This window comes from Acaryochloris sp. CCMEE 5410, assembly GCF_000238775.2.
GTDB lineage: Bacteria > Cyanobacteriota > Cyanobacteriia > Thermosynechococcales > Thermosynechococcaceae > Acaryochloris.
On sequence record NZ_AFEJ02000001.1, the window covers coordinates 1,729,101 to 1,959,786 of the forward strand.

The 230,686-nt window shown below is 48.3% G+C and carries 208 protein-coding genes, 2 tRNA genes and 12 pseudogenes (2 of these 222 only partly in view); 94 read left to right on the forward strand and 128 right to left on the reverse strand.

What is annotated here, in order from left to right; all coding sequences use genetic code 11:
* The 3 genes from ON05_RS07610 to ON05_RS07620 form a co-directional block, all read left to right on the forward strand.
* On the forward strand, window positions 1-34 hold the end of the coding sequence (locus tag ON05_RS07610; protein WP_010477564.1) for a tetratricopeptide repeat protein. Its footprint begins 1,883 nt before the window's first position; the window shows 34 of its 1,917 coding nt (coding positions 1,884-1,917); the start codon falls outside the window, past its left edge; the stop codon is at window positions 32-34.
* 64 nt (window positions 35-98) lie between these two features.
* On the forward strand, window positions 99-2,108 hold the full coding sequence (locus ON05_RS07615) for a tetratricopeptide repeat protein (RefSeq protein ID WP_010477560.1): 2,010 nt from the start codon (window positions 99-101) through the stop codon (window positions 2,106-2,108).
* Between the two features lie 131 nt (window positions 2,109-2,239).
* Complete coding sequence (locus ON05_RS07620) at window positions 2,240-4,180, forward strand: tetratricopeptide repeat protein (protein WP_010477558.1); 1,941 nt, start codon at window positions 2,240-2,242, stop codon at window positions 4,178-4,180.
* Window positions 4,181-4,348: 168 nt separating this feature from the next.
* Here ON05_RS07620 and ON05_RS07625 read toward each other — a convergent pair whose 3' ends face one another.
* The 4 genes from ON05_RS07625 to ON05_RS07640 all read right to left on the reverse strand — a co-directional run bounded on the left by ON05_RS07625 (window position 4,349) and on the right by ON05_RS07640 (window position 7,440).
* Window positions 4,349-4,789: a hypothetical protein gene (locus tag ON05_RS07625; RefSeq protein ID WP_010477556.1), complete on the reverse strand. Its 441-nt coding sequence runs from the start codon at window positions 4,787-4,789 to the stop codon at window positions 4,349-4,351.
* A 4-nt stretch (window positions 4,790-4,793) separates the two neighbouring features.
* Window positions 4,794-6,335, reverse strand: a complete 1,542-nt coding sequence (locus ON05_RS07630) for a phosphate ABC transporter substrate-binding/OmpA family protein (protein ID WP_010477553.1) — start codon at window positions 6,333-6,335, stop codon at window positions 4,794-4,796.
* On the reverse strand, window positions 6,332-7,015 hold the full coding sequence (locus tag ON05_RS07635) for a PspA/IM30 family protein (RefSeq protein WP_010477546.1): 684 nt from the start codon (window positions 7,013-7,015) through the stop codon (window positions 6,332-6,334). The genes ON05_RS07630 and ON05_RS07635 overlap by 4 nt, the downstream gene beginning before the upstream one ends.
* 170 nt (window positions 7,016-7,185) lie before the next feature.
* A complete protein-coding gene (locus ON05_RS07640) occupies window positions 7,186-7,440 on the reverse strand; it encodes a hypothetical protein (protein WP_010477545.1) in 255 nt (84 codons plus the stop codon).
* Window positions 7,441-7,685: 245 nt separating this feature from the next.
* On the opposite strand from ON05_RS07640, the gene ON05_RS07645 reads away from it, so the two are divergent.
* The gene (locus ON05_RS07645) at window positions 7,686-8,690 is read left to right on the forward strand and encodes a sugar ABC transporter substrate-binding protein (protein ID WP_010477544.1); all 1,005 of its coding nucleotides are present in this window, start codon (window positions 7,686-7,688) and stop codon (window positions 8,688-8,690) included.
* 19 nt (window positions 8,691-8,709) lie between these two features.
* Here ON05_RS07645 and ON05_RS07650 read toward each other — a convergent pair whose 3' ends face one another.
* Both ON05_RS07650 and ON05_RS07655 read right to left on the reverse strand, forming a co-directional pair.
* Window positions 8,710-11,295, reverse strand: a complete 2,586-nt coding sequence (locus ON05_RS07650) for an AAA-like domain-containing protein (protein WP_010477543.1) — start codon at window positions 11,293-11,295, stop codon at window positions 8,710-8,712.
* Window positions 11,282-12,610, reverse strand: coding sequence for an AAA-like domain-containing protein (locus ON05_RS07655; RefSeq protein ID WP_010477542.1), 1,329 nt, complete (start codon window positions 12,608-12,610; stop codon window positions 11,282-11,284). Before ON05_RS07655 ends, ON05_RS07650 begins: the two co-directional genes overlap by 14 nt.
* Window positions 12,611-13,125: 515 nt before the next feature.
* Between ON05_RS07655 and ON05_RS07660 the strand changes: the two genes are divergently transcribed.
* The gene (locus ON05_RS07660) at window positions 13,126-13,551 is read left to right on the forward strand and encodes an endonuclease domain-containing protein (protein ID WP_010477541.1); all 426 of its coding nucleotides are present in this window, start codon (window positions 13,126-13,128) and stop codon (window positions 13,549-13,551) included.
* A gap of 260 nt (window positions 13,552-13,811) precedes the next feature.
* Here ON05_RS07660 and ON05_RS07665 read toward each other — a convergent pair whose 3' ends face one another.
* Window positions 13,812-15,056 carry an ISL3 family transposase gene (locus ON05_RS07665; protein WP_262561363.1) on the reverse strand — a complete coding sequence of 415 codons (1,245 nt, stop codon included), beginning with the start codon at window positions 15,054-15,056 and terminating at the stop codon, window positions 13,812-13,814.
* 279 nt (window positions 15,057-15,335) lie between these two features.
* Complete coding sequence (locus tag ON05_RS07670; RefSeq protein WP_010469272.1) at window positions 15,336-16,169, reverse strand: sulfurtransferase; 834 nt, start codon at window positions 16,167-16,169, stop codon at window positions 15,336-15,338.
* A 93-nt stretch (window positions 16,170-16,262) separates the two neighbouring features.
* Between ON05_RS07670 and ON05_RS07675 the strand changes: the two genes are divergently transcribed.
* The 4 genes from ON05_RS07675 (at window position 16,263) to ON05_RS07690 (ending at window position 18,313) form a co-directional block, all read left to right on the forward strand.
* Window positions 16,263-16,958 (forward strand): LuxR C-terminal-related transcriptional regulator, encoded by a 696-nt coding sequence (locus ON05_RS07675; protein WP_010469274.1) that lies wholly within the window; start codon window positions 16,263-16,265, stop codon window positions 16,956-16,958.
* A gap of 55 nt (window positions 16,959-17,013) precedes the next feature.
* The gene (locus tag ON05_RS07680) at window positions 17,014-17,205 is read left to right on the forward strand and encodes a nuclear transport factor 2 family protein (RefSeq protein ID WP_039778858.1); all 192 of its coding nucleotides are present in this window, start codon (window positions 17,014-17,016) and stop codon (window positions 17,203-17,205) included.
* 52 nt (window positions 17,206-17,257) lie between these two features.
* Entirely contained in the window at window positions 17,258-17,626 is a 369-nt protein-coding gene (locus tag ON05_RS07685; RefSeq protein ID WP_236618829.1) for an ester cyclase, read from the forward strand.
* A gap of 255 nt (window positions 17,627-17,881) precedes the next feature.
* Window positions 17,882-18,313 (forward strand): pentapeptide repeat-containing protein, encoded by a 432-nt coding sequence (locus tag ON05_RS07690; protein WP_010469276.1) that lies wholly within the window; start codon window positions 17,882-17,884, stop codon window positions 18,311-18,313.
* A 134-nt stretch (window positions 18,314-18,447) separates the two neighbouring features.
* Here the strand turns inward: ON05_RS07690 and ON05_RS07695 are convergent, their stop codons facing one another.
* The 35 genes from ON05_RS07695 to ON05_RS07865 all read right to left on the reverse strand — a co-directional run bounded on the left by ON05_RS07695 (window position 18,448) and on the right by ON05_RS07865 (window position 52,779).
* Window positions 18,448-21,324: a DUF4347 domain-containing protein gene (locus tag ON05_RS07695; protein WP_396148863.1), complete on the reverse strand. Its 2,877-nt coding sequence runs from the start codon at window positions 21,322-21,324 to the stop codon at window positions 18,448-18,450.
* 839 nt (window positions 21,325-22,163) lie between these two features.
* The gene (locus ON05_RS07700; protein ID WP_010469280.1) at window positions 22,164-23,855 is read right to left on the reverse strand and encodes a right-handed parallel beta-helix repeat-containing protein; all 1,692 of its coding nucleotides are present in this window, start codon (window positions 23,853-23,855) and stop codon (window positions 22,164-22,166) included.
* 122 nt (window positions 23,856-23,977) lie between these two features.
* Window positions 23,978-28,006: a hypothetical protein gene (locus ON05_RS07705; protein WP_010469282.1), complete on the reverse strand. Its 4,029-nt coding sequence runs from the start codon at window positions 28,004-28,006 to the stop codon at window positions 23,978-23,980.
* Window positions 28,006-29,541, reverse strand: a complete 1,536-nt coding sequence (locus tag ON05_RS07710) for a DUF11 domain-containing protein (protein ID WP_010469287.1) — start codon at window positions 29,539-29,541, stop codon at window positions 28,006-28,008. Before ON05_RS07710 ends, ON05_RS07705 begins: the two co-directional genes overlap by 1 nt.
* Before the next feature lie 242 nt (window positions 29,542-29,783).
* The gene (locus ON05_RS07715; protein WP_010469289.1) at window positions 29,784-30,344 is read right to left on the reverse strand and encodes a DUF11 domain-containing protein; all 561 of its coding nucleotides are present in this window, start codon (window positions 30,342-30,344) and stop codon (window positions 29,784-29,786) included.
* Window positions 30,345-30,453: 109 nt separating this feature from the next.
* Window positions 30,454-33,072, reverse strand: coding sequence for a hypothetical protein (locus tag ON05_RS07720; protein ID WP_010469290.1), 2,619 nt, complete (start codon window positions 33,070-33,072; stop codon window positions 30,454-30,456).
* Window positions 33,073-34,398: 1,326 nt separating this feature from the next.
* A complete protein-coding gene (locus tag ON05_RS07725) occupies window positions 34,399-36,285 on the reverse strand; it encodes a serine/threonine-protein kinase (RefSeq protein ID WP_010469291.1) in 1,887 nt (628 codons plus the stop codon).
* Window positions 36,286-36,399: 114 nt separating this feature from the next.
* On the reverse strand, window positions 36,400-37,158 hold the full coding sequence (locus ON05_RS07730; protein WP_010469292.1) for a C40 family peptidase: 759 nt from the start codon (window positions 37,156-37,158) through the stop codon (window positions 36,400-36,402).
* 65 nt (window positions 37,159-37,223) lie between these two features.
* The gene (gene infA / locus ON05_RS07735; protein ID WP_010469293.1) at window positions 37,224-37,448 is read right to left on the reverse strand and encodes a translation initiation factor IF-1; all 225 of its coding nucleotides are present in this window, start codon (window positions 37,446-37,448) and stop codon (window positions 37,224-37,226) included.
* A gap of 82 nt (window positions 37,449-37,530) precedes the next feature.
* Window positions 37,531-38,091 carry an adenylate kinase gene (locus tag ON05_RS07740; protein WP_010469294.1) on the reverse strand — a complete coding sequence of 187 codons (561 nt, stop codon included), beginning with the start codon at window positions 38,089-38,091 and terminating at the stop codon, window positions 37,531-37,533.
* Window positions 38,091-39,398 carry a preprotein translocase subunit SecY gene (gene secY / locus ON05_RS07745; protein ID WP_010469295.1) on the reverse strand — a complete coding sequence of 436 codons (1,308 nt, stop codon included), beginning with the start codon at window positions 39,396-39,398 and terminating at the stop codon, window positions 38,091-38,093. Before secY ends, ON05_RS07740 begins: the two co-directional genes overlap by 1 nt.
* A gap of 42 nt (window positions 39,399-39,440) precedes the next feature.
* Window positions 39,441-39,890 (reverse strand): 50S ribosomal protein L15, encoded by a 450-nt coding sequence (gene rplO / locus ON05_RS07750; RefSeq protein WP_029314984.1) that lies wholly within the window; start codon window positions 39,888-39,890, stop codon window positions 39,441-39,443.
* Between the two features lie 59 nt (window positions 39,891-39,949).
* The gene (rpsE, locus tag ON05_RS07755; RefSeq protein ID WP_010469299.1) at window positions 39,950-40,483 is read right to left on the reverse strand and encodes a 30S ribosomal protein S5; all 534 of its coding nucleotides are present in this window, start codon (window positions 40,481-40,483) and stop codon (window positions 39,950-39,952) included.
* A gap of 14 nt (window positions 40,484-40,497) precedes the next feature.
* The gene (gene rplR, locus ON05_RS07760) at window positions 40,498-40,854 is read right to left on the reverse strand and encodes a 50S ribosomal protein L18 (protein ID WP_010469301.1); all 357 of its coding nucleotides are present in this window, start codon (window positions 40,852-40,854) and stop codon (window positions 40,498-40,500) included.
* The gene (gene rplF / locus ON05_RS07765) at window positions 40,854-41,393 is read right to left on the reverse strand and encodes a 50S ribosomal protein L6 (protein ID WP_010469303.1); all 540 of its coding nucleotides are present in this window, start codon (window positions 41,391-41,393) and stop codon (window positions 40,854-40,856) included. The genes rplR and rplF overlap by 1 nt, the downstream gene beginning before the upstream one ends.
* Before the next feature lie 38 nt (window positions 41,394-41,431).
* Window positions 41,432-41,833: a 30S ribosomal protein S8 gene (gene rpsH / locus ON05_RS07770; protein ID WP_010469304.1), complete on the reverse strand. Its 402-nt coding sequence runs from the start codon at window positions 41,831-41,833 to the stop codon at window positions 41,432-41,434.
* A 35-nt stretch (window positions 41,834-41,868) separates the two neighbouring features.
* Entirely contained in the window at window positions 41,869-42,414 is a 546-nt protein-coding gene (rplE, locus tag ON05_RS07775; protein ID WP_010469306.1) for a 50S ribosomal protein L5, read from the reverse strand.
* Window positions 42,415-42,464: 50 nt separating this feature from the next.
* Window positions 42,465-42,812 carry a 50S ribosomal protein L24 gene (gene rplX / locus ON05_RS07780; protein ID WP_010469307.1) on the reverse strand — a complete coding sequence of 116 codons (348 nt, stop codon included), beginning with the start codon at window positions 42,810-42,812 and terminating at the stop codon, window positions 42,465-42,467.
* Window positions 42,812-43,180: a 50S ribosomal protein L14 gene (gene rplN, locus ON05_RS07785; protein ID WP_010469308.1), complete on the reverse strand. Its 369-nt coding sequence runs from the start codon at window positions 43,178-43,180 to the stop codon at window positions 42,812-42,814. The genes rplX and rplN overlap by 1 nt, the downstream gene beginning before the upstream one ends.
* 11 nt (window positions 43,181-43,191) lie before the next feature.
* Entirely contained in the window at window positions 43,192-43,443 is a 252-nt protein-coding gene (gene rpsQ, locus ON05_RS07790) for a 30S ribosomal protein S17 (protein ID WP_010469309.1), read from the reverse strand.
* 53 nt (window positions 43,444-43,496) lie between these two features.
* Window positions 43,497-43,691, reverse strand: a complete 195-nt coding sequence (gene rpmC / locus ON05_RS07795) for a 50S ribosomal protein L29 (RefSeq protein ID WP_010469310.1) — start codon at window positions 43,689-43,691, stop codon at window positions 43,497-43,499.
* A 3-nt stretch (window positions 43,692-43,694) separates the two neighbouring features.
* Complete coding sequence (rplP, locus tag ON05_RS07800) at window positions 43,695-44,114, reverse strand: 50S ribosomal protein L16 (RefSeq protein ID WP_010469314.1); 420 nt, start codon at window positions 44,112-44,114, stop codon at window positions 43,695-43,697.
* Window positions 44,115-44,177: 63 nt separating this feature from the next.
* On the reverse strand, window positions 44,178-44,903 hold the full coding sequence (rpsC, locus tag ON05_RS07805; RefSeq protein WP_010469315.1) for a 30S ribosomal protein S3: 726 nt from the start codon (window positions 44,901-44,903) through the stop codon (window positions 44,178-44,180).
* A 35-nt stretch (window positions 44,904-44,938) separates the two neighbouring features.
* Complete coding sequence (rplV, locus tag ON05_RS07810; RefSeq protein WP_010469316.1) at window positions 44,939-45,301, reverse strand: 50S ribosomal protein L22; 363 nt, start codon at window positions 45,299-45,301, stop codon at window positions 44,939-44,941.
* 9 nt (window positions 45,302-45,310) lie between these two features.
* Entirely contained in the window at window positions 45,311-45,589 is a 279-nt protein-coding gene (gene rpsS / locus ON05_RS07815; protein WP_010469318.1) for a 30S ribosomal protein S19, read from the reverse strand.
* Window positions 45,590-45,630: 41 nt separating this feature from the next.
* Window positions 45,631-46,494, reverse strand: coding sequence for a 50S ribosomal protein L2 (gene rplB / locus ON05_RS07820; RefSeq protein ID WP_010469319.1), 864 nt, complete (start codon window positions 46,492-46,494; stop codon window positions 45,631-45,633).
* Between the two features lie 38 nt (window positions 46,495-46,532).
* The gene (locus ON05_RS07825; RefSeq protein WP_010469320.1) at window positions 46,533-46,835 is read right to left on the reverse strand and encodes a 50S ribosomal protein L23; all 303 of its coding nucleotides are present in this window, start codon (window positions 46,833-46,835) and stop codon (window positions 46,533-46,535) included.
* On the reverse strand, window positions 46,828-47,460 hold the full coding sequence (gene rplD / locus ON05_RS07830) for a 50S ribosomal protein L4 (protein ID WP_010469327.1): 633 nt from the start codon (window positions 47,458-47,460) through the stop codon (window positions 46,828-46,830). Before rplD ends, ON05_RS07825 begins: the two co-directional genes overlap by 8 nt.
* Before the next feature lie 41 nt (window positions 47,461-47,501).
* A complete protein-coding gene (rplC, locus tag ON05_RS07835) occupies window positions 47,502-48,140 on the reverse strand; it encodes a 50S ribosomal protein L3 (RefSeq protein ID WP_010469328.1) in 639 nt (212 codons plus the stop codon).
* 351 nt (window positions 48,141-48,491) lie between these two features.
* Window positions 48,492-49,016, reverse strand: a complete 525-nt coding sequence (locus ON05_RS07840; RefSeq protein WP_010469329.1) for a DUF29 domain-containing protein — start codon at window positions 49,014-49,016, stop codon at window positions 48,492-48,494.
* Between the two features lie 61 nt (window positions 49,017-49,077).
* Window positions 49,078-49,533: a thioesterase domain-containing protein gene (locus tag ON05_RS07845; RefSeq protein WP_010469330.1), complete on the reverse strand. Its 456-nt coding sequence runs from the start codon at window positions 49,531-49,533 to the stop codon at window positions 49,078-49,080.
* A gap of 91 nt (window positions 49,534-49,624) precedes the next feature.
* On the reverse strand, window positions 49,625-50,917 hold the full coding sequence (locus ON05_RS07850; protein WP_010469331.1) for an ABC transporter substrate-binding protein: 1,293 nt from the start codon (window positions 50,915-50,917) through the stop codon (window positions 49,625-49,627).
* A gap of 19 nt (window positions 50,918-50,936) precedes the next feature.
* The gene (locus ON05_RS07855) at window positions 50,937-51,461 is read right to left on the reverse strand and encodes a DUF2085 domain-containing protein (protein ID WP_010469332.1); all 525 of its coding nucleotides are present in this window, start codon (window positions 51,459-51,461) and stop codon (window positions 50,937-50,939) included.
* Window positions 51,462-51,471: 10 nt separating this feature from the next.
* The gene (cobO, locus tag ON05_RS07860) at window positions 51,472-52,116 is read right to left on the reverse strand and encodes a cob(I)yrinic acid a,c-diamide adenosyltransferase (protein WP_029314985.1); all 645 of its coding nucleotides are present in this window, start codon (window positions 52,114-52,116) and stop codon (window positions 51,472-51,474) included.
* Between the two features lie 189 nt (window positions 52,117-52,305).
* Complete coding sequence (locus tag ON05_RS07865; protein WP_010469334.1) at window positions 52,306-52,779, reverse strand: hypothetical protein; 474 nt, start codon at window positions 52,777-52,779, stop codon at window positions 52,306-52,308.
* 372 nt (window positions 52,780-53,151) lie between these two features.
* On the opposite strand from ON05_RS07865, the gene cobJ reads away from it, so the two are divergent.
* Entirely contained in the window at window positions 53,152-54,990 is a 1,839-nt protein-coding gene (cobJ, locus tag ON05_RS07870) for a precorrin-3B C(17)-methyltransferase (RefSeq protein ID WP_010469336.1), read from the forward strand.
* Window positions 54,991-55,005: 15 nt separating this feature from the next.
* On the opposite strand, the gene ON05_RS07875 is transcribed toward cobJ, so the two are convergent.
* Window positions 55,006-57,825 (reverse strand): AAA family ATPase, encoded by a 2,820-nt coding sequence (locus ON05_RS07875; RefSeq protein WP_010469337.1) that lies wholly within the window; start codon window positions 57,823-57,825, stop codon window positions 55,006-55,008.
* A gap of 2 nt (window positions 57,826-57,827) precedes the next feature.
* Window positions 57,828-58,922, reverse strand: coding sequence for an ATP-binding protein (locus tag ON05_RS07880; RefSeq protein WP_010469338.1), 1,095 nt, complete (start codon window positions 58,920-58,922; stop codon window positions 57,828-57,830).
* A 148-nt stretch (window positions 58,923-59,070) separates the two neighbouring features.
* On the opposite strand from ON05_RS07880, the gene ON05_RS07885 reads away from it, so the two are divergent.
* Window positions 59,071-59,991 carry an acyl-CoA desaturase gene (locus tag ON05_RS07885; RefSeq protein ID WP_010469339.1) on the forward strand — a complete coding sequence of 307 codons (921 nt, stop codon included), beginning with the start codon at window positions 59,071-59,073 and terminating at the stop codon, window positions 59,989-59,991.
* A gap of 77 nt (window positions 59,992-60,068) precedes the next feature.
* Here the strand turns inward: ON05_RS07885 and ON05_RS07890 are convergent, their stop codons facing one another.
* The gene (locus ON05_RS07890; RefSeq protein ID WP_010469341.1) at window positions 60,069-60,476 is read right to left on the reverse strand and encodes a DUF4259 domain-containing protein; all 408 of its coding nucleotides are present in this window, start codon (window positions 60,474-60,476) and stop codon (window positions 60,069-60,071) included.
* Window positions 60,477-60,714: 238 nt separating this feature from the next.
* Between ON05_RS07890 and ON05_RS07895 the strand changes: the two are divergent.
* Window positions 60,715-62,164 (forward strand): annotated as a pseudogene (locus ON05_RS07895) (ISKra4 family transposase).
* On the opposite strand, the gene ON05_RS07900 reads toward ON05_RS07895, so the two are convergent.
* The 7 genes from ON05_RS07900 to ON05_RS07930 all read right to left on the reverse strand — a co-directional run bounded on the left by ON05_RS07900 (window position 62,165) and on the right by ON05_RS07930 (window position 66,312).
* Window positions 62,165-62,524 (reverse strand): hypothetical protein, encoded by a 360-nt coding sequence (locus ON05_RS07900; RefSeq protein WP_262561396.1) that lies wholly within the window; start codon window positions 62,522-62,524, stop codon window positions 62,165-62,167.
* A 223-nt stretch (window positions 62,525-62,747) separates the two neighbouring features.
* Window positions 62,748-63,083, reverse strand: coding sequence for a hypothetical protein (locus ON05_RS07905; protein ID WP_262561397.1), 336 nt, complete (start codon window positions 63,081-63,083; stop codon window positions 62,748-62,750).
* Window positions 63,084-63,163: 80 nt separating this feature from the next.
* Window positions 63,164-63,628 carry a PIN domain-containing protein gene (locus ON05_RS07910; protein WP_010471661.1) on the reverse strand — a complete coding sequence of 155 codons (465 nt, stop codon included), beginning with the start codon at window positions 63,626-63,628 and terminating at the stop codon, window positions 63,164-63,166.
* A complete protein-coding gene (locus ON05_RS07915) occupies window positions 63,628-63,870 on the reverse strand; it encodes a hypothetical protein (protein ID WP_010471659.1) in 243 nt (80 codons plus the stop codon). The genes ON05_RS07910 and ON05_RS07915 overlap by 1 nt, the downstream gene beginning before the upstream one ends.
* A 191-nt stretch (window positions 63,871-64,061) precedes the next feature.
* On the reverse strand, window positions 64,062-64,913 hold the full coding sequence (locus ON05_RS07920; protein WP_010471658.1) for a class I SAM-dependent methyltransferase: 852 nt from the start codon (window positions 64,911-64,913) through the stop codon (window positions 64,062-64,064).
* 62 nt (window positions 64,914-64,975) lie between these two features.
* Window positions 64,976-65,728: a metallophosphoesterase gene (locus ON05_RS07925; RefSeq protein ID WP_010471657.1), complete on the reverse strand. Its 753-nt coding sequence runs from the start codon at window positions 65,726-65,728 to the stop codon at window positions 64,976-64,978.
* A gap of 56 nt (window positions 65,729-65,784) precedes the next feature.
* Complete coding sequence (locus ON05_RS07930; protein WP_010471656.1) at window positions 65,785-66,312, reverse strand: hypothetical protein; 528 nt, start codon at window positions 66,310-66,312, stop codon at window positions 65,785-65,787.
* A 193-nt stretch (window positions 66,313-66,505) separates the two neighbouring features.
* Between ON05_RS07930 and proB the strand changes: the two genes are divergently transcribed.
* Both proB and ON05_RS07940 read left to right on the forward strand, forming a co-directional pair.
* Entirely contained in the window at window positions 66,506-67,621 is a 1,116-nt protein-coding gene (gene proB, locus ON05_RS07935; RefSeq protein WP_010471655.1) for a glutamate 5-kinase, read from the forward strand.
* Between the two features lie 68 nt (window positions 67,622-67,689).
* Window positions 67,690-68,601, forward strand: coding sequence for a CPBP family intramembrane glutamic endopeptidase (locus ON05_RS07940; protein WP_010471654.1), 912 nt, complete (start codon window positions 67,690-67,692; stop codon window positions 68,599-68,601).
* Between the two features lie 110 nt (window positions 68,602-68,711).
* Here the strand turns inward: ON05_RS07940 and ON05_RS07945 are convergent, their stop codons facing one another.
* Window positions 68,712-69,161 (reverse strand): VOC family protein, encoded by a 450-nt coding sequence (locus ON05_RS07945; RefSeq protein ID WP_010471652.1) that lies wholly within the window; start codon window positions 69,159-69,161, stop codon window positions 68,712-68,714.
* A gap of 20 nt (window positions 69,162-69,181) precedes the next feature.
* Here ON05_RS07945 and ON05_RS07950 point away from each other — a divergent pair, with 20 nt between their 5' ends.
* Window positions 69,182-69,952 (forward strand): TIGR00297 family protein, encoded by a 771-nt coding sequence (locus ON05_RS07950; protein ID WP_010471649.1) that lies wholly within the window; start codon window positions 69,182-69,184, stop codon window positions 69,950-69,952.
* Between the two features lie 78 nt (window positions 69,953-70,030).
* Window positions 70,031-70,585, forward strand: coding sequence for a hypothetical protein (locus ON05_RS07955; protein ID WP_010471647.1), 555 nt, complete (start codon window positions 70,031-70,033; stop codon window positions 70,583-70,585).
* Here the strand turns inward: ON05_RS07955 and rdgB are convergent.
* The gene (rdgB, locus tag ON05_RS07960; RefSeq protein WP_010471645.1) at window positions 70,582-71,157 is read right to left on the reverse strand and encodes an RdgB/HAM1 family non-canonical purine NTP pyrophosphatase; all 576 of its coding nucleotides are present in this window, start codon (window positions 71,155-71,157) and stop codon (window positions 70,582-70,584) included. The two genes, ON05_RS07955 and rdgB, sit on opposite strands and share 4 nt — an antisense overlap.
* Window positions 71,158-71,249: 92 nt before the next feature.
* On the opposite strand from rdgB, the gene rnhA reads away from it, so the two are divergent.
* A complete protein-coding gene (gene rnhA / locus ON05_RS07965; RefSeq protein WP_010471643.1) occupies window positions 71,250-72,023 on the forward strand; it encodes a ribonuclease HI in 774 nt (257 codons plus the stop codon).
* Window positions 72,024-72,115: 92 nt separating this feature from the next.
* On the opposite strand, the gene ON05_RS07970 is transcribed toward rnhA, so the two are convergent.
* From ON05_RS07970 to ctpA, 3 genes are all read right to left on the reverse strand, one after another.
* Window positions 72,116-72,532 carry a CAAD domain-containing protein gene (locus ON05_RS07970; RefSeq protein ID WP_010471642.1) on the reverse strand — a complete coding sequence of 139 codons (417 nt, stop codon included), beginning with the start codon at window positions 72,530-72,532 and terminating at the stop codon, window positions 72,116-72,118.
* Window positions 72,533-72,778: 246 nt separating this feature from the next.
* Window positions 72,779-74,050, reverse strand: coding sequence for an HD domain-containing protein (locus ON05_RS07975; RefSeq protein WP_010471639.1), 1,272 nt, complete (start codon window positions 74,048-74,050; stop codon window positions 72,779-72,781).
* Window positions 74,034-75,266 (reverse strand): carboxyl-terminal processing protease CtpA, encoded by a 1,233-nt coding sequence (gene ctpA, locus ON05_RS07980; RefSeq protein ID WP_262561399.1) that lies wholly within the window; start codon window positions 75,264-75,266, stop codon window positions 74,034-74,036. Before ctpA ends, ON05_RS07975 begins: the two co-directional genes overlap by 17 nt.
* A gap of 208 nt (window positions 75,267-75,474) precedes the next feature.
* Here ctpA and petB point away from each other — a divergent pair, with 208 nt between their 5' ends.
* From petB to dprA, 4 genes are all read left to right on the forward strand, one after another.
* The gene (petB, locus tag ON05_RS07985; protein WP_010471635.1) at window positions 75,475-76,122 is read left to right on the forward strand and encodes a cytochrome b6; all 648 of its coding nucleotides are present in this window, start codon (window positions 75,475-75,477) and stop codon (window positions 76,120-76,122) included.
* 131 nt (window positions 76,123-76,253) lie between these two features.
* Complete coding sequence (gene petD / locus ON05_RS07990; RefSeq protein WP_012164940.1) at window positions 76,254-76,739, forward strand: cytochrome b6-f complex subunit IV; 486 nt, start codon at window positions 76,254-76,256, stop codon at window positions 76,737-76,739.
* Window positions 76,740-77,831: 1,092 nt separating this feature from the next.
* Window positions 77,832-78,401 (forward strand): peptide deformylase, encoded by a 570-nt coding sequence (def, locus tag ON05_RS07995; RefSeq protein WP_010471629.1) that lies wholly within the window; start codon window positions 77,832-77,834, stop codon window positions 78,399-78,401.
* A gap of 127 nt (window positions 78,402-78,528) precedes the next feature.
* Window positions 78,529-79,659 (forward strand): DNA-processing protein DprA, encoded by a 1,131-nt coding sequence (dprA, locus tag ON05_RS08000; protein WP_010471627.1) that lies wholly within the window; start codon window positions 78,529-78,531, stop codon window positions 79,657-79,659.
* A gap of 291 nt (window positions 79,660-79,950) precedes the next feature.
* Here dprA and miaB read toward each other — a convergent pair whose 3' ends face one another.
* Window positions 79,951-81,315, reverse strand: coding sequence for a tRNA (N6-isopentenyl adenosine(37)-C2)-methylthiotransferase MiaB (miaB, locus tag ON05_RS08005; protein WP_010471625.1), 1,365 nt, complete (start codon window positions 81,313-81,315; stop codon window positions 79,951-79,953).
* 369 nt (window positions 81,316-81,684) lie between these two features.
* On the opposite strand from miaB, the gene ON05_RS08010 reads away from it, so the two are divergent.
* Together ON05_RS08010 and ON05_RS08015 are read left to right on the forward strand one after the other, a co-directional pair.
* Window positions 81,685-82,731 (forward strand): fatty acid desaturase, encoded by a 1,047-nt coding sequence (locus ON05_RS08010; protein ID WP_010471623.1) that lies wholly within the window; start codon window positions 81,685-81,687, stop codon window positions 82,729-82,731.
* 12 nt (window positions 82,732-82,743) lie between these two features.
* Entirely contained in the window at window positions 82,744-83,292 is a 549-nt protein-coding gene (locus ON05_RS08015) for a shikimate kinase (RefSeq protein WP_010471621.1), read from the forward strand.
* On the opposite strand, the gene ON05_RS08020 is transcribed toward ON05_RS08015, so the two are convergent.
* Genes ON05_RS08020 through ON05_RS08030 form a run of 3 tightly spaced genes read right to left on the reverse strand, consistent with a single transcriptional unit; the run spans window position 83,276 to window position 84,779 of the window.
* Window positions 83,276-83,740, reverse strand: a complete 465-nt coding sequence (locus tag ON05_RS08020; protein ID WP_010471620.1) for a Spy/CpxP family protein refolding chaperone — start codon at window positions 83,738-83,740, stop codon at window positions 83,276-83,278. The genes ON05_RS08015 and ON05_RS08020 overlap by 17 nt on opposite strands.
* Window positions 83,728-84,219, reverse strand: a complete 492-nt coding sequence (locus ON05_RS08025) for a hypothetical protein (protein WP_010471618.1) — start codon at window positions 84,217-84,219, stop codon at window positions 83,728-83,730. The genes ON05_RS08020 and ON05_RS08025 overlap by 13 nt, the downstream gene beginning before the upstream one ends.
* Window positions 84,216-84,779: a sigma-70 family RNA polymerase sigma factor gene (locus ON05_RS08030; RefSeq protein WP_010471616.1), complete on the reverse strand. Its 564-nt coding sequence runs from the start codon at window positions 84,777-84,779 to the stop codon at window positions 84,216-84,218. Before ON05_RS08030 ends, ON05_RS08025 begins: the two co-directional genes overlap by 4 nt.
* Window positions 84,780-84,923: 144 nt before the next feature.
* On the opposite strand from ON05_RS08030, the gene ON05_RS08035 reads away from it, so the two are divergent.
* Window positions 84,924-87,404 (forward strand): tetratricopeptide repeat protein, encoded by a 2,481-nt coding sequence (locus ON05_RS08035; RefSeq protein ID WP_010471614.1) that lies wholly within the window; start codon window positions 84,924-84,926, stop codon window positions 87,402-87,404.
* Here the strand turns inward: ON05_RS08035 and cobA are convergent.
* Both cobA and ON05_RS08045 read right to left on the reverse strand, forming a co-directional pair.
* The gene (gene cobA / locus ON05_RS08040) at window positions 87,401-89,029 is read right to left on the reverse strand and encodes a uroporphyrinogen-III C-methyltransferase (RefSeq protein WP_010471613.1); all 1,629 of its coding nucleotides are present in this window, start codon (window positions 89,027-89,029) and stop codon (window positions 87,401-87,403) included. The genes ON05_RS08035 and cobA overlap by 4 nt on opposite strands.
* A 249-nt stretch (window positions 89,030-89,278) precedes the next feature.
* A pseudogene (locus tag ON05_RS08045) lies at window positions 89,279-90,374 on the reverse strand (IS630 family transposase).
* On the opposite strand from ON05_RS08045, the gene ON05_RS08050 reads away from it, so the two are divergent.
* From ON05_RS08050 to ON05_RS08065, 4 genes are all read left to right on the forward strand, one after another.
* Window positions 90,313-91,095, forward strand: coding sequence for a hypothetical protein (locus ON05_RS08050; protein ID WP_236619179.1), 783 nt, complete (start codon window positions 90,313-90,315; stop codon window positions 91,093-91,095). The pseudogene ON05_RS08045 and the gene ON05_RS08050 sit on opposite strands and share 62 nt — an antisense overlap.
* 151 nt (window positions 91,096-91,246) lie before the next feature.
* On the forward strand, window positions 91,247-92,929 hold the full coding sequence (locus tag ON05_RS08055; protein WP_262561401.1) for an ABC transporter substrate-binding protein: 1,683 nt from the start codon (window positions 91,247-91,249) through the stop codon (window positions 92,927-92,929).
* A 9-nt stretch (window positions 92,930-92,938) separates the two neighbouring features.
* Window positions 92,939-93,964, forward strand: coding sequence for an ABC transporter permease (locus tag ON05_RS08060; RefSeq protein WP_010481104.1), 1,026 nt, complete (start codon window positions 92,939-92,941; stop codon window positions 93,962-93,964).
* A gap of 209 nt (window positions 93,965-94,173) precedes the next feature.
* Window positions 94,174-95,154, forward strand: a complete 981-nt coding sequence (locus ON05_RS08065) for a DUF1517 domain-containing protein (RefSeq protein ID WP_010481102.1) — start codon at window positions 94,174-94,176, stop codon at window positions 95,152-95,154.
* Between the two features lie 37 nt (window positions 95,155-95,191).
* Here the strand turns inward: ON05_RS08065 and murG are convergent, their stop codons facing one another.
* Window positions 95,192-96,292: an undecaprenyldiphospho-muramoylpentapeptide beta-N-acetylglucosaminyltransferase gene (gene murG, locus ON05_RS08070; protein ID WP_010481101.1), complete on the reverse strand. Its 1,101-nt coding sequence runs from the start codon at window positions 96,290-96,292 to the stop codon at window positions 95,192-95,194.
* Between the two features lie 199 nt (window positions 96,293-96,491).
* Between murG and ON05_RS08075 the strand changes: the two genes are divergently transcribed.
* The 6 genes from ON05_RS08075 to ON05_RS08100 all read left to right on the forward strand — a co-directional run bounded on the left by ON05_RS08075 (window position 96,492) and on the right by ON05_RS08100 (window position 102,982).
* Entirely contained in the window at window positions 96,492-97,394 is a 903-nt protein-coding gene (locus ON05_RS08075) for a nuclear transport factor 2 family protein (protein WP_236619177.1), read from the forward strand.
* A gap of 12 nt (window positions 97,395-97,406) precedes the next feature.
* Entirely contained in the window at window positions 97,407-98,222 is an 816-nt protein-coding gene (minC, locus tag ON05_RS08080; RefSeq protein WP_010481097.1) for a septum site-determining protein MinC, read from the forward strand.
* Between the two features lie 76 nt (window positions 98,223-98,298).
* Window positions 98,299-99,096 carry a septum site-determining protein MinD gene (minD, locus tag ON05_RS08085; RefSeq protein ID WP_010481095.1) on the forward strand — a complete coding sequence of 266 codons (798 nt, stop codon included), beginning with the start codon at window positions 98,299-98,301 and terminating at the stop codon, window positions 99,094-99,096.
* Window positions 99,097-99,198: 102 nt separating this feature from the next.
* Complete coding sequence (gene minE, locus ON05_RS38035; RefSeq protein WP_010481093.1) at window positions 99,199-99,606, forward strand: cell division topological specificity factor MinE; 408 nt, start codon at window positions 99,199-99,201, stop codon at window positions 99,604-99,606.
* A 288-nt stretch (window positions 99,607-99,894) separates the two neighbouring features.
* A complete protein-coding gene (yvcK, locus tag ON05_RS08095; RefSeq protein ID WP_010481092.1) occupies window positions 99,895-101,286 on the forward strand; it encodes a gluconeogenesis factor YvcK family protein in 1,392 nt (463 codons plus the stop codon).
* 106 nt (window positions 101,287-101,392) lie between these two features.
* On the forward strand, window positions 101,393-102,982 hold the full coding sequence (locus tag ON05_RS08100; RefSeq protein ID WP_010481090.1) for a glycoside hydrolase family 57 protein: 1,590 nt from the start codon (window positions 101,393-101,395) through the stop codon (window positions 102,980-102,982).
* On the opposite strand, the gene ON05_RS08105 is transcribed toward ON05_RS08100, so the two are convergent.
* The gene (locus tag ON05_RS08105; RefSeq protein ID WP_010481088.1) at window positions 102,979-103,752 is read right to left on the reverse strand and encodes an ABC transporter permease; all 774 of its coding nucleotides are present in this window, start codon (window positions 103,750-103,752) and stop codon (window positions 102,979-102,981) included. The genes ON05_RS08100 and ON05_RS08105 overlap by 4 nt on opposite strands.
* 268 nt (window positions 103,753-104,020) lie before the next feature.
* Here ON05_RS08105 and ON05_RS08110 point away from each other — a divergent pair, with 268 nt between their 5' ends.
* The gene (locus ON05_RS08110) at window positions 104,021-105,016 is read left to right on the forward strand and encodes an IS1 family transposase (protein ID WP_262561004.1); all 996 of its coding nucleotides are present in this window, start codon (window positions 104,021-104,023) and stop codon (window positions 105,014-105,016) included.
* Window positions 105,017-105,081: 65 nt separating this feature from the next.
* Here ON05_RS08110 and ON05_RS08115 read toward each other — a convergent pair whose 3' ends face one another.
* Together ON05_RS08115 and ON05_RS08120 are read right to left on the reverse strand one after the other, a co-directional pair.
* Window positions 105,082-105,753, reverse strand: coding sequence for a TVP38/TMEM64 family protein (locus ON05_RS08115; protein WP_262561406.1), 672 nt, complete (start codon window positions 105,751-105,753; stop codon window positions 105,082-105,084).
* A 554-nt stretch (window positions 105,754-106,307) separates the two neighbouring features.
* Complete coding sequence (locus ON05_RS08120) at window positions 106,308-106,697, reverse strand: DUF732 domain-containing protein (protein WP_010469796.1); 390 nt, start codon at window positions 106,695-106,697, stop codon at window positions 106,308-106,310.
* A 187-nt stretch (window positions 106,698-106,884) separates the two neighbouring features.
* On the opposite strand from ON05_RS08120, the gene queA reads away from it, so the two are divergent.
* Window positions 106,885-107,994: a tRNA preQ1(34) S-adenosylmethionine ribosyltransferase-isomerase QueA gene (queA, locus tag ON05_RS08125; protein WP_010469797.1), complete on the forward strand. Its 1,110-nt coding sequence runs from the start codon at window positions 106,885-106,887 to the stop codon at window positions 107,992-107,994.
* Between the two features lie 10 nt (window positions 107,995-108,004).
* Here queA and ON05_RS08130 read toward each other — a convergent pair whose 3' ends face one another.
* From ON05_RS08130 to ON05_RS08150, 5 genes are all read right to left on the reverse strand, one after another.
* Window positions 108,005-109,186: a glycosyltransferase family 4 protein gene (locus tag ON05_RS08130; RefSeq protein ID WP_010469799.1), complete on the reverse strand. Its 1,182-nt coding sequence runs from the start codon at window positions 109,184-109,186 to the stop codon at window positions 108,005-108,007.
* A gap of 5 nt (window positions 109,187-109,191) precedes the next feature.
* On the reverse strand, window positions 109,192-110,676 hold the full coding sequence (locus ON05_RS08135) for an MFS transporter (RefSeq protein WP_010469802.1): 1,485 nt from the start codon (window positions 110,674-110,676) through the stop codon (window positions 109,192-109,194).
* Window positions 110,673-111,554 (reverse strand): DNA repair protein RecO, encoded by an 882-nt coding sequence (gene recO, locus ON05_RS08140; protein WP_010469804.1) that lies wholly within the window; start codon window positions 111,552-111,554, stop codon window positions 110,673-110,675. Before recO ends, ON05_RS08135 begins: the two co-directional genes overlap by 4 nt.
* 105 nt (window positions 111,555-111,659) lie before the next feature.
* Window positions 111,660-112,358 carry a deoxyribose-phosphate aldolase gene (gene deoC, locus ON05_RS08145; protein ID WP_010469806.1) on the reverse strand — a complete coding sequence of 233 codons (699 nt, stop codon included), beginning with the start codon at window positions 112,356-112,358 and terminating at the stop codon, window positions 111,660-111,662.
* A gap of 114 nt (window positions 112,359-112,472) precedes the next feature.
* The gene (locus ON05_RS08150) at window positions 112,473-113,420 is read right to left on the reverse strand and encodes a TraB/GumN family protein (RefSeq protein ID WP_010469808.1); all 948 of its coding nucleotides are present in this window, start codon (window positions 113,418-113,420) and stop codon (window positions 112,473-112,475) included.
* A gap of 482 nt (window positions 113,421-113,902) precedes the next feature.
* Between ON05_RS08150 and ON05_RS08155 the strand changes: the two genes are divergently transcribed.
* Window positions 113,903-115,192: a ferredoxin-NADP reductase gene (locus tag ON05_RS08155; RefSeq protein WP_316964398.1), complete on the forward strand. Its 1,290-nt coding sequence runs from the start codon at window positions 113,903-113,905 to the stop codon at window positions 115,190-115,192.
* Between the two features lie 228 nt (window positions 115,193-115,420).
* Window positions 115,421-115,768, forward strand: a complete 348-nt coding sequence (locus ON05_RS08160; RefSeq protein WP_010469813.1) for a DUF4870 domain-containing protein — start codon at window positions 115,421-115,423, stop codon at window positions 115,766-115,768.
* Between the two features lie 36 nt (window positions 115,769-115,804).
* Here the strand turns inward: ON05_RS08160 and ON05_RS08165 are convergent, their stop codons facing one another.
* Window positions 115,805-116,014, reverse strand: a complete 210-nt coding sequence (locus ON05_RS08165; RefSeq protein ID WP_139025614.1) for a hypothetical protein — start codon at window positions 116,012-116,014, stop codon at window positions 115,805-115,807.
* 330 nt (window positions 116,015-116,344) lie between these two features.
* Between ON05_RS08165 and ON05_RS08170 the strand changes: the two genes are divergently transcribed.
* Entirely contained in the window at window positions 116,345-117,934 is a 1,590-nt protein-coding gene (locus ON05_RS08170) for a peptide ligase PGM1-related protein (RefSeq protein WP_010469814.1), read from the forward strand.
* 146 nt (window positions 117,935-118,080) lie between these two features.
* The gene (locus ON05_RS08175; RefSeq protein WP_010469815.1) at window positions 118,081-118,392 is read left to right on the forward strand and encodes a hypothetical protein; all 312 of its coding nucleotides are present in this window, start codon (window positions 118,081-118,083) and stop codon (window positions 118,390-118,392) included.
* A 2-nt stretch (window positions 118,393-118,394) separates the two neighbouring features.
* Here ON05_RS08175 and ON05_RS08180 read toward each other — a convergent pair whose 3' ends face one another.
* The 4 genes from ON05_RS08180 to ON05_RS08195 form a co-directional block, all read right to left on the reverse strand.
* Window positions 118,395-119,282: an ABC transporter permease gene (locus tag ON05_RS08180; RefSeq protein ID WP_010469816.1), complete on the reverse strand. Its 888-nt coding sequence runs from the start codon at window positions 119,280-119,282 to the stop codon at window positions 118,395-118,397.
* A gap of 82 nt (window positions 119,283-119,364) precedes the next feature.
* On the reverse strand, window positions 119,365-120,384 hold the full coding sequence (locus ON05_RS08185) for an ABC transporter ATP-binding protein (RefSeq protein ID WP_010469818.1): 1,020 nt from the start codon (window positions 120,382-120,384) through the stop codon (window positions 119,365-119,367).
* Between the two features lie 330 nt (window positions 120,385-120,714).
* Window positions 120,715-121,689 carry a heme o synthase gene (locus tag ON05_RS08190; protein WP_010469820.1) on the reverse strand — a complete coding sequence of 325 codons (975 nt, stop codon included), beginning with the start codon at window positions 121,687-121,689 and terminating at the stop codon, window positions 120,715-120,717.
* Window positions 121,690-121,756: 67 nt separating this feature from the next.
* Window positions 121,757-122,641, reverse strand: coding sequence for a heme A synthase (locus ON05_RS08195; RefSeq protein ID WP_010469821.1), 885 nt, complete (start codon window positions 122,639-122,641; stop codon window positions 121,757-121,759).
* A 564-nt stretch (window positions 122,642-123,205) separates the two neighbouring features.
* Here ON05_RS08195 and ON05_RS08200 point away from each other — a divergent pair.
* From ON05_RS08200 to ON05_RS08240, 9 genes are all read left to right on the forward strand, one after another.
* Window positions 123,206-124,192 (forward strand): cytochrome c oxidase subunit II, encoded by a 987-nt coding sequence (locus ON05_RS08200; protein WP_010469822.1) that lies wholly within the window; start codon window positions 123,206-123,208, stop codon window positions 124,190-124,192.
* A 66-nt stretch (window positions 124,193-124,258) separates the two neighbouring features.
* Complete coding sequence (gene ctaD, locus ON05_RS08205; protein WP_010469823.1) at window positions 124,259-125,923, forward strand: cytochrome c oxidase subunit I; 1,665 nt, start codon at window positions 124,259-124,261, stop codon at window positions 125,921-125,923.
* A gap of 41 nt (window positions 125,924-125,964) precedes the next feature.
* Entirely contained in the window at window positions 125,965-126,591 is a 627-nt protein-coding gene (locus ON05_RS08210; protein WP_010469824.1) for a heme-copper oxidase subunit III, read from the forward strand.
* A gap of 5 nt (window positions 126,592-126,596) precedes the next feature.
* On the forward strand, window positions 126,597-127,463 hold the full coding sequence (gene nadC / locus ON05_RS08215) for a carboxylating nicotinate-nucleotide diphosphorylase (RefSeq protein ID WP_010469825.1): 867 nt from the start codon (window positions 126,597-126,599) through the stop codon (window positions 127,461-127,463).
* 267 nt (window positions 127,464-127,730) lie between these two features.
* Complete coding sequence (locus ON05_RS08220; protein ID WP_010469826.1) at window positions 127,731-128,720, forward strand: LysR family transcriptional regulator; 990 nt, start codon at window positions 127,731-127,733, stop codon at window positions 128,718-128,720.
* Window positions 128,721-128,746: 26 nt separating this feature from the next.
* Entirely contained in the window at window positions 128,747-130,234 is a 1,488-nt protein-coding gene (locus ON05_RS08225; RefSeq protein ID WP_010469828.1) for a serine/threonine-protein kinase, read from the forward strand.
* 12 nt (window positions 130,235-130,246) lie between these two features.
* The gene (locus tag ON05_RS08230; protein ID WP_010469829.1) at window positions 130,247-131,356 is read left to right on the forward strand and encodes a phosphotransferase enzyme family protein; all 1,110 of its coding nucleotides are present in this window, start codon (window positions 130,247-130,249) and stop codon (window positions 131,354-131,356) included.
* On the forward strand, window positions 131,353-131,877 hold the full coding sequence (locus ON05_RS08235; RefSeq protein WP_010469832.1) for a DOMON-like domain-containing protein: 525 nt from the start codon (window positions 131,353-131,355) through the stop codon (window positions 131,875-131,877). The genes ON05_RS08230 and ON05_RS08235 overlap by 4 nt, the downstream gene beginning before the upstream one ends.
* Window positions 131,878-132,072: 195 nt before the next feature.
* Window positions 132,073-132,639, forward strand: coding sequence for an FHA domain-containing protein (locus ON05_RS08240; RefSeq protein ID WP_010469833.1), 567 nt, complete (start codon window positions 132,073-132,075; stop codon window positions 132,637-132,639).
* Window positions 132,640-132,666: 27 nt separating this feature from the next.
* Here the strand turns inward: ON05_RS08240 and ON05_RS08245 are convergent, their stop codons facing one another.
* Window positions 132,667-136,170, reverse strand: coding sequence for an AAA-like domain-containing protein (locus ON05_RS08245; protein ID WP_010469835.1), 3,504 nt, complete (start codon window positions 136,168-136,170; stop codon window positions 132,667-132,669).
* Window positions 136,151-137,548: an AAA-like domain-containing protein gene (locus tag ON05_RS08250; RefSeq protein WP_010469837.1), complete on the reverse strand. Its 1,398-nt coding sequence runs from the start codon at window positions 137,546-137,548 to the stop codon at window positions 136,151-136,153. The genes ON05_RS08245 and ON05_RS08250 overlap by 20 nt, the downstream gene beginning before the upstream one ends.
* 240 nt (window positions 137,549-137,788) lie before the next feature.
* On the opposite strand from ON05_RS08250, the gene ON05_RS08255 reads away from it, so the two are divergent.
* Entirely contained in the window at window positions 137,789-138,274 is a 486-nt protein-coding gene (locus ON05_RS08255) for a hypothetical protein (RefSeq protein WP_010469838.1), read from the forward strand.
* A 147-nt stretch (window positions 138,275-138,421) separates the two neighbouring features.
* Window positions 138,422-138,604 (forward strand): hypothetical protein, encoded by a 183-nt coding sequence (locus ON05_RS08260; RefSeq protein WP_010469841.1) that lies wholly within the window; start codon window positions 138,422-138,424, stop codon window positions 138,602-138,604.
* Between the two features lie 373 nt (window positions 138,605-138,977).
* Here ON05_RS08260 and ON05_RS08265 read toward each other — a convergent pair whose 3' ends face one another.
* On the reverse strand, window positions 138,978-139,523 hold the full coding sequence (locus tag ON05_RS08265) for an RNA 2'-phosphotransferase (RefSeq protein ID WP_010469843.1): 546 nt from the start codon (window positions 139,521-139,523) through the stop codon (window positions 138,978-138,980).
* Between the two features lie 106 nt (window positions 139,524-139,629).
* Window positions 139,630-140,367 (reverse strand): DUF2459 domain-containing protein, encoded by a 738-nt coding sequence (locus tag ON05_RS08270; protein ID WP_010469845.1) that lies wholly within the window; start codon window positions 140,365-140,367, stop codon window positions 139,630-139,632.
* A 101-nt stretch (window positions 140,368-140,468) separates the two neighbouring features.
* Here ON05_RS08270 and ON05_RS08275 point away from each other — a divergent pair, with 101 nt between their 5' ends.
* Window positions 140,469-140,891: a peptidylprolyl isomerase gene (locus ON05_RS08275; protein ID WP_010469848.1), complete on the forward strand. Its 423-nt coding sequence runs from the start codon at window positions 140,469-140,471 to the stop codon at window positions 140,889-140,891.
* Window positions 140,892-140,911: 20 nt separating this feature from the next.
* Here ON05_RS08275 and ON05_RS08280 read toward each other — a convergent pair whose 3' ends face one another.
* The 8 genes from ON05_RS08280 to pdxH form a co-directional block, all read right to left on the reverse strand.
* Window positions 140,912-141,412, reverse strand: coding sequence for a hypothetical protein (locus ON05_RS08280; protein ID WP_010469850.1), 501 nt, complete (start codon window positions 141,410-141,412; stop codon window positions 140,912-140,914).
* 79 nt (window positions 141,413-141,491) lie between these two features.
* On the reverse strand, window positions 141,492-141,836 hold the full coding sequence (locus tag ON05_RS08285) for a hypothetical protein (protein ID WP_262561417.1): 345 nt from the start codon (window positions 141,834-141,836) through the stop codon (window positions 141,492-141,494).
* Window positions 141,837-142,156: 320 nt separating this feature from the next.
* The gene (locus ON05_RS08290) at window positions 142,157-142,879 is read right to left on the reverse strand and encodes a hypothetical protein (RefSeq protein WP_010469853.1); all 723 of its coding nucleotides are present in this window, start codon (window positions 142,877-142,879) and stop codon (window positions 142,157-142,159) included.
* Window positions 142,880-142,944: 65 nt separating this feature from the next.
* Window positions 142,945-143,340 carry a hypothetical protein gene (locus tag ON05_RS08295; RefSeq protein ID WP_010469856.1) on the reverse strand — a complete coding sequence of 132 codons (396 nt, stop codon included), beginning with the start codon at window positions 143,338-143,340 and terminating at the stop codon, window positions 142,945-142,947.
* A gap of 751 nt (window positions 143,341-144,091) precedes the next feature.
* Window positions 144,092-145,273: an aldo/keto reductase gene (locus tag ON05_RS08300; RefSeq protein ID WP_010469858.1), complete on the reverse strand. Its 1,182-nt coding sequence runs from the start codon at window positions 145,271-145,273 to the stop codon at window positions 144,092-144,094.
* Between the two features lie 43 nt (window positions 145,274-145,316).
* Complete coding sequence (locus tag ON05_RS08305; RefSeq protein WP_010469861.1) at window positions 145,317-145,742, reverse strand: hypothetical protein; 426 nt, start codon at window positions 145,740-145,742, stop codon at window positions 145,317-145,319.
* A 62-nt stretch (window positions 145,743-145,804) separates the two neighbouring features.
* Window positions 145,805-147,088, reverse strand: coding sequence for a hypothetical protein (locus tag ON05_RS08310; RefSeq protein ID WP_010469863.1), 1,284 nt, complete (start codon window positions 147,086-147,088; stop codon window positions 145,805-145,807).
* A 13-nt stretch (window positions 147,089-147,101) separates the two neighbouring features.
* Window positions 147,102-147,761 (reverse strand): pyridoxamine 5'-phosphate oxidase, encoded by a 660-nt coding sequence (gene pdxH / locus ON05_RS08315; RefSeq protein ID WP_010469864.1) that lies wholly within the window; start codon window positions 147,759-147,761, stop codon window positions 147,102-147,104.
* A gap of 242 nt (window positions 147,762-148,003) precedes the next feature.
* On the opposite strand from pdxH, the gene ON05_RS08320 reads away from it, so the two are divergent.
* From ON05_RS08320 to ON05_RS08340, 5 genes are all read left to right on the forward strand, one after another.
* Window positions 148,004-148,315, forward strand: a complete 312-nt coding sequence (locus ON05_RS08320; RefSeq protein ID WP_139025616.1) for a cupin domain-containing protein — start codon at window positions 148,004-148,006, stop codon at window positions 148,313-148,315.
* 21 nt (window positions 148,316-148,336) lie between these two features.
* A complete protein-coding gene (locus ON05_RS08325; RefSeq protein WP_050857430.1) occupies window positions 148,337-148,708 on the forward strand; it encodes a GNAT family N-acetyltransferase in 372 nt (123 codons plus the stop codon).
* A 17-nt stretch (window positions 148,709-148,725) separates the two neighbouring features.
* Window positions 148,726-148,857 (forward strand): GNAT family N-acetyltransferase, encoded by a 132-nt coding sequence (locus ON05_RS08330; protein ID WP_010469871.1) that lies wholly within the window; start codon window positions 148,726-148,728, stop codon window positions 148,855-148,857.
* Between the two features lie 95 nt (window positions 148,858-148,952).
* Window positions 148,953-149,375 (forward strand): GNAT family N-acetyltransferase, encoded by a 423-nt coding sequence (locus tag ON05_RS08335; RefSeq protein WP_010469873.1) that lies wholly within the window; start codon window positions 148,953-148,955, stop codon window positions 149,373-149,375.
* A gap of 11 nt (window positions 149,376-149,386) precedes the next feature.
* Window positions 149,387-149,752 carry a cupin gene (locus ON05_RS08340; protein ID WP_010469875.1) on the forward strand — a complete coding sequence of 122 codons (366 nt, stop codon included), beginning with the start codon at window positions 149,387-149,389 and terminating at the stop codon, window positions 149,750-149,752.
* Between the two features lie 31 nt (window positions 149,753-149,783).
* Here the strand turns inward: ON05_RS08340 and ON05_RS08345 are convergent, their stop codons facing one another.
* A complete protein-coding gene (locus ON05_RS08345; RefSeq protein ID WP_010469877.1) occupies window positions 149,784-151,454 on the reverse strand; it encodes a PstS family phosphate ABC transporter substrate-binding protein in 1,671 nt (556 codons plus the stop codon).
* A gap of 378 nt (window positions 151,455-151,832) precedes the next feature.
* On the opposite strand from ON05_RS08345, the gene ON05_RS08350 reads away from it, so the two are divergent.
* The gene (locus tag ON05_RS08350; RefSeq protein WP_010469879.1) at window positions 151,833-154,382 is read left to right on the forward strand and encodes a TPR end-of-group domain-containing protein; all 2,550 of its coding nucleotides are present in this window, start codon (window positions 151,833-151,835) and stop codon (window positions 154,380-154,382) included.
* 66 nt (window positions 154,383-154,448) lie between these two features.
* On the opposite strand, the pseudogene ftsH4 reads toward ON05_RS08350, so the two are convergent.
* From ftsH4 to ebsA, 13 genes and pseudogenes are all read right to left on the reverse strand, one after another.
* A pseudogene (ftsH4, locus tag ON05_RS08355) lies at window positions 154,449-156,349 on the reverse strand (ATP-dependent zinc metalloprotease FtsH4).
* A 33-nt stretch (window positions 156,350-156,382) separates the two neighbouring features.
* On the reverse strand, window positions 156,383-156,610 hold the full coding sequence (locus tag ON05_RS08360) for a DUF2949 domain-containing protein (RefSeq protein WP_010470173.1): 228 nt from the start codon (window positions 156,608-156,610) through the stop codon (window positions 156,383-156,385).
* A 141-nt stretch (window positions 156,611-156,751) separates the two neighbouring features.
* Window positions 156,752-156,949 (reverse strand): hypothetical protein, encoded by a 198-nt coding sequence (locus ON05_RS08365; protein WP_010470172.1) that lies wholly within the window; start codon window positions 156,947-156,949, stop codon window positions 156,752-156,754.
* Between the two features lie 485 nt (window positions 156,950-157,434).
* Window positions 157,435-158,388 (reverse strand): annotated as a pseudogene (locus ON05_RS08370) (RNA polymerase sigma factor, RpoD/SigA family).
* Between the two features lie 121 nt (window positions 158,389-158,509).
* Entirely contained in the window at window positions 158,510-158,662 is a 153-nt protein-coding gene (locus ON05_RS08375; RefSeq protein ID WP_010470169.1) for a high light inducible protein, read from the reverse strand.
* 340 nt (window positions 158,663-159,002) lie between these two features.
* Entirely contained in the window at window positions 159,003-159,152 is a 150-nt protein-coding gene (locus ON05_RS08380) for a chlorophyll a/b-binding protein (RefSeq protein WP_010470167.1), read from the reverse strand.
* 64 nt (window positions 159,153-159,216) lie between these two features.
* The gene (locus tag ON05_RS08385; protein WP_010470165.1) at window positions 159,217-159,360 is read right to left on the reverse strand and encodes a hypothetical protein; all 144 of its coding nucleotides are present in this window, start codon (window positions 159,358-159,360) and stop codon (window positions 159,217-159,219) included.
* A 394-nt stretch (window positions 159,361-159,754) separates the two neighbouring features.
* Entirely contained in the window at window positions 159,755-160,582 is an 828-nt protein-coding gene (gene cobM / locus ON05_RS08390; RefSeq protein WP_316964409.1) for a precorrin-4 C(11)-methyltransferase, read from the reverse strand.
* A pseudogene (gene lgt / locus ON05_RS08395) lies at window positions 160,579-161,459 on the reverse strand (prolipoprotein diacylglyceryl transferase). The gene cobM and the pseudogene lgt overlap by 4 nt, the downstream one beginning before the upstream one ends.
* Complete coding sequence (locus ON05_RS08400) at window positions 161,449-161,577, reverse strand: hypothetical protein (RefSeq protein ID WP_255345075.1); 129 nt, start codon at window positions 161,575-161,577, stop codon at window positions 161,449-161,451. Before ON05_RS08400 ends, lgt begins: the two are co-directional and overlap by 11 nt.
* A 14-nt stretch (window positions 161,578-161,591) precedes the next feature.
* A complete protein-coding gene (locus tag ON05_RS08405; protein WP_029315034.1) occupies window positions 161,592-161,837 on the reverse strand; it encodes a TIGR02450 family Trp-rich protein in 246 nt (81 codons plus the stop codon).
* A 52-nt stretch (window positions 161,838-161,889) separates the two neighbouring features.
* Window positions 161,890-162,978, reverse strand: coding sequence for a phosphotransacetylase family protein (locus tag ON05_RS08410; RefSeq protein ID WP_010470154.1), 1,089 nt, complete (start codon window positions 162,976-162,978; stop codon window positions 161,890-161,892).
* 95 nt (window positions 162,979-163,073) lie between these two features.
* A pseudogene (ebsA, locus tag ON05_RS38455) lies at window positions 163,074-163,384 on the reverse strand (type IV pilus biogenesis protein EbsA); the annotation flags it as partial.
* Window positions 163,385-163,629: 245 nt separating this feature from the next.
* Between ebsA and ON05_RS08420 the strand changes: the two are divergent.
* Window positions 163,630-164,603, forward strand: a pseudogene (locus tag ON05_RS08420) (radical SAM protein).
* Complete coding sequence (locus ON05_RS08430; protein ID WP_010470147.1) at window positions 164,596-165,978, forward strand: glycosyltransferase; 1,383 nt, start codon at window positions 164,596-164,598, stop codon at window positions 165,976-165,978. The pseudogene ON05_RS08420 and the gene ON05_RS08430 overlap by 8 nt, the downstream one beginning before the upstream one ends.
* Before the next feature lie 72 nt (window positions 165,979-166,050).
* Here the strand turns inward: ON05_RS08430 and ON05_RS08435 are convergent.
* A protein-coding gene (locus tag ON05_RS08435) for an IS1 family transposase (RefSeq protein WP_262561433.1) occupies window positions 166,051-167,045 on the reverse strand; the annotation gives its coding sequence in 2 pieces (ribosomal slippage) (window positions 166,051-166,412 and window positions 166,412-167,045; 996 coding nt in all).
* Window positions 167,046-167,851: 806 nt separating this feature from the next.
* Between ON05_RS08435 and ON05_RS08440 the strand changes: the two genes are divergently transcribed.
* Window positions 167,852-169,459, forward strand: coding sequence for an SGNH/GDSL hydrolase family protein (locus tag ON05_RS08440; RefSeq protein ID WP_010473509.1), 1,608 nt, complete (start codon window positions 167,852-167,854; stop codon window positions 169,457-169,459).
* Between the two features lie 89 nt (window positions 169,460-169,548).
* Here the strand turns inward: ON05_RS08440 and ON05_RS08445 are convergent.
* From ON05_RS08445 to ON05_RS08470, 6 genes and pseudogenes are all read right to left on the reverse strand, one after another.
* Window positions 169,549-169,818: pseudogene (locus ON05_RS08445) on the reverse strand (ISAs1 family transposase); the annotation flags it as partial.
* Window positions 169,819-169,993: 175 nt separating this feature from the next.
* Window positions 169,994-170,221, reverse strand: coding sequence for a hypothetical protein (locus ON05_RS08450; RefSeq protein WP_262561434.1), 228 nt, complete (start codon window positions 170,219-170,221; stop codon window positions 169,994-169,996).
* Window positions 170,218-171,276 (reverse strand): IS630 family transposase, encoded by a 1,059-nt coding sequence (locus ON05_RS08455; RefSeq protein ID WP_262561436.1) that lies wholly within the window; start codon window positions 171,274-171,276, stop codon window positions 170,218-170,220. The genes ON05_RS08450 and ON05_RS08455 overlap by 4 nt, the downstream gene beginning before the upstream one ends.
* Before the next feature lie 3 nt (window positions 171,277-171,279).
* Window positions 171,280-171,546: a hypothetical protein gene (locus ON05_RS08460; protein ID WP_262561438.1), complete on the reverse strand. Its 267-nt coding sequence runs from the start codon at window positions 171,544-171,546 to the stop codon at window positions 171,280-171,282.
* Window positions 171,547-171,559: 13 nt separating this feature from the next.
* Complete coding sequence (locus tag ON05_RS08465; protein ID WP_010482719.1) at window positions 171,560-172,063, reverse strand: winged helix-turn-helix domain-containing protein; 504 nt, start codon at window positions 172,061-172,063, stop codon at window positions 171,560-171,562.
* Window positions 172,064-172,099: 36 nt separating this feature from the next.
* Window positions 172,100-172,932, reverse strand: a pseudogene (locus ON05_RS08470) (ISAs1 family transposase); the annotation flags it as partial.
* Between the two features lie 700 nt (window positions 172,933-173,632).
* On the opposite strand from ON05_RS08470, the gene ON05_RS08475 reads away from it, so the two are divergent.
* From ON05_RS08475 to ON05_RS08495, 5 genes are all read left to right on the forward strand, one after another.
* A complete protein-coding gene (locus ON05_RS08475) occupies window positions 173,633-173,827 on the forward strand; it encodes a hypothetical protein (RefSeq protein ID WP_010472104.1) in 195 nt (64 codons plus the stop codon).
* Between the two features lie 131 nt (window positions 173,828-173,958).
* Complete coding sequence (locus tag ON05_RS08480; protein WP_085945161.1) at window positions 173,959-175,395, forward strand: CHASE domain-containing protein; 1,437 nt, start codon at window positions 173,959-173,961, stop codon at window positions 175,393-175,395.
* Between the two features lie 57 nt (window positions 175,396-175,452).
* Complete coding sequence (locus ON05_RS08485) at window positions 175,453-176,961, forward strand: phenylacetate--CoA ligase family protein (protein ID WP_010472101.1); 1,509 nt, start codon at window positions 175,453-175,455, stop codon at window positions 176,959-176,961.
* 59 nt (window positions 176,962-177,020) lie between these two features.
* On the forward strand, window positions 177,021-177,659 hold the full coding sequence (locus ON05_RS08490; protein ID WP_010472099.1) for a hypothetical protein: 639 nt from the start codon (window positions 177,021-177,023) through the stop codon (window positions 177,657-177,659).
* A gap of 147 nt (window positions 177,660-177,806) precedes the next feature.
* Complete coding sequence (locus ON05_RS08495; protein ID WP_255345083.1) at window positions 177,807-178,121, forward strand: S1 RNA-binding domain-containing protein; 315 nt, start codon at window positions 177,807-177,809, stop codon at window positions 178,119-178,121.
* A gap of 6 nt (window positions 178,122-178,127) precedes the next feature.
* Here the strand turns inward: ON05_RS08495 and glmS are convergent, their stop codons facing one another.
* The gene (gene glmS / locus ON05_RS08500; RefSeq protein ID WP_010472095.1) at window positions 178,128-180,014 is read right to left on the reverse strand and encodes a glutamine--fructose-6-phosphate transaminase (isomerizing); all 1,887 of its coding nucleotides are present in this window, start codon (window positions 180,012-180,014) and stop codon (window positions 178,128-178,130) included.
* Window positions 180,015-180,165: 151 nt separating this feature from the next.
* Window positions 180,166-180,621 (reverse strand): D-aminoacyl-tRNA deacylase, encoded by a 456-nt coding sequence (dtd, locus tag ON05_RS08505; protein WP_010472092.1) that lies wholly within the window; start codon window positions 180,619-180,621, stop codon window positions 180,166-180,168.
* 238 nt (window positions 180,622-180,859) lie between these two features.
* On the opposite strand from dtd, the gene ON05_RS08510 reads away from it, so the two are divergent.
* A complete protein-coding gene (locus tag ON05_RS08510; RefSeq protein ID WP_010472090.1) occupies window positions 180,860-181,570 on the forward strand; it encodes a DUF3120 domain-containing protein in 711 nt (236 codons plus the stop codon).
* Window positions 181,570-182,160, forward strand: coding sequence for a 5-formyltetrahydrofolate cyclo-ligase (locus tag ON05_RS08515; protein ID WP_010472088.1), 591 nt, complete (start codon window positions 181,570-181,572; stop codon window positions 182,158-182,160). The genes ON05_RS08510 and ON05_RS08515 overlap by 1 nt, the downstream gene beginning before the upstream one ends.
* 314 nt (window positions 182,161-182,474) lie before the next feature.
* On the opposite strand, the gene ON05_RS08520 is transcribed toward ON05_RS08515, so the two are convergent.
* On the reverse strand, window positions 182,475-183,452 hold the full coding sequence (locus ON05_RS08520) for a calcium-binding protein (RefSeq protein WP_010472086.1): 978 nt from the start codon (window positions 183,450-183,452) through the stop codon (window positions 182,475-182,477).
* A gap of 683 nt (window positions 183,453-184,135) precedes the next feature.
* Here ON05_RS08520 and ON05_RS08525 point away from each other — a divergent pair.
* Window positions 184,136-184,786, forward strand: coding sequence for a response regulator transcription factor (locus tag ON05_RS08525; protein WP_010472084.1), 651 nt, complete (start codon window positions 184,136-184,138; stop codon window positions 184,784-184,786).
* A 47-nt stretch (window positions 184,787-184,833) separates the two neighbouring features.
* Here the strand turns inward: ON05_RS08525 and ON05_RS08530 are convergent, their stop codons facing one another.
* Together ON05_RS08530 and sat are read right to left on the reverse strand one after the other, a co-directional pair.
* A complete protein-coding gene (locus tag ON05_RS08530) occupies window positions 184,834-187,137 on the reverse strand; it encodes a caspase family protein (RefSeq protein WP_010472082.1) in 2,304 nt (767 codons plus the stop codon).
* Window positions 187,138-187,242: 105 nt separating this feature from the next.
* Window positions 187,243-188,409 (reverse strand): sulfate adenylyltransferase, encoded by a 1,167-nt coding sequence (gene sat / locus ON05_RS08535; protein ID WP_010472080.1) that lies wholly within the window; start codon window positions 188,407-188,409, stop codon window positions 187,243-187,245.
* Between the two features lie 120 nt (window positions 188,410-188,529).
* On the opposite strand from sat, the gene ON05_RS08540 reads away from it, so the two are divergent.
* The 3 genes from ON05_RS08540 (at window position 188,530) to ppc (ending at window position 193,625) form a co-directional block, all read left to right on the forward strand.
* Window positions 188,530-189,978, forward strand: coding sequence for a phosphoglucomutase/phosphomannomutase family protein (locus ON05_RS08540; RefSeq protein WP_010472077.1), 1,449 nt, complete (start codon window positions 188,530-188,532; stop codon window positions 189,976-189,978).
* Between the two features lie 21 nt (window positions 189,979-189,999).
* On the forward strand, window positions 190,000-190,209 hold the full coding sequence (locus tag ON05_RS08545) for a hypothetical protein (RefSeq protein ID WP_010472075.1): 210 nt from the start codon (window positions 190,000-190,002) through the stop codon (window positions 190,207-190,209).
* 389 nt (window positions 190,210-190,598) lie between these two features.
* Window positions 190,599-193,625 carry a phosphoenolpyruvate carboxylase gene (gene ppc / locus ON05_RS08550; RefSeq protein ID WP_010472073.1) on the forward strand — a complete coding sequence of 1,009 codons (3,027 nt, stop codon included), beginning with the start codon at window positions 190,599-190,601 and terminating at the stop codon, window positions 193,623-193,625.
* Between the two features lie 41 nt (window positions 193,626-193,666).
* Here the strand turns inward: ppc and ON05_RS08555 are convergent.
* Window positions 193,667-193,739, reverse strand: a tRNA-Ala gene (locus tag ON05_RS08555).
* A gap of 278 nt (window positions 193,740-194,017) precedes the next feature.
* Here ON05_RS08555 and ON05_RS08560 point away from each other — a divergent pair.
* The 5 genes from ON05_RS08560 to pdxA all read left to right on the forward strand — a co-directional run bounded on the left by ON05_RS08560 (window position 194,018) and on the right by pdxA (window position 197,614).
* Complete coding sequence (locus tag ON05_RS08560; protein ID WP_010472072.1) at window positions 194,018-194,167, forward strand: hypothetical protein; 150 nt, start codon at window positions 194,018-194,020, stop codon at window positions 194,165-194,167.
* Window positions 194,168-194,281: 114 nt separating this feature from the next.
* Window positions 194,282-194,689 (forward strand): hypothetical protein, encoded by a 408-nt coding sequence (locus ON05_RS08565; protein WP_010472069.1) that lies wholly within the window; start codon window positions 194,282-194,284, stop codon window positions 194,687-194,689.
* 83 nt (window positions 194,690-194,772) lie between these two features.
* Entirely contained in the window at window positions 194,773-195,303 is a 531-nt protein-coding gene (gene nrdR, locus ON05_RS08570) for a transcriptional regulator NrdR (protein WP_010472067.1), read from the forward strand.
* Between the two features lie 232 nt (window positions 195,304-195,535).
* Complete coding sequence (locus ON05_RS08575) at window positions 195,536-196,513, forward strand: 30S ribosomal protein S1 (RefSeq protein WP_010472065.1); 978 nt, start codon at window positions 195,536-195,538, stop codon at window positions 196,511-196,513.
* 48 nt (window positions 196,514-196,561) lie between these two features.
* Window positions 196,562-197,614: a 4-hydroxythreonine-4-phosphate dehydrogenase PdxA gene (gene pdxA / locus ON05_RS08580; protein ID WP_010472063.1), complete on the forward strand. Its 1,053-nt coding sequence runs from the start codon at window positions 196,562-196,564 to the stop codon at window positions 197,612-197,614.
* A gap of 238 nt (window positions 197,615-197,852) precedes the next feature.
* Here the strand turns inward: pdxA and ON05_RS08585 are convergent, their stop codons facing one another.
* The 3 genes and pseudogenes from ON05_RS08585 to ON05_RS08595 form a co-directional block, all read right to left on the reverse strand.
* Window positions 197,853-198,395, reverse strand: a complete 543-nt coding sequence (locus tag ON05_RS08585; protein ID WP_010472062.1) for a hypothetical protein — start codon at window positions 198,393-198,395, stop codon at window positions 197,853-197,855.
* 33 nt (window positions 198,396-198,428) lie between these two features.
* Complete coding sequence (gene hppD, locus ON05_RS08590; protein WP_010472061.1) at window positions 198,429-199,496, reverse strand: 4-hydroxyphenylpyruvate dioxygenase; 1,068 nt, start codon at window positions 199,494-199,496, stop codon at window positions 198,429-198,431.
* A 250-nt stretch (window positions 199,497-199,746) separates the two neighbouring features.
* Window positions 199,747-200,070, reverse strand: a pseudogene (locus tag ON05_RS08595) (NUDIX hydrolase); the annotation flags it as partial.
* 250 nt (window positions 200,071-200,320) lie between these two features.
* On the opposite strand from ON05_RS08595, the gene ON05_RS08600 reads away from it, so the two are divergent.
* Window positions 200,321-201,367: a zinc-binding dehydrogenase gene (locus tag ON05_RS08600; RefSeq protein WP_010472059.1), complete on the forward strand. Its 1,047-nt coding sequence runs from the start codon at window positions 200,321-200,323 to the stop codon at window positions 201,365-201,367.
* 2 nt (window positions 201,368-201,369) lie between these two features.
* Here ON05_RS08600 and ON05_RS08605 read toward each other — a convergent pair whose 3' ends face one another.
* Window positions 201,370-202,341, reverse strand: coding sequence for a sugar phosphate nucleotidyltransferase (locus ON05_RS08605; RefSeq protein ID WP_010472058.1), 972 nt, complete (start codon window positions 202,339-202,341; stop codon window positions 201,370-201,372).
* A 362-nt stretch (window positions 202,342-202,703) separates the two neighbouring features.
* On the opposite strand from ON05_RS08605, the gene ON05_RS08610 reads away from it, so the two are divergent.
* Window positions 202,704-203,954 carry an LCP family protein gene (locus tag ON05_RS08610; protein ID WP_010472057.1) on the forward strand — a complete coding sequence of 417 codons (1,251 nt, stop codon included), beginning with the start codon at window positions 202,704-202,706 and terminating at the stop codon, window positions 203,952-203,954.
* A 55-nt stretch (window positions 203,955-204,009) separates the two neighbouring features.
* Window positions 204,010-204,081, forward strand: a tRNA-Asn gene (locus ON05_RS08615).
* A gap of 42 nt (window positions 204,082-204,123) precedes the next feature.
* Here the strand turns inward: ON05_RS08615 and ON05_RS08620 are convergent.
* Window positions 204,124-204,591, reverse strand: a complete 468-nt coding sequence (locus tag ON05_RS08620; RefSeq protein WP_010472056.1) for a hypothetical protein — start codon at window positions 204,589-204,591, stop codon at window positions 204,124-204,126.
* A 190-nt stretch (window positions 204,592-204,781) separates the two neighbouring features.
* On the opposite strand from ON05_RS08620, the gene ON05_RS08625 reads away from it, so the two are divergent.
* Window positions 204,782-206,380 (forward strand): serine/threonine-protein kinase, encoded by a 1,599-nt coding sequence (locus ON05_RS08625; protein ID WP_029315123.1) that lies wholly within the window; start codon window positions 204,782-204,784, stop codon window positions 206,378-206,380.
* Between the two features lie 37 nt (window positions 206,381-206,417).
* Here the strand turns inward: ON05_RS08625 and ON05_RS08630 are convergent, their stop codons facing one another.
* Both ON05_RS08630 and ON05_RS08635 read right to left on the reverse strand, forming a co-directional pair.
* Window positions 206,418-207,389 (reverse strand): homogentisate phytyltransferase, encoded by a 972-nt coding sequence (locus tag ON05_RS08630; RefSeq protein WP_262561443.1) that lies wholly within the window; start codon window positions 207,387-207,389, stop codon window positions 206,418-206,420.
* Window positions 207,386-208,228, reverse strand: coding sequence for a methyltransferase domain-containing protein (locus ON05_RS08635; protein ID WP_010472051.1), 843 nt, complete (start codon window positions 208,226-208,228; stop codon window positions 207,386-207,388). Before ON05_RS08635 ends, ON05_RS08630 begins: the two co-directional genes overlap by 4 nt.
* Before the next feature lie 108 nt (window positions 208,229-208,336).
* Between ON05_RS08635 and petN the strand changes: the two genes are divergently transcribed.
* The 10 genes from petN to ON05_RS08685 all read left to right on the forward strand — a co-directional run bounded on the left by petN (window position 208,337) and on the right by ON05_RS08685 (window position 223,781).
* On the forward strand, window positions 208,337-208,426 hold the full coding sequence (gene petN / locus ON05_RS08640; RefSeq protein ID WP_010472049.1) for a cytochrome b6-f complex subunit PetN: 90 nt from the start codon (window positions 208,337-208,339) through the stop codon (window positions 208,424-208,426).
* Window positions 208,427-208,464: 38 nt separating this feature from the next.
* Complete coding sequence (locus ON05_RS08645; protein WP_085945158.1) at window positions 208,465-208,617, forward strand: hypothetical protein; 153 nt, start codon at window positions 208,465-208,467, stop codon at window positions 208,615-208,617.
* A gap of 4 nt (window positions 208,618-208,621) precedes the next feature.
* Window positions 208,622-210,376 carry an arginine--tRNA ligase gene (gene argS, locus ON05_RS08650; protein WP_010472046.1) on the forward strand — a complete coding sequence of 585 codons (1,755 nt, stop codon included), beginning with the start codon at window positions 208,622-208,624 and terminating at the stop codon, window positions 210,374-210,376.
* 923 nt (window positions 210,377-211,299) lie between these two features.
* Entirely contained in the window at window positions 211,300-213,684 is a 2,385-nt protein-coding gene (locus ON05_RS08655; protein ID WP_236618912.1) for an ATP-binding protein, read from the forward strand.
* Entirely contained in the window at window positions 213,677-214,378 is a 702-nt protein-coding gene (locus ON05_RS08660; RefSeq protein WP_010472042.1) for a response regulator transcription factor, read from the forward strand. Before ON05_RS08655 ends, ON05_RS08660 begins: the two co-directional genes overlap by 8 nt.
* 167 nt (window positions 214,379-214,545) lie before the next feature.
* Complete coding sequence (locus tag ON05_RS08665) at window positions 214,546-216,846, forward strand: NACHT domain-containing NTPase (protein ID WP_010472040.1); 2,301 nt, start codon at window positions 214,546-214,548, stop codon at window positions 216,844-216,846.
* 206 nt (window positions 216,847-217,052) lie between these two features.
* The gene (locus ON05_RS08670) at window positions 217,053-217,355 is read left to right on the forward strand and encodes a hypothetical protein (protein WP_029315121.1); all 303 of its coding nucleotides are present in this window, start codon (window positions 217,053-217,055) and stop codon (window positions 217,353-217,355) included.
* Window positions 217,321-218,664, forward strand: coding sequence for a DUF6745 domain-containing protein (locus ON05_RS08675; RefSeq protein ID WP_262561445.1), 1,344 nt, complete (start codon window positions 217,321-217,323; stop codon window positions 218,662-218,664). Before ON05_RS08670 ends, ON05_RS08675 begins: the two co-directional genes overlap by 35 nt.
* A gap of 198 nt (window positions 218,665-218,862) precedes the next feature.
* Entirely contained in the window at window positions 218,863-222,099 is a 3,237-nt protein-coding gene (locus tag ON05_RS08680) for a WGR domain-containing protein (RefSeq protein WP_010472035.1), read from the forward strand.
* A 38-nt stretch (window positions 222,100-222,137) separates the two neighbouring features.
* On the forward strand, window positions 222,138-223,781 hold the full coding sequence (locus ON05_RS08685) for a hypothetical protein (RefSeq protein WP_010472034.1): 1,644 nt from the start codon (window positions 222,138-222,140) through the stop codon (window positions 223,779-223,781).
* 99 nt (window positions 223,782-223,880) lie between these two features.
* Here the strand turns inward: ON05_RS08685 and ON05_RS08690 are convergent.
* The 4 genes and pseudogenes from ON05_RS08690 to ON05_RS08705 form a co-directional block, all read right to left on the reverse strand.
* Window positions 223,881-224,056 (reverse strand): annotated as a pseudogene (locus ON05_RS08690) (clan AA aspartic protease); the annotation flags it as partial.
* Window positions 224,053-224,326, reverse strand: a pseudogene (locus tag ON05_RS38460) (hypothetical protein). The pseudogenes ON05_RS08690 and ON05_RS38460, both read right to left, overlap by 4 nt.
* A 226-nt stretch (window positions 224,327-224,552) precedes the next feature.
* Window positions 224,553-225,491 carry a DUF7003 family protein gene (locus ON05_RS08700; protein WP_262561446.1) on the reverse strand — a complete coding sequence of 313 codons (939 nt, stop codon included), beginning with the start codon at window positions 225,489-225,491 and terminating at the stop codon, window positions 224,553-224,555.
* Window positions 225,492-225,610: 119 nt separating this feature from the next.
* On the reverse strand, window positions 225,611-226,939 hold the full coding sequence (locus ON05_RS08705; protein ID WP_010472027.1) for an AAA-like domain-containing protein: 1,329 nt from the start codon (window positions 226,937-226,939) through the stop codon (window positions 225,611-225,613).
* 167 nt (window positions 226,940-227,106) lie between these two features.
* Here ON05_RS08705 and ON05_RS08710 point away from each other — a divergent pair, with 167 nt between their 5' ends.
* The 3 genes in view from ON05_RS08710 to ON05_RS08720 are tightly spaced (each overlapping or abutting the next) and all read left to right on the forward strand, a layout consistent with a single transcriptional unit that may run on beyond the window.
* Window positions 227,107-229,233, forward strand: a complete 2,127-nt coding sequence (locus ON05_RS08710; protein WP_010472025.1) for a VIT and VWA domain-containing protein — start codon at window positions 227,107-227,109, stop codon at window positions 229,231-229,233.
* On the forward strand, window positions 229,206-230,045 hold the full coding sequence (gene crtA / locus ON05_RS08715) for a cyanoexosortase A (RefSeq protein ID WP_010472024.1): 840 nt from the start codon (window positions 229,206-229,208) through the stop codon (window positions 230,043-230,045). Before ON05_RS08710 ends, crtA begins: the two co-directional genes overlap by 28 nt.
* Window positions 230,042-230,686, forward strand: the 5' portion of a protein-coding gene (locus ON05_RS08720) for a cyanoexosortase A system-associated protein (RefSeq protein ID WP_010472022.1). It continues 36 nt past the right edge of the window; 645 of the gene's 681 nt are visible here — the first part of the coding sequence; the start codon lies at window positions 230,042-230,044; the stop codon falls past the right edge of the window. The genes crtA and ON05_RS08720 overlap by 4 nt, the downstream gene beginning before the upstream one ends.

Sequence of the window (230,686 nt, forward strand, 5' to 3'; positions counted from 1 at the left end):
CTTGCAAAAGGCGAAGGATCAACTTAACGCTTAGCGGCTACTACAACGCCATAAATCACGCCGCCAAAAACTCTACGAAATGGACTGAATACAACAAGATGCATCGATTAACACTTCCTATCACATTAGGTCTAGCCCTGTCTGCGCTACCGACTCAGGCGATGCCCCAGTTTGAGTTGCAAGCAAGAATGCCTAAATTGCCGCCACTACCTCAAGTGGCTTGTGATCAAGATTGGGCTGGATTGAAACAAGCATTGGAACAAGTACCGCCCAATACACCTCCCCTGGTGCTTGAAGGAAGATATTCCAATCTAGGGGGGACATTGGAGCGGTGCAATAAATTTGAGGAAGCGCTTGTCGTTTTTGGGCAAAAGCAACGCTTACAAGACTTGACCTACAACCTGGACACAGCAAGGGTTCTGGTTAAGCAGCAAAAACTGAGTCAAGCCCTCGATATCTATCGTCAATTCCATCAGTCTGATGCTGAGATACTAGCTCGCCAGCAGCCTGGATCGAAGACTCCTTCAGAGCAAGAGATTGATGCCCTGGCTCATCAAAGTTTGGGGGAAGTCTTGATGGCGTTGGAGAACGTTGAGGGTGTGATGGCCGAAGGCCGGTCGAAGACCATCGCAACTTTAAAGCAGGCCACCCAGCTGGCGCCCAACAATGGAAAAATTTGGCAGACCTTGGGCCAAGCTCATTTACACGCTCAGCAATTTTCTTCAGCCCAGAAAGCGTTTCGCCGCAGGGTTGAATTGCAGGAATCGACTGACTTAACCGCAAAGCAACTGAATGCCCGCGCCTATCTCCAAATGGGCAACTTTTTAAGTGCCATGGATGAGGTGCAAAGTATCCCCGTATTGCAAAAAGCGATCGCACTGGATCCTCAATTGTCAGATGCTTATTTCGTTTTAGGGCACAGCTATACCCAGCAAAGACGGTGGAAGGAAGCCATTGTCAGCTATACCCAAAGGCTGAAACTCTCTCCAACGGATGGAACTAGCCATCTGTTGATGGGAAATCTATGGATCCGTAAAGGAGACGCTGAGAAGGCTTTTACCCATTACCGAAAATTCTTAGGTCCAGATTCTTCTCCTACTGCCGAAGCTGAGCTGGATACACAGACTTATTTGTGGCTGGCCAAAGCCCAGAAAAACCATAATCGATTAGACGCTGCGGTGAAAACCTATGAGCAATTGGCAACCTTAACCCCCAAAGATGCCAAGGTGCTCTATGAGATGGGAAAAGTGCTGAGCCAGTTGGAACGCTGGGATCAGGCCATTGACGTTTTCAAACAGGCCCAAAGTCTGGTGAACTCAGGGCAGTCGGAAGAGACAACCTCATTCAAGGCTGAAACCATCTCAGTCAGTTTGGGAGAAGCACTGGCAAAAAGGGGGCGTACCGAGGAAGCACTCAAGGTTTTGCGACAAGCTCAACACAGTGCTCAAGAGGATCCGTTAATCAGTGACGTGAAATATTCCCTGAGTAAAGTGCTCATGCAGGTGGGGAAGGTTTGGGAAGCCCGCCAGATTTTGCAGACGGGGCTCCAACAAGACCACTTTTACCTGAAAGTGGCGAATATGGATACGACCCCAGCGGTCAAACTGGAAATGCTCCAAGGCCGAATTTATAGTGAGTTGAAACGGGATGATATGGCTCTCAAGCATTATCAGCAAGCAGTTCGTTTAGAGCCAAAATTTGCCCTGGGTTACCAGGCTGCCGGGGAGGCATTACGTCGCCAAGGCCAATATGAGCAAGCGATTCTGGCATTTGACAAAGCCGTGCAGCTCAAGCCTCATGATGTATGGGTTATCCAACAGTTTTACCGGGGGCGAGGACTCACATTGCTGGCCCAAGGCAAAGTTAATGCAGCCATTACCGATTTGGAACGGTTAATCCAGCTTGGATCGTTCGATGTTGAGGTTGCTCATGGGTTAGGGAAAGCCTTGCTGCGGAATAATAAGCCGTTGGCTGCGATTGAACATCTAGAAACAGCCTATGATCTAAATCCTCGCCATCCCCAAGTGCTCAAGGATCTACAGAATGCGAAGAGACGATCACGCACGAGCATCTGGAGACGTCGCTTACTAAGTCATCTAGGCCGATAGTGGCGATCTACTTGAAAAGATAAGTTGAAAAGATAAGGCAACGAACATCTGATACCAGTGCCTTCTTCACAAGGAAAACGCTCTGTTGAATACAAATACTTTCCCATCCGCTGTATACGAAGGATTGAAACATGCGCCGATTGGCATTTCCACTGGCATTAGTCTTGGCTTTATCTGCAATGCCCAGTCAGGCTAAGCCCCAGTTAAAACTACCACTTGCTTCCCCACCGTTTCCACCACCGACAGAAGCAGAATGTGCCCAGGACTGGACTGGGATGCAGAAAGAACTGGAAAAGTCGCTGGAAAAAACGCCCAAACATGAGATTGCGGGGGGGTATTACATCCTGGGGCAGGCATTAGAAAACTGTCAAAAATTTGATGAAGCGATTGCCGCTTTCGAACGGGGGAAGGCATTGCAAAGCTGGCATGCCCAGTACAAGTTCGATATTGCTAGAGTCCGGATTAGACAGCAAAAACTAACCCAAGCCCTCAATATTTACCGTCAATATCATCAATCTGAATCGAAGCAGCTCTCTGCTAAGGAAATTGATGCGCTTGCCTACAATGATTTAGGTGAAAATTTGGTTTTGGTGGGTGAGTTGGATCGTGCGATCGCAACCTTCGATTACGCCACTCGACTGACGCCTAAGAAGGCTGGGATTTGGACGAATCTAGGCCAAACCCAAGTGAAAGCTCAGAAATATGACCCAGCTATCCAGTCTTTTCGTCAGGCAGTCCTCATTAAAGAATCAGCATCGTTAACGGATAGACAACTCGATGCACGAGCTTACCTGCAGGTGGGACACTATTTAACCACGACTAAAAAGGTAAAAGAAGGGGTGCCGTTTCTGGAAAATGCCATTGCCCTCGATCCGCAATACTCAGATGCCTATTTAGTCTTGGGGCAAAACTATGCTCAGCAAAGACGATGGGATGAAGCGATTGCCAATTACACCCAACGGCTTAAACTTGCCCCGAAAAGCATCTATACCCATGCCCTGATAGGCGATGCCCTGATTCGAAAACAAGATTTTGAGGGAGCGTTTACCCAATATCGGCAGTTCTTAGGTTCAAATGCGACTAAACCCGATGCTGAGCTAGATGCCGACGCCTATAAATGGTTAGCGAAAGCGCTCAAAAAACTCAATCGCTTAGAATCTGCGGTTCAGGCTTATCAGAAGGTCGCAGCTTTGCAACCCAAAAACGCCCATGTACTGAATGAAATAGGGGTTGTGCTCACAGCATTGGAGCGGTGGGAAGAGGCAATTGTTGTCTTGAGAAAAGCCCAGGATGTTTTTCAAGCGAATCAGGCCGAGCAGTCCGCCCCCTTTGGTTCAGATATGATTGCGATCAATCTGGGCGGGGCTTTAGCTGGTAATAGTCAAGTAGAGGAGGCTCTGACGGTTCTACGTCCAGTTGTAAAGGACTCACCAGAGAATCCTTTTATACGGATAACCCTCAGTAAGGTTCTACTCCAAGCAGGTCAAAAGCAAGAAGCTCGCCAAATGTTGCAAGCAGGATTAAAGAAGGTTGGTTTCCCCCTGGCCTTTGTGGGAATTGAGACAACGCCTGACGCGAAATTAGAGACGGTACTCGGACAGCTCTACTTTGAGCTTAAACAATATGACTTGGCACTCGAACATTATCAAAAGGCGGTTCAGATCGATCCAGAGTTTGCGGTAGGTCATTTTGCGGCGGGGAATATTCTGCGTCGACAGGGCCAACCCGAACAGGCGATTCCGGCCTATGAGAAAGCCCTTAAACTGCAGCCTCGTAATGTATTTTTTACTCACCAGTTCTACAGTGGACGGGGATTAGCATTGCTGGCACAAGGGAAGGCGGATGCAGCCATTGTGGATTTTGAACGGGCCATTCAGCTCAATTTCACCAATGTTGAGGCACTACACGGACTGGGGAAAGCGTTGCTTCAACAAAATAAACGATCGGCAGCGATTCCCCATTTGGAAGCGGCCTATGATCTAAACCCTGGTTACCCCCAAGTTGCCGAAGATTTGCGACTCGCGAAGAGCCAAACTTCCGCAGAGTCTGCTCCAACCCAAGAGCCACAATAACCTGCTCTGAAAGACGAATAGCGACAGCTCTGGTTACCATCGATTATTGGACAGTATGCCATCCAAACGAATTGATGGTTGATCAGCAGCCGTTACCCCATATACCCTACTCTCTGGGAATCCAGGCACAACGATTCAGACTATTAACAAAGTATGATTGGCCTTGCTTTACAGACTTTGATCAATCGTCAGTAAAGCTCTCAGCTCCTCTAACGAGGATTCTTCAACGGATGAGAAATCAAAGCGGCACAAGTTTTTTGTTGGCAGTCGCTTTCCTTGCTGAACCCCGGCATCAAAAATGTTGCAATGGTGCTGAGTGAATCGATAGTCCTGGGGATAGAGAAACCGAGAGGCGAATTTAAATATCCAGAGGTGAAGCGGATTGAGGGAGCTATCATTTCCCATCGTAAAGCCAATAATAAACGCTTCATCCTCTGGAGACTTTCCACGATTGAGTAAGAGGTGTAGGTAATCATGCTCCTTGAGAGGAATTGCCCCGGCCAGAGGGAGGGGACTAGCCGGATTTTCTAGGAGCCAGATAATCCAAGGCACCTCAGACTGCTTGATACCGCCAAAGCGCTGGTAAGCTTGGCGCAAAGACTCCGCCATCCCCCTATCCCCCTATTCGCCTGAGCTGGATTTCTGTGCGTTGTTGGGCCGGACTGGCTGGATCAACGCCTGGGAGTTGTTCAGAGAACCCTTTGCCTTCCGCCACCAGATTGGGGCGCACTCCTTGAGACCGGAGAAAATTAGCCACCACTTGGGCTCGTTGCTGACTCAAAGTCTGATTTGTGGCAGCGGACCCCGTTTTTGAGGTATGTCCCACCACGTTCACGGCGATGGTACTGGGATTGAATTCGTTGATCTCTTTGGCAAGGGCTTTAAGAGTGGATTGGCTGTCTCCGGATAACACCGCAGAACCTGTCGCAAATTTCACCTCACCTCTGACCTTGAAATTACCCACCTGCGGAGCTGATTGAATTTGCTGGGGAGTGACCTGGACTTTGGTGGTTGAGGACTTCTGCCCCCGGAGTACTTTGGCCAATTCCGGATCTGTGGCGGCAATAGATGCCACCAATTGTTCAGAATGGGTCACGGCCTGGGCAATAAAGTCTTGGGTATAGAGGCTACGGGGATTCTGGACCACCCCTGCCGTCTCACCTGTGAGGGAAAGAACCGCTGAAGTTGCTTCAATGCGCTGGGCTAAGGTGCCAGCATTCATCCATTGGTTGGATTCTAGAGCGGTGAAAAAGTCGATACCCTTCGACACTGAAGTAGCATCCTGGGTGGATAGATTGCCGTCTTTGCCAATTTGCTGACTGAGGGCACCTGAGTCTCGAATCAGCTGATCCGTATGTTGGTAATAGAGGGTGAGGAATTGACTGAGGTCCTCGGGACGATTTTGAATCAGCGGATTGCTGGCAACAATCACGTCGATAATGGCATCAGGAACGTCGCTACTAGAGAGAACGACGGTGTTGCCTTCTTTGCGGGCTTTAGAAACGAAGGGTTCCCAGAGGATTGCGATCGCAACCCGCGAATCAGACTTTAACAACTCATAAGCCTGAGTGGACTCTTCCACTTCCACCACTTCAAAATCCGCCAAGCTCAATCCTTCAAACTTCAGATCCAGCAGCTTGGCAAGGTATTCACTGGGGGTGCCTGCGGAGTAGACCAACTTCAGGGGAGCCGAGGCGGAGGCGTGCACCTTGGCAATATCATTCAACCCCTTTAGCTCAGGGTATTGCTGGGTATTCAGCACCACGGCATCGGCACCCACGGTTTTATCAATCAGACCGACGATGCGACCTTGGGGCTGATGCTTTAAATACTGATCAAGAGTGGTGACAATGATGTCAGCCTTCTGGCCGAGGGCTTTGGCTCTAGCGGCTTGATCGAATTCATCCTGATAGCGAATGCCTAAATCCGCTTGGGTGATTTTGGCAGCGAAGGGGTCGGCTCGCAAGGTGCTATAGCCGGAGAAGGTATCACCCAGTACCGTGAGCTGTCGGGCTTCATTGCCATAGGCGAGTTGGTTAAGGGGAGAAGGGTCTCCTAGATTGATGGCATTGAGGCCCATATACCCGCCTCCAAATACGAGTAATGCGGCACCGATATAGGCGATGGGGGGTAATCCTTTTCTTTTAGTGTTCATGATTGCTCCTTATTTTCTGCAGTGGGGTTGGCTAGCTTCGCTTTCAGTTGGGCTAGGCGATCCTGGGCATGGAGGGTTTTAATCGCTCGGGAGGTTCCCTTCAGCTCTCCCTGAACGTCTGAGGTGGCTTGGGCTTGGATATTGCGCCGCTGGATGGCGGCTTGGGATTTTTCAAACCGTCGCATTGGCGACTGGCTATCAATGCCCGCTGCTTGATTGGCGCGCTCTAAGGCTTGGGTGACCCGTAGGGTTGAAGCCCCCATTTTTTGCTGGGCCTGCATCTTTTTCAGCTCTAATTGGGCTTCTTTCATGCGGGCTGTTCCTTCCGCTAAGGTTTGCTTGGCAAATAACACCTGCTCTTCAAGCTGGGGACGATACTCTTCCAGAACATCCAGTTCGGCTAATACGGCCAGGGCGGCATCATCTTCACCAGCAGCGACTAACTGTTCAGCCTGGTCACTGAGGGCTTTTACCTGTTGCTCCGTCTCGTCATGCAGCCGGAGGGCCTGCGCTAAAGCGCCTTTTTGCAGACCCACCGAATCAACTAATGTTTGAAAGGCCTGAGTCAGATCATCGATACTGTCTTCGCTGACTTGGGCCGCAATGTCTCCGCCTGCATCGATGGGCATTCCCCATAGCCAATTCCAGGTGGCTCTGACGACTGTTTTTGTACGATTCATATTTTTGATATCAACCTCTAAATAAAGCTAAAAATTTTCATAGTTGTTTCAACCCAGAAAAACGATAGAGAATTATTTTGGTACTTCTTGAATTTCGATAATATTTCGGTACCAAGAAAGAAAGGGAACTCTTGTTCCTGAGACTTTTGCGTTATAAGTTTTTCCTTCATCTATTCGTCCATAGATATCGGAAGAATTGAACTTAAAGAAGGCAATAGAGAGTCTGTGTTTTCAAATGTTTCATTTTCAGTAAAGATGAGGTATCGAGACGAGTTGCCATCAACAACCCGCTCTGCCTTATCAACGGTGAACGTGACATGGTCTTGGGTTGCATAGTGGAAAACTGGATAAACAATCAGGGGGACTGCGATGAATGAAACGGTGGCTAATGATTGCCAAGTGCATCCTGAATGAGTACTGTGCATTGCTTGACTCCTCTCACCTGAGATTTTGTTTAATAATCCTGACTGTCTGTTTTTCCACAGTTGAAAAAGCTATTTCTCGATCTCTCTCATGCAGTTGTTGCTCTCATTGTCTTTAAGATATTGGTGATCAACAATGAGGTTTTTTCTGCTGTTTCAGGAATTGAAATCTGCTTTTTCAGGTTTTTTCAGGTTGTAATTTTGAGCAGGATATAATTCCACTGTGCTGAAGTTCTGCTGAGGGTCCTGTGCGCCGAATAATTGTGATTGGTCTACTGGTGGCGATGATGGTTGCTTGTCGGCCATCCCTGCGATCTACGACAACAGCACCTGTAGACAGCCCCTCCCTGGTGCAGTCTGAAACTGAGACGCTGAATCTGACCTTGATTCAGCATGCGTCCTGTCCTTGGGCTTATTTTTGGTGTGTGGTGGAAACGGGCATCCATGATGCTGCCCAGGATTTGGGGGTTGAAGTCACCATTCGTCGTCCCCATACCTTTGACCCTGATGCCGTAACCCAACTGATTGAGTCAGCCATCGATGGACCCATTCGACCCGATGCCATTGGGGTGGCCGTCATTGATCCAGATAGATTCCGAGCGCCCCTAACCCAGGCAGTGCAGAAATTCAATATTCCAGTGATTGCCTACAATGCCGGGTCAGGGCCGAAACAAGACAATATTCCCTACCGAGCCTATATCGGACCAGATGAGCGGCAAGGTGGTTATGAAGGTGGGAAGCGCTTGTTGGCCGAGTCTCCCTCTGCAGTTAAAGGAGCCTGTATTAATCACCAGCCCGGTGCTTTGAATTTGGAGGCGCGTTGCCAAGGTTTTTTCGATGCTTTGCAGGAAGCTGGTGTGGCAGCAGAGCAGGTCAACATTACGCCCAACCCAGCGGAATCCGAGAAAATTTTGCAGCGCTATGTTACTCAAAAGCCTGAGGTCAATGTCTTTTTGACTCTCGGCCCCGAAGCAGCAGTCCCTTTTTATCAGGTCATCTCTAATCGCAAAGACACCTATAGCCACGGCACCTTTGATCTTAGTCGGACTATCCTGACCGCCATTGAGCAGGGAACGACGCTATTTGCCATTGATCAACAGCCCTATTTGGAAGGGTATTTAACGGTGCAATGGCTCACCTGGATTCAGCGTCATGGGTTTAGCCCTCCTAGCGAGATTATTTCCACTGGACCAAGTTTTATCGATGCCACCAATGTCGATCTGATGCAGCAGCAGGTAGGGGAATATCGGTAACGAGCACCTGAAGAAATTTCTAGGAACATACTTTGTTAGTCTTAGTGTTGTTCAAGCCTTTGAGGGTTTGGCATCCTTCCTTGAGGAGTTGATCGAGGGATTTAATGGGCCATTGATAGACTTCTCCCATCACAGTTCCGACCAAGAGTATTTGTTGATCAGGGGTAAAGCTAAGGCTCGTGACTGGGCGGCGGCTTTGCCATTGGGAAAAAATTCTGCCGTTGCGATCGCGAATCTGTACCGTGCCATCCCAACCGCTAAGCGCTAGCCACTGGCCATCAGGGCTAAAGCGAATTTGAGTGATACGACCTTGCCCGTATCGCCATCGTTGAGGAGGGGCATTGGGGTTATCGAGATCCCAAAAGCGAACAATGCCATCTTCACCCGCAGAAACCAAAACCTTGCTATCAGGACTGATATCTAGACTCCAAATCCAGCCGCTATGTCCATTCCATGCTTTTTGGAGATCCAGAGATTGAGGGTCATCCGATTTAAGACAGGTGGCCTCTAAGCATAGTTTCCAAAGTTGAATCACGCCGTCTTCTCCAGCGGAGGCCAGCCATTTACCATCGGGGCTAAAGCGAATATCCTTAACGGGGCCTTGGTGTTTTTGCGAAGTCTGAAAGCGCTGCGTTCCGTCTAAATCCCAGAGACGAACCGTGCCATCCCAACCTGCTGTGGCCAGGTACTGTCCGTGGGGACTAAAGCGAGTACTCCAAACGGCATCTTGTTTAGTGTTCCAATGCTGGAGGGCCTGTCCAGTGGCGGACCAGAGGCGAACAGTGCCGTTGAGGGAAGCAGTGGCGACCTGATCCGTTTGAGGGTTAAAGTCTGTGCTGATCACCATCTCTGAGTCGGGATGGACAAGGCGCTGTTGACGACTGTTCTGTAACAGCCGGACCGAATTGCCCCAACCGGAGACAGCAATGGTTTTGCCATCCGGGCTGATATCTAAATCCCAGATTGCCTCTTCTTTGAGGATCTGTAGATTCCAACGATTCTCTTTGTTCTGCTTAGAGTCTGGCCGTTCTTGATCCTTGAGAATCTGCTGCAGATCCAGTAAGGGAGTGGTCGTGGGATAGCTAGCAATTGGCTCCCCCTGCACTAAGTCGCGGAGTTTCTGCCCCGCTTGAATAGCCAGAGCAAGAGCCTCCGTTTGATTTTGATTGCGCTTTGCCTGAGCCACTTGTTTATGCAGGGTTGTTATCGTGGTTAGGGTCTGCTGGTTTTGATCCGCCAGCCAGCGATCGCTGCCCCAGAAAAGACCGCCAATCAGTAAACCGCCCAAACCCACAGCCGTTAGCAAGTTTCGCAGAAAAATATTGCGCTGGAGTTTTTCTCGCTCGGCTTTGACCTGGCTAAGGCGAATAAAGTCATAGTCCTGATCGCTGAGGCTTTTGCCCACGGCCCAGTTCAGGGCTTGTTTTAGCGCTTTTCCTTTTAGGAGCTTGTCCGCCTGGGCGTTGGACTGTTCCCATTCATTAAACGCAGCGGCGTAGGGCCGGAGTTCTTGCAGGGTTGTCTCAATCCACTGTTGGTTAAAGATCTGACCATAGATGCGGTTATAGACCTTGAGGGTGCCCTCTTGATCTTTCACCAGGCCCGATAGGCGCAGCTCAATTTGTTCAGGGCTGCTTTTCGTGGTGACGGTGCTAGTGCAAACCTTCTGGTAAAGCCCCAAAAGTTGGACCGATTTGTGGTCGTTTAAGAGGATACGATCGCAAATCGTTCTCAAATGAACAGGCTCATCATGGGACTCCCAATTCTCCAGAATCTGGGTGTGAACCACCTGCTCTACGGTGATCTCTGGATCGCCCCGCAGGGATACTTCCATCAGTTGGCAGAGCTTTTGGGTCAAGAACGGCTGTCCCCCCGTCCACTCTAGAATGTCATGGAGCACATCTTCTGGGTCTTGCACCTTACCGCGAAAGCCCTGAGCCAGGGGCAGAGCTTCCTGTAGCTGAAACCCTTCTAAATAGATGGCTTTGCCAATATTAAAGGGAGTGCGCTCATGGTCCTGCATGAGTGCAGAGGGAGTGGCTACACCCAATAGAGCAAAGGTAAGACGGCGATAGGCGGGCTGATCCACCCGCTGATTGTAGAAGAACCGAATCAGAGCCAGAAAGTCATCAGCGGATACGTTTTGGCTGAGAATCAGATCGATTTCATCGATAAAAACAACGATGTTTTGCGAAATTGTTGGCAGTAAAACCTGTTCGATAAAGGTATGCAACCGCTGTACCGGAGTCGCCGGGTCCTGCTGCTTCCACCAGGCTCGCCAGTTAAGGTCGAGTTGGCAGTCACTGACCAGGGCTTTGATTAGACCGCCGTACCATTTTTCTGGGGTGATGCCCTGGGTGCCAAACCCAGTCAGGTCAATAGCTGCACAGACAACCCCCTCCTCCCGCAGTTTGTGCATGGTCTGCACCCGCAAACTGGATTTACCCATCTGGCGAGAATTAAGCACATAGCAGAACTCACCGTTTTGCAGATGGTCATAGAAGGTCAGATCGCTGCTTCGGGTGACATAACTGGGAGCCGATGCGGGCAGACTGCCTCCTACCTGATACCGATAGTCTGGTTCCGCTACATTATGCGATCGCATCACGGCTTAACTCTCGCTGGAAGTACTGCTGATAAAGACTGCAGGAGGGCAGTACCAGATTGCCTTTGAGCTTGACTAAGCCTAGACTTTGCAGGTGATAAATCTGGAGGGAGTTGAGTTCAATACCTTGGGGTGAATTTGCGATCGCACGATACGCAGCCGTTAAATCCTGGGATTGGATCAGTTCTTCCCTCAACCGGAGCAGGTGATTAAAGTAAATGCCCGTTTCTTGGTCTGAGGTTTTGAGAATCTCCTGAAAAGTCTTGCGTTCAACGGCCCCTTTATAGAGGGCTAAATGAATCAGATAGGGATGCCCACCTACTCTTCCCTGTAAATTTTCCAATTCTGATGGCTGCCACTGCAGGTCATACCGCGCCCCTAAGGCTTGAACTTGTTCGATCTCAAAGGGGTTTAGGGTAATGGGTTCCCCTACATTCGTCAGGGGGGAATGGTTGATATCGAGAGACACATAGTCTTCCGTAGCGTGGGTGATTACCAGCCGCACTTTTTCCCAGATAGCTGAACTTTTGGACTTTTCATGCCAGCTCCTCAGCATCCTCAAGACATCCCCCGCCACTTCGGGGTAAGGGAAAATTTGCTCTACGCTATCGAGGGCCAATACAAGGGGCGCTTCTAGATTGGGGAGCAGATAGTCTTCAAAATACTGGCTGCAGTTATCAATACTAGTGAGTAGCTCCGTATCCCAATAGTCATCCAGCTGATTGTCTAGCCCAAGTTGGCGCCCCATCTGGAAACAGAACCAACGCAGAAAGCGTTCTAAGTCATTGATGGAGGCTTGACTCGCCCACTGAAAATCCAGGTACAGGGTCTGGAGGGGATGGGCCTCCGCCGTTTTCAGAATCCGATTGACTAAGGAGGTTTTGCCCATGCCTTTGGCCGCCTTAATGCGGATTAAAGTCCCTGGGTGGGTGATGATTTGGCAGCAGTGACGTTCTACTTCAGATCGGTTGATATAAAAGGAAGAATTTAAAGGGACGGGTCCTTCTGGATAGGGGCGATAGGCGGTTTGTTTTTCCGGTGATGGTTGGCGTTGATGCAGACGTTCCAGGGCAACTCGCAAATTGGACTTACTCACTTTTTCGTCTAAAGCCCGTGTCAGTTTCGCCCACAGGGTGGGGGCAATATCACCGGCAATATAGCGATTGGAGTAGTCGAGCTTTTCGGCCATTTCTTCGTAGGTGAGACCTGCGAGACAGGCGTCTAGGACATCGACTTCGATGGTTCTCAGGTATTCGTTGTCGCACTTAAAAATGGCCTCGGTTGCAGCGTTGATCAGCTGTTCAGGCTGTATCACAGCATTTCCACTCCTATGGACCTCATACTTGTCTGCAAGCTCAATCAATATATGATTCGCTTGCGTTGAGCTACTCTCAGTGTGGAGGACAAGCGCTGTTGCCGCAATCGGATTTTTTCAGGTATTTCTGGAAGAAATAACGCGCAATATATGTTTTGAAATCACTCTGGAGAAGATGTGATTGATATTCCAGGTGTGTGGCCAAAAATCAGAATTGACAGCCGATGTATTAAGCTATCCCTTTATCTATGGACTTTCCAGCATGAACGCATTGTCTGGGGTTAAGCACTTTTTTGTGTCATATTACGCCAATGTTGGTTGGTGCTTGAGTGTAATGTTCTCCTCAGTGCAGTACAAAACTTAAAGCCATCACCCTCTGTCGTCATCATGAGCCGCGTTGAGAAGTTGTTTTGGCAGCCCCGTTAAACCCTGCATCCGCCCCCTAAATCCCCCATTCTGGGGGACTTTGAAATTTATGATTATCCTAAATGGGAGATAGGGTTAGAGGTAACACGATGCGAGAGAAACAGACACAACACCACCGCATTCGCGGCACGACCCCAGCAGTCGTTGCCGCCGCGCGACGACTCAGACTCAATCTGACGACCGCAGAACAAAAGCTGTGGAAAGCACTGCAAAAACGTCAACTCAGCGGCCTAAAATTCCGCTGTCAACACGCCATTGGTTCGTTTATTGTTGATTTTTACTGTCCCCAATGCCGATTAGTGATTGAGCTAGACGGCGACATCCACAATCAGCAGGTGGAATACGATAAAGCCCGTACCGAGCAGCTCAACCAGCTTGGTTTCCGAGTGATTCGATTCCATAACTCAGAAGTTATGCACCACCTAGATCATGTACTTCAGCAAATCCGGCAGGCGAGTGAGCAAAGCATTACTCGACAGTCAAAGTCCCCCAGAATGGGGGATTTAGGGGGCTAATGCAGCATACTTGGGACTATTGACTAGAAAAACATTGGATCTAGTTGTGAGGGATCGTGCTCTCCCTAAAAACATACCCCTAGCTAGCTCAAAAAAGTTTTGTCTTGTACTACAAAGACTCTCTTGCTGTTTTATGGAGATTTTGAGATCAAGGCATCAATATCTTGTAAATTTTTCAGTCTTCTGTACTTACTTTTGGCATGATGAAAGCAAATTATAGGCTCTCCGGGAATTAGCGTGGTAGCCGCTAGATATAGTGTTTAGGTCACAGCAAATGTCTGATACCCATTGAGGTCAAGAGAAATTCTTTGGAAGAGTCTTTCAATATCGAAAATACCGTAGCATCGCCTTTTTAAGACCTTGACTCGGTTATTAAATCCTTCCACAAAGCCACTGGTCCACCCCTCCAGGAAATAGTTGGTCATCTCGTCCATCCAATTATTGATAGTAGTCAGAAAACTATCAAATTCCTTGATATCACTTTTGAGTACTTGTTTACACCAGGCTCGGATGGCACATTTAGCTCCGTGCTTGGTGTACCTGCCCTCAAATATCTGCGTGAATTTCTCTCGGAGATCATATGCCTGTTTCAGTTGTGGAGAATAAGCAAACAATCGCTCAAGGAGTTGTTGCTCTGACTCTTTCAGATTCTCTGGTCGTTTTCTAAAAGGCCACATCGCGCCTTTGATGCTGTCATACTCTTGCTTAGAGAGCTCTCGTCGTAGACGTTTGACCTCACGTTTACGAACCGTATCGGCACAATTACGATAGGCTTTGGTCACATGAAAGCGGTCAATGACAATTTTGGCTTGCGGCAATTGTTCTCGGACTGCACTGACAAATCCTTGGTACATGTCCGTACAGACGCGCTCAATGGTTTGGCGTAAATTGATGGGAATTGATTTAAGAAAATTGGCCACTGTCTGCTGTTTACGGTCGGCTAGAACTGCCAATATGTCCACCCCATCTGTCGTAGGAATCGTGACCAAAACCACAAAATCACGATGGCCTCGTTTGAGAGAAATCTCATCCATCCCAATAACTTTGAGGTCTGCATATTCGCTCCAGTCAACTTGAGCGGCAATCCAACGATCAATGATTCCACTGACGATATCCTCACTAACGCCTAGTTTTCTGGCAACATCTGAGACCGTTGAATTGATCAAAATTCGCAGAAGCCAATGCTCATATGCTTTTGTATTGGAACTGCGAGGTTCGTGCCATTCTAAATGTTGAGTTGTTGTGGGATGGTCATCGCAATACCTGCATCGATAACGCTTGGGCCGAATTTCTAAGTAAACGGGGACTTCAAATAATGGCAGGTGACGAATCCGAAAAGGCTGATCATGACAATGGAGGTCAGTAATCTCACGTCCGCATTGATGACAGGTTGTTCCTTGAAGCGTACTCTCAATTTTGATGAGCCAATCCCCTCTCTCAGTCTTCGTTAGCTCTAGAACTCGAACATCAGGAAGGTTGAGCGGGATGCGAATTGAGTTATCCATGACGCCATTGCTCTGAAGTACTACCTCAGATCATTCCATAGGGATGAAAAAGGAAACACACTAAATGTAGGACTGCTACACGCTAATTCCCAGAGAGCCAAAAATTTTCAATCAAAGTCCATAAACCTAAAATTACTGGTTGGACAAGTGTTTGCTTTAAGATTGCACTCATCTCAATTTGAACGCTCCTTTCTTGGACAACCATGTATAGCCCCAGATCGATATAGAGCTAATTTAAGCAACGCTAGCCATTCGAAACCTCAAGTACCCTCATCCTTTCTACCCTCGCTCAATTGGAACTTCAGGTAATCGACTCCACTCCTGCCAAGAGCCGTCATAATTCCGAACTTGGGGATAGCCCAATAGATAGGTCAAAACAAACCAGACATAGGCAGATCGCCCACCAATCGCACAGTAGGGAAATATCTCTTTATCGGGTGTAATGCCTCGTTGCTGAAAAAGAGAGAGTAGCACATCCGCCGACTTGAATGTGCCATCCTCATTCAGCGTCTCGGCATGGTCCAGATGCACCGCACCCGGAATATGGCCCCCAACTTCATCCCCTTGAGGTGGCTCCATCAGGTATAGTTCACCCGCATATTCCGCCTCTGTTCTCACATCTAGCAGAATTTGATCCGGTCTCTCTAGCGCAGCCAATACTTCGGCTGACAAAACTCGTAAATTGGCATCCGGTCCTTGCACCCGATACTCCGTAGCTGGGAAAGTAGAAAGCTCTGAAACTACCGCTCCTCCTTGGGCGATCCATTGCTGATATCCTCCGTTAAGCACCACAATATTTTGATGGCCAAAGAGCCGAAATAGCCAAAATATAAAGGCCCCCGTGCCAGGGTAGTTACCGTAGGCAACAACGGTTGTATTGGCATCAATCCCAGACTTGCCCAGCAATGCACTAAAGGCGACTGGATCTAAATTGAGAGACAAATCTGGCCGCATCAGTTCAGCGATCGTCATAAAGACCGCACCGGGAATATGGGCATTGTCATAAGCCTCTGGACTCATATCCACCTCAAGAATGCGGAGGTTGGAGTCGTGGAGATGTTCCATCAGCCATTGGGTATCCACTAAGACTTCGGGATGGGCGTATTGAGACATGGGCGGTGCTCCCGTGAAAAGAACTACCGCTAAGATTAAGGAAGTAGGCCACCCAGACCCAGTCCTCGATCGGGTACTCTTTGAGGCATTGTGATGATCACGATTCAAGCGTTGTTTGCCGCCATTCATCAAGCCCCCACCGAACAAACATTGCGACAAAAAGTCATTCCCCAACTGGGCCATTACTTTGCCAGTACACGGCAAGGGCTATTTTTCTTCGATCAGCTACCCATGCTGGAACCTCGGCTACAACAAGTGATGGACCGCGCCCTTTCTCTTGACCACAATCCTGTGGTTCGATATATCACCGAGCGTCATGCGCCCGTACACGAATCCTTAGTCACTTCCCCCAAAGTCTGGCGACTGATTTGCCCTCGTTTAGATCACTGGCATGTAATGGCCGGTCCACTGGTGAACCAAGGGCAGCTAGTGGGGGCCGTGGGGCTGACTCGGGAGCAAGCTAAACCTGCTTTTGATAGCCAAGACTTAGCGGATTTAAGCGCCATTTGCCTGCATCTGTCGACTTGGGTGGCTGCCGTTAAACGCCAAGAAAATGCCCAGAAACAAGAATGCTTAACGCCTCGTGAGTTGGAAATAGCCGAGCTGGTGGCCTCGGGGTTAACCAATGCGGCCATTGGTCGTGAACTGTGGATTACGGAAAACTCTGTTAAACAGGCCCTCAAGCGGATGTTTCGCAAGCTGGAGGTATCATCACGAGCAGAGTTGGTTGCCCAGCTCTTTACGGTGACTCAACCCAAGGCTAACCATCACCTCAGTCTTAAATCCTGAATCAGGCGTCAGCGCCATCGGTTCCACCTTTTGCGTATCTATCCAGAGCAACCTTATGAGTACCAATCACAATCAACAACGCATCCTTGAGTTTTACGCTGCCTTTGATAACCGCCAGATTGATCAAGCTTTAGAGATGTTGGCTCCTAATTTTGTTGCCCATATGGCTGGCATGCCAGACCCCTTGGACGGGAGCATGTCACCTTTGCAAGCTAGTATTTATACTCATCTCAGAAATCCTTGCTAGCCTTGCTTTCAGACATCAAATTTTTAATTCTAAATTTTGTGCATCTGCAAAGGTGACATGCTCCCCCTTGGACGCCGAAGCCTTCAAAGCCTTTGGCATGAACTTTTATGCCGCCTTTACCGATAGCCACCATCAGTTTGAACAAGTAATTGCAACGGACGATCAAGTGATTACCTGTGGGACATTCCATGCCACCCATTTGGGAGAATTTCAAGGACTCCCACCGACGGGGAAACGGGTCAAGCTGGAGGTGATGCATATTGACCGCCTAGAACAGGGGGAAATTGTCGAACATTGGGGGCAGGGAGATGCGTTGGGGTTAATGCAGCAATTAGGGATTGTATTTTTACCCGGACCAAAGTTAGTGCCAACGTTGTTGAAAGTTGGCGTCTCAAAGGTGCTTAAAAGATTCTCCCCATAGACATAGCCAACGGTTTAAAAAATTATTCGATTGTTAACGGATAAAAAACGGATATTTCCCCAATTAGGCAAATATTGAGGAATGTTATGACTGTGTTAAAAGTGTCAACATTTCCACCCCTCTCCCCCTCGCAATATGGGACGATTTAAATGTAAGGGTACGGACTTCTACCGTATCGCCAACTGGCACCTCTCTTCCGAATCATTTTAGCGATCGCAAACACCCAGGAAGAGCGATGCTAAAGGAGGATAAGCGATGAAACGCTCACTATTAGTGGCTTTTGCATTCCTCACACCCCTACTTTGGGCATGCCCAGTTCAGGCAGCGGACCCTGAACAGGTGCAGCAGCTCTTAGCCACCAATACTTGCCCAGGGTGTGATCTAACCAATGCCGATCTACGCCAAACTCACCTGATTGGCGCGGATTTGCGGAATGCAGATTTAACCGGGGCTCAATTACAAGAAGCGAATTTGGAAGGCGCTGATTTAACCGGGGCACGGCTAAAACAAGCCGATTTAACGGATGCCTTTCTCACCAATGCCAGCCTCAATCTCACCCACTTGGAGTCTGTGAATTTGACCCGAGCCCGCCTTTACAATGTCGAAGCACGGGGCGCAGTGATTGCTGATCTCAATCTCACGGATGTCAAAATGTGGGGGACGCCCATTAGCGTCGGTGGAGAATAGGTGTCCCTAACAATCGCAACTTGAGCGGGTAATTACTCCAGTCTAGATGCGGTATAAGTTCTAAATCCCCTAGGATTTCACACCTATTAATTCAGCCTTTGCACCTCAATTAATAGGTGTGAAGTAGCAAAGACCTACTTCACTTTGGCCCGAAACCGAACAGCACCATAAGAGGCTACCGGGGCACCGATGCCCGTGGCTTGGGGTAGATTTCCTAAGTTGATCACCACGGCACCATTGTCTTCTGCTTGGGCAGGAGCATTGGCACAGGCTGCTGGTAGGGTTGCGCCAGGTGGATAATATTGAGCCGTGTCTCCATCGGCATCATTCGTAAAAGAAAGGAGACTGCCATTATATTCAACAGAAATCCCCCGATTGGCTCCGACCCCTCCACTAGGAGCAGGCGGGACGGTGTTAAAGGCATCCGGTACAAAGGTCTGAAAGCTAGGGACTTTATCGCACAATTGGACATTTACCGCAGTGGTATTACCCGTGGATAGGAAATAAATGGTGTATTCCACTTCATCGCCAGGCCGTGTTTCCCCGCCATTGGTGGCCCCCAGGAGAAAGGTGTTGGGTGTCGGCCAAAATTCCGTATCCAGGGGGGTTGGCGCAGGAGTATTCAGGGTGTTGTCATCGTAGGGATAGAGGGGGTCATCAATGTAGGTATTGAGGGCTGTACCATCATTGGAGACCAAGCCATTAACGCGGGTGATGCGCTTGACCAGTAAGACATTGGGATTATTCGTGACTGGCAAACAGAAGGTCCAATTATTGAGGGTTGTATGCTGGGCGGAGGTATGGTTCGTCGTATCAGGACCCGGACGATAGCGAATAACCACGGTATCGATGGGTTGATTCCCAAAGCCATAGTCCACGCTGGCCCCCGGCCCGCCGCCAGTTGAGAAATTATTGATGGTCACTCCTGATGCAACATTGCCGACAACCCGAACATTGCTTGGATTATTGGCAACTAATGTTGGTTCATAGGCTGTCCCCGTGGTTCCGCCTAAGTAACCCGTCAACACCACTTCATCTTGCCAAGTACCCCCAGAGTTGTTTTGGTCCACATCATCAACAACCCCTTGAAACCCGGAAATAGGCAACAGATTGCCGGTGACTGGATCGCGCATGGTGATGTGGATCTCAATAAATTGGCCTGGCGTGGCAGCGGTCATATTGGGCCGATAGTACAAGGCTGGGTTACGGTTGTTGTCCGTAAAAGTGGTGGAGTCTACTCTCGGTGAAGAGTCTGTAAAGCTATGATTATTCGGGTTTTTGACTTCGATGGTATATTGCACACCGTTGACGGTGAATTGCTGGGGGCCAAAGGAGCCATTGGGCCAGTTTGGAGTACTTGGCGGTTCAAACGTACTCCAATCGAAGGTACCCGTACCGTTGGCACAGCTCCTTGGAGGGAGGGACGTGGGTAATGCGATCGCAAGAGCATAATCTTCCACTTCACCATCCCTGGCAAATCCACCTGGAGTACTGGCATTAATATCCCCATCCGTCGTAATGCGGAAACGCGCATAGGTGGTCGTGCCCCCTGACATTCCGCTTACCCCAGCCCCCGACCAAGTTAAGGCCCCATCTGGTGAGCTATTTCCGTTCTGTACCGTTTGGCTTGTATACTCATCGGGGTCAAAAGTACCATTGCCATCAAAATCAACCCAGGCATGCAGGGTTGCTGGGCCTCCCGTACTATTGGCGACGGAGAGACTCGATGCCTGAATCGAATAGGAGGTATTACTGGCGTTGAGGGTGGCTAAGGTAACGCCGTCCTCATCATCAGAGCCATCGTTATCGTCTCCTAAAGCATTGGCTGAAGGAATCGGACCACTCTCACCATCTCTTCTAGTACCGAGTCGAAGCGCAGTAGCTGTGACACCTGCATGGGAAGGGATACCATAACTCGATGGCGCATCACTGAAATCGACAACTTGAATATCAGAAATATCAAAGGTCCAAGAGTTTTGGCGGGGGCAGCTGGCACCGGAACAATTGGCAGATCCCACATCATTACCCGCAACAATCGAAAAGTTAGTAACGGTATCTCCCAAGTAACTGTAAATTTCGTAGCGATCGTCCGTACCGATACCGCCTTGCACATTGGACGAATTAATAACTCGATGGCGGATTCCTCCAGCTAATGAGGCTGCGAGTTCTAAAAAAGTAGGGTCGTCGATAAAGACAGTATCTGCGTTAATGACTTCTACAAATTCTCTAACAGAGTTAGCAGCGCCATTACCGTCAACGTCTTGGGCACTAAAAAAAACATTGGTCGCAGCTAAAGGAGTGGTTGTTCCCGCTTGAACGAGCTGAAAATCAAATCGGATAGAGGAGATGGCATTGGCTCCACCATCATGACGAATCACAGGTTGGAATCGCTCAGGGAAAGAGCCATTATCATCCAAGTTAGTGAGGGTTGCATTATTGATATTGCTAACCGTGACTAGGGCGTCAATACCTTGTCCACCGACAGTAGCGACATTTTGAAAGCGAAAAACGTTCGTTGTAGCAGGCTCTAATAAGGGTGTTGGGTCATTGAAATTAAGAACGGTAACTTGTAAAAGCTGATTGTAGTTCGACTGGGCTAGTTGCTGAGAAATTCTATGGGGTTCTAGTTCACCCAGCTGATATTCCAAGGTCCAATCTCCGCCCTGGGTTGCATCACCTGTCAGATTATCTGAGGCAGCTATATCAGCGCCGGTTAAGGTAGCAAGACGAGAGACAAAGGCTTGTCCCTTATCTGTTGCAACAACATTGCATCCATAGAGAAAGATGTCTGCTGTCGGCGATAATGCAGCTTGCCATTGTTGAATCTGTTCAGCCTTGTGGTTGAGGGTTGTTGAAGTGACCCGTGAGTTTCCAAGGTGTAACTGTGCTGATTCCCCATGGGAAATCAAATGCACTGAATTGAGATTACGATAATGGCTGAGGATATCGCTGATTTGATCTACTCCATCTGCTTGCGGACTGAGAAAATGTACCGCAGTTTGACGGGGCAAATTTTTTAGCAATGTATCGGAGTGAGTGACGTTCCCGTCGACAATAACAATGTCTTTAACTGGGTTGGGAAAGGGTGAAGTACTAGGTTGCTTAAATTTAGTTTGAACTTTCTTGTAAATAGAAACCCGATCGTTCTTCGCTTGTGAGGATCCCGCTTTGGCTACCGATGAAAAAGCGCCAAAGCTTACACCGCAAAACATTTCACATAGGATAAGACATACCAGTATCGGAGTGCCTTGGAAAAAAGAGAGATTTTTGGGTGTGGAAAATCTGGGGAACATCATGTTGGGGGTTTGGATATTGAACGAAATGAAAAGATCTTGTAGAAGGAAAAGGCCATTCAGCAAGAAATGTTTATAGTTAGAGTTCGCTGCTCACAGCCATAGTTCACCATCTATGGATATAGTTCACTTATCGAGCTGTATTTTTTGCATGGCCGAATAAAAAATACTGATAGCCAAGTGCTACCCTAAGATTACGAAAGGCGCGACAGTAGATAATCGGATAGAATGCAGTTTTTCTTTATTTGTATAAAAATACGAGATTTTAAATTACGAAAATAATCCGAAATATTATTCAGACATAATGCTGGTATAAGGTTTTTAAGGCTTGCAAAAAATTTTCATGTGCAAGACCAAATAACAATTTTTCGATTGTTCAAGCAATTTTCCTTGAACTAAAATGTTCAGATAACTTGACGCTTTTATAGCGGATATAATGGTTTCAAGCCGTTAGGATTTGTTCTGAGTTCCCTAGAGTCAAGAACGCTCTAGCTCTTCTCAACGGAAAGATGATGCTGGCGAGAGATTCAGTGACTTGGGTTGAGAAATCAGACCTGTTATTTGAGTTCTAAGATGATGATATTGCGAGCAGGTTCTGAGGTACCGGAGTCAGGATGAATTGCGATCGCACTGAACCGATCGCCGGGTTTGGCATCCGTGAGAGTGATGGCGAACCGCCCCTCTTCATCGGATTTGACCATGGTCACTGGCTCATTCAGAGGACCTTGCTTACCCTCTTCCATCACCTTGTACAGCACAATTTCAGCCCCTGGATCGGCTTCCCCATCCAGGTTGACCGCCCCGTCCATTAAGTAAAATTCGGAGCTGAGAAACTGAGGCGTATTCAAGCCTCGGTTGGCGGTATCGCGCTTGCGTTGGTCTGAATTGCGTAAGGGATTAGGACCATCCCCTACTTGGTAGTCTTGCACTCTAGTACTGGATCGATCCCCTAAGTCCACGCGGTTGATAGAGATGCGGGAGAAGCGGTCAAGAAAACGGTTTTCGCGAGCAATCAAATCGATGCTGAGGCCGTCAAGATTGGCAAATCGATTGTCGAGGATAAAGTTGCGCTTGCTCGTGGGATAAGACGTGATCACCACCCCCGGACCGGGCTGGTTTTGGATGGTGTTGTTGACGACATGGTGATTGTCCCCCATCAGCAAAATGGCAGCCCGACGGAATCGTTGGCCATTGTCGGCAATCAGGTTTTTCTCCACCATGACTGAGCCTTCAGGCTTGAAGAGGTAAACAGCGCTGCCAGCATTCTGTTGAATCTGATTGGTATGGATCTTGGTGCCATCAATATCGCCTTCTAAGCGGATGGCGTCGGGCATCCCAGCCAAGCCATTCTGTTCAATGATGTTATTGGCAATTTCCGTTTGTTCGGCGCGGACGCTGGTAATTACCGCGCTACCATCATGTTGAGCAATCCGGTTGTTGAGAATGCGTGTGCCAATGCCGTTGTAAATGGATATGCCAAAGGCCGATCGAGCGGCGTCAGGAGCGTTCCCCTGGGGGGTAATGCCCAACCAGTTATCCTCAATCACAATCCCTTGGGGGGGAATATCCCGCTCATCATCATAGGGATAAGACACCCAGGGATTATCTTCCTTGAGACGCTTGGAAGGGAGCAGCCGATGGGCAATAAAAATATCTGCGGGTGGGGTTGTGGCGGTTGTTTTGTGGATGGAAGTAAATCCATAAAGACTCAATGCTCTGATATGGACCCGATCTGCAGCGAGGGTTAATCCTCGAAACACCTCTGCATCTTCCGCTGGGGTTAAGGCAACGACGGGTGCTGGGGCACTGGCGTCACCATCCACGAGGGCATACCCCGTTTGGCTGGTGCCATCAATCATTAGACCGGGGTTGGTGATGGTGGGCAGCAGGGTCTGCAATCGAATCGTGGTGTTGTCGCTGGGTAAGTCAAAATCAATCCGACTATGATCCTTGCTGGGACTGATTTGAGCCCGTTCGGCTTCGCTGAGGTCGCCCTTATTGAGTACGCCGTTGGTAATTGCGATCGCTTCTCGGAGCGTGACGACTTCATCGGCCTCAATTTCGCCATCCAGCGGACTATTGACCGTAACTTGTACGGGGGCAGGAGTTGCCCGAAGGGGCTGTGCTTGGGCCGTACTGAGGAGTCCTGATGCAGCGATTAAAGAGGTTAAGGAAGCCCAGGCAATAGCCGTTCCAGAAGAGATCTGGGGAAGGCGGGAAATGGATTGGAGCGTGCCGCGAGATTTCATGATGACCTCTTGGGGATACAAACTGGGTAGAGATTTAATAGGTGTAATGTCATTTAATAGGTGTGATGTCGGAGATAGCGCTAACCCTGTAATCCGAAAGAACTACAGGGTTAGGGGTTCAGCTATCGGTCGACTTCAAAACTAGGTTGAGTTTGGGGTGCAGGCGCGGGCTCTGCCTCCGGCTCAGATTGGGTATTTACCAGTTCAGCCTTAGGCTTGGCGGTTGTAGTCTTGGACTTGGACGCCTTATCTTTAGAGGTCGAAGCAGGGGTTGAGGCTTCTTGGACCTGGCCGTTATCCGGTGCAGACTCTTGCTGCTGTGGAGGAGCCACCTTATTTTCACCGAAGCCAAAATCATCAAAGAGATTGTTGTCGAGCTTCAGGGTGACGCCAAAGTAGGGACCACTAGCAGAGCGAGAGTTACCGAAGTCGCGATCTCCCACATCTCCAAACGCATATCCAGCCGCCAATCGTAAGTTGGGATTGAGGTAATACCCCACTTCTGCAGAAGCACCCACCTCGTTAAAACCAGTACTATTTTGGCGAATCCAGCGGACTTCACCGCCAACATCCCAACGATAGTTGATCCGATAGGTGGCTCGCATTTGAGCCAGGGAAATGCTGCTGGTACCGATTAAATCTTGAGCCAGGTAAGACTTGCTATGTCGCCAACCAAACTTGCCATAGAGTTCCCAGCGCCAGTTGGGGGCATAGATGGCCTCTGCGGAAATCAGGTGATCCGTGGAGCCGGTACCGTTGGCAAACAGGAGGGTATCAGGAATCGTGGAAGGATTTTCGCGATACTCATAGCGGAGCAAGCCATTGAACTTGTCGCTATCGGGATTTCGATAGGCCAGACCCACTTTCAAGTCGCGGGTGGTGCCCAATCCGGTCAGGGTTTGGTTCGAGGCACTGGCTTGCTGATAGCTAGCTAAGACCGTTAGTTCACGGGTGGCTCGCCCTAAAGCATTAGCCGTAATGATAGTATTGCTGCCCTGAGCTGTATCACTATATTCAAAACGAGCATTGGCTTGGAAATCAGGATTATCGGTGTAAGCCAAGCCAACGCTAAAGCTGTCGCCGGGGGTTAAGCCCAAGGCAGACGCACCGGATCCTAAGGCAAAGGGTTGGGCAAACTGTTGGCTAGCGGCGGTTTGCTGCAAAGCGGTGTTAAACACATGCTCGTAGGAGAAATCTGCCCGTAGCCCCGGAGCGATGGTTAAGCCCTGCTCGACGCCGAAGTAGCCCGCCATACCCAAGTCACCCATCATGGAGAATTGGCCCCGGAGGGTGGTATCGGTGGAGAAGGTATGTTGTCCCGCGATATCTAGACTGGTAATAAAGTCATCATCGAACTGGCCCCCAGTCAGGTAGGTGTTGTTAAGACCAATGGTGACCCCAGGATAAACCTCATATTCCAGACCCACGGAAGTGCGGTTAGGATAAATGGGATCAATCTCGGAAGAGAAGGTGGTCTCGTTCAACGCCCGCAAGGTCAGTTTTCTCGTCAGAGGTATCCGGGCAGTGGAGCGAATCTGGTCCGTGGTGATGTCCTGGCCCGTGAGACGATCGGTGCGATCGCGGCGGACGTAGTCCAAACTCACTTCCGAATCACCAATCCGCTGCAGAACCCCTGCTGTAATCGTAGTCAGGGAGTTATTAACGGGATTTCCAGGGGTGGGGGAGAAACCGGGCTGGATTAAATCCTCAAATAAATCGAGGGGACGCGGTGCAACCCCAAAATTATCCTCATGGTCAAAGCTGGCCCGTAGTTTAGTGTTCTTGGCGACTGCCGCTAAGACTTCTGCCCCATAACGAGTTTGGCCGGGAACAAAGCTAGTGGTGGCATTGTTGGAGAACCCCACATCAGCCCGTTTGAAATAAGCTCGACCCGAAATATCGTCCGTGGGCTTTGCTTCAACTTCGACTCGGTAAGCATTACCGCTGACGGGCGTTGCAAAATCCAGGGAGTTATTGGACCGGGCATATTCCGCGACGATGTAGCTATCCTTGCCAAAGGAAACGAGCGCATCCGCACCGTAGAGTTCAAAGTCTTGGCTCCCGCGATCCTCACGGAAATAGGTAGCCCCCACCCAACTCTCCTGATCTAAGCTCCGAGAGAAGGTGTACTGGGCACGTCCACCGTAGGTATCGGTATCAGCACTTTCTCCTTCAAACTGGTAGGTGGTGACAATTCGGCGAACCAGCACAAAGCCGTCATCATCCACATCTGTGCGTAGAATCGGGCGTTGGAATTTCAACGTCCCGCGATCATAATCCACTTCATAGTCAGCCCCTCGGCTTAGTCGCTCCCGCTTCAAAACAGTACCAGGTCGATTGAGTTCTTCCAGTTCTAGAAAAACTTGCTCACTTCCCGGAACCAGTAACCGTCGAGATAAGAAATAAAATCCGCTGGTGCCATCGGGAGCAATGGTATCTCGCTGGAAACCTTCAGTATTATTGCCGTACAGGGCAGTCAACTGCAGATTGCCGATATTGTAGTTGCCCTTAAAGCCATGTAAAGAGCGGCTGGTGGCGGTAAATAACTGAGAGGACCGAGAAAACTCTTCGGTGTTGTAATCCCCCCACATAAAGTAATCACTACCAGCACCGGGGACGGGTGAGGTGCGCTCTAATCGTACAAATAAGTTATCGGTAGATGGGGCCGTTACATCTGTAGTGGAGTTATCGCCGTAGGTAGCGTAGTTGTTGTAATCACACTCGGTACCCGAGGCTTTGAACAGGGTAGATTCCCCGTTGCAGTCCTCATTCAGGGGGCGAGCACTATTAAAGGCTCCCGTTAATAACCAATCGCCAATGGAGGTAATCCCAAAGGCTTGGGCACGGGCATCAACTTCATACCCATTATCGCCATCGACCGGTAAGAACTCGCGGAAGCTGTCATAGAAGTTGGTGCCCCGACGGCCAATCCGCACATCTACCACCCCGGTTAACAGAGCCGAAGGCCGAATAGGGGTAGAAAACTGAAACTGGTGGAACCCTTCCAAACTGGCAGCGCTGGCCCGAACTCGTACCAACCCGGCATTAATGCTGGACTGCAAATCAGCGGTGAATTTACCATCAATGGCTTCCACCTGGAACCCAGGCACGTCGGGTTTGTTATCAGTACCCACGAATTTCCCGGAGGTGGTTTCTAGGGTAACAATGGCATCCCAGTTCGACTGATTACCATTGGCATCTAACAAGTACCCCATAACCTGAGCCGTAGACCGTCCATCAGCAGGCACTTTGCTTTGAGCGGTACGCACTTTAATTTGGCTAGGCTCTCCAGGGACTTCCACCTGAATGCTGGCACTGGGGGCCTCTTGACCGACTTCATTGACGGTAATGGTATTGACACCCGCATCCAAAATGACCCCATACCAGGTTTGTCGGATTTTCTGGGTCGCTGAATTGGTCTCAGTCCGACCCACTTGAGCGCTATCAATCGCCTTGCCATTGACCCTTAGCTCAACTTTTTGCTCGGTGCCAAACTCAATAATGACCGTAGTTGCTGGTTTATCAACAACGCTTCCTGACCCAGGGGTCAGAATAGAAATGCCTGAGGCGGTTGTAGTCGCTGGAGCTTGAGCCGTTGTAGGTGTCTCCGTAGAAACAGAAGCTGGGGATTCAGCTTTAGGCACATCCGAAATTGAGGGAGTGTCTTTGATCAACGACTCTTGGGTCTGAGTCGCGGGAATGGCAGGTTGGGTTGGGGAGGATACCGCTTCAATAGTGGCTTCAGTTGTAGCTTCAGCCGGTTGTTCAACAACGAGGGGGGTATCTTCGGTTAAGCTTTCAGGGCTGGTAGTTTTCTGAGCAGAAGTCATCTCCGTATCAGTCTGACCTAGCTGTGGTTCACTGACTGATTGGCTGTCACTAACCGATTGAGGTTCGTCAGCAACACTAGAGTCGGTGACTGCTTCTATATCAGGCTCTTGGGTGAGCGCTTCTTTAGTAGACGGTGTTTCTAGGGTTGGTTCAGCTTGACTAACGGATTGCTTTTCTGCACTCAAGGTTGGTTCGTCTGCAGTCTGGACCTCCTCAATCCCTTGGGCACTAGTCAGGGCTGGGGTTAAGACAACACTGGTGCCTGCGACAATTCCGAGAAGTCCAGTTTGCATCCACTGGGAAGAACGTTGACGTTTCATTATTTGGACTCCTCCTGGAAGGTAGGTGTGACACCGAAGTTCATGCGTACGGTGCTACCGGGAGAGAGTCTGACCAAACGCGAAGGGCTATTTCTTTCTATAAAGTGGAGATTGGGGGCCAAGGTGTAACCGGGCAAGGTGGTTAAATCCAGAGCACCAGTGCGAGGTCCAGGCAATACACATCTGACATGGAATAAACCATTCTCATCGGTTGTGATGCGATTGCCGTCATCCATCCAGACCACAGCATTGGGAATACCAGGTTCCCCCGTTTGCTGCTCGCCATCGAAGTTTTTATCGACGAAGACTCGGCCTAGAATATTGCCGCAGTCTGTTAAAATGCCTGGGTTTACCCGCACTCGGTGGACTGCAGGGCCATCCCGAACATCCAGGTTGTTATCGACTCGGAATCCGAGAACCGAGGCGGAGTTTCTACCATCGCCTCGAATAGCATCTGGGGTAAGTTGTGCTGCATAGACGACGTTGATGACCCCTTCTAAAGGAATAACTGCGTCGGTCCTAAAGGTTAGATTCTGACCATTTTGCTCAACTGTAATCGGAACTTCAGTTCCATTCAGAGCCCCTCTAACCGAGTTGGGAAGCAACTTAAAGCCCGTCGGCAAAATATCTTGTACAGAGATGGTGTCTAGCTGCCCATCGGACAGGTTACGGAGAGTCAGGCGATAAATCACCGAATCTCCAGGGGCGGCATTGGCTCGGTCCCCAGACTTACTAATTTGAATCTGATTGGTCTGGCACAGGGTCGAAGAGAAGTTTAAGGCCAGTAGTTGCAACGAGATTCGCTCAGCATCCCCAATCGTGGTTACCGTTTCTTCAAAGTTGGTCTCTCCTTCTGCGGCGATGGGCAAACCATCGAGGGAAGTGGCCCGATAGGTCACCAGGTTGCGGTTGCCCGTCGGGATAATGGAGGTAATAGTTAGCCGAACGCGACGCTGGTTGTAAATGGACGCGTCCGGCGGTGTAACCACCAAGATATAAGATTGACCCACGGAGAGCTGTCCTCGGTTGGGGTCGAGTAGATAGCTGTAGGTCCCTTGGTCGGCATTAGTGAGGGGGAATGGATTGATGTTAGATCCATTGGGGGTGATGCCCAGGGGAATACCGTTATTGGGAATATCAGGAACTTCAGTGCGAGTTAACGACACTAAGCTCCCCAATTCCGATTGGGTCGGATCATTGGGGTCAATATTGTAGAGACCGACCGTAAACCCGGTGTAGTCCGCGAGAGGTTCTCCGCCACAGCCTAAAACTTGCCCACGGGGATCGAGCAACGAAGGATCCAACACATTTGAAATCGGATTGGTGAAGCTTTCAATCAGCGTGTTGGTATTGGGGTTGGTGTAAGAATAAGAAGCAGTGTTATTCAGAAGATCTCTGGAGTCTTCTTCCTCCGTGGTTTGAGCCCAAGAAATGGCAGAGCTCGAAAATAGGCTGCCCAACACTAAAGTTGAAGTCAGAGCACGAGCCCACCTGGGGAAGGGTTGGTTGGGGAATGGCAAGTGAGGTGGTCTCACGGGAGATATCTCCTCTGGAACAATCGGATAGAATCGCTGGCTCTTTTACAAGGTTGAAAAACAGTGTTTTTCAGGTTCAAATGGGTGTAAAAGAAGTATTTTTGGGTATAAGATCCCTATCAGGCTGCGAATCGAGCCTGAAGAATGCTATTTTGCCGAAGGGAAATAAAATTTAAGGCGGTGATAGTAGAGCTATGGGTGCACCGAAAAGAGGGTTGGATTCACCCATAGCTCTCAGTCCATTACTGAACCGCTACTTCGTAAACCGCTTTGACAGAAGCCATGGGCTTGAGGGATTCGCTGTAATCCCACTGAACATGGGTGTAAGCTTCAGCAGGGGCGGGCTCCATTTTGACTGTGCCGTCGGGCTGAGTAACTTCGACCATGGGCTTTTCAGAATAGGACTGGCCACCGTCAATGCTATAGGTGAGCTTGGCACCGTTGGCTCGGGCAGAATCCAAAACGAAAGCTGTTTTGTTCGGAATAGGCTGGTTGATTTTTAACTCAGCGGCAGGCTTGTCTCCGGCGTTCTCGCTCAGCAAGGTATAGCGGAGAACATCACCCGGACGAACAGTAACATTGCCTTCAACGGCTTCCCAGGAGATTTCTTGCTTCCCTTCAGCATTGGTGGTGACGATTTGCTTCTCGGCAGAGAGCACCATCTTTACCTTGGGCTGAAGGATCTGCTGGACTAGGGCTTCACCTGCTTTCTGTAGATTTGCAAGAACAGGAGTGCTGCTAGCGAAAGGAACGGCGACGGCAACTGCTAAGACACCGAGACCAATGGATAAACGACGTTTCATGATTGGAAAACCTTTTGAATTCAGAAAAATGCTTTAAGAAATGAAGTGTGATTCCGCAGGAGAGTCAGGCAGTGAAAGGCTCAATGCTTTCACTACCTGACTCAATGCATTACTGGATGCGGCGGCGGAACTGGAACTGACCAGTTTGACCGGGGTCGACTTGACCCACTTCGTTCTCATACTTGTCCACTTTGGTCCCAGCAATGGGGTCGGAAGTGGTTAGAGGACCAGGCACCAAATCTGTATCAGCACTATTAGTGAAGTACTGCACAATTCCTTGATCAGCACTGGTATTTTGTTCGTGGTCGGTAAAGGATGCCCAGTTGTTGGTATTGGAACCAACTGCAGCATTGCCATCTTCAACAATCTCGAAGTCGAAGGCCGTTAGAGTGGAATTGCCACTTCCAGTAACACTAGTCGAAATGTTCTCGTAGGTAATTCGGTACTCGATTTGGTAATCGGGAAGGACATCCACTGCATCAATATCAGTCTGGTTATCAGTCCAAGGTCGGATAATCACTCCGTTCTCATCCAGAATCTGAACTTCTTTAGTCAACTTCATGAAGCCGGTATAGAGTCGTTCAATGGTGACGTTAGTGGTTGATTCAGGAGTGCCGGGGCCGGTGAAATTATATCCAGGCGTGGTGGTAGGATTATCATCTGCGAAGGCAAGGATGGGAATAGGAATCTCATCGTTCGGTAAGACACCATTGGGGAGATCTACTACGACGTCATAGTCTAGAGTTTGACCTGCAGGTAAATCACCCACATTGACGTGCTCTGGAGTGGGATCAGCAGATGGACCAACTGGTCCTGCTGGATCGGTTGTACTGCTGGTGAGGTTAAAGTTAGTTCCGTCATAGGTATAGACAGCGGACTGAATATCGCCAGCAGCATCAGTAGCAGTAATAGTGACTACAGTGCCAACAGGAATATCACCATCAGCCCCATATTGACCCGTTAGTAGACTGTCATCCACCCCTTGAGCCTGAGTAGGCGATATAGGCTGCAGAGTCACATCTGCGATAAAGCCAGAGCTAGCAGGATTCTGTACCGTGTTGTCAAAGGCCTCAGGGTCAGGGTCAAAACCATCGGTTGGACCTACACCAGCAGGAACGTTTGTAGTCTGGTTCGTAAAGTCATCATTGTCATCCGTGGGACCATTGGCACCAGGTACACCATCGGGACCATTAAGGATATCGTCACTACCAGCAACATCGCCGATGTTAACAACGTTGTCTTCACCATCGGGGCCAGTACCGCTGTTATCGTTGCCAGTATCTGTTCCTTGAGTGACGGGGTCAGCTACACCTGTATCTCCGGTGGTAGGAGTAGGGTCATAGTCGGTACCTGTTGGATCAGGTGGAGTATTGTCATCGTTGAAGTTGTTGGGATTGCTGTCACCCGACTCATCGTAAACAACTTCATTAGTGGTATCGCCAACGGTTTCACCAAAGATTTGAGCGATGTTAGCCACTTGTCCACCAGTTGCTGGTAATCCAGTGGTTTCAACAGTAAAACGGAAGGGACTGAAAGCACTACCTCTTGCGAGAGTGGCACCACCTGTATAGATAAAACCAATTCGGGTGACAGTACTTAAAGGTGCAGGTGGAGTTGTTACCCAGGCTGCGCCTGTCGCTGTTGCAGAGCCTGCACCAGTAGTAGGTGTGGTTGTATAAACAACTTGCCAGTTGGCAGGAAGGTTAGCTGTATCGACAGAAGAAAGAACAGTTCCTACAGGAATAGCATCAGAAACTAAAATTCGATCTACATCACCACCATCTACTTCGATTTCTGTTCCTTCAAGGTCAGCTGCTGTAAACGCGGCGTTGGGAGACGAGCTTGCAACCGACATTCCCAAGTCATAGGTAATTAAATCATCATTGGCATTGGCAGTCGCACCAGGCGCTAGGTTAGACGCAATCTTAGTTACAGTTGCCAACGCTAAGGGACGGACGGAACTTGCAAAAGGAATGCTATCTGTTGCACTCGCCTCACGCTCACCGTTGACGGGAGCTCCATTGCCAGGATTCGCATCGATGGTACGAATGTCTCCTGTATTGGTATTTCCAGCTGCTGGATCTCCATCGCCTGTATCGGGTTGGTTTTGGGTGCTCGGACTATTGTTGTTAGGACCGGTGCTACCCAAGGTAACGCCGACATCTGCACCAGCAGGAGTGCCGGGGGCAGGGGTACCCGTAACCTTAACTTTTAGTACGGCATCTGGAGCGAGAGCAGTTAAATTAATTCCGGCTGCGTCTAATAAGTTACCGCCATTTGCAGGGACCGTTGCGATAACTGCGCCTGTTCCATCAATAATCTCAACAGCTGTTGGAGTGAAGTTTTCAGTGCCAATGGTATTGACACCTGGAATATATAGATCAGTAGCGGCGTTACCAACGTTAGTGACATCGAAGACGTACTCTAATGTGTCACCCGCTTCAACAGCACCACCATCCAAGTCAGTAAAACCGGCGGGAACTGCGGTCACACCTGCAACTTCTGCAACGGTGACGGTAACAGTATTTGATGTTGCATCAATGGTGGGTCCACCACTTGTTTCTGAGTAGGTTGCAGTAGCTGTGTTACTGATTTGTTGACCGGCATCGGTTCCGGCTGCAAAAGCGGGAAGAAGAGGTTGGAAAAGACCACTTGCCAATAAGGCTGCAATGGCGGCAGGGCCAATCTTCCGTGGTCGTCTAGGGGACTTTGGTGTATCTTGAGTCATATGATGTCGTCTTTGAGTTCTTGGTAATGGACAATAGGAAGATAGGCATCTTCCGGCAGAGATGAGCTGTGATTGCCCCGCCTAAGGCTGGGTCGATATCCTGTTGTTTTGAGCTGGACCCTCAAAACTCAGGGCTAATGGCTCATTCTCTGCCTTCATCTCTAGGTGAGGTTTTTAAGATTAAGAGCATAAGCCAGTGAGCTGATAGTGGCGACTAATCCTTTCTTTGAAAGCCTGTTTTTGGGTTGGAAGCAACGCCGTACAGAATTATCAGTGCACCCAGGTTTTATTAACTTATTTATCAGTCTAGGTTTAGTATGCCCTTTTTGAAATCCGGGATGACACCTAATTCTGGACAGTGATTCGAGCAGTTTGATTACATTGACTCACTTAATAATCAAAAACTATCCTACCTGAGCAAAAAAGATTTTATGAGAATATTTTGTAAAATACATCTATGTCATTAATCCCATTAATGCCTTTACTCAAAAGGATTTTCAAGAATTAATTTCATGTAATATTTATATATATTCGCATTTTCAACTAATTAAATAATCAAGGGTTAAATAGCTTTATTCTTACTTTTTTAAATAAGCTCTAATTCTGGGTTACGTATTTATACAGAGAAAGTTTGTTACCCCTTCAATAGCACCCATAAACATTTGAATCCTTGGATAGAAAAAATAAATAACTCAGTAATAATACGGATGCTAATGGTATCTGCATCCATATATAAATCTCTATGACTGGCTTAGGGAGAGGATTGTAGCTTTTGTTACAGTTTGGAGCGCTCCATGCTTTTATTGACCGTCAATGGAGGGGGTTAGAGGTTCTAGTTATGTTGAAGCAGTAAGAACGATAGACCGTGATTATGCTTTAGAAGCTAGCAGGATTTTATGTAGGGTTTATGGATGGTTATGGGTACACTTCGGTGGATGTTCCCAGCCTGGATTTCTGAGGGTTGATGAGCACCCTGCATCAAAGGTCCGGTTACTGGGTGTAAAACTGTTAGCCCTTTAAGTTGTACAGTATCGGCGTTCAGTCCAACTCCATTTAGGCTAAGGCCCCCGGAACGCTCAGGTTGATTGAGCAGTGGTTCCTTAAACGATCGCATCCAGCTATCGCCAGTTAGAATTAATCCCAACCTTAACTGACTGGAGCCAAAGCGATAGTTAAAGCCTGGTCGATTAACCCTAGCCTTGAGGAGACCTAAAGTCCATGCTTTTCGGCAAATCGCAATACATCATGCCGTTCACGCAGATTCGCCAGCACCTCTTGTGACCAGATCTATGCTGTGCTTTTCTTACTGCTGGAGGGCGTTTCGGTTCAGGCTGTTTTATGGTGAGTCGTTGCTTGAGAGTCGAGTTGAGTCTGTCGACACCATTCTGGGAGATGTGAACGCACATCAACGGTATACAGGGTTGCGGATTGTTCTGACCAAGTGCTGACCATAAATCCTTGCTCTGCACAGGCGCAAACCGCGATCTTCTCGCTGGGGTTTGTCGGTAACTGGAAGTGGCTTAAGGGATGGCCCTCATGACTCAGGATAAGAACTTGATGAGTTGCCAATAAAACGTATCCCCAAGCAGTGGGAAGAATCTGTTCCGGTTGCAAAGCTAAAGATATTTTCGTCAGTCGCCAGGGCTTTAAATCAATTAAGAAGGCCATCTGAGGGTCATGTTGACTGACAGCTAACAATCGATAGGGATTGGCAACGCTTTGAGTCATTTGTTGCAGCGGGATGGGCATCGAAAAGGGTTGGAAGCCATTACCTCTGCGAGTAAACCCCTGAAAATGACTTTGATCTTCATCTACAGAAATGGCGACACCAAAATGGGAGTCCAATACAAATAGCCAGTTGGGTTTACGAATGAGAACAGGCTGGTGGATGGGCTGCATTTGGGGCCATTGATATATTTGTAAGAGCGCTTGACCGCCTAGCTCAGCTCCTTGAACCGCTTCAAAAGACTGCTGGCCGCAGGTAATAGCTAACCAGTTCAGTTCGGGTCGCCAACCAATTTTGTTGTTCTGTCTCCAATCAATACCGGAAAGATTTTCGACCGTAGGTAGATCGCAGGGTTGGTAGTCTGCCGTATTCTCAAGGGATAAGGGATGTAGGCGAGAGGGCTGCTTAAAGGTGTTGCCCTGGATGGTACGGACCCAGGCTTGGCTCCCTCCCCAGAATAAGTCCTTGACCGGTAATGCGAACTGCCACTGCTGCTCTTGAAACGGTCCAGGCGCTGGAAAATCGGCGGCATAGGATCGGCAAATTACTTTGTTGTGGCTGCCTAGGTAAACTTGATGGTCCTGTATATGTATACAGTGAATGGGACTCGGATATTGTTCTTGTTGAAGATTGAGATGACTCGAGTGCTCTGGCCATTGTTGACTCGGTGCAAGGGTGTAGTTGGAATCTTCCGACGCTAAAATATCTGCAGCCAGGGAGACGGCCTTGAGCATTTCCGTCGCACTCTTAAAGCGTTTCTGAGGGAGTTTTTGTAGGGCCGTTTTTAAGACTGAACGGAGGAGAAAAGGAACTTCCTGGGGAATCTGAGCAACTTCATTGAGATGGGCGGTCATCAGTTCGCCAGGGAGGCCGATAAAGGGACGCTTATCCACCAATAGTTCATACAACATCACGCCAACAGCATAGAGATCCGAGGCGTAGGAATGTTGACTGTAAAAGCGTTCGGGTGCCATATAGGCAGGAGACCCGGTGTCTCCTTGGCCCAAGACTCCATATCCCGCTTCTTCGGCTAACCGAGCAATACCAAAATCGGTGATTCTAGCGGTTGTCCCCTGCTTGGTATAGGTGAGTAAGATATTTTCCGGTTTGAGGTCGCAGTGAATAATGTCGTTCTGGTGGGCATATTCCAACCCTTTGAGCACATCAATAATGATCTGCAACCGTTGCTGAAAGCTGAGATGAACGGGATGCTGTATTAATTCCCGTAAGGTACCGCCTTCGCAATAGTCCATCACCAGATATCGTTCTTTGGCGGTATAGGTAATGGTCTGCACAGAGACAATGTTGGGATGCTGCAAACTAGCGAGTAACCGCAACTCTCGTAGAAAAAAGCGAGTTGGAAGTTCTCGTTTATTGAGTACCTTGAGGGCTACTAATGATCCGGTGTTGCGATCTCGTGCACAAAGCACTCGACCAAATTGTCCTTGTCCAACCTGCCCTAAAATGCGATATCGAGTGGGAGACATCCCAGCCCATGACCTCTAAATGCTGATGTCTTTATTGAACCCAGATAGATGGGATGACCTATCAAAAAATATCGACGGTTAGACAGATACCCTGGGTTTCTGCCAGAAATAGGTTTAGAAAGATTGTGTTTGGGGCTGATAGCTCTCGATGATCCGACCAGCACCATGGATCTGGCCATAATAAGCTTCGGTGACAGCATCTCCAGAAGGGGAAATGAAGTCAATGCCGATGCCATTGCGGCCTTGATCCGTACCAGAACTATGTATATATTTGCCGTCGCCCAGGTACAAGGCCACATGATTGGCCTTCTCGATGGGACCAAAGAAGACTAAATCGCCCGTTTCCAAAATCTGGGTAAAGTCTTGGATTTCAGATCCTGGGTTCGTTAAAGTTTGGGTAAATGCTTCCTGTTGATAGGCATCGCGGGGTAGCCAAATACCTTGTTCGGCAAAGGCCCGCTGCATTAGCCCTGAGCAGTCAAAGTTAGGACCAAGGGTGCCTCCCCATAAATACTGATTGGGTTGGTCCATGGCTGCCAGCATAAAGGCAATGACATATTGCAGGCGAGCCGAGATTTGATCGCGGGTGAGAGACGATGCTTGATAGGACTGGGCTGCCGGTTCGAGGGCCGTGAGAGCTTCATGACGAATCCAGCCAGGATAGTCATCTTCGCAAAGGCGAACCGAAAGGGCTTGCCCGGGTTGGGGGAGGTCGGTCAAACCAAACGTCAAATGACGCCCTGGCCAAGCCTGGGTTGCTAAAGCTTTGGAGTTGGGGGCATCGAGTAAATCAAGGGGAGCGGCAATACGATACTCAACCGAAGATAAAACGCCGTCTTGTAGCTGCGCTTTCAGGGTATCAGTGGACACCATAGCAATGGATAAAGTTGCGATCTCAACTCAAATGCGTCTTGAGCAATGTACCTGGGGTCGTTGAGTTACTTTTTGCGCAAGCGGTAGGTGATCCGCCCTTTGGTCAAATCGTAGGGAGTCAGCTCGACCTTGACACGATCACCGGGCAAAATTTTAATATAGTTCCGCCGAATCTTGCCAGAGATATGGGCTAGAACATTAAACCCGTTATCTAGGTCCACGCGAAACATGGCATTCGGCAACGATTCTGTGACCGTACCTTCCATTTCAATCGCATCTTGCTTAGCCAAAAAGTTGATCCTCCTAGGGATGAGTTTGAACCGATTTACCGAATGATGGGTTATCCAGCTTCTACACAGAGAGTATAAAGAATTATGTGAGATCTGCCAAAGCCGCTTTGATGCGATCGGTCACTGCTTCCACTGTCGTATCGCCATCGATATCCGCTAAGCAGTTGCGCTCACGATAGAAATCTAAAATAGGTGCAGTCTCTGTATGGTAGACCTGGAGACGATCTTGGATAACGGCTTCTGTATCATCTTTTCGCCCTCGGCTTAGCATTCGGGTCACCAACGTCTGTTCAGGGACTTGGAGATTGATGACGCGATCGCAACTTTGGTTCATCTCCTGTAGAAGCTTATCCAACGTTTGGGCTTGAGGAATGGTCCGGGGAAATCCATCCAACAACCATCCACCAGCAGTATCCGACTGGGCCAATCGCTCTTGGACCATATCAATCACCACTTGATCTGGGACCAATTGCCCTTGATCCAAATAGGATTGAACTTTCAAGCCTAGAGGAGTTTTACCCGAAATAGCTGCTCGGAATAAATCCCCCGTCGAAATATGAGGAATATTAAAGGCTGTTGCGAGGGTAACGGCTTGCGTACCTTTGCCTGCCCCAGGTGGCCCAAACAGAATTAAACGCGCCACTACTGTTTCACCATCCCTTCATACCGTTGGGAAATCACATAGGTCTGAATTTGCTTAGCCGTATCAATGGCAACACCCACCAAAATCAGAAGGGATGTTGCACCAAAACCAGAAAAGATACCGCCACCAACCACTCTCTCGGCAGCCACCGGAACCAACACAACAGCTCCCAAGAAGAAAGCACCCAACAGCGTTAATCGGTTCAGAACCTTTTCTACATATTCTGTCGTTGCCCGCCCAGGGCGAATCCCAGGGATACTGGCCCCCATCTTCTTCAAGTTCTGGGACATATCAATGGGGTTAACCACCAAAGATGCGTAGAAGTAGCTGAAGAAAACAATCATCGACAGATAGAAAATCACATAGACCCAAGGTAGAGAACTATTGGGGCTTAGATATCCAGCAAACTCAATGATAGTTGCATTGTTCGTTAGTCCTGCCAAGGTGCCGGGCAAAATCAGCATGGCCGAGGCAAAAATAATGGGCATCACCCCACCCGAGTTTAAGCGGAGAGGCAGATAACTCTTTTGTTCTTGATAGGTTCTACGACCGACCTGGCGGCGAGCATAGACAATGGGAATTCTGCGGGTGCCTTCTTGAACGAATACAATGCCGACAATCATCAATATGAACACGGAAATCAAGATGATGACCTTAGAGACCTCGCCTTGTTCAGCAATCTGCAGAGCATTCCCTAAGGTGCTAGGTAGACCCGAAACAATGCTCAAAAAGATCAGTAAGGAGGCACCGTTTCCGACTCCTCTTTCCGTAATCAGTTCACCCACCCACATCACAAACATGGAGCCAGCGGTTAAGGCTACCACCATCTGGACGATAAAGACAATGCCGGGATTGAACACCACACCCTCGGCACTATTAATTAAGATGGCAAATCCAGTACTTTGGATAATGGCCCATCCCAAAGCCACATAGCGAGTAATCTGGGAAATTTTGCGGCGACCTGCTTCCCCTTCATCTTTTTGTAGACGCTCTAGGGACGGCAACGCAGCGGTCAACAGCTGCAAAATGATCGAGGCATTAATAAAGGGAATAATCCCTAAAGCAAAAATCCCTAGGGCAGAAAAACCACCACCAGAGAAGAAGTCTAAAAAGCCAAAGACAGGGTTGCCAGCAAAGGTTGATGTAAAAGCAGCACGATTGATACCTGGAACCGGCAGACGAATACCCAACCGGACCAAAATCAACAACCCCAGGGTGATAAAGACCCGACCTCTAAGCCCAGCTGCCTGGGCCATTTGCATAAAGGTTTCTTGGGCGGATGGTGTTTTACCTCTGCTGACAACCATGTCAGGGATACCTCTCTAAAAGCCGATTAAAAATGAAAGATGTTAAGACTCAGTAGACTGAAAGCTACCACCGGCCCCTTCGATTTTGGCGATTGCAGACTGGGTTGCTGCTGCGGCCTGCACATTGAGTGCAACCGTTAGCTCACCATCTCCTAGTACTTTCAAAGGTCCATCATTGGATGTAATGATGCCTTCGGCCATCAGAGACTCAAGAGTGACATCGGATTTCGCTTTCAATTCATTAAGCTTACCTACATTAATCGTAGTGTATTGCTTCTGATTGATCAGCGTAAAATGCTTTAACTTTGGCACTCGCCGGTATAAAGGATTTTGTCCACCCTCAAATCCAGGACGAGTCGGGCGACCTGAACGAGATTTTTGACCGCGCATTCCAAAGCCACAGCTAGCGCCTTGACCAGCAGCGATTCCTCGGCCTAAACGGCGACGTCGATGTTGGGAACCGGTTTTGGGTTTAGGATCGTTTAGTCTCATTATCTTGTTAAGTCAGGGGCTAGAGGTTAATAAACTGGTTCGCTTAGGCTATCAGAGCACTAAGTAGCAGCATAGAGTTTTTCCACTTCAATGCCTCGTTCACCGGCCACCTCAGAAAAGGTGCGGAGGGAGGCTAGGGCATTGAGGGTAGCGCGGGCATTATTCAAAGGATTATCGGACCCCAACTGCTTCGCCAACACATTGCGAACACCAGCCAGTTCCAAAACGGTACGAACCGCACCACCGGCAATCACACCTGTACCAGGCGCTGCAGGTCGCATCATCACTTTGGCGGCTCCGCCTCGACCAATCATCGGATGGGGGATAGAGTTGGACCGAGTCAAAGGAACTTCAACCAGCTGCTTCTTCCCATCGGCAACGCCTTTACGAACGGCACCAATCACATCGCTGGCTTTACCGACACCGACGCCCACTTGGCCCCGCTCATTGCCAACCACAACAATGGCTCTAAAACTGAGTTTTTTACCACCTTTGACGACCTTCGAGACCCGTCGAATTTGGACGACCCGCTCTTGCCAGGTGGAGTCTTTTTCCTTGTTCCGGTTGTTTTTGCGACGATTTTCCTTTGCCATGGATAATATCCTACTTAAAATTCTAAGCCAGCTTCACGAGCAGCATCGGCCAACGCCTTGACTCGCCCGTGATACAAATTACCGCCGCGATCAAACACTACGGCCTTGATTCCCTTTTCAATGGCTCGCTCAGCCACCAGCTTGCCCACTGCAGTGGAGGCATCACAAGTTGCGCCAGAAGATGATTTGAGATCAGATTCAACGGTAGAGGCTGCAGCTAAGGTGTGCTGCTGGGAATCATCAATCACCTGAGCATAGATATGCTGGTTCGATCGGAATACTGCTAACCGAGGTCGCTCTGCAGTTCCCACAACTTTGCGGCGAACTCGCTGATGTCGGCTACGGGTTGCATCTCTGCGAGTAGTTTTCATTATTTCTTACCTGCCTTACCAACCTTGCGGCGGACATACTCATCGGCGTAGCGAATTCCCTTGCCTTTGTAGGGTTCGGGAGGACGGACTGCCCGGATTCGAGCAGCAGTGTTGCCGACGACTTCTTTATTGATGCCACTAACGATGACATTCGTATTACTTTCCACAGCCACCTGCACGCCTTCAGGCGGCTCGATGGTGACGGGATTGCTATAACCCACGTTCAAGATCAAATTACGACCTTGTACTTGGGCTCGATACCCCACCCCTTGGATTTGCAATTTTTTCTCGAAACCTTTGGAGACCCCTTCCACCATGTTGGCAATCAAGGTTCGGGATAAGCCATGGCGCTGACGAGCGATGCGTGATTCGTTGCGACGCGTTACCGTAACCAGATTATCAGCCTGCTCAATGGCCACTTCTGGGGTTATCTCTCTGGACAACTCTCCCTTAGGGCCTTTCACAGTCACGGCTTGCCCTTTAATCGTGACATTCACTTTGTCAGGAATAGGAATGGGTACCTTACCGATGCGAGACATAGTCTAACTCCGAATCAATAACTGCAAGGGGGCTGGGTTTACCATACATAGCAAAGCACTTCTCCACCAACCCCAGTTTGGCGAGCGTCTCGATCGGTCATAATGCCACTGGATGTAGAAATAATCGCGATGCCGATGCCGCCTAAGACTCTCGGTAAGTCACGGCGATTGGAGTAAACTCGAAGTCCCGGCTTGCTGATACGTTGTAACGTGTTGATGATCGGTTGCCGATTTTTGCCACGATACTTCAGCGTAATGACTAGGCGTCGTTCTACCCCTTCACCAGACTCTTCAAAGCTGGTAATAAAGCCTTCATCCTTCAGCACCGAAGCCACGCTTCGGGTCATTCGGGTCGACATGACTTGTGTCGTTTGATGCCGTGCTAGATTCGCATTGCGGATCCGCGTGAGCATATCACCAATAGTGTCATTAGCTGCCATAATTACTCCTTATGAACCGCCCCCTTCGAAACAACTTAATTTTCACGGAAGGGCATTCCCAAAACTTTTAACAGGGCACGACCTTCTTCATCGGTTTTGGCAGTCGTGATAATCGAAATATCCATCCCTCGAATTTGATCAATGCTGTCGTAATCCACTTCAGGAAAGATGAGTTGCTCTCGCAATCCTAAAGTGTAATTCCCCCGACCATCGAAACTTTTGGGGCTGACCCCCCGAAAGTCACGAATTCTGGGCAAAGCGAGATTGACCAATCGATCGAGAAAAGCATACATCCGCTCTCCTCTAAGGGTAACCATGACCCCGACGGGCATCCCTTGCCGAATTTTGAAGCCTGCAATCGCTTTCTTGGCTCGGGTGACCACAGGCCGTTGGCCTGTAATGACCGCCAATTCTTCCAGAGAACGCTCTAGGGCTTTTGCATTTTGTGATGCCTCACCTAAACCTCGGTTCACCGAAACCTTGGTGACTTTAGGGATCTCATGGGCATTCTTATACTTAAACTGTTCCTGTAATTTCGGAACGGCCGTATCGAGATAGAGGGTTTTTAGTCGGACTGTCATTACTTTTCTATCCTGTAACGCCCTGGGCTTGGTCAGGGCAAAAATGAGCGTTAGTCAATAATTTCACCAGTTTTTTTCAGCATTCTGACCTTACGGCCTGAATCGTCAAAGGTGTAGCAAACCCGGCTAGCGACGTTTTCCTTGTTGGAGTAAAGCATCACATTAGAACTATGGATGGGAAACTCTACAGTGGAAATCTGACCGGATTCACTTTCAGAGCGAGGCTTGACATGCTTGGTTTTGATGTTGACGCCTTCAACCACAACTTGGCTGAGTTTAGGTAAGACATCAATCACTTCGCCTACTTTGGCCTTATCTTTGCCAGCAATGACTTGAACTGTGTCTCCCTTTTTGACGTGCATCTTGTAGCGTTTAGCGGTTGACTTTTTCTTAGCCATTAGAGCACCTCTGGCGCGAGAGAAACAATTTTAGTGAAGCTCTTGTCTCGGAGCTCACGGGCAACGGGGCCAAACACACGGGTGCCTCGGGGATTGCCATCTGGGTTAATTAAAACGGCAGCATTATCGTCAAAGCGGATACTCATGCCACTTTCTCGGCAAATGGATTTGCGAGTACGGACAATCACTGCTCTGACCACATCAGACTTTTTGACGGGCATATTTGGAGTTGCATCTTTGACCGTGGCAATAATGACATCGCCAACGCCGCCATATCGACGGTTACCACCGCCGATAACCCGGATGCACAACAAGCGTTTAGCGCCGCTGTTGTCTGCAACATTAAGTGTGGTTTCTTGTTGAATCATGATTCAGGTCCCTAGGGTCGATTAGCAGCCACTAAAACATCTGTTACCGCCCATCGCTTTGTACGACTGAGGGGACGGGATTCTCGGATGCGTACGCGGTCACCGACATGGCAGGCATTCTCTTCGTCATGTGCCTTATACCGACGGGTCTGACCCACGATTTTTCCATACTTTTTATGGGGGACGCGGTTGGACACGGCGACGACCACCGTCTTGTCCATTTTGTCGCTGACCACAACCCCAATTCTTTCCTTAATAGCCATGTGTTTAACTCCAATCGTCCAAATCCAACATGTAAAGTCCCAAACCTAAATACCTAACTTTGCTGCTGTTTTAAAGTTAAGAGTTGGGCAATCTCATGCCGTATGTGCTTGAATCGATGCGGTTGAATCGTTTCCTTGGTTGCTTTTTGGAATCGTAGATCAAAGAGTTCTTTCTTTAATTCTTGAACCTTGGCATCGATCTCACCCACAGAAAGGTCTTTCAAATCAGCCATTTTTGACAATGCCATGACTTAAGATTCCTCCTTTGGGCGGGCAACGAACTTGGTTTTGATGGGCATTTTGAAGGCTGCCAATCTCATGGCTTCCCGAGCGGTTGACTCAGGGACACCATTCATTTCATACATAATACGACCTGGCTTGACTACGGCCACCCAATACTCAGGCGCACCCTTACCAGAACCCATCCGGGTTTCTGCAGGACGCATGGTAACCGGCTTGTCTGGGAAGATACGAATCCAAATCTTTCCACCCCGACGGACGTAGCGGGTCATGGCTCGTCGTCCGGCTTCAATCTGACGTGAGGTAATCCAGGAAGGCTCAAGGGCTTGAAGACCGTAATCACCGAAGCTGAGGGTGTTCCCTCGAGTGGCTTTACCGCGCATACGGCCCCGGTGTTGCTTACGAAATTTCGTTTTTCTGGGACTTAACATAATCAGGAATCGGGGGTAAGGGAGTAGCTGTGTCTAGCGGCCGGCTAAACAGAATCAAAAGATTTATTCAGAACGATCTTCAAACTGCTGGCGTCGTCGCTGTTGCTGACGTCGTCGCTGTTGAGGTTCGCGGTTGGTGGGCTGTTCATCTGCGCCGGGGATGACTTCACCTTTAAAGACCCAAACTTTCACACCTAAAATCCCGTAGGTGGTGCTGGCAGTACGGTAGGAATAGTCAATGTTGGCACGTAAGGTATGTAGAGGCACTCTACCTTCACGGGTCCATTCACTCCGGGCAATTTCAGCACCGTTAAGGCGACCACCCACTTGAATCTTGATGCCTTCGACGCCAGCGCGTTGCGCCCGTTGAATGGCTTGACGCACCACCCGACGGAAGGAGACTCGACGGACCAACTGCTGGACAATATATTCAGCAATCAAGGTTGCTTCGGCATCGACGCGAGCCACTTCGACGACATTGATGCGAATGGGACGATCATCCCCCAGCTCTTTTTGAAGACCGACTCGGAGGGACTCGATACCACTGCCGCCTCGGCCCACGACTACGCCGGGGCGAGCTGTTCGCACTTCCAAGTCAATCTGATCAGCCTTGCGCTCGATGCGCACGCCAGCGATGCCAGCATTGCTCAGATTTTTGTTGACGTAATTGCGAACTTTAAAGTCCTCTTGAAGGAGTTCGGGGTAACGATCGGTATCGGCAAACCAGCGCGACCAGTGATCTTGTGTGATCCCTAGTCTAAAACCGGTTGGATGAATCTTTTGTCCCACAAAAATGTCCTCTGTCTATGGCTCAATAAAGGTGGTTAGCTAGCCTCAGCACTCACCGCAATGGTGATATGGCAGGTCGGCTTTTGAATTTGATAGGCCCGTCCTTGGGCACGAGGGCGAAACCGCTTTAAGCGAGGACCTTGATCCGCATAGGCATGACTGACTACGAGATCTACAGGGTCCAATCCGCGGTTGGTTTCGGCATTGGCCACCGCCGAACGTAACACCTTTAAGACTGGCTCACAGGCTCGGTAAGGCATAAATTCGAGAACAATCAGGGCTTCTCGATAGCTCCGGCCTCGAATTTGATCCAAAACCCGGCGCACTTTCCGAGGAGACATGCGGATATATTTTGCTTTAGCGTATGCGCCGTTGATATCTTTGAGTTGCGTTGTCATCGCGTTATCCTACATCCGTGCTTTTTTGTCGCCTTTGGAATGGCTTTTAAAGGTGCGAGTGGGGGCAAACTCACCCAGCTTATGTCCCACCATCTGTTCACTGACGTAAACCGGTACGTGCTGACGACCATTGTGGACGGCAATTGTGTGACCAATCATTTGCGGGATGATAGTGGATGCCCGTGACCAGGTTTTAATAACTTGCTTTTCGCCTTTTTCGTTGAGATTTTCCACCTTGGTTAAAAGATGGTCAGCAACGAAGGGGCCTTTTTTCAGAGAACGAGACATGGTTGAGTGAATGAAACGTCAAATAAAGTGCAAACGATAGATTAAGACTGGCGACCACCCCGACTCCGCTTGGAAGAACGGCGGCGGCGACGGACAATCAACTTGTTGCTCTGCTTCTTCTTCTTCCGGGTCTTATAACCCAAGGTGGGTTTACCCCAAGGAGTGACAGGACCGCTGCGACCGATGGGTGCCCGTCCTTCACCTCCACCATGGGGGTGATCCACGGGGTTCATCACCGATCCTCTGACCTTAGGACGGCGAGCTTTCCAACGATTTCGACCGGCTTTACCGATGGTGATGTTGTTGGACTCGACGTTACCAACTTGGCCGATGGTGGCGTAGCACTCTTTCTGGAAAAGACGGACTTCCCCAGAAGGTAGCTTGAGGGTGACCATTTTCCCTTCTTTCGCAACGACTTGGGCCAAGGCTCCAGCAGCACGGGCCAGTTGCCCCCCTTTCCCAGGAATCAGTTCAACATTGTGAACTTCAGTACCTAGAGGGATTCTTTCTAGGGGTAGCGCATTACCCACTTCGATGGGGGCGTCAGGTCCAGCAACGATGGTGGTACCCACCTGAACGTTACGGGGATGGAGGATGTAGCGCTTCTCGCCGTCTTTATAGTTGACCAAGGCAATGCGAGCATTGCGATTGGGATCGTATTCAACGGTAGCAATGGTGCCAGGGACACCTAGCTTATTGCGATAGAAGTCGATGATCCGATAGCGACGTTTGTGACCGCCTCCTCGTCGCCGACTGGTAATGACTCCTCGATTGTTGCGACCTTTGGCTCGATGCTTGGCTTTGACCAAGGATTTTTCGGGCCGATCGCGGGTGATCTCGGCGAAGTCAGAACTCGTCTTTTGGCGAGTTCCAGCGGTATAAGGTCTGTAATAGCGGATGCCCATTGCTATATCACTTCAAAAAAGACGTCAGAGGGAGGCACTTAAACTTCTGGGAACAGGTTAATGGTGAATTCCGGTGCAAGGGTGACGGTCGCCCGTTTGTATTGAGCTTTATGACCGATAAACTTGCCGATGCGCTTCTTTTTGATCGGCATGTTGCTGGTGGAAATGCCTGTCACTTTGACTTCGAAAAGCTCTTCAATCGCAGCTTTGATTTGAGGTTTGGTCGCTCTGGGATCGACCTCAAATACGTACTGGTTGTTTTCCAGAAGTAAGGTGGCTTTTTCAGTAACGATGGGCCGCCGAATTAAGTCGGCTAAACTGGTGGGTGTTACCTTAGTCACTGTAAACCTCCTGAATTTTTGCGATCGCAGATTGGGTTGCCACAATCTGGTCTGCTGCTAGCAAATCGTAGACATTTAAGTTGCTGGCTAAAATCAGCTTCAGCTTTTCTACGTTGCGGGCAGACAGATAGATAGTGTCATGTTTGTCTGCCAAAATCAGCAGGGTCTTAGAGTCTGCGTTTACACCCCAACGCCCCATTGCTTCTAGCAAATCTTTGGTCTTGGGCCGAGAGAGGTTATCGCCAAAATCTTCTACTACAACCAAGTCTTCAGCTCGGCTAGCAAAGGCGGTTCTCAAGGCTAACCGTCGCTCTTTGCGATTCATCTTGGTGGAATAGCTCCGAGGCTTGGGGCCAAAGATGACACCACCACCCCGCCAAAGGGGAGAACGGCTGGAACCTGCACGAGCGCGACCGGTCCCTTTTTGTCGCCAGGGCTTGCGTCCACCCCCGCGCACTTCAGAGCGGGTCTTACTAGAGGCGGTTCCCTGACGGGCATTGTTCATTTGACGGCGGAGGGCGCGGTGCACGATATGAGCCGCATTCTCTTCGTTGGCGACTTTCAGATCAAGTTCTGCTTGACCTGCGTCCTCTCCTTGCCAATTTCTTACTACACAATTAACCATGTTCTTTACTCTTTAGGCGTCTTTAGGCATTCGGCACAAAACTAGCTTTCGCCCACAATGGTGGCAGGCTGAATGTTAAGCAAAGCACCAGGCTTGCCGGGAACTGAACCCTTGATCAACAAAACGTTGCGCTCGGCATCTACCCGCACAACGGTCAATTTGCGAATGGTTTTTTTGACGTTCCCCATTTGCCCGGCCATTCGCTTACCAGGATAGATGCGGCCAGGGGTCGTACCTGCACCCGTTGAACCCGGTGCGCGGTGGTTTTTAGAACCGTGACCCATGGGGCCTCGTCGGAAATTGTGGCGTTTTTGGTAACCCGCGAAACCACGACCGATGCTTGTACCGGAAATATCAACCAGCTGGCCTTCGGAAAAGAGATCGGCGGAAATACTTTGCCCAAGCTCATACTCACTGACATCAGCGAGACGGTACTCTTGCAGATGTCTCACAGGAGTAGAACCGGATTTTTTCAGGTGTCCTAATTCGGGACGTGTTAATGCTTTTTCAGTGGTGCTGCCATAGCCAATCTGAATGGCGGTGTAGCCATCCGTCTGGGCTGTTTTGATCTGGGTGACCGGACAGGGACCCGCCTGAACGACGGTGACTGGAATCGAACGACCCGCTTCATCAAAAACCTGGGTCATTCCCAGTTTTGTTCCTAGAATACCGACAGACACAGTGAGCAGACTCCCTTACCTAAACACAATAGGGAAACCCCTATAACACAAAAAAATTGACCTCAGGTCGCCTAAAAGACGCAACATCGCCGGAACTCTAAGCCAGGTAGACATTAGAGTTAACGCCAATCTGAGGAGCAAGTTAATTGTAGAAACAACAGAAGCGTGAATAGCTTCTCGGTCTTAAGGACTTGGGTTATTTTCGGAACCCAGTATCCTGCACAAGCACCGATTAATCATCATAGACTAGGAATGAATTCGTGTCTACATAAATTTTCAATTCATTGGCTTGGCCGTTCATGGTCCTCATAGGGTTAAGGCGGCTATTAGAGTTCTAGGTTGGCAAGCTGTTCATGCACTTATACCTTGCACTTCTGGTAGAAATTCACTCTCTAGAACTTGCTCGGGTGTATAAGGACTCTCCGTGGGGAATGTGCTGATACCTAGCCCTGTTTCATCGGCCGCTAGCTGTCGTGCTTTTCTGTAGCTTTCTCCAAAGCTATCTATATAGTAATTTTTCAAGCTCGGACTATCCGTAAAGGCTTCTTGGATGCGGATGCGATGTTCTCTGATACTCCTTCGCCAGCTGCCGCTCTGTTTGCCGGGTTGGTATTGCCACTTTAATAGGTGCAATAAAAGAATGCGTAAATTACTTCTGAGGACATTCTTTTCGCTGCGTCCCCAGCTTTCTACCTCTTCGATCAGGTTTTCAAGATCCAGCTCACTAAATTTACTTTGCTTGAGCAATACAACTGCTTGATTGATCCACTCAACAAAGTCAGTTTCATATAACTGCTGATGAACTAGGCCATCATTCCTGATCGGTCTGTGGTTATCGCTGGATTGTTCTGAGTTAGGGAGTTGGGTGCTCGTCATAATTGCCACCAAGACTCTTGACCTACCTCACTAATGTGACATATCCAAAGCTGTCTTGGCGTTAAGCCCTTTGGATGTCCAAAGCGACGTAGTTACCTGTGAATGTGCCGACTAATTGATCCGCTGCATAGATTTCAGCGGTTAGTTGGATTCGACTTTTGCCCTTTCTTTGCAGGATTTTGAGAAACCGTTGCCATGTTTCTGCTGGGGGTGGTGTGCATCTTGCTTCAAAGTCACTGGTGACAGGCTGTAGGTATTCCACGCTGTTATCTTGGATGACGATTCTGTAAGGCTTTGATAGAGGTTGAAGCCGAGTATGGACAAAAGTCCAAGCCGACAAGATTCCTAGGGTTGAAATACTACCCCCAAAGCCAGTCTGACGATGATTGATATTTGGTTGGAGAGGAACGGACAAGATAACTTGAGGATGTATGGCAGTGACGGTTACGGCCATGGCTGCCGAGATTGGAATATGTTCGTGGAGATATTGTTCTACTGCTGTACAGTCTGAAGTCACGATGGTGTCTGTAGGGTAGGGCTTCTTGCCTCAGTTTATAGTGATTGGTTCAGTCCCTATCTTCATATTCGGCTCATTAGATTCATTGACATCAGTGAGCCAGTAATTGACGGGTTTCTCTTGCAGCAGCGACCATGGCTGCTTTGGGACTGAGCTGTTGGGTAAATGCTGCATTGAGATACCGTTGCAGGATATCTGAAGCCTGATCGTATTGAGCAATGGCAGGGCGCAAGACAGTCTGTTCCTGAATCTCTCGGAGTAGGGCGAAATGAGGATACTGGGCCAAAATATTTGGATCGGCATAGAGAGATTTGAGAGTGGGTAGATATCCAAACTGTTGGACCACCTGCTGTTGAGCTGCTTCGCTAGAGAAAAACTGAATCACTTGCCAGGCTTCTTCGGGATAGGGACTAGTGGTGGCAATCCCCCAACCCCAACCGCCTTGGCAGGCCTGTGCAAGTTGATTCGATTGAGACACCATCGTGTGAATGCCGACTTTGCCTTGGACTGAAGAAGTGGGAGCGTTGATCAAAGACCAGGCATAGGGCCAGTTACGCATAAAGACGGCTTGCCCATTTTGAAAGAGTCGGCGGTTTTCTTCTTCTTGATAGCTGACGGTGCCGGGTGGTGAAAGGCCCTCTGTCAGGGTGTTGACGAGGAAGGCTAAGGCTGTAACTGCATCTTCTGTATCCAACCCCACTGCCAACGTTTCTGGATCAATCCAATAACCGCCAAACCCTGACAATACCTCCAAAAACATAGCGGTTGTGCCTTCGGTCTGTTTGCCTGGCCATAAAAAGCCCCAAGGAATGCCTTGGGCTTGCAAGTTTTGGGACATCTGGATCAAGTCAGCAAAGGTCTCAGGGGGAGAATAGCCATACTGATCGAGTAAATCTTGGCGATAATACAAGGCCCCTACATCTGCTCGTACGGCAGGGTAGCGATAAAGTTTGTCCTGGAATTTCCCGCCTGACCAAGCACCGGGTAAAAACTGGGCTTCCTGTTCAGAAGTGACTCGTGAGGATAGATCCTGTAGCCATCCTGCAGCCGCAAACTTAGCCACCCAGGTGATATCCATATAGACCAGATCGTAAGGCGCGTTGCCCAACAGAAACGCTGAAACGTAGAGGTCTTCGACAATATTAGAGGTGCTGGGACCTTCGATCACTTCAATATGAATATCGGGATGCTGGGCTTCAAACTCAGCGATCAGCGGTTTCCAGACGGGGACTTCAAAGGCAGCGACCAGAAAGCTAAGGGTGATGGGTTCCGCCTGGGCTGGAGTGATATAAGAAACGCTCAACAGTACGGTGCATAAAACAATACCCAGACATCTGCCAATGGACTTGAGCAGTGCTGGGTACGGATGATTTTTCTGCAGCATTATCAGCAGAAGGTTGAGGTTAGGTGCGAGGAGCACGATGAAGGGGCGGCATGATGTAGGCTCCCAGCCCAAGCCCTGAAACTAGGCCAAACAGTGTGACCACGAAGTTGTTGTATTCCCACCACCCCCAAGACTGGGCATAGAGTTCAAAGGGATAGACCAAACAGAGGCCAATGGTCAGAACCAAACCAGGTAAACCATATCGATTCAGCCAATAGGGGGCTTGGCCTTGATTAACGGAGAACAGATAGCGCATGGTTACTAGTCCCATTAGGGTGCCGAAACAGCGCATACAGACGGCCATCAGATAGGGCGGCATTAGCGCTAATCCCATTTCGGGTTGGGGACAAACATGATCGCCCATAAAGTAGATGATGCTGGCGATCTGAGGCAGGATGGGTAACCCGGTGGATGCTAGGAAGGGAGCGGCCAGTGGGCCAGACACTAATCCCACTAAGATGACGTCGGCAATGATGCTGCGCCAGGGACGAGGTTGTTTGACGTACTCCACTGATTGGGTGGGCCGTTCCACTGTCCGTACCATTAAGATCCTCCTAAAATTCGATACCAGGTTGGGCTTTCACGCCTTGTTCGCGGAAAGGATGTTTGACCAGAGTCATCTCTGTGACTAAATCGGCCTGGTCGATTAATTCTTTGGGGGCTCCTCGCCCGGTGAGGATAACGTGGGTGTCGGCGGGCTTGGACTGCAACCCAGCGATGACGGTTGCACCATCCAAGTAGCCATGCTTAAGGGCAATATTGACTTCATCCAGGAGAACGAGGCGATAGTCAGGATTCTGGATATAAGACAGGGCTTGTTCCCAGGCGGCTTGGGCTTTGGCGGTGTCACGCTCGCGATCTTGGGTCTCCCAGGTAAATCCTTCACCCATGGCATGAAACACAAGCTGATCGGGCCAGTTTCCTAGGACAGCTTTTTCGGCAGGTTCCCAAGCCCCTTTGATGAACTGAACAATGGCGACTTTATATCCATGCCCTAGAGATCTCATGACCATGCCTAAGGCGGCGGTGGTTTTGCCTTTACCGTTTCCCGTATGGACAATGACTAAGCCTTTCTCTTGCGATCGCTCAGCAACCCGCTGATCCTGTACCTGTTTGCGGCGCTGCATTTTCTGCTGATGCTGTTCTGCCGTGAGTTGTGTATCAGGGGATGATGAGGTGGAAGAGGCCGATTGAGTCATAGGATTATCGGTAACAATGACTGGGCTCTTTAAATAGTAATGGTTTCCGGTCAAAGGGATCATTTGTTGGCTAGAGACCTTGACCTATGCCCAGCTTCAATATCTATGCGCCAGGGAGGACTTCCCTATCGCTTGGTTTTGGGACTGGATAAAAGTTTGAGATGAAATGCTAGGGGTTGTGGATTAGCATTAACCCCCACTGCAGATGATTTTGCGAAAAGGTAGGAGCGGGGGTTCTAGCAAATTGGATGCGGTCATTAATGTGATTTCACCGGGTTGCCAAGCTTCATGCTGTTGGTGGTGATCGAAGCGAATGGTGGTGATTTCAAAGGTGTGATCACTATTGCCAGATCGCCACTCAGATTGCACTGAAATATCTCTAATTTTGGCCCCACCATATTGATCAATGTCGTTGATTAAAGCGGTATGGGTGCAAGAGTCGTGTTGAGGAATATAGTTCTTATTTTTGGCAATGATGGCTGATAGATAATCAGTTCCTACTTGCTCGGCACTGGGATAGGGTAAAACGGCTGGCCCCCACAGTTTATGCAGAAATAGATTAATAAAAACACTGAACAGAAAGGAGCCCAGCAATAAGCCCGCACTAGTCACCACTAGGGTGGAAGCGATCCTTTGACTCAATCGAAAGGGGCAATGGGGCATTCAAGAATCGAGTAATAGTTGGAGGGATAAGTGATCTCTAATATGAAATCTCTGACATTGCAGTGATCTAAATTGCTCCTGAATTGTTGTAAGCCTCGGAATCCGATATAACAAATAGCCCCAGGAGTAGGTAGAAGGTGAAATTGAAAATGGCGGTGAGCATTGGGATGGCTCGATTTTGAACTGGACAATTAACAAGCGTGCCCTTCCACCCCAAGCACCCAATTTAGAGAGGTGGAAAATCGTTTCCAGAACTGTAATTCTCCTTGGACTCCCACAACAACTCGGCCATTCTGAAACTGCGCCAACTTACCAATTTTCTCTATTGGCCATAGTAGACTTCTCCTATACTTCCATCTGCAGGCATTCCACTTGAGTCAACGTTTGTTTCAAACCTTCCAGCCTTTAGCCACCATCGCCACCACCCCAAACGCCGTCCGCACCCTCCAACCTCTCTGCCAGCAGACCAAAGCCACCCTCTGGGTCCCCGCCTCCCTCGCCCATATCCCCAACACACAAGTCTATAGAGGCTCTCTTAAAGACCATCTCCATACCCTGTGGAACGACCACCAGGGGCTAATTTTCTGCCTTGCCACCGGAGCTGTTGTTCGTCTAATCGCCCCCCTCTTAACCGACAAATCCCAAGATCCTGCCGTTGTCGTTCTTGATGAACCCGGCCAATTCGTGATTAGCCTCTGCAGCGGTCACCTGGGAAAAGCCGATCAACTTACCCAGCTCCTCGCCCAACAAATCGGAGCGACCCCTATCCTCACCGGGGCTAGCAATGCCGCTAACTTGCCCAGTATCGATACCCTCGGTGTACCTTTTGGCTGGCAACGAGGGACTGGAGACTGGAACGCTATCGCTGGAGCTATTGCCCGAGGTGAAACCGTCACTGTTCATCAAGCCGCTGGTTCAGAATTATGGCAAGGTCATTTACCCCCATCTCACACCTATCAATTCGTTACCGATACTGAAGCGCCCCAAATTTGGATCAGCCCCAAAGTCCAATCTGCAGACCACCCCTCCGTCCAATGGCATCCCCGCGTTCTCTGGGTAGGCATGGGCTGCGAGCGAAGCACCTCTCAACAGCTGATGGAACAGGCCCTCCACCAAGTCTGTGAACAACATCAACTGGCTTGGGAAGCCATTGCCGGGGTTGCCACCCTAGACCTAAAGGCTGATGAAGTCGGGTTAGTGGATCTCTGCCAACAGGCTAACTGGCCTCTGGAATGCTATTCCCCTGAAGACTTAAAAGCCGTAGCAGTCCCCACCCCTTCCAATGTCGTTAAGGCCGAAGTAGGGACACCCAGCGTTGCTGAAGCCGCTGCCCTCAAAGCTGCCCAGCAAACCACCCTTCTCGTCACCAAGCAAATCTTTAAAGACCCGGCACAACCTGGGGCGGTCACCGTTGCCATTGCTCAAGCTGAGCAAGAATATACCGAGCGTACGGGGCAACTGCTGCTAGTGGGAACGGGGCCTGGTGCCCTAGAGCAAATGACCCCTGCGGCCAAAACGGCCATTACCCAAGCAGATGTGGTGATTGGTTATACCCTCTATGTAGATCTGGTGCGATCGCAGTTTCGTCCTGGTCAAATCATCGAACCATCCCCCATTACCCAAGAACGCCAACGCGCCCAACGGGCCATCGATTTAGCCCAGTGGGGCCTGACGGTTGCAGTGATTTCTTCGGGCGATGCGGGTATCTATGGCATGGCCGGTTTAGTGATGGAAGCGCTCCAGCAGAATGGTTGGGATGGGCAGACCCCAGCCGTCCAAATTTTTCCTGGGATTTCTGCCTTGCAGGCGGCTGCTTCCCAGGTCGGTACGCCTTTAATGCATGACTTTTGCGCCATTAGCCTCAGTGATTTGCTCACCCCCTGGCCCGTGATCGAAAAGCGTCTTGAAGCTGCGGCTGCTGCTGATTTTGTGATGGCACTGTACAATCCGCGATCGCAAAAACGAATCGAACATCTGCTCAAAGCTCAGCAAATCTGTTTGCAATACCGAGATCCACAAACCCCCGTAGCCGTGGTGCGATCGGTGTATCGTCCAGACCAAACGACTCATCTAGGAACATTAGCTGAGCTGGATACGCTGCCCGTAGATATGCTCAGTACCGTGATTATCGGCAATGCCACCACCCGGTTTCACCAGGATTGGATGATTACCCCCAGAGGTTATTTCCCTCCTTCCAATTCCTCGACTTAGCTCAGGTCAAACCAGCTAGGTCGGAGGGAGCTTTGCAAACCACCGTCGAATCAACTCCACCTGGAAGCTATACCCTCCATCTATGGGTTGAATTAGGTCTTGCTGTCTCAAGTGATGAATTAGGCTATCGACTGATTTATCTAGATATTGGGTTAGGTCACTAGCAGCAACCCCATTTCCTTCCCCCTGAGCTGCCATATACCGCAGAACTGCTAACTCGTCGGCACTGACTTGATTCTGCTCAATATCGGCAAAGAAGAAACTGGCACTGGCCAAAGCTTGGGGAACCGCTGCTTCCACATCTGCACAGGTTGCCCGGCGGCGGATCGTGATGTTCTGCTCATTTTTAAGGGCAATAATTTCAGCACAAAGCAGTTGGATCAAGAAAGGATGGCAGTGGGTTAACGCTACCACCCGCTGCACTGCATCAGGCTCATATTGCAACTCAAATTCAGGGATAGGACTGGTGATCAACTGCAGTGCTTCTGGTTCCGTCAAATAACTAACCGGAACCACCTGCAGGTTAATCAAATAGCTGGCCCAACTTTTGAATACCTCCAAGGTATGGGTGCCTGAGAGCAACACTTTAAACCGGGGACGATGTTGAATCAGATGACGTAGCATCCCCAAAATAGCCGCTTCATCGAACCGTCCCTGCTCAAAGGCACCCACTAAAACTTCAAACTCATCTAGGGCTAGCAATGCCGTCCGATTGCCCAGCAGAACCGCTATCTGATCCAGCCATTCTTCAAACTGGGTAAATGGATCAACCGCTAAATCACTTCGTTCTAAAGGGGGAAATTTAACGCCGCGATATTGATTTGCAGCGGCTGACATGGCTTTGGCTAGGTTATATAAAAAGCCTGTGTGATCCTGAGCCCGCGATGCCGACCCTTGCAAATCTACAAATAAGGGAATTATCGTCTGGGGGAGCAAACGCCCCAAATTATTGAGCAGTGACGTTTTGCCCATGCGTCGCTGCCCATACAGCAACAAGGCCGGACTGCGATCATCTCGCACGAGCTGCTCAATCCGCTGGCTAATGTCTGTCCGCCCCACAAACAGCGCTTGTTGCCCGGTTAAAGGGATGCCGATAATGTAGGGCGAGTCAATTTCTTGGTTTTGGTCCGTCTCGGTTTGGAGGGTTTCTATCTGTTGGGCAATAATCTGATGCCAGGTCTGAAAAATAGTGCGGAACCTGGCAGTGCGATGGCCGTTGTTTGCTGGTCGCAGGACATAGGCCGCGTCCCCTCGTATCACCTGCCGCTGAGCATCCAATCGTTCCAAGACTGCACTCAGGGCCAACCGCTGATTGTAGGAACTCCTTTGCTGTAAGGCAGCATCCACATCCAAACTCATCTGCTTACAGATGCGGAATAGATAACTTTCCTCCGTCTCTTCACCCAGAATCTTCTTCTGAACCTGGCAGATATCTGCGATTGTTTGGCATTGCTCTAACTGGCGAATATCCATTTCCACTTGGGCATGTTGAGCCGCCCATCGTTGCGGTGTTCGATCAATAAAGTCGATGGCCGCTTGTCCCTCTTGTGGCCAACCCTCTAGAGCCAAGGCTAAATGCTGATCTAGCCCGATTAAGGGCAAATATTGAAACTCGTCCCAGAACACCGTATGCCATCGCAGATAGCTAGATTTAGCCTCCATTCTTTGGGTATCCAACCGATACAGACACTGATTCCACAAGACTTGTAAGGGATACAGCAAAACAGGTCGCCACTGGGCCATCGTTAAGCCCAAAGCGATACAAACCAAGCTTAACGGTAACGTTAATTGCAGAGACAACCCACCAATCAGACTGGCAAAAATGATATACACTCCACCACTGCCAATGGTGCCCACAACTGCGGCAATCCAAGGGCCAGCAATGGATTCCGTCATCACATAGGGTAGGGCAAATAAGGTGGTTAAGAGTAGGGCATTGCCACCACCAATCGCCATACCCCGAACCACAGCACTGTTAACGTTTAAGCCCAGTCCCACTGCTGCGCCTATAAAGGCTCCTAAACCAAGGCACATCGGGATTGCCATCCGCCATCGCTGTGTTCGCCATCCCAGGGCAATACCGTAAAAGCACCCCATTCCCAACCCTAAAAGGGCAAAAGAGAAGGGGTTGAGTGGAATTTCCCCCGGACGAAGAAGCTGCGTCGTTGCTTGGGCCACCGCCCATAGACCGCTGAGGCTAAGGACAATCCCCAACACTGCACCACCGAATTTTTGCGGTACGGGAATGCGATCGCTTCTCCGGGGCGACAAACTCACAGCTACACTAGCCGCCACATTCGAGGCATTAATCCCCACCAAGGACACCGGGTGAATAAAGCTCTGTAAAACCCCCACACTTGCTGCGGCTGAGCCAAATCCCCAACCGAGATCAGCAAGGGTGGTCGTTCCCAACATGGCCCCAAATAGCAGTCCCACCACAATTCCGCTGATAAAACTGCTGGCCAAACTAACGGCGAAGCCCACCACCATTCCCCCGGCTAAGCTGCCAGCGCCACTCGCAGCCATGCCCACTGCCATTCCAAAGGCGATATCAGCACCAGAAACACCGAATCCCCATAGTCCCAAACCAACAGCACCCCCAACCAGTAGAGGCAGAATCACATACCCTTGAACCAACAGCCGCTTGAGCACTAAAGGTTGGGGTAGTCTCCAGTCAATCTCGGCTAGACAGAAATCAGGGCGCAGATTGATGGGGCGCAGGTGATGTTTCCAGGCCGATGGATGGAAAAAGAACCAACAGAGTAGATGCAAACTGCCCAAAACTAAATTGGGATGGAGGGGCGGAGCATGGGTATAGCCCTGTAAGCGCGACACCGTTATGTCTGATCCAACAAATATCGATAGGGTTCAATCTGTTTCAACCCTTCGGCTTGCCATGCTGTCCCGGTTTCGTCATTTTCTAAGGCAAACAACCGTTCAGAACATAAAATTTGAGCCAGGAACGGCCAGCCCCCGCTCTGCTGGCAAATCCAAGCTTGATCCGCGTCCGTAAAGGGAATCGGTGAACTCGCCATTAGCTCTAAGGTATCTTGCTGCTGCCAAGGGGCTAATGTCGTGGAATAGCCAAAGATATTGAAAAAGGGCGAGCTGAAGCCACCGTTTTGGGCCAGTTCCATAGGAGTTTCTGGGGCAGAGATCACAAAGGCCAGATTACCTGCCGTTTGATTCGTGGCTAACGATCGGAGGCTTTCCCAAAAGGCATCGTCTAGCTCAGGACACCGCTGCAAACCCACCCCAATCTCGTCTAGCAGGATGACGGTGGGCTGATGGACGGCACCACTGACCCGATCCATAAAGCCATCTAAATCCAGGGCATCAGGAACCGGCAGTCTGAGGGCCGATAGTAAATGGCCCAGTAGTTTATCCTGACTGGACATGCGGGCATCTTGAAAATCGACAAAAATCCAGTTATAGAGTTCTGGACGTGGCAACCAATTCTGCTTTTGGTGGGGTCGCAGTTGATCTGCTGCAGTCGTGGTGATGGTCGCCAGGTAGCGGAGAAAAGAGGTTTTGCCCGACCGTCGTGGAGCCATAATCGCCATATTCTGCAATGGATGGTGTTTGAGCAAAGCGAAGCAGCGTTTGAGCTGTCTTTCTCGACCAAAGAAATGACGGGGATGATGAATGGGTGCCCCGGTGATAAACGGTGACGCTTCCAGAGCAACGGATGGAGCATCCAGTGCCGATGGGGACTCTGTGTAGGCAATCGCTTGCCAATCCAACCCCAATTGATCACAGATTTCGCGGAAGTTCTCGTAGTCAATGGGTTTCCCTCCCAGAAAATTCTTGACGGTTGAGAGGGATGGGCCAATATCGGCGGCGAAGGTCTTTTGACTGGGATACCCGTTCCGTTGCAAAGCCAGTTTCACTTTCGGCAAGTTGTCGATGGTGACGCGCAGGGATCGTGCCATTGTTTCGTGCAGAGGCTTTGCTCAAATTGTATCGTCCATCCATTGGCTCAAACTCAGCCCTAAGTCACCCCTAAGTCCCCTCTCGTCCAACCGTAATCTCAACCTGGGTCCGGTTTAGATAAAGAAGATAAGCATTTGGTGCCGCCCGATGAACACTGCCCATGATATCGCCAGAATTCAAGCTTGCGATCGCAACGTTGATCCTTGCTTAGGTCAAGTCCGTTGGTCTCCCCAAAAATCAGCTTGGATCAGCAGCATGTATTTAGCAGCGCTAATCGGTGGACCCTTGACCTTCTCAGGGGATGCATTTCTATTGTTTGCCGTCACCAGCGTGATCACCCTCTGTGCGGGGCATTCCGTGGGTATGCATCGTCGCTTAATTCATAACAGTTTTGACTGCCCCCAATGGCTAGAACAGGCCATGGTCTACTGCGGCACCTTGATGGGCTTCGCAGGACCATTTTCGATTATCCGTATGCATGAGTTGCGGGACTGGGCGCAACGACAACCCCACTGTCATGATTATTTTGCCAGCCGCCAGAACCTCTGCAAAGACTGGTTTTGGCTGTTGCATTGCGATCTATATCTGCGGTATCCACCAGCCATCCACTATGAAAGACGGGTTGCAACCAACGCCTTCTACAAATGGTTAGAAAAAACTCGATTTTTACAGCAGATGCCTTGGGGAATGGTGTTTTACGTGATTGGGGGCTGGCCTTGGGTAGTCTGGGGAATCTGCGTCCGCGTAAGTGTTTGTATCACGGGGCACTGGCTTGTGGGCTACTTTGCCCATCGGTGGGGCCATCGTGATTGGCATATTGATGGCGCAGGGGTCCAAGGCTATAACGTCCCAGGTTTGGGACTGCTCACCATGGGGGAATGTTGGCACAATAATCACCATGCTTTTCCCAATTCAGCCCGGTTGGGGCATGGTCCTCATCAAGCAGATCCAGGTTGGTGGCTGATTCGTTGTTTACAAATGTTGGGTTTGGCCTGGAATATTCAACGACCCCAGGATGTTGAAATCAATCCAAGGCTGAAAACCCTGGAACTCAGCAGAAATAAGTGACTACTTGCATAAACAGGTAGAGACAAAATGTTGAATTAAGGTGTAAGCCTGAACCGCAACTCCGTTTGTGTACTTGATTAGCCCCAAATACGTTTGCGAAGATCGTCAATCGCATCGTGCCAAACATCGTTTCGACCTCCGTCATCCCAAAGTTCCGGCAGTTCGGAACCGGGTCCAAGAATTCTCTCGATTGCCGAATCGGCTGCCGCCTTGAGATCATGAGGAACGGCTGTCAAATTCGCCTCTACCCATTTATCAAGCTCTTCACTATATACATCACGCAATCCCCATTTTCCTTGTAGACGGGCGAGCACTTCACAGGCTGCAAGACAATTACATGCTTCGTCGCTATCGAGATAGGCATCGGTATTAAGAACGGCTGTGATGGCAGACTTAACCATGGGTAATCCAGGATTATCAAGGAATGATCCAGCCCAATCACATGCACTATCATTTCCAAACGTATTTTCGGCCCATGCTCCCATAATGTCATCTTCTCCAAAATCAACTCAATACAGAGGCTGAGGGGTCGTATTCAGAGGCGCGAGCATTAACTCAAAAGCGTCGACCAATAGAGTATTTTGAGCATTCCTTCACATAATCTAGATGATTTAGTCAGCTAATTTACCCGTTTCATGAGTTATCATTCATTGCTGATTTCTCAGCTTCCCTATAAAACAATATAAACATCGGATCCTCAGGGGCGTAAGCACAGAATCGGGGATGTATGGCTCAAAGAAAAACGGGTCAAGGACAATAGATCCTGTACCCGAATCAAAAACTTGTCATGAGCCTAACATCGCAATTGCCAACCGTACTAGAGCATCACGAATTTCTAGAACAGGTCGAAGCACTCAAGAAGCACCCAGCCTGAGTCAGATGGTTTATATCGTTCTGCAAATGGGTTTGTTTTGGCTCGCTGGCTTCTGGAGGATGAACTCTCACGGCGAGCAAAACAGTATTGGAATGGCCGAGGTGTCCCACTTGCGGAACCCGCTTGCACTCGAAGGGATGGGAATCTCGTCAGATGCAGACACTGGTGGGAAATATTGCCTGAAAGCGACGGGTGGGTCGTTGTCCCCACAGGTGTCCAGGTAGTCTATCCGCTCCTTTGGATCAATCCATTGGGATTACCTCCTATCAGCACAGCAGTGAAGAATTGGTTCGTCTAGGCTGCTTGTTAAGTCTATTTATGCCCTATGAACTGGCCAGTTGGATGCTGAGTCAGTGGAGTGGTTTATCCGTCAGCTCATCAAGCTTGTGGAGTTGGGTGCAAGTCATGGGCAACAAAGCTTATCAGGAGCTAGAGACTCAACTCAAAGCTCAAGCCTCAGGTGACCAGACTCCTTGTGAAGCGATTTCAGAGGTGTTGTCTGCTCTACCTTTGGCCATTGCTGCTGACGGTGTGATGGTGCCCTTTCGCCCCACCCCGAAACCCCCAAGGGAAAATCCAGTGGCGAGAAGTCAAAGTTGCTATCTTAGCCCGCCTAGGAACACGGGGCACCCGAGCACAAAAGCGTGTCCCCCAACTACTACGTCGAAGACTGGTGGCAGTATTGGGCGATATCGACCAGTTCATCCCTTACTGCACCTCGAAGCCCGCAAACAAGACTTTGAATCGGCCCCAAGCGTCATCTGGTTGAGTGATGGGGGGCGAGGCTTCTGGCGAGTCTACCGCACCTTGTTCTCTCACTGTGCTGTGGCAGTTCTCGATTTCTTTCATGCAGCAGGCCATCTTGCACGAGCAACAAAAGCGATGTTTGGGGATGCTCGCTCTGCTCAAGCCCAAGCCTGGTTTCGGCGCTGGCGACACCAATTGCGACATGGGCAACACCTATTAGTATTGCGGTCCTTGACGATGTTGATTCACTCACAATTGTTTACGGGCAAATCTTTTACGACGTTGCTCCAGGTACAGGCTTATTTCCAGCGCCATCTGCGACACATCCAATATCGCCACTTTGAACAACTACAGATACCGCTGGGGTCAGGAATGGTCGAAAGTGCTTGTAAGTGGCTGATTCAACAGCGCTTTAAGGGGGTTGGTATGCGCTGGAGTGAGGATGGTTTCAATCATCTACTCATGCTGCGGCTTGCCTGGGTCAATCAACGGTTTGACTCCCTATTCCCAGGGGTAACCATTCCGAAGTCTAAGGCATCCCCGATCCATTAGCTACGCCCGATCCTCAGGATCAAAAAAATAACGAATTATTCTCTCTGCAGCCTCATCCTCGGTAGAGAAGCATTCACGAAAATCATAAGGTCCTGGACCAGGAACACATTCCCTAACTTCAATATTCCAACAACCACCTACATACCAAAAGAATATAGATGGGGAATTAGATTTGACCTCTTCTCCACTAGCATCAGTAAAAAATGACTCTGAAGACTCATGACCATTTCCAACAATCTCTGCAGACTTGGACACTACACAGCCTGAGGGATAGGCAACATGAGTTTCGGGAAACAAAGGTTTTTCACCTATGAATAAACTATGCCCACAGAGTTTCTCAATAGTTTTGTGCTGCAGCATGAAGATTTAATCCATGAGAAATAAATAGCGTTGATCGATAGACAATTACACCAGTGGTTTTTGCCAAGACAAAATCATGTAACGCAACAGCCCCAACCGACTCGTTCCTTCGAGAAGTAGGGTTTGTACAAGTTTAGGTAACAGACTCAATACCTGTAATTGGTGAACAAGATACGTCTTGCTGAAGTCTCTAGCAACTTCCCGCCCAACCTCCTAAACCTTGTTATGACTCTTCATTGCTAAAGTCGATGAATGCATCATTATCAACATAAAATTCGAAGGCTCGAAATAGCTCATCTTCATTTGCATTGGGCAATTGTTGTTTGGCGTTACACACAATTCCTTGAACATCAGAAAACTGAAGTACGTAGCGAAGATCGTTCACCACAGCGAATTTAGGCTCTTCATCAATGTCTTCACGATCCTGATTGCGGATAAGTACCGCACAAACACTAGAAAGCTGCCAATCACCATTTTTAGGTAGATATAAGGCAGCTTTCCAAGGAAATGCTTCAGAATTACAAAGTACATCTCGTAATTGGTGCAAACGTTCTTGCAAATCCAATATCTTCAGGTGCAATTGAACGACTAACGTACCATAGTTAATGATCAGCTCGTTAGGCCACTCATGAAGGCTATCTATTCAGTTGCGGTAGCCTCATCAATAACTGCTTGAGGATGCACAACCATAATATCTGGGATACCCAAGAAATCCCTAGAATTCAGCGTTAGGATACGGTTGATATTTGAAGCCATCATCACAGCAGCGATACGAGCATCATGAGTTCGTTTACCTTTGATTTGGTTGTCAGTGACCAACTTTAACCACTCAGGAAAAATCTGAGCTGTTTCCTTTGCCATTGGGAAGCGATCCAATAGTTGAATCATGACATTTTGTGTTTGCTCAATTGACCATCCCAATCCATTGACATCCACTGGTCGTGTCGCAACAACCCATAACTCGATCAAGACTTGGGCTGTGAGATAGCACTCATCTCCCTGTGCTAGCAAAGTCGCCACAGCTTCCGTTGCCAAGTTGTGCAGAGTATCAGATGGATTGCTAAACCTGAGAACAATATTGGTGTCCAGCAGATATTGAGCCACTACTCGTAAATACTGCCCCGATCAAACGCATCATCATCTAAAGTGACTGCTGTATTGGGGAGGTGTGTAACCCACTGACGGAAGTCTTGAGAACGTTCCGTCGGAGTTGCATGTTGCCAAAACGGTAAGGACTCAGCCATTGGCGGAGCCTGCGCTTTGACGGCATTGACACAATCAGAAATTGCCTGCAATTGGCTTTCACTAAGCTGATCAATGTCTTTTTTGAGGGTTTCTCGCAGCATAATCTGAATCTGAACGCTCCGACTGAACTTTAGGTTAGCTGATCTGTGCTGTCCTCTGCCAATAAGAAACGATGTCTTGCTTCAAGTGCCACTCTGGAAAACTACAGGTTACTCAACTATCCATCCTTAATGCAGGGTTAGGGAAGCAAAAAGGAAGTTTCTTGGAGCGAGAAACAAGCAGTCCTTTTCGATTACAACAGCGGCTTTTGCCATGACAAAATCATATAGCGCAGTAGGCCTAAACGACTGGTTCCTTCGAGCAGTAGCGTTTGTGCGATCGCAGGTAACAAATCCGGTGAAATCTCAATAGCCAGGGGCAGTCGCTGAAAAAATCCATAGGTAGGCAGCGTATTTTGAGTCACATCCCTAGACTGCATTGCCCCAAAGCCAACCTGCTCAGACAGCACCCGATATTTTTGGAGGGTGTAAGTAATATCAAACGCCCCATAGAAACTAGGAAAGACAGAATTTGACTGCCAGAAAAAAGCAGGCCATCCTTCCATTTCAAACGGCGCAAAATCAGAAATTGCCAACCACCCCCCCGGTTTAAGCACCCGCAACGCTTCCTGCAAAAATTGCTTGCGATCTTGAAAGTGAAAAATACATTCAACCGCTAACACCGCATCCACCGATTGATCCGCAAAGGGCAGCGAACAAGCATTCCCTTGGTGAAATTCAATGGTGTTTTCTGGCCGAGCAGTCACCATCTGTCGGGCATAGGCTAACTGACGTTCATCCAGATTCAGTCCCAACAAATTTACGTTCGTAAAACGCTCATTCAAGCTAGCTAAGGTTCCCCCTACGCCACACCCCACATCCAAAATAGTTTGATGGTCTTGAACCTGAGCCGCAGAATAAATTTCAACACTCATTTGCTCGGCTGCGGCCCCATAATCCTTGGCTGTATAGGTAGCTTGATCTGGATTGGCCCAATAGCCCCAATGCACATGGCGACCAAAAGCTTGTTCAAAAATAGCGTCGCCCTGATCGAGTTGTTTCAGAATCAGATCGAAATAGGGAAGCGTCAGTGCTGAATGTGCCATGGGTGCAATTCATTGTAGAGAGTAGGATTTCGGCGGATGATAAAAGCTGCCTTTGGTGATAGTTAAACCTCAATCACCAGATCGGGGATAAAACGCTCATTGGGTTCATCTGGGTAACCCCTGGGATTACAAATCACCCGTGTGCTGCCAATAGCGTAGTCATATTCTGAATGGACATGGCCATGAACCCATAATGCTGCATGGGAGTTGGCAACAAACGGATCCAGATGCGATGCGTAGGCCGCACTCAACATATCCTCTTGGTAGAGGTGGGGAATGGAACGTTTGCTGGGGGCATGGTGCGTCACAATCACCACCTTGCGCTGCATCGCCTTGAGCTGCTTCACCTCCTCAGACAACCAGCTCAAGGATTTTTGATGAATGATCGCCGTATCAACGGATCGCAGCTTGCGATAGTCTGGGCTCACACGGATTTTACGGTAGTCCGTCATGGTCTGAGTTGCCTCGTAGCCTGCAATTTGGGGCTCACCAAACAATTTAAAGTTCGTCCATAAAGTACACCCCAAAAATGTCACCTCATTAATGACTAAGCGATCATTTTCCAAAAGGTGGATATTTGTATCTGCGACCAACTGCTTGAGATCATGGATGTGCTTGGGAAAGGCCCTGCCGTAGTACTCATGATTACCCAACACATAAATAACAGGCTGATCTGGAAATCTCGTTTTTATCCACTCAATGCTTTTTTTACCCACATGAATGTCCCCCGCCAGAATGACTACATCTGCATCTGTGGGTAGAGGAGCGAAATCCTCAAACTCAATATGTAAATCACTCAGGATATGGGCTTTCATCCAATCACACGAACTCAGGCTCTAACCAGCACAAATCGGCAAACACGCTTGATCCATCATTTTTGCCCCGTCAAGCAGGAAATGGCTTCATCCAGGGTCATGATGAGTTCATAGGGGGTGCTTTCGATGCCATCGACTACATCTAGGATATTGAATTCACGCAAGTCATTATTTCGTAGCTGATAGGTCAGATATAGCCGATCAAAATAAGGAATTAAGAATGCGTTGAAGTCGTCAGTTATTTCACCCCAATCTCCGAAAGTATGCACTTTTCTAACTAGATCCCATTCATCATCCGTCAAGATGGCTAGATGGTTATGAGCCAATGTGTTGTGGATCTCTGTGAGATTAAGTCCATTCAATAGCTGTTCATATTTCAAGTAATCGATTTTACCCTTAAGCCATTCTGAAGTCGCTTGTAGTCGATTCACAAAACTGGGCAGATAAGCTGAATTATCGAAAGGAGTCAGATTTTGCCCACCAATAAAAATCGAGACTTTACGCATCGGCTTTGAAGAGGGATGAAATCCAAGTTGGAAGCCAAAGCGATTCAAGTCACCAACAACCAGATTGTTATTCACCATGAGCTAAAGTTGGCCTGTCCATCCGACTATAGGACGAACGAATAAATCTGGCCTTAATTTCATTCACTCTTTGCCTCAGAGCAATGTTTGATAATGACATGATTGAAATTGGTATAGGTAAGGCATGATACCTGTATTCTTTTAATCTAGGTATCTGTGGGCCTAGTCTTCCCCAGAAACGACCAGAGACTATATGTCGCAAACCTTAGTTCTTAAAATTGGCACTTCCAGCTTAACCAACCCAGACACTGGGCATTTGGCCTTAGCCACCATTGCCTCCCTTGTAGAAGTCCTTAGCCAACTGCGACAAGTAGGCAACCAAGTCATTCTCGTGTCGTCTGGGGCCGTCGGGATTGGTTGTGCCCGCTTAGGTTTAGCGGAACGTCCTAAAGCCATTGCCCTCAAGCAGGCCGTGGCAGCAGTGGGTCAAGGGCGATTGATGCGCATCTACGATGATTTTTTTACTAGTTTGCAACAGCCCATTGCCCAGGTACTGCTGACCCGCGGCGACTTAGCCGATCGCAGTCGGTATATCAACGCCTCCAATACCTTGCAAGAGCTGCTCAAATTAGGTGTGATACCAATTGTGAATGAAAACGATACGGTCGCCGTAGATGAGCTGCTCCGGTTTGGCGATAACGATACCCTATCGGCCCTCGTGGCAGGATTAGTTCAGGCAGACTGGCTCTTTATTCTCACGGATGTAGATCGCCTCTATTCGGCGGATCCACGTACCCAGCCTGATGCCCAGCCCATTGTCACTGTCGAGCGGATGGAAGAATTGGCTGCACTAAACGTCAATGCAGGGGCCCAAGGGTCTCAGTGGGGAACAGGTGGAATGGCTACCAAAATTTCTGCAGCTGCGATCGCAACAAATGCAGGTGTTCGGACCGTGATTACCCAAGGCAAAACCCCTGAGAACATTCCTCGGATTCTGGCGGGAGAATCCCTCGGCACCCAATTTCAACCCCATCCTCGCCCCCACAATGCCCGCAAACATTGGATCGCTCATGCCTTAGTACCAACGGGCAAACTCATTTTGGACGATGGCGCAGCAAAAGCCATTACAACGCTGGGAAAATCTTTGCTGGCAGCGGGTATTACGGCCGTTGAAGGCGAGTTTCAAAGCCAAGAAGCCGTTTGCTTCTATGATTCTGCGGGCGTAGAAATTGCCCGAGGCTTGGTCAACTATAGTAGTGATGAGCTGCAGCGCATACAGGGGCGTCAATCGGAGGATATTCCCCAGGTGCTTGGATATGCCGGAGCAGAAACTGTCGTGCATCGCGATAATCTGGTTATTACAGGATAAATCCCCATATTTATGACCTTATACATCAAAATATCTTCAATATTCGCCCCACAGGCCCGGTACGCCCTGTGAGTATTGAACTTCGAACTATATTTTTTGGTCGACGCCCCCGTAGGCTAAGAGCGGGCTGGCGAATCGTTGTCCAGAATGGGCTAGAGCTTGTTCTCTACATCTTTCTTCACTTTATTTTTTTTCGGAATGTCTCAGATGCCACTCAACAAGCCTTTATCTTCGACAAGCTGCTATTCGTTGCCGCAACCACCCTTTCCATTTACTTAGCCCGTCGTTACCTCGACCGCCACTCCTTCGACTCCATCGGCTTAGAAGTGAATATCTGGATGTTGTGGGATTTACTATTTGGATTCTTGCTGGCTGGGGTGTTGATGGGGGGGATTTATACCATCGAATACCAAGCTGGCTGGCTGAAGTTCATTGGCTATCGGTGGCAACAAGACTCGATGGGAACCGTTGTCGCTGAGACCTTGGCAGGTTTATTAGTTCTTGGGCTATGCCCCTCTTGGCAAGAAGAGCTAACCTATCGGGGCTATTACCTGCAAAATATCAAGGAAGGGCTCAATTTAGCCTTGGCCATTGTTTTAACGTCCATCTTCTTTGCCGCCCGCCACATCGGTAATGCCAATGCTGGTGCCCTCTCCACCATTATTATTTTTCTCGCTGGCCTCTGGCTGGCGTTTGCCTGGCTCGTTACCCAGCAACTCTGGTTACCCCTTGGCATTCATGCAGGTTGGAACTTCTTTGAAGGCGTGGTGTTTGGCTTCCCTGTCAGTGGTTTTACCAGCTTTCATTGGATTGACCATAGGGTAACTGGCCCAGTTTGGATTACGGGAGGAGCGTTTGGTCCGGAAGCCGGTGTGATTAGTATCGTGGCGATTATTATCGGGTTTGTCGCGGTATTTGGCTGGAGTCGATGGCGTCGTTATCTCGCCCAGCGCCTTCAAGCTCAAAGTTCAAAAACCTAAGTGGTTGTTTGAAAAGGTCAGTCAGTAGTCTAAAACCCTTGATCTCTCGTTGACAGACAGAGCCTAAAATACATGTTTCTCATATAAAGATAGGTCTTTTCAAACAGCCTCTAAGGCATATCCCCAATTTGTTTAAACTCATGGCCGCCAAAGATCACCTCTGAATTGCGGTAATGCTTGAACTCCAACAGATTGTGAAACGGATCTTCTAGGAAAACGGTGAAATGCTCTAGGGTCTGATCCTGAAAGCGTAAACGAGGCGGTTGGTAAAACTTAAGTTGATGCTTTTCAGCTCGATCCACCAATTCTTGCCAAGCGGATTGTTGAGAGAAAACCAGTCCAAAATGCCGTGGATAGATACCTTTTTGGGGTTCTAGCTGACGGGTGACATGGGCCACTAACTGATGGCCATAGAGACTCATGATCAGAGATTGGGGACTTTCGCGACCTAGCTCACAGCCTAAGCCTTGCTGATAAAAGGCTTTCGTCTCTGGGATATTCGTGACAGGAAAAGCCAGGTGGAATAGGATGAAGTCAGTGGTGGGCGGTTGTGTATCCATAGTTTCAATAGTTCCCAAAAATGACTTTGATTGATGCCATTGGAGCGTTGAATCCCTGGCTCCTTGCTGCCTTGTTAAATACAGGGTTAGGCTTGGTGGGCTGGAAACTCGTCTCCAAACTGTTAACACCTACAGGATTAGTCCATGCCTGGATCTTAGGGGTAATCGTCTGGGGTGTGTTGGGGTGGCCAGGATATGGCGTCGTTCTATTCTACTTTTTGGCTGGATCCGCCGTCACAAAAGTCGGCATGGCTGAGAAAGAAGCCGCTGGCATCGCAGAAAAGCGATCCGGGGCCAGGGGACCTGAGAATGTCTGGGGTTCTGCTGCTAGCTCAACCTTATGTGCCCTAGCGACTTTAGTTATTCCTTTGCCCTATCGACCTTTGCTTTGTTTGGGCTATGTGAGCGGTTTTAGCACTAAACTCTCTGATACGACTGCTAGCGAAATCGGCAAAGCCTATGGCAATCGCACATTTCTGATTACGACTTTGCGACCCGTGCCTCGAGGAACTGAAGGGGCTGTTAGTTTAGAAGGGACGGTTGCAGGTATGTTGGCTTCGGTAGTGATTGCCCTCTTAGCCTGGGCAGTAGGTCTCATCTCTGGGGTCGGGGTAATCTGGTGCGTGATTGCGGCCTTTATTGCTACCAATTTAGAGAGCGTGATCGGAGCGACGGTCCAATCCCAATTCAGTTGGCTCACTAATGAAGTCGTTAATGGGATTAATACCCTTATTGGGGCGGTCGTCGCCATGGGAATGGCTCTAGTGTGGACCGGACTGATTGGAAATTAAGACATTCCTTCCGTCAGGATGTACAGGGGGAAAATATACGATAGGATGATGCATCAATAAGACGGAGGCCAAACAGGGATGGCTTCAAAAGCTGGGATTGTACCGATGGTGCTGGCTGCAGTCGTAGGCGGCTCAGCAGCATTGTTGTTAACACAACTTTACTTCAGTATTTGGATTGAACCTTCCGTCACCGCTGAGAAGGTCCCCCCCGTGCTGGAAGTCAAACCAACAGTCCCCGATGCCATGGCCAAAGACCGACCGGAGAGCATCACCAAAAAAATACCTCCCAAATCCATTGACCCTCGTACCGATGTCCTCCGCATTAGTAATCAAACCCAATATCCCATTCGCATTGTCCTTCGCAGTCATCTCAACCCCAACCATCCCAGTCCCCCTAACATGCCCCATTTTAAAGAGCCGGTCCATTGGGACTTTGCTCCCCAAGAGGGCAGTATTGACGGTCTTAAAGTCTCCTTACCCTCAGGTCCCATGCAGCTCTATCAAGGCGATGTCTTGATGGCCTTTGCCCTGGATGGGTCGCAAAAATACTGGGGTCCTTATGTGGTGGGGGATACCCAGCAGCCCATCCTCGAAAAGATGAATGCCGAGTGGCATTTAGTGATTTTCCCTTAAGTCTCCAGGGCTAATAGTTGGGGTCTCAACACCTTGAAGGCTTCCCCCCGATGGCTGATCTGGCGTTTGACGGCAGCCGATAGTTCGGCAAAGGTTTGTTGCTGAGAGGGAACATAGAAGATAGGGTCATAGCCAAAGCCGCCCTCTCCTTGGGGAGACTGAAGAATTTCCCCCGAACAAATACCTTTGGCTTGGCAGGCCACACTGCCATCCGGTCGGGCCAACGCAATCACGCACACAAACTGAGCACTGCGATCGGCCTTCCCCTGGAGTTCTGTCAGCAGACGCTGAATCCGATCTGTATCGGTTTTGCCATATCGGGCAGAGTAAAGACCGGGAGCTCCATCCAGAGCCATAACTTCTAAACCTGAATCATCGGCAATCGCCCATTGCTCCAAGTGCTTTGCCACCTGGGTTGCCTTGAGAATTGCATTTTCCCTAAAGGTGGTGCCGGTCTCTTCAATCTCCAGATTCGGGGGCATTAGCTGTAACTCCCAGGGCAAATCGGCGAGGTGCTGCTGCATCTCTTTTAATTTGCCAGGGTTTTGGGTAGCCACAATCAAGGGGGGCATGGGGTGGATCTCCTCTGTTAAAAATCAGTTCTGTTATCCTTGCGACCAATCACCTAGGATAGGAGCGATGTTTGCTGTGATGATGACGGACCATGCCGGCTTTTTCTGATATTGACAGTATCTATACTGATGGCGCTTGCTCGGGGAATCCCGGTCCAGGCGGATGGGGCAGTGTCATCTACTTCAAGGATGGATCCTGCCATGAAATTGGCGGGTTTGTGCCTCAAACGACGAATAACCGGATGGAATTGCAGGCTGCGATCGCAATCTTGGAATTGTTGCAAGACCAACCGTTACCCAAGACCATTCCCCTCTATACTGACAGCGAGTACGTCAAAAATGGCATTACTAAGTGGTTGGCAGGATGGAAACGCAAAGGCTGGAAAACAGCTAAAGGTAAAGCGGTTCTGAATCAAGATTTGTGGCAACAGCTCGATCAACTTAATGATGCGACCATAGACTGGCGATATATCCGCGCTCATGCAGGCCATGAAGGCAATGAGCGATGTGATCAGATCGCCCGTGCTTTTTCCCAGCATCAAACCCCTGACCTTCACCAAATTACCCCCAGTGCCATGCCAGACTCTCCCGAAGTGAATCAACATCCTCCCGATCATGCAGAACATCCTGCCAGTGAATCAAGGATCTCTCATCTGCAGGATTTAGTCGAAACGTTGGAAATTGCCGATCACATTGCGAAAGAGGGTTATCTAATCAGCAGTTCTGAATTAGCAGATCTAATGGCGGTCCACGCCAACGCGGTCACTAGCAGAGGGGATGAATGGGTGTGGCGCAATTGGCTAATCTCCCGTGTCCGTCGGGAAGGCAACCAGATTTTGTGGCAGTTAGAGCGTCTTAACTCCTAAGCATCGGCTCCAAAAAACAAGTGAGGCTGCAAATGCAGCCTCACAAATCTATCAAGTCTAAAGAGGTGGGTTAGCAAGACCCACTTGAAACTTTAGCTTTGCCCTGTAACTTTAGCTTTGAGCTGACGATAGTCTTCTACCAACTGCTGTCGTTTTTCGGCATAGGTTAAGTAATTCCAGGCAAACCAGGCGGAATAGCCTAGACCAATCAGTTCGAGCAGTGGTGCAACGAAGGGAATTGAATTGAGAACGTCTAAAACGCCATTTGCAACCGCTGCGGCAACGGCTGCAGCAGAAATGACTAAGAACAGATTTAGAGGTTTTTTATAAATGGAATAAGTTTCTCCCACCTGTTTGGGGAACGTATCCACAAAGTCTCTTAACTGCTTGCCAATCTCATTAACATCAATCGAAGTGGAGTCGTCCGCAGAAAGAGGAGACAAGCTTCCAGAGGTTTCGGTACTTACATCCAAGTTGGCAGTCGTCTTTGTTTCCTGGTCAGCATCCATGGTGTTTTTAAGGGAATAACAACTTCAAAATAATTTATCGAGCAGAAATAAAACTATATCTCAAGATCATCTACTTAATCCGGGTTAAGCCTAACATGACCCTAGAACCACATAATTGATTGCTTGTACGCAGGTATGTGATTTAAACATGTTACCCATTTTTTCTAGAGATATCTTCGCCTGGAAATGGATGTCATGATTCACTCCAATGCAGAACCGTTCCAGCTATGTTTAGTAGAGGTGCTTTTACTGCCGTTGCTCCTGTAAAACAGGAATCTGCTTGAGATCATTCTCAATCCCTAGGGGATAAATAATCCACGCTCGTCGAAACGGTTGAATTAAGGCTTGGACAAGGACCGACACTTCACTAATTTCCACCAGTCCTTGCCCCGTGAGTAAATTAATGCCCCGTTGGTACAAGGTATAGCCACGAGTCAGCGCGACTTGCAACCCCGTATAGTATTTGGGGTCCCAGCCTTGCGCCTGCACCAAGTTCTGGCTATGGGCTAAACAGTCTTTTTGTTGAGCTGCTGTCAGATCGGTAATATCCATGGCCTTCAGCAAATCCCGATTAAGATGACGGCGACATAGATTGCTCAAAATGGCATCATTACTCTGCTGCCACTGATGCAGATGGTAGGTAAAGACAATATCATCCGCAGCTAGATAATCCTGCAGCGATAAATTACCGTCCGTCTGAAACAACCAGGCCCTTACGGTTTGATCGGCGCTAATTTTTCCTTCCTTCAATAGTTCTTTGGCCCGCCGAAAAGCTTGCACTAAGCCCCAAGCCGATGCCAAATTTTTGGGATGATTGTAGATCTGGGCATACATAAAGTAGCGAACCACCAAATAATGCTCAATGGCAGCTTGCCCCTTTTGCTCCACGACTAACTGCTGGGTTTGGGGGTCATAATCCAACGCCATCAGAATGCGGTCTAAATCGAGCTGGCCGTAAGACGCCCCCGTGAAATAGCTATCTCTCAAAAGGTAGTCGAGGCGATCACAATCCAACTGACTCGACACGAGCTGACTAACAATGGGTAACTCAAAAGTCTTTAAATAGACTTGTTCCAACTGAGAGGCTAAATCCGGGTCAAATTGATCCAGCAAGGTGCGCATGCGGGGGGACTCCCTCAAAATGGTGCGCGTCCAAGTCTCATGATGGCTATTAAATATATCCTCGCCAGTATGGCTGTAGGGGCCATGACCAATATCATGTAGCAAAGCACCGCAAAGAACGAGGGCACGGTAGGGCAACAATTGGGGATAGATCTGGATTAACCGATCAAAGGCCAACCGAGCGATATGCATCACCCCCAAAGAGTGGGTAAACCGAGAACCTTCAGCACCATGAAAAGTAAGACTGGCGGTCCCCAGCTGACGAATACGCCTTAATCTCTGAAATTCAGGGGTATCGATCAACTGAATCAGCAGAGATTCAACCGGATCTTGGGCCGTTAAGGTAATGCTCCCATGTAAGGGATCATGATAGGTCCGACTAGGTAGAGGTTGCACTGGCAATCACCGCTGGTTCTGCCAGAAGTTTGAGGGCCTGCTGATATTGAGTATCTGCATCCGTCCCCACTTGGTCACTTCGCAGGGTTTTGAGGGCAACGATTTTATCGGGTTTAATCCCCACCTTGTTAATGTTGCGATGACTAGGGGTTTCATATTTCGCGATGGTAATCGCTAGACCGGAGCCATCCGACAGATTAAACAGAGACTGAATCGAACCTTTGCCAAAGGTTTGCTCACCTACTAATTGAGCACGACCATTATCTTGCAAAGCCCCTGCCAAGATTTCACTGGCGCTGGCACTGCCCCGATTGACTAAAACAATCAGAGGGGCGTCCGTTAGGGAACCGGCTTTAGAGTCAAAGCTATTGCGAATCCCCTGGCGATCAACGGTGTAGACGATGGGACTTGGATCAAGCCACATCTGGGCAATCTCAACCCCAGCTTGCAAAAGGGCCCCCGGATTATTCCGTAGGTCTAGAATATAGCCTTCAGCTCCCTCGGCCTCCAGCCGGGTAATCGCCGCCTGCATTTCTTGGGTGGCGTTGGCGTTGAATTGGCGCAGACGGATAAAACCAATATCTTGACCGTTGGGTTGGGGACGCAATTCAGCAAATACCGGATTAATGGCAATGCGATCGCGTTTAATGGGAAACAGCAATACGCCCTGATCAGGACGTTCCACCTTTAACTTTACCGTTGACCCGATGGGACCACGCATGCGCTCAGCCGCTTCATCTAGGGACAGGTCCGTGGTTGGAATATTGTCAATTTTGAGAATTTGGTCTGCTGCTTGCACCCCTGCACTAGCAGCTGGTGATCCTTCAATAGGAGCCAATACTTCTAAATAGCCGGATTCCTCATTTTGAATAATTTGTAAACCAACCCCAGTTAGCTCACCAGACGTACTGGTCTTTAAGCTCTGGTATTGCTTCGGCTGTAACAGGCGAGTAAACGGATCGCCAAGGCTATCTAACATGTCGCGGATAGCTTTATAGGTAGACTCCCGATCCGGCATTTGGGTGGTTAACGCCTTTTGACGCACCGTCCGCCAATCCTGATGATTGAAGGAGTCATCCACATAAGCTTGATCCACTAGACGCCAAGCTTCGTTATAGAGCAATTGCTCTTCAGTTAAGGCGGCTGCAGGAGGGGCAATCGCTAGAGAGAGGGCAAATTGCAGAATAAATATATAGCTAACAATACGTTTAATCATTTGTAAATTCTAACGATATTCGGCTTTATCTTGCCCCTCCAGCTCCTCAAAAGCGCTTTGTAACGTTGATTTTATTTTCCGTGATTCTTAAAAATAAGTTTAATTGCGACGAGTCAGGAAAATACCGCCATGATTTTCTGAAAGGTGTATAGGCACTGTGTTACATTTTTTATGAAGAGCGATACATTTTTTTGGAACCCCTAGCTTTATGAGCAAAGTGTACGACTGGTTTGAGGAACGCCTTGAGATTCAGGCGATTGCCGATGACGTCACCACCAAGTACGTGCCGCCTCACGTCAATATTTTTTACTGCCTGGGTGGAGTTACCTTAGTTTGCTTTATCATCCAGTTTGCCACTGGATTTGCGATGACCTTCTACTATCGGCCGACGGTCACCGAAGCATTTAACTCCATTCAGTACATCATGACTGAAGTCAATTTTGGATGGTTGATACGTTCCATCCATCGCTGGTCCGCCAGCATGATGGTCTTGATGATGATTCTCCACGTTTTCCGGGTTTATCTAACTGGCGGATTCAAAAAGCCCCGAGAGCTGACCTGGATCACTGGCGTTGTCCTCGCTGTGATTACCGTTACTTTTGGTGTAACAGGCTACTCTCTGCCCTGGGACCAAGTTGGTTACTGGGCCGTCAAAATTGTGTCAGGTGTTCCTGAAGCAATTCCTGTAGTTGGTTCTTCCATCGTTGAGCTGCTACGTGGTGGCACTAGCGTTGGTCAATCTACCCTTACACGTTTTTATAGTTTGCACACCTTTGTTCTACCTTGGTTGATTGCAGTGTTTATGCTGCTTCACTTCTTGATGATTCGGAAGCAAGGTATTTCTGGTCCTTTGTAAACACTTTTTAGGCTCTGAATCGGGTTTTCTGTTTTCGGAGTCTCAGACTTTTGACGTCAGACTTTTGACGTAAGTCTTTGTGAGAACCCTCACCTGCTGACCCAAAAATAGAACGGAGAACACTCGCAACCATGGCAAAAATACTTAAACAACCTGATCTAAGCGATCCACAGTTAAAGGAAAAGCTTAAGAAGGGCATGGGCCATAACTATTATGGTGAGCCCGCCTGGCCTAATGACCTGCTCTATATTTTCCCTGTGGTGATTATGGGCACGATCTCCCTGGTCATTGGCTTAGCGGTCTTAGACCCAGCCATGATTGGTGAACCGTCTAACCCCTTCGCCACCCCCTTAGAAATTCTGCCTGAATGGTATCTATATCCTGTCTTCCAGATTCTGCGGACAGTTCCCAGCAAGCTGTTGGGCGTACTTATTCAAACCACGATTCCTTTGGGACTCATGCTTATTCCTTTCATTGAAAACGTGAATAAGTTCCAGAACCCATTCCGTCGACCCATTGCGACTAGCGTCTTCCTATTTAGCGTAGTCTTCACCCTATGGTTAGGAATTGGTGCAACACTTCCCATTGACAAGTCTTTGACCTTGGGATTGTTCTAAGTTCTGAACCCTCAGCTTTATAAGCAATAGGGGTATTAATTTTCTGAGCATCCATTTGCTAATTAGCATTGGATGCTCTTTTTGATCCAGACCTTCTCACTTAGGCGGAATGGTGGATACCTAGAAAGAGATCGAGTGTCTATCGGCTTTTTAATATTTACCTTAACCATTAAATAATCTTATAGCTCTATCTGCATAAAAACGGTAAGTATGGATTCTAGGAAACATCTTATTTTATTTTCTAGAATAATATTTGTGTAAAAATTCAATCCCTGAAAATGTTAACTAAGAACATTTTCAGGGATTGTTAACTATTGTTAATTTTTCTCAGGAATGGGACTGACAATTCCTAGAGAGCTGTGTTAACTTAGAATTCAAGGGATTAGAAAAACTGATATTCACGCTCTCCGAAAGGAAAAGAGGCTCACACTACCTTTTCCCGATTGTTTAGAGAGCTAAACGCTTAGGAACTGTGTAACGTTTCTGCGCGATTTTTCTGTATACCTTGGGTGTTGGGAGTAATAAGTTAAGTGAGCTTTTTTGCCAGTTAACTTGCCCGTTTTGTAATGAGATTCTTTTAGTGCACCTGTGCTGAAAGAATGGCCTGCCCTAGGTTGCCGTGCTGCGTTTTTTAGGAACCTATCCTATTAATCGTAGAGTTTTGCATGCTTAAAAAAGTAGGCTAGGTCAACCTCATTGCGTTGATACTGCTGATTCTAAATCTACTTTTTCCTTCTTACACTCCTCTGCCATGCCAACTATTCCTTTCCCCGTCCTGCTGCTGACCATTGCATCTCTGTATCTTTTGTCCATCCATTTTTTGTTGCGTTTGCTGCACAATCGCGATCAATTGCGTAGACCCTAAGTCAAGGGAGACAGGAACTGTGATTAAAACATCAATAATCCATTTCCCTTGACCTTTTTAGGTAATAGCCGAGTGTGTTGAATTCAATGCACCCGGCTATTACTATTTGCAAGATAAATGGGGTAGCTTAAGCTTTGGCAGTTTTGAGGGTCTAGCCTGGATTGAGTACAATTGAAGGATAGAGAAATTCTCTACGTCTTTTATCGTTCCACCCTATACGCTTGGTTATGTCTTCTGAAGTTCTGGTTGAAAAGCGCAAACTTAAAAATCCTCCCCTCAATATTCACACCCTCGGTGATCGCGTGCTTAGACAATCAGCCAAGCGAGTGTCCAAGGTGGATGATGAGATTCGAGAATTGGCCCGCCAAATGCTGCAAACAATGTATAGTGCCGACGGCATTGGTCTCGCGGCCCCCCAAGTGGCTGTAGGCAAGCAGCTCATTGTAGTGGATACTGACCCGGAAGAACCGGCCAATCAGCCAATTATCTTGCTCAATCCTAAAATTCGTCGCCATAGTGATGACTTAGCATTAGGGCAGGAAGGTTGTCTGAGTATCCCTGGAGTATATCTAGATGTCCGACGGCCAGCCCAAATTGAAGTTGCTTATAAAGATGAGCAAGGCAGACCGCAAGTGATTGTGGCGACAGATCTGCTGGCACGGGTCATTCAGCATGAGATGGATCATCTAACAGGCGTTATGTTTGTAGATCGAGTGGAGAATAGCTTGTTGCTGAACCAAGAATTGACAAAGCAGGGGTTCTCAAAACAAGCAGTGAAACCAGTCGAAGCCGCCTAAGATTTTAGAGCCGAGCGTTTTTGCTTTGATCTCAGTCTTCGCGATCTGGTGGACCGTCAGAATCGTTATTTTAGGTGCAAAACGCGATATTTTAGGTGCGTAAACAGTATCGGTAGTTTCTGAGAAGGTGGAAGAACGCCCCTATTGGTTAGCTTGGTCACAGATACCAGGTATCGGTCCAGTTGTCCTCAAGTGTTTGCAACAACGGTTCGGCACTTTATCCTCGGCGTGGTCGGCAGATGCTGCCACCTTAGGTACAGTAACGGGAATTGGGGCGCAAACCCTGAAGACCATTCTGAAACATAGACAATCAACAAATCCGGCGGATCTGTTGGCTCAGCATACACAGAAGAACCCTAGTTTTTGGTGCATGGCTGATCAGACATATCCCCGCATGCTGACGGAAATTGCGGATTCGCCACCATTGCTCTACTATCGAGGCCAAGTGCAGCTTTCCGAAAATCAGGGAAGTACCCCAATGGTGGGGATTGTAGGAACTCGAGATCCGTCTGAATATGCCAAACGGTGGACTAGAAAGATTTCCTATGCCCTAGCAAAGCGAGGTATTACGGTCGTGTCAGGGATGGCAGAAGGGATTGATACCCAGGCCCATTTGGGGTGTATTGAGGGCGGTGGGCGCACAATTGCGGTTCTAGGGACGGGGGTAGACATGATTTACCCACCCCGAAACCAAGGTTTATATCAAAAAATTGAGCAACAGGGTTTACTCTTGAGCGAGTATCCCTCTGGTACACAACCCAATCGAGCCCATTTTCCCCGCCGTAATCGAATTGTGGCGGGTTTATGTCGCGCATTGTTGGTGATGGAAGCTCCAACGAAATCGGGGGCGTTAATTACGGCTTATCAGGCCAATGAGTATAATCGCGATATTTATGTTCTACCCGGTTCGTTAGATAATCCTCGGGCAATGGGTTGTTTAGGATTAGTACAGCGAGGGGCTCAGTTAATTTTAGGGATTGGTCAACTGTTGGACCAGTTAGGGGCTATACCGCCCTTGTCATCAGCTCCTACTCCGAGCGTTCCAGAGATTCCTTCTAACCTTCCATCTGCACAAGCAGAAATCCTGAAAGTGGTGAGCCAACTTTGCCATCAGTCAGGAGATGGATCTGTTCCTTTCGATTTGATAGTTCAATCAGTTGAACTATCAGCAGGAGAAGTATCGGGTGAAATTTTGCAGTTAGAGTTACAAGGTCTAGTTAATCAACTCCCGGGGATGAGATATGCCCCCAATTCTTAATGCTATGAAGTAGATGTAATCTGAGTAAGGATTTAAATGACACCTTCCCATACTCAACCATGTGACGAATGCGGGAGTTTATATGTGGTCTCTCAGTCACGGATGGCCCATCTATGTCCTGAATGCGCTCATTATTTATATGGTTATCCAAAATGTGAGCATAACTTCTTGCATGGGTATTGCAGCCTGTGTCATTGGGATGGTTCTGTCTCTAACTACATCCAAACGCTGAAGAATGAACATAAAGATTAGTCTGCTGCTATGGGATGAACTTTAATATACAGACTGCCGCTAGTTAGAGGCAGTTGCCAAAGCTGACAGAGGTTCTCCTGTCAGACTGAAAGATCGGACCTCAGTGACTTTTACCGATACGATGTTGCCCCGTAATTCCTCAATCTTGCCAGGGAAGAACGTGAGACGATTACCTCGGGTGCGTCCCATGACTTGTGTAGGATCTTTGGGATTTTGATCTTCGACGAGGACTTCTTCGATACGGTTGGCATAACGTTGCGATCGCAACTCCGCACACACCCCCACTAAACGATTCAATCGCTGCAGCCGATCGGCTTTAACCGCTTCGCTAAGCTGGTTATCCCACAAGGCCGCAGGTGTCCCAGGGCGAGGAGAATAAGCGGCTGTATTCAGCAGATCAAATTCAATATCTTCGACCAACTGCATGGTGTTCATAAACTGTGCTTCGGTTTCCCCCGGAAAGCCCACAATTGCATCGGCACTGATGGAGGCATCCGGCATGATCGCGCGAATATTATCAATGATGCGACGGTATTTCTCGTGGGTATAGCCTCGGGACATGGCCTTGAGAACATCGTTATCTCCAGACTGAAAGGGGATATGAAAATGTTCACAAACCTTGGGCAACTCGTAGCAAGCCTGAATCAAACGCTCGGTAAAGTAGCGAGGATGGCTGGTGGCAAACCGAATTCTTTCAATACCCGGCACATCATGGACAAAGTAGAGGAGATCCGTCAGGGTATGCAGATGCCGCCCTTCTGAGGTTGTGCCGGGTAGATCACGACCATAAGCGTCGATATTCTGTCCTAGGAGGGTGACCTCTTTGAAGCCTTGTTCTCCGAGCTGCACCATTTCGGCTCGAATTGCCTCTGGCGTCCGGGATTGTTCGACTCCCCGCACATTAGGAACGACGCAATAGGTGCAGCGTTCATTGCATCCATAAATCACATTCACCCAAGCAGTGACAGCACTATCTCGACGGGGCTTCGTAATATCTTCAACAATGTGAATGGGCTCCGTTGCCAACACCTGCTGACCGCTGGCCACCTGTTCTAATAAATCCTGCAACCGGTTGGCATGTTGAGGTCCCATCACTAAATCAAGTTCGGGCACCCGGCGCAGCAGAGCATCTCCTTCTTGTTGGGCCACACAGCCCGCAACAACTAGGGTCAAATCTGGTTGCGCATGTTTGCGCTTGGCCTGCCGACCCAGATAAGAATAGACCTTATGCTCTGCATTATCTCGAATGGTGCAGGTGTTGCAGAGTATCAGATTAGCGTCATCTGGGTTCTCGGACCATTGGTAGCCCATGTTTTCCAAAACCCCAGCCATCCGCTCAGAGTCAGCTTTGTTCATCTGACAGCCATAGGTGGTGATGTGGTATCGGCGCGAATCTAAGCTCATAAAGTTATGTAACGAGGTAAGAGGCTGGATGAGGTTAAAAGGGAGACCGTTCCTATGGTAATTCACTCAGGAAAAGGTTCGCTAAAGTCACTGTCTATAAACGGGTTGCCGTCCTAGGAATCCCCGAATAAAAACACCGATTGATCCCCAAATCATGTTATAAAAACAGAGGTTTAGTTGTGTAAAGTGCTTTTGAGAAATATTGATTTGTCTTGCGATTCATTCAACCCTCAAATGCCTTGCAATATAGCCTCTTATGGATAAAAAGCCCCCGTTAACCGTCCAAGCTTGAAGCATTACACCCTGCTTGGTCCCCTGCCATAGGGTGCTTGATCACGTATTTCAGCTCAGGAGATTCCTAATTCAGCTATGACTGCATCCCTTGTCAAGTCTGACCCTCAACTGCGGACACTCACCGATCCGGACATAACCCTTCAAGATGTTATCAAATCTCTGCCCAAGGAATGCTTTAAGCAAAATGCAGTAAAGGCTTGGACAGGAGCGATCATCAATGTGCTGATGGTGGCTCTAGGTTATGTCGCGATTGTTAATTCTCCTTGGTATTTGCTGCCTCTAGCCTGGATCTTCACGGGCACAGCGCTAACGGGTTTCTTTGTGATTGGTCATGATGCCGGGCATCGCTCTTTTGCTAAGAAGCGCTGGGTCAATGATGTAGTGGGTCATCTATTTATGATGCCGCTGATCTATCCTTTTCACTGCTGGCGGATTTTGCACAACTTCCACCATACCCATACCAATGAGCTGGATGTGGATAATGCCTGGCGGCCCTTTGATGGGGCTGAGTATGAAAGCCTTGATCCGGTGATTCGAACAGTTTATGAGCTGATTCGCGGTTATTTCTGGTGGGTGGGTTCCATTGTCCATTGGGCCAATCTCCACTTCAACTGGACCACCTTTGATGAGAAAGATAAGGGTGATGTCAAGCTTTCTATTGGCGTTGTGGTATTGTTCGCTGCGATCGCATTCCCGACTCTGATCTACTTCACTGGCATTTGGGGTTTCGTCAAGTTCTGGTTGATTCCTTGGATGGTCTACCACTTCTGGATGAGCACCTTCACCATCGTTCACCACACCGCCTCTGATATTCCGTTTCAACCCACAGAAGTCTGGAACGCTGCAGAAGCTCAGCTGGTCGGTTCAGTGCACTGCAAATATCCGGGTTGGGTTGAGTTTCTCTGCCACGATATCAATGTCCATATTCCTCACCACGTCTCTACCGCGATTCCTTCCTACAATTTACGCATGGCCCATCAAAGCCTGAAGGAAAATTGGGGTCAGTACGTGTATGAGCGCGAATTTAACTGGGCCTTGATGAAAGAAATTTCAGAAGAATGCCATCTCTATGATTCTGAAAAAGCCTATCGGTCTTTTAAGGAGCACCAGGCGGCTAGTTAAGAACCATTAGCAATGATCAACCTTAAAGGGGTCAATCTTTATCTCGTCGGTATGATGGGGTGTGGTAAATCGACAACAGGCCGGGCCTTAGCTCAACAACTGGGCTACGGCTTTGTTGATACGGATGACCTAATTACCCAACTGACAGGTCAAGCCATTACCGATATCTTTGCTGAATCGGGTGAAGCTCATTTTCGGCAAGTTGAATCTAAAGTCTTGTCCGAAGTGGCTGCTCACACCAAGCTGGTAGTGGCCACAGGCGGCGGGATTGTTCTGGATAAAAAGAACTGGAGCTTTTTGCAACATGGCCTTGTCATCTGGCTGGATGTAGAACCTGATCAGCTATGGCAGCGTCTTCAGACAGACCAGTCCCGGCCCTTGCTCCAAAAACCAAATCCCCAAGAAGTTCTAGAGGAATTACTGACCCAACGGCGACCTCTCTATCGGCAGGCAGATGCTCATATCGTGCTGAAGCCGGATCAGTCTGTGGAGTCAGTTTGTGAATCTGTCGTCCAAGAGATCACCAAAGTGCTGCGCCCCGAGGCTAGCCCTCAGGATTAAGCCGTCGCTGCCGTCGCCGCCGTCGCTCTGCTAGCTTTTGCTCTAGCTGTTGACGTTGGTCTGGAGTCAGGACTTTGCGAATCGCCATCATATTCTCAAACCGCAGGTTCAAGGTCTCCTGAGTCAATGCCTCTAAGGACTGAAATTGGGCACGCACATCCGCTTCAGGAGCTTCCCCGGCAATCATGGCTTTTAACTCGTTCCGAGTTTGTCGCAGTAACTGAGCCTTTGCTCGGGTTTGGGGACCATATTTTTGACGAATCGCGCGAATCTCTCGACGTTGTTGCCGTGAAAGCTGCAAGTCTCGGAAGAGTCCGGGCCGTCGTCTTTGTGGACGTTCAGGGACTTGAGCCACACTGGGTTGCGAGGTATTTCCCACCCATTGCCCCAGGGAACATACTCCAATCAGGGCGAAGCAAATAACAACTCCTTTAGTTATTCTTGACATGGTTTGGACCTCTTGCACATAACGGTTTGGGCTTCAGCAATAACGGATGTGGAAGGCGAATGCCCCCACCAATCCCAGGGATCCGTCAAAAAATCGGTGTCCTCGTCATTGAAGGGGTCAAAGGCGCCCGACCAGCTTTCGGCGACAAAGGCTTCCAACTCTCCATCGGGAGGAATAGGTTGTTTAGCTGTTTGCCAAAGTTGTGATCCGCCCCAGAATAGAGCGATGGTGGCTGCAATCGCCGTTGGAATCCCCCAACGGGCCATCTTCCATCCTCCTTGCTCCTCCGATACTTGAGCGGAGGAAGACTGGGTGACTTCATCTAATACGGCATGGAGAATCCTATCTTCCAAGTCTGGAGACGCGTCGGGTACATCTGGTTGATACCGCTGGAGAAAATTCACCAACGGAGCGTCATCCAGGAATGGATCTTGATGGGCATCAGATCCGTTCAGATCAGGATCGGGAGGGTGGTTCATAGGGAAATCCCTTCATGTTGCAAAAATTTTCGGAGGGCCGCTCTGGCGTGGTATAGACGAGACTTGACGGTGCCTACAGGAATCTCAAACATCTCGGCAATCTCTTGCTGGGGAAGATCTTGTAAGTCATGGAGCACAATCACACTGCGATGTTCAAAACTCAGTTGACCCATGCCACGTTTAATCAAATCCTGATGGTGAAGATGCTGCCAATTGGGCTCTGTGGACTGGCTGGGGAGTTGATGGGTCAGGGCTTGCCAGCGCGTCCGTTTTTGAGCTGCTGACCGCCGATAATCTGCGGCCACATTCCAAGTGATGCGATAGAGCCAAGTCGTAAATTTGGCCCGACCTTCCATTTTGGGTAATCCTTTCCAAACCCGAACAAACACATCCTGAACGAGGTCATCTAACACCTCCGGATCGCATAAAGACATGAGGGTGGACCGCACTCGGGCCTGATGTCGACGATACAAAACTCGAAAGCTTTGGGTGCTGCCCCGCAAACAGCCTTGAATTAAGGCATGGTCTGAATCGTCGGTTGACAGTTGTTCGGTACTCACCTTTACTTTGTTTTCAATAATTTATTACCGGCAGCTCTTCTCAATCCCTTAGACTGAAATCAGCAAGGATTGGTTCAATGACATCGAAAAAGCGCTGCAGGCTGACTGCCCCTTCAGGGTATCAAGGTAAGGGAGAAATTTGGTATGACGAGCCCTGATTTCTCAGATTCCCTGACTTGGCTGGAGCAGGCAAAAACGTATCTCCAACAGAATCAGTATATTGATGCCCTGAATTGTATTCATCAAGGTCTGGCTCTGACCCCTAGGAACGCAGATGCCTGGCTGCAATGTGGCAATGTCCTGCAGAAATTAGGGTTTTATGGGGAGGCAATCACGGCGAACCATAATGCTCAACGCCTCTTTGGCAGCCCAGAGGCCAAACTCAAAATGATTCCTTTGGAGTCTTTATTAGCCAAAGCTCAGGGAAAGCCAGAAGACCTGCTCACTTCAGTCAAAACAGAGGCCGTACCGCCTGCCACCGCTGACACCATCTCCGGTAAAGATTATGACTTTTGGCAAAAACGCGCCCTGGCTTGCACCAAAGCCAAAGATTTTGATGCGGCCTTAGCCGCCTATGATAAAGTCTTGGCCTTTAAGCCTAACCATGCCCAGGCTTGGTATCAACGGGGGCTGGTTTTATTCAATTTACAGCGATATGAGGATGCGATCGCAAGTTTTGATCAAGCCCTAGAGCACCAGCCCGATTTGTACCAAGCCTGGAATAACCGGGCCAGCATTTTAATTCAGCTGGGTAATTTCAAAGAAGCCATTCATAGCTATGAACAAGCCCTGCGCTGGACCGATAAGCAGTTATGGCAAGCTTGGGACGATCTGGGGATGGCGATGCTTCATCTTCAGGGGGCAGACGCTGGCATTGCGATTTGGAATCAAGGCATTGATGCCCTGTGGTGTGATGCCGATGATTATGCTCTAGGCTGCGGTAGCCTCCATCAGCGCAAAGGGGATTTTCAAGCTCAACAGGCTTGGCAAGATCCGTCGCCAACCAAAATGTGGAAAGCAGCCAAATTAAGCTATCTAAGAGCCCTAGATTTGCTGGATTTCCAAACCTTTCCTCAGCATCACTTAACCATCTGGCAATCTCTACTGCAAGTGCGGTTCCATTTGCAAGAAACGGCTGCCGTTCACTCCATGCTTCTTGAAGGTGCCATCAAGCTGCAAACCATCAAGCGGGATGTCAATCTATCCCCTGAGCAGGATCGACAGCTAGAAGAACAATTTGCTGGTTTTCAACAGATGCAGGTCGATTGGCTGGTCCAGCAGAATCAATTGAAAGACGCGATTCTCTGGGCAGAACGCTGCAAAGATCGCACCTTAGGATATTGGCAATCTGGTCCTGATTACGATCCAGTTCAGCATCAATATACGGACCTTACCCCCCTCCTCAATCCTCAGCGAGCCATTCTCTATTGGCATCTCAGTCCCGCCCACCTCTATACCTTTATTCTCAAATCCAACCAAGACCCTGTGCTGTTTTGTGCCCACTCCTTGGAATCAGAATCGGCTCACCCGACGGATCTAGATACTGCTCTGATCGATCAGCATTTTTGCCTGCAGTTGTGGCAAAAAAACTGGGATAAAGCCCAGCATCTTTCCCAAAAAAATTCTGATTCGATTTTAGGGCTGGGGGCTAACTTTTGGTTGAAAGGGCAAGGGGTTCAACTCCTCACCCAACTGAAAGAGATTTTAGCCATTGAGGCTTTATGTCAAAACGCCTTAACTGGTATTCACGAACTGATTCTTGTGCGACCTGAGCAATGGCGTCACCTACCGATGGCGGCCCTTTTCCCAGAGCAGATTAGCATTACGCTCCTCCCCAGTTTGCAAATTGGCCTCAATCTACTGACCGCAAAGTCTTCCCCTCAAGACCATCTATTAACCATTGTTCCGCCCCAAGGCTCTAATGAGGAGAAAGATAATAACCTCACAGAATTAGAGGCCCTGGCCATCGCTCGATCCTACCGACAGCATATTCAATTGGGAGGACTCCAGCTAACTCAGAAGACGGTCTTGGCGGCGCTCAAGGTCTCGGGAGGGAGTATTCATTTTACGGGGGTGACAGCTACAAATCGTTCAACGCTCCCTTTACCGGCTTGGGTTCTAGCCAATGGCCAGCAATTGACTCTAAAGGACTTATTTGCATTGGATTGGCAATCCTATGCAACGGTTTGCCTCTCGGGTGGTCCTCAAAACCTTAAACCGTTGCCAGGGTCTATTCCAGATCTAGAAACATGCCTGCTCTCATTAGGGGTGCAGCATGTGCTCAACAGCTTGTGGGAGGTCAATCACTGTTCCCGAATCATGCTGATGACCCAGGTCCATCATCTATTGCACCAAAACGGCAATCCTGTCCATGCCTTGCGGCAGGCTCAGCACTGGCTTCGCAACCTCACCTACCGACATGCGATTCAATGGTGGATTACCCTGGGCAACACATTAGAATTAGACAGCTCACAAAAAAACACCCTTGAACGAATTGAAGCCGAACTCCAGGCCGCAGCCCAGGAGGCAGGTCAAGATGTTTGTCCGTTTAGTCACCCTTGGTATTGGGTGGGGTTTACCATTTCTGGGAATTTCCCGGAAATGTTGGTATGGAATGAGGCCTAATCTTGAGTCTGATAGTGGTCAACAATACTTTGCGTTAAACCGTCTAAGGTATATTCCTCCGCTTCAATATCGACTCGTCCCAGCAGCTCTTGGCAGGTCAATGAAGTCTGAGGACCAATGGAGGCGACCTTGAGGGGAGTAAGCCATGCCTGGGGTTTACCCTCTCCAACCGCTTGCTGCAGAAGCTGATAAAAATAGCGAACCGTTTTAGAACTGGCAAAGGTGACGATATCAACGGTTTGAGTTTGCAAGGCCTGGAGGGCCTGGGGGGCAATGGTTGCTGGACATCGTGATTGATAGGCCGCTACCTCCACCACTGTTGCCCCTTTTTGGGTCAGTTGTTTGACCAAAACGTCTCGTCCACCACTTTCAACTCTGGGGAATAACAGGGTCTGCCCCGTCAGTGTTTCCCCTGGGAAATGCTCTACTAAAGCATCCGCAACAAAGTTAGGTGGGATATAGTCCGCCTTTAATCCTTGCTGTTCTAGAGTTTTGGCTGTTTTTCGACCGACCACTGCAATCTTGACGGAAGCGAGTGCTCGTGTGTCTAAACCCGCATGGAATAGGCGGTCTAGGAAGCGAGTAACGCCATTGGCAGACGTCAAGATCAGCCAGTCAAAGTGATCTAAAGATGCGATCGCATCATCTAACGCCTCCCAAGAGGACGGTGGGCCAATTTCTAAGGCCGGCATATCCACTACTGTCGCCCCCATCGATATGAGAGATTGACTAAAGGTCTTGGATTGGGCAACGGCTCGCGTCACCAAGATCGTTTTACCTGCTAACGGTAAAATCGACTGAAGAGAAGTAGCACCCATGGAACATTGTGCAGAATCACTTCTATGAGCATATTCACTGTTGGTCGGGAAAGAAAGCCCCAGGGTTGGTTGGAGATGAACGACTTTGCCCACCACGATCACACAAGGCGATAGTGACTCTCCTTGGGTTTGGGCCACAATCGTCCCTAACGTGCCAGTCCAAACTTGCTGCTGACGCCGACCTCCCCAACGAATAATGGCAATCGGATGTTGTTCGGGCTGGCCATTGTGTCTCAGGTGATGGACAATGTTCTCTAAATGGCGCGCCCCCATCAGAATCACCAAGGTATCGAGTTGGGCTAAAACAGACCAGTCCAGACGCTCTGGGGCATGGGCACTCAATACCGTAAAGTGCTGGCCCAATTGGGCATCAGTCAGGGGAATGCCAGCAAATAAAGGTGCTGCTAGGGCAGAAGAAATCCCCGGCAACACTTCAACCGCACAACCTGCTGCGTGTAAGGCGAGGACTTCAGACGTGGTGCGTCCAAACACAAAGGGATCACCACTTTTAAGGCGGACAACTTGATATCCCTGGCAACAATACGCCACTAACCGGCGATCAATATCTGTTTGGGGAGTGCTAGGACCCTTACCTCGCTTGCCCACTGGGATTTTTAAGCAAGTTTTCTTTACGAGGTTTAATAATTCAGGATTGATCAGGGCATCATAGAGGATGACGTCAGCCTGAGCAAGCAGGTTTTGTCCCATAACCGTAAGATAGTTATGTTCCCCAGGGCCAGCACCAATGATAAAAACCTTGCCCTGTGACTTAGGCGTTTGAGTTGTTGAATAGTTGTTTTCGCTCAAAACGATTGGATTTCAACTGCTTCGATCCTAGCTTGTATTGCTAGCAAGAGATGATTCTCCTGCGGCCACATGTTGGTTTGGTAAGCAACCTCTTCCATATCCTGAGCTGACAGTGCCGGGGAAAACTCAACCAGATCACTCACCAAATCGTAAGAATGACAGCTCTCTAGTAGTGAACAATAGTGCTTAAGACGATGGAGAAACGGATGCGAAAAACAATATTAGGGGTAACTTTGATCCTGTTATACTCTAGACGGCTAAGATATTAACTTTTTTAAAAGACTGAAACTTGAGTGATAGCAGGCTTGTGAGTTTCGCCTTATGCTCACCATTGCACTGGTCGAGGCACTGTTGAATGGCTCCCTTAAAGGCGGGGAAATCAGCATAATACTTTGAGTAGAGACATTCTTTGCGCACAAAGCGCCAGAGCCGCTCAATTAAATTCAAATGGGGTGAATAAGAGGGCAAGTAGACTAACTCAATATCGACGATCTCAGCAAAGTCTGTCACAAGCTGGCATTTTTGATATCGAGCATTGTCTAAAATCACGCTGATGGGTATGACAGGGTCGAGTAGAGCAAGCTTGGCTAGCAACAAACACATGCTATGAGAGTTGATGTAGGTGTGGTTGGTGATGCTGATGATATCTTTAGTGACGGCGTTGAGCGCCCCGAGAACATTGAATCGTTGACGACCGGAAGGAGAGGGGATGAAGATCCGACGGATGCACCAGAGAACCCCAGATAAGCCTGATGAACAAAATGAGCAGCATCTACAAAAAGACAAGACGCTCTTGGCGTTGAGCTCCCTCTAATAAGGGTTCAAGGCAAGTTTTTCGGAACTGCTCTTGCTCCTCAATTTTCTCGGGTAGACTCGACTTTCCCGGCACATACCCCACTTTTCGATAGCGACAACCGATGCGTTTGAGGAAAGCTTTGATCTGGGTTGGACTACGTTTAATGCCCGTCAATTGTTCAATGACTGCTTGAGCTTCTGCACTGGTGCGGGGCGGGTGTTGCTCAAAATAGGCTCTCACACTATCGCTATGAGCGTTGAGTGAACTGGGTTGACCTTTATATTCCAGGGTCTTCAGTCCTTCAATTCCTCCTTGTTGATACAAACGAAGGGTTTTGGCTAAGGTCGGACGGCTAATCTGACAAAGCTGGCAGATCTGGGCATGGGCAAGACCTTGACTCTTTAAGTAGAGGACTTCCATCCGTCGCTGCACCCGTGGGTGAGGATGATGATAGCGCTCGTAGTTGAGGTGTTGGATTTCCTCTGCGGTGAAATCAATTTTAATCATGCGAGTAGGAGAGTCGGTTGGGGGATACTCCCAGTGTGCCAAATCTCTCCGCTACAATGTTAAGCCACTAGTCGTCCGCAGTATATCCATAGGGATAGCAAGTTGTGGGGGAGCTGGGGGTGATGAGCCTGAAGCTGAACAGGCGTCCGAGACTCCCACTGAACAGTCTTTTCCCGATGCCTCACCAGAAATTCCTTCTCCCCCCGCGGCTAAGGTAGTCTTAACTCGCCCCACCAATCCTGATGAACGGTTACGGGTGGTGAAGAGTGGTCGTACCGATCCTTTCGCCGAGATTGTACCGGCTGTACCGAATACTTCCTCGCCTCGTACAACTCCCTCTCAGGGACAGCCCCCATCACCTGTGAATGTGCCAAAGGGGACTGCACCGAAAGCGACGGCGCCAACAGCGAGTTCTACATCAACTCCCTCCTCACCATCTACTAAACCAAGTACGACTCCTGACAAGATTGTCTTGCCTACCTTGCCCAAACCAGAGGTGGCTCAAGGGGTAAAAGTAACAGGGGTGATTAATTTGGGAGGTCGGCCTAAGGCCATTCTGAAGGCACCCGGCGAAAAATCAACCCGAACTGTGGGGGTTGGTGAACGCATCGCCAATGGCCAAGTTTTGGTGAAGTCAATTAACCTTAGTAATCCTGCAGCCCCAGTGGTTGTCCTTGAACAATCTGGCATGAAAGTTAGAGTCAGTGTGGGTCAAGAACCCATTGCCTTAGCATCTGCGGATAAGGATAAAGACAAGAAATAGGGTTTCGCTTAGAAAAATTTCCTGAGTAGGGACGCGTCATATTTTGCCCTCTCACTATAAAATGGCAAGACAGTAGAGCCGGATCAATCATCTTTGATGATTCTCAGAGCTAGCCCCTACTGTCTTTCTGTATTTGCGAGAGAAGCCCTTGTTGACTCCTTCCAACTTTTTGACGCATCTTGTATTGAAATCCCTCAACTATCTGGCTCAGAGATGGCGATGGCGAGGGACAAGGTATTATCTCAGTCTGTTCTGTTGTTGCCTGTTGTTGATTGTGGGTTGCCAGTCTCGCGATTCGGAACCTAGTCCAACCGCAACCGGGGCAGACACTCGCTTAGCGTTAGGCACAACGGGTAAAGTCAGAACTTTAGATCCAGCTGATGCCCTAGAACTCTTTTCGGGTAATCTCCTCTACAACATGGGAGATCGCCTATACGCTTACAAGAGCGGCACAACCGACCTGGTGCCGCAGTTGGCGACAGAGCTTCCTAAAATCAGTGAGGATGGTTTGGTCTACACCATTCCTTTGCGGACAGATGTTGTTTTCCATGACGACACCCCTTTTGACGCCAAGGCGATGGAGTTTTCTCTCAATCGCTTTATCCAGAATGGGGGACAGCCAGCGTTCTTGTTATCCGACGTGGTGGAGTTAGTCACTGCGAAGTCAGCTGCCGAGTTGGAGATCAAGCTGAAAAAACCGTTTGCCGCGTTTACAGACTTATTAGCCTTCTCGGGGTTAGTGGCTGTTTCTCCCAAAGCTTATGAAATTGGGCCTGGAAAGTTTAATCCTTCTACTTTTGTGGGAACGGGGCCTTACCAGCTGGTAGACAATCGCAGCGACTCTATCCGGTTAGACCGCTTTGACAAATATTGGGGAGACAAACCCACAAATCCAGGGATTGATATTCAAAGTTTTACCAGCAGTGCCAACTTGTTCAACGCCTTTCGCACCGGATCCGTGGATATTGCCTATCAGTCTTTGAATCCCGAACAAATTGAGCTATTAGCGAAAGCAGCTGATAAAGGAGACTGGCAGGCCATTACTGGACCCGGTAGTAACATTACCTATGTCAGCTTGAATCTTCGGGATGAAACCTTGAAGAAACCAGAGGTTCGCCAAGCATTGGCGCTGACGATTAATCGGCAACTGATCCAAAATCGAGTGTTTAATGGCCAGGTTGACCCGCTCTATAGCCTGGTCCCTAGTATTTTTGATGCGAGCAAGCCGGTATTTCAAAGTGATAGCGATGCTGACGTAGCTAAAGCTAAGGAGCTACTGACCCAAGCAGGGTACACCACAGAAAAGCCTCTAGAAGTGGAATTTTGGTATCGCTCTAATGTCCCCAGCGATGGCCCCGCAGCGACGACGATTAAAGCTCTTATTGAGAAAGAGCTGAAAGATTTAGCCAAGGTGGAACTCAAAAGCATCGAATCAGCAACGGCCTATAACAACTTGGATAAAGGCACCTACCCGATGTTTATGCTGGACTGGAGTGGAGACTACTATGATCCTGATACCTATATCCATCCTTTCTTAGACTGTTCGGAGGGGAATGTGGAGGAAGGTTGTAAAGAAGGTGCGACCGTTGGACAAGGGTCATTTTACTTCAGTGAAAAAATGAATCAGCTGATTGATCAACAGCGTCAGGAACAAGACCCTGACAAACGCCAGAAAACTTTTGAGGCGATTCAGGATCTGCTGGCTCAGGATGTTCCCTTTATTCCCTTATGGCAACGTAAGGAGTATGCCTTTGCCCGACCTGATATCCAAGGCGTGCGACTTGAGCCCACCCAAGCGATGCCTTTCGCATCCCTCAGTCGTTCCTCTACCTAGGACGTTATTATGTCGCGTTCCCGAGCCCTTCAATCCTATGTAGTGGCCCGCTTATTATTGGCTCCTTTGATGTTGTGGACCGTAACCACAGTTGTGTTTTTGCTACTCAGGGCCACACCGGGAGATCCGGTCGATGCCATTTTGGGGCCAAAAGCGCCAGCGGCTCAAAAACTAGCGTTGCGATCGCAACTGGGATTGGACCAGTCCCTGTGGAAGCAATATATCGACTACATGGGAGACTTGCTGCAATTTGATTTAGGAACCTCCCTGACCAGTCGGGGGCAAACGGTGTGGGATATTATTCAGCAGTTTTTTCCTGCCACCCTAGAACTTGCCTTTTGCAGCATGATTGTGGCCTTAATCATTGGAATTACGGCTGGGATCCTGTCGGCATCCAGGCCCGGGACTATTTTTGACCTGGGCGGCAGACTCTTTGGCATCATTACCTATGCATTACCCATGTTTTGGGTGGGGATGTTGCTGAAGCTCTTTTTTGCGGTGCAATTGGGCTGGTTCCCGGATGGCACTCGATTTCCGACGCGAGTGCTCCCCCCCCAGGGTCCCACCGGCTTATATTTAATCGATAGTATATTGGCGGGGGATATGCACGCCCTAGGATTAACCCTGTATCACTTGGCGTTACCGAGCTTAACCTTAGGACTGGTTCTCAGCGGCATCTTCGAAAGAATTGTCCGCGTAAATTTAAAGCAAACGTTACAAGCTGATTATGTAGAAGCTGCCCGGGCTCGGGGAATTCCAGAAAGACGAATTCTGGTAGTCCACGCTCTTCGCAATGCCCTAATTCCAGTCATTACCGTGTTGGGGCTAACGTTTGCCGCCATGTTAGGGGGAGCTGTGCTCACGGAGGTCACTTTCTCCTGGCCAGGACTGGGCAATCGTCTCTATGATGCCATTTCTCTAAGAGATTATTTAACGGTGCAAGGCATTATTGTCTTTGTCTCTGTCATCATCGTCATGGCCAGCATCGTGATCGATATCGTCAATGCCTATGTTGATCCAAGGATTCGCTATTAGTTAGGGTTACGGTTGGTTTTCGGTAATCCCTCTGTTGAGGCTCCCCCTTGACTAAATAGAAGAACTAAACTTAAGACAAAGCAAGGTTTGGGGCAGAGGATTGCCGATGACTGTCAGAATAATTCTGGTTGTCTAACTGATTATCGGGTCAGTCCTATTCACTACGGTCCGTCCCAAGATTGCGTTAATGTAAGCCCTCAGTGCGAAAGATGAATAAAAAACGTCCCATTTATAAAACCTTTTCCCGTCTACTCGTTGCGATCGCGCTCGTTGGTGTCCTAGTCTTCAGCAATGCCGATGCGGCCTTAGCAGCCCGCACGGGTGGTCGGATTAGCGGAGGGAGCTTCCGTCGTTCGGTACCGTCTCGCTCCTATCGCAGCAGCCCTTCCCGGGGCTATTCAGGTGGCTATTCTCGGGGCGGTTACGCTCGGGGTGGCTATGGCGGTGGATTTGGCTTTCCTTTTCTTATCCCCTTCTTTGGATTTGGCGGCGGTGGCTTATTTTCCATCCTGATCCTGATTGCCGTGGCTAACTTTTTGGTGTCTAGCTTCCGCAATATCGCTGGCGATGGAGAGGGCCTCAACTTAAGAGGCAACAGTTATGACCAAAACTCTGCCAACCCCTCTGTTACGGTCAACAAAATTCAAGTGGGTTTATTAGCCGAAGCTCGAGGTCTGAAAGCGGACCTCGACCGGATTGCCCAAACTGGCAATACTGGATCTAGCGCAGGTCTCGCGAAGGTTCTGCAAGAAACAAATTTAGCCCTGTTACGCCACCCTGAATATTGGGTTTATGCCAGTGCTGAATCTGAACAAACCCGCCTTGTCTCTGCCGAGGCTAAATTTAACCATTTAGCCTTAACCGAGCGCAGCAAGTTCCAAGCGGAAACCTTGTCGAATGTGAAACAGCAGATCCAAGACACCAATGGCACATTAACCAAGACAGCGGATGCCCTAACTCAAGCCCCTGGTGAATATATTGTCGTTACCCTAGTTGTAGCTGCTCAGGGTAAACAAAAGTTCCCAGATATTAAATCGGATCAGGATCTTCGCCAAGCCCTCAATCAAGTGGGGTCTGTGTCCAGTGACCAGCTCCTAGCCCTAGAAGTATTATGGACCCCCCAAGCGGAGTCCGACACCCTCAGTGCGGATGATTTAGTTGCGGCTTATCCCCACCTAAAAATGATTTAACCACGGGAATCTTCGACGGATACGGCACCTATATTTTTCATGGAGACGCTTCGATCTGCTCAAGAATGAGCTGAGCGAAGCGCTCTGTGCTATTGGGGACCGCTAAGCTATAGGCTTTAGCTGCCATCTCTTCTAAAACGTGGGGTTCCTGTATCCATTGGAGCACCGTCTGTTTTAGCTGTTCTTCCGTCAGCTCATCCTGACGATACATCTCGGCTGCCCCCGCTTTCACAAAGGCGGCGGCATTAAAGGCTTGATGGTCTTCTGCCGCATAAGGATAGGGGATCAGGAGGGCTGGCGTGGATGCGATCGCAAGTTCGCTTAAGGTCCCTGCACCCGCCCGACTAATGGCTAAATTAGCCCGCTGCAATAAACCAGCCATATTGTCGTAAAACGGCATGGACAGATAGTGGGGATGTTGAAAGGATTGCGCCTCAGGATCCTGAGTTCCCGTTAAATGGACGATCCAAGCCCCGATTTCTAACCAAGCAGGTGCACAGGCTCGCACCAATTTGTTAACGGAGACCGCCCCTTGACTACCACCCGCCACCACAATCAGCGTGGCCTCAGGCGGAATCGGTAAATCAAGTTCACAAGGGGTCAGAAACGCAGGACGGACAGGCGTGCCCACTACTACGGTTTTGTCCTTGGGCAGATAGGTTGTGGCATCTTCTAGCCCCAAACCCACCCCCGTGCAGATCGAACTGAGCCATCGGGTCACTTTCCCTGGAATAGCATTCGATTCATGAATCACGCGCGGTAGTCCTAGGGACCAGGCGGCCAAAATGGCAGGGGCAGCGATATAGCCTCCTGTGGTGAGCACACCCTTAAAGTGGCCGCGCTTCAAAAGCTGACGGGTTTGCCAAACTGCCACGGCTAATTTCCCTAGGAGAATGGGGGTCTTTGGGCCTATCCGAGTTTGGAGTCCTTCAATGGGGACCGTGCGTAATGGATATTTTTTGGGAACGAGCTGGGTTTCTAATCGATTGCTTACCCCTAGCCACTCCAGTTGAAACTGTTTAGCTTCGAGAACTTCTGCCACTGCCAACGCGGGAAATAAATGCCCGCCTGTCCCGCTAGCAGCGATTAGGAATCGCTTGGGCTGTTCTGTTATGGCAACCGATTCGGAATTGCTCACTGTTGCTATCCTTGTAGGTGGAAGTTGAAAATTCTAGCGTTTTCGCCTTCTATAGGAAAGTTAATCTAGAATTGAGATGCTACTTTCAGGGAAACGTGGCAAAGCGGACCACTCGCTGGTGATGCTGCCTCTCCTAATCAGCTCGGGGAACCCTATTTGAAAGAGTGACTTGGTTCTTGTCATTACATACCACCATTCCATGTACAACTCTATCCGCATTTTGCAATCCGTTGCTTCTCAGTCTGGCCGCCCGTTGAATAGGGGCCGCCATGCTATGGGTCAGTTGGGGGTTGGATTGTCTACGGCCTGCCTATGTGCTTTAGGAATGGGGGGCTGGCCTAAGCTGGCCTATGCTGAAAGTGTGGCTCCAGACACAGCTCAGGTGGATACGGATGCTCCACCTGCCTTGACAGAACAGCTCGCTCAAGTCGATATGGCAGCGAACCAAAAAGATCTGGCCAAACTGCTTGGCTTTTACAGTTCCAATTTTACGAGTGGCGATGGCCTAAATCGGAAAACTTTGAAGCAGGTGATTGCCACTTTTTGGGAAGAGTACCAAGATTTATCCTATAAAACTGAGTTAGTCACCTGGGAGAAAACCCCTCAAGGCTATAACGTTGAGACCAAAACGACCATCACCGGTACTCAAACCCTGGATCAAGGTCCTGTGAAATTACACTCCACCCTGCAGTCCCGTCAACATTGGGTCGGACAGCAGATTACCAAGCAAGAGATTCTAGCTGAACAAAGCAAGCTGACTTCAGGACGGAAACCGCCTAAAGTGCAGGTCAACCTTCCCCAGGAAGTGGGAGTTGGCGAAAAATTTGAATTTGATGTGATTGTGGATGAGCCTCTGGGGGATAACCCATTATTGGGCTTAGCCTTAGAAGAATCGATCACCATGGAAAACTATCTGAAGCAGCCCGAGCTTAAGCTAGAGCTGTTACCCGCTGGTGGTCTGTTTAAGGTAGGTACGGCAGGAAATAAACCCATGAGCGAGTGGATTTCTGCCATTTTGGTGCAAGATGGTGGCATGACGATTATCAGTCAGCGACTTAATGTCGTTCCGAAGAACAAATCGGCCGAACAGTCACGCAAGTAAAAAAGGGCGTTTATGGAACCAGAACGGCTTAGGGCTTCACTTGCCGCTACTTCTCCCCCAAACAGTGAATCAGAATCTGAACAGGAGTCGCCTCGGGTTGCCGAAGTTCAACTCCATATGGAAGCTGAAGATGGCAAGTTATTGCTCTACTTACCGGCTCCCAGTGAAACTACCCTGGAATGGGCAGACTTACTGAAAGAAGTGAAAAAGCAGTTGGAGGCTGGTGAGCGATTTTGGCCTCCAAACACCTTGGTGGAGCTGGTCACCGGCGATCGCCTCCTCGATCATCGGCAGTTGCAGCTCATTGTCAATGCATTAGGGGCCGCTAAGTTACATCTCACTCGCATTCACACTAAGCGTCGACAAACGGCGGTCGCCGCTGCAACCTCGGGCTATTCCATTGAACAGCAAGCTCATATCTTGCCTATGGCCCAGTCCACGATTGCTCAGTTCACGTTAGATAATGAGAAGAAGGATTCAGCTCCCCTTTATTTACAAACCACCCTACGCTCGGGAGCCGAAATTCGTCACCCCGGAACGGTGGTGATTATGGGAGATTTAAATCCTGGCAGCTCAATTGTTGCGGATGGTGACATTCTCGTTTGGGGACGTCTGCGGGGCATTACCCATGCAGGGGCGAGTGGCAATGAACAAAGTCAAATCATGGCTCTTCAGATGGAACCCACGCAATTGCGAATTGCAGATTGGGTGGCTCGAGCACCGGAATCTTCCCCGGATCAGTTTTATCCGGAGGTGGCCTATATTGCAAGTGATGGGATCCAGATTGCCCGGGCTGCTGACTTTAGCAAAAATATGATCCAACCCTAGCGAAATCACAAAATTGATATACACTATAAATCATTTGTTTGGCTGAGTTGACGAAAGTTGTAACGCTCTCTGTTATATGGGTCGAATTATAGTTATTACCTCTGGCAAAGGTGGGGTGGGTAAAACCACTTGTTCAGCCAATTTAGGAATGGCTTTAGCAAAGCTAAACCATTCGGTCGCGCTCATAGACGCTGACTTTGGATTGCGCAACCTTGATTTGTTGCTAGGTTTAGAAAACCGTGTCGTTTATACAGCTCTTGAGGTCTTGGCTGGGCAATGTCGCTTAGAGCAAGCCCTGGTTAAAGACAAGCGCCTCCATGATTTGGTGCTTCTACCGGCGGCCCAAAATCGCAACAAAGATGCCGTCACGCCAGAGCAGATGAAGCAGCTCGCTTATGCGTTGACGAAAAAATATGATTTTGTCTTGATCGACTGCCCAGCAGGGATTGAGATGGGGTTTCAGAATGCGATCGCAGCTGCAGACGAAGCCTTAATTGTGACGACTCCTGAAATTTCCGCCGTTCGAGATGCCGACCGAGTGGTGGGGTTACTTGAAGCGCACCATGTCAAAACCATCAATTTGATTGTGAATCGCATCCGACCCGCTATGGTGCAAGCCAATGACATGATGTCGGTCCAAGATGTCCAAGAAATTCTAGCGATTCCTCTCATCGGCATGATTCCCGATGATGAGCAGGTGATTGTGGCGACCAACCGTGGGGAACCCTTAGTACTATCAGAGAACTTTTCTCTTAGCGGTATGGCTCTGCAAAATATTGCTCAGCGGATTGAAGGAAAAGACATCGATTTCTTAGATCTCAATGCCCCCTACGATACGCTTTTCTCGCGGGTTAAACGTTTCTTTAAACGGTAATTCTTTGCATATCCTCATATCCTCCAGCACATCAGCCAAGCTACACGTCATACTGTAGCCATTACCTCTAACTGTGGACGTTCACGCTTACGTTGAAATTCTATGATTAGCGATTTTCTCGAACGGCTTTTTCTCGGCCAAGACATGACGACTAGTCGTGATGATGTCAAAAGTCGGCTCAAAATTGTCTTAGCCCATGATCGAGCTAACCTGCCGCCAGAGCTGATGGAATCGATGCGTCGAGAAATTTTGGAAGTGGTTTCTCGCTATGTGGAGATCGATACAGAGGGGCTCAATTTTAGTCTGGAATCTGATCAGCGGGCAACGGCCTTAATCGCCAATTTACCGATCCGTCGTATCAAATTTGAGCCCGATGCTCAAACTTCATTAGAATTAGAAGATACTCCTGAGCTTGGTGAACCCCCACTAGAGGCACCAGCACCAAGGCTATCAGATGCTGCATCGTCTTATGAGTCTCCCCCTAAGCCCGACATCGACTTGTCTTTGTAATTGAGGTTGAGGATTGAAAGTTGCATCACATAATGCGGTCCCACCTCTTCTGAATCCATCATCCATATCTTGCCTAACTTTTTCTTCTCCTACCAGTTGCTGAACTGAAACATTTTTGAAGGAAATGCTTGAAGCGGTAGGCTGAAACGCAATTATCTTTTATTTCCAAAAAATTAGAGACAAAGTACCCTAAGCTATACTCAGGCCCTTGCCCCAACATTTCGACTTCAGGGTGAATAGGGACGGTTTTACCTCTCTATAATTTGGACATAAACACTTTTGCGGTTGATGCTCATGGGATCTCCCAAACAGACGATAACTTCTTATAAAGGCAAATCGTTGCAGCATCTTCCCGGACGGTTAGGTCGTTCCATCCGCTGGTTATCTCCTGGACTAGCGATTAAACGGTGGTTATTTTTAAGCGCCATCGGTGTCCTCTTAACGAGTCTGGGATTAGCCATCCTAGTCCGTTTAACCCCCATTTTCTATGTTATTCAGTTTCTAGAATCTGCACTCCGGTTCTTTGCCCAAGTCTTACCCAGACAGATCAGTGGCCCTCTCGTAATCGTATTGGGCTTATTTTTAGTGTGGTGGGGGCAAACCCGGACATTGGGGTCCATTACGGAAGTCTTAATTCCAGATAGCCAAGAAGAGGTTGTGGATCGCCTTCTTGTCCATCGCCGCTTGAATCGAGGTCCCAAAATTGTGGTGGTTGGGGGCGGAACCGGCTTGTCTACGTTGCTTCGAGGCTTGAAGTCTTATAGCTCAAATATCACAGCCATCGTTACGGTGGCGGATGATGGTGGCTCGTCAGGACGCCTAAGACGTGAAATTGGGGGTCTGCCCCCAGGGGATCTGCGTAACTGCATTGCCGCTTTAGCCGACCAAGAAAAATTGATCACAGCGCTATTCCAATATCGGTTTAAAGCAGGAGATGGACTAGCTGGCCATAGCTTTGGCAACTTGTTCCTAACAGCCATGAGTGAGATTACCGATAGTTGGGAACAAGCCATTGCCGCCAGTTCCCAAGTGTTAGCCGTCCGGGGTCAGGTATTACCTGCCACCCTCAGCGACGTGAGCCTCTGGGCAGATTTAGAAGATGGTCGCTGTATTGAGGGAGAATCCAATATTACGGCTGCGGGAGGCAGAATTATTCGTGTGGGCTGCACACCAGAGCGTCCGCCTGCTTTGCCTAAAGCCATTCGAGCGATTATTGATGCCGATCTCATCATTCTCGGCCCTGGAAGTCTCTATACCAGCGTTGTCCCTAATCTACTGGTGCCAGAAATTGTTGAGGCGATTGCCCGTCGAACGGTGCCTCGGATCTATGTCTGCAATATTATGAGTCAGCCTGGAGAAACGGATGGCTACACCGTTGCCGATCACATTAAGGCCCTCGATGCGACCTGCGGTAAGCGAGTCTTTGATGCCGTGCTAGTGCAAAAAAAATTACCCTCTTCCATGGCCCTAGCTCGCTATATGCAAGAAAATGCCCATCCCATCGTGATAGACCGTGAAATGCTGATGCGGCTGGGGTGTCGGGTGATTCTGGCCAATGTTATGGATGAAGATCAAAATACCAAGTATGTTCGCCATAGTCCCGAGCGCTTGGCACGGGTTTTACTGCGATGGTATGGGCGAGTCAACCGGATGGAACACCCCACCCATGCATCAAGATAGAAAATTGTATGTTTCTATCTATTCAATTGGGGCCGTCATTCTTTACTATTATTTAATACTCTCGGTCAATGGCCGTCGTCCCGTCTGCCCTTCCTAACGAAAATTTATGACTCTTGGTTATCTTGCCCTGGTACTTCATGCTCATCTTCCCTTTGTTCGTCACCCTGAAAGTGATTTTGTCCTAGAGGAAGAGTGGCTATTTGAGGCGATTACTGAAACCTATATCCCTTTACTCCAGGTCTTCTCAGGATTAAAGCGAGATGGGATTGATTTCAAAATCACCATGAGCATGACCCCTCCTTTGGTGTCTATGCTGCAAGATCCCCTTCTCCAAGATCGATACGATGAACATCTCGCCAAATTAGAAGAACTGGCCACCCTAGAGGTTGAGCGAAATGTTCACAATAGCCATATCCGCTATTTGGCCGAGCACTATGTCAATGAATTTCATACAGTGCGAGAGGTATGGGAGAACTACAATCGCGATGTAGTGTCAGCCTTTAAACAGTTTCAAGACACGAATAACCTAGAAATTATTACCTGCGGGGCCACCCACGGTTATTTACCGTTGATGAAAATGTATCCTCAGGCGGTTTGGGCTCAACTACAGGTCGCTTGCGAGCATTACGAAGAGACGTTTGGACGCCCCCCTAAGGGGATTTGGCTACCGGAATGCGCTTATTTCGAAGGGCTGGAGCGAATGCTAGCCGATGCCGGGCTGCGCTACTTCCTGATGGATGGTCATGGCTTACTCTATGCCAGACCTCGCCCCCGCTTTGGCACCTATGCACCTATTTTTACAGAAACAGGGGTGGCTGCTTTTGGCCGTGATCATGAATCCTCCCAGCAAGTGTGGTCCTCCGAAGTGGGTTATCCGGGAGCGCCTGAATATCGAGAGTTTTATAAAGATCTTGGCTGGGAAGCAGAGTACGAATATATCAAGCCCTACATTATGCCCAATGGCCAGCGCAAAAATGTCGGGATAAAGTATCACAAAATTACGGGCCGCGGTGGGGGCCTATCCGATAAGGCGCTTTATGATCCCTATTGGGCGCGGGAAAAAGCGGCAGAACATGCTCATAACTTTATGTTTAACCGGGAGCAGCAAATCAGAAATTTGCATGGGATGATGCAGCGCCCACCCATTGTGGTTTCCCCCTACGATGCCGAACTCTATGGTCACTGGTGGTATGAGGGGCCTTGGTTTATTGACTATCTATTCCGAAAGTCCTGGCATGATCAACAGACCTATGAAATGACTCACTTGGCGGATTACTTAAAAGCGCAGCCAAATCAACAAGTCTGTCGTCCCTCCCAGTCCAGTTGGGGTTATAAGGGATTTCATGAGTACTGGCTCAATGAGACCAATGCCTGGATTTATCCCCATCTCCATAAGGCTGCCGAACGGATGATTGAATTGGCTAAGTTGGAGCCTGAAGATGATCTGCAATGGCGAGCCTTAAATCAAGCGGCCCGAGAGCTTTTGTTGGCTCAGTCTTCTGACTGGGCATTTATCATGCGGACTGGAACTATGGTTCCCTATGCGGTCCGCCGGACTCGGTCCCATTTGGCCCGATTCCAACATCTCTACCATGAAATTAAAAAGCAACAGGTAGATAGTGGATGGCTGGAGAAAGTAGAAGTCATGGATAACATCTTTCCCAACATTAACTATCGAGTCTATCGCCCCCTCTAGAATTCTCGATTGGTAAAAATAATGGTGGAGATGGCTAGGAGTAAGGTGATATACACGATGCCATAGACCGCGTTCATGGCCATTTGTGAAGGCGGAATGGTGATGATATGAACTGCCTGATTTTTTAGGTCTAAGCGTGATAAATCAGGAAAAATAAGGTAAATCACCTTGGCAATCTGCTGTACACTTTCAGATTTAATCGATTCGCTGAGCTTAAGCAGGTTTTGGCTGAAGTGACCCATGAAATATACGGCAAAAGTAAGAACAGTCCCCATTAAAGAACTTGTAAATGCACCGAACAGAATGGAAACGGCTGCAATCAAAGCCATCTCCAAAATCAAGAAGCTACTGCTCAGGAGAATATTATTGAATTCGAAAGCAAACTGCTGCCAGCTGAGTACACTCACTAAAATCGCCGTCATAATGGCAATTAAAAGAGTCAACACCCCTGACAACCCGATATGCTTCCCGAGAACAAATTCAGTGCGACTGAGGGGTTTAGCCAGCAAAATTAATGCAGTTCGCTTTTCGACTTCTTTGTTAATTAATCCACCGCCTTCAAATGCGGCCACGGCTAGGGCCAATAGACTAATGCTGGCCAGTCCTACATCAATGCTGATTTTTGCCTCGGTGCCAGCAGAGACCTCACCTAGGAATAAAATCACTAAAACCAGGCCAATGGCATATAGCGCAGCTAGATAGAGAACGCGATCGCGGAAAATATCTCGAAATACATTGGATGCAATCACTGCAATTCGTTGAGGATTCATCGTTAGGCACTTAACTCTTCCAACCTACTTCTCATAGTACCCAGCTGATTGGAGGAAATATTCGCTGAATTTAATTCATCTCTGAAGGCATCAATCTCTTGATGGAGTAATACTGCCTCTTGGAGATGGGATAGCATGCCCGTGAACCTCACGCACCTGTAAAAAAGCAATCATGAAATATCTGTTTTCAAGAGATCTGACGGACTGTGGCACTGGTCTGTTAGCAGGATCTAGCTATAATGCTTCCGACGCAACCTAATGTAGATCAATGGAATGCCCATATTGTCTAAGCGAGAAGATCCTAAAGCGCGGCTTTGATAGCCTGCAAGATGGGACATTAGTCCAGCGATATCAGTGTAAGGATTGCAATCGGCGTTTCAACGAACGCACGGGTACCCCAATGGCTCGCTTACGCACCGCTAGTTCAGTAGTGAGCTATGCCATCAAAGCTCGCACCGAAGGGATGGGTATTCGTGCTGCAGGTCGAACTTTCGGTAAATCTCATACCACCATTATGCGTTGGGAAAAACGCCTAGCAGACCAAGCACAGAACTGGTCACCTCCCGCACCAGCAGCCTCTGATGTGACGGTAGAAGGGGATGAAGTTTACACGCGTGTAGGCAAAAATCTTCCCCCCAGCCAATCCCAGGGCTGGACCATCCATTTCCTTGAACGCGAAAGCCGCTATTGGTTGACAGCACAAGCTGGCCTCAAGGATGCACAACTTTTTGCAAATGGCGTTTACTCAGCTTGGGAGTGGGTCAAAGCCTGTGATGGGATTCGATGGTTTACCGATGGTGAGAGGCGTTATGGACAAGAACTTTGGAAGCTCGCCAATGTCTATCTCAATGGTGAGGAGTGTCATCCTGACTATGGGCATCGCAAGGTTTGGCGAGAGGGGTTAGAAGTCGCGATGAAAGTTAAAGGGTCTCAGGGGAATCGGCGAGTAGAGTGGGTGAAAGCAGAGCATCCCTTTACCGCTATCAGTCTAGGGTCTGAGGTCCATGCCAATCATAATGAGGCTCACAATGCTGCCTTGAGGAGACGATGTAGTGCTTATCGAAGACGGCAGAATCTCTACGCTAAGAAGCGGTCGGGGTTACAGCGAGTGCTAGATGTACAACGCCTGATTCATAACTGGGTTAGACCCCATTGGGGGCTCAGTAAGCAGACCACACCAGCAATGGAGATGGGATTTTGTTCTCGTCCGTTGAGCACACTAGAACTCCTCACCAATAAAGGGTTTAGGTATGTGCCCTGTTAGTAGACCAGTGCCCGGACTGTCAGGCATCTGTTTCGTAAAGACCTGAGTCCCATGAGACAGCACCTTTATTTTTTGGTCGCTGATGCAGCCCCTCTTTGTTGGAGCCACCCTGCTAATATCGCCACACAAAACGCGCCGAGGATCGAGAGACCGGCATATAAATATCCAGTTCCTTTGTCAAATAAAGTTGCGCCTATGGCAACGATAGGTCCGCCTCGGACAAAGGAAGCAATGAGTAATCCGGGCAAAAACATTTTCCATTTGGTGGTTGTCAATCCCACGCTATAGCTCACAAAATCAAACGCACCCGTCATCAGTGCACCGGCTAACAAGAAAAAGGTTTTTTCTAAATGTTTGGCACTCAACTCATCTACTCGACCCATAAAATTCTTACCCACTAGTTTCTCGACCAAATTTCGGCCGAATCGCCTAGCGAGATAAAACGCAATGCTACAGGAACAGAGGTCAGAAATAACAATTGTCCCTAACGCAGTGGGGTAATCCAGTATTCTTCCTGCGAGTAAGGCCTGAGGTACACCTGGGATGATAGGAATCACAACGCTGATCAAGCGAAGGGCAAAGATTCCCAAAGGTGCCCAAGGTCCCAGTTGCTCAACGTAAAGTTCAATTTGGGATTTTAGGGGTTCTTCATCTAGCTTTCTGATCAGCCAGATAGAAACGGCCAAGATGCCAACAGCTAACCCAAATAGACTAATTTTGCTGAGCTTCTTATTCATGAAATGTTAATACAGTGTCTTTTAAGAGGCTTAAACGATGGCATTTAAGCTTTGATTAATATTAAGTGTATGCAACTTTCGGACAAAATACTGGGCAGGTTGTTTGGCGACTTAGACGATAACTTTTGGTCGGAAGATGTTGAAGCGGTTCTTAGGTCCAAACTGGCTCATTTTAGAGCGCTTAATGTGGCCCATTTTTTATGTCAGCCACGATTACAGAGCTTTTTCGGTAACCGACACAACCATTATGATGACCAATACCGATATCCTGAGGTAATGGTTAGGTCCAGTAGGCGAGCATTATTGCCCATGGCTATCTCAAAACGATAACAATTATCTAAATCTATGCGCATTAATTGAGGGCATCTCTAGGGGTGAGCCGTTTGACTGCAAAAATGCTTCTAGCATTGCCCCCTGCCTAAGATGCATCATGAAGGCCCTTTCAGAGGGCCTTCATTCGAGCTTTGCGCCACAAACCATCTAAGGAAAGTCTATCTAAGCCAATTCCCTATAATTTTAGCGATAGAGCTTGGAAGATTAAATCTGTAACACTGTTAGGCCAGAGTCTCTGGACAATAACCTAAACCTTGAATAAACTGCTGGCGGAATGCCTCAATTTCAGTCATGTCAGGCGTGCCGTGGGCAATGACTGCAACTTGGTATTGGCTCATCACCTCGACCGGAGATTGACCGGCTTCCAATGCTTGAAGTACGGTGCTGACCCGGGTATCTACTTGGTAAGGGATGCCCAGTTCGCCTAGAAAGGCGCGGAAATTGTCTAAATCTTGTTGTGTCCAGCCCGGTGCCGTTTTGATGCGTAACACCCAACCATTGAGTTGGTGAACAACGGTCATAAACTCGACGGGTAAGTCCGTTGATCGGCGGAGATGCTGAACAACGCGTAAAACTAAACTTGCTGTTCCTAGATAATATAGGTAATCCATAATTGTGCCTACCTCGGCACTAACCCCAGCGTTTTTGCGGTGAGCAGGGATACCTGCCTATACTTATTGTCACGATCAGCTCTGCTTATGGGTAGAGCAGAATCCCCATAATAATTAGGGGGTTATACCCAACCTGGTTGACCATTGCCGTCAGGGCAATCTATTCACCGTCAGTAAAAAAGAAAGCATGCTGGGCTCCACTCCCGAGTTAGATCAAACCCTCCAAGCCTATGATTATCTGCTGCCAGAGACCTTCATTGCGCAAACCCCTTTGGTGCCTAGAGATCGGTCGCGGCTATTGGTGGTTCAAAAACAAGCGCATCAACATAAAATCTTTCGGGATTTGGTCGTACTATTGCAACCAGGCGATTTGCTGGTTTTTAATGATACCCGGGTTATTCCAGCCCGCCTCCTGGGTCGCAAAGTGAATTCTGAGCTGGCTCAGCCAGTTGAGGTCTTTTTACTGGAACCTCGACAGTCGAATACTTGGCTGGCTCTAGTCCGACCAGGACGGCGGTTAAAGCCGGGGGCTCAGATCGAGTTTGGTTCCCCAGAGCGCCCCTTATTGCGAGCAGAGGTTCTGGCTACCGATGTAGACACAAGGGGGCGAATTATTCAGTTTGAGCCTCTGGTTGAAGAGCCGTTTGAGGATCTTCTGGAACAACTGGGTGAAGTCCCCTTACCTCCCTATATTCAAGAGTCTGCTGCCCAGCCTGAACAATACCAAACGGTCTATGCTCAACATCCCGGAGCCGTTGCTGCCCCTACGGCTGGGTTGCATTTTACCCCTGAGTTACTCGCCCGTCTCCAATCTGAAGGTATTCATCAGGCGCGTCTGACGCTGCATGTGGGGATTGGTACGTTTCGGCCTGTGGAAACGGATGATATTTTGCAGCACAATATGCACTCGGAATGGGTAGATTTGCCTGCGGCGACGGTGGACGCGATTCGGGCAACCAAAGCCAGTGGGGGGCGCGTGATTGCGGTGGGAACGACGGTGACGAGGGCTCTGGAGGGCGCTTGTCAGAATGGCCCGCTGGTTCCTTGGCAGGGGCGTACCAATTTATTTATCTATCCGGGTTACCAATGGCGAGTGGTGGATGGTTTGATCACCAATTTCCATTTGCCGAAATCGAGCTTGCTGATGTTGGTGAGTGCGCTAGTGGGACGGAAGCGGTTATTGGCCTTGTATGAGGATGCGATCGCACAACAATACCGCTTCTATTCCTTCGGTGACGCCATGCTGATTTTGCCGGAGGCTGTGATTGCAGAACGGTCTCCAGACCCCGTTTTTTGAATCCGTCCGATTAGCGGTAGACTTCGACCTTGGTTTGCTGGAAGATTTGAGCGTAGAACTTTTCCAATTGACCTAGGTTTCGATCTAGGCAATATCGTTCTAGCACGCGCTGGCGACCTTTTTGGCCCAAGAGTTTCACCATTTCGGGATGCTCTGCGAGAACGGGTAATAAGGTCCGAAGTTCGCCCCTGGTCCGTTGAGGATTGAGAACAATGCCTGCCCCGCCCGCTAGGACTTCTCCATCAGCTCCTGCATCGGTGGCTAAACAAGCCACACCGCAGGACATGGCTTCTAGTAGAGAGAGGGATAGACCTTCGACAAAAGACGGCAGGATGAAAACATCTGCCCCCCGCAAAATTTCTATTCGACGATGCTCATCATAAATCGCCCCTAACCACAGTACGTTTTGTTCGGGGCCGTAATTGGTCATATGGGCATTGAGTAGTGGACCATCCCCCACCATCACTAGCTTGGAGTGGACGGGCATTTGTCTCTGTACCTGTTTCCAAGCTTTCAGCAAGGACTCGACGTTTTTCTCGATGGCAATCCGACCTTGATAGACGAAAATCCGTTCGGTTTGGAGTTCCGCTTTGAAGGTCGAAGGACCTGGGGAATACTTGTCGGTATCTACACCGTTGGGGATAATCACAATTTTGGCTTCCGGCACCCCTAAGCGCATCAGCAAGTCCCGCTGGGCCTGGGAAAAGATAATCACCGCATCATAATTCGCCAGAGAAGGGGCATAAAGCTGGTACATGAAGTGTTGGGTACCAGAGGATAAATTGCGATGCTTATGGCTAAAAGGGGGGTGGAAGGTTGCCACGAGGGGAACCTGTAATTCCTGACAAATTTCCGGCAAGACAAAATCCAAGGGCGAGAGGGTGAGGGACGCATGGACCAGATCAGGTTTCAGATTCCGCAAAGACTCGGCTAAGACCTTGCTCGATTTCAGAGTAGGTATCGTATAAACCTGGGATTTGTACAGGAAGGGGAGCGGAACCTCTTGGCATTCCAGAGGAACCGGTGGCTCGTGAATGGGCAACGGCTTACCGGTTTCTTCATCAAACGCATCTTGGGCAAAATGCAGAAAGCTGACCTGATAGCCACGATCTAGCAGGGCATTCGTAATTTCGCGGCTGTAGGTGACGTTGCCACAGGGCGGGGATTTTTTGCCAATCCAAGCGATGTGCATATGGACTAGGGAGACGACAGTCGTGAGGGGTTTGCATCATCTGATACAGATGAGCTGGTATCGGCAATATACCAGGATAAGAGCCCCCCGATCACAACAATCCCAGCAAGCCCTAGTAAAACCGTCTGTAATCCGAAGAAGGTTTCCGCCAATCCGGCTAGGGCTAGCGGCAGACTTAAGGCGATATTGCTAGCATTATTCTGCAGGCCAAAAACCTTACCCCGCATCTCTTCTGGTGTTTTCTCTTGAATGGTCGTTTGCATGGGAACGCCAATCAAAGCTGCGGCGGCCCCTAAGCCCACCATAAGCACCAAAGAAATCCAGAGGGATTGAGTACTAAAGGCTAAGCCGCTTAACATGACCGCCATACCCATAGACCCATAAAAACTGAGACGATGGCGGGGTAGATTCTGACCAATGGAACCCAGAATGGTCGCGCTAATCGCCATACCAATCCCACCAGTAGCCAACAAGAACCCAAACTGGGAAGTTTTAATGCCGGGCAGTACCTCGGCTAACCGCACCACTAAAACAGCAAGGGCGGCAAACACGGAGAATAAAATAACCAGCTGAATGAGGGCCGTGCGCACCCGTCGATGTTCGTTGAGATATTGCAGACCTTCTTTGATATCTTCCCAGACATGGCTATCGCCCGTGGAGCGATTAGCCGAAGTTTCTCCTGTTCTCAGAAAGAGGAGTAGCAGACCTGCGATCGCATAGCTGCCGCCAACAACCAATTCCCGTCCTGCCTCCCACCCTAGCTGGGAGAAATAGCCCCCAACAATTTCCAGTAGCGGTTCTCCTGCCGCAAACCCGCCAATCAGCGCCAGCAGCATGGTCAAGGTATAAAGGGAGTTGGCGCTTAACAGATGGGGCTTCTCTACAATTAAAGGAATCGTAGACTGCTCAGCAGGGGCAAAGAACTGGGTGAAGGTAGACACCAAAAACGTCACCCCGAGTAGCACCCAAAATCCCAACGGAATCTGAAACCAGCCGGGTCGTTGACCACAGAGCCATAGTAAAGGTGGAAGGCTCAGCACCAAGGCCCCCCGCAGGCCATTGGTGAGGACTAAAACCCACTTTTTGGACCACCGATCCACATAGACTCCGGCAATGGAGCCAAATAGCACCGCCGGAATAGTGAAGGCAATCATGATCGATGAAACCCAGACGCTGACAGATTGATCCGGGGCCTTAAATTGACTGGTGATTAGGGCAATAATCAGCACCAAATACACCTTGTCGGCCATTTGGGAGAAGACTTGCCCCAACCACATCAGCATAAAATTCTGATTGCGGAGGACAGGCCAATAGCCTTGTTCTACGGGTTCTTCAAGGACCGGAGCTACGGCAGGTTCAGGCAGAGGCGCCGCCGAGGTGACTGGAGATTTTGCGGATGAGGATGGACCCGCAGTATTGGATGAACTGGGTTTACCCGCCGAGCGGGGAGAAGAGGTCAGGTTGCGTTTGGGGTCATGTACTTGGGTCATGAAAGCACGGAAGTGAGGTCGGGCAGGGGGGTAAAACAGGTGTCAATCAGGGCAGCGGATCGAATCGGCCGATCAAAATAGGCTTCGGCATAGTGACGGAGAGCAGACTCCACCCCTTGCCAGATCACCAGCGGATAGGTTGCGATTAAAGGCAATGGTAAGGGGGAAGCAGGCTGAATCTCCGCAGGGTTGAGATCTTGCAGTAATGCGAGTTCCTGGGCAGATAATTTGCCTTGCACCCGATAATCTGCCCCCAAGGGATAGGCAGATGCTTGTTCTGCTGCCTGCTGAATCGCGGTACGAGGTCGAGGTGGGCCCGTGATTGTCACCGTACCCCCTGCCCCCGCACTGAAACCCACACGCCAGGTTGGGTTGCTGGTGGGCGGGTTCAAAGGCTGGTGGGTGGCGCAACAGGTATGAACCTGGGGGGCAATGCCTGCCCAGGCCAATAATTTCAAGGTACCGTGGATTAAACAACAAGGGACTTGGGCCGGGGTCGCGTTTTGAAGTTGAGTGAGCTGTTGGCAAAATAAATCCCACAGCTCTATTTGGGGCTGACCACTTAGGGCTTGATAAAGGGTCAGTTCTGCGAGATATTGGCTGGTGGTTAACTTCGCTAAGTTTTGACTTAAACCGGGATAGGATTCTAAGGTTTCGGCCTGGGCAATTTTATCCAGGGACCGACCCTGTACTAGCATCAAGTCATTCACCACAAACAGAGCACTACGGCCGCCTAACTTGGACTTTGGCTTCCGGCATCCAGGGGCAACAGCTCTGACCAACCCCTGCTCGCGGGTCAAGATTGTCAGCAGGCGATCGGCCTCTCCGAAGGGCATACTTTTGAGATTAATTCCTGTCGCTTTGTAGGTTCGACTCATCGGGGTCTACCTGGATCGAGAAAACCGAGTTGGGGGAAGCAGGATAGCGTGGACACCCGCTTGCCTTGATCCAAACATCTTGAGGTGGATATTTCGAGAACGGAACTATCCAGGGCCTGATGGCTCAGGTGATTCAATCTCAGCTGTAGCCATCCGTACAAGATCAACCCCTCGGGAGGTTCCCAAACGGTTGGCTCCTGCCGCGATCAGTGCAAGGGCCTGCTCGAGGGTCCGAATTCCACCCGAAGCTTTAATGCCCACGCGATCGCGTGCGACCTTTGATAATAATTTTATATCAGCAGGGGTGGCTCCGCCGTGCCATCCCGTACTTGTTTTGAGAAAGGCGACCCCTGCATCCAGACTCACTTCTGCCCCTAACCGTTTTTCGGCATCTGTGAGGAGGGTCGTTTCTAAAATTGCTTTGACGGTTTGGCCTGTGGTTGCACAGATATTGGCGAGTTCTTGGTGGACGGCATCGACTTTTCCTGACTTCAACCAACCGATATTAATCACCACATCTAGCTCGGTTGCCCCTTGATCGACAGCATCTTGAGCTTCATAGAGTTTGACGGCAGACGTGGTGGCCCCACTGGGGAAACCGATGACAGTACAAACTTTGGGGGAATATTGCTGGAGACGGTTGACGGCGGTTTTGATATGGGTGGGGTAAACACAAACCGCCGGAAATTCAAATCGAATCGCTTGGTCGCAGAGGGTTGCGATCGCATCCTCCGTTGCCAAGGGATCGAGAAGGGTGTGATCGATATAACGAGTGATATCAATATCTGCCACCGTTAGGGTCACACTGCACCTCAAATGCCCATTGTACGTGGAAAAACCTGATTAGCTTTCCTAGTCCAATGTATCAAGAATATGGATGGCATGGGCTTTTAAAAACCCGTTATTTTAGCGCTGGGGTTAGAGGCGCTTAAGCGTATGGCCTTTAGCTTGTAAAAGTTCTAAAACGCTGTCCTTGCCGACTAAATGGCCCGCACCCACCACAATCAGATAGTCATCCTCTTTTTGCAAAAGGGGTTCAATAGTGGTCATCCATTTGCGATTGCGAGCCCCAAATATTTGGTCTTCCAACTCAGGATAGTCTTTAAAACTTTTCAGCAATAAATTCTTCAAAGTTTGATCATCGCCGGATTTCCAGGCTGATACCATCTCCTGAAATGATGTTTCTAGGGTGTCTAATTCATCAATCGTTTGGCGAATATATTGCTCTTGATCACCTTGGGAAAAACTATCAAATAGATTGAATTGATCTTCAATGGTTTCTAGCGCGAGGGTCTCTTTGCCGTCTTTAGTCGCTTTCTTGAAAAAATACTGATCCACACCATTCTCAGGATTGAACTCTAAGCGCTGAAGTTTTAGGGTGATCAGGGTTAGAGAAAAGAACCAAGGCTTGAAACTGGAAAAAGCCTCAATCGGTAAACCAATTTCTGATGCGGTGTTTTTTGCCAACTGGTAGGTTTCTGGCGTTAGTCGTTCTTTAAGAGTTTTGCCGTCTTGAGCCGTCGCTTTCTCCAAGACGAGGGATTGAGTTTTACTCGATTCGAGTTCCCCCATATCGACTTCAAAGACTAACTTTTCAGCATCCTCATAGGCATCATTGATCTGTTGCGCCAATGGATAGTCTGATTCTTTTAGCAGATGAATGGAACCTAAGAGATAAACGGTATTCTGGGGTGATTTGACTTGCCAAAGAAAGGTTTGTTGGGGTTGAGGAGCTTGAGAAGCCTGGGGGGATGGGGTAGGAGAAGGGCGGGTTGGTTTATCACCGCAAGCGCTGACCAAAGTCAATAGGATAACGACCGCAATCCGGGAGACATTTTTTCGGATGACGCCATGAAATGTATGCATTGATTTCCCCACAACAATTAAGACGAACTGAGCCTATGAGCATCAGTCTTTAGTCTTTAGTATTTAGCAACGTTCAATCTAGCACCTCAAAAGAAGGAAAGCCGTAAACCCATCAATCGGCTATTCCTGCAGTTGCAAAAAGCAAGATGACTGATGTCCAAGAATTGTGAGCCAGGTTGTTAAGCGGAGCCTAGCTAGGGATCGATTGTTGCCGCCATGGCAAATATCGCGAGTTTAAGGCTGACTCAGCCTTATCCTGCTGTGTTGAGGGTATTTTAGGGCAGCAAAAGGAATGTTACGCCTCTGCGGAACTATTGCCTTTTAATACAAGGTTTTGAAGCTTTTGCGGTGTACGATAGACATGCACCGCTTAAGATTTATTTTAGGTGATGGCGTCACCAAAGTGGTGCATTGGTTTATCGCATAAGCAGCCAATACCCCAGTTGAATGATGAGTGAGCATTAAGAATGGATTATGAAAGCATGAAAGGGTTAGCCGGAGAGGTTGAACCCAAGTTAATGGCTATATTGGCTGAATTTAATCAGACTTTGAAAAAGTATGGTGTTTCAAACGCCAGGGTGGTTGAATTTACCCTCAGTGATCAAGAGATGCCGGAAATGGAAGGTCTGTCCTGCAACTTTTCCTGTTGGGTGTCCCCTAGCAATTTGACCTGTGGTATCAAATGCGAATTTGAAGCCTCTGGCACCACTGGAGCGAAACCTGCAGCCATCGCTACACCGACGGCTAAAAAAGCGGAAAAGGCTAAGCCTGTAGCGGCAGCAGCGGCAGCTCCCACTAAATCTGCTGCACCTGCAGCGAAAAAAGCCAAGAAAAAGTCGGATGTTCCGATTAATATCTACCGTCCCAATAAACCCTTTGTGGGCAAGTGTGTGTCCAATGAAGAGCTGGTGGGACCTGGTGGTATTGGTACCTGTCGACATCTGATTTTCGATATCTCTGCTGGTGATTTGAAATATGTCGAAGGCCAGAGTATCGGCATCATTGCTGACGGCACGGATGATAAAGGCAAACCCCACAAGATTCGCCTTTATTCCATTGCATCAGCCCACCGTGGTGATTATCTAGATGATAAAACCGTCTCTCTCTGTGTCCGCCAATTAGAGTATCCTGACCCAGATACGGGTAAAACGGTATATGGGGTTTGCTCCAGCTTCCTGTGTAACCTCAAACCTGGAGATGATGTCAAAATCACGGGACCTGTGGGTAAAGAGATGCTTTTACCGGATGATCCCAACGCCAACATCATTATGCTGGGGACCGGGACTGGAATTGCCCCCTTCCGCTCCTTCCTCTGGCACTTGTTCAAAGAGAATGAAGATGCCAATGCCAATCCCTTCTGGTTACCCAAGTTATTGGGATGGGTCAAGCCCTCTGACAAGCCTAAGTTTAACGGCAAGACCTGGTTGATTTTCGGTGTCGCTACTACCCCCAATATTCTGTACAACAAGGATTTAGAAGACCTACAGCGTCGCTATCCCGACAACTTCCGCTTAACGAAAGCCATTAGTCGTGAGCAGAAAAATCCTGAAGGTGGACGGATGTATATCCAACACCGGGTCGCAGAGCATGCGGAAGAACTCTGGCAGATGATCCAGCAAGAAAATACCCACACCTATATTTGTGGTTTGAAAGGGATGGAAAAAGGCATTGATGAAGCCTTAAGCGCCGTTGCCAGCAAAGATGGCGTTAACTGGAGCGACTATCAACGGGAAATGAAAAAAGCTCATCGTTGGCATGTAGAAACCTACTAAGCCACCATTCTTTGACGAGCCTCATTCTTGAAAGTTTAACTCTCTGAAGCACTCCAGTTCTCAACGAACTGGAGTTTTTTTTGAATACATGAAGTTGGAGAAGTTCGTAAAGAGAGAGACAGCTAGGATCGGGTTTCTGGGGTTCGCTTTCCAGGAAAGATTGAGTAGAATCTAATCAGTTCAAGACCTGATGCGCTTGAATGCCGTTGCTTGAAAAGAGGCTAGTTCATGGTTGCTAATATCTATGATCCAGATAAACGCAAACTCCTGTCGTCTTTGAGTCATGGTTCGATTTTTCTGAGTGCCTTGGTGTTATCCATCGGCATCCCGTTGGTCATCTTGCTCGTATCGGATGATCCAGTGATTAAAGAAAATGCTAGAGAATCCATCAACTTTCACGTCAATGTTTGGTTCTATGGCATTGTCTTTGGCATTTTATGTTGGGTGCTGCTGGGGTGGCCGCTCCTATTCTTATTGTTTATCGGACAGTGGGTAATGCCGATTTTGGCGATTCGCCATTGTTTTCAAAACCCAGATGAACCCTACAACTACCCGTTCATTTTTCATGTATTGTAGGCAGCAGGTTTTGCTGAAGTTAACTGACCCCTGTCTTTAACTATCGCGGCGATCAGTCCAATTACAAACTGGGCAGTGGCAATTGCCAATGGCCCGCTCAGTGATGTGAATGTTTGTTTTGCACTCTGGACACTGACCTGTAAAAAATGGATGGGTCATGATCAGCCGCACTTGTTCCATATAGGACAATTGAGACAACATACAGCTCAAGGACGGAGGCATGGTTTGATCAGGATGGTTAGACACGGTCTTTAGGGGTTGGTTCTAGGTAAATACAAACCCGCAGGAGAAAACGTTTCGCTTCGTAACTTTAAGGTATCGATTTCTTTTCGCAGAGTATATATATAATCTGTCCGATCCAAATGGAGAACAACCACTGAGAAACTACTGAATTCCTGACAATAGGCGGAATTTGTGATTCTTAATGATTTGCGGGGATATACGGATAGGGGAGACGATCATGGGTCGGATGAGATATATACCTGGCCAGGTATCACAGGGCTAAGCTGATACGAATCACGCTCTGATACCGTCAGACAGCTAAGATGTCAGGTATTGAATGCACAGGCATGTGGGATGCAAGATCTAGCGGCTGTTGAACAGGCCTTTAAACAGCTTCAAGCCCAGTTGTGTGATCGCTGGCAAGAGATTGAAACGGTAGATACGGGACATTCCGATATTTTAGTGATCCCCTCGTTTAGCGTGGATCAGCAGGAACTGCAAAAGATTGATGGTTTTTTGCACTATGAAGAACGACTGTTGTTTTCCCTGATCCGGCTCCGTGATCCGAAAACACGTTTAATTTATGTAACCTCACAGCCGCTGCCGCCGATTGTGATTGATTATTATCTCCAGCTTTTACCGGGGATTCCCTTTTCCCATGCCCGTGATCGCCTGTTGTTACTGCCTATTTATGATCAGTCTCTCAAGCCCCTGAGTCAGAAAATTTTAGAACGGCCCCGGTTAATGGAGCGGATTCGCCATTCAATGCGACCGGGTTGCTCCTACATGATCTGCTTTAACTCAACCGATCTGGAACGGGAAATTTCCGTCAAACTCAATATTCCACTGTTGGCTGCTGATCCGACTCTTTTGCATTTAGGAACGAAGAGTGGGAGTCGGCAGGTGTTTGCAGAATGTGGTATTCCTCATCCCGATGGCAGTCCTTTGGTGTGGGATACGGAAGCCCTAATAGAGGCGGCAGTGGATCTCTGGCAGCGACAGCCCCAGCTTCAACGGATGGTCATTAAGCTCAATGAAGGCTTCTCTGGAGAAGGAAATGCGCTGCTGGATCTAAGGAATGTAGGGGATATTGATACCCTCGAAAAAAGACGAAACGTGATTTGCGATCGCATTCCCTATCTAACCTTTGAATCTCCCACCGAGACTTGGTCTCATTTTTGCGATCGCATCCCTGAACTCGGCACCATAGTCGAAGCATTTATCGAAGGGGAGTATAAGACCTCTCCCAGTGTTCAGGGCCAAATTACCCCCAATGGCGAGGTAGAAATTCTCTCAACCCATGATCAGATTTTGGGGGGACCCAACCAACAAATTTATTTGGGATGCCGATTTCCTGCCTCAGAAGATTATCGACTCCAGCTTCAGCAGCTAGGCCTTAAAGTCGGTGAAAATCTGGCTAAAAAAGGAGTACTAGAGCGATATGGGGTAGACTTTGTCGTTGCCAAGCGTGTTTTGGCGGATGGCAGTATCTATTGGGACGTCCAAGCCATTGAAATCAACCTCCGGAAAGGGGGCACGACCCACCCCTTTATGACCCTGAAACTGCTGACCAACGGCTTTTATGACATGCATAGTGGCCTATTCTTTGGCCAGCAAGGATTGCCAAAGTATTATGTGGCTTCCGATAATTTGTGTGACTCCTCTTATCAAGGATTATTACCCGACGACTTGATGGATATTATTGCCCGTCACCATCTCCATTTTGAGACGGGGAGCGAGATGGGGACCGTCTTTCATCTAATGGGGTGTTTATCTGAGTTTGGCAAAGTGGGTTTGACCAGCATCGCTAATTCACCCGAACAGGCAGATACGATTTACAACCAGGTGATAGAGATTTTGAATCAGGAGACCCGGCCAAAACCCATTGTGCAGACTCCAGAAACGGAGCCTACGCTGCCGATTGGCTGGAGTATAGGCAGTTAACGGACGGTTCTGAAATGCTCCAGTCATCGACAGCTATGGGAATGCTCGTCTTTGCATAGCCCCGGCAGTCTACCGAAAGATCAGGCTAGATTAGGGGCATGGGTATTAGAGGCAGGCCGATGGTAAACCTAAACTGTAATCGTCACATGCGACCTTGCAAGGCTGACATTAAGTTGCCAATGGTTGTACTGGGTTTAACCCTTGGTCTGACGGCGATGCCGGTACGGGCTGTGCCAACGGTTTCTCCAGGCTTTTTCGCCACCCAGAACGCCGCAGAAGATTTTTTTAAGGTCGGTCGCCAACATCTGGAGCACGAAATCAGGCGGCTAGAACAGCGACAAAGTCAGCGGCCAGAAAAAATACTTCAAGTTGATGACAACACGAAGCTCAATGAAAAAGAACTGGAAAATTGGGAACGTTTACATCCTCAACACCAGCTCCATCAGAAATTTAAGTGAGATTAGCCGAGACGGCGATAGAGTAGTTTCTGAATGCTTAAGAGTGCTAGGGCATCAAAGCCGAATAGCAGCAATAAGGAACCTGCTAAGCTGACCGAACCCCAAGGTGCCTCCATTACCACGCTAGTGAAGCTCCAGTCATTATGGAGGTAAAGATAACGAATCGGCTCAATGGCAAAGCTGAGGGGATTTAAGCTTGCGACCACCTGTAGCCAAGTGGGCATAAAGGCCAAGGGGACCAAAGCTGTGCTAGCGAACAATAGGGGTAGATTCGTGACAAAAATAACGGCAATTAGCTCAATATGACCCGGTAAGGCAAAAGACAGTCCCAAGCTAAGGGCTGTTACCCCTAAAACGAGCAGTAAAACAATGAGAGCAACAATGGCCAAACCCACTGTATTGGGCAACCCCGCTCCCATAAAGAAGCTGAGAGCCATAATGGCTAGGGTTTGAATCAAGCTCAAAGTGGTGATAAAAATCGCCGATGCCATCACGATTGAAAAGCGGGACGCCAGGGGAGCCACCAGCAGCCGATTCAAAAAACCAAATTCCCGGTCAAACATCACCGGGAGCCCTGCATTTAAGGCCCCACTAAAAGCTGTAAACACAATGACGCCTGCACTGAGGAACTGGCCATAGCTTTGGCTGGTGCCAAATAGGCCTTCCGGTACATTTTTAAAGAGGGCACCAAACAGAACCAACCACATCAAAGGCTGAATAATGCCAGCGATTAAAGTGGTAGGGCGTCGTTTCAGTTGAATAAACAGACGGCGGGTTAGGGCGACCGTCTCTTGCAAGAATTCCCCAGAAACAATCCCAGGGGTCGTTAATAAATCGGCTTGAACACCTGAGTTAGCGACAGAGTTGGTGTTAGCAGAGGTGATGGTCATAACAAAGTTTTAAAAGTTGGTATCTAGATTCAGAAGAAATTGAGGATCCATCGACGGTAAGTTGATCCTAAACGATAGGGAGCTAACGCATATTCTCTTTGCGTTCTTTTTTGCGATCGCGAGTACCTGCCGCTGCCATCTCAGCATCCAACAAGGTTCGTCCCGTGGCAGCCAGATAAACATCATCCAAACTTGGACGGGCTTGGGCAATGCTAAAGATAGGCAACCCGGCCTCTTTTAGGGCAGTTTGAATACTTAAAAGGGCATCTCCTTGGGAAGATACCACCATATTGAGTGAGTTGCCTTGAGCAGGATTGATAATCACGTCCTGAACAAAGGGCAAGGCAGTTGTCATGGCCTGGGCCTTTTGCGCCTCTTGATCTGGGGTAAATTCCCGAATCTTGAGGGTGACTCGATCCCCTCCCACTTGGTCTTTCAGTTCCGTGGGAGCTCCTTCAGCAATGACAGTGCCTTGGTCAATAATGGCAACGCGATCGGCAAGGGCATCAATTTCTTCTAGATAATGACTCGTCAGTAGAATAGTCGTGCCTCGCTCGCGCAGTCCTTGTAGAAAGTCCCAGATCACGACCCGACTTTCAATATCTAAGCCAACCGTGGGTTCATCTAAAACTAATACAGCAGGTTCATGCAATAAACCTGCTGCAAGGTCAAGCCGTTTACGGATACCGCCAGAATAGGTACCTGTTTTGGTATCAGCCCAACTTTGCAAATCTAGAAGGGTTAAAACTTTTTCCACCTGACCAGCAATTGTTTTGGCCGGTAAATGATAGAGAGCCGCTTGCAGTTGCAGCAATTCTCGACCGGTGAGGACTTTATCCAGGGCAACTTCTTGGGCAATATATCCCAACAGTTGACGAGCAGCTCTGGGATGTTTTTGCACGGAGACCCCATTAACTTCGATGGTGCCATCATCCGGAGTGGCTAAGCTGCATAGGCAACGTAAGGTTGTAGTTTTACCAGCACCGTTGGGTCCTAGCAAGCCAAAAATCTCTCCTGGTTGAATTTGAAAGGAGACATCTTTAACTGCTTCAACCTTGCCGTAGGATTTTTTTAGGTTTTGGATGAGAACAGCAGGAGCCATAGAATCACAAATCTCAACAGGCAGTCTTTCTTATTTTATTACTGTGTCTACGATGCAATTGCATGAATCTTAGGAATTGCGAGTTGAGATTGTAGTTGTTGGAGCCAAATGTTCCAGAAATCTCTCAACCACTAGGCCATATAGCAATATCATTTGGCTTAAAATCGGCTTTTTCCCTATGATTGATTGATTTACATAGCTAGGCTTTACTTTAAGTAGTTTAAGCCTGTTATCCGCTGAATATTGTTATAGGTCTTTAGAAAAAGAGGTCCCTATCAATCTGAATAAAAAAAATTTTAGATGGGATAAATTCAGCGTGAATTTATGACCTTAGCCAATACTGGGTATCCAAGCTTGCAGGATATGGGTGGAGTGGTGCCACATCTGTTGAGTCCAGGGGAGACTATCTACGCCCATCCCTGCACAGAGCAGCATCATATACAGAATTGAGAACTTGAAGACGGACCGGGCAATCTGCTTATCGTCTGGAGTTTGAGTCAGTTGCCACGCTTTGTGGATAAATTTCCCCCAGAGCACAACGGCTATCGACGCATATAGCGCACCAGACACTTTTAAGGGATATACCAATAACAGGGTGACGGGTAACAACAAAAGCGTGTAGACAAAGGTTTGATTGGCAGTAGTAGCCATACCATTCACCACAGGCATCATGGGAACGCCCACTTTGGAGTAATCTTCTTCAATCATCATGGCGAGGGGCCAAAAATGGGGTGGAGTCCAGATGAAGATGATGGCAAACAGGACCCAAGCGGCCCAACTCAATTCTCCAGTGACCGCAGCCCAGCCCACTAGGGGGGGAATCGCACCTGCAGCACCCCCAATCACAATATTCTGGGTGGATGAGCGCTTCAGCCAGTAAGTATAGACCCCGATATAAACGGCAATACCCGCCATCGCGAGACAGGCACTCAGGAGATTGGCACCAAAGGTCAACAGGAAAAAGGCGGTGAGGGCTAAAGCTACTGCAAACACACTGGCTTGCCAAACTTGAATTCGCCCAGAGGGAAGAGGACGATGCCGAGTTCGCTCCATGATGTAATCGATGTCGCGATCGTAAATACAGTTGATGGTATTGGCCGACCCTGCAGCACAAGCACCTGCTAGTAACGTCGTGAGAAATAATCGCGGGCCGACTTGTCCAGAGGAAGCAACCCACATTGCAGATGCCGTTGTAATCAAAAACAACAAAATCAGCCGGGGTTTAGTCAGTTGATAGAAATCGATGCAGGTCTGAGCAAAACCAGGATGAAGCCAAGGAACCTCAGCCCATATGGTTTTTTGCATATTTAAGCCTCTGAATAAATTCCAAGATGGGGCAAGACGATGATAAATGTAGCGAATGTGAGAAAACTTAAGACGGTTCTAAAGAGCCTGCCATTGTGATTGGGACGGTTTGTAAGGGTTGCACATATTCCGCCTGATGGCGATCTCGAATCGCGATCACGCTGAAGATCACTAGGGTGCCTAATAAACTGGCCCCAATGGCTTGATGGGCAACGGTTAAGCCGACAACTTGCAGGTGCAACCGTAAGGTTGATATGCCTACTAGAATTTGTAGGCTTAACAAGCCTAAAGCCAGTTTTCCCAATCCCCTTAAACGCGGGTGCAGGGCTGGAGTTCGCCAAGCTAAAAACACCAAGGCGAGAACTGCAAGGGTGGGAGGAACAACCCCAACAAAGTGGTTATACATAATCCGACAAAGCTGTGCCCCTGCCAGACATTGGTGAGCAGCCCAACGAGAAGCCACTAAGCCGCCGAGGATACTTTGGAAATAGATGAGCACTCCAGCGAGGGTGCTGAGCCAAGGAAGTCGAGCCACAACCCCCGTTCCCTGATAGGGCATTAAGCTACTGCCTAGCACTAACATGCTGCTAAAAAAGAGCAATCCGGTCGCTAGATGAGCGGTCACAATATCAAATCGCAAAAGTTGGGTGACCGTTAATCCGCCTAAGACGCCTTGGAAGATAATTAAGCCAAGACACAGGGTCGTAACGATGGGTACCCATTTGGGTAATTGCGATTTCCACCGCCAGGTCGCCCCCACTAACACCATCATCAAGAGACCGAGGGAAGAGGCAATGAGACGATGAAACCACTCTAGGAAAACCTGGAGATTCATCTGTTCCTTAGGAATCAGCTCCCCGTAGCATAGGGGCCAATCTGGGCAGGATAATCCTGCATTCATTACCCGTGTTGCACTGCCTAAGGCCATTAAAAAGAGTGTCAATAGGGCCATGGCGAAAAACGCATAGCTGAAGAGCTGACAAGGTGTTCTTTTCGCTGAATTGGCACCTGAGGAGTGGTTCTGTAGTATGTCGGCCATAGATTGTGTCAACAACGATAGGAAGGGGAGTGTAACCACATCAGTGGTTATTAACTTTTAATAGTTCGCTACTAGTAGAGATCTATCGAAGCTTGGTCAGAATAGATACACTGTAACCACTATTTTCCTGACGCTGGAATGGCCTGAAACATATTGCTACACAAGTGTCGCAGCTTGCTTAACACTATTGCGGATATTACCTTTTTTTAAGGGTTCTACTAAAAGGTAGATAGACATGGACTTTTGTAAGGAAACTTTAAGGTTCAGTTATCTCCAAATCTAGAATCAACTGCCAAGATAGAAGGGTCTGTTGTCTTGTCAGGATCCCAAAGAAAAGCCTAAGACTGCTGATCAGAGTTCCACCTTACCGAGGGAGCTGATCTACCGTAGTAGGTGATGTTGAAGGTCTTGAAATAGGTGTTTAAATCTTCTTATCGTTTGGCCTGATATCCGCTCTATCACTACAGGAAAATCACTGTGAAAGTTCCAACGGCGATTCTCACCTTAATTATTGGGATTTTAATTACCCTTGCGAGTCTTTGGGTCAGTCAAAACAATGATTTATTACTGCCCATCGCTGCAGCATCTGAAGCAGCAGAAATCGATCGATTATTCGCATCGATGATGGCCATTGCTACCGGCCTATTTCTGATTGTTCAAGGGGCGTTGCTATATTCCTTATTTGCGTTTCGCCGTAAGTCAGATGATCAGACGGATGCTGAACCCGTGCATGGCAATGTGCCTTTAGAAATTGTCTGGACTGCCATTCCTGCAATGCTAGTGCTGTGGTTGGGAATCTACAGTTTCGATGTCTATCAGAGCATTGATAGTGTCGGTACGATGGGATCTCATAATATGGCCCATCAACATGGCGATATGGAACGGGTGGCTGATGCAGATGCCGCAACTATGGTCACCGATCAAGGTCAGATGTATTCGGATGCGCTTAGCCAAGCAGTGGCGACTGAAACCGTTGAGCCTTTGCAAGTTAATGTAGATGGCTTGCAATATGCTTGGCTATTTACCTATCCCGATACGGGCATCATCTCCGGCGAACTCCATCTCCCCGTCAATCGACCGGTAACCCTCAACATCACGGCGAGGGATGTGATTCATGCGTTTTGGGTGCCTGAGTTTCGCCTGAAGCAAGATGCGGTCCCTGGGCAGGTCACTCATTTGAATTTTCAGCCTACGGAAGAAGGGGTTTATCCCGTGATTTGTGCAGAGCTATGTGGGGCATATCATGGCGCGATGAAAACCCGCTCCATTGTTCATTCAGGCCCTGAGTACCAAGCTTGGGTAGATAGTCAGCTCGTGGCGAATACGTCGAAGGAGACGGTAGCTCAATCTATAACTGTGTCTCCCTTAGAACACCATGCTGCGGCGATGGGTCTGCCTCATCACCTGCATAAACCCCATCAGTCGGATTTAGCTCAGGTTGACCACGCCCCTTCAGCCTCCTGACAACAAGATTTATTTTGACGACAAGACAACGATTTCTGTGATCACCCCGGGATAAAGGATTGATTTATGACGGAAGCGCAAGCACCCCATCTAGAAGAAGTAGAGGTGACGCCTTGGCGCGAATACTTCAGCTTCAGTACTGACCACAAGGTGATTGGCATTCAATATCTGGTCACGAGCTTTGTGTTCTATCTGATTGGTGGACTTCTGGCGGAATTGGTACGGACCGAGTTGGCAACGCCGGCTTCAGATTTTGTGCAGCGGGAAACCTACAACGAACTGTTCACGATGCACGCCACAATCATGATCTTTTTGTGGATCATCCCCACCCTGACGGGCGGCTTTGGCAATTTTTTGGTGCCGCTGATGATTGGGGCTAGGGATATGGCCTTCCCGAAACTGAATGCGATCGCATTTTGGATCATCCCACCCACTAGCATTCTCTTGTTGTGCAGCTTCTTTGTTGGGCCCGCTGCTGCAGGCTGGACCTCCTATCCGCCTTTGAGCTTAATGACCAACAAAGCGGGAGAAGCTATCTGGATTCTGGGCGTTATTCTTCTGGGAACGTCATCGATTATGGCGGGGCTGAACTTTCTGGTCACCATCCTTAAAATGCGCATTCCCAGCATGACCTTGAATGATATGCCTCTGTTTTGCTGGGCTATGTTAGCGACCTCGGCCCTCCAGCTGGTGGCAACCCCTGTTTTGAGTGGCGCCATGGTGTTGTTAGGCTTTGACTTATTGGTTGGCACCAACTTCTTTAACCCAGCAGGGGGTGGCGACCCAATTGTCTACCAGCATATGTTCTGGTTCTATTCCCACCCGGCGGTTTACATTATGATTTTGCCAGCCTTTGGCTTAATCTCGGAAATTCTGCCGGTCCATGCCCGCAAACCGATTTTTGGCTATCAAGCGATTGCCTATTCCAGTATTGCCATTAGCTTTTTGGGGTTGATTGTCTGGGCTCACCATATGTTTACCAGTGGCACCCCCGACTGGCTACGGATGTTCTTTATGATTGCCACGATGGTGATCGCCGTGCCCACGGGCATTAAGGTGTTTAGCTGGGTAGCAACGGTGTGGGGCGGCAAGCTGAACTTATGCAGCGCCATGCTGTTTGGGATGGCCTTTGTCTCCATGTTTGTGGTCGGTGGCCTCAGCGGGGTGATGGTGGCCTCGGTACCCTTTGATATCCATGTGCACGATACCTATTTTGTTGTTGCTCACCTGCATTACGTCTTATTTGGCGGCAGCGTATTTGGCATCTATGCCGGACTCTATCACTGGTTTCCCAAAATGACCGGGCGGATGCTGAATGAATTCTGGGGCAAGGTGCATTTTGCCATGACCTTTGTCGGCTTCAATATTTGCTTTTTGCCCATGCATGTCTTGGGACTACAAGGGATGAATCGTCGAATTGCCGAATATGATCCAAAGTTTGCAGCTTTGAATGTCGTGTGTACGATTGGGTCCTATATTTTGGCGACCTCGACAATTCCTTTTGTAGTTAATGCGGTGTGGAGTTGGTTGGCAGGCCCCAGAGCCAACAGTAATCCTTGGAAAGGACTGACTTTAGAGTGGACAGTTCCTTCCCCTCCACCCGTAGAAAACTTTGAGGAAGATCCCGTCCTAGCGATTGGTCCCTATGATTATGGGACGCCCAAGGCCCTCGATTTTGTGGCGGCCACCCTAGCACCTGCCCCAGCCCTAGCAGCTGACAGCTTAGAGTAAGCCCCTCCACCACCTGAACACGTTAGCAACATTGGATACCTATGCAAGGTTCAACAGCCGATCAAAATCAAGCCGACATCGCCTATGCCGCCACAGTGGAAACCGCTGAGCACCATAGTGAGCATCCCGATTTACGACTGTTCGGTTTTATTGTGTTCCTCGTCTCAGAAAGCATGTTATTCCTGGGACTTTTTGTGGCCTATTTTGCCTTTCGGGTGGTGACCCCTGAGTGGCCACCAGAGGGCACTGAAGAGCTAGAATTGATGCTCCCTGGCATCAACACCATTATTTTGATTTCCAGTAGTTTTGTGATTCACAAGGCTGACACTGCCATTAAGCAGAGTGGTGATGTTAAAGCCGCCCGATTGTGGTTTGCGATTACCATTGCCATGGGCGCGACCTTCTTAGCAGGGCAGGTCTATGAGTACAACCATCTGGGATTTGGTTTAACCACCAATCTCTTTGCCAGCACCTTCTATCTGTTAACTGGTTTTCACGGCTTGCATGTGTTTGTTGGCTTGCTGTTAATGTCAACTGTGCTGTGGCGCTCACGAGTTCCCGGTCACTATTCTGAAACCAGCCACTTTGGCATTGAAGCTACCGAAGTCTACTGGCACTTTGTGGATGTTATTTGGATTGTTCTATTCCTGATTTTGTATCTTCTCTAGAATCTGTGGCAAATTTACCTCCTTGGCTGATTCTGGACCCCCTTTTGCAGACCTGGTTAGCTGAAGATATTGGCCGAGGCGATCGCACCACCCAAGCCCTTTGGCCTGACGGTTCAGAAGCCGATTGGGGACAAGCAGAACTCCGATTGAAGCAGCCGGGGGTTGTTGCTGGTTTACCTCTATTTCAGCGCGTATTTCATCTCCTGAGTCCCCAGGTGGAGATCAAGCCTGGCGTTAAGGAAGGGGAGGCCAACCCCTCTGGAACTGTCATTGCTCAGCTCCAAGGGCCTATGGCTGCCTTACTCATGGGAGAGCGTGTCGCCCTTAACCTGATCATGCCGTTAAGTGGCATCGCCTCCCTCACGCGTACCTATGCCGAGAAAATTGCGGATCTGCCCACCCAGCTTGTTGATACCCGCAAGACGACCCCAGGTCTACGCATCTTAGAAAAATATGCCACCCAGGTCGGAGGGGCCGTCAATCATCGTATGGGCCTGGATGATGCGGTGATGATAAAGGACAACCATATTGTTGCTGCTGGGGGCATCGGTGAGGCGATTCGTCGCGTGCGTCAGCACATTCCGTTTCCCCTGGCTATTGAAGTGGAAACAGAGAGTCTGGAGCAGGTTCAGGAGGCCGTGGACCATCAGGCCGATATCATTATGCTCGACAATATGGCGGTGGAGCAGATGCAATCTGCCGTCAAACTCATTCGAGTCCAGGGGGCTCCCACAGTCAAAATTGAAGCGTCGGGAAATATCAATTTGCAAACCATTAGGGCTGTTGCTGAAACAGGCGTGGACTATATCTCTACGAGCGCCACGATTACCCAAGCGAGTTGGTTGGATCTAAGCCTTAATTTTAGGGACTAATTCCAGGCTTTCCCAGGGTTGAGTGACCCGTTAGGAAACAAAACTTAAAGATTGTGCTTTCCCAACCCTAAATATCTGACATGAGTAGTCTTAGAAAGGTTTTCAGAGGTTTTATTCTTGCTATCTGGGCCAGAGGTTTGTTATCTGAACCCTGCTCGGTGGGTATGCAAGAATCAACAAGCAGTGCGACCCGCCACGTTTTGCGGTTAACTTAGAATATCTTGATTACTGGACGATTTTTATTGTCTTACATGCAGGTCATCCCCCATGTCTGACCTTCCGTTTACGCTGGATCAACTCCGCATTCTCAAAGCGATTGCTGCGGAGGGGAGTTTTAAGCGTGCCGCTGATAGCCTATATGTTTCTCAACCTGCCGTTAGCCTTCAAGTCCAAAACTTAGAGCGCCAGCTAGCCGTCCCCTTGTTTGACCGCGGCGGTCGCCGAGCCCAGTTGACCGAAGCAGGCCATCTTCTCCTGGACTACGGGGATAAAATTTTGGCCCTCTGTCAGGAAACCTGCCGTGCCATCGAAGATTTGCAAAACTTGCAGGGTGGAACCTTGGTCATTGGAGCGAGTCAAACCACGGGCACCTATCTTATGCCTCGGTTGATCGGCTTGTTCCGTCAGGCATACCCTGACGTGGCAGTCCAGCTACATGTCCATTCCACCCGTCGCACCTGCTGGAGTATTGTCAATGGCCAAGTTGATTTAGCGATTATCGGTGGGGAAGTCCCCCTAGAATTGCAAGAATCCTTAGAAAGGACAGCCTATGCCGAAGACGAGCTTGCGCTAATTTTGCCAGAGTCTCACCCCCTCGCAGAGTCATCAGTTATTCAACGAGAAGATCTTTACAAGCTGAGCTTTATCACGTTGGATGCTCAATCCACCATTCGCAAAGTGATCGATCAAATCTTGACGCGGGGTAACATTGATCCGCGTTTGTTAAAAATTGAAATGGAGCTTAATTCCATCGAGGCAATCAAAAATGCCGTCCAATCAGGCTTAGGAGCCGCCTTTGTTTCTACATCCGCGATTGAGAAAGAACTGGAGCTGGGGAGTCTAAAGCGGGTAAAAATTGAGAACGTTGCTATAAAGAGGATATTATCTCTGATTATCAATCCCAATCGATATCGCTCCAAAGCGGCAGAAATTTTTATCTCAGAGATTTTGCCTAAGTTTAGTACCCTATCCTCAGACCTAAAAAGGATTGCCAACTCATCTGACGATGCTGAACTCGTTACCTCTGCCACTAACTAGTTTTTGCGAGTAGCTGCAACTCTTCAATGGAGATTTACTGTACCCGCCCGAATTGTCAGCGTCCGAATAACTATTTCGCTGACCTGGATGATCCTCAAACCCTCAAAACCGTACAGCAAAAGTTTTGCTTAAGCTGTGGTATGCCGTTGATCCTGATCGGTCGGTATTTGCCATCTCGGCTGCTGGCCAAAGGTGGATTTGGCGCTGCGTATCTAGCTTGTGATCGCTATACGCCGGGCCTACGAGAATGTGTGGTGAAGCAATTTCAACCCACAGGATTAGGGCCGAACCAGATGCAAATGGCCCAAAGCTTATTTCAGCGAGAAGCCGAAGTTCTAGAAAAGTTGGGTCGGCATCCGCAAATTCCAGATCTATTTGCGTTCTTTGAGTTACCGGTCTCTGGAAGGGGATCACAGCCTGCTGAAGATTTCTTCTATCTAGTCCAAGAATTTATCAACGGCAAAACATTAGAGGAAGAGTTAGAGGACAAAACTCAGTTCCAGGAAAAAGAAATCCTGGAACTGCTGCAAGAGCTTTTGCCGGTACTCCAGTTTGTCCATGAGAATGGCTCAATTCATCGGGATATCAAGCCGTCGAATATCATGCGCCATACCCATACCAATATGACCCAAACGGGCAATGGCTTGCTGTATCTGCTGGATTTTGGGGCTGTGAAGCAGGTGGCGAATGTGGCCGCGCCGACCCCTAGTAAAGCCACCAGCATCTACACCCCTTTTTATGCGCCACCAGAGCAAACCCATGGCAATCAGGTATTTCCTTCCTCTGATTTATATGCCTTGGCCGTCACCTGTATTGTCCTGTTAACGGGGAAAGCCCCCAACGACTTATTCGATACATCCCACAATCAGTGGAAATGGCGACCCTATGTTCAAGTCAGTGATCGTCTGGCTCTGATTTTGGATCGAATTTTAGAGACGTCACCCCAAAAACGATTTCAGTCTGCTGCTGAAATTCTGGCTGCATTGGGGCAACCCCACTCTAGTCTGGGTCAACCTCTCAACTACAGTCAGCCTGTCCCCCAATCTCCCCCGGCTCCTGCCGCTCCAGCTTCCACGCCTGCACCCTCACCCCCTTCACCTGCAGCGCCGACTCCTCAGGCCGTCAGTCCTGCCGCTCCAGCCCCAGTTCGGGTAAAAACGCCACCGTCTTTTTCCATCGTTCGCCTGTTAGGAGGAGCAGCCTTTACGGGATTTGAAGGCGGCTTGCTGGCGGTGGCCCTGACGAGCTTCTTGGGCACAACCCTAGTCAGCGGTGGCTTTTGGCTAGGTCTAGTGGCGGTTTTGGTCTACTGTCAGTTGCAACAATGGATTGAACGGGTTGATCTGGTGATCATTGCCGGACTGACCTTACTGATTATCTTCTTTGTGCCGGCGCTGCAGGGGGGTAATCCGATTCAATCTATTCTGTTGCTGGGCGTGGTATCTGGTTTGGTATTGATGACCCTGAGTCTCGTGTTTCGACTGATTTATGGTGTGTTATCTCAGTTTCTTTGATTATTTAGCTCCATGATTGATCCTCTCCCCCCTGGTTCGTCCCCTTGGCTAGTCGCCGAACAATTCAAATCTGCCGGGACCATTGTTGATGTCCAAGAATTTGGTCAAGGCAATATTAACAGTACGTTTCTGGTCACCTTAGATACAGCAACGGACCAACGGTTTATTCTGCAGCGCATTAATACCCAGGTATTTCAGCAGCCTCAATTGGTGATGCGGAATATTCGCACCTATTCAGAGCATGTCTGTCAGCGACTGCAAGCGGATGGATGCCAACGTCGTTGGGAAGTGCCCCAAGTCCTGCTAACCTCCGACCGTCAAGATCATTGGGTCAGTCCCAATGGGGACTTTTGGCGGGCCATGAGCTTTGTGGAAACGGCCCAAGCCCTTCAGGAAATCACGACTCCCGATCAGGCGGAAGAGGTGGGCTATGCCTTAGGGATGTTTCACCATCTAATTAGCGATCTACCAGCGGAGCATCTGGCGGATACCCTAGAGGGATTTCATATTACCCCTCAATATTTACAGCAGTTTGAGCAGGTGCAGGATACCCGGGTTGAGTTGACGCCTGAAGTGGAGTATTGCCTGCAATTTGTGTGCGATCGCAAACAAGATACCAATATTCTCGAAGCGGCAAAAGCAGAGGGCAAACTCCGTCTTCGCCTGATGCATGGCGATCCTAAGATCAACAACATCTTGATGGATACAGATACTCAGCAGGCGGTGAGTGTCATCGATCTTGATACGGTCAAACCAGGACTCATTCACTACGATATTGGCGATTGTCTGCGGTCGGGCTGTAACCCCTTGGGGGAAGAAACGGAACAGTGGGAAATGGTCCACTTTGACCTCAAGATGTGCCAGCGAATCTTACAAGGCTATTTGGCGGTAGCCCAGTCCTTTCTCACAGCAGATGATTATGACTACCTCTATGATGCGATTCGTCTGATTGCCTTTGAACTGGGGCTACGCTTTTTTACGGATTACCTGGCGGGCAATGTCTATTTCAAAGTCGACCATCCAGACCATAATCTCAACCGTGCCTTAGTCCAGTTCAAGTTAACTGAGAGTATCGAAGCCCAATCCGACGCGATTCAAGCCCTGATCCAATCTTTGCGATGACTGCCTTTTCCCTCCAGCCTTTTGGCGACCCCCACCCCGATATCACGATTACTGGTACCTTAGAGCGCGAGGGGAATCAACTTGCGATCGCATACACAGTTTCTGGCCATTTAGATCAGGTGATGATTCCCTCGCCGTCATTACCGACTCGCCAATTTGATCTATGGGAAGCGACCTGTCTGGAATTTTTTCTAGGGCAGCCTCACCAACCTCATTATTGGGAGTTTAATCTCTCCCCTGCGGGACATTGGAATGTCTTTCACCTGGAGGCTTACCGCCAAGGCTTACAGGAGGTTGAGGGGATCACAGAACTGCCGTTCCATGTCCATCACCAGCAGACAGCCCTCACATTATCCTTAACCTTTGATCTCAACCAGATCATGGGGGCTTCCCCACCCTTAGACATGGGATTTTGTGCCGTCATCCAATCGCCTGAGCAGTCCCTGAGCTACTGGGCGCTATGTCATCCGGGATCTGAGGCTGATTTCCATCGACGGGATAGTTTTATCCTGGGACTCTAACTGGTGTAGAACGCAGGTGGTGACGATTTTGCCTTGCGTAGAGTATTGATATCTACAGAGGATTTTCTCCTTTTAGGTAGTAAGGACCCAAACTTACGAGTTTTTACGGTGGCATCAGACTGCATTGCGCTTTTACCTTAAGACTAAAGCCAATAATGGCCGTCCATTCGCCGTTCTTCTTCTAAAATAGACATTATGAATGTACAAGCTCCAGCACTGCCAACAGTGGTTACCCAAGATTGTCATGTGTTGATGATTGAAGAAGAAGAAGGGATTCGCTGTGTATTGTTAGAGTCCCCCACTTATTCTCTAGGACGAGATAAAAAAAATTCCATCGTGTTGCCTGCGTCCAAAGCAGTATCCCGTTTTCATGCCATGCTCTTGCGCATCCCCGGGGCCAATAGCTCTGGTTATAGCTACCGAATTGTCGATGGAGATGCAACGGGTAAGCTGAGCACCAATGGTGTCGTCGTTAATGGTGAGCGGACAACCTCCCATACTTTGATCGAGGGGGATGCTGTCATGTTAGGGAATGTTAAAGCGTCCTATCGCTTGCTGACCTTGTCTTCATCAGGGCTGAACCAGGTAAGTGTCGAAGGCATCGATATTCGTAGTACCCTTCCCCATACTTTCAATCCTCACGCTACTTTGACCAAGGAACATATTGCTCAATCTGGCATGAATAATACAATGCCTCCGACTGAAGAAGATTTACCCCCCACCATGTTTTTCAAGAAAGCGCCCAAGAAAACTGCGCCTTAATAGCACCATTATCGATGGCCGGAGGGGCTATGACCCTTGGCAGACAGATAACTGTTCCTGGGGATGATGGTCTAAATAGTCAGCTAGCCAATCGCAACCTCGCTGAAGTAAGGCATCTAAATGGGCTTGAGGGGTCTCAGACAGCTGCCAAGTCTGAATAGATCCGTCATTGGCAACGGAGGTCAACTGCTGGCCCTGGGGGTCAAAGCTAAGATCTTGGATGACTGTAGCGTGACCATCAAATTCCATTTGGAGGTTGCCTTGTAAGTCCCAGATTTGGATATTGCCATCAGTTGAGCCAGTGGCGATGCGTTGGCCATTGGGACTAAACCGTAAGCGATACACGGAACTGGGGTAATTGCGAAAAGCAGAAATCTGTTGGCCCTGAAGCGTCCACAGACGAATTTGGCCATCTTCTGATGCAGTCGCCAGGGTCTGACCATCAGGACTAAAGCGACCGTCATACACCGCCCCTTGGTGATCCGGCAGTTGAGCCATCAAATTCCCGGTTAGGGTCGATAATCGAGCCGTACCATCCTCAGATGTGGTCATGAGAAGCTGCCCGTCGGGACTAAAGCGAACGGTATAAACCGCCCCAGTATGGCCTTTTAGTAAAGCTTGCTGCTCTCCCTTGTAATTCCATAGTTTGACGGTTTCATCCCGGGAGGCGGTTGCAATCAGATTCTTCTGAGGGTTGAGTTGGATGTTGTAGATGGTATCTTTGTGGGCTGGGAACGTTTGGAGGCTCTGGTCTTTTTGGTAGAGGTGAACGGTACCTTGCTTGGTGGCTGCGACCAGGAGCTGTTGGTGTGCCTGGAAGCTTAGACTCGTAACGGCCTTGACTTGGCTGTTTAGGCGTTTGAAGGTGGATTGAGTAGGGTTCCCGATGGACAAAGAACCTTTTTCCCAAGCGGTGATCAGATCCGGGCTGTCTATACTAAAACTCAGACTGGAGATTCTACCCTGAAGTTGCCGCTGTTGTTGGGCCAGCCAAGCAGACCGAACCTGCCAGATATGAGCACTATCTTCGTCATTGGAGGTGGTCGCGAGAAGGTTACCTTGGGGACTAAACTGAGCGCTATAGACCGCGCCTTGGTGCCCCCTTAAAACCTGTAACGCCTGTCCTGACTGATCCCATAATCGAATGGTTTTATCACCGGAGGCAGAGGCTAGCCACTGCCCCGTTGCACTAAAGCTGACGTCATAGACCGCTCCCTGGTGGCCTCTAAAGATTTTTATAGGGTTGCCTTGGATGCTCCACAATCGTACCGTTTGATCTGCCCCCGCCGTGACGAGTTGCTGACCATCGGGGCTAAAGCTGACATCATAGATTGCACCTTGATGCCCTTTTAGCACCAAGAGCTGCTTACCCGTAGGGGTCCAGATACGAAGGGTCCCATCTCGAGAGGTGGTGGCAATCTTCTGGCTGTCGGGACTAATACTAATGGCATAGATCGAGTCTTGGTGCTGTTGAAATTGCACCCGTTGATTCCCTTGGCGATCGAAGACAATAGCGGTGCCATCCTTCGAGGCTGAGGCGATATAATTGCCGTCTCCGCTCCAGCTCAAGTCATAGATATCGCCTTGATGTCCCTGCAAGATCCGTACCGTTTGCCCCGACCGAGTCCACAGGCGAATGGTTCGATCCTGAGAGGCGGTGGCAAGGCGCTGGCCATCAGGACTAAAGGCAATATTGTAGACATCACCTTGGTGCCCCGTGAGAATTGTTTGGGTTTGGCCCTGTAGGTTCCATAGTCGGGCCGTACCATCCCGGGAGGCGGTGGCCATTGACTGGCCATCGGGACTAAAGCTGATGCTATTGACCGTAGCAGCATGACCTTCTAACCGATTCCGCTCCCAAATATGCTGCAAAATCTCCTGTAAGGCGATGAGGGGCGTGGTGGTGGGATAGTTCTGTAAAGACTGATGTTGACTCACCAGAGGCCGGAGATTTTGCCCTGCTTCCAGGGCTGTGAGCAGGGCCGAAACCTGGTCAAAGTCAAATTGCTGGAGTGCACTTTTACCAGCCCATTCAATGGACTGGGTTTGGGCGATTTGCTGCTGCTGCAAGGCATGGTTGACCCAAATAGACGTCGAAATGGCTCCGATTAAGGACAAAGTCAGAATGCCAGTCCCTAGTCTTAGTTTCCTTTTGGCATCCGCATAGGCAGCAGCTAGAGTCTGTTTGGCTTGTTTTTCGGCATCAAGTTGGGTACTCAGACGCTCTAGGTCTCTCGCTTTCCGCTCATTATCAATGGCGATTTGCTTATCTAGCGCCTGACTCGCTGCTAGGAATTGGTAATCCTGGTTGCTGAGCTGCTGCTCTTGGGACCAGTCCAAGGCATCTTGTAAGGCCTGACCCCGTAGAAGGCGTGAGGTATCTTGGCGGTCTGATCGTTCCCAGGCCTGCATCATTTCTGCATAAGGGCGAAGGGCGGCCAGTTCCTGTTCTATCCAGGCGGGGGTAAAGATATGACGATAGATGCGGTTATAGACGGTGAGTTGCCCCTGACGATTGACCACTAACCCTGATAGCTGGAGTTCACTGTGGGCTGTACTGCCATCGGCAGTTACGGAGTCTTGGTCTAGGATCTGACGATACAGCCCTAGGAGCTGTCCCGTGCGGGCTGGATGATGCTGGAGCCGATCTCGAATCGTGCGTAAATGGACGGGCTCGTCTTGGGTAGACCAATGATCGATAATGTGCGATCGCACCAATGCTGCAATGCTAGCTTCTTCTTGCCCTGCAGAGATGTTAGTCTGCTGCTGGATCACCAATTGACATAACTTTTGCGATAAAAAAGGTTGTCCTCCTGTCCAGGCCACTATGGCTTGTAAGACCGCTGCGGGATTGGACGCATAAGGCTGCAATCCCTTCTGGAGCGGTCTCGCTTCTTCAGGGGTGAAGCCAGCCAGTTCAATGGCATGGCCGATATTGAACAGGGTTTGGGTTTTATCCTGAATCAGATCAGAAGGGGTGGCAACCCCAAACAAGGCAAAGGTTAATCGGTCATAAACGGTATTCTCGGCCCGTTGATTGTAAAACCAGCGGATTAAAGCAAAAAAATCATCGACGGAAAACGGAAGACTGAGAATTTTATCGATTTCGTCAATAAAGATAAAAATTTTACGGTCAGGAATATATTGATACAACACCTCATCGATAAAGTGCTGCAGCTGCTGTACAGGGGATAAATAAGCTTGGGCTTGTAGCCATTGCTTAAGGTTAAGTTGGTCCGTCAGAGCTAACCCTTGCCAGAGTTGAACCATCAAACTGGCATACCACTGTTGTTCCTGCACTTGGCTGCCTGGCAAAGTCATATCCATGGAGACACAGGAGTGTTGCCGATCTGCTAGATGATGCATGGCCCGGACTTTCAGGCTTGACTTTCCCATTTGTCGACTGTTGAAGACATAGCAGAAATCTCCCTGATTGAGGGCTGCTAACAGGTCATGATCAGCTTGGCGGGTGACGTAAGAAGGGTGGTCGTAGCCTAAACTACCGCCCACTTTATAGGCTGTCGAATTCATGATTATTCAACGGCATATTGGCAAAGTACTGACGATAGAGGTCACAACTGGGCTGGACATAATCTCCCGAGAGACTGACTAACCCCATACTTTCGAGTTGATAGGCCTGAATCGGTTCCAACCGGACTTGAGGAGATTCGGTCACTACTCGATACATGGCGGTGGCCAACTGAGGTTGTCCCTGTAAGGTATTCCACAGTCCCCGTAGATGGGTGCTGTAAATACTACTTTGAGTAGGCGCTTGTTGTAGGAGGTGATCAAGCTGAAGCTGCTGGCGGCGCAGGGCATCAAAGGTGAGGTGGACCAGGTAAGGGTGACCACCGATCAGGGTTTTCAAGGCTTGAAAGACTTCAGAAGATTGAACCGCTAGCTCGCTATCTAGATGATAGAGACGGGCTAAATCCTGCATTTGTTCAGGGGTAAAGCCCAAGAGTTTAATCGGCCACCCCACATTAAAGGGGGATTGATGCGCATCTAGCTCAATGTAAATTTCAGTGGAATGAGCAATCACCAAGCGAATTTTCTGCCAAATGGTTTGAGTATTGGCCTCTTCATTCCAAGAGCGCAGCATGGGTAAAAAGTCTTGAGCAATATGAGGATACTCAAACAGTCGATCGACGTTGTCTAAGGCCAAGACCAGGGCAAGATCAACGTTGGGTAACAAATAGGTTTGAAAGTACGTTTTGCAGCTCATTAAGCTGCCATATATGTCTTCAGCCCAATACTGATCAAGTTTGGGGGGCAATCCTAATTCACGACAAATATTGGCACAAAACCATTGTAGGAATTTATCTAAAGTCGTAAAAATAGACGTCTCAGCTTCGCGAAAATTCAGATAAATGGGCTGATATTCTAAAGTCTGGGCCTGGAATAAGAGCTGGCGCAGCAACGAAGTTTTACCCATTTGGGCAGGGGCCTTAATCCGAACTAGGGCTCCCGATTGCTGAATGGCTTGAGTACAGTCAGCTTCCGTGGGAGGTCTATCAATATAAAACGGAGAGTTTGCGGATAAGGGGGTTCGATAATTCAAGATGGGTAAATCTTGAGGCAAGACCGCTGCTCGCATTTGCAGCCATTTGGGATACTGTATATCCTGTAACCAGTCCCGCAAAATATTGAATTTCCCCGGCCCTTTACTCAGTAAATCGAGTTCAGCACAGCCATGATCTGTGTGACTAGCAAAAGCAGAATAAACCGTCGTCATTTGCTTTTTATAGGATTCATGACTGGCTGCTTGCGCCAGGGGCCAAACCTCTTTATCAGGTTTGCGCCAATGCTCATAAGCGAAACGAGTCAGAAAAATACTTTTGACTTTGCCCGTTAAGTTTACTTCTTGAGCAATATGCTTCAAAAAATCATCCCATTGGTGAGGTTTCATCTAATTTAATGACCCACTCAAGTCACAGTAGAGAATCCTTTGGGAAGGGTTTTCATCTCTGGTTTTTATCAATTGCTTGGAAGGTCTTGAATTCCACTTGTTTCTACTTTTTTCCACTTCCAGGTTAACGAGTTTCTATTTATTTATGCTTCGGTTGTGGCTGCCATTAGACTGACATGCCCTAGGCTTTGAGACTAATCTAACACTTGAGAGTAACCGATAAAGCTGAGTAATAAAGCAATGGCTAAATCCGCCGTGATGTTGGCTGCTGCCCTAATGGGTGCGACGGCATTTATTTCCCCCGTTCAAGCAGTAATCCTAAGCCAAGAGAACATCCAACAAGTCCAAGAAGAGCAAGCCTCTTCACTCATTGCCCGCAAAGATCGATTTCGACGTCAAAAGCGCTACTGTTGGCGTCGATATGGTCGTCTCTATTGCCGTGATAGATACGAGTCTAATCGCGATTATCGTTGGCGTCGGCAACGTTGGGAAGATCGTCGTAAATGGGAAAAAGAGCGAGAACGTCGTTGGGAAGAACGCCGCCGTCGATTAGAGAGACGTCGCCGTTGGGAAAATCGTCGTCGTCGTAGAGAGGAAGATTATTGGCGCTCTCGTCGTCGCGACCGGGACTACGAAAATGAGAATTGGCGCAAAGGAGATCGCCGAGGTGATTTCCAAGACAAGCTTGATCGCTGGCTGAATCGTGGCAGAGATGATGATGATTAAGCCTTATCTCTTGAAAGTATCCTAGTACCCCAATAAACCCGTGTAAATATTGCTCAGTGGTTAGATTTCCTATAACCGCTGAGCGTTTTTTCATCGGCATTCTTAGGGAATGAATCCGATTACCATTCAGTGTCTGAGTCTAAACATATGTCTGTGTCTTTGACCGAAGCGTTCGCCCAAGACCCTGATTGGTCCATTATTTCCGTAGCAGATCGCCCCCGAGTGCAAGAACTTGTCACTCTCATCTGCACGCAAGTGGATCTCCCCCGCAACCAAAAAGGAGAGGAATACTATGGGTGGCTAATTGAATTGAACAGGATGATTAACTAAAGACTGGAGGATTCATTGGTGCAGAAGATTCGTTGGTGCACTAATTAGTCGCAGGGAGGATACTTACAGTCAGGATTCGTTTGCTGTGGGGGAGTTTCAATCTCTGAATGGACGTTGCTTCTGTAAGCAGAGACACTGAAACTGCTCATCAAGACTAGGCTAAACGATATCAATAGAGTCTTGAAATTCATAGCAATAATGATGAGGTTAGGGGGACAGCCTGAATATTAAAGAAAATGTAGAGTTGAAAGGGGTAATAGATGTCAGTATTAAGCCAATTATTCCCTTTTACTTTTTATTATCAAACATCTCTATTGTATGGTTTTTATTTTTCTGTCGCAATAGAGCCTAGAGGTTATAGATTGAGCTAATTTTATTCTACTTCTACGAAATACTGAGTAGGCACGCGATCGGTGAGCCAAACACCATTTTCAGAACGATAAAAAAGATAGCCGTCACCCTGCATTTTTTGGGCATTAATTTCCAACACTGTGGGTTTGCCATGCCGTCTGCCCACTGCGATCGCAGTTTCGTATGACGCTGAAAGATGAACATGTTGGCGTCCCGAAGGGAGTAGGCCCTTCTCCATGATAGACGCTAAAAACCGTGTGGCTGTTCCATGAAATAAAACAGTAGGGGGATTCAAAGGCAATAAATCCAAGTCAACCCTAATGGAATGTCCTTGGCTAGCTCGAATATATTGGCCATCTTCACTTATTTTAAACCGCTGCTTATCATTAGAAATAACTACTTTTTTGATAATTTCTTCAGATAAGAAATGGTCATGCTTGCTAGCACATTGAATTAATTCAGAAATAGCTGCCCAGCCACCTGCATTCAGTTCTAAACCAATCGCTTCTGGTCGATGGCGGAGAATGTAACTGAGAAACTTACTAACAGCTTTTAACTGTTGATCCATATTTTAAGAATTTAATTTAGAATATTTTTGTTGGCTATAGGTGTCCTGCCTGAATAATTTCAGAGGGAAACGTTCTATTCACTTGATTGTAGTGATAGGGGCTGAATTAATGCGCCTCTTGGATGAGTTGAAAGCCTTGTAAACTCGGGCCTACTTGCTCTGCAAAAATCACGGGCACCAAGGAATGGGCAACCTCAATCTCTTGAAGATGGCGAATGGTCCAGGCATTACAATCAGACCAAATCACATAATACTCACGACCTGGGTAAAACTGCCCCTTAAAATTAGGAACTGGCGGATAGGGCATACTCCGTTCCCCCGCTTGACGCTGGAAGCTTTGCTCTAGCGTTGTGATCAAATCATAAAGTTGTCGGGCAGAGATTTGTCGGTAATACAATTGCCGTGCATAGTTTTGGGCTTCAAGCAATGTGTCACGGCCTCTCAAGTACATGACGGAATCTGTTGGAATAATCCCAGCAGCAAGCGTCGTCAGGAACGAGGTATCAGACATCATAAAAAACTGCTTATCTCCCCAACCATACTCAACATACCGAGTGTTTGGTGAGTTGGGTGGCCCTAGTTTCCAGCCTTGGGGTTGTTCAATGAGAATAGCGGTGTGAAATCCCCAATTAACAACATAAAGGTCGTATTGGGGCTGTTTTAACTGGTTGATATTAGGGAGTTCAACGTCCGGGATAGGGGGGGTTCGAATGGCCATATATAAAGCAGGCATGCCCCACAAGCCACCATTCAGCAATAAAATAATACCCAAGCAGCGACGCCGTCGTTTGAGGAAGCCCCGAAACTGTCGAATTTTTGTCCGCCAGAGTGGATGGGTGTGCATGAGTAATTAAAAAGGGATTAACGTAAAAATTGAATTGCAATCCCCTTGGTCCCAAGATAGGATGCCAAAGTTGCAGACAATATCAAAAAGTTAGGATTACCATGACCAAAGCCATAATGGAAACAGACAAAGGTACGATTAATCTTGATTTATTTGATCAGGACGCCCCTAACACCGTCAAAAATTTCGTTGACTTAGCCAATAAAGGGTTTTATGACGGCTTATCTTTTCATCGTGTCATTCCTAATTTTATGATCCAAGGGGGTTGCCCAAAGGGAACAGGAACGGGTGGCCCTGGTTATACCATTAAGTGTGAAATTAATAACAACAAACACCAAGCTGGTACCCTATCCATGGCCCATGCGGGTCGGGATACAGGCGGTAGCCAGTTCTTTATTTGCCATGCCCCTCAACCTCATTTGGATGGCGTGCATACTACTTTCGGGCAAACCCAAGATATGGATGTAGTGAATGCCATTCGCCAAGGGGACAAAATCCTATCGGTAAAAGTCTCTGCTGAATAAGCCGAAAGGCGTGGATTCTGCTAATTGTTAATGACTGCACCTGGTGCAATCTGCTCTAAAGTCAAGTTAGGGCACTCCACGCCCGACGCTTTTTGTAAGGCTTGGTAACTTACCTTAATGCCAGCCTTCTTCATTTTTGAATAGTTACTAATCAACAGCAAACATGTTTCCAGTTTGATGCGAGTTAACTGGGAACGGGCATGCCGTTTACAAGCTTCCATACCTGCTGATTGAGTATAAGTAAAAGAGCCGCCAATTGAGCCATCATCAAAAGGGCCAATCCCAGTCCCAAAGACTGACACTGCTAAACCACTTGTCGTACAGTCACTTAGACTCTTGCCAACAATTGCTTTACCAAGGGGGCGCTGTCTCGGTCGTGAATTGGTCAAGACACCCCCTTGAATCAGCTCTAGCTCTGGACTAGCATCTGTCGCAGCTGTATTGCCAGCATCAATCGAATTTGTTGTTTGCGCGATGCTTTGCAGCGGGATGACCACCATCTGTGCAGCGATCAGAAGCATCACTATTCCCTGCCTCGGACCAGAGGCCATTCGTCTTAAAAGTGATGCTGGAACTTGCACTGATTTGAAAAAAATAAGGTTAAAAGCTGTAGCCTGTCGTGGAGTTATTGATAATTAAGACTTCGTTAAAGTCATATTCTTCACGAAATTCAACTTCTACTTCTCGCGTTATGTCAATATTCTCTACGGCAATACTTGTTGCAGTGCTGCCATAGTTATAAGTCGTTTGTGTCGTCCTCCCCCCTTCCGTATTCGAGGTTTGGGAAGAGCCGCTCTGGCTATCAGTGGTTAGAGAGACAGAATTCTGATGAGATTGGACGGAGTCATGAATATTGCGTTCAATAACGGTATGTCCAGTTGGTGACACCACAAACGTTGTCACAGTGGTTGCTGTAGCATTCTGGGCCACAGATGGCTTCGCCACAACTCCAGCGAAAACCAGCAATCCAGTGGTCAATAAGTACTTCACGATTTCAAAATTATCAATTCGTCCAACAAAATCTCTCTAAGTCACACAGATAATTGCTTAGATAGTTCTGAAACATCAGCTCAAACTCCATAACAACAAAACATAAAATTTGTTGTTTATATTCCTTTTTTGACATGACGCCAAACAGTCAATTTTTGACATGACGCCAAACAGTCAATGGGCTCACATTTTTACATACAAAATTCAGCAACAATCGCTAGCTTGTTACATCATCAATGAGAGTATTGATAATTGCAAAATCACCGCTGCTATCTTTAATATGCAGGTGCTGGTTGCGAGGAAGCCACTGGAGTTGATGGAATTGAGTGATGAGGTTTTTGTTGATGTTGAGGTATATTTCGCTGCTGAACCTGATGGCGATTCGGCGTAATCTGTTGCTGCTGGCGCTGTAACTGGTTCTGTTGACTCACAACAGGTTGGGATTGGTTTTGATGCGGAGGAACAGCATTACGACCTAGGGGACCATTTGCTGGAGCCACTGCACTTTGAACAACTACAGGTGGACAATCAACACCACCAATAGCTTTTAATGCTTGGTAACTGACTTTGACGCCAGCTTTGACCATCTTGGAATAATTGCTAATGAGCAACAAGCAGTTTTCCAGTTTTGATTTGGAAAGTTGAGTTTGAGCATATTCGTTACAGGTTGCCATCCCAAAAGAATGGGTATAGGTAAACGAACCGCCCAGCGTACCTGTGTCAAAAGGCCCAATCCCGTTTCCAAAGGCAGAAACAGCAATGCCATTACTCGTGCAATCTGCGACCCCTCGACCGACAATGCTGCGTCCTAATGGATGGGTATTGACTTGAGTATTGACTAATGAACCTTGCTGGTTCAAATCTACCGCCGGATTAGCTGTTGAAGTTGCATTATTAGGTGCATCGATATTGTTTGTGGTGGTTTGGGCAAGCGCAGAATGGGAAGAAATTGCGCACAAACTCACAACTGATGCACAAAGAATTAGACGAGTGTGCATGAGTGTTTTCTCCTGAATAATAGAGGGGCAACGATGTGTTGCCCCAAGAAACTAACTAAATTCAGTTAGAACGAGAAACCACTGGTGACTCTGTGATCCTTATCGAAGCCAGAGAAATCATAGCTTTCTGTAGTACTCACATTAACTGTTCTGGACAACCGGCCATCTTCTCGGGCAGAACTTTCTGTGACAATATCAAAGGATTCTGTTTCGTGGAACGTGCGCCCATCCTTGGCTTCAGTGACAGTTGTGGATCCCCACTCAGTCTTAACAGCGGAAGAATCAGCCCAAGTATTGGCATTATAAGTCTCATGGACATTCACATTCGTTGTGGAATGGCCGTTAAAAGTACTTTTGAGTCTATAGCTATTTTCAACATAGGACTCACCTGCGGCAGCAGGTAATGCAGCAGCGCCAAGGGAGATTAGGACCGCAAGGGGTGCGATTTTTTGGAATTTCATGAGTAGTTACCGCTGAAAGTGTTTAGTAGCAATGGGCTTTGGTGATGAAAGCTCGCCCAAGAGATAAGTCCAAACAAACAGATTTTGCAATAGAGTTAGCATTAAAATCAACAAAAACTGCACTGAAATTTATCCAATGCCTTAAAGCACCAACTGTTCACTAAGAACATCCCCCTGTCGGTGCTTTTCTCACGTTTTTTGCTGTTAGATTAACTTGCCTAAACCACTGAGATTCGGCAGCTTGAATTTAATAACTAACGTTACAACACAACATGTCGTTCGTCTTTTGCGTTTCAAATTATCCCGTGGAACAAAACAGCTGAGTCACACATCTAATGAAGTACAACTTCAAACATCTGATTTGCTCTGAACAATAAATAATTTAATTCACAAGGAAACTGTAGTCTGGATTTTTTTACCCCTAGTAGTTTTTCACAAATTATTCACTCACCTAGAGAAAAAGTTAAGAGTTTTCATTTTTAAATAGAGAATATGAGAAAATAGTATTTCATTTTTTTATGTCCTAGCAGGCAAAAATAAAACTTCTTTATAAAGAAAGTTGAAGTTTGCAGCAGTTTTGATTAAAAATTTACTTCTTCTTCTTCTCAACGTTCTATCTTTACACTCTATTGGACCAAGAAGGGTGACTAGCGAAAGACAGACGTCACCGTTTTACTGCCTTTAGGCAGAAGCAATGGTTTGAAATAAGCCATTCCCCTTGTGTCACAAGAAGCTGAAAACCATCATTCAATTAGCTTTGAGATAATCTTTGTATAGACTGCCCACCTAAATGTGAGTGAGTTTGTGACAGGAGGGCAGGTATCTTGTCAGCATGAGGGCTCGTCCGTAAGCACTCACTCAAATCAAAATCAGACAGATGGGTGGCTTTTTGGCCGGGAAACCAGTGACTGGCTTGTCCTAAAAGGTTGTAGCGCATCTTGGCATATTCCTGCATGTCAAAGGCTAGGGCTAAATTTCGTAACCACAGAATGGTAGGGATATTGATATTGCCGGGAGTTTGTTCATGGGTTGGCAGGCCTTGATGCCAAGTGTTGACCCAGTCTTCGCCTAGGGTTGAGATCGCTGCTGTTTGCAGTCGCTCCAGAATGGGTGGAAGCAACGTTTCTGCTTGATCGATTAACTCCAATGTGTTCAGGTGCTCATCAAAATCACTGGGTCGAGCTGCCCCTAAGCTGAGGGTATGGACTTGGGGATGACTTAAGCAGAATAAATCGTTGAAAACCATGGGGCTGAGGGGTTGGCACAGTTCCACTAACTTTGGAGAAGGTTTATACAACATGCCCCCCTTATCCGAAGGACTGATAATAAATACCCCGACATCATGGTGGGTTGCAGCTTCAATCGCAGGCCAATTGAACTGGTTGATGTAATACCAATGCAAATTGACGTAATCGAACTGATCCGTCTGAATGGTTTCCACAATTAAATCAGTTGGGCCATGGGTGGAGAAACCCACAAACTTTACTTTGCCTTGATCCTGCAGTTGGCGAGCAATATCGAGACATCCACCTGGGCGAAGGGTAAATTCCAGTAGGTCGGGGGTATTAATGCCATGAATCCCTAGTAAATCGACATAATCGAGGTTGAGGTTGTGCAGCGACTGCTCAAACGTCTTGCGAAATTCCTTGGCATTTTCTTTGGGAGCGACCTTGGTTTGAATGATTAATTGATGGCGAGGAAACGTCGGTAAAATTCGGCCTAGCTGAAGTTCTGAAGTACCGTAGCCTCTGGCTGTTTCAATATGGTTAATCCCTAGCTCAATCGATCGACGAATCGTGGCGTCCAGATTGTCTTGGTTTGCCTTAGGAACTTTCCAGCCAGGTTCATCCTTCCAAGAATGCTGATATCGCATGCCGCCGCATGAAAAGACGGGTATTTGCAGTTCTGTCCTACCAAATCGACGATACTGCATAGATACCTGGCCTCCGTTGACTAAATCTTGATGGGTGCGAGCTTTATTGTGAATGGGTGGGGGGTAATGGGGGTGCTGTGCGGACTTGTAACCAGCCGACATAGGCTCCAAAAATCAGTGCGGTCAAAGATTCCAAGAGAATTAGACTATTCATTTTCCAGGTTAGATCCCAGATGGGAGCATAGACGTAGTGCCCTAGGGTTAACTGTCCCATGGCAACATAGAGATATAGCAGCCCAAATGCGAGGGATCGACGCTTTCGCTTCCAGCAGATATAGCCTGCTATACCGATGGGGGTCATCACAAACCAGAGAATATCGACTAGGGAAGGATTAAACCAAGTCGGTTCAGGGTATTGTTCAAAGAACAGAACATTATCGACATAGTGCAACACCGAAGTCACAATGCAGACAATGAGCAAGGCTAGTAATCCGCGAGTAGGGTGCTCAACAGATTGATGTTCGTTCATAAGGTTCAATAGGGCGCTTACGACGCGGGCCAGGATTTATACCTTTTGTATTGTAGGCAAGATTATTCTTGGATGGCGTTCACGGCTAATATCCAAAGGGTGGCTCCATCATCACTCCACTCAATTTGTTGGGGAATGCCTTGATAGTAGGTCTCCAAGGCTCGGGCCATGGCAGTGATTTTTTGCACTAACTCTGGGGGAAGCGACCGAGTTGATTGCAGGTCCTGGGAATGAGCTTCTTCTACATCAGAAACTCGAATCTGTTGCGTTTGAGGATGCATCAGGGCTTCAGACGGCGTTGGACCTGGACCCCCGATAATGACCACGGTGGCAGGATCGCTGTTAGGGAGGTCTTGGCTTCTGACTAAGCCACTATATTGACCCTTGACTTGGACTTGAACCATCACTGCAACCCCCTGATCTTGAGAATGGGAAGATGAAGGAGTGGCACTATAGGCTGAGCGACAAGCCCGAATGACTTGGGCTAAGGCTCGACGAGAGGTGATTTGAAAAACGGGCTCGGGGGGAGGGCCAACTGGATTAGCCCCAATGGCACTAGACCGAATCATGAGGGGTTGGCTCGCACTGGGGTTAAGGAGCTGAATCAGGGGAGCTGCATCATCACCTGGGGGGAGCACCCAACCTGGGGGGATATTATAGCCATCGGCTTTGAGCTGGCTGAGGACCACTGCTAATGGCCCAACTTGGTCAACTTTGAGGGAATGGTCTAGGGTACGGATGTTGCGATCGCGTTGAAAGAAACCAAATAAATGGGCGTCATTGGCCTGGTCTAGGGTCATTAACTCACCCGAACTTTCCCCCATGGAAGCCGGTGACTGGGGCACTTGCTCATCGACCCAAGCGATTACAAAACTCAGACCCATGGCCGCCATAACCTGCGAACTTTGTTGGGTGTATAGGCCGACCAGTAGAGGAAATAGGATCAATAGTCCCAATCGTCCAAGGCGCCGTTCTCGCAGCAGGGTAATACTGATACCTCCGATGAGCAGCAGCAGAAATGCAATCTGCCAGCTATACACCATGCCCCCAGCAACGATACCGAGTAATTGTTTCGATTTCCGGAGCCAAAACTGTCCAAATACTAGGGCAATCAGGGCGATGATCCACCAGGTCGGATCGCGAGGAAAGTAATATCGAGCTAAGCAAACACTGGCAATCCCTTTACTGGCTTCTATGCCCATCTCCAAGAAAGTTACTCCATAGCGCCAGGATGATCTTGGACGCGCAGGCAGGCGTTGAATTAACCATTCTGATGCTGGTATGCCCCCCAACAAGGGACAAAGAACAAAAATGAGTAAGCATCCCCAAACTTGGATGAGTGTCATTGGCTATGCAGCTTTAGGGAGATAGTCGCTCAAGAATCCATTCCTGATCCGAATATCGATAACAGAGACGGTCATGAAGACGACTGGTGCGTCCTTGCCAAAATTCGATCAGATGAGGGGTGACCCGGTAGCCTCCCCAATGGGGAGGACGGGGAATCGGTTGATTCTGATATTCCTGTTCTAACGCTTGCAGGCGCTGATCTAGAATATTGCGATCGCTAATCACTTGGCTTTGGTCTGAGGCCCATGCCCCCAGTTGACTGCCCCGAGGCCGACTCTCAAAATAAGCTTCCGTTTCTGAGTCACTGACTTTCACCACTTTCCCTTCAATTCGGACCTGACGTTCCAATTCTGCCCACCAAAAGACTAAAGCAGCCCAAGGTCTTTGGGCTAAATCTTGCCCTTTCCGACTGAGATAATTGGTATAAAAAACGAATCCCTGTTGATCAACTCCTTTTAGTAACACCATGCGGGCAGAGGGCTGGCTGTCTGCCGAGATGGTCGCTAAGGTCATGGCATTCGGTTCGGGTAATTCTGCTTGGACGGCTTGCTCAAACCAAGACTGAAATTGAAGGATGGGATTGGCATTGACCTCTGTTTCTAGAAGGGCCTGCTGTCGATAGTCACGGCGCAGATCTGAAATGGAGGTTTGTGTTGGATCAATTAAAGACATCAGGGCCTGCTTACTCGAATACTCATAATTTCTTAGGTATAACTAAACCTGGATGGACTGGGTTGACTGCTGATGGACAGATGCTCTTCAATTATCGGACATCCCCATCAGCATTGATTCTAAATTCGCCCAACCTCTACATTAGGGGTAAGAGTGCTCAATCATTTTTCAAGTCGCCGATAAAGGAGAAATCATTGTTATCTTGGCCATAGATGATGCCAAGCCAACGAGAGGGTGAAATATTGGCTAATCTATCAGCGATTACCCAAAGACTTTCCAGGGGCACTTCCGCTTGGACCAGCGAATGGGTCGGTAACTTTAATGGCAATCAGGTGGAAATTCGGGTGATGCGAGGTGCGATCGCAAATTGGCACACCCATACAGATACAGATGAAATGTTTGTCGTACTCTCTAGCTCTGTTTCGATTGACACTGAGAATGGCAGTTTTAACCTGGTCCAAAATGATTGTTTGGTGGTTAAAGCTGGCACACAACACCGCGCCAGAGCAGAGTCAATGGCGACACTGATGACCTTGATTCGTCCAACCCCTTAAATTTTTAATCCCATCTTGGTCATGAACACTTTGTCTCTACCCCTGCAAATACCTGGACTCAGATTACCACCGTGGGTCATCCAAGATGCAGAAGCATTTCAAGAATATGCTGACAATCTAAAGATCTGGCGGAATATGCGGGATGAGTTCCCTTCTCCCTATACGCACCAGGATGCAGAACGGTGGATTGATCAAGCCCTTCACAGAGCTGATGGACTGTATTTGGCGATTGCCACTGACCAAGAAGCTATCGGTTCCATTAGTCTGCTAATCCATGATGATATTCGTCGCTATTCCGGAGTATTAAGTTACTGGGTTAGTCAGCCTTTTTGGGGGCAAGGTATCGTCACAGCAGCGATTGCAGGGATGAGTGACTATGGCCTAACAGATTAGTCAGAATCTATGCCAAGGTGTTTAGCACCAACCTGAGTTCTATCCGAGCGTTGGAAAAGAATGGGTTTGAACAAGAAGGATATTTCCGTAAAGGGGTGTACAAAGAGGGGCAGTTTGTCGATCAAGTGGTCTATGCAAAAGTTGTTTAGTGTCGCTGGAGTTATGGGCGAATTTCTCCGGTTGTTAACCTAATGTTTGGTTCTATCTTGACAATAGATACCCTGCAGAGCGTCAAAAATTAACCGTGACTTCCATTCAGATTGCAACAACGGATGATCAGATTCGAGCCTGTTACCCAGTGATGGTGCAGTTAAGAGCACACCTAACACTCCACGACTTTGTTACTCAAGTCCAAAGCCAGATGCAGTCTGGGTATCAGTTGGCCTATGCATCCAATTCAGAGTGCATCTGTTCAGTTGCTGGATTTCGAATGAGTGAAAGCCTATCTTGGGGACGATTTTTGTATGTTGATGATTTGATTACCGATGCCCAGATGCGATCGCAACATTACGGGCACCAACTGTTAGACTGGCTTGTCGAGTATGCTCGTCAGCAGGATTGTGCTCAGTTGCATTTAGATTCTGGTTTGCAGCGTTTGGAAGCCCATCGGTTTTACCAGCGAGAAGGTCTGCAAATCAACAGCTATCATTTTTCCCTCAAGCTTTAATGGAGACTGTTATGCCCACTTTGATTGCCCAGCCGACGATTATTACTGCTGCCGGGAATAAACCCAAACGGATTGAAGAATTTTTTGGGCGAGTCAATTCCAAGCATGACCATATCAGCGTTGCCCGCATGGTATCGCCTGCAGGCTGGCAAGAACCTGGACAAAAGCCCGAATTCCAGGAAATGACCGTTGTCCTGCAAGGATTATTGCGAGTTGAGTATGAGGGGGGTGTCTTGGATGTGCAGGCGGGGCAAGCCATCGTTACAGAACCGGGGGAATGGATTCGGTATAGCACGCCGGATGGCGCAGAGTATATTGCAGTCTGCTTACCCGCCTTTTCACCAGAGGCGGTTCATCGGGATGTTGATAAAATCTAAACGTTGCGATTGATCCAGGTCACTCGGAATGTTATTCGATTCTGACAAACCCTGCTTGTTCAATGAGCTTCTGGCCCTGCTCGCTCAACATCATGTCTGTATAGGCTTCGCCAATTAACTGCTCCCGATCTTTGTTCTCTTTGACAATGACGTAAAGGGATCGGGTGATGGGGTAGCTGCCATCGCGGAACGCCTCTAAATTAGGCTGGTTCCGAGCGGGGGGACAATTCTGGGTTGGCTTGCCCTGCTGGGGAGGGATGAGTTTATCTGGACTGAGTCCTAAGGGAATGGGTTTGCCAATACATTGGTAGAGCACTTCTGCCGCTGAGGCATAATAAATCCCCCCAGTAGCACCATTGAGTTGGCGTAGGGCATCTGTGGTGGAGTAGATGGGGACAACGGTTGAACTAAAAGGTTCATTTTGCAGCACATACTCTTGGAAATAATCTGCGGTGCCAGAATCCCCAGATTGGCGCGAAAAAGGAATAATATCTTGATCCGGTCCCCCTAGCTGATTCCAGTTATTGATATTGCCTAAATAGATTTGTCGTAGTTGGGCGACGGTTAGGCCTGGTACGTTCAGGGAAGGATGAACGACGACCGCGATACCATCCAGGCCAATGGCATGTTGGGTGACTTTGAACCCTCTTTTGGTTGCGATCGCATATTCTTCATCATTGAGGGGGCGGGTGGATTGGGTAAAGTCAATTTTGCCATCCAGGAGCATTTTGATGCCTTGACCCGAGCCGGGTGTGCCCTGGACGGTTTCTACATAGCGTAACTGCAGGTTGGGATAGACCTTTGCGATCGCATCTTCGACCTGGGGACGGATCAAAGCCCAAGTGGCGCTACCGCCATAGTTATACAGCCCTTCTGGAACATCAGGCACTTCAGAAAAAGTAGGGGTGAGTGCCAAATTAGCAGCCCCCTGAATCGGGCTGATTTGGAATTGACGGGGTGACCGTAACCATCCCCAGAAACCGGCAATCAGAAGGAGCAAGGCAACTAAAGACGCTTTGAGATAGAACTTGCTGAGCTTGGGTTGGGGGGGGGATGGGGGTGAAACGGGTGGGGGAGACTCGTCTGGACTCGACAACCGCTGCACCGAATAGGCTCGCTCTGGCAGGATGATAGTGGTTTGCGGGTTTTCTTCGAAGTCGATGGGGCAGCTCTGGCGAGAAGTCGAAAACGCCATTTCCGTGGGGGTCGGTAATTTGTGGGCGGGAACAGCACCGTGCCGATAGAAGGCCATCAGATCATCGATCAGATTTTGTTCTTCTAAGGGGTGATATCTCAGGATCTCTAGGATGCGTCTCACCCGACCAATGGCTGCAGGTAAAATATTATCTTGTTGAAATCCAGGGAATAAGTCTTCCGCACCTTGTTCTAGGGCTAAGCGTCGCTCCGTGGATAGAACCTTTTTTCGTAACCCTGCGGTCAGGATCAGCTTGAGGTCGGGGTAATTGTCGTGATACCACCGACAGATATCAAAGGCGTTCAGATGTTGAGCCCCTAGATCCACTAGCAGCAGGCCAATATTGGCCCGTTCAATGGCATCACGCTGACCTGCGAGTTGCGAGAAACTGATGCCGACAGGCTCTTCAATGACTTCGATTTGTTGGGATTGTAGGGCGGTTGTCCATACCTGAGCCTGGAATTTTAGGGGCTGTAGGAGCAGTACAGATTTGCTGGCGCTATCCATTAAATTGAGCAGTGCGGGCTGCTATTGAGAAAGACGATACACTCGAAGTCTAGTTAAGGTTGACGTTGAGTCTGATATGAGACGTTAAGTCTGATATGAACGGTAAAGTCCAAGTCTAGCCACTGTGTTATTTTATGGCAAATTTTATCCGAGTTAAAGAAAAAATGACAGGTTGCCAAGACTAGATTGAGTTCACTCCCATGATCCATGATGCACCGCTAACTCTCAAGATATTCATGCGCTTACGGGAATCGAAGGGGCAGAGGAACTTGCTCCTTAGGCCCTTACTATGTTAGGTACACAGCAAGCACCCGTCTCAATTTTGATTACCTTATATATGAAGGTGATCGCAAACCCCACCCAGGTGAGGAAGATCTGATGAAATCCAAAACTCTCAGCACATCTATTTGGTATAGCGTTGTTCTCTCGACGTTGCTCTTGAGTCCTGCCCTGGCCCAGACTTCTTCATCACCGACCGCCCCTAGTCCAGATCCGCAAGAGATTGAGCGACTGTTGCAAGAGCTGCGCAAAGAACGGGAAGGACAAAAACAAGCCCAGGCAGAGGCGACTCAAGCCGTCAATCAAACCACCACCTTATTTAATTGGTTTTTGGTGGTGCTGGGATTGATCCTAGCCACGGCCATTGCCAGCTTGATTTTGCTTCGACGCGCCGTGGTTCATGAAGTCGCGGAGGTGGTGCAAAAACACCTGCGGGAGATGCGGGATTTAAAAGGACATCTGGCGGATGCGGCGGATGCCGTGGAGGTGATTCTGCAAAAGGCAGAAGATCTAGATGCAGATTTACATCAAGAGTCGGAGCAGTTTCATCAAGACTTAACCAGTAAGCGCCAGCGGTTGTCAGATATGCTGGCGGAATTTTCCACCAAGCAACAGCAGATCCTCAATAAAATCGAAGGGTCCTTGACGGATACGGAAGCTGCGATCGCAACCTTTGAATCTGATTCAACCGCTAAATTTGCCACCCTAGATACGGAACTGAGAACCGAACAAGAAACGATTCTGGCCCATCTCAAACGCCTCGGCGAAGAGATTGAACCCCAGCTGTTTACAGTTGAATCGGATGCCCAATCGCAAAAAACAGAATTTCTCAGCCGCCTGAAGCAGTCTGAGACGGATTTCAAAACCCAATTGTCCCAACTTCTGGATAAAAGCGAGCAGGAACGAGACAAGATCCTGACGCGGGTTGAAAAAATGAGTAATGATTTTGGGCCGCAAATGTCGGCTCTACAAGCCGTTGCTCAAACAGAGAAAGAAACCTTAATTGGCTATCTTGCCACCTCTAAAGCCGAATATGTCACCCAGCTGTCTGACCTCCAGCAAGAGGCTCGTAAACAGTGGGAACTGATTTTACAAAACCTCAAACAGCTAGAAAGTGATTTCACCCCCCAGCTAGAGGAGATTGAAGGCCAGCTTCAGGTTAAGGCGAACGAGAAGAAAGAGTCCTTCCTGGTGCGCCTCAAACAGGTCGGTACTGAGATTACGCGTCAGCTCACTGAAGCCCAAGAGACCTTCCAAACCCAGGCCAGTGAGACCTTGCAACGGCTGCAGGTACAAGAGTCTGAATTCTCGACTCAGCTGTTCAACTACAGAACTCAGTTAGAGACTGAAAAGACCAATGCCCTAGCGGATGTTCAGGCTCTGACCGACAATGCCTCGACTCTGCTGGCAGATCTAAAGACAGAAGTTCAAACCACCCAAGAACAGGCAGTCCAAGACCTCGAGGCCCTGACCCGACAGGTGTCCAGTCAGCTAGCGGACCTCAAGACGAATTTGCAAGGTTCCCAAGAACAAACCCAGCAATCTTTGCAGGCCATAGAAGCGAAAACAGAACAAGATCTGGCGACCATTGCGACGGATGCCCAAGCTCGCAAAGATCAGATTCTCAAGCAGCTTGCAGCCTTATCTCCAGCCCAGATCGCCGGGGATGCTGTGGCAGAAATCGATCAGAAATTGCAGACAGCATTAGGGCCTTTGGAGCGCCTCCAGGCCAATCATCCCGATCTATTCCTGGATGTTGCAGACTATATCCGTCAAGGAGATGAGCACCTCGCAGACAGCAATTTCCGTCAGGCCCTCTCTGCATATAATCAAGCCCTGGAGCTAAAAGCCGATGACCCTCAACTATGGTGTCAGCGAGCCGAAGCGCAGAGAGGGCTAAAGCTATTTGAAGAGGCCGTTGGTTCCCTAGATAAAGCGATTGAGCTAACCCCAGAAGACCCCCAGCTTTGGCAGCGCCGAGGCCAAGTTCTGAAAGATTTACAGCGATATGAAGGTGCTCTCGGGGCCTTCAAAGAAGCAGCAAAACTGCAGCCAGAAGAGACACAAAACTGGATGGACTGTGGCACCCTGCTGGAGCGTCTTCAGCGCTGGGATGAAGCCCTTGCTGCCTATGACCGTGTGATTGCGATTGAACCGAACCATCGCAATGCCTGGATGAATCGGGGATTTGTGATGGGCACTCTCCAACGCCATGAAGACGCCTTTGCCTCGTTTGATCATGTGGTTCAACATGAGGCTGAGGATGCTGCAGCCTGGTTAAACCGGGGGTTAGCCTTACAAGTCCTCGAACGCCATGAAGATGCGTTTGAGTCCTTCGAACATACCGTGACCCACAAGCCGGAGGCCTACAAAGCCTGGAGTCATCGCGGATATGCTCTGATCAAGCTAGAGCGAGATCGCGAAGCCCTGATCAGCTTGAACAAAGCCTTAGAAATAAATGCAGATTACCCCAATGCCTACTATGGCAAGGCAGTCTGCTATGTCCTCCAAGGGGAGACAGCCTTAAGCTTAGAAAATCTCGAACGGGCTATCAAGCTGAATCCCAGCTTCCGAGAACAAGCCCGTAGTGATCCTCAATTCGTTGATTTCCGTGAGGATGAATGGTTCCGTGAACTGGTCAACCGCTAATCAATCTAAAGCAAAAGCCCTCCACTACAAATGTGAAGGGCTTTTGCTTAGGACTTTCATCAACTACTAGAGCGTGACAGGCTCCTGTTCTTCCGTAGGCTGTACATGGGATTCAGGATGAACCTTGGCTAGCATCTGGCGGAGGCCATCGCCCTCAATCACCTCTGACTCCAGCAACTGCTCCGAAATCGTCTCCAGCAATTCCTTATTCTCCTTGAGAATACTCAGAGCTTCCTGATGAGCGGTTTCGACAATGCCCTTGACTTCCTTATCAATGGCTTTGGCTGTTTCATCGCTGACCATTCGTCTCGCGTTCATGCCGCCACCGAGGAAGTTGTTCTGCTGACCCTTGTCATAAGCCAGGGGTCCTAACACTTCACTCATGCCGTAGGAGGTCACCATTTGCTCGGCTAAGTCCGTGGCTCGCTGTAAGTCGTTAGACGCTCCCGTGGTGATGCTGCCAAAGATGACTTCTTCTGCGGCCCGTCCACCTAGAAGCGTGGCAATCTGACCTCTGAGTTCAGCTTCGTTTAACAAGAAGCGGTCTTCTGTGGGGACCTGGAGGGTGTAGCCTAAGGCTGCCATGCCTCTGGGAACAATGGATATCTTTTCGACTTGATCCGTACCAGACATCTTGGCACCGACGAGGGCATGACCGACTTCGTGATAAGCAACGATCTTCTTCTCTTTGTCGTTGAGGACGCGGCTCTTTTTCTCTAGTCCAGCAACGACTCGCTCAATGGCTTCGGCAAAGTCTTGGGTTTCGACGACTTTGCTGCCTCGACGAGCAGCCAGGAGGGCAGCTTCATTCACTAAGTTCGCTAAGTCAGCTCCAGCAAAGCCTGGGGTACGGGTGGCCATGGCTTTGAGGTCAACATTTTCACCCAGTTTGACTTTCTTGGCATAGATTTCCAAGATGGCCAGACGACCGGTGAGGTCTGGACGGTCTACGAGGACTTGGCGGTCAAATCGACCGGGACGCAGGAGGGCGGGGTCTAGGGTCTCTGGACGGTTGGTGGCAGCTAGAACGATGACGGTGGCATCTCCAGCCCCAAAGCCATCCATTTCCGTGAGCAGCTGGTTGAGGGTTTGCTCTCGTTCGTCGTTTCCGCCAACGAAGCCGTTACCGCCTGCTCGAGATTTACCGATGGCATCGAGTTCGTCAATAAAGATGATGCAGGGGGCTTTCTTTTGGCTTGTTCAAACAGGTCACGGACCCGAGCGGCACCCGTACCGACGAAAAGTTCGACGAATTCTGAACCAGAGATGCTGAAGAAGGGGACGCCTGCTTCGCCAGCGACGGCTTTGGCCATTAAGGTTTTACCGGTTCCGGGAGGACCAACTAGTAAGACACCTTTGGGAATCTTGGCACCAATTTCGGTGAAGCGTTGGGGAGATTTGAGGAATTCGACGATTTCTTCGAGTTCGGTTTTAGATTCTTCGACGCCTGCGACGTCATCAAAGGTGACTTTGTTGTCATCGCCTTCGACGTAGACTTTGGCTTTGTTTTTGGTGACGGAGAGGGCGCCTTGGGGACCCCCGCCACCGATGCCGCCACGGCTAAAAAATTGGAAGATGGCGACGAAGATGACGGGGGGGATGACCCAGCTCAGTAGGGTGGTGAACCAGCGATTGCTGGGAGGGGGAGTGGCGGCGAATTCGACGCCTTTGGATTCGAGAAGCTTGGGCAACTCTAGGTCGAAGATTGGGGTGGTTTCTAAGATTTTTGACTCTTCAGCTGTGTCATCTTTAAGCTGGTAGCGAATCAATTTTTGGCCCACGGAAACTCGGGCAACCTGCTCGTCACGAACTTGTTCAATAAAAAAGCTGTAAGGTACCCGGGGCACCCTAGGTCCCATGACAAAGGGGAGAGCCAAATTCGCAATTAACAAGATGGCTGGTAAAAATAGCAGCAGACTTGTAATGAGGTTTGGACGAGGACGTTGAGGCTTGTCTTTGATCGGCATGGTTCGCTCCCTAACGCTTGGTAACTTGCTGGTTCAGGTGGCCGGAGAAGCTCCCACCCCATTCAAAGACTCTGTCTGTTCTAACCATTCAAACACTTGGTCCAGCTGCTGAATGGTAATAAAGCCGAACTGCCAAAGAATGATGGGAAGTTGGCTCGAAAGATTATGTTGCTGGCGGATCGCAAGTGAGATCGCATCAGCCGGGATCAACAGCTCTTCCCGCAAGTAACGAATTAGCTTGGTTTGAGCAGAATAGTTCATGGTTGAGAGTCGTCAGGGGAGTAAGGCGGAGATTAAATCTCTAAGGCTTGAAAGCAATTGTCTTCATCCTATCGATTTTGAAAAAGATTCAATTGGACAAGCAATATATCAATGCTGCGGGAGGGGAGGGATTGAGTCAGTTTAGGCAAGGAGACCTAAGCGCTTGCCGTTATCGCGGGCAAGACGAATCCAATTTTGGCGCTGAGTCCGCTCAATACCGACTTGATTGCAGAAGTTGGTAATGGCTTTTGAATGCAGAGCGATCGCTTTGCCTCTGAGTTTGGTGAATCGGGGGGTACCAACAGCAGTGCGAGTAAGAACAACGATAGGTGCAAACATAACAGACTCCGTAAATGTAACGCTATGTTAACTATGTTAATCAAAGTGTTACAAAATGTCAAGATTCAACTTGACTTTCTGTAGGGTCTCTGAGTTAAAGCTTATTTAGCTAAAAAACAGTTCAAATTTAATTACGGTGAGTTAAAGTTGCCACTAAGAACTCTATTTGAACTTTTAAGTAAATAAATAGCCACTTTCATCTATATTTTCTTGATAATCAGCATCAAAAATAGTTTAATAAGGTGTGCTGATGTGGCGATTTAAGTATTTTTATAGTCTACTTTTGTAAAGCTTTTACATAGAACACAATTAATGTAACGGTATTGTGAACTGAATGGAGATGAGTTGAAGTGACCTAGCCCCAAGCATGATTGTGCAGGGCTAGGGACTAATAGTGGTTTCTATGCTAGAAGAATTACCCGCTGGGCTTTTATCCAGCAGAATTGAAAGTAATTAATAGCGAATGGCGGGACGCATTCTCGTGGCTAAATCGCCATATATTCTTGCAGCATCACTTTTTGCGATCGCAAAATCTTAAAGGCTTCCCGCTCTACCCGGCGAACCCACTCCCGGCTGACGTTCAGACGCTCACCCACTTTTGCTAAGGTCAGTGGATTTTGATCAATCAGGCCGTATCGCAAAGTAATCACTTCCCGCTGCTGCGGGCTGAGATCTTGGAGTAGCTTGGCCAAATCAGACCGCAGGGAAGATGCTGTGGCATAGGTATCGGGAGACTCATTGGGATCTTCAAGTAGCTCCCACAGTTCCGTATTCTGCTGATCGCCAATCTGAATATCTAACGAGATCGAGCGACGCGCATAGTTGAGATAGTCTTCAATCTTTTAGGCGTAAGGTCCATCTCTACCGCTAGCTCTTGGATGGTGGGGTCGCGATGGAGTTTTTGCGACAGTTGGCGTCTAACCTTGCGCAGCTTACTGAGTTTTTCATTGATGTGAATCGGTAAGCGGATGGTTCGTTCTTGTTCTGCGATCGCACGGGTCATAGCTTGACGAATCCACCAGTAGGCATAGGTAGAGAAGCGATAGCCTTTCATCGGGTCAAATTTTTCGACACCCCGTTGCAAGCCAATGGTACCTTCTTGAATCAAATCCAAGAACTCAACTTTCGCTTTGTTGTACTTTTTGGCAATTGAGACCACCAAACGCAAATTAGATTCCACCATTTGCGATTGGCTTTGTGGCCTAACTTCAATTCTTTTTGCAGTTGTGAAATCGATAGCTCAGCTTTGTCTGCCCATTCCGTTAGGGTGGGTTCTCGATCTAGATCCGCTTGCAAGTCTTGTTTCAGATCTTGTAAAGCTATAAACGCTGCACCTGCTTGCCAAAGATAATTTCCTCTTCGTGATTCAACAGAGGAAAGCGACCAATCTCTCGCAGATAGATCGTAATGGAATCTTTGCTCACAGATGAAGTTTTCATGTCTACGGAAAATTGGAATAACTGGATATAAAAGACCCCAGCATAGAGCTGGGGCTGACAGACAAGGAAGAAGAGAACATCGGGGGTAGCTGTGTGTTTCGCAAGCTACCCAACCTGTAATTTAGAAGTGCAGTAAAGCGGCAACTTGACCGACAATGCCTTGACCAGTCATGACTTCAGTCACGAGGGCCAAGAAGAATCCCATCATTGCGAGACGACCACCAAAAGTCTCTGCAAAATCGGTGAAGCCCCAGATTGGATTTTGTGTACTCATATCGTTTGACTCCGTAATCGAAATAACCTTATGTAAATAAATGTAACTGCTCTTGTAACGTTTTGTCAAGCATCGATTTAATTTTTTTCAACAGTTCCTTCAATCTAGGTGAAGCCAGTCCATCCCTTTCATTGGCATGGCCTTAAGTGGATAGTAAAAAACCCAGCGCAATGGCTGGGCCTGGATGAGAGTGATAATTAAATACGATTTAGAGAACTCACCACCGTGTTACGGATAGAATTCTTCGTTACAAGATTAAGGTAGCGGTAACCTTAACCCTTATTGCTGACCCCACTAAAGTGAGAGGAGAGAAAAACTTTAGTCGGTGATCAGAAATCTTTTAGAAGCTGAACCAGGCGACGAGCTGGCCCAAAATTCCTTGTCCTGTAAGGGCTTCAGTAATGATAGCTAAAGTAAAGCCAATCATAGCAAGGCGACCATTCCAGGTCTCAGAAAAGGCGCTAAAGCCAGAAGAAGGTTGTGTATTCATTGCGATTCAATCTCCTAAATAATCAGCTGGTAATTTCAAAAAAGGTCGAGGGCAATATGGCGGCTTACATTAAACCCCAGAAGTGCAAAACGCCTTTTCCTGTGACTAGCTCAATCACGATGGCGGCATAAAAACCAACCATGGCTAGGCGGCCACTCCAAGCTTCAGCAAAGGGATTAAATCCGAAGAAATTGTTAGAAGTATTCATGTGTGTAGACTCCGTGGAACTCATGTGTGTTGTAACCTTATGTAAATTAATGTAACAGCTATGTAAAGAGATGTCAACACAAATCTTCAGTTTTTGTGAAGAAACTTCTTCGAATCCGCTGCAATTATTGACTGTTCTAGCTTTTAGCCTATGCATCCAATCTTTGGAAACCAGTGCCTGAACTTTTCAAACCCAGTTCGGGTTAAGCCCGTTTTTAAGCCCCTGCTATGGACGAATGAAGGTTTCAGCCTACGCAAGGATAAGGGGTTTAGCTTATCCCAAATTCAGGTTTGTCAAGCAAAATAATACGGTTACGCGCTTTATCCACCGATCTAGCAAGCGTTTCACAGTGTTCCAGCTATCAATTTATGCAGGGCCAGTTAACTCATGAAGCTCAGTTATTACCCGGCCGAAATAAATGCCGATGTTCAGGGTGATATAACCGCGATCTCGCTTGAGAATGCGTTGACTTCAAAGCTGGACTGATTAAGTAGAGGGTTGTCCGAATTAACTCATGGCCTTCGGTCGCCTTTGCCATCTCAGATAAGGGCACAACCCACATTTGCTCATCCGGCCATCCTAAACGAAAGCCGATGGCCACAGGAGTATCTGGCTCATAATGAGCGAGTAATTTTTGTTGGGCCTGATCGACATGGCGCGCACTGAGATACAAACACAAGCTGGCTTTGTGGGCTGCTAAGCTAGCGAGTTCCTCTGCTTCTGGAACCTGTGTTCGGCCGCTAATTCGCGTCAAAATAATCGTCTGTACTAGTTCGGGTACCGTTAGTTCCACCTGCAATTTAGCTGCAGCCAGCTGAAATGCACTAATACCAGGAATAATTTCGAAGGGGATTTCGGCTTCTGCCAAAGCCTGGATTTGTTCATGTACAGCCCCATACAGGCAGGGGTCACCAGAGTGTAGCCGCACGACTGAAAGATGAGATCGCACCTTCTCAATCATCATCGGTACGATATCTTCAAGGGTCTTGGTGGCAGTCGGAATCAATTCTGCCCTGTCATGGCATAGACTCAGCATTTCCTTTGGCACTAGTGAATTGGCATAAACGACGACATCTGCCTGTTGGATAATGCGCTGAGCTTTTACGGTGAGTAAATCCGGATCTCCTGGCCCTGCTCCTACGATATAAACCGCTGGTAATAGAGGCTTACTGGACGTTGTCTGGTCGAGTAGCTCAGGAGAAGGGGAGTCATAGGATTTCAATTCAACCTAAATATCAATAAAAAACAGAGCCGCAGTATCGCATTAAGAGGCCTGTTTGTATCAGGCAGGCTCCGCTTCAGCAAATACAGCCAGCTCAACCCAAGCATGCCAATCCCAATGCCAATCAAGCTTACAACTTGAGCAATCCGCAAAGGCCCTAGCATTAAACTATCCGTCCGTAATCCCTCAATCCATAGCCGACCCAAGCTATAGGTCACCGCATAGACCAGAAAGATCGTGCCTTTTTTAGCTTTGGGAACTTAAAAAACAATGCCAGTAAGATTCCCAGGACCATCAGATTCCATACTGATTCGTAGAGGAAAGTGGGGTGAAAGTAGGCTGAACTCCGATAGGCAAGTGGACGACGCACAGGTGGAATGAATAGCTTCCAAGGCAGATCGGTCGGATCACCGAAAGCTTCTGAATTAAAGAAATTGCCCCAACGGCCGATGGCTTGCCCCAAGATCAAGGATGGAGCAACCAAGTCTGCTAATTGCCAAAAAGAAATCTGATTCAGGCGACTAAAAAACATAGCTGCCAACATGCCGCCAAGAATGGCCCCATGAATGGCAATTCCCCCGCGCCAAATAGTGGCAACTTGATCTAAATGTTGACTGTAATAATCCCATTGAAATAGGACATAGTATAGGCGGGCACAAGGGATAGCTCCTATGACTAGCCAAATTGCCAAATCACTAATGTCGTCTGGATTAATCCGACGGTAGGTAGCCAAACGTCGGGAAAGTTGCAGCCCTAAAACAATTGCAGCCGCAATCAAGACGCCATACCAGCGAATAACGACAGAACCAACCCTGAAGATTTCTGGTCCAGGAGAGGTAAAAACGGCCCAGTACAATGGCAACAAATTAGCGAACATAGTTAATACACAGGCATGGATTCATCAGGAGTTTGAACCCCAGTGCATAGTATCGCACCCCATGCTTAAGAACCGTCGTATTGATGCGTAGGTTCATATGGGCAGCAATGTAAGGCATGGCGTTTTACCTACTTACTCAATGGATTGTGCTTGCTCCAGTAAAGATTGCCAACCCGGTTTCCATAACCCTCGATTTTTCAGAGCTTTGGCATTCACCCAAAATCGTACCGTTTCATCACAAGCCGCAACTAGCTCAGCAAAAACCAGGGAACCCTCATTTTTGCGGTTAACAACCCGAAAATGTCGCCAACCAAAGGTTGAAGACTGAGCGGTCCATTTAGAACCAATCAAATGAGGGGGTTTCTGTTTTTTCACAATCAAACGGAACACTTGGTGACAAGTGAATGGAGCGATGAACAATCAATTATTTTTAAAGAGCGACAGGAGAGGGTAAATCCAGGGCGCTCAGGAGTCGATCAATATCACAGTACTGACTAATCATGTCCTGAATGCATTCAACTTTAATGCGTTCATGGACTTGGGCACGCTGAAACGCTTTCTCTATGATGTCAACGGTAGTCAAGGTGTCCGAATCAACTAATAAGACTGGGATCTCCAGATCTTTAGCCCGGTTCAGTACAAGTTCGTTGGGAGGGAAATGCCCCGTCAAAATCAAGCAATGGGTAGAGGACTCCAAAGCCGCAAGTTGTAGATCAGTGCGATCGCCTCCTGTCACCACAGCCATATTTCGCCCTTTGCGGAAATACTTTAAGGCAGAATTAACGTTCATCGCTCCGATGGTCAGCTCTTCTACCATAAGATTGAGAAATTCATGGCCACACAATACCTCAGCCTGGAGCTGTTGGACCAATTCCGATACGCTAACACTGCGTAGTAAGGCGTTACTGGGTAGTATCCCCACAACAGGTATTTCTTTCGTTTCTAGAAAAGATTGCACTGTTGATTGCAATAGTTGTTGCTGTTCAACGTTGACATCATTGAAAATAACGCCCACCAAACGATTACCCAGGGTTGCTTTCGCATTAAGCAATGCATCAATCATGGCTAGATTGTGAAAGCGGCTCACTAACACGACCTCTGCATCCAGTGCCTGAGCCATCTGGGGTAGAGATACGTCAAATAGATACCCTTCTGATAAGGAACCAGGACCTTCTAAGAGGACGAGGTCAACATCATCTTTCTTTTTCAACTGATGTAGCTGTTCTACGTAGTTCGTCGCATCTCTATCTTCAAGTTGTTGCTGAATGTGATGAGGATTGATAGATAACAGGGTCGGGTAAATCTGCTCTGACGTGAGTCCAAGGGTTTCAGCAATGAACTTAACATCAATATCTAGCCCGTCATCGGCCAATCCTTCAGCATAAGTCCCGATGGGTTTGGCATAGGCTAATCGGTATCCCTTCCTGATCAGAGATTGAGCAAGGCCCAAAATGGCAGCTGACTTACCACTGAAGGCTTCAATGGAACCTATCAGCAGGTGCTTTGATGCCTTTTGCACTCCGAGAACTCCTCATAGATTAAGTGTTAATCATCTAGTTTTAACAGCTTACGATAGAAAGTCTTGGGAAAATCAGCAACTTTTGTGCGTCGGTAGTTGGTAATGACTTCGATTAAAAAACCAATAAATTCAAAATTGGTGATCGTGAGTTCGTAATTGAGATCTCCATCATTATCGAACTGGATACGGCAGCGGGTGAGGTCTGCAGGTAACTTAGAAACGTTCCAAGTCGCTACAAATGGGATGTTGCTTCCCCCTTCAATGCCCCGTTGCCCCTCCAAATTACTGTTTGATATAGCGTTATCGCTAAGGGTAGTAAATCTCTCTTGCCGCCTTGGTAGTAGGGCAGGTAGACATTAACGTCTCGTGGGGTAGCAGGTTGAATAGCATCTAAAACTTGGGTCATCTAACAACGTCCTCATTGACCGATCAATCAATAAACCTCATGTATGAAGTATGGGCAAGTCCGTGACGAATTTTACTGTTTGACCTGAATTTTTCTGCTTTTCTCTCAAATGCTTCCCCTTTATTGAGCAGTCAGAATGTCAAGCACACCAAATATATAAAGATATATATACAGTTTATGGTATACGTGGTGGGTAGAACCAATGGACCTCTGCCGGTAAAGTTGCTTAGCTGGAACAGAAGATTATGGCTCCCCTAGTTGCAAATTATTATCTGACCTACCGTTGCAATGCTCGATGTCATTTCTGTGATATTTGGGCGTTAGATCCGGGCAAGGAAGCAGATTTCGATACGATTCAGCATAATCTAGAAGATTTAAAACGCCTGGGAGTCAAATACGTTGATTTTACAGGAGGAGAACCGCTTTTAAGAACAGATGTTGGCCGAATCTACCAAACTGCGAAGCAGCTTGGGTTCTACACCAGCATGACCACCAATACGATTCTCTATTTAAAAAAGGCCCATGAAGTCAGAGGGCTAGTCGACTTCCTCAATTTCTCCCTGGATGGTCCGGATGCAGAAACCCACGATCACTCCAGAGGAGTCAAAATTTTTGATAATTTGGTTGAGTCGGTTAAGTTAGCCCTAGACCTAGGAGAATATCCAGTTCTGAACCATACGGTGACAGCTCAGAACTACGAGCGGATTCATGAGGTGGCTGAATTAGGAGCACGTCTGGGAGTCAGAGTGTGGCTGAATCCAGCCTTTACCGCCTACGCAAACTATAACAATCGGAAAAATCCAACCCCTGCCATTGTCGAGGCCATTGAGTCTAGTGGCAGAAAGTACCGAAATCTGGGGTACAACAAAGCAGCTTTAGAGTTCATCAGGGCTGGAGGGAATGATACCCAAACCCAAGATGTAAAGCGGTCGATGCTGTAATCGCCATTTCCCCGAATGATGAGTTGCTGCTTCCTTGCTATCACTTCGCTCAAACTGGCGTACCCATAGAAGGCAAATTGTACGAACTATATCGACAATCTGAAATCGTTGAAGAATACCGCCAATCCCAAGGGCAGCTTAAGGTATGCGAAGGTTGTACCGTTTGGTGCTATCTCATTCCCAGCTTTTTCCAAGGTGTTGATAAATATTGGGTCTTGAACCAAGTCAGTTATGTCGGAGAATTCCTGGCCAGAAAACGATTCTTGCAGCATGTCTAACGTGAAATCTCCATGGCCAGAAGACCCGGAACTCCCACAGCTTTCTGAGGTAGAAATTGATTATCCCGAAGGTGAAGGTCGGCGACGCAAAGCGGCTTTGATGCTGGCCTTAATTTGGAGCTGTACGATTGCGCTGCATCTGTTTTCGGTTGGGTTTTGGGCCGTTTGTGGTCTGACAACCGTTATTAGTATGCACTGGTTGCGAATGATTCGGGCGTCGGCACTGCCCACTGAAGAGCCATTAAACCTAGATAAACCTGAAACTGAATATCCCTTTGTATCCCTGTTAGTATCGGCAAAAAATGAGGAAGCAGTTCTAGAATCTTTGGTTAAAACCCTCTGCAAGCTAGACTATCCTGCTGAACGATATGAAGTTTGGATTGTAGATGACAGCAGTACGGATAAGACCCCTGATGTGCTGGCTCAATTGTCTGAAGAGTATGCGCAACTCCATGTGTTGCGCCGATCGGCAGAAGACGGTGGTGGCAAATCCGGGGCCTTAAATCAGGTTTTGCCGATGACTCAAGGCGACATCATTGGGGTTTTTGATGCTGATGCCCAGGTCTCTGCCGATTTACTCTGTCGAGTGTTACCCCTGTTTGATGATCCACAGATGGGTGCGGTCCAGGTTCGTAAACAGATTGCGAACGCTGATACCAATTTTTGGACCCGAGGTCAGTCAGCTGAAATGGGGTTAGACCTATATCTTCAACAGCAGCGGATTGCAGTGGGAGGGGTCGGTGAACTTCGCGGTAATGGTCAATTTGTGCGCCGCCAAGCGTTGGCAAGTTGTGGAGGCTGGAATGAAGCGACCATCACTGATGATTTGGATTTGACCTTCCGCTTGCATCTAAATCATTGGGACATTGGCATTTTGCCTGTGCCTGCGGTACGGGAAGAAGGAGTGACTCGGGCTATAGCACTTTGGCATCAACGGAATCGCTGGGCCGAAGGGGGGTATCAACGGTATTTGGATTATTGGCCTTTAATTATTCGCAATCGGTTAGGACCCCGTAAAACCTTCGATTTAGTGGTGTTTTGGTTTGCTCAGTATGTTCTTCCCACTGCAGCTGTGCCTGACTTGGTGATGGCGACCGCTCGCAACCAGCTCCCGTTGCTAATGCCGATGACGAGTGTCACCATGTTGTTGTCGTTGGTTGGCATGTGGAATGGGTTAGACCGTATTCGTAAAGCTGAACAAATTGCCCCAACACCGCTGGTGATGTTCTTACAAACCGTAAGAGGGACGCTGTATACTTGCCACTGGTTTTTGGTGATGGCTTGTGTCACAGCCAGGATGTCCATTCGACCCAAACGCTTGAAATGGGTAAAAACCTTGCGCCAAGATGACTATCAGATTTATGTGCCTGATTAGGTAGAGTACTTTAAAGAATTTCTTGGGCTTTGGTGCATGCCAATGAGGTTGATAAAAGCCGGCACTGGTCTACTAACAGGGCACATACCTAAACCCTTTATTGGTGAGGAGTTCTAGTGTGCTCAACGGACGAGAACAAAATCCCATCTCCATTGCTGGTGTGGTCTGCTTACTGAGCCCCCAATGGGGTCTAACCCAGTTATGAATCAGGCGTTGTACATCTAGCACTCGCTGTAACCCCGACCGCTTCTTAGCGTAGAGATTCTGCCGTCTTCGATAAGCACTACATCGTCTCCTCAAGGCAGCATTGTGAGCCTCATTATGATTGGCATGGACCTCAGACCCTAGACTGATAGCGGTAAAGGGATGCTCTGCTTTCACCCACTCTACTCGCCGATTCCCCTGAGACCCTTTAACTTTCATCGCGACTTCTAACCCTCTCGCCAAACCTTGCGATGCCCATAGTCAGGATGACACTCCTCACCATTGAGATAGACATTGGCGAGCTTCCAAAGTTCTTGTCCATAACGCCTCTCACCATCGGTAAACCATCGAATCCCATCACAGGCTTTGACCCACTCCCAAGCTGAGTAAACGCCATTTGCAAAAAGTTGTGCATCCTTGAGGCCAGCTTGTGCTGTCAACCAATAGCGGCTTTCGCGTTCAAGGAAATGGATGGTCCAGCCCTGGGATTGGCTGGGGGGGAAGATTTTGCCTACACGCGTGTAAACTTCATCCCCTTCTACCGTCACATCAGAGGCTGCTGGTGCGGGAGGTGACCAGTTCTGTGCTTGGTCTGCTAGGCGTTTTTCCCAACGCATAATGGTGGTATGAGATTTACCGAAAGTTCGACCTGCAGCACGAATACCCATCCCTTCGGTGCGAGCTTTGATGGCATAGCTCACTACTGAACTAGCGGTGCGTAAGCGAGCCATTGGGGTACCCGTGCGTTCGTTGAAACGCCGATTGCAATCCTTACACTGATATCGCTGGACTAATGTCCCATCTTGCAGGCTATCAAAGCCGCGCTTTAGGATCTTCTCGCTTAGACAATATGGGCATTCCATTGATCTACATTAGGTTGCGTCGGAAGCATTATAGCTAGATCCTGCTAACAGACCAGTGCCTAAAAGCCATATTTTGGCCTTCTAACCTAATTTATTCTCGTGGTAGTATTTTTCGGGAAATTCTTTCTAAATATTTGCATGGCTTTCGATCGCCTAGAACATTAAATGCATCTCTTTTTCCTGGATAAATAGGATGAATGACTCTACGCTAGGAATCTCTTAATCTGGAACTTTTGTTTATTGGCTCATCATAAAAAGCTTACACAGAAGTACCAAAATAATGCCTTTGCGGTTGGTTGCTAATGGCTGCCAACTCTTAAGCCTATGCTTGATCAGTATTTCAGCTATATAAGCTTCTTTTAGCCAAATAGTACTGTCTGGCTGATTTGATTCTGGTTACCGAGCTGAGTGAGTACTATCATATAATTCAATCTTGGCAGAAATGAGATTTTATCTTTGTTAGAGAAATATTTCAGTCTATCCAATATCTAATTTATTCATTCTTTTATATCAGTAAACTATTTTCCCGATTGAATAAATTAGTCCTACTGGTTCAAAAAGGTTGGTTCTAATTCTGAGGGAATAGGCAATAAAGTGTTCGAAATAATTTTTGGATTGTAAATAACTATTTTTATCCAAAAAACAGAAATAAAATTAATCTCTACTAGAGGGCAGAGTTAGTAACCTGCCAAATTCATGCTGGGGTATAACTCATGTTCAAGAATGGATTTAGCAGCCTTTTTAAGATTTGCTTGGTGCAGATCTCTAATCTCTAGCGCTTTAAGAGAACTGTGGGAGGGATAAAGATGAGAATTACCCTTGGAGATTTAACGAATATCTATGTCCTCGGAGATAGTCTATCTGACACAGGAAATATCTTTACGCTCACTGCTGGTCAGATTCCTCCTCCTCCTTACTTCGAGGGACGGGTTTCTAATGGACCTGTGGCAATTGAGTATGTAGTAGATAGGCTCAATAATGCTGAATCAAATCTGAATTTAGCGCTAGCGCCGTCATTACTGGGCGGGAATAATTTCGCTTTTGCTGGAGCTGGAACAGGTCGCAACAACTCGAATGAAGATGACTTCAATTTAGATTTACCCGGGTTATTAGATCAAGTTGATGCGTATCGGCAGTTAGGAACCGACTCTGCCAATAGCTTGTTCTTTATCTGGGCAGGGCCGACTAATTTTCTCGATAACTTAGGTGGCACAAATACAGACGATCGAGCGGTCTTAATTGAACAAGGGGTTGAGAACTTACTGGTTGGAGTGGAAGCGCTTGTGGCATCGGGAGCGAGTAAATTCGTGATACCCAATATGCTAAACCTAGGTCGGCTACCTACGAGCGCGGCATTTCAACGAGAAGCACGAACAGTTGCGATCGCATTTAACGGACGCTTGGGATTATCTTTAGACAACCTGGAGCAAAAGGTTGGCAATCAGAGCTTGGAGCTGGTTGAAGTTGATTTATTTGGGCTGGGAGAAACGATTGCTGAGAATCCTACCCGCTTTGGATTTACCAATACCACCGACCCACTCCTGTCATTAGTCGCTACGGGGCAAGCACTTCCCAATACCCCTGGATTTTTCTTTTGGGATCCGTTACATCCCACCACTCAGGCCCATGCCATCATCGGTGAAACCATCTTCAATACGTTGATAGGGGACATTCCCCAACCTATTTTTAATGACATTCTAGGGACTGCCCAACGGGATTTCTTATTTGGCACAAAGGCGGCAGACAATATCGATGGATTCGCAGGGAATGATTTTCTCTTTGGTCTTTCGGGAGGCGATCGTATTGAAGGGTGGCAAGGTCGGGATTGGCTATTTGGGAATAGCGGTAATGACACGATAGATGGTGGAGCGGGTCGGGATGTTGCCTGGGGCGGTTCTGGTGATGATTTAGTGTTCGGTGGAGAGGGCGGTGATTGGCTATCGGGGAATGAGGGGAGTGACATTCTGATTGGCGATGAGGGGGCTGATGCCCTATGGGGCAATCAAGGAGATGACGATCTCCTTGGCGGTAGGGGAAATGACCGATTATGGGGGAATGGTGGAGATGATATTCTCCGTGGCGGCGAGGGGCATGACTGGCTGTTAGGGGGGAATGGTGCCGACAAGTTAGTGGGTGGGAATGGCGATGATTGGATAGCGGGTGGTGCGGGGGATGATGTCTTTGTGGGTGGTCCCGGTCAAGATTCGTTGATTGGGGGACTGGGTAATGATGTTGTCCGATACCAAGCGTTGATGAGTGACTTTACGTTCCGCGGTGGCCCCGAACAGTTCCAGGTGATTGGGGCAGGCGGAACTCAAACACTTCTAGGAATAGAATTCTTGGAATTTGCCAATGAGCAAATCGCAGTGCATAGCCTTCCTTTTACCTCCTCAGTACCTTTGCCAGAAATTTAGAAGCTTGGAGGGATGGATCTTTTAGACCGCAAGGTACTGGGGAGATATGAATAGGACTTCTATCAAGCACCTATTGGTCCAGGGCTGTTTTAAGTTAGCAGCGAAAAAATAATATCGACCCGATTAGCCAGCTTAGTCATCGCGGTTTTGAGGGATTGATAGTCGTTTAGCCGCAGGATATTAATCCCAATAGTTCTAAGCACTGACCAATTGAGCAGTGCTTGTTCATCTTCGAGTCGATAATCATCTTCGCCAAAAACAACATCCTTCGGCCAATGCAACCGATTTTCAATGCCCCAATGTTCTCGGACCAGAGATTGCCAATGCTGGGGTGAGGTGGCAGCTGAACTGATGTAATACCAAATCCGACTCATTAACCCCCGAAATATCTTATCTGTCAAGCTGGCCACCAATGGTAGTGAGTGAGAGCTTGAATGTCTGATTGCATTGTCATTAAAGTTCGACAGCGCTGCTCGAGCACATCTTCCAACTCATCCAGGGTCTCAAAGCATCGATTGGCCAGTGGTTCATCCGCTAGCCGCCACAACCGTTCAGCGGGCTGTAGCTCTGGAGAATAGGGGGTAAAACCTTCAGATGAATGCCTTTAGGTACCACCAGATTTTTACAGGTATGCCATCCGGCTCCATCGAGAACGAGAAGAATCTGTTTGTGCTTTCCCGCTCCAACTTGCTGAGCAAAGCTTTGTAGGGCTTGATTATACCAAATCCGACTCATTAACTCCCGAAATATCTTATCTGTCAAGCTGGCCACCAATGGTAGTGAGTGAGAGCTTGAATGTCTGATTGCATTGTCATTAAAGTTCGACAGCGCTGCTCGAGCACATCTTCCAACTCATCCAGGGTCTCAAAGCATCGATTGGCCAGTGGTTCATCCGCTAGCCGCCACAACCGTTCAGCGGGCTGTAGCTCTGGAGAATAGGGGGGTAAAACCTTCAGATGAATGCCTTTAGGTACCACCAGATTTTTACAGGTATGCCATCCGGCTCCATCGAGAACGAGAAGAATCTGTTTGTGCTTTCCCGCTCCAACTTGCTGAGCAAAGCTTTGTAGGGCTTGATTAAACCATTCTCCATTGACCCGAGGCAGAATGAACCATTCGGTATTGCCAGTTGCGGGATGAACGAATCCATACAGATAGGTCCATTCATAGCGATGGTCCACCTCAGCAATTGGACGCTGACCCACAGGCGCCCAAATCTTTCGAATAATGGGTTTAAGGCCTAAACGATGTTCATCAAAGGACCAAACTTCGACCTGAGCATTAGGGTAGCGTCGCTCCAATTCTGCTTTGTACTTAGGCAGTTTTTTAAAAGCGGCTTGGGCCTCTGGTTCACCTTTACGGTGGTGAGGACGTGGGCATTGCAGGGACTGCTCCAATCGCTTGAGATAGTCCCAACCGCGTTGGGGCCAAACCTTATCGACTCCTGTCATCTGAGCGATGACCTGGGCTACTTTGGGGCCGTTCCATAGACCACCGTCGGCGGGTGGGGTTTGTAGACGAGTCAACAATTGTGCACATTGGTCTTGAGTCAGAAGACTGCGAGATTGATGAGGTCGCTTATCTTTGCGTCGGTTGCGTAACCCATGGGCGCCATTGTGGTTATACTCCCTGACGATTTCTCGAGCGTAATCGTAGTTGAGACCGACCACTTGGGCTGCTTGAGTTAGCGTTGTTTGCTCACTGACGAGCCACAGCAGATGCCAGCGGCGCGATTCTACTGGGTCTTGGCTGGCTCGATAATGAGACTTCAGCTCGTCAGGCGAAAAATGGGGTTCGAGATATAGTTTTCTTGGCATTCTCTAATTATGCATTATATCGGAGTTATATAAATCGGATTTGGTATTAAACCATTCTCCATTGACCCGAGGCAGAATGAACCATTCGGTATTGCCAGTTGCGGGATGAACGAATCCATACAGATAGGTCCATTCATAGCGATGGTCCACCTCAGCAATTGGACGCTGACCCACAGGCGCCCAAATCTTTCGAATAATGGGTTTAAGGCCTAAACGATGTTCATCAAAGGACCAAACTTCGACCTGAGCATTAGGGTAGCGTCGCTCCAATTCTGCTTTGTACTTAGGCAGTTTTTTTAAAAGCGGCTTGGGCCTCTGGTTCACCTTTACGGTGGTGAGGACGTGGGCATTGCAGGGACTGCTCCAATCGCTTGAGATAGTCCCAACCGCGTTGGGGCCAAACCTTATCGACTCCTGTCATCTGAGCGATGACCTGGGCTACTTTGGGGCCGTTCCATAGACCACCGTCGGCGGGTGGGGTTTGTAGACGAGTCAACAATTGTGCACATTGGTCTTGAGTCAGAAGACTGCGAGATTGATGAGGTCGCTTATCTTTGCGTCGGTTGCGTAACCCATGGGCGCCATTGTGGTTATACTCCCTGACGATTTCTCGAGCGTAATCGTAGTTGAGACCGACCACTTGGGCTGCTTGAGTTAGCGTTGTTTGCTCACTGACGAGCCACAGCAGATGCCAGCGGCGCGATTCTACTGGGTCTTGGCTGGCTCGATAATGAGACTTCAGCTCGTCAGGCGAAAAATGGGGTTCGAGATATAGTTTTCTTGGCATTCTCTAATTATGCATTATATCGGAGTTATATAAATCGGATTTGGTATAATAGGCCGTATTGTGATACTCCTTTCCTTTGCGAGTGCCCCATCGTTGGACACAAAGCACAGAGCGAATTGCCTCCCATTCCTGTAAGGCTATGCCGACAGGCTCATAAACCTGTATACACCGATGTTCATCTCGTCCTCTACTTTGGGCGGAGTGGATGTGCTCAGCCATGGGTTTAAGACACTCAAAGTAAGTCTGGAGGTGGTCGTAAAGTCTTCCCTGATTGGATTGACCGCCACAAGATAGTCGTTACCCGAGGCCACAATCTTCTCAAGTGTTTTTTGGGCGTGTAAGGCATCCATGGTAATCAGTAAGCCATCGAGTTGAAGGGTTTCCAACAGTGCCTGCACGACTTTGATTTCGCTATTATCCTCCTGAGTGAGGGCTTCGAGCTTGAGGGTGATGCCTGCTTCCACCGCAAATAAACTCACCAAGCCCACAAAACGCTGCTTCCCCTTGGCATCTGTCAGCCCCTGACGAATCCGTTTGCCATCAATGGAGGCTGCATAATTATCGGGAGAGTGAGTCTGGGCTTTCGAGAGCATCCATGCTTCAAATTGGTGGCTCAACGCTTGGAAGTCAAGCCCCTTCATCACTCGACGAAAGGTACAGTGAGACGGAACTTCGAGGCTCTCAAGCCCCAATAGCTCACTTAAAGGCTGGCGATAATCGCTCACAAAGGTTTCTAACGGACGGTACCCTTGATATCCAGCAAGCATGCCCATCACCATCAATAGCAACAGCAGCCATAACGGATGAATACGGCCATGGGCACTGCGGAAATCCGGGACTTGCTTCAAAGTATCGATTAGATGGCTCATCGGTCTCTCTACTGTTGGTCAGTAGAACCATCCTATTTTTTCTAGGAGGAACGTAAAACAACCCTGCCTATTGGTCAGGCGATGAATGAAATTCTCAAATGGATCTGATCTTTTTGCTTATCACCTAGGAAGCAATAGAATGCTGGATATCGCTTCAATAACAAGATATTAGGTCGGTGCAAAAAATTTATCCTTGTTGATAGCTATATGAGATATGATTTAAGGCTTATATCGTTCAGGCGATCAGATATTCTTGCATTTTTTTTGGAATTCTATTTTTTTATTTTTTCGTTAGATTTTAAGGTTTGTCGAAATGATTTTTTTGTGAAGATCTAGGCTTTTGTATAACTTTTGTATAACAAAAACTGTTTCAAGAAAACTTCTTCTAGTTTTACCAGCTCTAATTCTTTACTCCTTTTGCTAAGACGCAGCATGGCAGGTGAATTAAGGATTTTAGCTATTAAAAGAAAAGAATTTATTCCGTCAGTGAAGCATAAAGTGATTGTTACAATTGCCGCTGTCAAGTGGGCAAAATAGATGTAGGACAGCATTTATTTATTGGCATAAATGTTGTCGACAGTGGGTGAGTTTCTATTTCTATACAGAATGATAATTACTACTTACTCAATAAAACAGGATGGATAACGGATAAAGCTTGATCAGCCTGTTTTCGTAAGTAATCCAGAGGGGGATATTCATTTTGAACAGAAAAATAGCGTTAATTTCCATTCCCACAGGAGTACTGGGAATTGGTCTATCAGCGTTATTGGCATTAAAGTTCTATTCCCTGGAAACTCAATCTATTCAAAAAGATTTTCAGCAGGATATCAATGAGCAGGTCCACCGCTTAGAGGCCAAAGGGAGCATGTCACCTTTGCAGATGCACAAAATTTAGAATTAAAAATTTGATGTCTGAAAGCAAGGCTAGCAAGGATTTCTGAGATGAGTATAAATACTAGCTTGCAAAGGTGACATGCTCCCGAGGCCAAAATTGATGCCAAGCTGGAAGTCATTAATAGCCTCAAGCTGCTATTTGATAGTTCTGAGCAGGTCACACCCAAAGAGTTCCAGCAATTCACGCACAATCTCTTAGCTCGTCATAAAGATATTCAAGCCCTGGAATGGGTGCCTAAGGTTAAACATGCGGATCGGGCAACATTTATCAAACAGCAACAACAAAACTATCCTGCTTTTGAAATTACCCAACAGGTTAGCCAGGGCAAGATGGTTCGTGCCCAAAAACGAGCAGAATACTACCCGGTATCGTTTTTAGAACCTTTTGCCGGCAATGAATTGGCTTTAGGATTTGATTTGGCTTCTGATGCGACTCGTAAACGGGCCATTACCTTAGCCACCGATACGGGAATGGTTCAATCCACCAGTAATTTGACCTTGGTCCAGGAACAAGAAGATCAAAAGGGCTTTATCACCTTTATTCCAGTCTATCAAGACCAGCCCAACACATTAGATAGCAGACGCCAACGGTTGCAAGGTTTGGTGTTGGGGGTCTTTCGGATCAGTGATTTAGTCAATGGGGCGATTCAGCCTGGCGCGATAGATGCAATTAACCTGCAACTGATGGATACATCCAATCCAGAAGATATTCCCTATGTGCGGCAATCGAGATTAGGCCAGCCGATGTCCGAGCATGAATATCGTTCTGATCTCAAACCGATTGCTGGGCAGCAATGGACGATTGCGGCTATCCCTTCTAATGTTTATTTCAACGAGAAGCGAAGTGGCCTGCCCTGGGCAGTGTTTTGGGTGGGTTTAGTTTTTACAGTTCTGACTGAAGCCTATGTATTCTTTATCCTTCGGCAATCAAAGCTTGTGGAGACCGTTGTCCGAGATCGCACAAAGGAATTAGAAGAAGCGAACAAAAAACTCTCTCTAATCTCTACCACAGATGAATTAACCCATATTGCCAATCGTCGACACTTTAACGATTGTTTGGATAAAGAGTGGAAGCGGGCGATCCGTGAGCAAACCCCCATGACGTTATTTCTGATCAATCTAGATTTTTTCCGACAATTTAATGAGGGATATGGGTTTGTCGCGGGCGATGAGTGCCTAAAAAAAATCGCGTCTCAACTGGAATCTCTGCTCAAGCGTCCTGCAGACCTGGTGGCCAGATTTGAAGGGGAAACCTTTGCACTACTGTTACCGAATACCGCCAATGCAGAACCCCTCGCACAACGCTGTATCGAATCCATAGAAGCTTTAAAAATCAAACATATTTACTCCCCCATTAGCGAATATGTCACCGTCAGTATAGGGGTCGGATTTGTGCGACCTGCCCATGATATCCCCATAACCAAACTAGTGGATAAAGCCACGCAAGCCTTACTACAAGCTAAGGATGCTGGCCGCAATCAGCATGCCTTTATTCATATCCCCTCCTTTGCCGATACCTTGGTGCCATCTGACCCAGCCTCTCAAGAGTTACAATTTCAGTCCCAATAATATCGACTCAAAAGCGAGTGGTTTGCCAAAATAAGGGGAGTACGCTCATTTTCCCCTATGACAGGCCCTCTCCAACATACTCTTAAGGCTTTACAGACGTTCCTTGATACGCCCTTAGAGGAACTGATTGATTCATCTGCTTCGACCTCCGCACATGTCCTATCCTTATTTCACCGGGTTGTCCAGACCGTTCCGGCTTACCATGACTTCCTTCAGCAACAGGGCGTTGACCCCAAGCAAATTCAGACGTTAGAAGACTTTGCCACCCTGCCTTTAACGACTAAAGACAATTATTTACGGCAGTTTCCCATACCTCGTCTCTGTCGTGATGGCAAGTTGGAGACCTGCGACATGATCGCAGTGTCTTCTGGATCGACGGGAGAACCAACCTTTTGGCCACGTTTCATCTCTGATGAGTATCAAATCTCGACCCGTTTTGAACAAATTTTTGCGGATAGCTTTGCTGCAGATCAAAAGCGGACCCTTGCTGTTGTTTGCTTTGCCCTAGGGACTTGGGTGGGCGGGATGTACACCGCCAACTGTTGTCGCCACTTAGCCAGTAAAGGTTATCCCCTCACAGTGATTACACCTGGCAATAACACACCTGAAATTTTGCGGGTGGTGCAAACCCTGGGCCCCATGTTTGACCAGGTTGTACTGTTGGGATATCCGCCATTTCTTAAGGATGTTATTGATACGGGACTGGCATTAGGTATCCCATGGCCTCAATACCATCTCAAATGGGTGATGGCAGGGGAAGTATTTAGCGAAGCGTGGCGAGATTTAGTCGGGGAGCGAGTAGGTTCAACAAGCCCCTGCTTTGACTCGGCTTCTTTATATGGCACTGCCGATGCAGGTGTATTGGGAAATGAAACCCCATTAAGCATCTGTATCCGTCGATTTTTGGCTGATCATCCCACGATTGCGGCAGAGCTATTTGGAGAATCTCGCTTGCCCACCTTGGTTCAGTATGATCCTAGGAGTCGATATTTTGAGGTCACTGAAGAGGGAACACTGTTATTCTCTGGTGATAATGGAATTCCCCTGATTCGGTATCACATCTGCGATCGCGGCGGCATTATCCCCTACGACCAGATGTTGGCGTTTTTGCAAGCCCGTGGATTTGATGCGATCGCAACTTTACAACAACAAGGCCATGTCCCAATTCGGCCTCTCCCGTTTGTTTATGTGTTTGGCCGCTCCCATTTCACGGTGTCGTTTTTTGGAGCCAATATCTATCCAGAGAATGTGACGGTGGGTCTAGAACAGCCAGAGATTTGCGATTGGGTCACCGGTAAATTTGTAATGCAGGTGCAAACGGATGCGGATCAGAATTCTCATTTAGTGATTGATGTGGAACTTGCGCCGGGTGAGGCTGCTAGTCCAGCCAGGACAGACGCGATAGCCGCATCCGTTTTACATCAACTCCGTAGGTTGAACAGTGAATTTGCCCACTATGTTCCTGAAGCCTACCAAACGCCGCAGATTCATTTACGACCGAATGGCGATCCAACCTATTTCCCGATTGGGGTAAAGCATCGCTACACCCGATCTCCAGAGGATTAAAGAAACGATCAGCCTATCAGCTCCTGCTTATTTCCTTTTTGCACTTGTAAAAATCAACGATGAAAGTCTTCTTTACTCAGAATCAAGCTGGTGAGTTACGCAAAGGTTGGATTTATATTCGCATAGAAACTGATGGACTGTGTGCTGCAATCCACACATCCACAGTATTTGACCCTTATCCAGAACTTTATGTGTGGTTAGGGAAAATTCGAGATTCTCATCTTCCTGCAAAAATGGTGATCGATGAAGAGGGGAGTGGGGTTGAACTAATTGCTGAACGTACTGACACAGATCTTCTCAGTTTTAGGATTGAGCCATGGATGTCTCATGAAGATCAACCGCGACTTAAAATTTTAATCACACCAAATAGCCTTGTTTCAGCTTTTGCTAATGGCATTATCGATTTTATTAATCAACACTATCAACCTTCTCTATGGTCAAGTCTAGATAATCTGAATAATATCAACTGGAAAAACTTACTTACCCCAGGTAACACTACTTATGAGCAATGGGAGCAAAGACTAGCAATGTATGGTGGGGGGCGCGCCAGAAATGCTCAGGAATCTCAGAAACACCGACAACAGTACCTGTCTGTAGAACAGCAAATCTTCAGTCAATTCAGATCTGATCTTTCCACATCTATTCGGCTGACAGTGTATGAACGACCACTTGATGCTTATAAACTCTCAAGTTTCTAAGAGAATCTCCTCATTGATCTTGCAGTAAGCGAGATAGATTTACATTGGTATCAAGAAAGGCAGTCTAAAATCCATCAAGAAATAGGCGAACTAGATTTTTCACGCCATCGCCATCCCGCACATACTCATCAAGAACGCCAAACACGACTGGAAACCCTCAAAGTTGGACAGATCGTAGACGGTAGAGTTCGTAAACTTAAACCCTATGGTGTTTTTGTGGATATTGGAGGATATTTTGCCATGTTGCATAATTCCACTATTTCTCAAAGTCCTATTTCAGATCCCAAACAAATTTTTCAACTGCATGATTGGGTCAGAGCTATCATCACTTGGATGGATATAGACAAAGGAAGAGTGTTGTTGTCCACAGCTGATTTAGAACCTCAACCCGGTGACATGCTGACAGATCCCTTAACCGTCTATAAAAGCGCTGAAGAAACAGTAAGAAATCGGGTTGAGTAAAATCCATTACTCAACCGTCACGGATTTAGCTAAATTACGCGGCTGATCCACATCCAGCCCACGAAGAGCTGCAATATGGTAGGACAGCAACTGCAACGGCACCACCGTTAGCAGGGGCGAAATCATCTCATCCACTGCCGGTACAGGCAGCAACGTGTCAAAGGTCTCTTTGGCTTCCTGCTCATTCATAGGAGTAACCCCAATCAAGCGAGCATCTCGGGCTCGGGCTTCTTGGGCGTTAGAGAGCACCTTTTCAAACACCGTACCCGGCATTGCGATCGCAACCACGGGGACCTTGGCATCCAGCAATGCTATCGGACCATGCTTCATCTCGCCCGCTGGATATCCTTCGGCATGGATATAGCTAATCTCCTTCAGCTTCAGCGCACCTTCTAGGGCAATGGGGAAATTAATGCCTCGACCGATATAAATAAAGTCCTGGGTTTCGACAAAATCATGGGCCAGGGTTTCCACATACCGCTCCTGGCTCTCTAAAACCTGTTCTAGCTGAGCGGGAAGCTGTTGCAAGCCATCGATAATTTCCCCTAAGCGCTGAGGAGCAACGGTTTTACGCTGATAAGCCAACTCAATCGCCAAAAAGTAAAAGGCCATTAACTGGGCCATAAAAGTTTTGGTGGCAGCTACGCCAATCTCAATCCCGGCATGGGTATCAATAATGGCAGGAACTAAACGGGCCAAAGAGCTTTCGGGGCGATTGGTAATGCCCAACAGCCGGGCTTGCAAATGAGCAGGTTGCTGAGAACGACGTTGCTGTTCTGTCTCAAGGGCAGCAAGCGTATCAGCGGTTTCCCCCGATTGGGTGACGCCAATGGTGAGGGTATTGGCCGTCATCGGTGAAGGGGCGTACCGAAATTCAGAGGCGTACTGAACCACCGTGGGAATACCCGCTAGCTGCTCCAGTAAATGCTTGCCCACCAAACTGGCGTGCCAGCTCGTCCCGCAAGCCATAATTTGGATATTTTCTAAGTTCGCAGTTAGTTCTGGGGCCAAATTGAGACGAATGGGACTGGTGGTTTGGCCCGGTTGCCAGGTGCTATCTACATACTGTTCCAGGCATGTTCGCACCACGCCAGGCTGCTCATAGATTTCCTTAAGCATAAAGTGCTTAAAACCCTGCTTCTCCACCATCACGGGGTTCCAGTTCAGGGTGCGGGGCGGACGACGAACGCGGTTGCCTTCAAAGTGGTAAAGATCCACCCCTTGAGTGGTCAGGCGAGCCAGTTCTTGGTTCTCTAGGGTTAAAACCGTACGGGTGTGGTGAATTAAAGCGGGCGTATCGGAGGCACAGAAATATTCACCATCGCCGAATCCGACGACTAAGGGGGCTTGCTGACGAGCCACGATCAGTTCATCTGGGAAATCGGCAGACACCACTGCGATCGCAAAGGCTCCTTCCAAATGATTCACGGCCTGCCGCACTGCTTCTAATAGAGAGGGCTCTCCTTTGGCCTTTAGACCGTCCAGCTTTTCAGCGATCAGATGGGGAATAACTTCCGTATCGGTTTCGGAGCGAAACGTACAGCCCCGTTCTTTCAGTTCTTCTCGCAGTTCCCGATAATTTTCGATAATGCCGTTTTGCACCACGGCCAATCGATCGCGGGCATCTCGGTGGGGATGGGCGTTATGTTCTTCCGGTTTGCCGTGCGTTGCCCAGCGCGTGTGGCCAATACCCAGAACTGCCGAATTTTCCCAGCTGGCTAACTTCTCTTCTAGATGATGCAGTTTGCCCTTGGCCCGAATACATTGGAGCTGGGCTTCGGATACTGTAGCAATCCCCGCTGAATCGTACCCCCGATATTCCAGTTTTTGTAGACCCGAAAGCAGAATTCCGCTGGCCGTTTGAGGGCCAATATAACCGACAATACCGCACATAATTCTGGAGAGACTCGCTATTGATCAACACAAAGGCAGTTTGACTCAACTCTGCTAGAAATGGCAATCCCTAACGGTATCTATCTTTGGAATCTGTTGGATTAAGAGGGACATCAAACCAGAATTCAAATCAAAGTGAAGGAGGTTATTCCTATCTTTCGCTCTCAGCCTCTCGTTCTAAGATTAACGTCACAGGACCATCATTTTCGATATAAACGTTCATCATGGCACCAAACTGTCCAGTTTCCACCTGCAGGCCGCTGGCTCTGAGTTTTGCCACGAATTGCTTATAAATCTGTTCTGCCATAGAACCAGGTGCCGCTTTATCAAAGGAAGGTCGCCGCCCCTTTCGACAATCTCCATACAATGTAAATTGGCTAATCACTAATAATCCTCCCTCTATATCTTGGACGGACTGAGACAGCTTGCCAGTCTGATCAGGAAAGATTCGTAGCTCCAAACATTTTCGCGCCATCCAAGCCACTTCTTGTTCGGTATCAGAGGGGGTAATTCCTACTAATAAATTGAGACCTTTTTCGATTCTGCCAATAATTTGACCTGCAACTTCGACCCGTGATTCATTAACTCTTTGCAAAATAATGCGCATCAGATTTGAGGAGATATATTGATTAATTGGCAGTAATTCAAGCAGGGGAGCTAGTTGAAGCTAGGTTGTGGAAGGCACAGCCCTCAGACCTTCCCGTGATACACTAATCTGAATTGCACTCCAACTCAAGGATGATTTAATAAACGCAAAATATTAACGAATATTAACGAATATTGCCTAATCAATCATATTGAATTATTAGCATTTTTATAACTTTGGAAAATCTGGAGAATAATCCTTGAAACAAACTTTTCAAAGCTCCCTCAGGCAAACCATTCAAAGCATGGGGACGTTTCAGAGCTGGCTGCTATTCGGCGCAGCGATGTTTTTGGTGTCCTTACCTGTGCTGATTCAGGCACCTTTGGTGAGGACTTGGCCATGGCTAAGTCTGGTGGCCACAGGAGGGTGGCTTTTGGGAAGTTACGGGCTAATGCGCCAAGACAGAACGCATATCTGGGGTGATCTGCTGTTTGGCTTTGCTTTGGCCTGGTTCTCTGGCTCTATTTATTGGGGATGGTTTCGAGCAGAGCCGTTATGGCACGTTCCAATGGAAGCCATTGGCTTACCTGTCGCCATTTGGGCATTACTCAATTCCCGCTTTAAAGTTGGCTCTTTGTTCTTTCTTGGATCTTTGATTGGCTCCACCGTTACGGATGTGTATTTCTTCCTGGTGGATTTAATGCCGACTTGGCGAGTCTTGATTCAAACGGATCAAACGGAAGCCATGGCATTATTGCCCCAAGCTTTAGAGCATACCCAAACCCCTTGGGGAAGATTTTGGGCGATGGTTTTGGTGGTTGGACTCTGTGTGATCAGTATTCGCCCCTTGCTGCCCCCAGATACCTGGGCAGGGCAAAAAGATCAGCTCTGTTGGTGGGCTTTTTCCGGATCTGTATTGGGTACGCTGTTAGTGGATAGCTTGTTCTTATTGGTGGCAACCCAGTTTTAGTGCAGTCTTCTGGCTCTAATCCACAACTCGATAAAAATACTTTGAGACGTCAATTGCTGACGCAGCGTCAATCGATGCCTGTGGAGCAATGGCGTCTTTTTAGTCAGACTCTCTGCCAGCAGCTGCTTGATTCGTCCCTCTGGCAACAGGCACAGACGGTTTTAGCGTATATGACGTTTCGACAAGAACCGGATTTGAGCTGGTTGTTTTTACAAGGACAAGATCGCGGCTGGGGGCTCTCTCGCTGTGTGGGGCAACATTTGATGTGGCATCGCTGCAACCCCCTAGACTCCCAAATGCTGAAAAAGGGTAAGTATGGGATTTTGGAGCCTTACCCAGATTGTCCTGAGTTATCGGCGGATGAGGTGGATTTGATTCTGGTTCCGGCAGTGGCGTGCGATCTCAAAGGGTATCGCCTCGGTTATGGAGGAGGATATTATGATCGCTTACTCTCTTCTCCCGGCTGGGCCAGTATCCCAACAGTTGGTATTGTCTTCGAACGAGATCTTTTAGATCAGCTGCCAACAGAGTCTTGGGACCAACCGTTGAAAGCGATTTGTACAGAGAAAGGGATAGCTAGTCGTTCCTAAAAAACCTCACCAGAGCATATAGCGCAAGGCTTTCAGGCGCTAGAATACGGCTTCAAATTGCAAGTATATTCGCTGCCCCTTGCAAAAACTGGCGAAATAGTGCTTTTTTAGATTTCTTGAATCTTCCACCCCTTGTACATGATCCAATCTAGATGTTCCTAATTTGACCTCTAGAAGCTTTGATATGCAAAGGCTCTAGCAAAGCACTTCTAAAATTGAAAGGGATTTTCAAAGATGAATAATGAGTATGATGTGGGTGTGTTTTACCCCCACATCATATCGATGATAGATAGACTTTGTATTGTTGGTTTTGCTTAAACTACAACAATTGGATCACTACTGCTAAGAGCACTAAAGCTTGGTCTATTCTGTAAATTAACTAAAAGCTGTGATCCAGCAAAGCCTCCCCCATTGCTGTCGAAATATAAATTGCCTGATCCAGCAAAATATCTGAAACCTGCGTTAAATCCAAGACTGCTCACTCCACTAACCAGACGATTATCAGGAAGAGTGCCAAGAGGGAGTTGTCTAGCTAGCCCAGTTGCACGGAAGCCAGATCTGCGAACTTCTATCTCATCATCCAAACCAATAACATCAAAGTCAGTAATTCTTTCTCCTCGCCCTCCTTCACGGATGCTGTTATAAACAAAGCGATCTGAATCTAACGTACTACCACTACTCAGAACATCAAGTCCGAAACCTCCGGCAATTCGATCGCTGCCCGTTCCACCATTTAGATTGTCATTACCAGAACCACCGAAGAGCCTATCAATTCCAGAACCACCAACGAGCCTATCGTTCCCCGAGCTACCGGAGAGGAAATCATTGCCCGAACTACCGGAGAGGAAATCATTACCAGAGCCACCAAACAGGTTATCGTTCCCCGAACCACCGGAGAGGAAATCATTACCAGAGCCACCAAACAGGTTATCGTTCCCCGAACCACCGGAGAGGAAATCATTACCAGAGCCACCTATGAGCCTATCATTTCCAGAATTGCCAAAGATGGAGTCATTGCCAGCATCACCATATAACCAATCATTTCCAAAGCCGCCAATAATTCTATCGGCTCCATTACCGCCTCTTATGTAGTCATCCCCATTGCCGCCAAGTAATGAGTCATTTCCATTGCCACCTAAAATAAGATCATCACCATTTAGGCCACTGATAGTATCGTTACCTAGATCTCCCTGAATGAGATCATTCAAACTAGTTCCATTGGTTCTGTTGTTGTCAAAGGAATTTCCATCATTAAAATCTGAAAAGAAAAATGTGGGTCTTGGAATAACCATTAGTAATTTTCTCCAATCTGAATTTTCCCAAATAAATCACTTTTTTGGGTTGACAAGAATCCTCTATAATGCTGAAAGAAAATAATTAAAGCCCTAGACTTTGAGGGCTAAAATACCTATCTTTTTTTAAGATTCAGGTAACATTTTCTTCCTTTGACCTGCATAATAGTAGCCAACATGTATAAAGGTACAGCGTGCCTTAGATCGTTTTTTTCTATTAAAAATATGGAAAGGCTGTCCTGTTGAGGGCTTGTCAGTATACTAAAAGGAATTCGAGAAAAACTCTATCTATCAAAAGTACTGAATCTTATATCAACGAAAGTAATACTCTCTACTAATCGTAAAATACTATTTTTTATTCTTGAGCAAATTTTTGAATAAATATTCACTGCAAACTAATATGTATTGTAGTTTCAAAAATAATAATTTTTGAAACTCAAAATTAAATACCCTAAAAATAGTCGAATGCTTATGTTAGCCAGTAAATACTTTTTTCGCAGAGTAAAATTTTTGCCATTTATGATAGTTAAGAAGCAATTAGCATGCATAAAAACAGAGAAAATATAGATAAATGATTAGACGTCAATAAATAATCTCTTTTCTTTTCAGGAGGATATTATGCCATGTTTTTTACTTAAGTAAAAAACTTTTGAAATCCCAATATTAAATGGAGGAATGAATTTATGATTCACCTCATACTTGTTGATGAATATAGTATTGTCTGCCAAGGCCTTCAATCTATTCTCAATCTAGAAAAAGATATCCAAGTTTTAGGTGTTGCCACAACTGGAGAACAAGCTATAGAGCTTGTGATTGACTTAGAGCCTAATTTAGTCCTAATTGACATTCAAATGTTCTTATTAAATGGTGAAAATGCTACGCAAGCTATTTGCAGACAGTTCCCTGAACTTCCGGTTCTTGTCCTCAGTACTTCAGATGAAGAACATTGCATCAATAAAGCTATCCGAGCAGGTGCCAAAGGGTATTTACTGAAAGATATTCCTGTCGAAGAACTTGTACAGGCTATTCGGCAAGTGCATCTTGGTTATACTCAACTAGCTCCAGGTTTATTGGAAAAGCTAATGGCTGCAACTAATGATGTCTCTGATCAAGGCTCCTTGTCAGACCTAAGCCAGCTGACCCCTCGTGAGACCGAAGTGCTTAATCTAGTCGCTTTAGGACATACCAATCGTGAAATTGGTGAGCAATTGTATATCTCTGAAGGGACCGTTAAAACACATGTCACCCATATTCTTAACCGACTTGACCTTCGCAACCGTGCCCAATTAGCAATCTTTGCCTATAACTCCTTGCAGCTGCAAACTAGCTTGTGAGTGGATTACAGGACGTATCCTGGGTGGTTGCAACAATTTCTGAGGATTTAAATTACCTCATGGGTAAACTGAAACGTTGCCCACTGCTCGACATCCCAAACCCAGTTACTATCAGATGCAATCCCCATTTTCTCCGCTGTTGGCGCGCTACTGTTATGCAAATCTTGTAGTACTTGCTGGGTCACCTCTAGTGGATTGACCAAGCGGGCTACGACAGGGGATGTATTACTAGAAGACTGGCGGATTTTACTGGCGATAGCCTCTAGTCCTTTCTCAAACGGATTTCGGCTCAGAATAATATAGGTTGTAGCGATCCCTTCCGGCCCACGAACAACATACTCATTCGTTGGGAATGGCACTGTGAGCGAGTCTTTAGAGGCAATAGCATCTTGGTTGGTTGACGTATCTAGCAGCAGCGCTTCCGGCGCATAAATTGAGAAGAATTGGGTGCGAGTATCAACGCCCAATACTAACCAATAGAGAGGAGCATCACTGTAGTTATACACCCGATATTGGATATGTTGACCTTTGGCAATCTGGACAACTTGTCCTTGCTTCTCAAAGGAAGACAAGGATGAGTTTTCTTTCCGAAGCCAAGGCGCTCTGGCCGTAAACTGCTGGGCTAAGATCTGGGGCTTTTCATCATCAGTGGATTCCAATGCCACCACGGCCCCCACTCTCGAAGAAAAATCATTAACCGTCAGATCGAGGGTTTTGCGGGCCAGCAGCAATTTCAATGTATCGTGTAGTTGATTAACTGCCGTTTTAATGGCCTCCCCCGATTCTCCTCGAGTATCTGCTAATTCCTCACCGCCTTGGGAAAAGAGTCCATATTGGGTTTGAGGGGGTGGTGCAGGAGGGTCCTCTTCTTCTTCCGATAGGTCCGTCGGTACGGAATTAACAATCACTTGAGAGGAAGAAGAGGCTTGGGTAAACAAAACGTCTGCGTTTTGAGTACCGGCAATAACGGGATTGATATTAGGCATATCGGAAAAAGCACTAGTGGCATCTACCCGTTCAATCCGATTCAATTGTGAGCCTAGAGCAACATTTAAGTTGATGGACCGAGAAATGACTCGAAATGACTCTCGAATTTTTTGGCCTGAGTTAATTTGCCCTTCTTGCTCACACCGTCCAGTCCCGACACAGCCTCGGCTAGACTCCAATTGAATCAAGGGTTCTTGTGGGACTGGGTTAGGCTCGGATTCGCTTCCAGCAGATGAAGCAGCCACAGCTGGGCTACTAGATAGGCTGCCTTCTTTCGATGTGACTTTAAAGCAAGTCGTGGTTGCGTAATACTCAACAATTTGGGGTAAAACGCCCCCAAGCCAAACCGTAACTTCTTCCCCATTGTCTTCGACATCAGTGACCACACCATCGGCATTGCCCCCGAGAGCTAACCCTGCGAAAACACTGGAGCCTGACTGCCCACTTAAGCTAGGCTGTTGGACTCGACCGACCTGACGCTCAACATCAGAAACGATCCGATTAAAGCTGGCCGAAAATTTTTTAGTGGGAGAGGATTGCCATAGATGTTGGGTTAAGGCATAGGTGAATAGCCCTGACGAGAAGTCATGCCATTGGGCTTCAACGGCCGTTTGAGCTTGCTGAGAGGCCCAAAGAATGAGCTCAGAGGGAGATTGACGTCGCTGGGATTGGTTGAGCAATTTTTCTTGCTGCTCTCGATCGTCCGGCAAGTCTGTTTTTTGCTGAATACTGGGTTGCGATCGCACCCGCAAATTCCCCAACAAGGCCTTCCCGGGATAGGTGAAACCAGCATCCAGCACACAAAGACTTTGTTGGGTATTGAGAGACCGAAACCAAAGGGCTAACTGCTCTTGCAACAAAACATTTTCAAGGGCTTGGCTATGGTCAGACGGTTGAATATCGCTATCGAAAGGAAGCAACACTTGTGAAGGGAGAGGCGTTTTAGCCTCTAAGGCCGTGTCGATATAGGGACTTAATAAACATCCATACCCACTGAAGTGAAAGATGACACAATCTTGAGGCCGAGACTGTTCAATTAAATGGGTGGTAAATGCCGTTTCAATATTTTTATAGGTAGCCTGTTTGTTTTTGAGAATGACAATATCATCGGGATGAAAACCAAACCGATGGACTAGAAGCTCTCGCTGCAATTCTAAATCGGTCAAACAGCCCTTCAGTTTAGCCTGCTTGCCCAAATCTCGATATTGGTTAATGCCCACCAGCAGGGCTAGCTTCCGGGAAGTGGGCTGTGCTAGCACCTGTTGATATTGATTTGCAAACTTCCATACAGATAAATCACTTAAACCTAGGCCAGCTAGCACTAAGCTAGTTTTTCGCAATAAAGCGCGTCGGGTCAGTGCCATGATGTGATGTCTATGGAGAGGGCCTACGGATGGGCAAAAAGGTAGAACCCATTACTAGATAATGGGTTCCTGTTTTCACTATATCGCCGATTGCGAAAGCAAGGCTTAAGCTTTCATCGCCGCTGCCAATTCAGAAGCCACTTCAGGGCGAGAAAACTCAGGTGGGGGTAGCTCTCCTCGTCGCAGCATTTCTCTCACCTTTGTTCCAGATAAATGGACTCGATCCTCAGGCCCACTAGGACTCGTCTTCGTTGTGGCCATGGATAGGGTCTTCTTACAATAAAAGGCGTGCTCAAATTTCATGGGGGTAATGCCCAGAGCTTGTGCATCTAAAGTATCGAAAATATGTTGGGCATCATAGGTTCCATAGTAATCCCCCACACCCGCATGGTCGCGACCAACGATAAAGTGCGTGCAGCCATAGTTCTTACGGACTAGGGCATGGAAAATAGCCTCACGAGGACCGGCATACCGCATAGCCGCAGGATTAATGGCCAAAATCACCCGATCCTCCGGGAAATAATGCTCCATCATAATTTCGTAGCAACGCATCCGCACATCTGCCGGAATATCGTCACTCTTAGTTGCGCCCACTAGGGGATGCAAGAATAATCCATCTACGGTTTCTAACGCACATTTTTGAATGTACTCATGGGCACGGTGAATGGGATTTCGGGTTTGAAAGCCAACAATGGTGTTCCAACCCCGTTCACGGAAAAGTTGACGAGAAGCAGCTGGATCAATTTGATAGGACGGAAATTGAGGATGTGCTTGTCGTTCTAGGAGCCAGACTGGCCCCGCAAGGTTCACCGCCCCCTGCTCAAACACCACCTTGACGCCGGGATGCTTCATCTCGTCTGTTTTGTAGACTTGAACCGCCTCCTGAGTTTTGTCATAGGTATATTTCTCAGTCAGTTCGAGCACACCCACAAAAGCACCTGTTGGGTCATCTAAACGAACTAAGTCACCCGCATTGAGAGAATCAGCGACGCCTTCATCGACGGATAAAGTCACTGGAATTGACCAGGGCAACCCATTATCTAGGTGCATGTGATGGACGACCTGTTCATAGTCCGCCTGCCCCATAAAACCTGAAAGGGGACTGAAGCCGCCAATGGCAATCATTTCCAGATCTGAGGTGGCTCGCTTATCTAGCTGTACACGAGGTAAGCTATCGCCCTTGGCCAGCAAATCTTGTTTTTGGGTTTCAGAAGCAACCCTGTTGATGAGTGAACCACCGTGTGGCGCAATGGCGTCTTGGTGTTGAGTCAAAATAAACCTCCCTAAACTGCGTATCACTCCAAATCATAAACTAAAGATTAAGTTTTGTTAGTAATTACGGGTTAACTTTTGGTGTGTAGGATGTAGAGACAGTATCCTAGCGGATTCCCTATGCCTAACGATTTTGCATCCTCAATCAAATTTGGAACCGACGGTTGGCGAGGCATTATTGCCAAAGACTTTACCTTTGAGCGGTTGGTCTATGTCGCCCCCATTGCCGCCCAAATCTTAGAAGAGACCTACGGCAGCCCTGACAAAAAGCACTTAGTGATCGTGGGATACGATCGCAGATTCCTGTCTGAAGAATTTGCCCAAGCGACTGCCGACGCGGTTCAACAAGCCGGATTTGATGTGCTGTTGTCCGATACCTTTGCACCCACCCCTGCATTTAGTTGGGCGGCCTATCACCGTCAGGCCCTTGGGGCCCTGGTGATTACGGCCAGTCATAACCCTGGGATCTATTCTGGTCTCAAAGTCAAAGGAGCCTTTGGTGGTTCAGTTCCGCCTGCTGTCACTCAAGCGATTCAAGATCGGCTGGTTACGGCCCCCGTGAAAGCTGCCACCACCGGGACCCTAGACACCTTCGACCCCTGGCCCGATTATTGCCAGGTTCTGCAATCAAAGGTTGATATGGAGGTGATCAATCAGGCGATTCATCAAAAACAACTGACGGTTTTTGTCGATACTATGCATGGAGCCACCGCGACGGGGCTCCAAAGGTTATTATCGGCTGATATTACAGAACTGAATTGCGATCGCGATCCGTTATTCGAAGGCGGTGCCCCAGAACCACTTCCCAAATATCTCGAAAAATCGATTCAAGCCATTCAAAGCCATCGCCAACAGGCCCCCCAAGAAGAAGCAATTGTCGGTTTTGTCTTTGATGGGGATGGGGATCGCATTGCAGCGATGGATGGTCAGGGCAATTTTCTCAGCTCTCAAATTTTGATTCCGATTTTGATTGAGCACCTTGCCGATCGCCGAAAGTTTCAGGGAGAAGTCATCAAAACCATTAGTGGTTCGGAACTGATCCCGCAAGTGGCTGGCTTGTATCAGCTACCGCTCCACGAAACTCCCATTGGCTATAAGTACATTGCCGACTATATGTTGGCCGCAGAGTCGGTACTCATTGGTGGTGAGGAATCGGGTGGAATTGGCTATGGCAACCATATTCCAGAACGAGATGGCTTACTGTCCGCCCTATACTTGCTGGAAGCTGCAGCCCAAACGGGGCAGGATCTCTCTCACCTGTATCAGCAGCTACAAACGCAAACGGGGTTTACCAGTTTTTATGATCGAATAGATCTACCTTTATCTTCGGAAGCCAATAAACAAAAGCTGATCGATCAATTGCAAACAGCACCCTTCAGCCAAGTATTAGACCAAAAGGTTGTGGATATTTTATCCATCGATGGTTTTAAATTTAGCTTGGCGGATCAGAGCTGGCTACTGGTTCGATTTAGTGGAACAGAGCCTGTTCTGCGTCTCTATTGTGAATCCCATCATCCCGATCGAGTGTCCAAAATCCTAGCTTGGGCCAAAGATTGGGCACTTCGTTAAAACACTATCAAAGGTCTCATCATGTTTTCCCCCACTCATCCGTTCTCAAAAGTCCCCCCCATTCTCTTCAAGCCTGAGCAATTGGAGCTTTTGGTCAGCCTGGCCATTTTGCCAATTCTCGTTGCCTTGCTGGGGCAGCAACAGCTATTCCGGTGTTTGACGACCCTGGGAACTTGGAGCGAAAGCCTCTTGCAAGGGGTTGCCTTGCCTTTTTTAGACTTGCCAGAATAACGTGAGTTTTTCTCCCATTGGGATGCCTTCTTCTTGGCCTCTAGCCTCAGAATACCGTTGAGAGCGCCAGGAAAGTCCATATGAAGATGAATCAGCTCGATAGTCTGCCATTGGCGGATAAATGCAGCTCAAGCCCAGGCTATTCAGCAGGATGTATCCCAAAAAATAACGACTTATGGAGGGAACCTAACCCTACTAAGGGCATTAGCTTTTAGAGAAAGATAGTAAATCGAGGTTTACCCCCTAGAATTGTGATGGAGTTATTTTGATGTCACGTTACCCCGTTCTCAACTGAGGTTGATGCTTTTAATGGCGAAGTTTCCAAAAGCTTGAGGATTGTCTTCAAGTTTTTCTATCCCATCGATCTTATTTATTTGAGTTAATACTCTATGCGTTCTACCCTCAACCGTAACCATCCCCAATTAGTGCAGCCTAACCGGTTAGAGTCATTGCTTCTACATCGTATTAAAGTCATTGAAGACCTACTGGAGGGTGTCCTTAGAGATGAATGCGGGCAGGAGTTAGTCGATTTACTGCGACAATTGCGATCGATGTGTTCCCCGGAAGGACAAGCCCCAACGGTTCCGGAAACGGAAGTCCTGAAGGTGGTAGAAAAGCTAGAGCTAGATGAAGCCATTCGGGCCGCCAGAGCCTTTGCTCTTTACTTTCAGCTTATTAATATTGTCGAACAACATTACGAGCAAGAGGAAAGTATTGTGCGGACTCGAGGGGCAACTCAATCCTCCCCGGTGACGCTGCCTAATGCTGAGGGGGCTGACAATCATGCGAACGGTCAGACCGAGCTACCTGAACACAGCATCTTTGATGCCATTCTGCGGGAACCGAATGCGGGAACCTTTACCTGGTTATTCCCCAAGCTCAAACAGTTAAATGTGCCGCCCCGCCATATTCAAAATATTATTCAGAACCTAGATATTCAGCTGGTATTTACGGCTCATCCGACAGAAATTGTGCGGCAGACGATTCGAGCCAAGCAGCGTCGGATTGCCAAAATTTTGGGTAAGTTAGATGAGGCGGAGGCAGGGCTGGCTAATCATACCCGCTCAAATTGGGAGGTCGATGCCTTACAGGCCCAACTGACGGAAGAAGTCCGTTTTTGGTGGCGCACCGATGAACTTCATCAATTTAGACCAACCGTGTTAGACGAAGTAGAGTATAGCCTGCACTATTTCCGCGAAGTCCTGTTTGATGCGATTCCCCAGCTCTATCACCGCTTATCCCTAAACCTGAAGCAAGCCTTTCCTAAACTGCAACCCCCTCGCTATAACTTTTGTAAGTTTGGGTCTTGGGTCGGCTCCGATCGCGATGGCAATCCAGCGGTGACGCCGGATATTACTTGGCAAACCTCCTGTTACCAACGCAATTTAGTCCTTGAGAAATATATTCAATCTGTCAATAAGCTGATCAATTTACTAACCTTGTCCCAGTATTGGTCTGAGGTTCCGCCGGGTCTTGAGAAATCATTGGGCCAGGATCAACTCCAAATGCCGGAGGTGTATGACCGGCTCTCGATTCGGTTTCTGGGAGAACCCTTTCGGTTCAAATTGTCTTATATCCTAAAGCGTCTGGAAAATACCCGCGATCGCAATCAACAGCAGGCGCAACTGATCGATTTCTCCCATCCCATTCATCCCCAAGGGATGAATGAACAGATCTATTACCCCGCAGCTCAGAACTTCTTGGCTGAACTTCGAGTGGTTCAAGAGAACCTGCAGGCAACCGGTATCAATTGTCAGGAGCTAGATACCCTGATTGGTCAGGTGGAAATCTTTGGGTTTAACCTGACTCAGCTGGATATTCGACAAGAAAGTTCTTGCCATTCCGATGCCCTCACTGAAATCGTTAATTACCTACAGATTCTGCCCAAGCCCTATAACGAGTTAACAGAGTCCGAGCGCTTGGAGTGGCTAACCCAAGAACTGCAAACCCGCAGACCTCTGATTCCCCACGATCTGCCTTTCTCCGATAAAACTCAAGAGCTGATCAATACGTTTCGAATGATTCGGCGGCTACAGGAAGAGTTTGGGGTCGAAATTTGTCGCACCTACATTATCAGCATGAGCCATGATGCCAGTGATTTGCTGGAGGTGCTGCTGTTAGCGAAGGAATCCGGTCTCTTTGATCCCACAACGGCCAGTGGAACGCTGCACGTTATCCCTCTCTTTGAAACGGTAGATGATTTACAGCGGGCACCAGGGGTTATGACCCAACTATTTGATTTAGCCTTCTATCGCAATTATTTAGTGGATGCCCAGGCCTCTCAGGAACCCTCTCCAGAACCGCCGCTCTCCCTTCAAGAGATCATGCTGGGATATTCCGATAGCAATAAGGACTCCGGCTTCCTCAGCAGTAATTGGGAGATTTATAAGGCCCAACAACGATTACAGGAAACGGCTGAACCCTATGGGGTGTCTTTGCGGATTTTTCATGGTCGAGGTGGGTCCGTGGGCCGAGGTGGCGGGCCTGCCTATGAAGCAATTTTGGCGCAGCCAGGATATAGCGTCAATGGTCGAATCAAAATTACAGAGCAGGGTGAGGTGGTTGCTTCCAAATATTCCTTGCCGGAGCTGGCTTTATACAATCTAGAAACGATTTCTACGGCTGTCATTCAGTCCAGCTTATTGCGGTCCACCATGGACAGTATTGAACCCTGGCATGAAATTATGGAGGATTTATCGGCGCGATCGCGCAAACGATACCGAGCGCTGATTCATGAACAAGAAGACTTAGTGGACTTTTTCTACGAAGTCACCCCCATCAATGAAATTAGCCAATTACAACATGCGGCTCGACCCGCTCGACGACGAGCCGATAATCGCCGAACCTTAGAAGGGCTACGCGCCATTCCTTGGGTGTTTAGCTGGACGCAAAGCCGATTTCTGTTGCCTGCATGGTACGGAGTAGGGACCGCACTCCAAGACTTTCTAGATGAGAAGTCTGCTGAACATCTGACGTTGCTGCAATATTTCTACGGCAAATGGCCTTTCTTTAAGATGGTGATTTCTAAGGTAGAAATGACCTTAGCCAAAGTAGATCTGCAAATTGCTCATCACTATCTTCAGGAATTAACATCTTCTGAGGATGTGGATCGGTTTGAGCGTTTGTTTGAACAAATTGCCCAGGAATATTACCTCACCCGAGAAATGGTCTCCAAGATTACAGGGAATCAGCAGCTTTTGGATGGCGATCCTAACCTGAAGCGTTCGGTCCATCTGCGGAACGGTACGATTGTCCCCTTAGGATTTCTGCAGGTGTCTCTGCTTAAACGGTTGAGACAGCATCAGCGGCAAGATCGGGTTGCCTTAGGCGCTGGAAATGTTAGTGAGAAAGACCTCTTGCGGGGCGCGTTACTCACCATTAACGGGATTGCCGCTGGCATGAGAAACACCGGTTAGGCCCAACAGCTTAACGGAACCACATAAAACGATACGAAAAATGGAGCTAAGCGGATTCGAACCGCTGACCCCCTGCATGCCATGCAGGTGCTCTACCAACTGAGCTATAGCCCCGATCGCGTCTATCATCATGCCTTGAAAAGCATTCGAACGTCAAGAACTTTCTTCAAATCCTCGTTACAAACGAGACACACATCTCATAAAACTTGAGCAAGTCTTCACTCATCTCAGTGTTTGTTTAAATTTTGCATAAAAAATATATATTTAGAATCGTCAGACTTATTAATTTTGCTAATCATTCACGTTATGATCAAAGTACGAGATTGCAGCCGTTAATCCAAATAAGGATGGGAATGCTCGTTCCCATTCGTTTTGTATATGGGAGTCTACGTATGAACCTCATCAATTTATTCGCACAAGGGATCAAGTATTTATCAGAAGCGGTAGGACGCATTTTTGCTCCTAATGATGATCACTATCCTGCAACTGGAGTGGTCCCCTTCTTTGGCGACCCTTACTACCAATCCGTTTGGATTGATTAAATAGTCCTCCGACGATAGGAAAGGTGTTGTGTACTTCCATCATTCCAACCTTGTCATTTAGCACCTTTCCTTCTCTTCCCATCGCAGTCATGAAATGCCAATACAACATCAGTTATGACAGAAGGGCTCGTATGGTTGGCATTGCTTTTTGTATTTATCGGATTAGCCAGCTTTGGGTGGATCGAATATCGCAAAGTTGAAGCTTATCGGGTTTGGGCTCAGTCTTTTGAACGGGCTAAATATGATATCTATGCTGTATTGGGACAGAAGGGCCAAACTCTGACTTGGGGCAAGCCGACATCAAAAGGCCCCATCAATCTTCAACATTGTTCAATCGACACCATTAGAAGTGTTTTGGTCCAAATAGACGGCCAAAGCATTGATTTTAGAAATCCCCCTGATAAAGGTAAGACCATCCAATTGGTACTGGAAAGTCAAGGGAACGACAATCCTTTTTTGATTCCGTTTACGGATATAACATTGGCAGTAGAATGGGCACAGTATCTTATAACAGTGATTTAAAAACGCTAGAGGTTTGGAACATCGACCTCACAAGCGTTATCTGGAATTAGAATTGCTCTGTTACCCCCTTTGAATAAACCAGTATGCAATGCCCTTTTTGCCAGCATACCGATAGCCGAGTTTTAGAATCGCGTTCAGCAGAAGCGGGACAGAGTGTACGTCGTCGTCGGGAATGTCTGCAGTGTAACCGCCGATTTACGACCTATGAGCGGATTGAGTTTGTCCCTATCACGGTGATCAAACGCAATCAGGACAGAGAGCTGTTTGATCGTTCCAAGTTGCTCAAGGGAGTCGCAACCGCTTGTGAGAAAACAGGACTGACTGCATTACAGTTAGAGTCTTTGGTGGATGATGTTGAAGCGGAACTTCAGCAGCAAGCTGTGAGAGAGGTGACGAGTACAGAGCTCGGTGAATCTGTGTTGACAAAGCTACAATCCCTCAGTGAAGTGGCTTATGTCAGGTTTGCATCTGTCTATCGACAGTTCCGGGGAATTCGAGATTTTGTAGAGGCCCTCGATCAGCTTCAAGAGTCTGGGGACAGTCCGTTGCCAAGTGTGCCGGATGAACCCTATGAAGACACTGTACAGCCTACTATTATGGTGTCTTCCCAGTGAATATCGGTCATTGATCTAAGCTGCTAGCACCTCTACCGCTAGACCACAAACAAAAAAAATATATAGTTAAGGTTTCGGATATTGCGCTACGATGGTAGATCTAGTGCCAAATCTAGATAGATGTAAAAATTGACTCTTTGCATCGCCCAGCGCTCCTATTATTTGAGTCCTTGCGGACAAAGGAGGCGTCATTATCCACCTTTAGTAAGAAAAAACCTAGGAACATTAGAGAATGGTCAATCGGGAAACCACACTGCCAGACATTGGCTTTACTCACGAAGATTTCGCCGCGTTACTTGACAAGTATGATTATCACTTCAATCCAGGTGACGTCGTTGCGGGTACAGTCTTCAGTCTGGAACCCAGAGGGGCTTTGATTGACATTGGTGCTAAAACTGCCGCCTATATTCCCATTCAGGAAATGTCCATCAATCGGATTGAGAACCCTGATGAGGTGTTGCAATCCAACGAAACCCGTGAGTTCTTCATTCTGGCAGACGAGAATGAAGATGGGCAGCTCACCTTATCCATTCGTCGCATCGAGTATATGCGCGCTTGGGAACGGGTTCGCCAACTGCAAACAGAAGATGCAACGGTCCGTTCTTCTGTATTTGCGACCAACCGGGGTGGTGCCCTAGTCCGAATTGAAGGGTTGCGCGGATTTATTCCCGGCTCTCACATCAGCACTCGAGCCACCAAAGAAGATTTAATCGGTGAAGAATTACCCCTCAAGTTCCTCGAGGTGGATGAAGAGCGTAATCGCCTTGTTCTCAGTCATCGAAGAGCCTTGGTTGAGCGGAAGATGAACCGCTTAGAAGTGGGCGAAGTGGTGATTGGAACCGTTCGTGGTATCAAGCCTTACGGTGCCTTTATCGATATCGGTGGTGTCAGCGGCTTGCTTCACATTTCGGAAATCTCTCACGACCACATCGATACACCTCATAGCGTCTTCAACGTTAATGATGATTTGAAGGTCATGATCATCGACTTGGATGCCGAACGGGGTCGTATCTCTCTCTCTACTAAGCAGTTAGAGCCTGAACCTGGTGATATGGTCAAGAACCCTCAGCTGGTATATGACAAAGCCGAGGAAATGGCTGAGCGATATCGACAGCAAATGATGGCTCAACAGGAAGGTGGGCAAGCCGATTCAGATGCTTCTACTGGTGAAGCAGCTTCGGAACCTGAAGAAGTCACCTCTCCTGCATAAGAGCTGTTCTTCACCCGATGCATGTGTTTGGATTGATGATGAATCGCAATGGCTGACTCTCATCCTCTGCCCGAGCTTGCAATTCCCATGGGTGATCCTGCCGGGATTGGTCCTGAGGTCATTCTCAAAGCTTTAAGTTCACCGCTTCTCAAAGACGTAGCTCATGTTTGCGTCATTGGGGAGCGGTCTTTATTTGAGGCAGCCTACGAACATCTCCAAGAGCAGGTAGATGCTGATCAGACCTTAGCCGATCCTAACGATCTCGATTTTTTAGAGGTGGGATTGGAGTTATCTTCTATCCCATGGGGGCAGCCTTCGGCAACGACGGGAGCAGCCAGTTTTCAGTGTTTGTCTATGGCGATTACAGGTGCTCTTGAAGGGCGATTTGGGGGTATTGTCACTGGTCCCATTGCCAAATCGGCCTGGAAAGCTGCAGGACATCACTATCCTGGACAAACCGAATATTTGGCGGAGCGGTCTCAAACCTCAGAATTTGGCATGTTCTTTGTGGGTTGCTCACCCTATACCGGGTGGCAACTCAGGGCCTTACTGGCAACGACCCATATACCGCTATCGGAGGTCCCTCACCGGCTTTCTCCTGAGTTGCTGACCATGAAGGTGGGACTGTTGAAGAAGACGCTGCAGCGTGAGTTTGGTATTGAGAGTCCGAGGGTTGCGATCGCAGGTTTGAATCCCCATAGCGGTGAGCAGGGACAGTTGGGGCGAGAAGAAATCGATTGGCTAATTCCGTGGATACGGGAGATGCGATCGCAACATCCTGATCTGACATTATCGGATCCCATTCCCCCGGACACCCTTTGGGTAGGACCAGGGCAAGCTTGGTATGGTCCCCGCGAAAAAACAGCACAACCTACCACCTATGACGCCTACTTAGCCCTCTATCACGATCAAGGCTTAATTCCCGTTAAGCTGATGGCCTTTGACCGGGCCGTCAACACAACAATAGGTCTCCCTTTTATCCGCACATCTCCAGATCACGGTACAGCCTTTGATATCGCAGGCAAAGGAATTGCCGACCCTACCAGTATGATTGCTGCGATTCAATTGGCCGCCAACCTGGTTCGCCAACGTTCCGGTTAGCTAAGTGTGAATGGAAAACAGCGCTGTACGATGTGTTTTTGCAGACCTCAGATCACCCCAATATTTTGTACTGCCTTTAGCTGTTAGATGATGCATATCGATCAAAGTTATCCAGCGTAGTGAGTTGGACAAACGTTTCGAGTGCAATGGTTGAGGTTGCACATGCGTGAACAACATCACAACCATCAATTGCTATGACCAAATCTTCGTAGCCGTACACACGAGTTTTCGTCCACCACTAGTTTGGGAAATCCAGCATTGGAAATGTGTTAGCGATTAACGCGAGCAGCGGTGATTCTGCAAAACCGTCGATCCAGGCATCGCCATCAGCAAAAGCCAATGTGTAAGTCAACATATATATCGCAAACCGTGATACATGGTTTGTCTGTGGAACCCATATATTGGAATCATCAACAGATTCGACTACAACGGAGGGATCGTTGACGTTAAGTTCGGCTTCTGGAATGCCCCATTTCACGACACCCTGATTCTCTACGTAAAAGATCAACGCATTGTTATGTATGTAAAGTTGGTCAGGCGGAAGAAAGTGATCCTGGTGGCACCAGACATCATAACGTTTCCCGTTCGCAAGGTACCAATACGATAAGGCATCTGGGATTGGAAAGCCACGAATATTCTGTGCACTCTTTAATTCGTCGAGTGAATACCCCGGTAAATCTTTTTGCTGATGCGGATACCAGCGTTGTATCAGTGTATCGAGCAATGTCCACCGGGCATCATAGTCAGACGGAAGGGATTGCAGAGGCGATGTTTCATGCATGTTTTTTGCAGGATGCAGCAAACTGAGATGAGCCTATAGCAATACTCCCCGCTTCTGTTGTTCCCGCTCCATGGCTTGAAACAGAGCCAGAAAGTTTCGCTGTCCGAACCCTTGGGCCTGTCGTTGGCGCTCAATAATTTCAAAGAAAAAGGTGGGTTGTGGAAAGATAGGCTGCGTGAAGGCTTGCAATAGAATCCCGGCTCCAGCATCTTCCTCAAAATCAGCCAGAATATGTTGTTTTTCCAGGGCAGGCCAATCGAGGTGAGAATAGACTTGCTCAAACTGGTGTCGTAAGCGTTGATAGTAGCTGGGTGGAATATCTAGGAGGGATAGCCCTCGATGCTTAAGCTGAGTAACCGTTTCAACAATATTAGAAGTTCCCAATGCGATATGTTGAATACCTGACCCCCGATTGACCTCTAGAAATTCTTGGATTTGGGAATTCGCTGAGGTGGGTTCATTGATCGGAAACTTGATTTGGCCTTGGGGATGGGTCAACACTTCGCTGCGTAGGCCCGACCGATGGGTTTGAATATCAAAATATCGGTGAGTTTCAAATCCAAATATGCGCTGATACCAACTCACAGCCGCTTGCAGCTGATGCTTACCCACATTCAAAACCCCATGATCAATCTGGGTAAATAGACTCTGATGGGCATGATGCTCATGAATTGAGATGGGGAAAATGCTGGACGGCAGAGCGGAGGTCTGCCCTCTTCGCTCTACCAAGGTATGTTCTAACACTCCCCACCCTCGTACTTTTCCCCAAGTTAAAGTTCCTTGGTCGTGCTTTTCTGCAGTCAAAGGTTGTAAAAGAGTTGCCCCTGCCTGGACAGCGCGGTTGAGTGTAGCCTGAACATTCGGGACCAAGAAAGCCAAATCAACGACACCAGGAGGGTGTTGTTGAAGATACTGGGCAACGGGGCTGGTTTGGTTTAGAGGGCTGGAAAATATACAGACAATCGCCCCTGAAGAGACGACTTCAATCTGCCGATCCGCTGTAGTGTTTCCCCCAAGATATTGAAATCCTAAAACGTTGGTAAACCAACGCTGACATTGCTTGGAATCATGAACATAAAAATGAATATGATCAAAATCCATAGATCACAAATACCGATCTTGAATTGACGTTGAAAACATAATTTGGGAGGCTGCTGGCCCCTCTAGACTGAGATGCACAGCAACATGTTGAGAAGTTTACCCCTTAAACCTTAACGAATCCCCAGATATTGGGAGAGGGTCTTTACAATAAAACAATGTTGAGCCTTTAGTATGGCTATCTTTTACTCTTAAACACCACCTAGAAACTCAGTTACTTGAAAATGCCTGATCACTATCGATAAACCGTACCTTATGCGATATAGCATTCTAATTCATTAGATAAATGAACGTCATATCCAATGGAACGTAAAAGTGGCACAACAACTTTCAGATTCATGATGATGCCCAGATCAGTCAGATGTGTCGGATTAACCCAAACATAGTTCTGGCACTCATTGGGTTTCAAGATAACTGATTGAAGCGGATCCTCAAGTTTGCACAGGAAGTAATAGTCATCACGAATCTTGGCCACAGTATCAACAATTTTGATGGCAAGTTGTGTCTCTTCCAAAGCTTCTCGAATACATGCTTGTTCTGGCGTTTCGTTCTTTTTAATGCCACCCCCCGGAAAACACCATTGCTCAGCTCTGGTCGTTTACCAGCTTCTTTGAATGAAAAGGATGTAGGAAGCGTTCTGTATGATTGCCCAAGATGCCATATTTTCAGTCTAGCTCTCTTACCCTTTGTCCTATGCCAGCTGGATATATAACTCTGAATCTTAATCAGAATAAGCTAGTGCAAAACCTATCCATCTTTTTGAGAGAGACATATGACCTCAGCGATTCCCGTTAAGATGATGAAGCTGAATGGAGAACTGAATTAACGTGCTAGCAGCGGTATTACATGGCCAAACCGATCTCCGCCTAGAAACAGTCCCTGACCCTACCCCTGAACCCGGTGAGGTGGTGATTCAAGTGGATGTCGCCACAACCTGTGGCACAGACTTGAAAGTTTGGCGACGCGGGGGCCATGCCAAAATGCTGAAGCCGCCCACGCTATTTGGTCATGAAGCAGCAGGTCAGATTGTGGCTATGGGAGCAGGAGTTCAAGGTTGGTCTATTGGCGATCGCGTCGTTGCCAATAATTCAGCCCCCTGTGGACAATGCTTTTTTTGCCAGCGGCAGGAATATTCCCTTTGCACGGATTTAACCTTTAATAACGGCACCTTCGCCCAATACTTGAGAATTCCTGCAGCCATTGTTGAGCAAAACTTGCTCCCTGTTCCAGAACATTTATCCATGGCGGTCGCCTCTCTGACTGAACCCTTAGCCTGTGTTCTACATGGGATTGCTCGCTCTGGCTTTAAGCCTGATTTAAAGGACGGTCCTGCCCAACGAGTGGTTGTGATTGGGGATGGTGCGATTGGCCTGATGTTTGTGGGGGTGTTGGCCCATCGAGGTGCTGAGGTGATTCTATTCGGCGGATCCGAACAACGATTGCAGCTGGGGCGAAAATTAGGCGCAGTTCATACCTATAACCACCATCACACGGATATATCCGCCACTACTCTGGAGTTGACCGAGAACTATGGGGCTGATGTTGTGATTGAAGCAACAGGGGTGCCTAGCGTCTGGGAAACGGCCATTTCTTGTGGACGACCAGGAGCAACCATCAATTTATTTGGCGGTTGTCCTCGGGATACGAGCATTACCGTCAATACGGATTTGCTGCACTACAGTGAGTTAACGCTAAAGGGAGTCTTTCACAATACCCCCACTTTTGTTCGGGAATCCTTAGCCTTATTGGCCAGCCAGGAACTGCCCTTTGAACAACTCCTGAACGATACTCAGCCTCTTGATCATCTGGGGCAGGTGTTTGCTGATATGCGCGATCGCAAAACCATCAAAGCCGTTATCCTCCCCCATACCTAACGTTATACGGCCACTGTCCCAGGGGGATAGATACCCGGTGACAAGGGACGATCAATTAACCCACAGGATCCTAAAATCACACCACTAGAGATATCTGCTTGGGGACCAAGCTTGGCGTTTTCACCCACAAAGCACGGTCCCGATAGTTTGGCATTAGGATCAATAGTGGCGTTGTTGGCAACCCAAACTTGAGGCTGGCGTTCTTCCATCGTTTCGGGTAAAGGGAAGGGCATTCTTCCCTGCAAAATATCTAAGTGAGCCCCATAGAATTTGGCTGGTGTCCCGAGATCCATCCAATAGCCCTCCCAGACAAACCCAGAAATTTTCTGTTGGTTTGATAAAAGATTGGGAAAAACCGTGCGTTCAAAGCTGAGGGGCTGATCGGCTGGATACTGCGCGAAAATCTCGGGATTGAGAACATAGGTTCCTGCGTTAACTGTATCAATGCCTAATGTTGCGGCTTCTTCGGGGGTGGGTTTCTCCCGGAAGGATTGGATGGTACCTGTGGAGGAGTATTCACAGGCCGTAATATCTGTTAATTCGACTAGACCAAATGCGGTGGGATCTGCAACTCGGGCTAAGGCAATGGTGGCTTGGGCTTGAGTCTGTTCATGGGCTTGCATCAAAGTCTGTAGATTCAGATTCGTGAGAATATCCGCATTAAAGACGACCAAAGGCTCTCCCGTATAAAAAGGCTCTGCTAGCTTCATCGCTCCTGCTGTGTCCAGGGCTTCTTTCTCAATGACGTAGCGAATCTTAACGCCAAACTTTTGACCATCTCCGAAATACTCTTGGATTTGAGTGGCCTGGTACCGAATATTCATCAAAATATCGGTTAATCCGACTTCTTTACACCGCTCAACCATCCAACTGAGAAAAGGGCGCTCGAAAAGGGGCAGCATGGGTTTAGGACTACGTAATGTGAGAGGTGATAGCCTTGTTCCTTTTCCACCAGCAATGATTACGGCTTGCATAGTTAACAACCTTAAGTTCTAAGAAGAATTTGGGTAAACTGTCAGTCAATATAACCAATCCCCTTGCCATTCCAATCTAATTGTGTAGAATCGTAGCGTTATGCGCAAAGGGAACCGTCGAAAGCCTAGAATCGTCGCCTTTTGTTAACCCTTCACACAAAATTACCGTGGCCGATAATACCTTCAAGAGTGCCAATGTAAAAAAAGGAGCATTTCCTACGAAACGCCAATCTAAGCATCGAGCTGCAAGTGGACCGAGACCTTCTCACAAACACCAAAAAATAACCGCAAAGCCTGTAAGGGCGAGCCGTGTTGGGACGCTATTTAGATGGGTAACTTGGGGGGTCACGTTTTCCTTCGCGATGACCCTCTCGGCTGGTTTGGGCGCAACCCTGGCATTGGTCATGCCTTTCCGTCTGCTCGGAGACACAGATGGTCCAGTGTCTTTGCCTGAACTACTCCAGGGCGGTTTGCGTTACGGCATTTCTCGCCCCGTTAACATCATTGTTTTGGGCGTTGATCTTAATCTTGAAGAACCTGAGGAAGGTGAAGAACGCGATCCGTTCAAAAGTCGTAGTGACACCATGCTGCTGGTTCGCCTAAATCCAGGTAATGATCGAGTCAGCATTTTATCGATTCCCCGCGATACCCGTGTGTCCATTCCAGATGTGGGGGTTACCAAAATTAATTCTGCTAATTGGTGGGGTGGGCCAGATTTAGTCACCGAAGTCGTCAGTACAACCTTGAACGATGTCCAAATTGATCGCTATGTCCGGGTGAGTACAGGTGCGTTTAGAGAGCTTGTAGATGTGGTTGACGGGGTTGAGGTGTATGTCCCGTTTGCCATGCAGTATGAGGATCAAACCCAAAAACTGAAGATTGATTTAGAACCTGGGCTACAAAAACTCAATGGCGTGGAAGCTGAGGGGTTTGTTCGGTTTCGAAATAATAATTTAGGCGATATTGGCCGTGCCCAGCGGCAACAAATTCTGCTGAAGGCATTGCAGAAGAAAATGGCTAATCCAGCGATGTTGACGCGTCTGCCTCAAATTTTGTCCGTTTTGCAAAAGCATATTGACTCTAATTTAAGTGTTGGAGAAATGCTGGCTTTGATGCAGTTCGGACTACAAGTGAATTCTGAACAGCTCCAGATGGTTCTGCTACCCGGCCGTTTCAGTGGTCCTGATGAGTATGAATTTAGTTTTTGGCTCATGGACTTAGCGGGGATGGACAGGGTAATGCAAACCTATTTCGAGGTTTCTCCGCCAGAAGGATATGAGATTGCGACTCGGGATCCGGCTCAATTTAAAGACATCAGAATCGTTGTTCAAAATGCTACAGATGATCCTGATGGGGATCTGACAATGGTTGAGTATCTGCAGGAGCAAGGATTCTACAATATCCATTACGCAGATGACGACTGGCCTGAATCAATTGCCAAAACCCAGATTATTCCCCAATGGGGAGATCTTGAATCGGCTGAATATCTGCAGGCATTGCTCAAAGACAGTCAACTGCTAGCTAATTCCACCGGTGACTTGGGCTCGGATTTAACCATTCGAGTGGGCCGAGACTGGTTACGTAACCGGCCATCTAGCCCTTCGGATTCTTAATCTGAAAATTAACCTTGCCAAAGTTATCCGTTTATCGCTAGTATGAGATTCGCTATCCTCAGTAGCTCAGTGGTAGAGCGGTCGACTGTTAATCGATTGGTCGTAGGTTCGAATCCTACCTGGGGAGTTTTTCCCGATTACCCTAAATCCCCTGCCATTACATCAAGGCTTAGGAGATGGTGGTTAAACATCCAACTTCAAGAAAGTCGCGAATGCGTTCTGCTAGACTATGCTGGGCAATTCGATCAGTGGTTGCAAACTGGGTGAGTGTGGAGCGATGACCTGACGCAAAATTCAGCCTGACTTGATAAAAATTGGTCCCCAACCAAGCCTTTTCTTCGACATGAATGGTTTCAATCTGGGTCATGCAATATCGTCGAACTTGAGAGCTGAACCAGCGGCGTTTTTCCAGAACTACGACATTATCTGATTTATCGAAGGTGCAGATTTCGAGGGGGCTTAATGTGCTGATCAGGGCTGCGATCGCAATACAGAAACAGCCAAATAGGTCGAAGGGGAATTCAAATATGATGAAAATCATAAACCCCAATAAAGCAGTCGCTCCCCCAAAGAGTCGAATTCCAAGTAGCCGTTCTTGCAAGACTAGCAAGGCAGGGGTATGCTCTATAACTTTCATGGGTAGGAAAAACCTTTTGGCATCAAAAACTGTCTACTCCTAGTGTTGACAACTATCGTTGTTATCCTGACCTTGTTTATCGAATTAGCAGGGCATGCTCCCACGAGGAACAAAAGCGGGCAGAATGACTATAGGAGAGTTTGCACCTTCTAAAAGCACACCTGATTCACAATCACCTGAGAGACGCTGAATGAGCTATTGCTTAAATCCAGCTTGTACGAATCCCAGTAATGCACCACGGCAAATGGTTTGTCAGGCTTGTGGTAATAACCTGGTATTACGTGATCGCTATCGTTCGACTCGAATTTTGGGTCGAGGAGGGTTTGCAACGACATTTTTGGCTGAAGATGAAGGGCTACCTGGAAAACCCACCTGCGTGATTAAGCAGCTTCGTCCCGTCGTCACCGCTCCCCACATTCTGGAAATGTCCCGAGAATTGTTTCAACGAGAAGCTGAAACCCTCGGTAAAATCGGTAATCACCCTCAACTGCCGAGACTTTTGGATTATTTTGAGCTCGGTCAGGAATTTTTCCTGGTTCAAGAGTATGTCAAGGGCGCAACCCTGCAGCAAGAGGTTCGTCGGTCCGGTCCGTTTGACGAATCGATGGTCTATAACGTGCTGGAAGAAGTTTTACCCTTGATGGAGCATTTGCACAGTGTAGAAGTCATTCATCGCGACCTGAAGCCAGCCAACATCATTCGTCGAGAAATTGATGACAAGCTAGTGGTAATTGACTTTGGTGCCGTCAAAGACCAAGTGAGTCAGACGGCGATTGCAAACCCGGATGAGAATAGTACCCTCACTTCTTTTGCCGTTGGTACTCCCGGTTTTGCCCCACCGGAACAGATGGCTATGCGTCCGGTTTATGCCAGTGACGTATATAGCCTGGGAGTGACTTGCATTTACTTGTTAACGGGAAAATCTCCCAAAGATTTAAGCTATAACCCCGTGTCAGGCGAGTTAAGCTGGCGAGAGCATGTGCGGATTAGTCCTGAACTACAAGAGATCCTGGGCAAGATGTTGGAGGTCTCCCTTCGGGATCGCTATCGGTCTGCCAAAGAGGTACTCCAGGCTCTAGCGAAGAATGCTCAGGGATCGTCTTCGGGCATTTCTGCCTCTCAACCGCCTCACCGTTCTTCTTCCTCGTCCCGGTCCTATTCACCCACAAGACCGCGTTCCAACTCACCGTCTTCTCGGGCCGCCTCTGGGATTCGGCGGTATAACTCCCGGGCTCAATCCCCTCTGTCAGGTGCCCTTTCCAAAGTTTCAGGACAACTGTCAACCCCTCGTTCTAGCTATACAGGATTGGACTCTTCTTCTAGTCTGAGTTCGCGAGGTCCAAAGAAAGCACGCTTAACCCCTAATGCAGTCCAACATGCCTATGGACGGGGTCAGCGAGACTTTAGTGGACAAGATTTACGCAATCTAAATCTCCGTAAGTTTCAACTGCCAAGCGCCAACTTCCATGAAGGTAAGTTCCAAAATACGGATTTGCGGGATGCCATCTTGATCAATGCGAATTTTGGTCGGGCTAACTTTACCGGAGCCAACTTACGCAACGCGAATTTGATGCAGGCCTATATGAGCCATGCTGATTTGGCCAATGCGGATTTGCGAGGCGCTAATCTGAGTGATGCCTATCTTAGCCATGCCAATTTACGGGGAGCTAATCTTTGTGGGGCAGATTTATCAGGTGCCAAACTGAGTGAGTCTCAATTATCGTTTGCCCAGACAAATTGGTTGACGGTCTACCCTAACGGCAAGCGAGGCAAGAAAGGGCGCTGTTAATCCATCGTCTTGGTACGAATGGCCGAAACTGACGGGATTATTGCCACAGGCAGGCAACCGGGAATATCACATATTCCAGAAAGAAGAGCTTCCAGATCCATTGATAAAACTGGGTAACCTGTTGGTGATGCTTGAGGTTGACCCGCTGACTGCGGTACCAAAACCAAAAGAGCAGCCCCAGATGGGTAGACAGCAACAGACCTTGATGCGTCTGGGGTAATCCCCAGAAGGCCATGCCGATGATTCCTAAGTAGGCGATACCCAGAACCCAGCAAGATAGCCTGAAGACCCATTCGCCGCCGAGGCGTACGGTTAAGGTGTGGATGTCAAACTTCAAGTCCCCTTCCCGATCGGGAATGTCTTTGAAGATTGCGATCGCAAAGGCAAACAGAATCACAAATCCTGTTAATACCCACACTTTCAACGGGATGGCCCCACTTCCGCCTAGTAAATGGCGAAAGTGGAGAAAAAATCCGACATTAACAACGACTCCTCGCACGCCAAAAATACAGAGAGCGGCCCAAAAGGGAAACCGTTTGAGACGAATGGGGGGAATAGAATAGACCGTGCCCATCAGCATACTCAGCCCAACCGTCCAGAGTAATCGATGGCCTTGGATCGCAGAGAGGCCTAAGGCTAACAGTCCAGCGCTCGCCACAATCCATCGACCTTGCCGGGGGGAAAACTCGCCGGACGCTAAGGGAAGCTGAGGTTTATTGATGCGATCAATATCGATATCAGTGAGCTGATTGAGGCCGACGATATAGACATTGGCTCCTAAGCTCGGTATAAGGGCAGCGCCGAGCCAGCGGAAGAACTGCAGATAAAAGGCTGGGGCTGGAATGGGGAGATCGATCCATAAGGCACTGCCCCGATATTGGGTAGACAGAGCAATCACGGCTAAACCGATGACGCTGAGGCTAGTGCCGATAATCGTATGGGGGCGCGAGAACTTCCATAAAGCCTGCAGCCACCGTTGGATGGGGCTGGCGTTAATGCTGGAGGTCACGTTTTCGTTCCCTTTAATAGTCCATAGCGAATCAGACCTTGCCGATAGCCTCGGGACATAAAGCTCAGGGCCAAGGCCCCTTGTAAAGTTTGCAGTCCCGCTTTTAGGATGCCGATTAGGACCTGAAAGTCCAGGGCAGAGGTAATCACTTCATCCCAAAAGGGGGCAACAGCGGTGGACCAGTCTGCAGTCTGTAGTCCAGATAAGGGGAGAGTCTGAGCAATGTCTGCATAGCCGGGCAAGGAAATCACGTAGGGCAAATAATAGACGCGATAAATATCGTTGAGCAGTCGCTGTTCGCTCCAGCTTAGGGCGGGTGGGGTGGGGCGATGGCACCAGGTCGCCACTAACAGGAGTCCTCCTGGTTTGAGTACTCGACAACATTCCTGCAAGAACTGGGTCTTATCGGGCATATGTTCGCCACTTTCCAAGGACCAAACCAGATCAAAGGATGCATCAGGAAAAGGCATTTGTTGGGCATCGGCCACTCTAAAGTCTGATTGGGTGGATAGCCCAGCTTCCCTAGCGCGAGCTTGAGCCCGATTGGCTTGGACGGGGCTGAGGGTAATTCCGGTGACCTGGGCCTTATATTTTTGAGCCAAGTACAGGGAGCTGCCACCAATGCCACAGCCCACATCTAGAATCTGTTGGGGCTGTTGAACCTCTCCCCAGGCCAGAAGTTCTTCGATCAGATCAATTTGGGCTTGGCGGCGGGGTTTGGCTTGCTGACCGGTGGGGCCATAGTAGCCATGGTGCATATGCTCGCCCCAAACTTGCTCCCACAAGCCTGAAGAGGTGTCATAGAACTGCTGAATTTGTTGGGAAAGAGTAGCGGGCATAGTTGGGAGAAGACCAAATTAGATGCGAGTGAGATGCAGATGCTTGCCGTGGTGACGGGGTTTCAGGATAGAATAGCTAAACGTCGTAATTGGTTCACAAACAGCATAATGGATATCTTGACCTTGGGTTGGGTTTCAGTTCTTACTCTCTTCACATACTCCATCGCTATGGTGGTATGGGGCCGCCACGGCATGTAATTTGCCTTTGTTAACCCATTCGTCATTCGCTAAATATTGTGGACTTCTCAGTTACCAATACCCTGGCATTAGTAGCCTTGGGAATGTTAATCATCGTCTCTGGTGGCATTGTCTATCTCACTGTCTCAGAGTGGCGTGATCGCAGACGACGCGAGCGCGAGCAGCGTGCCGCTAGGAAAAAACGCAGTTAAGCTCATGAAGTCCATCCTCAAAACCTTAGAGACTCGATTTGATCGAGCGTTAAACGCTGCCTTTGGATCTGAGTTAGTTATTTCTGTTCCGGTTGTTGGCGTCGCCAGTAATCCCAAGTTTGGTGACTACCAATCGAATGTCTCTCTAGCGTTGGCAAAGCCTTTGGGGCAATCTCCTCGTGGAATTGCAGATCAGATTCTGCAACATCTTGAGGTTGATGATCTGTGCGAACCGCCTACCATTGCTGGGCCAGGTTTTATCAACTTAACCCTCAAGCCCACCTTTTTGGCGGAGCAACTTCAGCAGATGCAGGCGGATCCTCGCTTAGGGATTGAGTCGATTGCTGATCCGCAGCGGGTGATTGTTGATTTTTCTAGCCCCAATATCGCCAAAGAAATGCATGTGGGCCATTTGCGGTCTACGATTATCGGCGACTGTATTGCCCGAATTCTCGAATTTCAAGGGAATGATGTGCTGCGACTCAATCATGTCGGAGATTGGGGCACCCAGTTTGGCATGCTGATTACTTACCTCTCTGAAGTTCATCCTGCAGCGTTAACCACCTCGGATGCTCTAGATTTAGGCGATTTAGTCGCGTTTTATAAAAAAGCCAAGCAGCGCTTTGATGAGGATGAAGACTTTCAGGTGCAGTCCCGGAATGCGGTCGTTAAACTGCAGCAAGGCGATCCTGAGGCAACTCAAGCTTGGCAACTCCTCTGCGATCAATCTCGGCGTGAGTTTGAGAAGATTTATCGGGATTTGGATATTGAGCTGACGGAGCGAGGGGAGTCTTTTTATAATCCTTTGCTAGCGGATGTGCTGACAGACTTGGATAAAGCAGGTCTGTTGGAAACGGATCAAGGGGCACAATGCGTTTTTTTGGAAGGCTTCACCAATAAACAGGGCGATCCGCAACCGCTGATTGTCCAAAAGTCTGACGGCGGATTTAACTATGCCACCACGGATTTAGCCGCTCTACGGCACCGGATTAACACTGAATCTGCTACACGAATTATTTACGTCACAGGTGCGGAGCAGATTAACCACTTTGCACAGGTATTTCAAGTTGCAACGAGAGCACATTGGATTCCTGATACTGTCCAGGTTGTCCATGTTCCCTTTGGTATGGTCCAGGGTGAAGATGGGAAAAAACTGAAAACTCGCTCAGGCGAAACGGTTCGTTTACGAGGTCTGTTGGATGAGGCCATTAGTCGTGCCCAGAGTGATGTTGAATCACGATTGGCAGAGGATGAACGAACTGAAACGCCAGAGTTTATCACCAATGTTGCCCAGGTCATTGGTTTAGGAGCCGTGAAGTATGCGGATCTGAGTCAAAACCGCACGAGCAATTATGTGTTTAGTTATGACAAGATGCTGGCGTTGCAGGGTAATACTGCGCCCTATATGATCTATGCCTATGTCCGGGTGCAGGGCATTAGCCGCAAAGGAAACATTGATTTCTCTAAATTAAGTGATGCCTCAATGACCATTGCCGAACCTTCAGAATTGGCTTTGGCGAAGCATCTACTGCAAATGCAGGACATTCTAGCTGAGGTTGCTGCTGACCTTATGCCGAACCGACTGTGTCAGTATCTGTTCGAGCTGAGCCAAAAGTTCAATCAGTTTTATGATCAATGTCCGGTCCTCAATGCAGAGGAACCGGCTCGAACCTCTCGTCTGGTGCTGTCTGATCTGACTGCCCGCACGCTGAAGCTAGGGTTATCCCTATTAGGGATTGAAGTACTGGAGCGGATGTAAAGTCACACCTAAGTTCTACAAATTAGACAAGATTGGGGATGCGATCACAAACCCCAATCCGTCACACTAAATAAACAGACCTATACTCGAAGCGCCTCTTATTACCCTGGTGCAAGTGAAGATCTTTACATCCATTGCGTCAGGAAGCAGCTAGAGACCGCTCGCTCATATCCACGCTGTTCGCAACGTAGAGTTGATGGCAGCTTTCTCGTGAAGACATCCACATTTCTATTAATCTATTCACCTTTTTCTCGAAGAATAATTAAGTAAACTCTCCATCTTCTAGATTTTTATTTTAAGGACGTAAAGTCGCAGATTTCAGCGTCTTTATTTTGCTTGAAATAAATATAATAAATGCTCAAGAATATCAGCTAGAGGAAAATTATTTATAGTCAGTCTAAATAGAAAATATTTTCTTGTTTAAGAGCCGCATACTTTTCTAGTTTATTTTTTACAGCACAAGAGAAAGATTATTTTTATAATATTTATATTTCTCGTCAATAAACTATTCCATAAAATCAAATTTTCGGTAAATCTATATTTTTATAATACTGACGGGTTTATCTTTTTCCATTTTGAGCACAGAATTGAGCTGAAATTCAATGCCAGAGAGGATTAACAAAGACAGATTTTATAATACACAAGATACAAAAAGACTAATCTCAACATAGTTTAAACAGCCTTAATTCAAAAAAATCATTATTTTCTTAGCTAAAAAATCTGCAAAACAGTTCATTTAACACCTAGGTTTACAGAAAATTAAATTATTTTTGTGTTTAAAAAACAAGCAAGATTATTTAGAATATAGAAAAATTTATCTAACTCGAATAGCTTAATTTTCAGGAATAATTTTCTCTTGCTTTAGTTCACCTGAGTGATGGGCATATTAGAAATGAGAGTGCGTGCAACGTGAATTAAATTCAATGGTTTTGACAAGTCCTTCTACAAAAGTTCAGCACTTTTTAGTGGTTGAAGATGAACAGGGAAAGCGAACGATTCCCTTAATGGATTCAACTTGTTCCATCGGTCGAGATCTTAGTAATTCCATTGTCATTCATTCCCCATCCTCATCTCGGCAACACGCCCTGTTGATGCGGGTGACCATGCCCGATACAGACAGCCATATGTTTCGACTGATTGATGGCAATCTCCAGGGTAAACGAAGCAAAAACGGTCTAACTGTAAATGGACAAGCTTGCACATCTCATGACTTGAAGCATGGAGATGAAGTCATCTTTGGCCATGACGTTCGGGCCAGATATTACATGACGAATAATATTTCGGATGTCCATTATCTTGAATCGTGTGCCTCTGAAGATGTGACAGGATTTTTGTCCAATCTTCATAATCCGATGCAGACGCTGACGACAGCGGATGAGATGCTCACCAGCTCCAACGAAGCGGCCATTGTTCGCTTAGCCTCTTTTCCTGAACTTTTTTCAAATCCTATTATTGAGGTCAATCTAACCGGCAGAATCACCTATTTGAACCCGGCAGCTCAGGCCCAATTCCCTAAGCTACGAGATGAGCAGTCAAAGCATCCCATCTTGACAGGATTGGTAGCCTTAATTTGCAATGACAATGACAAATTTTTTGTCCGTGAAGTGGACATTGGCAACCAAGTTTTTGAACAATCCGTTCACTTCATCGCAGAAAGCGATTTAATTCGCAGCTATATCGTTGATATTACAGAGCGAAAACTCACTGAAGCGGCCCTTCAAGATAGTGAGCGGCGATTTCGAGCCATTTTTAATCAAACCTTTCAGTTCTCAGGTCTATTAAAGCCCGATGGCACTTTACTAGAAGCGAACCAAACTGCTTTGGACTTTGGCGGCCTGCAATTAGAGGATGTGATTGATCGGCCAGTGTGGTTAGCGCGCTGGTGGACGACGTCCACTGACACCCAAAAAAGACTGAAAGCAGCAGTATTGGAAGCCGCCAGAGGCCAATTTATTCGTTATGAAGTGGCAGTACTAGGGGCGAGAGATGTGGTGGCGACCATTGATTTTTCCCTAAAACCTGTCCGAGATGACAACGGAGATGTCGTCCTACTCATTTTCGAAGGTCGTGATATTAGCGACCGTAAACAAGTAGAAGCAGCCTTACAGCAAGCCCACAGCGAATTGGAGGTGCGCGTGCAACAGCGAACCGCAGAACTTAAGCAAAGTAACGAACAACTGAGAAGCGAAATTGTCGAACGCCAGCGTGCCGAAGCGGCGTTGCAATCTAGCGTGGCGACAAATCGGGCTTTGATTAATGCGATGCCCGACTGGATGTTCCGATTTAGTGCTGACGGCATCTTTGTGAACTATAAGGATGCGCCGAATACAACCTTACCCTTACCCACGGAAGAATTCTTGGGGAAACCTCTGGACCAGGTCTTTCCTCTGGACACAGCAACTTCTTTTATGGAATGCATCAGAAACGCCCTAGAGAGTCACGAAATGCAGTTGTTCGAATATGAGCTGGACCATGATAGCAATCCCATGACGTTTGAAGCTCGGATTGCCGTCAGTGCTGAAAATGAGGTCATGGCCGTTATTCGAGATATTACTGAGCGAAAACGCTCTGAGGAAGACATTCGGACAGCTCTAAACAAGGAGCGGGAGCTGAACGAACTGAAGTCTCGGTTTGTGGCGATGACATCCCATGAATTTAGAACGCCTTTGGCGACGATTCTTTCCTCTGCAGAACTGCTAGAACATTACGGTCATAAATGGGATGACACTCGAAAGCTCAAACATTTAAACCAGATCCAGCAGTCTGTTGAACATATGACTGGCTTGCTCAATGATGTGCTCTTATTGGGTAAAGCAGAATCTGGCAACCTGGCCTTTAAGCCGATTCCCATGCAGCTGACTGAGTTTTGCAAGGGGTTGGCAGAAGAGCTGCAAATTACCACCAATACCCATGAGATTGTCTGCCGTTTACAAGACCAACCGGCAGAAACGCGAATGGACGAAAAGTTGCTGCGTCATATTTTCACCAATTTACTGTCCAATGCGATCAAATATTCTCCCCAGGGGGGAACAGTAGATTTTGATTTGGTGTTTGAAGATGATGTCGCCATTTTCAATGTTCAAGATCATGGCTTAGGTATTCCGCAATCGGAATGCGATCGCGTTTTTAATTCCTTTAATCGAGCCAGCAACGTTGGCAATATTTCGGGGACAGGATTAGGTTTGGCCATCGTCAAACGTTCCGTTGACTTGCATGGGGGTGAAATCTCACTCACCAGTCAAGAAAAGGTCGGCACAACCTTTACTGTGCAACTTCCAATTAACCAAAGGGTAGAGCAAGATGGCTAAGATCTTAGTAATTGAAGATGAAGAGTTAGTAAGAGCCAATATCGCTGAGCTTCTAGATGCAGAAGAGCACGATGTTGTGACCGCCGAAAATGGCTTTTTAGGGGCGCTTTGGGCTCAAGAGCACCTACCTGAACTGATCATTTGCGATGTGATGATGCCCGAACTCAACGGCTATGAGGTGCTAGAAACCCTAAGTGAAAACTCAGATACCGCCATGATTCCTTTCATCTTCTTGACGGCGATGGCTGATAAGGCTGAAATCCGCCAAGGGATGACCTCTGGTGCTGATGATTATCTCACTAAGCCCTTTTCCAGATCTGAATTGTTAGAAGCGGTGAATACCCGACTTTCTAAGCGAGAAATTGTTCAAAGCCAATATAAGCGCGAACGAGAACGAGCAGAAGATTTACAGGCAAAAATTTCCAAGATCCAGGCGAATACAGAAGGCAAAGATCATGTGATTGAGCAATTGCAACAGGACTTAGAAAAGTCTATTCCTAAGCTTAATCTAGCGATTCAAATGCTCTCAAAGCTAGAACCTGGCGCTCGCCGAGATTGTTGTCTACAAATTCTCAAAGAAGCTTGTAACGACGAGATTTCTTTGTTAAATCAAATTCCTGATGTTGAGAATGTGCTGACTCCTGAGGGATCAGCCCTTTATCAAGAGTTGGAAATTGTCGAGTCGAATATTTAACTGAATCCTATGATGCAAATGCAAAACGGAAAAGGGATTCAGCTAACAATATTGGCGAAAATTATAGGCATTTTCATCTGAACTGGGAGTAATTTGAATTCAGTTTGTCTCCTCAGCCCACTCCCGTGGGCATTGTTGTAATAGGTAAAGAATAGGCAGCGAAATCGATGGCAAAGCGATCGCTCAATGCCTCAGAACGGGGTCAAGTTATTGCAAAACAAGCCTTTCAGCGAACAGGCTGGACTCAAGCCTATTTGGCTGAGCAAGTTGGCTTGGAAACCCGACAGTCTGTCTGGAAGTTTTTCACTGGCCGCCCCATTGAGCGGCATATCTTTATAGATCTATGCTTTCAGCTCGATCTGGAATGGCAAGAAATCGCGATTTTGCCTCAGTTGCCGATTCCCAGTACGACGATTTCGGAAGAGCAAACAGATCTAGCGGTTGATACCTGGGTACAGAAGGTGCGATCGCAACTGCGAGGTCAAATCCAAGCCCAGTGTGGAGCATTGCAATCCTCCCTAGACATCACCCAGCCCGTTCAACTGAACCAGGTCTATACGGGGGTCAACTTCCTATCTAACCTCAGTCATCAACAATGGCTAGAAGTGTCTGACCTGCAGCAACGGCAATCCTACAGCAATGAAGAAGAGGTACCCCTTTACGGTTCTACCCTGACTAGTATCGACATCCTGCAAAACCAGGATAAGGTCGTGATTCTAGGTAAACCTGGGGCTGGAAAAACCACTTTTCTGCGCCACATGGCCTTGGAATGTAATGAAGGCCGCTATAAACCTGAATGTATTCCTGTGTTTCTGTCTTTGCGAACTTTTGCGACCCAAACGCAAGATGCCGCTGATAGCAGTTTACTCACTTACCTCCACCAGCTTTGGCAGCGATGTGGTTTAGATATTAAGCAGGTCAAAGGCTTATTAGACCGAGGAAGAGTGCTCTTACTTTTGGATGGTTTGGATGAAGTCCCGGCTTCCCTTAACCAAAGCATATTGACCCAAATTCAGCAATTTTCGGAAGAATATTATCAGAATCAAATTTTAATTACCTGCCGGATTGAAGCTCAGCATTACCATTTTCAAGGCTTTAACTATATTGAATTGGCAGACTTTCAGAAAAGTCAGGTGGAAGTGTTTGCCCGCCGCTATTTTGTAGCCACTGCCCGCAACTCCAAAACCGGGGGACTAACCCAGGCCGCCCAATTTCTAGAGCAGCTGCGACAGCCGGAAAATCAGGCCCTCCAGAATTTAACGGCTTCACCGTTGTTGTTAGGGTTGATTTGTTCCATCTTTCAACAGCGCATGGCCTTCCCCACCAAGCGTGCCAAGCTCTATCAGGCCGGTTTAGAAATCCTTCTAGAGCGATGGGATCAAGCTCGGGGCATTAAACGGGAAGCGGATGAATTCTCCCTAACCAAACCAGAAACGATTACGTTACTTTGTCAGATTGCTGCCACGACGTTTGCCGAGGGCAATTATTATTTTGAGCAACGACAAGTCCTCAACTTAATTGCCGAATATCTGCAGTCCATTGCTCCAGAGCCCCAGGATTTTGAGACCCTCTGGTCTCGAAGTGCAGCCATCCTCAAAAGTATTGAGCTACAGTCGGGCCTTTTAGTCCAGCGGGCGAAGGAAGTCTATTCCTTTTCCCATCTCACCTTCCAAGAATATTTAACGGCACGGAAGATTATCGCCACCCCTGAAACCATCGATGAATCCCTCCGTCAGCTCGCTACTCAGATCACCGATTCCCGATGGCGAGAAGTGATTTTGCTGACGGCGAGCTTGTTGCCCAATGCCAATACATTTGTTCAGCAGCTCCTGACCACGTTCAACGATGTGTCGAGTTCTCATCCTGAAGTACAGGACTTTTTAGGGGCGATTCATACGAAAGTGAGTACCCTGGAGACGTCGGACCAGCACTTACCGATTACGGCCTTTTATATCAGCCTCATCCTCCGCGACGATCCAGGTTTGGCCAATTGTATTGCCCCTAACTTCACCCAAAATTTACCGGCGGATCTAGCCATTGACTATGCCTTGTTCTTAACGGTGAGGGCTTTGCAGCGGAAAGGCACCCAAGATTACCCAGCGTTTACCTTCCTGCCCACGTTCTTAGCGATTGATGAAAGTATTTGTGCAGATCCACACCTCTGGCAATCTTTGCAAGATTTGAAAGTTCAGTTGCCAGACGAATCAGCGGATATAGAAGCCTTGCAGGCGTGGTACCAACAGCAGGGGCCGCAATGGCAAGAAGATCTACAAGCAGTGATGGTGAAATATCGGGGATTTCAACCGCAATGGTTTAATGGCCTAGATACCCACGGAAAACTCAAAGAATACTATGGGGTTTTACAAACCCTAGTGGAATGTTTGTATGGGGATTGCTACGTTTCTCCTCCTATCCAGACAGATCTAGAAGCTCAGCTGTTTGGCCCTAAAAAGGTGTTTGTTGCTTAATGCCGAGATGCATAACTGCAGCAATGGCATCTTGTTCTAAGCCTTTTCCCAAGACGACCTCTATTTAATGAGTGATGCCAGTTTTTGATGGACTGAATAGTGCCAACCCCTAGGACTATCTCGCCCTCTGTTAAGGAGAAATAGAGCCTTACAGATCTCTTAAATGCATGTGCCACAATGGAGGAGACATTAGAGAGATGACAGAGATGCAACCCATTCGTCAAGGTGATGTAATCCTCAGACCTTTGTCCAACACCACACCTAGCTTAGGTCGGCAACTTCCCCATTTGACGTTGGCGGAAGGTGAAGTGACGGGGCATAGCCATCGCATCAGTGAAGGGCAAGCCGAGCTGTATGAAAAGGATGGCACCCTTTACTTGCGGGTTCTCTCACCGGAAGCCACCCTCACCCACGAAGAGCACAACGCCCTCTCCATTCCTCAGGGGACTTGGCAGGTTCGTATTCAACGGGAATATGAGCCAGAAGGTTGGCACTATGTGGCCGATTGATACCTTAACGCCCATTCAAAATGCACAAATTGAAGCCTTCTTTCAGCGTTGGCTAGCGGTTTCCTGCGCCACAACGCCCATTGAAACGCAGCAAGTGGAGCAAACTATTCAGCGCAGCTATGCTCTGATGGGGAAGCGGCAACCTGAAATTCTATTTTTTTCTGGCCCTTTAGAAGCCCAGGCTTACCTGCAAGAACGCCGGATTGATCAACTGCTCAACCAGTGGGGGGTCCCTTTGTTGACCCTTCCTTTAGTCAAACAGCTCAGTCACCAAATTCGATCTCAGCTGCGGGCGGAATTGCTGGTAGAAATTAGTGAGCGCCTAAAAGTTGCCGAATTAACAACCCTATCCCAAAATTTGAACCTGATCACTTGGACTCCATTGGCCGAATTGTTCGCTTGGAATACCCAGCATATAGAAGAAGATGCTGTCCCTTGGGGAGAATGGTCGCCCAATCTGTGGGACCAACTGTGGCAGCAGCAACAAACGGAGTGGCGACAAGCAATTCAAAGTCAGCCTGGCGGAGACTTGCTAGTCCATGTGGGAGAGACCCTGTGGCAATGGGGAGAGCCAGTAGGACAGGCCTTAGAAGAGGCTGTGATTCACCCTTTTCGCCAACAGCCTGAGATACGGGCTTGGGAACAGGGAATGCAGCAAATGCTCACGACTATGGGGTTGGTTGGCATGGGCTGGCAGGCTTTAACCCAAACTTTTGAAGTCTTACATCCTGCTCTTTTGGACTATTGCATTGAGGTCCTAGAGTGCGATCATGAGCCAGAAGCGTGGATACAGTTGCGATCGCTATCGACGCATTGCGGTTTAATCCTTCCTTTTGAGCAGATGTGTGTCGTGTTCGATCGGCCCATAGAGTGCCATGCGGACCCCGAAGGGCGCTTTCACTACGAAGGGGGGGCAGCCCTCCAGTTTGCGGACGGCTATCGCAGTTATCAGTTTCATGGGGTGCAAATCCCAGAGCGATACGGTACCGTCCATCCTCATGTCTGGAAGGCCGATTGGCTGATCCATGAGCAGAATGCTGAACTGCGGCGGGTGTTGATTCAGGGCATTGGCTATGATCGCCTTTGTCAGGAACTGCAAGCTGAATCCCTCAACACCTGGCGAGAATATACGCTGTTGCGAATTGCCCCCGCGATTGATGTGGAACCGATTTATTTATTGAAAATGACCTGTCCCAGTACGGGCTATATTCATGCCACTCGGGTTCCCCCCAGTATTCAGTCTGCGCGGGAAGCCATTCGCTGGGTAAATTGGGATACAGATCCTGAAGAGTTTGCCCAAGAATCTTAATTGCTCGCTTAAAAAGCTGGACTAGAGCGTGGCTTTGGGAAACCTAGGGGGATGATTTGTCCATCTCCCTGCCTGGCAATGTTCCAGAGGGACGGACTTGCTGTTGGGATAAAGGTGGCCTAGAATTAGTACATAGATACTATTCAAAATTCCTTTGCCTCCTCTCCCTTTGTTGATTGAATCGTTAGGAATACTTGCATGCAACTGATTCAGCGAACCACCCTGGTATATCAAGCGGGTCGTACTGAAAAAGTGTATGAGGTCGATCTGTACCAGGTGAGTGACGGGGCTTATGTGGTTAATTTTCGCTACGGTCGCCAAGGCACCGCCTTAAAAGAAGGTTCCGAAACGGTGTCTGCGGTGCCGTTAGAAATGGCGCAGCGTATATTTGATCGACTAATCAATGCCAAATTGCGCAAAGGGTATCGCGTCAGTACGGGAGAAGCTAGCCCACCAGAGACGACGGCGGCCCCGGCACCCACCCCAATCGAGACACCGGTTGATCCGAATGCGCGATCGCAAGCCGTCTTAAATCGCTTAGCCGCTGCTCTTCAATCCTCTGCAGCCCCTCGCCCTGCGCCTAAGGCATGGTCCCTAAATCGGGTAATCTGGCGGGCGGGCGAATTAAAAATTCAGGCTGCAGCCCCCCTATTGCTACAACTTTGGGGCCAGGAGGATCTGAGAAATTACTGTATTGCTTGGGCACTGGGGCGATGTGGCGATCAGACCACCTACACGGCGTTAGAACAGCGTTATCGCCAGCCTGGGGCAGAGTTTGTACAACGCATTACCCTGGAAGCCCTCTTGAAGCTGGGAACTGAGGCCCAACGGGATGCCCTACGGCAAGAGCTAATTTTACAATTACCGCCAGATTTACGCACCCTGGCTCGCCAAGGCCCAGCAAATGCCTTAACAGAGACCCTCAAAAACACCTTAGACGCGAATGCCTCTTCCCAGACCTTGGCCGTGCTCGATATCCTTTACCAGATCGATAGTGAGCTAACCCGACCAGCTGTACTTGAGGTGATTCAATCGGCCCCGTTGCGCCCCAGCTACTTCCAGCGACTCCGCCACATTTTCAAGATGGCCGAATATCGCCAGGATACGGAAGTCTTTGGGCTATTGGCCTATCGATTTGAGCAAGAAGATGCGCTCTACCGCAATCAAGGCTATGGTGTACGACTGCCAGATGGGGAATATCTCTATGCCGGATATACCTATAATTCCCGAACAGGACGGTATGAGCGGACCACGGATAATCCGATTACGGCAGAACAACGGCGTCCAGATACTCGCTTAGCTTACAGCGACAAGACCCGAGCCTACCTGCGACGTCGAGTTTGGCGCACCTTGCGCAAGCTCGGTCAGGCGGGCGACCCCAACTATGTCAGCTTTGCCGTTGATCTGTTGTTGCAATATGCCGATGAGGATGCTGGGGCAACTCGGGAATCGGTTTTCTATCGCTGGGATTGGCGGAATAGCTATAGCCGGGTGGAAACGGGGCGGGTTAACTGGGATCTCTTTGCTGGGTATCTCGCTTTTAACCATGTTCTCTATGAACAAAGCCCTCGCTATGTCCTCAAGCCTGCCAATAAAGCCTGGCGTTGTCAGTCCTCCTATAAACCGGGTGATCCGGCTCCCCCTGGACGGGAAGAAGCTTTCCCCCATTTATGGGACCAGCAGCCTGATGCATTACTGCGCTTATTGTCGGAAAGTTGCTGCCAACCGGTTCATGGGTTTGCGGTTAAAGCTATTCGGTCCAGTCGATCATTTCTGGAGGGCTTACCCTTAGAGCGCGTGATCCGGTTGCTGGAGCGCCCCTATGAAATGACGGCCCAGTTGGGTTTTGAAATTGCCCAGGCTCGCTATAACCCAGCCCAACCCAATCGGGAATTGATCCTTGCGATCGCAACCTGTAACTATGCCCTCGCTCGTCAGCAAGCTCAAGACTGGATGATGGCTCAGCGGGATATGTTCCTCAACGACAGTCAGCTGATTGCTCAGTTGATGACCTGTAAACCTGCCGATATGCGGGCCTTTACTCGGCGACTGTTGAGTACAGCTTTACTGGAGGATACGAGGGCACGGGCGATTTTGGGTCAGGTGATTGCCATTCTCCTAAATCAAGCGCCTGAACATATCCCGGCAGAAGACTGGGTCACCGATATTAGCGAAACCCTATTTCTGAGTTTCGGGGCTCAACTACGGACCCTCGGTTTGGAAGTGGTGTTGGATATCTTGCGCTACCCCACGGCAGAGATGCAGACCTTTGGAGCGCGGATTCTGCTGAACCACACCACTCCGGTGACGGAACTGCCACCGGGTCTAATTGATGCTCTGATTGATTCCCCCTTCGATTCCGTGCGGGTGGTTGGGGTACGGCTCCTCAGTCAATTGCCCGATGCGGTGTTGATGGAACAAACGGGACTATTGCTCACCCTGATCGCCCATCCCCTTGCTGACATGCGTTCGGCCATTCGTCCAGCCATCCAGCGTATGGCTACGGCTCAACCGAGCTTTAGTCAGCACCTGGCCCAACCACTACTGGAGGTCTTGCAGGCACCCGAAGAAGCAGAAGGCATCCATCGCTTTTTAACGGAGCTGCTGCGCCAGGATCTGCCGGGATGGATGGCCCCTATTACCCCTGAACAGGTTTACCCACTCCTAGACTCAGAATCTCCCGCAGCCCAAGAAATGGCGGGTTATGTATTGCAGCATCATTGCGATCGCTGGTCGGCTACCCTACCCACGACTGAGATTGCCCAATTCACCCACCATGAAATGCTCTCTGTGCGCACCGCCGGATGGCGAATGCTGAAAGCGATTTTGCCCCGATTGCGCCAGAGCGAATCAGATTTACTGGATATCGTGAGGGTACTGGAGTCTACCTGGGAGGATACGCGCCAATTTGGTTTTACGCTGTTTCGCGAGGATCTGAGGCCCGATGAACTGACCCCTGCAGTGGTGATTAGCATTTGCGATAGCAACCTTCCCCAGGTCCGCCAACTGGGTCGCGATCTGGTGGGTCGCTGTTTCCGCGATGCCGATGGGGAAAGCTACTTGCTCAAATTTAGTGAGCATCCTGCCACCGATATGCAGCTTTTTGCTACTCAATATCTGCAGACCTATGTCGTAGATAATCCCCAGCGACTGCAAGACCTGAAGCCTTACTTTACGCGGGTGTTGACCCAAGTCAATCGCGGACGGGTTACCAAGCAGCGGGTCTATGCCTTCCTAGAAGCCGAAGCAACCAAAAGTCTGGAAGCTGCAGAGATTATCGCTGAAATTTTGACTCGCCAGTCCGTGACGATTGCCATTTGCGATCGTGCTCAGGCATTAGAGATTTTATTGAAGATTCACAGCGCCTATCCCCAAATATCAGTCCCCCTGCAAGTGAAGCCCGTCGCTGTGCGAAAGCCTGCTGCCTTGTCTTAAATCATTAAGCCGTCCATCCTGAAGTCGAGAGAGTTTGCATGGAGTTTAACTACAACTACAAGCGGAATAGCAAGGTATCGGGACAGGGCAATCAAGCCCAAATGTCCTTCTCCCCGGATTTGACCCGCGAACCGACCTATTTTCGGGGGCAGTTGCGGCAAAATATTGCCTTTCGCGAGGCCATTAGTGCCCTTCATGATGTGGTGGTCTCTGACTTGCGATTTCAGCCTCAAGATAAAACCGCCTACAAGGCCTGGGCCGCGCAACGGGATGAGATAGATTGGCAATTGGTCGCCACCCAACGCCAAGAGGTCACTGATAAACTCCAAGCCCTCCAATCGGAACTCACGGACCTACATCATCGCAGTTCAAGTCGATTAGCCCCCTTCTATCGGGCCAGACAACAATATTTTGACTACCTCTATCGCAAAGACTACGATGCCTGGTTTGTCCTTGACCCCGTGATTACAGTTCACCCAGATGAGGTGTTCTTTGAGTGTTTTAGTCAGGATGAATCTAGCTACGGTCGCTTAGGGGCCAGCTATAACGTCTTTGACCAGGTCAATGAATTTGCCTGCGGCACCACCAATGTTGACTACTCCGCAGCGCTATACGACGAATTTCAAAAAATCCGTAGCTATCGGCAAACCCTCTTAGAAGTTGATCCCTCTGGGTTTGAAGTCGAAACCACAGGCACGGCGGCCTACAAAGAGGTCAAAATTGATTTACCCGACACTTGGGTGCGAGGCTTTTTGCAAGTCAGTTCGGCCATGGCTCTACCCGCCATCCAATTTGACCTGCATCCGATGGATATTTACAACCTCTGCTTTGCGCTCCGCCGTCGCCGGGAAAAGCAGGGTCCCCGCAGCCTCCGCTATCATCTCACCCCTGGAGAACCGATTCGGATGGTTCTAGAACCCTGGGACCAAGAGATCGTTTGTGCCCGCTCTATTTATCAGGGGAGTAAACCAGAAATGGTGAGGGTTTGGGGGCGACGACGATTGCTGATTTTAGAGCGTTTGATTCCTGTCGCCCGCAAGTTTACGGTGCATCTGTTGGGCACGGGACTACCCTCGTTTTACGTGGCAGATCTCAACGATATGTCCTTCACTTTAGGGCTATCGGGATGGACCGCCAATGACTGGTCACGAGCCGGAAATTTCGACTTAATGGCCCCCCGCGCCCAGGTGGATGACTGGACCAAGCGCCAGGTCTTTGACGCCTTGAAGCAGAATTGGGTAGAGGCCCCTGCTGATCTGGCTAAACGCTTGGGGCTGGATCAATCGATCGTGTTAGGAGCCTTGAGTGCCTATACCCAAGCGGGACGGGCGATTTATGATCTCAACCAGCAGGTCTATCGGGTAAGAGAACTCGCCCGCGATCCACTCCCTATGGATAAACTGCGCTTTAGCAATGAGCGGGAAGCCCAAGCCACGCGATTCCTGGATCAAAATGCGGTGCGGGTTAGTCAGTCTTCGGTGGATGGGAAGGGTACCCTGCTGTTACAGGGCATGATTCAACATCGGGATAAGACATTTCAGCCGATTGTGGCCATTGATCGAGATGAGCGGATGGTTCACGGCGAATGTACCTGTAATTGGCATCAGCAAAATAAGCTGTTCAAAGGTCCCTGTGAGCATATTCTGGCTTTGCGGATGCAGCACAATCGGGCAAAAACTTAACAAGCTGCCACACCAAACTAGATTCGCTCTACTATGCTTAAGATTAAATTTAAATAGTTTTCAAAGTTGGTTTCCTTATATTTTTCTATCGACATATTATAAAGTTCCAATATCACGGAAATACCAAGGTTGGTAATGGTTGAGGGTGGAAGAGATAAAAAGCCTGTGAACCCTGTATCAATCACGGCTTCAACGCTTTGTTTGGGTGCATCAGCATGACCCACTGCAATGCGAAGGATGGCTTCACAACGTTGGTTGACGAAGCCGTGCATCATACCGTGTTTTTACGACTCCGTGAACCAAAACGATAGACGGCCTGAGGCCCTATCCGAATCACCCAGGGTTGAGCATTTGGACAGCGCTCATAAAGTCGATCTGTTGCTGAAATGGGGGTATCAGCTACCTCAAGCGCCCGTTTCGATATCAATTGCCACAATTTTGCCATGATAGCCCGCTTCAACTTGAGAGCGTACCTGGGTTTCATAAATTTCATTGCCTTGCTTAGCAAACTCTTCTTTGCTATACCGAGGGTGTCGAACGGTCATTGGCTGGTGACGTTACGCTAGTTATGCTCACTATTCTAACTTTGGAAATGGTGCTCCAGTGCTGTTGGACCAAGTTGTCAAATCCTGAATAGTCATAAGCCTGCCACCCATCATTACGCTCGCTTGCTGGTCTTGGTTTTATGGACCCGAATGCCTTGCACCAGCATGAGTAGTAGTAAAACTCAACTGTGTACCAAGGTTTTATACGAAGATTTTCAATGAGGCTTTATTCATAGGTTGTCCACTCAAAACCTAACTGTCTGACTGATGGTAATTCACACAAATCGAAGTATTGGGTTTCTAGGATTTTCGCAATAGCTACTACACCTGATGTATAGATAGGAATATGGAATTTATTGCCTTCAAAAACGCCTTCGCCTTTATCATGATGGTTATATTTATGATGCCAGTCATCAAATTGAACAAGCTTTTCTAAATCTTTGGAAATATACAAAGATAGCTCCTCATCTGTTGAGTACAGTTCCTCGCCAAAACTCTCTACAAGATGTACTAGAAGATCAAAGTCAAACTCGGGAGCTCGATTTTGTCTGGCCACATCTTCTGATGGGATTATAACCAGCTCATTACGAATATAGACCTCTAATTCTTGAGGGATAATACGCTTATAGTTTTCATCATATTGAAGTTCCCCTTTATCCCATCTAAAAGATGAATGTAAACCTGGCGTGCCAAATCCTTCTTCTACTTTTACACCAGGTCCATAGGCACGTAGCATCAGTCCTATCCCATCTGAAGATGGGTAGTTCATCAGTAGCTCATAGATAATCGCCCAGCTCTCCTGATTGCAAAACCCTGTCACTCTAACTGCTGCGATGTCGTAGTTCAGATTGAGTAGAGGATAATCACTTTCATCCAAATATTGGAGAATCCCAGATGAAGTGAAGCCTCTTGCTTCCTCCTGAAGCGGGTATTCAGATAAAGCTGATGAAATTTCTTCGAGAAAAGCACTTTTAGAGCGTTCATAGATCTGATTCCCACGTGCCTTATCCTCAAAGTCTTCCGAGAAAATCTTGGCTTTAATGTCATCTTGCACGTTTTCCAAACTTGCAAAAATCTTGGCTGCGATTTTATTTTGCTCATTAGGAGGTAAAGCTAAAATTAAAGCTTTGAGCTTGGCAATGGCTTGTTCAGCAAGTTCTGTCATGACTTCAATCCCAGACCAAGGAAAAATTGCATTTTAGTTAATTGCTATTTAAAGATTAGAGATAGGGCTTTTGTAGATAATGTGCACTTCTAGTTTTTTTAAAAAAATTGATAGGAATGTCAGTGCGAATATATCCTTTGAAAATAAGACTCATAAAGGTCATTACGGGGAATGACCTGATTATTCTCCCGTTTAATTAACCCCATACTGTGGAGTTTATAGGCTTGCACTGGGTTCAGTGATGCAGTAGCCATTAGCACACCTTGAAACGCTTGCATCAGATCAGGCGTCTGCTGCAACGTGACCCAGTGGTGTAGTAGATGAGCACTATAAATCCCCTCATCACTAACAGCTGTTTGCACAAGCTGATTAAACGTCAGTTCCCGCGTACTGAGGGCAGATAGCGCCACTCGAACCAGATAGGGATGTCCCCCAATCATCGCCATTAATTTTGACAGCTCACTTTCAGTAAGTGCCACCTGATGCAGTTGAGCCAGATGTTGGATTTGGTGGGCAGTAAACTCCGAGAGCCCAATGGGAACCCCTGTATTAAACGGAGATTGATGGTAATCCAGGGGAATATAGGCTTCCGTTGAATGAACCAGAATCAGCCGCAGTTGCTGCCATTGCTGAGAGATACGCCCCTTCTCATGCCAGCTCCGCAGCATGCCAAAAAAGTCTTCAATAATGTCTTGAAAGGGAAATAGTCGATCGACATTATCGAGTCCTAAAACAAACGGTCCCTGCACTTCCGGGAATATATGATCTTCAAAATAGGCCGTGCAATTATCATTACTGCCAAAAATCTCTGAATCCCAAAGTTCTGACAGTCGATTGGGCAGGTGGAGCTGACGGCTAGTCATGGCGCAGAGCCACTTTAATAGCTTCTCCAAGCTCGCCAAAACAGATTTATCGATACTGCCCATATCGATATAAACCGTCGGATAGGTTTGCTGTTGGGCAAAGGCCATTAAGTGATAGAGCAACGAGGTTTTGCCCATCAGTTGCGGTGCTTTAATCCGCAGTAACGCTCCTGGTTTGAGCAAGGTCTGACAGCCCAATTGTTCAACCCCTGCCCGTTCCAAATAAAACGGGGACTCCGGCGAAATCGGACCTTCAATGATGGGTGCTGGACTCGACGTTACGACAGGTGGAGCGTGAACCTGCTGTTCCCAAGCCCGTCGCAATGCCTCTTTGAAATTGGTTTTACTAACCTTCTCGTTGAGTGCCTGTCCCAAACGCTTCCACAAAGGATTGCCAATATCTCGATTGAGGTAGGCCGCTCCATAGTGCAGCTGCTCCGCCATTTGCTCATAGGTTTGGTGATGCCAAGACCCTAGCAATACCTGGACTTCCAAATCGCTGAGGTGTTTGGCAGTTGCCATAAAGATGAGTTGATTGGCAAAGTCCCGAGCCACGGGCCAGCTAAAGTCTGCGTCGTTCTCCATACCCAATTTTTAACGCTGCTGATGCCGGAACCCACTTCCCAATTAAAACCTATAAATTCCAATAATTTGCGATCGCACCCCGTTCCAACACCCAATTAATTCCCCTTGGTTCTCCCGTTCACCTTGACCAGAATGGGGTCAATTGCATTTGGTGTAAGGAGTCTCATATGTCCCATCCCAGTCAACAACCGGGGTCTTGGCACAAACCCATCTCTACCCTGCTACTACTCTCGGGCATGGTCGCGGGAACCGTCTTTGTCAGCTCAAATGTGTTGCAATTCGAATCCAAATCCCATGCCCAATCCCCCAAGCTATCTCAACCCAAACAAGAGGTAAATCAGAAATCAAAACCGTCTCCACCCACCGGAGGGCTTTTTGCCGAGGTGGATGGCAAGAAACTGTCTTTTCCCCTTAAACAAACTGATGTCGAAGCCGATATCTCCGGTAATCTGTCGCGGGTAGAGGTCAAGCAAACCTTTACCAATCCCTACGACCGACCATTGGAAGCGATCTATCAATTTCCCCTACCCGAAGATGCCGCCGTGGACGATATGGAAATTCGGATTGGCAATCGGATTATTCGCGGTGTGATCAAAGAGCGGCAAGAAGCCAAACAAATCTATGAAACGGCTAAGCAGGAAGGTAAAACCGCTGCTCTCCTAGAGCAGGAGCGGGCTAATTTATTTACCCAATCCCTCGCCAATATCGTGCCCGGGGAAACCATAGAAGTGGTGATTCGCTACACTAACAGCTTGGAGTTTGAAGGGGGAGATTACGAGTTTGTCTTTCCCACGGTGGTTGGGCCTCGCTATATTCCCGGCGATCAGATTGATGCCGCAGGTAATACCACTCGGGTCACCGATGCTGCCAAGATTACACCTCCCCTCCTGCCGCCTAGTCAGCGGTCTGGTAACGATATCAGTATCACGGTCAATTTAGATGCGGGGGTACCGATACGGAATTTGCGATCGCCCTCCCATCCCATTCTCACCAGCAAAAAAGGCCAGCAAACCCAGGTCAAACTGGCCAATCAAAAAACCATCCCCAACAAGGATCTAATTCTCCGCTATCAGGTGGCCAGCAAGCAGACCCAAGCCACACTCCTAACTCAGTCTGACCAACGGGGCGGTCACTTTGCCACCTACTTAATTCCAGCCTTGAAATATAAGTCGAACGAGATTGTCCCCAAGGACGTAGTGTTCCTGATTGATACCTCCGGGTCTCAAAGTGGCCCACCCATTGTCCAATCTAGAAAGCTAATGGCCCAGTTTTTGGACAAGCTCAATCCCAACGATACTTTCAGCATTATCAACTTCTCCAATACCACCTCTAAACTGTCCCCAAAGCCCCTGGCCAATACCCCGGCTAATCGCAAAAAGGCCCTGGACTATATTAAAAAACTGGATGCCAATGGCGGGACAGAGCTGATGAATGGCATCAATACCGTTGCCGCCTTTCCCCCGGCCCCAGATGGACGCCTGCGCAGTGTGGTTCTACTCACGGATGGTCTGATTGGGGATGACGAAACCATCATTGCTGCCGTGCGCGATCGTCTGAAGCCGGGGAATCGCATTTACCCCTTTGGCGTCGGTTTCTCCACCAATCGTTTTTTGCTGGATCGTCTGGCAGAAGTGGGTCGAGGAACTGTTGAAGTCGTCGCCCCCAAAGACTCCGCTGAGAAAGTGGCTGCGAAGTTTGTCAAAACCATTAACAAGCCCGTCTTGACCGATATCGAAGTCTCCTGGGTCGGTCCTGGTAAAGGCCCCGATATTTATCCCCTGCGAGTCCCGGATCTATTTGCCAACCAGCCCCTGGTTCTCCACGGGCGCAAGCAGGATGGCCAATCCGGCAAGCTGAAAATTACGGGCCGAATGGCAGGTGGAAAACCCTATAAGCAGGTATTGGACGTTAAGTTTGATGCCTCTGGCAATGAGGCGATAGCCCAGCTCTGGGGCCGGAATCGCATCAAAAGTTTAATGAACCAGATGTATGGCCGAGAAACGGACCCGGCTGTTAAGCAGGTGCTTGATACTGCCCTCGCCTATCGCTTGCTCTCTAAATACACCGCCTTTGTCGCTGTTACCGAAGAGATTCGCGTCGACCCCAACAACCCCAACCTCAAACAACGGGTACCGGTTGATCTGCCGGAAGGGATGAAGCTGACCAACCCAGCGGCCCATGCTACCCCGGAACCCAGCGAAATTCTCGGTTACCTGATTGCTCTATTTGGCATCTTCCTGGTTATGGCCAAAAAGCATGGCTTGAAATGGTTGCCCACCCGGAGGCAGTCATGAGTCTAGCTCAGTCCCAACCAGGGGCGAAGACTTGGCTCGTTGCCATTGGTATGACCCAAGTCTTGCTCCATCTCCTCCTCGTTCGTCGCAGCCAATATCCCTACCTCTTACCCGCCAGCAGTATCTTTTGGGCCGCCACCGCTATGCAGCTTTACACCCAGCGTCATTACTTATCCCTTCGCGACCATCGAGCCACTTGGGGTGGACTGCTGTTGCTGGCAGGCGTGGTTTATCGAGGGCTTCATGCCTTTGAATCTGACTATTTTCTGCGGCTCTATCCTCTACTAGTGCTGGTGAGTTTGAGTCTCTTAGCTTCCGGCGTCCAGGGATTGGCGCAATATCAAGGAGCGCTTTACCTCTTAGGCTTCTTTGCCCTGCCTTGGGAGCTGCTCTACCTGCTCGATTTCACCACCTGGACCACTCAGCTTTCTACGATGCTGCTACGACTGATGGGCTTTGCCGTCCATCAACAGGGCTTTACCATTGCCCTGCCAGGGGGTGCTATTGAGGTCTATAACGGTTGCTCTGGGGTACGGTCGATTACCCAGCTTCTGGGCTTGGCCTGGATATATGTGACTTTAACCGCGACGCAGGGCCAACAGAAATATCTGATCCTACTGGGAGCGATCGGTATTGGCTTCTTTGCTAATGGCTGTCGTGTGGCTCTCCTCGCCATTCTCTCCAGCCAACCGGATACCCTTCACTACTGGCACCAAGGCGATGGGTCGCTCTTATTTTCGCTACTGGCTGTATTGCTGCTGGGGCTGCTGCTCCTCAGTTTGCCGACTCGCCAAGGGAGGTATTTATCATGATCAGATGGTGTAGAAACAACCCACTAGCAGTGGTTTGGGGAGTCACGGTTTTGGTATGGGGAGTTGCGATCGCAATCTTCCAACCCCAAATCCCTCAAGTTGCGCCCTACCCATTTCCTCAAGTCATTCCCCTTGCAGATTGGACCTTTACTGATAGTCAGCCCCTCACGCCTGATCAAACCCCAGACCCTCAAGATATTCCTGGTGAAGTGGTGTCTGGGCAGCGGTATCACTACCACCAAGGCGATACCCATTTACACATTGAGATGAGATATCTGGCCCAGACCAATGGCGACCTAAAAGCCCTGATTAAACATCAGACCGGCAGTTTAGGCACCGTGCTGCAATCCGTAGAAGGCGTGGGGGAATTCAGCCTATTTACTCAGGGCGCTGCTAGCCAGCTAGATGCCTGTATCAACCCTCAAGGAACCAGTACCGTCACCAGCGATCAGTTCAAGCGCAACCGTACCCTATACGATTGGCGATCTGGGCGTTTCCTCGGCTGGATCCTCGGCCAAGCGCCTCTCCATGACAATCGTTGTCTATGGACCCAGATGACCTTATCGACCTCAAGCGATGCGACCTCGGCAGTGCAGGCTCAGGCTTTAACGTCTACCTGGACAGACTGGCATCAGTGGTGG

Coding starts and splice junctions, on each gene's coding strand:
- ON05_RS08350 (WP_010469879.1), top strand. CDS start 151,833: ATGAAATCCAAAACTCTCAGCACATCTATTTGGTATAGCGTTGTTCTC.
- ON05_RS08635 (WP_010472051.1), bottom strand. CDS start 208,228: ATGCCCGCTACTCTTTCCCAACAAATTCAGCAGTTCTATGACACCTCT.
- ON05_RS08545 (WP_010472075.1), top strand. CDS start 190,000: ATGTTTTCCCCCACTCATCCGTTCTCAAAAGTCCCCCCCATTCTCTTC.
- ON05_RS08020 (WP_010471620.1), bottom strand. CDS start 83,740: ATGTCAAGAATAACTAAAGGAGTTGTTATTTGCTTCGCCCTGATTGGA.
- petN (WP_010472049.1), top strand. CDS start 208,337: ATGGATATCTTGACCTTGGGTTGGGTTTCAGTTCTTACTCTCTTCACA.
- ON05_RS08430 (WP_010470147.1), top strand. CDS start 164,596: ATGTCTAACGTGAAATCTCCATGGCCAGAAGACCCGGAACTCCCACAG.
- ON05_RS07705 (WP_010469282.1), bottom strand. CDS start 28,006: ATGAAACGTCAACGTTCTTCCCAGTGGATGCAAACTGGACTTCTCGGA.
- def (WP_010471629.1), top strand. CDS start 77,832: ATGTCTTCTGAAGTTCTGGTTGAAAAGCGCAAACTTAAAAATCCTCCC.
- ON05_RS07665 (WP_262561363.1), bottom strand. CDS start 15,056: ATGGATAACTCAATTCGCATCCCGCTCAACCTTCCTGATGTTCGAGTT.
- rplX (WP_010469307.1), bottom strand. CDS start 42,812: ATGGCTAAGAAAAAGTCAACCGCTAAACGCTACAAGATGCACGTCAAA.
- ON05_RS07670 (WP_010469272.1), bottom strand. CDS start 16,169: ATGTCTCAATACGCCCATCCCGAAGTCTTAGTGGATACCCAATGGCTG.
- ON05_RS07890 (WP_010469341.1), bottom strand. CDS start 60,476: ATGGGAGCATGGGCCGAAAATACGTTTGGAAATGATAGTGCATGTGAT.
- miaB (WP_010471625.1), bottom strand. CDS start 81,315: ATGAGCTTAGATTCGCGCCGATACCACATCACCACCTATGGCTGTCAG.
- ON05_RS07615 (WP_010477560.1), top strand. CDS start 99: ATGCATCGATTAACACTTCCTATCACATTAGGTCTAGCCCTGTCTGCG.
- minE (WP_010481093.1), top strand. CDS start 99,199: ATGATTAGCGATTTTCTCGAACGGCTTTTTCTCGGCCAAGACATGACG.
- ON05_RS08655 (WP_236618912.1), top strand. CDS start 211,300: ATGGTTTTGACAAGTCCTTCTACAAAAGTTCAGCACTTTTTAGTGGTT.
- ON05_RS08160 (WP_010469813.1), top strand. CDS start 115,421: ATGGTTGCTAATATCTATGATCCAGATAAACGCAAACTCCTGTCGTCT.
- ON05_RS08185 (WP_010469818.1), bottom strand. CDS start 120,384: ATGGCTCCTGCTGTTCTCATCCAAAACCTAAAAAAATCCTACGGCAAG.
- glmS (WP_010472095.1), bottom strand. CDS start 180,014: ATGTGCGGTATTGTCGGTTATATTGGCCCTCAAACGGCCAGCGGAATT.
- recO (WP_010469804.1), bottom strand. CDS start 111,554: ATGAGTCGAACCTACAAAGCGACAGGAATTAATCTCAAAAGTATGCCC.
- ON05_RS08255 (WP_010469838.1), top strand. CDS start 137,789: ATGGCTAAATCCGCCGTGATGTTGGCTGCTGCCCTAATGGGTGCGACG.
- ON05_RS08705 (WP_010472027.1), bottom strand. CDS start 226,939: ATGGAGAACGACGCAGACTTTAGCTGGCCCGTGGCTCGGGACTTTGCC.
- ON05_RS08685 (WP_010472034.1), top strand. CDS start 222,138: ATGGAGTTTAACTACAACTACAAGCGGAATAGCAAGGTATCGGGACAG.
- ON05_RS08195 (WP_010469821.1), bottom strand. CDS start 122,641: ATGGCCCTATTGACACTCTTTTTAATGGCCTTAGGCAGTGCAACACGG.
- ON05_RS08060 (WP_010481104.1), top strand. CDS start 92,939: ATGTCGCGTTCCCGAGCCCTTCAATCCTATGTAGTGGCCCGCTTATTA.
- ON05_RS08530 (WP_010472082.1), bottom strand. CDS start 187,137: ATGGCACTGACCCGACGCGCTTTATTGCGAAAAACTAGCTTAGTGCTA.
- ON05_RS07720 (WP_010469290.1), bottom strand. CDS start 33,072: ATGACTCAAGATACACCAAAGTCCCCTAGACGACCACGGAAGATTGGC.
- ON05_RS08230 (WP_010469829.1), top strand. CDS start 130,247: ATGATTGATCCTCTCCCCCCTGGTTCGTCCCCTTGGCTAGTCGCCGAA.
- ON05_RS07950 (WP_010471649.1), top strand. CDS start 69,182: ATGACTTTGATTGATGCCATTGGAGCGTTGAATCCCTGGCTCCTTGCT.
- ON05_RS08385 (WP_010470165.1), bottom strand. CDS start 159,360: ATGAATACTTCTAACAATTTCTTCGGATTTAATCCCTTTGCTGAAGCT.
- ON05_RS08675 (WP_262561445.1), top strand. CDS start 217,321: ATGAGCCAGAAGGTTGGCACTATGTGGCCGATTGATACCTTAACGCCC.
- proB (WP_010471655.1), top strand. CDS start 66,506: ATGTCGCAAACCTTAGTTCTTAAAATTGGCACTTCCAGCTTAACCAAC.
- ON05_RS08305 (WP_010469861.1), bottom strand. CDS start 145,742: ATGAACGAACATCAATCTGTTGAGCACCCTACTCGCGGATTACTAGCC.
- ON05_RS08135 (WP_010469802.1), bottom strand. CDS start 110,676: ATGACCCAAGTACATGACCCCAAACGCAACCTGACCTCTTCTCCCCGC.
- ON05_RS08110 (WP_262561004.1), top strand. CDS start 104,021: ATGGAATGCCCATATTGTCTAAGCGAGAAGATCCTAAAGCGCGGCTTT.
- ON05_RS08345 (WP_010469877.1), bottom strand. CDS start 151,454: ATGGATAGCGCCAGCAAATCTGTACTGCTCCTACAGCCCCTAAAATTC.
- ON05_RS08610 (WP_010472057.1), top strand. CDS start 202,704: ATGACCCTCTCGGCTGGTTTGGGCGCAACCCTGGCATTGGTCATGCCT.
- dtd (WP_010472092.1), bottom strand. CDS start 180,621: ATGCGCATTATTTTGCAAAGAGTTAATGAATCACGGGTCGAAGTTGCA.
- ON05_RS08225 (WP_010469828.1), top strand. CDS start 128,747: ATGGAGATTTACTGTACCCGCCCGAATTGTCAGCGTCCGAATAACTAT.
- ppc (WP_010472073.1), top strand. CDS start 190,599: ATGCGTTCTACCCTCAACCGTAACCATCCCCAATTAGTGCAGCCTAAC.
- pdxA (WP_010472063.1), top strand. CDS start 196,562: ATGGCTGACTCTCATCCTCTGCCCGAGCTTGCAATTCCCATGGGTGAT.
- ON05_RS08310 (WP_010469863.1), bottom strand. CDS start 147,088: ATGACACTCATCCAAGTTTGGGGATGCTTACTCATTTTTGTTCTTTGT.
- ON05_RS08275 (WP_010469848.1), top strand. CDS start 140,469: ATGACCAAAGCCATAATGGAAACAGACAAAGGTACGATTAATCTTGAT.
- nrdR (WP_010472067.1), top strand. CDS start 194,773: ATGCAATGCCCTTTTTGCCAGCATACCGATAGCCGAGTTTTAGAATCG.
- argS (WP_010472046.1), top strand. CDS start 208,622: ATGAAGTCCATCCTCAAAACCTTAGAGACTCGATTTGATCGAGCGTTA.
- ON05_RS08290 (WP_010469853.1), bottom strand. CDS start 142,879: ATGCACACTCGTCTAATTCTTTGTGCATCAGTTGTGAGTTTGTGCGCA.
- ON05_RS08700 (WP_262561446.1), bottom strand. CDS start 225,491: ATGACAGAACTTGCTGAACAAGCCATTGCCAAGCTCAAAGCTTTAATT.
- rnhA (WP_010471643.1), top strand. CDS start 71,250: ATGCCGGCTTTTTCTGATATTGACAGTATCTATACTGATGGCGCTTGC.
- rplN (WP_010469308.1), bottom strand. CDS start 43,180: ATGATTCAACAAGAAACCACACTTAATGTTGCAGACAACAGCGGCGCT.
- ON05_RS08525 (WP_010472084.1), top strand. CDS start 184,136: ATGATTCACCTCATACTTGTTGATGAATATAGTATTGTCTGCCAAGGC.
- ON05_RS08670 (WP_029315121.1), top strand. CDS start 217,053: ATGCAACCCATTCGTCAAGGTGATGTAATCCTCAGACCTTTGTCCAAC.
- ON05_RS08065 (WP_010481102.1), top strand. CDS start 94,174: ATGAATAAAAAACGTCCCATTTATAAAACCTTTTCCCGTCTACTCGTT.
- ON05_RS08520 (WP_010472086.1), bottom strand. CDS start 183,452: ATGGTTATTCCAAGACCCACATTTTTCTTTTCAGATTTTAATGATGGA.
- ON05_RS08585 (WP_010472062.1), bottom strand. CDS start 198,395: ATGCATGAAACATCGCCTCTGCAATCCCTTCCGTCTGACTATGATGCC.
- ON05_RS08115 (WP_262561406.1), bottom strand. CDS start 105,753: ATGAATAAGAAGCTCAGCAAAATTAGTCTATTTGGGTTAGCTGTTGGC.
- ON05_RS08260 (WP_010469841.1), top strand. CDS start 138,422: ATGTCTGTGTCTTTGACCGAAGCGTTCGCCCAAGACCCTGATTGGTCC.
- ON05_RS08170 (WP_010469814.1), top strand. CDS start 116,345: ATGCAAGATCTAGCGGCTGTTGAACAGGCCTTTAAACAGCTTCAAGCC.
- ON05_RS07855 (WP_010469332.1), bottom strand. CDS start 51,461: ATGGTACGGACAGTGGAACGGCCCACCCAATCAGTGGAGTACGTCAAA.
- ON05_RS08175 (WP_010469815.1), top strand. CDS start 118,081: ATGCGACCTTGCAAGGCTGACATTAAGTTGCCAATGGTTGTACTGGGT.
- ON05_RS07865 (WP_010469334.1), bottom strand. CDS start 52,779: ATGCCCCATTGCCCCTTTCGATTGAGTCAAAGGATCGCTTCCACCCTA.
- ON05_RS07925 (WP_010471657.1), bottom strand. CDS start 65,728: ATGAAAGCCCATATCCTGAGTGATTTACATATTGAGTTTGAGGATTTC.
- minD (WP_010481095.1), top strand. CDS start 98,299: ATGGGTCGAATTATAGTTATTACCTCTGGCAAAGGTGGGGTGGGTAAA.
- ON05_RS08250 (WP_010469837.1), bottom strand. CDS start 137,548: ATGAAACCTCACCAATGGGATGATTTTTTGAAGCATATTGCTCAAGAA.
- ON05_RS08440 (WP_010473509.1), top strand. CDS start 167,852: ATGAGAATTACCCTTGGAGATTTAACGAATATCTATGTCCTCGGAGAT.
- rpsQ (WP_010469309.1), bottom strand. CDS start 43,443: ATGGCTATTAAGGAAAGAATTGGGGTTGTGGTCAGCGACAAAATGGAC.
- rplO (WP_029314984.1), bottom strand. CDS start 39,890: ATGAGACTAAACGATCCTAAACCCAAAACCGGTTCCCAACATCGACGT.
- ON05_RS08265 (WP_010469843.1), bottom strand. CDS start 139,523: ATGGATCAACAGTTAAAAGCTGTTAGTAAGTTTCTCAGTTACATTCTC.
- ON05_RS08625 (WP_029315123.1), top strand. CDS start 204,782: ATGAGCTATTGCTTAAATCCAGCTTGTACGAATCCCAGTAATGCACCA.
- ON05_RS07640 (WP_010477545.1), bottom strand. CDS start 7,440: ATGCACAGTACTCATTCAGGATGCACTTGGCAATCATTAGCCACCGTT.
- ON05_RS07625 (WP_010477556.1), bottom strand. CDS start 4,789: ATGGCGGAGTCTTTGCGCCAAGCTTACCAGCGCTTTGGCGGTATCAAG.
- ON05_RS07620 (WP_010477558.1), top strand. CDS start 2,240: ATGCGCCGATTGGCATTTCCACTGGCATTAGTCTTGGCTTTATCTGCA.
- ON05_RS07725 (WP_010469291.1), bottom strand. CDS start 36,285: ATGTCTCCCACTCGATATCGCATTTTAGGGCAGGTTGGACAAGGACAA.
- ON05_RS08025 (WP_010471618.1), bottom strand. CDS start 84,219: ATGAACCACCCTCCCGATCCTGATCTGAACGGATCTGATGCCCATCAA.
- ON05_RS08605 (WP_010472058.1), bottom strand. CDS start 202,341: ATGCAAGCCGTAATCATTGCTGGTGGAAAAGGAACAAGGCTATCACCT.
- ON05_RS08380 (WP_010470167.1), bottom strand. CDS start 159,152: ATGAATACACAACCTTCTTCTGGCTTTAGCGCCTTTTCTGAGACCTGG.
- minC (WP_010481097.1), top strand. CDS start 97,407: ATGGAACCAGAACGGCTTAGGGCTTCACTTGCCGCTACTTCTCCCCCA.
- ON05_RS08490 (WP_010472099.1), top strand. CDS start 177,021: ATGAAAGTCTTCTTTACTCAGAATCAAGCTGGTGAGTTACGCAAAGGT.
- ON05_RS08105 (WP_010481088.1), bottom strand. CDS start 103,752: ATGAATCCTCAACGAATTGCAGTGATTGCATCCAATGTATTTCGAGAT.
- ON05_RS08680 (WP_010472035.1), top strand. CDS start 218,863: ATGCAACTGATTCAGCGAACCACCCTGGTATATCAAGCGGGTCGTACT.
- ON05_RS08540 (WP_010472077.1), top strand. CDS start 188,530: ATGCCTAACGATTTTGCATCCTCAATCAAATTTGGAACCGACGGTTGG.
- ON05_RS08075 (WP_236619177.1), top strand. CDS start 96,492: ATGTACAACTCTATCCGCATTTTGCAATCCGTTGCTTCTCAGTCTGGC.
- ON05_RS08325 (WP_050857430.1), top strand. CDS start 148,337: ATGAACACTTTGTCTCTACCCCTGCAAATACCTGGACTCAGATTACCA.
- ON05_RS08035 (WP_010471614.1), top strand. CDS start 84,924: ATGACGAGCCCTGATTTCTCAGATTCCCTGACTTGGCTGGAGCAGGCA.
- ON05_RS08665 (WP_010472040.1), top strand. CDS start 214,546: ATGGCAAAGCGATCGCTCAATGCCTCAGAACGGGGTCAAGTTATTGCA.
- ON05_RS08565 (WP_010472069.1), top strand. CDS start 194,282: ATGACAGAAGGGCTCGTATGGTTGGCATTGCTTTTTGTATTTATCGGA.
- ON05_RS08180 (WP_010469816.1), bottom strand. CDS start 119,282: ATGACCATCACCTCTGCTAACACCAACTCTGTCGCTAACTCAGGTGTT.
- ON05_RS07680 (WP_039778858.1), top strand. CDS start 17,014: ATGAGTACCAATCACAATCAACAACGCATCCTTGAGTTTTACGCTGCC.
- ON05_RS08455 (WP_262561436.1), bottom strand. CDS start 171,276: ATGCCAAGAAAACTATATCTCGAACCCCATTTTTCGCCTGACGAGCTG.
- ON05_RS08150 (WP_010469808.1), bottom strand. CDS start 113,420: ATGCATACATTTCATGGCGTCATCCGAAAAAATGTCTCCCGGATTGCG.
- ON05_RS08485 (WP_010472101.1), top strand. CDS start 175,453: ATGACAGGCCCTCTCCAACATACTCTTAAGGCTTTACAGACGTTCCTT.
- ON05_RS07920 (WP_010471658.1), bottom strand. CDS start 64,913: ATGGCACATTCAGCACTGACGCTTCCCTATTTCGATCTGATTCTGAAA.
- ON05_RS07945 (WP_010471652.1), bottom strand. CDS start 69,161: ATGGATACACAACCGCCCACCACTGACTTCATCCTATTCCACCTGGCT.
- ON05_RS08660 (WP_010472042.1), top strand. CDS start 213,677: ATGGCTAAGATCTTAGTAATTGAAGATGAAGAGTTAGTAAGAGCCAAT.
- ON05_RS08210 (WP_010469824.1), top strand. CDS start 125,965: ATGCAAGGTTCAACAGCCGATCAAAATCAAGCCGACATCGCCTATGCC.
- rplP (WP_010469314.1), bottom strand. CDS start 44,114: ATGTTAAGTCCCAGAAAAACGAAATTTCGTAAGCAACACCGGGGCCGT.
- rplB (WP_010469319.1), bottom strand. CDS start 46,494: ATGGGCATCCGCTATTACAGACCTTATACCGCTGGAACTCGCCAAAAG.
- ON05_RS07850 (WP_010469331.1), bottom strand. CDS start 50,917: ATGCTGCAGAAAAATCATCCGTACCCAGCACTGCTCAAGTCCATTGGC.
- rpsE (WP_010469299.1), bottom strand. CDS start 40,483: ATGGCAAAGGAAAATCGTCGCAAAAACAACCGGAACAAGGAAAAAGAC.
- ON05_RS07970 (WP_010471642.1), bottom strand. CDS start 72,532: ATGGATGCTGACCAGGAAACAAAGACGACTGCCAACTTGGATGTAAGT.
- ON05_RS07650 (WP_010477543.1), bottom strand. CDS start 11,295: ATGCGATCGCATAATGTAGCGGAACCAGACTATCGGTATCAGGTAGGA.
- yvcK (WP_010481092.1), top strand. CDS start 99,895: ATGCTCATGGGATCTCCCAAACAGACGATAACTTCTTATAAAGGCAAA.
- ON05_RS08620 (WP_010472056.1), bottom strand. CDS start 204,591: ATGAAAGTTATAGAGCATACCCCTGCCTTGCTAGTCTTGCAAGAACGG.
- ON05_RS08360 (WP_010470173.1), bottom strand. CDS start 156,610: ATGAACTATTCTGCTCAAACCAAGCTAATTCGTTACTTGCGGGAAGAG.
- ON05_RS07630 (WP_010477553.1), bottom strand. CDS start 6,335: ATGAACACTAAAAGAAAAGGATTACCCCCCATCGCCTATATCGGTGCC.
- queA (WP_010469797.1), top strand. CDS start 106,885: ATGCTGGGCTCCACTCCCGAGTTAGATCAAACCCTCCAAGCCTATGAT.
- ON05_RS07840 (WP_010469329.1), bottom strand. CDS start 49,016: ATGACGAGCACCCAACTCCCTAACTCAGAACAATCCAGCGATAACCAC.
- ON05_RS08015 (WP_010471621.1), top strand. CDS start 82,744: ATGATCAACCTTAAAGGGGTCAATCTTTATCTCGTCGGTATGATGGGG.
- ON05_RS07885 (WP_010469339.1), top strand. CDS start 59,071: ATGAACACTGCCCATGATATCGCCAGAATTCAAGCTTGCGATCGCAAC.
- ON05_RS08155 (WP_316964398.1), top strand. CDS start 113,903: ATGAAAGGGTTAGCCGGAGAGGTTGAACCCAAGTTAATGGCTATATTG.
- petD (WP_012164940.1), top strand. CDS start 76,254: ATGGCAAAAATACTTAAACAACCTGATCTAAGCGATCCACAGTTAAAG.
- rpsH (WP_010469304.1), bottom strand. CDS start 41,833: ATGGCAGCTAATGACACTATTGGTGATATGCTCACGCGGATCCGCAAT.
- ON05_RS08190 (WP_010469820.1), bottom strand. CDS start 121,689: ATGCAAAAAACCATATGGGCTGAGGTTCCTTGGCTTCATCCTGGTTTT.
- ctpA (WP_262561399.1), bottom strand. CDS start 75,266: ATGATTAAACGTATTGTTAGCTATATATTTATTCTGCAATTTGCCCTC.
- secY (WP_010469295.1), bottom strand. CDS start 39,398: ATGGTTGTCAGCAGAGGTAAAACACCATCCGCCCAAGAAACCTTTATG.
- ON05_RS08575 (WP_010472065.1), top strand. CDS start 195,536: ATGGTCAATCGGGAAACCACACTGCCAGACATTGGCTTTACTCACGAA.
- ON05_RS08010 (WP_010471623.1), top strand. CDS start 81,685: ATGACTGCATCCCTTGTCAAGTCTGACCCTCAACTGCGGACACTCACC.
- rdgB (WP_010471645.1), bottom strand. CDS start 71,157: ATGCCCCCCTTGATTGTGGCTACCCAAAACCCTGGCAAATTAAAAGAG.
- ON05_RS07635 (WP_010477546.1), bottom strand. CDS start 7,015: ATGAATCGTACAAAAACAGTCGTCAGAGCCACCTGGAATTGGCTATGG.
- rplD (WP_010469327.1), bottom strand. CDS start 47,460: ATGGTTAATTGTGTAGTAAGAAATTGGCAAGGAGAGGACGCAGGTCAA.
- ON05_RS07880 (WP_010469338.1), bottom strand. CDS start 58,922: ATGGCACGATCCCTGCGCGTCACCATCGACAACTTGCCGAAAGTGAAA.
- ON05_RS08340 (WP_010469875.1), top strand. CDS start 149,387: ATGCCCACTTTGATTGCCCAGCCGACGATTATTACTGCTGCCGGGAAT.
- petB (WP_010471635.1), top strand. CDS start 75,475: ATGAGCAAAGTGTACGACTGGTTTGAGGAACGCCTTGAGATTCAGGCG.
- hppD (WP_010472061.1), bottom strand. CDS start 199,496: ATGGATTTTGATCATATTCATTTTTATGTTCATGATTCCAAGCAATGT.
- cobO (WP_029314985.1), bottom strand. CDS start 52,116: ATGACTCAATCGGCCTCTTCCACCTCATCATCCCCTGATACACAACTC.
- ON05_RS07660 (WP_010477541.1), top strand. CDS start 13,126: ATGCGAGAGAAACAGACACAACACCACCGCATTCGCGGCACGACCCCA.
- pdxH (WP_010469864.1), bottom strand. CDS start 147,761: ATGTCTTTAATTGATCCAACACAAACCTCCATTTCAGATCTGCGCCGT.
- ON05_RS08270 (WP_010469845.1), bottom strand. CDS start 140,367: ATGCACACCCATCCACTCTGGCGGACAAAAATTCGACAGTTTCGGGGC.
- ON05_RS08245 (WP_010469835.1), bottom strand. CDS start 136,170: ATGAATTCGACAGCCTATAAAGTGGGCGGTAGTTTAGGCTACGACCAC.
- ON05_RS08235 (WP_010469832.1), top strand. CDS start 131,353: ATGACTGCCTTTTCCCTCCAGCCTTTTGGCGACCCCCACCCCGATATC.
- rpsS (WP_010469318.1), bottom strand. CDS start 45,589: ATGTCTCGTTCTCTGAAAAAAGGCCCCTTCGTTGCTGACCATCTTTTA.
- ON05_RS08240 (WP_010469833.1), top strand. CDS start 132,073: ATGAATGTACAAGCTCCAGCACTGCCAACAGTGGTTACCCAAGATTGT.
- ON05_RS07690 (WP_010469276.1), top strand. CDS start 17,882: ATGAAACGCTCACTATTAGTGGCTTTTGCATTCCTCACACCCCTACTT.
- ON05_RS08280 (WP_010469850.1), bottom strand. CDS start 141,412: ATGCTTCTGATCGCTGCACAGATGGTGGTCATCCCGCTGCAAAGCATC.
- ON05_RS08375 (WP_010470169.1), bottom strand. CDS start 158,662: ATGAGTACACAAAATCCAATCTGGGGCTTCACCGATTTTGCAGAGACT.
- ON05_RS07715 (WP_010469289.1), bottom strand. CDS start 30,344: ATGAAACGTCGTTTATCCATTGGTCTCGGTGTCTTAGCAGTTGCCGTC.
- ON05_RS08120 (WP_010469796.1), bottom strand. CDS start 106,697: ATGGATTACCTATATTATCTAGGAACAGCAAGTTTAGTTTTACGCGTT.
- ON05_RS07900 (WP_262561396.1), bottom strand. CDS start 62,524: ATGCTGCAGCACAAAACTATTGAGAAACTCTGTGGGCATAGTTTATTC.
- ON05_RS08400 (WP_255345075.1), bottom strand. CDS start 161,577: ATGCCTTACATTGCTGCCCATATGAACCTACGCATCAATACGACGGTT.
- rplV (WP_010469316.1), bottom strand. CDS start 45,301: ATGACAACGCAACTCAAAGATATCAACGGCGCATACGCTAAAGCAAAA.
- ON05_RS08710 (WP_010472025.1), top strand. CDS start 227,107: ATGTCCCATCCCAGTCAACAACCGGGGTCTTGGCACAAACCCATCTCT.
- ON05_RS08100 (WP_010481090.1), top strand. CDS start 101,393: ATGACTCTTGGTTATCTTGCCCTGGTACTTCATGCTCATCTTCCCTTT.
- ON05_RS08465 (WP_010482719.1), bottom strand. CDS start 172,063: ATGCCAAGAAAACTATATCTCGAACCCCATTTTTCGCCTGACGAGCTG.
- ON05_RS08130 (WP_010469799.1), bottom strand. CDS start 109,186: ATGCACATCGCTTGGATTGGCAAAAAATCCCCGCCCTGTGGCAACGTC.
- ON05_RS08220 (WP_010469826.1), top strand. CDS start 127,731: ATGTCTGACCTTCCGTTTACGCTGGATCAACTCCGCATTCTCAAAGCG.
- ON05_RS07930 (WP_010471656.1), bottom strand. CDS start 66,312: ATGGTGAATAACAATCTGGTTGTTGGTGACTTGAATCGCTTTGGCTTC.
- ON05_RS08295 (WP_010469856.1), bottom strand. CDS start 143,340: ATGAAATTCCAAAAAATCGCACCCCTTGCGGTCCTAATCTCCCTTGGC.
- rpmC (WP_010469310.1), bottom strand. CDS start 43,691: ATGGCATTGTCAAAAATGGCTGATTTGAAAGACCTTTCTGTGGGTGAG.
- ON05_RS08365 (WP_010470172.1), bottom strand. CDS start 156,949: ATGTTTGCACCTATCGTTGTTCTTACTCGCACTGCTGTTGGTACCCCC.
- ON05_RS07700 (WP_010469280.1), bottom strand. CDS start 23,855: ATGAAATCTCGCGGCACGCTCCAATCCATTTCCCGCCTTCCCCAGATC.
- ON05_RS07675 (WP_010469274.1), top strand. CDS start 16,263: ATGATCACGATTCAAGCGTTGTTTGCCGCCATTCATCAAGCCCCCACC.
- rplR (WP_010469301.1), bottom strand. CDS start 40,854: ATGAAAACTACTCGCAGAGATGCAACCCGTAGCCGACATCAGCGAGTT.
- ON05_RS08560 (WP_010472072.1), top strand. CDS start 194,018: ATGAACCTCATCAATTTATTCGCACAAGGGATCAAGTATTTATCAGAA.
- ON05_RS07915 (WP_010471659.1), bottom strand. CDS start 63,870: ATGCTGCGAGAAACCCTCAAAAAAGACATTGATCAGCTTAGTGAAAGC.
- ctaD (WP_010469823.1), top strand. CDS start 124,259: ATGACGGAAGCGCAAGCACCCCATCTAGAAGAAGTAGAGGTGACGCCT.
- ON05_RS08300 (WP_010469858.1), bottom strand. CDS start 145,273: ATGCAGTATCGTCGATTTGGTAGGACAGAACTGCAAATACCCGTCTTT.
- rplF (WP_010469303.1), bottom strand. CDS start 41,393: ATGTCTCGCATCGGTAAGGTACCCATTCCTATTCCTGACAAAGTGAAT.
- rplE (WP_010469306.1), bottom strand. CDS start 42,414: ATGACAGTCCGACTAAAAACCCTCTATCTCGATACGGCCGTTCCGAAA.
- ON05_RS07730 (WP_010469292.1), bottom strand. CDS start 37,158: ATGGTGTCCACTGATACCCTGAAAGCGCAGCTACAAGACGGCGTTTTA.
- crtA (WP_010472024.1), top strand. CDS start 229,206: ATGGTTGCCCACCCGGAGGCAGTCATGAGTCTAGCTCAGTCCCAACCA.
- ON05_RS07955 (WP_010471647.1), top strand. CDS start 70,031: ATGGCTTCAAAAGCTGGGATTGTACCGATGGTGCTGGCTGCAGTCGTA.